Source organism: Streptomyces sp. NPDC048424 (assembly GCF_040651555.1).
In the GTDB taxonomy this organism is placed as follows: Bacteria; Actinomycetota; Actinomycetes; order Streptomycetales; family Streptomycetaceae; genus Streptomyces.
This window is the reverse complement of the sequence record NZ_JBEZKE010000003.1, coordinates 171,299-398,711: the sequence shown is the minus strand read 5'-3', so window position 1 is coordinate 398,711 and position 227,413 is coordinate 171,299. Positions and strand designations below refer to the sequence as shown.

The window sequence follows — 227,413 nt, the reverse complement described above, 5'->3', positions numbered from 1 at the left end:
CCGGATCATCGGTCTACTGGTCCTCGACCTGGGCAACCCGTTCTTCGTCTCCGTGGCGCGCGGGGCCGAACAGGCGGCGCGCGCGGCGGGCCTGGGCGTGATGGTCTGCAACAGCGCTCAGCGGCTGGCCGACGAGGCGGACTATCTCGCCCTCTTCGCGGAGCAGCGGGTGCGCGGGGTCCTGCTGACCCCGGCCGACGCGGAGGGGTCGGGAGCGGCGACGCTCCGTCGCGGCGGCGTGCCCTTCGTGCTGGTGGACCGGCTCGCCCCGGGGCTGGATGCCTGCTCGGTGTCGGTGGACGACGTCGGGGGCGGCGCCCTGGCGGCGGGGCACCTGCTGGCGAGCGGCCACGGGCGGATCGCGTTCGCGGGCGGCCGCCACCGGCTGCAGCAGGTCGCCGACCGTCGCAGCGGCGCGCTGCAGGCGCTGGCCGGCCGCGACGCCGTCCTGCTGGACCTGGAGGTGGACGGGCTGGACGTGGCCGCGGGCCGCGACGCCGGAGCCCGCCTGCTGGGGATGCTGCCGAGACCGACCGCGGTGTTCTGCGCGAACGATCTGCTGGCCCTCGGGATGCTGCAGGCCGCGTTCGCCGCGGGCCTGCGGGTACCCGAGGACCTCGCGATCGTCGGCTACGACGACATCGAGTTCGCCGCGGCGGCCGCGGTGCCGCTGACCTCGGTGCGCCAGCCCGCGGAGGCGATGGGGCGGACGGCGGCCGAGATGCTCGCCGAGGAGACCGGCCCGGGCGGCGCGGCCCACCGGCACCGACAGGTCGTGTTCGAACCGGAGCTGGTGGTACGGCGTTCGACGCTGGTCGTGCCGCTGCCCGGCTGAGCGTGGCGTTGCCGTGCCCGCACGCCTGCCGTCAGTGCGGCTGCGCACGGCAGGGTCTCCCCACCCTCTCGTGGAGGGAGCCGAAGGGATCGGTCCGGGCCATGTGGTGGTGCGGCACACTCACGTGGCGTTGATTGTGATGGCCCGCCACATATGCCGCTGACCTGGGGACTTCTACGTTGTGCGACACCGATCGACACCGATCGTCTCCGCAGACCCCCTGGAAGTGGTGTTCATGGCCTCCCCCGAGACCGCTCCCCCGGCCACCGGATCCATCAAGAGAATCGTCGCCGCCAGTCTCGTCGGGACCACCATCGAGTGGTACGACTTCTTCCTCTACGGCTCGGCCGCCGCGCTGGTGTTCAACACGCTCTTCTTCCCCTCCAGTGACCCGCTGGTGGGAACCCTGCTGGCCTTCCTGACGTACGCGGTCGGCTTCGCGGCCCGGCCGCTGGGCGGTGTCGTCTTCGGCCACTTCGGCGACCGGATCGGCCGCAAGAAGCTGCTGGTGATCAGCCTGCTGATGATGGGCGGGGCGACCTTCGCGATGGGTCTGCTGCCGACCCATGCCTCCATCGGCGTCGGCGCTCCCGTCCTGCTGACCGTGCTGCGGCTGGTCCAGGGCTTCGCCCTGGGCGGCGAATGGGGCGGCGCCGTCCTGCTGGTGTCCGAGCACGGCGGCGACGAGAGCCGCGGCTTCTGGGCCTCCTGGCCGCAGGCCGGCGCTCCCGGCGGCAACCTGCTCGCCACCGGTGTGCTGGCGCTGCTCGCCGCGGTCCAGTCCGACGAGGCCTTCCTCGCCTGGGGCTGGCGCGTCCCGTTCCTGCTCTCCGGTGTCCTGGTCGTCATCGGCCTGTGGATCCGCATCTCGGTCACCGAGTCCCCGGTCTTCCTCGAAGCCCGCGAGAAGGCCGCCGAGCAGGCGGCGGCCGGCGCCAGGGCCGAGGCCCCTGTCGTCGAGGTGTTCCGCAGGAGTTGGCGCGAGGTGCTCACCGCGATGGGCACGCGCTTCGGCGAGAACATCTCGTACTACGTCCTCACGGCGTTCCTGCTGGTCTACGTCACCGTCCACCTCCAGCTCCCGAAGAGCGAGGCCCTCAACGCGGTGCTGATCGGCTCCGCCGTCCACTTCGTCACCATCCCGATGTGGGGCGCGCTCTCGGACCGGCTCGGCCGCCGCCCGGTGACCCTGATCGGCGCGCTCGGCATGGCCGGCTGGGCGTTCGCCTTCTTCGCCCTGCTGGACTCCCGGTCCTTCCCCGCCATCGCCTTCGCGGTCACCGTCGGCCTGCTGTTCCACGGCGCGATGTACGGCCCGCAGGCCGCCTTCATCTCCGAGATGTTCGACACCAGGGTCCGCTACTCCGGCGCCTCGATGGGCTCCCAGCTCGCCTCCATCGTCGGCGGCGCGCTCGCCCCGATCATCGCGGTGGAGCTGCTGAAGGAGTACGGGACCTCCACCCCGGTCTCCCTCTACCTCTGCCTCGCGGCGCTCGTCACCGCCGTGACCGTCTGGGCGGCCAGGGAGACCCGTGGCCGCGACCTGGCCGTGGACGGGAATCCGTCGTCCGCCGCGGAACCGGGCCACAGGCTGCGGGACTCCGAGCCGATCGGCAGCTGATCCCCGTATGCTCCCCGCCGTGACAGCACCAGGCACCCAGCACTCCCACACCGCCGTACGCCGGCTGCTCGACCTGCTGGCCGAGGGCGCGCCGGCCGAGGACTACGCCCGTCCCGCCGCCGAGGCCCGGGATGCCGGTGCCCCGGCGGGCGAGCTGGCCGAGATAGCGGAGGCCACCGGCGTGGCCTTGCGGATCCGGCGGACCCTCGGTCAGCACCGCCGGCGCGAGGCCGAGCTGACGGCGTTGTTCGACACGGCGAGCGACCTGGCCGCGCTGCGCGAACTGGACGCGGTGCTGCGTGCGATCGTCCACCGGGCGAAGCTGCTGCTCGGCACCGACGTCACCTATCTCTCCCTCAATGACGAAGCCGCAGGCGATACGTACATGAGGGTCACGGACGGCTCGGTCGCCGCCGCGTTCCAGCAGGTGAGGCTCGGCATGGGCGAGGGTCTCGGCGGCCTGGTGGCCCAGACCGCCCGTCCGTACGCCACGGGCGACTACCAGGCCGACGCCCGCTTCCACCACACGTCCGCCATCGACGGGGCGGTCGGGCAGGAGGGGCTGCGGGCGATCCTCGGCGTGCCCCTGCGCGTCGGCGCGCGGGTCATCGGCGTGCTGTACGCGGCGGACCGCGCTCCGCGGGAGTTCTCCCCGGAGGAGGTGGCGCTGCTGTCCTCGCTGGCCGACCACGCCGCCATCGCGATCGACGGCGCCCGGCTGCTGGAGGAGACCCGGGCCGCCCTGGCCGATCTGAACTCCGCCTCCGAGACCATCCGGGCCCACAGCGAGGACGTGCGCCGGGCGGAGCGGGCCCACGACCAGCTCACCGACCTCGTCCTGCGCGGTGGCGGAGCCGACGAGGTGGCCGCCGCCATCGCCGCCATCCTGGACGGCGCCCTCGTCATCCACGACTCCCACGGAGCCGAGCTCGCCCGGGCCGGAACCGGGCCCGTGCCCCCACCCGCCCGGGCCGTGGAGGCCTCCCGGGCCAGCGGCCGGGCCGTCCCGCAGGACGGGACCTGGGTGTGCGCGGTACTGGCCGGACCGGAACTGCTCGGCAGCCTCGCCCTGGCCGGGCGCCCCGGCCTGTCGGACACCGACCGGCTGCTGTTCGAGCGCGCGAGCGTCGTCACCGCGCTGCTGTTGTTGCTGCGCCGGTCCGTGGCGGAGACCGAGGACCGGGTGCGCGGAGAGCTCCTCACCGACCTCCTCGCCCTGTCCACGGACCCGAGTGCCCTGGCGGCCAGGGCACGGCGCCTCGGTGTGGACCTGTCCCGGTCGCACTGCGTCTTCGTCATGCACGGCGACGCGGCCTCGCGCCACCGCCTCCTCGCGGCGGCCGCCCGCAGCGGTCCGGCGCGCGGCGCCCTCGCCGGGATCCACCACGACCACGTGGTGCTCGTCGCGCCGGTCGGGGCGCCCGGCCCGACCGCCAAGGCGCTGGCGGCGGAGCTGAGTCAGGCCGTGGGCTCCCCGGTCACCGTCGGCGCCGCGGGCCCGGCCACGGGACCGGCGGGGCTGTCCGCCGCGCACGGTGAGGCGCACCGCTGCCTGTCCGCCCTGCGCGCCCTGGGCCACACCGGGCGGGGCGGGGCCGTGTCGGAGCTCGGTTTCGTCGGCGTACTCCTCGGCGATCAGGCGGATCTGGTCGGGTACGTACGCAACACGCTCGGCCCGCTGCTCGACTACGACGCCCGGCGCGGCACGGACCTGGTCCGCACCCTGGACGCGTACTTCGCGCAGGGCACGAGCCTGACCAGGACGAGGGAGGCGCTGCACGTCCACGTCAACACCGTCGTGCAGCGCCTGGACCGGGTGGGCCGGCTCCTCGGCGAGGACTGGAACTCCCCGGCGCGCACCCTCGAGATACAGCTCGCGCTGCGGTTGCACCGCCTCGCGCACGGGCTCTGAAGAGCCCACGAAGAGGCCACGGGGTGGCTACGCGGTGGCTACGGTGCGGCTTCCGGGCCGGGCCGGGAGTCGATCAGGCGGGCCAGTCCGTCCAGGACGCACTGGAGTCCGAAGGCCCAGATCGTCTCCGGGTGGTATCCGCCGACCTCGCTGCCGACGCGGCCGGCGAGCGGGTAGCGCTCCGGGTCGAGGGCCCGCTCCAGCAGCGGTGCGCTGACGGCCCACCAGTCCTCCTGGCTCTGGCGGCTGTTGTGGGCCGCGTCGTCGGCGGCGGCCAGGGCGTTGGCGTGGACGAAGCCGAGGAGGTGGGTGAGGGCGGCGTCCATCTCGACATCGGTGAGCCCGATGCCCTCGAAGGCCGCGAGCTCGTACTCGTACTTCCCGATCACTCCGGGGCCCAGCGGCGGGCGGGTGACCGCGAGGTCGGCGATCCAGGGGTGGCGGGCGAGCAGGTCCCGGTTGTCGTCGGCGACGCGGGCGACCCGTGACCGCCAGGGCTCGCCCGGGTCCGTCTTCCGCCGGTCCATGTGGTGGTAGGCCTCGTCCAGCATGAGGTCGAGCAGTTCGGCCTTGCCGGGGACGTAGGTGTAGAGGGTCATCGGTGTCACGCCGAGGCGCCGGGCCAGCGCCCTCATGGTCAGCGCGGCCAGCCCCTCCTCGTCGGCGAGGGTGGTCGCGGCGGCGACCACGGCGTCCACGCTGAGGCCCTGCCGCGGGCCGCGGCGCACGGGCTGCGCCGGCCGTCCGGGCTCGCGCCACAACAGTTCCAGCGTGCGGACGGGGTCGCCCGCTCCGCTCCGGTCCTTCGCCATGCCCGGTCCTCCGCACGCTCGCCCGCTGGGCCAATAACTCACTACGCCGTATAGAGTACAGTGTAGAGAGTTAGCTCGTGACGCCGCCACCCGAGGAGTTCCGTGCAGAACGCCGCCGACAGTCACCAGGTCATCCAGGTCCGCGGAGCGCGGGAGAACAACCTGGCGGACATATCCCTCGACATCCCCAAGCGCCGCCTCACCGTCTTCACCGGCGTCTCCGGCTCGGGGAAGTCCTCGCTCGTCTTCGGCACCATCGCCGCCGAGTCACAGCGGATGATCAACGAGACGTACACCGCCTTCGTCCAGTCCTTCATGCCGAGCCTGAGCCGGCCGGACGTGGACGGGCTGCACAACCTGAGCGCCGCCATCGTGGTCGACCAGGAGCGGATGGGCGCGGGCTCGCGCTCCACGGTGGGCACCGCCACCGACGCCTACACCATGCTGCGGATCGTCTTCTCCCGGCTGGGCGCCCCGCACATCGGCACGGCGAGCGCCTTCAGCTTCAACAACCCCGAGGGCATGTGCCCGCGCTGCGAGGGCGTCGGCCAGGTCTCCGACGTGGACGTGGACCAGCTCGTGGACCGCGAACTCTCCCTCAAGGAGGGCGCGATCACCGTCCCGGGCTACGCCGTGGACTCCTGGTACTGGCAGGTGATGGCCAACTCCGGCTTCTACTCCCCCGACACGAGGCTGAAGGACTTCTCCGAGCGCGAGTGGGCCGACTTCCTGCACAAGGAGCCGGTGAAGGTGAAGGTCGGCCCCAACAACTTCACCTACGAGGGCCTGATCACCAAGATCACCCGGACGTACCTGGCCAAGGACCGCGAGTCCATGCAGCCCCACATCCGGGCCTTCGTGGACCGCGCCGTGGTCTTCGCCGACTGCCCGGACTGCGGCGGCAGCCGGCTCTCCGCGGCCGCGCTCTCCTCCCGCGTCGACGGGGTGAACATCGCCGAGTGCGCGGCGATGCAGATCAGCGACCTGGCCGCCTTCGTCGCACGGATCGAGGACCCCTCGGTGGCTCCGCTCCTGGCGGGCCTGCGCGGGCTGCTCGACTCCCTCGTCGAGATCGGCCTCGGCTACCTCAGCCTGGACCGCCCCTCGGGGACCCTCTCCGGCGGCGAGGCCCAGCGGGTCAAGATGGTGCGCCACCTCGGATCCTCGCTCACGGACATCACGTACGTCTTCGACGAGCCGACCACCGGCCTGCACCCGCACGACATCCGGCGCATGAACGACCTGCTGCTGCGGCTGCGCGACAAGGGCAACACCGTGCTGGTCGTCGAGCACAAGCCCGAGGTCGTCGCGATCGCCGACCACATCGTCGACCTGGGACCGGGCGCGGGCACGGCCGGGGGGCAGCTCTGTTACACCGGTGACCTGGCGGGGCTGCGCACCTCCGGCACCCTGACCGGCCGGCACCTCGAACACCGGGCGCGGCTGCGGGAGTCGGTGCGCGTCCCGACCGGGCAGCTCTCCGTCAAGGGCGCCGACCTGCACAACCTGAAGGACGTCAGCGTGGAGGTGCCCCTGGGCGTCCTCACGGTGGTGACCGGTGTCGCGGGCTCGGGGAAGAGCTCGCTGGTCCACGGCTACCTGGCGGGCCGGGACGGGGTGGTGGTCGCCGACCAGTCGGCGATCCGCGGCTCGCGCCGCTCCAACCCGGCGACGTACACCGGGCTGCTCGGCCCGATCCGGACCGCCTTCGCCAAGGCCAACGGGGTCAAGGCGGCGCTGTTCAGCGCCAATTCGGAGGGCGCCTGCCCGCACTGCAACGGGCTCGGGCTGATCTACACCGACCTGGCGATGATGGCGGGCGTGGCCTCGGTGTGCGAGAAGTGCGAGGGCAAGCGGTTCACTCCGGAGGTGCTCACCTACCGGCTGCGCGGCAAGAACATCAGCGAGGTCCTCGACATGCCGGTGACGGAGGCCCACGACTTCTTCACCACCGGCCAGGCCCGCGCCATCCTGGGCCGCCTCGCCGACGTGGGCCTGGGCTACCTGCGGCTCGGCCAGCCGCTCAACACCCTGTCGGGCGGCGAGCGGCAGCGGCTCAAGCTGGCCATCAGCATGGCGGAGAAGGCCTCCACGTACATCCTGGACGAGCCGACGACCGGCCTGCACATGGCCGATGTCGACAAGCTGCTGGCCCTGCTGGACCGGCTCGTCGACGACGGGAACTCGGTGATCGTCATCGAGCACCACCAGGCGGTGATGGCGCACGCCGACTGGCTGATCGACATCGGCCCCGGCGGCGGACACGCGGGCGGTGAGGTCGTCTTCGAGGGCACCCCGGCCCGCCTGGTGGCCGAAGCGGACACCCTGACCGCCCGCCACCTGCGGGAGTACGTCTCCGCCTCCGTCTCCGGCTAGCACCCGACAGCACACGCCGGGAACGCCAGGAACGCCGTACGCGTGATGCGTACGGCGTTCGCGTCTGCGCTAGGGTGGTGGTATGCCAGCCGACGAGAAGCAGCAGAGTTCCGGCGCGTCCGCCGCCTCCCCGGTCCCCTCCGTCTGGACCCGCCCGCGCCGCAAGGAGCAGCAGCCGGCGCTCAGCCGGGACCAGATCGTCGCGGCGGCCGTGCGCATGCTCGACGCCGACGGCATCGAGGCGCTGAGCATGCGCAAGCTGGGCACCGGGATGGGGGCGGCCGCCACCTCCCTCTACCGGCACGTGGCCAACAAGGACGAGCTGATCGAGCTGGTCGTGGACGAGGTCTACGGCGAGCTGGAGGTGCCGGAGATCACCGACCCCGGGGCGTGGCGCGAGGCCCTCGCGCGCAGTGGTCACAGCCTGCGCGACATGGTCCTGCGCCACCCCTGGGTGGCCTCCGTCCTCGGCCAGGTCGGGCTGGCGTACCTCGGCCCGAACCTGATGCGCCTGTCGGAGCGGATGCTGCGGCTGGCGCAGGCGGCCGGTTTCCCGTCCGGCGAGGCGGAGCTCGCGATGAAGGCGGTCATCTCCTACGTCATCGGCGCCACCACGAGCGAGGCCTCCTACCTCTCCCTCCTCGCCCGCAGCGGGAAGAGCGAGGCGCAGTGGCTGGAGTCGCTGCTGCCCGCGGCCCAGGAGGCCCTGGAGGAGCACCCGTTGACGCATGACCACGCCGCGGCGAAGCACGGCATGGACCCGGCGCGGATGCGCGAGGAGAACTTCGACTACGGGCTCCAGCGGGTCCTGGACGGGCTGGAGGTCCGGCTCAGCCGCGGCTGAGACCACCCTCGGGCAGGCGCAGTTCGCGGTTCTCCCCGAGCGGGGCGAAGAACCGTTCCACGTCCGCGCCGGACACCTCCGCGAGGCCGGCCGGCGACCAGCGCGGGCGGCGGTCCTTGTCGACGACCTGGGCCCGGATGCCCTCGACCAGGTCGGGCGAGCGCAGGGCGTGGCAGGACACGCGGAACTCCTGGGCGAGCACCGGCTCCAGGGAGCCGAGGGCCGCGGCCCGGCGCAGCGAGGCGAGGGTGACCTTGAGCGCGGTCGGGGACTTGGCCAGGATCGCCTCGGCGGCCTCCTTGGCGGCGGGCACTCCCTGGGCGAGCAGCCGGTCCACGATCTCCTCGACCGTGTCCGCGGCGTAGCAGTGGTCGATCCACTCCCGGTGGCCGTTGAGCACGCCGCCGGGCGCGGAGGCGACGTACCGCTCCAGCACCTCGTGTACGGAGTCACGCGCGAGGTCCGCGGCCAGCTCCGGCAGGCGGTCGGCCGGTACGAAGTGGTCGGCGAGCCCGCACAGCAGCGCGTCGGCGGCGCCCACGGTTGTGGCGGTGAGCGCGAGGTGGGTGCCGAGCTGACCGGGGGCCAGGGACAGCAGGTGGGTGCCGCCGACGTCGGGGACGAAGCCGATGCCGGTCTCGGGCATGGCGATGCGGGAGCGTTCGGTGACGATGCGGACGGTGCCGTGGGCGGAGATCCCGACGCCGCCGCCCATCACGATGCCGTCCATGAGGGCCACGTACGGCTTGGGGTAGCGGGCGATACGGGCGTTGAGCCGGTACTCGTCGCGCCAGAACTCCGCCGAGGCGCTGCCCCCGGCCTTGGCGTCGTCGTGGATGGCCCGGATGTCCCCGCCCGCGCACAGCCCGCGCTCCCCGGCCCCGCGGATCAGGACCTGGTGGACGGCGGGGTCCGCCGCCCACGCGGCGAGCGCCTCGTCGATCCGCAGCACCATGGGGTGGGTGAGGGAATTGAGGGCCTTGGGGCGGTTGAGGGTGACCACCCCGGTCCGGCCCTCGACGTGGAGCAGGACCGTGCTGTCGGTGCTGTCGGTGCTGCCGGGGTCCCCGGCGGTGTCGTCTTCGCTCTTCACAGCGATCAGTATGTCCGCGACGCAGGGTCGGCGGAATCCTCAAGTCAGGCTCCCGGCGCCCCCGCCCGGAGCCTGCCGCCCCGGAGCCCGTCCGCGTCAGTCGCGGGGGCGGGCCCGGTGGGCCCGCCAGGCGGCCAGGGCCTCGGCGCGGGCTCCGTCGGGGTGCCGGGTGTGCCAGTCGCGCAGGAAACGGTTGAACTCGAACTGGGCTCCCACCTCCTGGGGTTCGGCCGCCTGCGCGCGGGTGGCGTGCCAGTGGGCGACGGCCTCGGCGAGGGTGTGCCCCGCGTGCTGGGCGACGTACTCCCGCATGAAGGCGTCGAAGTGGAAGGCGGGACCGATCTCCCGTACGAAGTACTCCCGCAGCACCTGGCTGCACCGCTGCCCCTGCGGGATCACGGTCGAGCCGTCGACGGGGGCGACGAGCGGGCGTCCGGCGCGGCGGGGTGCGGGGGCCGCCGGGGCGGCGGGCGCGGGCAGACCGTCGAGCGCGGCGGCGAGCCGGGCGGTGACGGCGGCCTTGCCGCCTCCGGCGGACAGGCCCATCCGGCGTGCCAGTGCGCTCAGTTCGGCCAGCGTCCAGTACCAGCGCAGCAGTTCCGCCCCGGTCAGCGCCGGCGTCAGGGCCGGCCGGGATTCCCCCGTATTCGTACTCACGTTCCCATTCTAGGGGGCGAGGGGTGGTCGGTGAGCACGGCGGCGGAACCGTGGAGCCTGCCCACAGACCCCACTTCACGTCCCTTATCTTCGGACATGTCCAGTACGTCAGCTCCCGACGGAGGCCCCATGACCGACGACCCGAACCGCCTCACCCTCGGCGGCGACACGGCCCTGGTCCTCATCGACCTCCAGACGGGCATCCTGGGCATGCCCATCGCCCGGCCCGCCCCCGAGATCCTCGAGAAGGGGATCGCGCTCGCCGAGGCGTTCCGCGCCCACCGGCTGCCCGTGGTCCTCGTCAAGGTGGCCTGGTCCCCCGACGGCGGCGATCTGCCCACCTCCAACGTGGACCGCCCGGGTCCGGCCGCCGCCCCACCCCCGGCGTTCTCCGAGATCCCCGCCGAGCTCGCCGCCCTCGGCGACGCGGTCGTCACCAAACGGCACTGGGGCGCCTTCACCGGTACCGAGCTCGACCTCCAGCTGCGCCGCCGCGGCATCCACCGGATCGTGCTGGCCGGCATCTCCACCAGCGCCGGCGTCGAGTCCACCGCCCGTACGGCCTGGGAGCTCAGCTACGACCTGGTCTTCGCGGAGGACGCCACCGCCGACACCGACCCCGACTCCCACGCCCACACCTTCGGCAAGATCTTCCCGCGCATCGGCAAGGTCAGCAGCACCGACGAGGTCATCGCGGCCCTGCGGTCCCCTTCATAGGGGGGTTCACCCGTAACCGGGAGGACTCCCGTGGGTTAGCAGCGCGGAAGACGAGGGAGTCCGCATGGCACAGCAGCACACGAAGTCCCTGCGGCTGCGCCTCCGGTACCGGTTCGACCATCTGGTGGCAGGGGGCACCGCCGCGCTCATCGGCTGGCTCGCCCTGGCCTGCCTCGCCGTCGTGATCCCGGCGAGCACGGTGCTCGTCTGGGCCGACCGCGGCGCTCCGACGACCCTCTCCGGGCGGCTCACGGCCGTGTGGGTCAGTGTCGGGCAGACCCTCAAGATCGGCGGGGCGGTCGGCTCCCCCGTCTACGTGCTCGCCTCGGTGACGCTCGCCCTGGTCGCCCTGCTGTTCGTGTCGACACTCGTCAGCCTGATCACCACCGGCATCAACGAGCGGATCATGGCGCTGCGCCGCGGGCACTCCACCGTGGTGGAGGCGGGGCACACCGTCGTCCTCGGGTGGTCCGATCAGATCCTTCCGGTGATCGGGGAGCTGGTGGCCGCCAACGCGAACCAGCGCAGGTCGGCCATTGCCGTCCTCGCCCCGATGGACAAGGTGGAGATGGAGGACGAGATCTCCACCTCCGTGGCGAGGACCGGCACGACGAGGATCATCTGCCGCAGCGGCCGCACCACGGATCCCACGGTGCTGGCCCGGGTGAGCCCGCAGACCGCGAAGGCCGTGCTCGTGCTGCCGCCCGCCGGGGAGACGGGCGACGCCCATGTGGTGAAGACCCTGCTCGCCCTCGACGCGGCGGTCCCCGGCCCCGGTGACGCGGTGGTCGTCGCCGCCGTCCGTGACACGCGCAACCACCTCACCGCCCGGCTGGCGGCCGGGCCCGGCGGGCACGTCCTGTGCGTCGACGACATCATCGCGCGGCTCCTCGTACAGACCGCCCGCCAGCCCGGACTCTCCCTCGTCTACCAGGAGTTGCTGGACTTCGCGGGCGACGAGTTCTACACCGCTGCCGCCGAGGGTCTCGCCGGACGCACCTTCGGCGAGGCCCTTCTGGCGTTCACCACGTCCTCGGTGGTCGGCCTGCTGCGCGGAGACGGCACCGGCGTCGTCCTCAACCCGGACCCCGGTACGGCGATCACCGCGGGCGACCGGATCGTCCTCATCTCCGAGGACGACGACACGGCCGTGCCGCAGGACGCGGCCGCCTGGGTCGAGGAGGACGCCATCGTAACGGCCCGCCCGAGGACCCCGCTGCCCGAACGCCTGCTCCTCCTGGGCTGGAACCGCCGCGCCCCGCTCGTCCTGGAACAGCTCGACCAGTTCGTGGGCCCCGGAACCACCCTGGACGTGGTGGCCCTCGGTGGCGAAACGACCCTGCACGCACGCCCCGAGGCCGCCGCGGTGCGCAGCCGCCTCGAAGTGTCCTTCCACAGCGGGGACATCACCGATCCCCAGGTCCTGGCCAAGCTGGACGTGCCGTCGTACGACAGCGTGATCGTCATCGGCGAGCCGGCGGCCGGGACGGAGGCGGCCACCGACACCGACGCCGGGACGGACGACCGCACGCTGGTCACGCTGCTGCACCTGCGCGCGATCGGCGGGGACGCGCAGCGGGAGCTCTCGCTCACCACCGAGATGTCGGACGACGGCAACCGGCTGCTGGCCCCCGCCCGCGAGGGCGCCGACTTCATCGTCAGCGGCCGGCTCATCAGTCTCCTCATGACCCAGATCTCGGAGAACCACCACCTGGCCGACGTGTTCGAGGAGCTCTTCCGGGCGGAGGGGAACGAGCTCTACCTGAAGCCGGTCTGCGACTACGTCCGGACGGGCCGCGAGGTGGCGTTCGCCACCCTCGTCGAGTCGGCGCGCCGCCGCGGCGAATGCGCGGTCGGCTACCGGCTGCGCGCGCGGACCGCCACGGGCCCCGACTTCGGGGTGCGGCTCAATCCCGACAAGCGGGAGCGGGTCCGCTTCGGCGAGCACGACTGGCTGATCGTGCTCGCCGAAAGCTGAGCCGCCGGGCGGGGCGGGGCGGGCCGAGGGGAGTCTCCGTACGGCCGGTCAGGGCGCCGAGTGGACCTCCAGGGCGGTCCGTACCGCGGATTCCAGGGCTCCTTCGATCCACGCCGGCTTGATGGAGGTGTGGCAGCCCGCGAAGTGCAGGTTCCCCTCGGCCTTGCGGACGTGCGGGAAGAGCTCGGTGTGCTGCCCGGGCAGCAGTACGGAGGCCTCGCCGTACGCGTACGGGTCGCGCATCCAGGACTGGGTGCGGCCGACGCCGGTGTAGAACACCTCGATCCGCTGCCCGAAGACCTCCTGGACACCGGCGAGCGCCCGCGGGTAGCGCTCCGCGTCGTCCAGGGAGTCCCACTTGAGGGCGTCGTCCGACCAGCTGTAGGAGGCGAGCACCACGCCGCCCGGGCTGCCCTCGACGGGGTAGGAGGGCTGGAACATGAACCGGTTGGGGTTGTCGGTGGCCGAGCCGCCGCCGATGACGTGGGCCGCCTCGGGCTGGTCGCGGGAGGTGGCGCGGCAGGCGGCGTAGTGGGCGCGCTGGGCTTCGGAGATGTGGCCCTTGGGTACGGAGGGGTGGGCGCCCAGCAGGATCCCGTCCGCCGGGGTCCGCCCGACCTGGTAGTTCCGGTACAGGCCCGGCTTCACGGCCTCCAGTTCGCGCTTCCAGTCGGCCTCGTCGAACTCCCACCAGCGGCGGCTGAACTCCAGCAGCACCTTGGTGGCGGCGTCGTAGTGCAGTTCGGTGATCGCGCGCCGCTTGCCGTAGGAGAGGGCGGGCGCGATCGGGATGTGCCGCAGTCCGGAGAAGGGGACGGTGACGATGGCGGTGTCACCGGTGAAGCTCTCGCGCCGGACGGCGCCGTCGCGGCCCTCCGAGACGGTGTCGATGGTGACCTTGCCCTCCCCGTGCGTGATCCGGGTGGCACGGCGGTCGAGCCGCACGACGTCCTCGACCCGGGCGTAGAGCGCGTCGGCCAAGGTGGCGGTGCCGTCGGGCAGTTCGAAGAAGGCGGTGTCGGGGCTGATCAGCGAGGCCCCGATGAAGCTGTGGATGAAGGCGAGGTGCAGCCGGGAGGTGAGGTTCTCGACGGTGCCGATCAGGTCGATCGTGCGCTCGTCGAGGCCCGCCTCCTCGGTCAGGTAGCGGTACATCGACATGTGGCCGTAGCGCTGGATGACGTGGGCCCAGCCCTCGACGAGCGCCTTGTCCTTCTTGCCCTCGATCTCCTTGCGCACGGGGGCGAAGGCATTGCGCACGATCTGGGCGGCGGGCAGGGACTCGTAGGCCGCGGGGACGCCGAAGGAGCGGTTGAGGGCCTGCGGGCTGCGCGCGTAGTCGGCGCGGCGGACCCGGATGCCGTTGACGAAGATCCACGTACGGTAGGCGGGGCGGCCGGAGCCGTCGACGTCGACCAGGTGGAAACGCCGGCGCTTGAGGCCGAGGCTGTCGATCAGCCCGGTGACCAGCGGGTGGCTGTCGGGGATGCGCATGGCGCCGGCCTCGGCGTACTGCTTGGGGTCGGCGAAGGCGGCGTCGGACTTCTCGTGGCCGCCGGTGCGGAAGGTCTTGATCCGGCCGCCCACCCGATTGCCGTTGGCCTCGATGACGGTGACCTGGTGACCGGCCTCGCGCAGCAGGTGGGCGGCGGTGAGACCGGCCGGCCCGGCGCCCACGATCAGCACCTTCTTGCGGCTGCGGGACCGGGGCAGACCGGTCTTCAGCAGGACGTCCGCGTAATGGGGCACCAGGGGCTGGTCGTCCTCGTCCCGTACGAGGATCGCCCGGGCGATGGTCAGGCAGGTGTCCCAGTCGGGGCGCGCGGAGCCGGAGGGGGCCTGCGGGGTCCCGGCGTTCGCGGCGGCGACCGACAGCGCGCCGGCGCCCGCGACGGCGACGGCTCCCGCGATGACGGTACGGCGGGAGGGGCGCCGGGCGGAGCCGGGCGCGGGCGCCGGCGCGCCGCCGGTCGCCGCCGGGCCGGGCGTGGGGTCGTCCGCGGAGCCGGGCGTGGGGGAAGAGTCCGTGATCATGGGTCAACTCTCGTTGCCCGCCGTCTGCCCGGACGCCGAAAGCGGCCCGGGCGGGAAATGATCACCCGGATGTGCGGGCCGGTCAACCCGGCGCTGACGAACGGGGTTTCGTGCCCGGAAGGGTCGACCTGGGGGCCGGTCAGCGGATCCCGCGCACCCGCTGGCTCGTGAGTTCGTACCGGGCCCCGACGACGGCGAGCTTTCCGGCCGCGACCCTGGCCGCGAGCTCTCGTTCCGCCTCCAGCCGCGACCGCACCCGGCGCACGTTCGCGGTGATCGCCGCGTCGATCCGGGCCGCTCCCCGGAGCGTCCGGTCGATCGCGGGGTGGATCTGGTCGACGAGGTACTGCATGTGGCCCGGGAGCGGCGGTCCCCCCTCGTCGGCCCGCACGGCGGCGGCGACGGCCCCGCACGACTGGTGCCCGAGGACGACGATCAGCGGGATGCCGAGCTCCAGGACCCCGTACGCGATGCTCCCGAGCACCGCCTCGTCCAGGACCTCGCCCGCCGACCGCACGGTCAGCAGATCGCCGAGGCCCTGGTCGAAGACCAGCTCCGGGGGAACGCGGGAATCGACGCAGCCGAGGACGACGGCGAACGGGTGCTGCCCGGCGACCAGGGTCCGACGCACCGTCCGCGTCTGGTCGGGATGGCTCTCGTGGTAGGTGCGCCAGCGCGCGTTCCCCGCCACCAGGGCGCCGAGCGCGGTCTCGGGCGAGGTGGGCCGCGACGCCGCCGCTCCCGCGGCGCGGACGACGTTCGGGGTCAAGCGGGAACCGGACCCCAGCCCGGCGCCCACCGCCACCACACCGGTCAGCACCGCCCGTATCGCCCGGCGCCTGCCCGGGGCCTCGCGCCCTTCGGCGAGCCCTTCGGCGTCCGCGGCCATACCGGTGAACTACCTACCGTCACAGACGCGGCTCGGCACCAGCGTGCCTATCCCTCTTTGACCGGCACGCTGAAGCCTCTGTTGCGAATCAGGACCCGCTCCACCTCGTCGCTGATGCGGAACTTCCCCTTCACCGGCGTGTCGGTGACGACGGCGGCCGCGAGCCCGTCGGGCGCCTTCTCCGTCAGGTTCAGATGGAGTTCGTCGGGGACGGCGACGACGGGTGGAGTCGCGAGTTCCAACTCCAGCTTGAATCCTGCGGTGTTGCACGAGCAGGTGCCTTCCACCGTGACCCAACGTTCGCCGTTGTTCCGATGGGCGGTGGCGGTGAAGTCCTGAGCACCCGCCGTGCAGGCGTAGCTGTTCGCAGAATCAGACATACCGGATCCCATCGTCCGCCGTTCCATGACCGTTCACACGCGGATCCAGTCTCGGTGCGCCCGCACGGTGCCGCAATCGGGGGCCGGGCATTCACCCGTGTGGCTCAGCCGTGCAGATCCGCGCAGGTCAGTGCAGGTCGGACCGTGCGGGTGCGTCGTCGAGGAAGCCGCCCGACTGGTGCTGCCACAGCTTCGCGTAGGCGCCCTCCGAGGCGAGCAGTTCCTGGTGGGTGCCCTGCTCGATGATCCGCCCGCCGTCGAGGACCACGAGCTGGTCCATGCCGGCGACGGTGCTCAGCCGGTGCGCGACCACGAGCGCCGTCCGCCCTTCCATGAGCCGCCACAGCGCTTCCTGCACGAGGATCTCGCTCTCCGAGTCCAGGGCGCTGGTCGCCTCGTCGAGCAGCAGGATCGGCGCGTCGCGCAGGATCGCCCTGGCGAGGGCGACCCGCTGGCGCTGTCCGCCGGACAGCTTGACCCCGCGCTCGCCGACCATGGTGTCGAAACCGTCCACGAGCCCCTCGGCGAACTCCGTGACGTGCGCCGCCTCCGCCGCACGGCGGATCTCGGCCTCGGTGGCCTCCGGCCGGGCGAACGCGATGTTCTCCCGCAGCGTCCGGTGGAACATCGCCGGGTCCTGCGGCACGTACGCGATCATGCTGCGCAGGTCGGCCTGGGACAGCCGGCTGATGTCCTGGCCGCCGATCAGGATCCGGCCGGAGTCGACGTCCGTCATCCGCAGCAGCAGCCGGGTGAGGGTGGTCTTGCCCCCGCCCGACCGGCCGACGAGCCCGATCTTCGACCCGCTGGGCACGGCCAGGTCGAGGCACTCGAAGAGCGGCTTCCCGCCCCCGTGGGCGAAGGTGACCCGCTCGAAGCGGACGTCGGCGGACCCGGCGGCCCGCAGCGGTTCCGGCGACACCGGGTCGAGCACGGTCGGCGGCGTCAGCAGCAGCTCGGTGAACTGCGCGGCCTCCGTCATCGAGCTCTCCAGACGGCGGTAGATCTGGTTGAACTCGAACATGATGCGCGTGGCGCTGGAGTAGTACGCGAAGGCGACCACGACCGCCTCCACCCCGCGGCCGCTGCCGGCGAGCGCGATGGCCAGCAGCAGGCCCAGCGCGTTGGTCAGCACGGACATCGGCGCGACGATGGTGTCGATGCGCAGGTTGCCGTAGTCCCACGAGCGCAGCGTGAGCCGCCGCGACTCGGCGACCCGCGAGCGGTGTTCGGCGGCCTCGCGGTCCTCGGCGGCGAACGCCCGGACCGTGTCGATGTTCATCAGGCTGTCGGCGACGTGGCCCGAGACGCGGGCGATCGCCGCCTCCCGCTGGACGACGAGCGCCTGGCGGCGGCGGATCAGGGGGGCCACGCACAGCGCCGTCAGGACGATCGGCACCAACAGGGCCACCACCAGCAGTGGTTCGTAGTGCCACAGCACCACCGATCCGAAGATCAGCGGTACGAACCTGCCCACGAGCGAGAACGTCAGCGTGTCGACGAACTCCTCGAAGCGGGAGGCGAAGCTCAGCACCCGCTTGGTCAGGGACCCGGCGAAGTTGTCGTGGAAGAACGCGGCGTCCTTGGCGAACAGCTCGTCCATCCCGATCACGTACAGCTGCTCGATGCCGCGGGCGTCGAGACGGTTGAGGCAGTGCAGTCCGAGGCGCCACAGCCCTTCCGCGAGCAGCAGGACGGCGGCGAAGCCGAGGACGTAGGGCAGCATCGGGCCGATGTCGAAACCGGTACCGGCGGCGGTGCCGGTGGCCTTTGCGCCGCCCTCGGCGATGCGTGCGACGAGCTTGGCGACGACCAGCGGCGCGATGTAGTCGATGCCGATGTTGCCCAGCGCCGGGAGCAGCATCGCGGGAACCGTCAGCCATTTGAGGCGGGCCAGCTCCCGTCCGTAATAACGAAGGGCGAGGAGCACCGGGCCCCTGCCCGGCGAACCTTTGCGCGATTCAGGCAATTCCATCCCAACCCTGCTTTGCCGGACCTACAGGACAGGATTGGCAGTCTCCCGCGACGGCACCCGCGCAGTCCAAGCGTTTTTCGCAGAGCCGGGGCCTAACCGGCCCCCAGAACCGCGGGGGTGGGGCCGTCGGGGCGGACGGTGAGGCCGTACACGGCCCGGGCGGGCAGCGAGCGGAAGCGCGGGACGTGCGCGGGCAGCAGCCGCTCCAGGAGGGCGGTCGACTCGCGGAGGGCGAACTGCAGGCCGAGGCAGGCCCGGGGCCCGATGCCGAAGGGGAAGTAGCTCCCGGGGTGGGCGGGGCGCCGGCCGGGGGTGGTGAAGCGCCCCGGATCGAACCGTCCGGGGTCCTCCCACAGTCCGGGGTCCCGGTGCGTGAGGTACGGGCAGACGATGACGTCGGTGCCGGCCTCGATCTCGTACCCGGCGAGGACGTCGTCCCGCTCGGCGCAGCGCGGCAGGATCCACGCGGAGGGGTAGAAGCGCAGCGTTTCGTTGACGAGCGCCTGGACGGCCTGCCGTCGCTCGGGCGACCCTTCGGCGCCCGCGGCGAGGGCCTGCTCGCGCGCCCGCGGGTTCCGGTCCAGCAGGAGGTAGAGCCAGGTCAGGGTGGTGGCGGTGGTCTCGTGACCGGCGACCAGCAGGGTGACCAGCTCGTCGCGGATCAGCCGGTCGGTGTACTCGGGGCGCGTTCCGGCCGCGTCCAGCAGGACGTGCAGCAGGCCCGGGCCGTCGGGTCCGGTCTCGCCGGCGCGGGCGGCGGCGATGACGCGGGCCGCCATGGCGTCGATGCCCGCCAGCTCGGCGGAGACGGCCTGCCGGGCGGCGGCGCCGTCGGAGGGCAGTTGGGGCAGCGCGGCCACCACGGTGGGTACGGCGGCCAGTTCGCGCTCCGTGGCGGGGTCGAGGGGGTGCCCGGTCAGGGAACGCCAGATGGTGTCCAGGGCGAAGCGGCGCATCTCCTCGCCGACGTCGAGGACCTCCCCGCTGCGGGCGTACGCGGCCCAGCGCGCCGCGGTGGTCCGGGCGGCCCCGGCGATCCGCTGCTCGTACCGGCGCATGCCCGGGCCGGTGAACTGCGACTGCAGGAGCTTGCGTTGCCGCTGCCAGGCCTCGCCCGTCGCAGCAAGGACCCCGTCGCCGATCAGCAGCCGGGCGCGGTGCGAGCGCTTCACGTACCGGTCCGGATGGAGCGCGAGCACGTGCTGCGCGGCCTGGGCGCCGGTCACCAGGACGGTCGGGCGGGGCCCGAGCCGGAACGCGGCGACCCCGCCCAGCCGTTGGCGGGTCTGGGCGAAGAGGTCGATCAGCTCGCCCCCGCCGTCCCGCCACTCCCCCACGAGGCCGGGGTCCAGCTCGGGGACCCGGCGGCCGGCGGAGGACGGGCTCGGAAGGGGGCCGGGGCGGGCGTGGGCGGCCACGGGCGTGCTCCTGTTCGGCGGCACCGGGTGCGGTCATCACGCACTGTAGGGGAGCCGCTGCGCCGGGCGACACCCCGCCTCGGGCCGGGGAGCGGACCCCTGCGGGGGCGGGCGCGGGCGAGCGGACCCCTGCGGGGACGGGCGCGGGCGAGCGGGCGTGCACGTCCGGGCGGGGGGCGGGCGGGCGGGCGCGGCCGGGCGGCCGGGCGGGCGGGCGAGTTCTGGCCGAACTCCGCCGGAATCCGACTGCCGTTCGCCTGGCGTATGCGCCGCCGTCACGCCAGGCTCCCCCTCCGGTACCCCGGGCGCGCTCTGCTGAGGGCGCTCAACCACCCTCAACCGCAGAGGTCGTTCCCGCCATGGCAGAACTCAACCGCCGCCGCTTCCTGCAGCTCGCCGGCGGCGCCACCGCTCTGACGATGCTGAACGACAGCATCGCCCGCGCCGCCGCCATCCCCGCACAGGGCACCACCGGCACCATCGCCGACGTCGAGCACATCGTGGTCCTCATGCAGGAGAACCGTTCCTTCGACCACTACTTCGGCGCGCTGCGCGGCGTCCGCGGCTTCGGCGACCCGCGCCCGGTGACCCTGCCCAGCGGCAAGTCCGTCTTCCACCAGTCCGACGGCACGAAGGAGACGCTCCCCTTCCGCCCGCCGTCCGACGACCTCGGCATGGAGTTCCTGCAGGGCCTGAACCACGACTGGGCGGGCGGCCAGAGCGCCTTCAACAAGGGCAAGTACGACAACTGGGTCCCCGCCAAGACGGCCACCACCATGGCCCACCTGACGCGCGAGGACATCCCCTTCCACTACGCCCTGGCGGACGCCTTCACCATCTGCGACGCGTACCACTGCTCGTTCATCGGCTCCACGGACCCCAACCGCTACTACCTCTGGTCGGGCCACACGGGCAACGACGGCAAGGGCGGCGGCCCGGTCCTCAACAACGCCGAGGCGGGCTACGGCTGGACCACCTACCCGGAGCGGCTGGAGACGGCCGGGATCTCCTGGAAGGTCTACCAGGACATCGGTGACGGCCTCGACGCCGCCGGCTCCTGGGGCTGGATCAACGACGCCTACCGCGGCAACTACGGCGACAACTCGCTGCTCTACTTCAACAACTACCGGGGCGCCGAGCCGGGCGACGCGCTGTACGAGAAGGCCCGCACCGGCACGAACGCCAAGGCCGGCGAGGGCTACTTCGACCAGCTGCGCGCCGACGTCGCGGCCGGAACCCTCCCCCAGATCTCCTGGATCGCGGCCCCCGAGGCGTTCAGCGAGCACTCCAACTGGCCCTCCAACTACGGAGCCTGGTACATCTCGCAGGTCCTGGACGCCCTCACCTCCAACCCGGACGTGTGGGCCCGTACCGCGCTGTTCATCACCTACGACGAGAACGACGGCTTCTTCGACCACGTCGTCCCGCCGTACGCCCCCGCCAGTGCCGCCCAGGGCCTGTCGACCGCGCCCACCGCCCTGGACGTCTTCCCCGGCAAGCCCGGCTACGTCGCGGGACCGTACGGCCTGGGCCCGCGCGTGCCGATGCTCGTGGTCTCCCCGTGGAGCACCGGCGGCTACTCCTGCTCCGAGACCTTCGACCACACCTCCGTCATCCGCTTCATGGAGCAGCGGTTCGGGGTGACCGAGCCCAACATCTCGCCCTGGCGCCGCGCCGTCTGCGGTGACCTCACCTCCGCCTTCGACTTCGCCCGCAAGGACACCGGCCCGGCCCCGCTGCCCGACACCGGCCTCTGGTTCCCGCAGGACCGCGAGCGCCACCCCGACTTCCGGGCCACCCCGCCGGCCGTGGGCGTCATGCCGCGCCAGGAGAAGGGCCTGCGTCCCACGCGTGCGCTGAAGTACGCCCCGTACGTGGACGGCGCGGCGCTCGTCGCGGAGGGCAAGTTCCGGCTGACGTTCAGCGGCGGCCCGGACCTGGGCGCGCAGTTCTACGTCACCTCCGGCAACCGCACCGACGCGCCGTGGACGTACACCACCGAGGCCGGCAAGTCGATCGGGGACACCTGGAACACCGCGTACTCGGCCGGGGTCACCGACCTGACGGTGCACGGCCCCAACGGCTTCCTGCGCGCCTTCCGCAACCCCGGCACCACCCCCGGCCCCGAGGTCACCGCCCGCCACAACGCCACCACCGGGAACCTGGACCTCACCGTCACCAACGCCGGGGCGTCGACGGCCACCCTGACGGTCACCAACTCCTACGGCGGCGGGCCGAAGCGCCTGACGGTCGCCAAGGGCGCGACCGTCACGTACAGCGTCTCGCTGAAGAACACGCGGCGCTGGTACGACGTGACGGTCACCGCGTCCGAGGCCCCGGACTTCCTGCGCCGCTTCGCGGGCAAGGTGGAAACGGGCGCGGCCGGCCTGTCGGACCCGGCGACCCTCACGGACCAGTCCTCCTGACCCCACAACAGCACCGACAACACCCTTGCGCCACGCTGTCAGGGGCCGTTTCGGGTTCTCCCGATGCGGTCCCTGAACTGCGCCCTCCAAGAGATGTTGGGCTATGTGAAGACCCGTTGATTCGAGATGTGCAGCGTTTGCGATCACATGGGGGAAGGCGTAGAGAGGAAGTGGTGCAGTTTCGCCCGATCGCTCGTATTGGGGATGATCCCCGTGCCTGACACAGGGTGGGCTCTGCTCGGGGTACTGATTTTCCTCGGCATTCTCGGTGCGGCGGGTGCAATCTTCGCATGGCGGATGGCCGTCAGGGAGCCGGAGCGGGAACCCCGAATCGAAGTGCTGGCCGGCATAGGGGGCGGGCTGATCACCGGTATCGCCGTAGGGGTATCGGCTCTTTTCCTGGAGCAGGCGCTTGGGGAAAGTCAGAAGTATGCGGCGTGGCGCGCGAATGTCGAAATCGCCGCGAGCATCCCGGGGTTCACACCTGGAGATCACGACATCGCGGGAATAAACTTCAGCGCCAAGGAACTGCACAACGCTGACCTCAGGGGAGCGGATCTGCGCAATGCCCAGCTGCGGGATACCGACCTGACCGGGGCCGACCTCACCGGAGCCAAGCTCCAAGGCGCGAATCTGATCGGCGCCAACTTCTATGAAGCAAATTTGACGGGTGCTCACCTCGACGGGGCCGAACTGCAGAGTGCGAACCTCACCCGCGCGGTCATCGACGCTGAAGGAACCACATTCCACGGAGCGACAGTCGACAAGCGTACTTGCTGGCCGGACGGCGTGATGCAGGAGAAGGTCGACTCGGTCATCGTCAGGAACGAGGGGCGCGACACATTCCGCGGCGGGGAGAAGGCGCCTGCTTGCTCTTTGTGGAAGGAAGGGGACCGGACCAGATGAAGGGGGGATTGCCCGTGGAGGAAGAATGAGACTCAAAGACCTGCTGCTCGGCAAGAAGCCTCCGCCACCGAAGGTCCATAGCGCACCGGTGGAGCGGAGCACCTTTGAAACCATCCCGGAGGCTCAACGCAACGTGGGTCGATCACTCAAAGGGCTCATGGGCGTTCTCCGCGGGACAAGCTCGGGGCAGGTCAAGGTGTGCCCCACTTGCAGGCGCTCCATGAATCCCGAAGCAACCCATTGCCCGGTTGGTCACTATGTCGGCTAGCACGTAGGTTGATCCCTCCGCGACGAAAAAACGGACGTGAGCCAGATGAACCTTCCCCGCCTCATGTCTCACCGAGCCCTTTGTTTCGGCCTGACTTCCCTTGCTTCATCTGCGCTGCTGCTGCCCCTCTCCGCCACCCCAAGTCAGGCATGGCCGGACAGTCCGATTGTCGACATCAGCGGCCCTGTCAACTGCCGGCAAGCAGGTCCTGCTTATCACCCGAAGACCGTGACCATGAGCATTTTGGGTGAGACCAAGACATCGACCGTTATCGCAGATCGATACTCCCTCAGGTTCACCAATATCCCAGTACTCGGAGCTTCGGCTTCCACGAAAATTACATGTCACCGAGGCGGAATATTCTCAGACACCGAGGAGGTCACGTCCACACGCCTGATTGAACGTCCCACCGTGGGAACGAGCGTATCTTTGCCACTCATCTTCTGAGCGAGAGCGTCCTGGACGGATATCCCTGATCGCTTCCTCCTTCTCTGATGGTCAGCACGACCGGGCCGCCCGTCGGGTCGGCGTGGGCCGTGCAGGTCGGGGGCAGTCGCAGTGACCGGGACGGGGACACCGGGCCCATGACCCGGCGCCGCCAGAGCAGCCGGCCGTCCTGGGCCACCGTCAGCACCGGGGCGGTCAGCGGCTCCGCGGACCGCAGCAGCAGCAGCGGCCGCGCGGCGGTGGCCGTGACCCGGTTCGGCGTCACCCACAGGAGCGGGGCCCGGACCTCCAGCGGGGGGCCGGGCTCCGGCCAGGGGGCGCCCGCCAGGTGGGCCAGTACCGGGGCCGCCGCGGCGGCGCCCTCCCCGGCGGCGGTGGCCGCGCGCTCGATGCCGTGGAGGGCGTTGCCGACCGCGAAGACGCCGGGGATCGAGGTACGGAACGACGCGTCCACGCCCGGACCCCGGGTGCCGAGGTCCAGGGGGATGCCGCCGCGGCGGGCCAGTTCGTGATCGGGGATCCAGTCGCCGGTGAAGACCACCGTGTCGCAGGCGAGGAGCCCCGACCGGCCGTCCCGGTGACGGACGGCCACCCCGGTCAGCCGGCCGCGGCCGCGCAGTTCGCCCACCGTGGTCGCCGTGAGCAGCGGCACCCCCGGTACGGCGGCGGCGCGCGGGCGCTCCGTGACCATCGCCACCACGTCCGTACCCGCCCGGCGCAGCGTGTCCACCGCGTGCCGGGCCACCGGCTCGGCGCCCACGACCACGGCCCGTCGGCCGACGGGCAGGCCGTACCGGTGGACCGACTGGAACAGCTCGCCGGTGGTGAGCACGCCCTGCGGGCGGGAGCCCGGCACCAGCCGGGCGCTGCGGGGGCGTTCCCGGGCGCCGGTGGCGAGGACGACGGCCCGGGCGGTGATCCGCTCCAGACCCGCCGGGCTGGTGGTCTCCAGGGTCAGGGGGCCGGCCCAGCCGGTGGCGGTGACTCCGGTGCGGACCGCGGCCCCGGCGGCGAGCGCCTCCTGCGCCGACCGCCGTGCGTACGCGGGACCGCGCAGCCAGGGGCGCGGCGGCCGGCCGAAGCCGCCGTGGTGGAGGTGGCGCGGCATTCCGCCCGCCTCCGGCTCGCGTTCCAGGACCTCGACCCGCCCGGCGCCCGCCTCCGACAGTCGGGCGGCCAGGGCCAGTCCGGCGGGGCCCGCGCCGACGACCAGTACGTCGACCAGCACGTCGGCCGTACGGTTCACCGGCGGGCCTCCTCGAACAGCGCGCGGACGGCCGCCCCGCAGTGGAAGCCCTGGCAGCGGCCGCCACGGGCGCGCGTGCGCCGCCGCAGGCCGTCCACCGAACCGGGCGGGACGGTCCCGGCGAGCGCGTCGCGGATCTCCCCGCGGGTCACGCGCTCGCAGTGGCAGACGATCCGGCCGTACTCCGGGTCCGCAGCGATCAGCGCCGCGTCGCGGTAGGGCCGGGGGAACGCCTCGCCGAGGTTCGGCATCCGCACCGGCTCCAACTCCCGTGCGCCGGCCACCGGCAGACCGCCCTCGGCGAGCAGCTCCACCACGTGGGCGGCGATCGCCATCGAGGCGGTCAGCCCGGTGGACCGGATCCCGCCGACGGTCACGTACCGCTGCGCGGGATGCGCCCGGATCGCGTAGTCCTCCTGCCCGGTGGCCGCGCGCAGTCCGGCGTACACGGCGGTGACCTCCTCCTCCAGGAGCGCCGGCAGGATCCGTCGGCCCTTCTCCCGCAGCAGCGCGAGCCCTTCGGCGGTGGACCCGGTGGCGGTCTTGTCGTCGAGGTCCTCGGCGGTCGGCCCGAGCATCACGTTCCCGTACACGGTCGGCGTCACCAGTACTCCCTTGCCGCGCGCGTCCGGCACCGGCAGCAGGATGTGGCGTACGAGGCCGCGGGCGAGTTCGTCGAAGACGATCAGCTGGCCGCGCCGGGGCGTCACGGTGAAGTCGGCGTGCCCGAGGAGCCGGTCGATCTCGTCGGCGTACAGGCCCGCCGCGTTGACGAGGTGCCGGGTGCGCAGCGGGCCCCGGCCGGTGGCCAGTACGTGCGGATCGCCCGGGGCGATCGTCCGTACCGGGCAGTTGAGGTGCAGGTGGACGCCGGCGCGGACGGCCTGCGTGGCGTACGCGAGGGTGGTCGTCCAGGGGCAGATGATCGACTCGTCGGGCACGTGGAGCGCGCCCAGCACGCCGGGCCCGAGCTCCGGCTCGCGGGCCTGCACCTCCCCGGCCGGGAGGATCCGAGCCGCGCGGTAGCCGTTGCGCACGGCCTTCTCGGCGAGCCCCGGCAGGGCGGCGAGCTGCTCCTCGTTCCAGGCGACGAGCAGCGCCCCGAGCGGTTCCACGGGGATGCCGCAGTCGGCGGCGTACGAGGCGAGCAGCCGCTGTCCCTCGCGGACCAGCCGGGACTCCAGGGAGCCGGGCACGGCGTCGAAACCGGTGTGCAGGATGGCGGTGTTGGCCTTGGAGGTGCCGTTGCCGACGTCGTCGCAGGCGTCGATCAGGGCGATCCGCAGGGGGAGCCGGGCCAGTTCGCGGGCGATGGCCGAGCCCACGACGCCGGCGCCGACCACCGTCACGTCGTAGGCATCGTGCTCGTCGTAGGCACCGTGCGCCTCGCAGGCACCGTGCGCGTCGTACGCGTCGCCGCCGGGCAGCGGGCCGCCGGTGGTGACGGTGGCGCCGGGGATGGCGGGGGCGCCCGGGGTACCGGGGCCGCCCGGGGTGACCGTCATGCCGGGCCGTCGAGCAGGGCCGACACCGCCGTCCGGAACCGTGCGCGGCGCTCCGCCGCGTCGGCCGAGCCGGCCCTCGGCTCGTAGACGGCGGACGGCTTCCACTCCGGGACGGCCTCGTGCACGGTGAGCGAGGGGTCGAGCCCGAGCCGGGCGACCGCCCCGACGCCGAGCGCGGTGGCGTCCGGCAGCGCCGACACCTCGACGGGGATCTGCAGCAGATCGGCCTGTGCCTGCATGAGCAGCGCGGAGCGGGTCAGCCCGCCGTCGACGCGCAGGGTGGACAGGGGCGCGCCGAGATCGGCGGCGACCGCGTCCGCGAGCTCCGCCACCTGCGCGGCTATGCCGTCGCACAGCGCGTGCACGAGGTGCCCGGCGGTCGTGTCGAGGCCCAGGCCGGTGACCGAACCGCGCAGGTCGCCGCGCCACCACGGGGCGGCGAGCCCGGCCAGTGCGGGGACGAAGGTGACGCCGCCGGCGTCCGGGGCGCGGCCTCCCACGACGTCGATGTCCGCGGCGCCGGAGATCACCCCGAGGTCGGTGAGCCACCGCACGGCGGAGGCGGCCGTGTACACCTGTCCGTCCAGGCAGTAGCTGGTCTGCCCGCCGAGCCGCCAGGCGACGCAGCCGACCAGCCCGGAGGTACTGCGCCGGGGCAGCGGGCCGGTCTGCGCGAGCAGGAACGCCCCCGTGCCGTAGGTGCACTTGGCGCTGCCGGGCTCGGTCACGCGCTGGGCGAGCAGCGCGGCCTGCTGGTCGACGAGCAGTCCCGTCAGCGGCAGTGGGGGCCCGAACGCGGTGGTGGCGCCGACGTGGGTGTCCGCGTCGACGACTTCCGGCAGCCGCTCGCCGGTGAGGCCGAAAGCGTCGAGTGCGGCCGGCGACCAGTCGACGGTGTCGAGGTCGAGCAGCTGGGTGCGGCCCGCGGTCGCCGCGTCGGTGACGAAGGCGCCGCCGGTGAGCCGGTGCACCAGCCACACGTCGCTGGTGGTGACGACACCCTCCCGGGTCAGGCTGCGGCGTATCCAGGCCATCTTCGGCGCGGCGAAGTAGGGGTCCAGCGGCAGCCCCGTCCGTTCCCACAACGACTCGGCGTGCGGGGCCAGTTCCGTGCACAACTGCTCGGCGCGGCGGTCCTGCCAGACGATCGCGTCGGTCAGCGGCTCACCGCTCGCCGGGTCCCAGGCGAGCACGGTCTCGCCCTGGTTGGCCAGGCCCACCGCCACCACCGGCTCGCCGGCCGCCGCCAGGGCGGCCCGCCCCGCGTCGAGGACCGAGTCCAACAGCTCGCGGGGGTCGACCTCCACGCGGCCGCCCGGCAGGTACCGGGGCCGCACGGGGGCGGAGGCGGAGCCGATGACCCCGCGTACGGGACAGACGACGAGGGCCTTGGTCCCCGACGTGCCCTGGTCCACAGCGAGCACCGGGCCCGTCATCACCACTCCGTCCCTGGTATCGGCATGCGCGTGATCGTCGCTCGGCAGCCTTCACCAGCGGACGTCACCCGTCAAGATCCGTCCGTGCGGGGCGGCGGTCGCCCCCGCAATCGAGCTGACGTGAATTCATATGGCGTACTTGGCTTGATAGTTGCATTTGAAAGGTTCCATGAACCTAGCGCTCACACTCGATCTATAGTGATCGCCGATCACCAGGCGCGAAGGCCATGCGATGCGAGGACCGATGACCACGACCACCGCAAGACGCGCCCGTCACGGCCACCCGTCGACCGGGACGAGGTGATGGCGGGCGGCGACTTCCGGCCCGTCTACCATCCCGCCGGCCACGACAACGAGCTGCGCGTCGCCGTACAGGACCTGCGCACCGGCCGCTGGGTGTCGATGGCCCAGTTACTGGACCGGACGGACGGCTGGGGACTGTGGACCCAGCGCACCCAGGTGCTCGCCGCGGTCGCCGCCGGCTCGGACGTGGTCCAGGCCTGGCGCGCCGAGGAACCGCGCAGCGTCGCCGCGTCCGTCATGCACACCCGTGTCGTCGTGGAACGGGCCGTCCGTGCCCACCGCGCGCGGCACCCGCGCACGCACGAGCTGTGGCGGGAGGCGTGGGAAGCCTGCCGTGACACCGCCGAGGCCAGCCCCGCCGACCCCGTGCCGTGGGTCTGCCTGCTCGCCCTCGCCTCCCTCGACGAACACCGCTCGATGGACGAGCACCGGCTCCGGGCGCCCGCCGTGATGCTTCCGCCCGGCCCCTGGGGCATCCTCGCGCAGGCCGACAAGCGCGATCCGCACAACCGCGAGGCGTACCACCGGATGCTCCAGTTCGTGTGCGCGGGCACCCCCGGACCGCTCACCGAGGCCGCCAACTTCGTCCACTGGGCGGCCGGTTCGGCATCGCCCGGATCCGCCGTCCACCTCCTGCCGCTCTATCTGAGCATCGAGCGCTACCGCCGCGAGCGCGGCCAGGAGCGGGCGCTCGACCTGCACTGGGTCGCCGAGGACTCCGTCCGTGACGCCGGCCACGCCCTGGACACCTGGTTCCGCTACGCCGACCTGCGCCGCGCCTCCCCGCTGGACCTGAACCACCTCGCCCACGCCCTGTGGGGAGCCACCCGGTTCGACGAGGCGGCCCAGGTCTTCGATGTGATCGACCGGTACTGGACCACGCTGCCGTGGGCCTACCGGACCCGCGACCCGGCCGACCAGGAACTGGCCGTGGAGGTCTTCCTGCAGGCCCGTTCCCGCAGCCTCGCCGGCCGGGACTGACCGCCGCTCCCCCGCGGCCCGCTCCCCCGCGGCCGGGCCCCGCCCTCCCGCGGCCCACCGACTCACCGCCCCACCCCCCGCTCCCCGTCCCCGCGCTCCACGACCCCCGGAGGTACCTCCCCATGTCCCGAACCGCGCCGACCGTCCGCCAGGACCGCAAGGCCCCGCCCCGGCAGGACGAGGAGGAACGACTCAGGGAACTCGGCTACCAGCCCGTCCTCGCCCGCCGGATGGGCGGCTTCGGCAACTTCGCGATCAGCTTCTCGGTCATCTCCGTCCTGTCCGGCTGCATGACCCTGTACGGCTTCGGCCTGGGCACCGGCGGTCCGGCCGTGATGATGTGGGGCTGGGTCGGCGTCGGCCTCTTCGTCCTCTGCGTGGGCCTCGCCCTGGCCGAGGTGACCAGCGCCTACCCCACCTCGGGAGCGCTCTACTACATGGCCGACCGGCTCGGCGGCCGCCGCTGGGGCTGGTACACCGGCTGGCTCAACCTGCTCGGCCTGCTCGGCGCCATCGCCGGCATCGACTACGGCGCCGCCCTGTTCACCGGCGCCTTCCTCAACCTCCAGTTCGGCTTCGTGCCCACCGCCGGCTCGACCTTCCTGATCTTCCTGGCCATCCTGCTGCTGCACGCCGTGCTCAACCTCTTCGGCGTCCGCCTCGTCAGCGTGCTCAACTCCGTGAGCGTCTGGTGGCACCTGGCCGGCGTCGCCGTGATCGTCGGCGCCCTGGCCTTCGTACCCGACCAGCACCAGTCGCCCTCGTTCGTCTTCACCGAGTTCGTCAACGACACCGGCTGGGCCAACCCGTTCTACGTGGCGGCCGTCGGCCTGCTGCTCGCCCAGTACACCTTCTCCGGGTACGACGCCTCCGCGCACCTATCGGAGGAGACCTCCAACGCCTCCGTCTCCGCCGCCAAGGGCATCGTCCGCGCCATCTGGGTCTCCTGGATCGCCGGGTTCGCGCTGCTCGCCGGCCTCACCTTCGCCATCCAGGACTACGCGGCCGTCCAGGGCAGCGCCACCGGCGTCCCGCCGGCCCAGATCTTCCTCGACGCACTGGGATCCGGCGGGGCCACCGCCCTGCTCCTCGTCGTCATCGTCGCCCAGCTCTTCTGCGGCAACGCCGAGGTCGCCGCCGCGAGCCGGATGGTCTTCGCCTTCAGCCGCGACAACGCGCTCCCCGGCTCCTCCCTGTGGCGCAGGGTCAGCAGCCGTACGCAGACCCCGGTCCCGGCCGTCTGGCTCTCCGTCGTCGTCGCGGGCGTCCTGGCCCTCCCCTCCCTCTACTCCGCCACCGCGTACGGGGCCGTGACCGCCATCAACGTCATCGGCATCACCCCGGCCTACGCCATTCCGATCTACCTGCGCCTGCGCGCCGGCAACCGCTTCCAGCCCGGCCCGTGGAACCTGGGCCGCTGGAGCAAGCCGATCGGCTGGACCGCCGTCGTCTGGGTGGCCGTCGTCACCGTCCTGTTCTGCCTGCCGCAGAAGTCGCCGGTCACGATCGACTCGATGAACTACGCCGTGATCGCCCTCGCGGTGGTCCTGGTCCTCGCCAGCGCCTGGTGGTACGCCGCCCGCCGCTCGTACGGAACCCCGTCGGCCTACGGCAACGCCCGCGAACAGGCCGAGATCGCCGAGGGCATCGTCTGACCCCTCCCCCGCGCGCACTGCTCCCGGACATGCTCCAGGGGCCGTTTCGGATTCCTCCGAAACGGCCCCTTTTCTGCGACTACGAGACGAACCCCCAAAGCCCCGGCGGGACACCGGAGTTCAGTGGGACGCGCCGGCGTGATGAGATGTCCGCCTGCCGCACGTGACCGGGTGAGGGGAAGCGTCCTCCCGGTCCGTGACACCCCCGGCTCCCGCTCCTTCCGCGCACCGCAGCGCCGCGCACGTCGAGAGGTCTTCACCATGCCCGTGGTCGGTCCCCGTTTCAGCGTCCTGTCCGAGGAGTTCGACGCCGACCCCCACCGCTACTTCGCACACCTGAGGGAGCAGGCTCCGGTCCACTACGAGCCGGCGATCGACAGCTACTTCCTCTCCCGCTACGAGGACGTCAAACGGGTCCTGACCGACCACGAGGCCTTCACCACCGAGACGCTGCAAGCGCGCGCCGAGCCGGTGATGCGCGGGCCGGTCCTCGCCCAGATGACCGGAGCCGAGCACACCGCCAAGCGAAAGATCGTCGTCCGGGGCTTCACCGGCCCGGCCCTGCAGGACCAGATACGCGCCGTCCACGCCAACGCCGCCGAACTCATGGCCCCGTACCTCCCGCTGGGCCGGATGGACCTGGTCAACGACCTCGGAAAACCCCTGGCCGTCCACGTGACGCTCGACGTCCTCGGTCTGGACAGAGCGGACTGGAAGCAGGTGGCCGCCTGGCACAGCGGGGTCGCCGAGTTCATCACCAGCATGACGCTCACCCCCGAGCGCCGCCAGCACTGCATGGACTGCGCGGAGCAGCTGGAGGCCTACCTCGTCCCCGTCATCGAAGGGCGGCGCCGCCATCCCGGCGAGGACCTGATATCGAAGCTGTGCACCGCCGAGTTCGACGGCATCGCCATGAGCAACCGCGACGTCACCGCCCTGATCATCAACGTACTCGCCGCCGCCACCGAACCCGCGGACAAGACGCTCGCCCTGCTCTTCAAGCACCTGGTCGACCACCCCGAGCAGCTGGCGCAGGTCCGCCGGGACCCGTACCTGCTGCCCGCCGCGATCGCCGAGACCCTGCGCTTCACCCCGCCGGTCCAGCTCATTCCCCGCCAGGCGGACGAGGACTCCGTGTTCGCGGGCACGACCGTCCCGGCGGGTGCCACCGTCTTCTGCATGATCGGCGCGGCCAACCGCGACCCCTCCGCCTTCACCGCCCCGGACACCTTCGACATCCACCGGCCGGACCTCGGCACCGCCCGCTCCTTCACGGCGGCCGCCCAACACCTGGCGTTCGGCACCGGACTCCACCAGTGCGTCGGCGCGGCCTTCGCACGCGCCGAGATCGAGACCGTCGCCGCGATGCTCCTGCCCCTGCTCGACGAGGTCCGCTACAGCCCCGGCTTCCACTACCGGGAGACCGGCCTGTACACCCGGGGCCCCGTCTCCCTGTCGCTGGACTTCACTCCCGTCCACGCAGGTGGAACCCGCCGTTACTGAAGTCCGTCTTGCAGGGCGGCCTCCGCCGGGGCCGGCCACGCGCCGTCCACCCCGGTTCCGAGAGCCGGACCTTCCCAACCCCCCACTCCCCAGGCGAGAACGACGATGACATACACCGACATCACCAGAGCCATCAACGACCTGCTGTTCACCCCCGGCCTCGACCTCACCGAAGCCGTGGACCGGCACTTCACCCCCGACTACCGCCAGCGCACCGACGGCGTGTGGAGCGACCGGGCCTCCTTCGTGCAGCACATGACGCGCCTGCGCACCCTGGTGCGCAGCGGACACATAGAGGTCCACGACGAACTTCGCGACGGACCGCGCTACGCCGACCGCCACACCGTCACCATCACCCGGGACAACGGGCACACCTCCAGCACCGAGGTCTACCTCTTCGCCCGGATGGCCCCCGACGGCCGCTTCCAGTGCGTCGAGGAGACCACCCTCCTGGTCACCGGCCACCCCGACGACGAAAACCTCGGCAGCATCAAGTGACCGGAGCAAGGCCCCCGTTGGAATGCCCGACGGAGGAAACCGACCCGAAAGAGAGCGCTCTCTCCGTGCCTTCGGGCAGGGAGGTCCGGTGCTGGAACAAGGAGGATGGAAACCGCCATGGTGTCCGTGGGAGAAAGACTCAGCAGGGCGCGCGTGCGCGCCTTCATCGGCCGGGACGAGGAACTCGGGCGCTTCGGGGAGGCTTTGGCCGGTGATCCGCAGGCGCCGTTCGCGTTCTACGTGTGCGGGCCGGGCGGCATCGGGAAGTCGACGCTGCTGCGGCGCCTGGCGGACCACGCCCGCGCGGCGGGCCGGCTGCTCGTCGAACTCGACGGCAGGTTCGTCAGCCGGGACCCGGCCGACTTCGAGCACGCCGCCGGCCCCTTCCTGGACGTCCCGGGCACGGTCCTGTTCGTGGACTCCTTCGAGCACTGCCAGTGGCTGGAGAGCTGGCTGTGGCACCACTTCCTGCCCCGCGCCGCGGAGGACACCCTGGTGGTCCTGGCCGGGCGGCGCGCTCCGCAGCCGCAGTGGACCGCCGACCCCGCCTGGTCCCGGCTCCTGCACGTGACCGAACTGGAGCCGTTCTCCGCGGAACAGGCCCGCGGCCTGCTGGTCGCGGCGCAGATCCGGCCCGAACTGCGCGACCGGGTGCTGCGCTTCGCCGGGGGCAACCCGTTGGCCCTGTCCCTCGCGGCCGCGGCCGGCTCGGCGGGCTGCGCCCGGGAGGAGATCTGGGCCCCGTCGGCGGACGTCCTGCGCACCCTGCTGGCGGGGCTGATCGGCGAGGTGCCCACGGCCGTCCACCGCCGCGCCCTTGAGGTGGCGGCGCAGGCCCACTCGACGTCCGAGGAACTGCTCGCCGCGGTACTGCCCGGGGAGGACGCCCACGTGCTCTTCTCCTGGCTGAGGGACCTCCCCTTCATGGAGTCCACGCACCGGGGGCTCCACCCGCACGACGCCGCACGCGAGACGCTGGCCGCCGACCTGCGCTGGCGCGCCCCCAACGCGTTCGAGACGATGCGCCAGCGCCTGGCGGACGAGTACCTGCGCATCCTGCGCGAGGCACCCGAGGAGCGGGTGTGGACCGTCACCGACGAGCTCTTCTACCTCTTCCGGGAGGGCGAGACCCTGGCCCGGCTGCGCACCTGGTCCCGCGAGGACGAGGTGCACGACCGTCCGCTGCACCCCGAAGACCTCGACGTCGTCCTGCGGATGGCCGATGAGACCGAGGGGCCCGCTTCCGCGGAACTGGTCCGCTACTGGGCGCAGCGCCAGCCGCAGGCCTTCAGCGTCTACCGTCTCGTGAGCACGGGCCGGGTGGTGGCCTTCACGGCCCGGCTCGCCCTACCGGCGCCGCCCGACCCCCAGGACCTCGCCACCGATCCCGTCGTCGCCGCCGCGTGGCGCCACACCGAGGCCACCGCCCCGGTGAGCCCCGGCGAACACATCGGGATAAGCCGCTTCTCGATCTACCCCGAGCGGTACCAAGTGCCCTCACGCGTCATCGACTTGAGCAGTTCCCGGGCCCAGGCGGAGGCTGCCCGGGCCCGCGGCCGCGCCTTCGGCTTCGCCGTCTTCCGCGACGCCGAGACCTGGGCCGAGCGCGTCAAGGGCACGCTCGCCGACACCGGGGCGCGCCCGCGCGTCGGCGAGTACACGTACGGGCTGTTCGGCGTCGACTGGCGCCGGCTGCCGGTGGAGACGTGGCTGCTGCACTTCATAGCGGCCCCCGACGAACCGGTTCCGGAAGGCCCGTCCGCCGTCTCGCGCACCGCGTTCGACCAGGCCGTGCGCGAGGCCTTGGCGCACTGGCGCGACCCGGGCGCCTTCGCCGCCTGCGCCCTGATGCGTACGCGCCTGGCGGCCGACTTCGCCGATCCCGTCGATCCCGTCGAGGAGGTGCGCACCCTGCTGCGCCAGGCCGTCGACGAACTCGCCCGGGACCCGCGCGGAGTGCGCGCCCGCGATGCCCTGGTGGCGGGGCACTTCTCCGGTGCGCCCACCCAGGAGGCCGCCGCCCGCCGCCTCGGCCTCCCGTACGGCACCTACCGTCGCCACCTGCGCCAGGGCCTGGACCTGCTCTGCGAGGCCCTGTGGCAACGGGAGCTGCACGGCTCGCGGTAGCGACCGCGGCGACGTCCCGCCGGCGGGGCGGAGTGGGGGATCCGGTGGGGCCGGCGGGGCCGACGTACCCGGTGCCCGGCGGACCTGGTGGACAGGCGCGGACAGCAGTGGACAGTGGCCGTCCGCGCCGGACCTGGATAGTGGACACCGGCCGACGCGAGTCTGTGCGCCATGAACGCAGCACGCACACAGACGGACCGGGCCGTACGCCGGGCCCCCCGGCCGGGAGCGGTGCTCGCGGCACTCGCCGCGGCCCAGTTCACCGTCATGCTCGCCACCTCGATCGTCAACGTGGCGCTCCCGCAGATCCGGGCCGGGGCCGGCCTCTCGGACGGCGGGACCACCTGGGTGGTCAACGCCTACGGGCTCGCGTTCGGGGCGCTGCTCCTGGCGGGCGGGCGGCTGGCCGACCTCCTCGGCCGCCGCCGGGTGCTCATCGCCGGGCTCGCCCTGTTCGCGCTGGCCTCGCTGGCGGCGGGACTGGCCGCCTCCTCGGGCGTGCTGATCGTGGCCCGCGCCTTCCAGGGCCTCGGCGCCGCCGCCATCGCCCCGGCCGCGCTCGCCCTGGCGCTGGACGGGTTCCCCTCCGGCCCCGGGCGCGGCAGGGCGCTGGGCGTGTGGGGAGCGGTGTCCGGCGCGGGAGGAGCGGGCGGCGTCCTGCTCGGCGGTGCCCTCACCCAGGCCTGGGGCTGGCCCTGGATCTTCCACTCGGTCGCGCTCGGAGCGGCGCTCGTCCTGGTCGCCGTGGCGGTGCTCGTACCACTGGCGCCCGGACAGATGACCGGACGGACGACCGGGCGGAAGGACGGGCCGAAGGACGGGAGGGCGGCGGGAGGCTTCGACCTGCTGGGCACCGCCACCGTCACCCTCGCCCTGACCTGCCTGGTCTGGGGCCTGACCACCGCTCGCGGCGCCGGCTGGACCGACTCCGGGGTGCTGGGCGCCCTCGGCGCCGCCGCCGCACTGCTCGTGGCCTTCGCCGTGATCGAGCTCCGCCGGCCGAACGCGCTGATTCCGCCGCGGCTGTTCAGCACCGGCCGGGTCGCCGCGGGCAACCTGCTGATGGCCCTGTTGGGGTCCGTATGGATCGCGCTGTTCTTCTTCCTGCCGCTCTACCAGCAACAGGTGCTCGGATCGAGCCCCTTGGCCACGGGAGCGGGACAACTCCCCCTCGCCGCAGCGAACATGCTCGGCTCGGGTCTCGCCCCGCGCATCTCCCGGCGCATCGGCGCCCGCGCCACCGTCACCGCGTCCCTGCTCACCGAGGCCGCCGGACTGCTGTGGCTGTCACGGATCCGCGCCGACGGAAGCTATCTCGTCGACATCCTCGGCCCGAGCATCCTGATCGGCCTGGGTCTGAGCATCGCGCTCGTCCAGCTCACCGCGCTCGCCGTGGACGGCGTCCCGCGGGAGGACGCGGGGCTCGCCGGTGGGCTGGTGAACACCACCCGGCAGGTCGGAGGCGCGATCGGCCTCGCCGCCCTGGCCACCCTGGCCGGCTCGGTCACCGCCCACGCGGCCACCCGTCAGCCCGACTTGGAGTCCCTGACCGCCGGCTACCGGACCGCCTTCGCGGTGTCGGCCGCGGTGTTGGCCGCGACAGCCTTCCTCGCGCTGTTCCTCACCCGCCCGGCCGGCACACGTACCGCAGCCGCCGCGGCCGACCCGGCTTCCGACCCGGCTTCCGACCCGGAGCCGTCGCCGCCCTCCCCCATGCCGCTGAACCGATAGACCACCGGCCCACCGGACCAGCCGTACCCACCCGACCAGCCGTAACCACCGCCCCATCCGACCGACAGGAAGCACACACAGCCATGGTCACCATCGACGAGACCGCTCCCGTCATCGTCCGCCTGTCCACCGTCATCGACGCCCCGCTCACCACGGTGTGGAACCTCCACACCGACGTCGCCGCCTGGCCCACCTGGAACACCGACGTCGAGCAGGCGGAGCTCGACGCCCCGCTCGCCCCCGGCAACTGCTTCACCTGGCGGACGCACGGCCTGGACATCACCTCCACCGTGCGCGAGCTGGTCCCCGGGGAACGGATCGTGTGGGGCGGCCCCGCCGCCGGCATCACCGGCATCCACGTGTGGACCTTCGAGGAGGCCGGCGGTCGAGTCACGGTCCGCACCGAGGAGTCCTGGAGCGGCGCCCCGGTGGACGCCGCGACCGACGAGCTCGGCAAGGCCCTCCACGACTCCCTGGAGAGCTGGCTCTCCCACCTCAAGGCGCGCGCCGAACACGCCGCCTGACCCCGCTCCCGCGGCCCCGCCCGACCCCATCCCACCCCACCCCACCCCACGCATCGAAAGAGGTTCCTGCCATGACCGCCACCCCGAAGCCGCCGTACCTGACCGGCCACTACACCCCCGTCGCCGAGGAGGTCACCGCCACCGCACTCACCGTCGAGGGCTCCCTGCCCCCCGAGCTGACCGGCCGGCTGCTGCGCAACGGTCACAACCCCAAGCCCGGCGTCACCCCCACCCACTGGTTCAAGGGCAGCGGCATGGTCCACGGCATTCGGCTGCGGGACGGCCGCGCCGAGTGGTACCGCAACCGCTGGGTGCAGACCCCCGCCCTCGACGGCGCCCCGTACATGACCGATCGCGGCCCCGACCTGACCGCCAGCGCCGCCGGCACGCACGTCATCGAACACGGAGGGCGCCTCCTGGCGCTGTGCGAGGCGAACCTGCCCTTCGAGCTCACCCGGGACCTCGAGACCGTCGGTGCCTACGACTTCGACGGCAAGCTGACCGGCGCGATGACCGCGCACCCCAAGGAGGACCCGGTGACCGGGGAGCTCCACTTCTTCGGGTCCTCGCCGTTCCCGCCGTTCCTGACCTACTACGTCTCGGACGCCAAGGGCGAGATCTTCCACAGCGCCGAGGTGCCGGGGGCGACCGCCTCCCTCAAGCACGACTTCGCCCTCACCCGCCACCACGTGATCTTCATCGAGGGCAACGTCACCTTCGACCCCACCGAGCACTCCGGCATCCCGTACGGCTGGAACGACCAGCAGCCCGCCCGCATCGGTGTCATGCCGCGCGGAGGCGAAGGCGCCCGGCACGTGCGCTGGTTCTCCATCGAGCCGGGCAACATGCTGCACGTGGCCAACGCCTACGAGGACGGCCAGGGCCGCGTCGTCCTGGAGGGCCCCACCGTGGACCGCGAGGGCTTCCGGCTCTCCTGGAACTGGTGGGTCGGCGCGCCCGGACGCGGCAGTGAGCCCGTTTCCCGCTCCTACACGCGCCGCTGGGTGATCGACCTGGCCGACGGCACCGTCGGCGAGCAGATCATCGACGACCTGCCGGTGGAGTTCCCGACCCTGAACGAGGAGTACCTGGGCGCCGAGAACCGCTACGGGTACGCCATCTCCTTCCCCGACGAGAACGGCTTCGGCGGCTACGGCGTCGTCAAGTACGACCGCACCACCGGAGCCCGCCGCATCCACCGGGTCGGCGACGCCCGCATGCCCGGCGAAGCCGTCTTCGTCCCCGCCGCCCGTGCCACGTGCGAGGACGACGGCTATCTGCTGACGGTCGTCTCCGACCTCAAGCAGGACGCCTCCCAGCTGCTGGTCCTCGACGCCTCCGGCCTGGAACGGATCGCCACCGTCCACCTGCCCCACCGCGTGAGCGCCGGACTCCACGGCTCCTGGATCCCCGACAGCGGCCCGGAAGCCGACGCGAGCTGAGCACGGCCCGGAGCCACGCGATGCGCGTCGGCCTGCCGCCGTTCGCCGGGGACATGACCCGGACGACACCCTTGACCCCGTCCAGGTGCAGGTGTCCGCGCACCTGGGCGGCGCCGTAACTGCACCACCTGGCCCCCACCCAGAACCACCACGGGGCCGTTTCAGGCCTCTCTGAAACGGCCCCTGCTCCGCGCCGCTGTCGGAGGCGTGCGGCAGACTGTCGGTGATCCGTTCAGGGTCCGGGGGGAGGAGTCGACGGGTGAACACCCATGCTCAGTACGGTCAGTTGATCCGCTTCGCCCTGCACTCCCTGGGGGAGGGCAATGCCCACCACGAGTTCGAGCGGCTCTGCCTCGACGTGGCCCGTCGCAGGATCGTGAGCAATCTCGTGCCGGCGACGGGCCCCGTGAGCAGCGGGGGCGATCAGGGGCGGGATGGCGAGAGCTTCTGGACGGACCTCGCCGGGACCCCGTCTCCGTTCTCGGCTTTCGCGCGGCTGGCCTCGGGGGAGACGGTCGTCCTCGCCTGCACGATCCAGAAGGACCGCATCGCCGACAAGATCAGCGGAGACCTCGCGTCGATCTGCGGCCGGGGCAGCCGGGTCGACCGCGTGCTGTACTTCACGGTGGCCCCGGTACCGGTCGGCAAGCGACACGCGCTGCAGCACGAGGCGCGGGAGACCCACCGGGTCAAGCTGGAGGTCTTCGACGCGGTCGCTCTGACACAGTTCCTGACGGATCCCGACCTCTCCTTCCTGGCCGAGCGGTATCTGGATCTCCCGGCGCTGCCCGGCGTGAGTGACGCATCCGTCGGCGATCTGTCGGTGGCGGTGCCCGAAGACTCGGTCGAGCACCGGATCCGCGGGCGGGAGACTCTGCTGGCGACTCTGGAGGAGCAGGTCACCTCCTCCGGCGGCCGGTTGGTCCTGTGCGGGGTGGGAGGCAGCGGCAAGAGCACGGTCGCGCTGGCGCTGGCCCGGCGGGTCGCCGCCCGGCGGAGGGTGTGGTGGGTCGATGCCGCGACGCCGGCCGGCTTCGTGGAGGCACTGCGTGAGGTCGCCGTACAGGCCGGGGTGGAGCGTGCCACGGCGCGTGAGGTGTGGCGCACGCACGAGGCGGCCCGGGACGTGTTGTGGGACGCCCTGAACAGCGAAACCACCGCACCCTGGCTGCTGGTCGTCGACAACGCCGACGACCCGGCGGCGGTGCGGCGCTGGATCCGACAGCCGGCCGCGGGGAACACGGTGGTGGTGACGAGCCGGGACCAGGACTCCGGTTCCTGGGGGAAGGAGGCGACGATGCACCCCGTCGCCCCGATCTCCGAGGCCGAGGGCGGCGAGATGCTCCGGGAACTGGCCCCCGGGGCCGGCTCCGAGGAGGAGGCGGTGAGCCTGGCGCGGCGGCTGGGCGGTCTCCCGCTCGGACTGGTGCTCGTGGGCAAATACCTGGCGATGACCAGCGGCGATGTGATGCTTCCCGAGTCGCGGGCCCCTCGCACGTTCGCGGCGTTCCGAGCGTCACTGGATGCGGCGTTCGCCGAGACGGTCGCAGTGCTTCCACACGATCCGCACGGCCCGCTGAGCCGTACGTGGGAGATGTCACTGGATCTGCTGGAGATGCGGCACCTGGCGGCAGCGCGGCCGTTGTTCCGGCTGATCTCGTTCTTTGGACCCGATCCGCTGCCGGTCAACGTGCTCCGCAGCAGCGCGCTCGCAGCCGCGACCGATTTCCGGGGGCTGTCCCCTTCCGGGCTCGACGCGGCGGTACGCGGGCTGCTCGGGTGCGGGCTGCTCAGTCGTCGGCGCGTCGAGGTAAACGGCTCGACGCTTGAGACCCTGATCGTCCAGCCGCTCGTCCGGGAGATCACCCACACCCAGCCGGACACCGTCGCGGGGGCACCGGTGTACTCGACGCTGGCGGTCGTCCTGCTCTCGGTGGTGGCGAAGGAGATCGACCCGGCGGCCCCGTCCCACTGGCCCCTGTTGCGGCTGCTGCTGCCGCACTGTGTTCACGTCGCGGCACACACGACTCACGCGATCGCGCCGGAGCACGGTATACGGGGCGCTCTCGCGGCGCGGGCCGCGGTGTACGCGCAGCAGTCGGGGCAGTGGTCAGTGGCGGAAGAGCAGTTCACCCATGCCCTGACCGCTTACGCCCGCACGGGTCCCGGAGTCGACGAAGGGTCCGTCCTCGCGACGCGGCACAACTTCGCCATGCTCACGTGCGAGCAAGGCCGTATCGACGAAGCGGAGGGCGAGTTCGCCGACGTCCTGCGCACAGCGACCCGGGTGCTCGGTCCGGATCACGCGACCACGCTGGCCACACGCCACGAACTCGCCCGGATCCGCCTTCACCGTGGAGACGCCGAGGGGGCGTGCACGGAGTTCTCGCGACTCGTTCCGCGGATGACCGCCGCCTTGGGTCCCGAGCATCCGACCACCCTCGCGGCGCGCCACGAACTCGCCCGGGCGCTGCATGACCGGGGATGCCTGTCCGAGGCCCGTGGCGCGTTCGAGCAAGTGCTCCACGACATGGCGACCGCGCTGGACGACACCGCTCCCGCGACGCTCACCGCCCGCCACGAACTGGCGAACCTGCTGCTCGAACTCGGCGAGTTCGAGCAGGCCCTACACGAGTTCGAGGTGACGCTCGACCTGGAGGAACGGACGCTGGGCCGCGACCATCCGAGCACCCTGGTCACCCGGCACAACCTCAGCCGTACGCTGGTGGGTCTCAGCCGGTTCGACGAGGCCGAGGCCGAGCTGCGCGACATCGCCGCGGCGTGGGCCCGTCTCGCCCCCCAGGGGCACGCGCACTTCCACAAGACACTGGGCAGTCTCGCCGGGCTCCTCTCCGCGACGGGAAGGCCCGCCGAGGCCGAGGAACGGTACCGGGCTGCGTCCGGGGCATTGGCGACCATGCTCGGCCCCACCCATCCGGATACGGTCGAGGCCCACCTGGGCCACGCCCGGACCCTTCGGCTGCTCGACCGACACGCCGAGGCCCAGACCGTGCTGGAGTCCGTGTCGGCCACCGTCCTCGCCGCTGACGGCACCGACCGTCCCCGCCTGCTGAAGGTGCGCAGGGGTCTGGCGGACTTGTACTTCGAGCTGGGGCAGGACACAGCCGCGGAGCATCAGCTACGGCTTCTGGCAGCGGCGCAGCGCGACGCCTTGGGCGCCGGTCACCCCGACACCTTGAGAACCCTCAGCCAGGCGGCCGCGGCCGCTCTCCGTCTGGGCCGGGCAGACCTCGCCGCCCGCGAACTGGCCGTCCTGGTCACGCCACTCGCCGCGCACCTGGGCAGCGACGACACGGACACCCTGACCGCGCGGTGCAACCTGGCCTACGCACACCTGCTCCTCGGCGAACCCGCCGCCGCAGCACGTCAGCTGACCGAGGTCATGGCGGTGTACGAGAGCGGCTCTCGCCCCCCGGACGAGCTCCTAGCCGCAGCACAGGAGATGACAGGGGAATGGGGCTGAAACACGCCGGACGCACGAAAGGCCGTCCTCTCGTGATGAGAGAACGGCCTCCGACCTGCGTTTCCGCGTGGTCGGGACGACAGGATTTGAACCTGCGACCCCTTGACCCCCAGTCAAGTGCGCTACCAAGCTGCGCCACGTCCCGATGTGCCTGCGACCTGGGGTTTCCCCTGCTCGGTGGCACATGCAGAACATTACCCCACGCTGAGGGGTGTGCATGCACGGGTAACCCCCGGAGGGGAGGATGGGGAGGTGAACGCACGGGATCGGGACGTTGAAGGGCGGGCGCGCAGTGCGCGGCCCCGGGATGGGCTGGGGCGGCCGTTGCCCTACGGGGAGGCCGGGGTGGAGCGGCAGCCCGAGGGGGTGGTGCGGTCGCCCGGGGAGACCGTGCGGGAGGCGCAGCGGCTGCTGGACGCGGGGATGCCGTTCCACGCGCACGAGGTGTTCGAGGACGCCTGGAAGTCGGGGCCCGAGGGTGATGCCCCGCTCTGGCGGGGGCTGGCGCAGCTGGCGGTGGGGCTGACGCACGCCGCGCGCGGGAACGCCGTCGGCGGGGCGCGGCTGCTGCGGCGCGGCGCCGCCGGGATCGAGGGGCTGGACGCGGGGCCGTACGGGATCGACGTGCCGGGGCTGGTGCGGTGGGCGCGGGAGCTGGCCGCGCGGGTGGCGGGCGGCGGGCCGGCGGTCGATCCCGTACGGGAGGCGCCGCGGCTAGCCGGCGGCGGGCTGGAGTAGGTCCCAGCGGTTGCCGTACAGGTCCTCGAAGACGGCGACGGAGCCGTACGCCTCGTGGCGCGGCTCCTCCAGGAAGCGGACGCCCTCGGCGGTCATCCGGGCGTGGTCGCGCGCGAAGTCGTCGGTGTAGAGGAAGAAGCCGACGCGGCCGCCGGTCTGGTCGCCGACCCGGGAGCGCTGGGCGTCGTCCTTGGCGCGGGCCAGCAGCAGGGCGGTTTCGGTGGCGCGGGGCGGGCGGACCACGACCCAGCGGGAGCCGTCCGGGCGCGCGGTGTCCTCGGCGAGGTCGAAGCCGAGGGCGCGGGTGTAGAAGTCGATGGCCTCGTCGTAGTCGTTGACGACCAGGGCGGTGAGGGCGATGTGGGAGGGCATGACCCTATTGTGCGTCGAGGAGGACGACCTCCAGGGTGCGGGGGCCGTGGACGCCCTCCACCCGGTCCAGTTCGATGTCGCTGGTCGCCGAGGGGCCGGAGATCCAGGTCAGCGGGCGGGTGGGGTCGAGGCGTGCGAGGGCCTGCGGAACGGAGTCGACCAGCTGGTCGGGGACCCGGACCACGCAGACGTGGTGGTCGGGGATCAGGGTGATGCGGCGCCTGCCCTGGTCCGGGCTGCCATCCAGGACGATCGTGCCCGTCTCGGCGACGGCCAGGGCGCAGCCGGTCACCACGCTGTCGACGGCGTCCAGTTCGTACGGGGTGGACCCGGCGCGGTCGTGGACGAGGGCCGCGTCGGCGGCCGCGAGCCAGTGCGCGGGCAGGGCGGGCGGCACGAGGACGGTCCGGGCGCCGCGCGCGGCGAGGAGCCGGGCGAGCAGCGCCGGGAGGCCGGCCCCGTCGGTGCGGTGGACCTTCGCGCGGTACTCGGACAGGTGCGCGGCCAGCAGGTCGGCGCTCTCGGCCGGGGTGCGGTCACCGTGTACGTGGAGGTAGTCGCGCGGGACGTCCCCCACCGGCTCCGCGCCGGAAGGCCGCTCCGGCTCCGGCAGTGCCCGGCGGATGCGGGCCAGGATGCGGTCCTTGCTGGTCACTGCGGGTTCCCCCGTTCTCGGGTCCACCAGTCGCGGAAGGATTCGGCGGGTACGGAGGGCAGCTCGCGGGTGTCGGTCCAGGCCCGCCCCGCTCCCGGGAGCCGGTGCGGCGCCAGCCTGCGGGCGCGGGCCAGCAGCCGCTCTCCCGCCCGCAGCGCACCCGGGTGGTCCAGGAGCAGCCGGGCAGCGCGCATGGCGGCGCGTTCGGCGGTGTGTCCGTGGGCCGGGCGGATCCGTACGCGGACGCCGTCCCGGGTCACGGGGCCGCCCTGGGCGACCCGTTCGCGCAGGTGGACGAGGACCTCGGGAATGTCGATGGCGACAGGGCAGACCTCGTAGCAGGCCCCGCACAGGGTGGAGGCGTAGGGCAGCGAGGCGTCGATCTCGCTTCCGGTGCCGCGGAGTTGGGGGCTGAGGATCGCGCCGATGGGGCCCGGGTAGACGGATCCGTAGGCGTGGCCGCCGGCGCGTTCGTAGACCGGGCAGACGTTGAGGCAGGCGGAGCAGCGGATGCAGCGCAGGGCCTGCCGGCCGGTCTCGTCGGCGAGGGTGTCGGTGCGGCCGTTGTCGAGGAGGACGAGGTGGAAGGCGCTGGGTCCGTCGCCGGCCGCCCCTCTCGAAGGGCCCAGCCCGGTCCACATCGTCGTGTACGGGTTCATCCGCTCGGCCGTCGAGGAGCGCGGCAGTGTCTGGAGGAAGATCTCCAGGTCCCGGAAGGTCGGAATGACCTTCTCGATGCCCACGACCGAGATCAGCGTCTCGGGCAGGGTCAGGCACATCCGGCCGTTGCCCTCGGACTCGAAGACGACCATCGTGCCCGTCTCCGCGACCATGAAGTTGGCGCCGGAGATCGCGACCTTGGCGCGCAGGAACTTCTCGCGCAGGTGCAGGCGCGCCGCCTCGGCGAGTTCCCGCGGGTCGTCGCCGAGCGGTTCGGGCGCCGGGCGGCCCCAGTTGCCCATCTCGGCGCGGAAGATGTCGCGGATCTCGGCCCGGTTGCGGTGGATCGCCGGGACCAGGATGTGGGAGGGGCGGTCGTGGCCGAGCTGCACGATGAGTTCGGCCAGGTCGGTCTCGTACGCGGCGATCCCGGCGGCCTCCAGGGCCTCGTTGAGGCCGATCTCCTGGGTGGCCATCGACTTGACCTTGACGACCTCCCGCTCCCCCGTGGCGCGGACGAGGTCCGTGACGATCCGGTTGGCCTCGTCCGCGTCGGCGGCCCAGTGGACGGTCCCGCCGGCGGCCGTCACCGCCGCCTCCAACTGCAGCAGGTAGTGGTCGAGATGGCGCAGCGTGTGGTCCTTGACGGCCTTGCCCGCGGCGCGCAGCCGGTCCCAGTCGGCCAGTTCGGCGACGGCCCGGGCCCGTTTGTCGCGGATGGTGTGGGTGGCGTGCCGGAGGTTGGCGCGCAGCACCTCGTCCCGTACGGCCTCGCGGGCCGCCGCGGGGAAGGAGGGCATGCCGAGGTGGGTTCCGGTCACGACAGCGGCTCCTCCTCGGTCGCGGCCAGGATCTCCGCGAGGTGCACGGCCCGCAGCGGGGCGTCCGCGCGGCGCAGCAGCCCGTCGAGGTGGGCGAGGCAGGAGTTGTCCGCCCCGCACAGCACCTGGGCGCCGGTGGCCGCCGCGGCCGTGATCTTGTCGGTGCCCATCGCGGTGGACACGTCCGGGTTCTTGACGGCGAAGGTGCCGCCGAATCCGCAGCACTCCTCGGCGCCCGGCAGCTCGATCAGTTCCAGGCCCTTGACGGCGGCCAGCAGCCGGCGCGGCCGGTCTCCGAGGCCAAGACCGCGCAGACCGTGACAAGAGGGGTGATAGGTGACGGTGTGCGGGAAGTACGCGCCCACGTTGGTCACCCCGAGCACGTCGACCAGGAATTCGGTCAGCTCGTACACCCGCGGCGCCAGGGACCGCGCCGCCTCCGCGAGCGCGGTGCCGCGGCCCTCCGCCGCCGCTTTCCGGCCGATGCGCGGGTAGTGCTCGCGGATCATCGCGGCGCAGGAGCCGGAGGGAGTGACCACGTACGGGTAGCCGGCGAAGGCCTCCGCGGTACGCCGGACGAGTGGTTCGCTCTCGTGCCGGTAGCCGGTGTTGTACTGCGGCTGCCCGCAGCAGCTCTGGCCCGCCGGGAAGTCCACGTCCACGCCGAGGCGCTCCAGCAGACGTACGACGGCGATGCCGGTGCGCGGGTACAGCGCGTCGTTGACGCAGGTGACGAACAGGGCGACGCGCATGACGGGCAGAATAGCCGGGTGAAGAAGTTCTCAGTGATCGGCATAGGCGCGGGCGACCCGGACCACCTGACCCTCCAGGCGGTCAGGGCGATCGGCGCGGCGGACGCATTCCTCATCCTGGAGAAGGGCGAGGAGAAGGCGGACCTGACCGGGCTGCGGCGGGCGATGCTCGACGCGCACGCCCGGCCCGGCCACCGGCTGGTGGAGGGCCGCGACCCGGACCGGGACCGGACCCCCGCCGCCTACGCGCCGACGGTGGACGGCTGGCGCAGCGCACGCGCCGAGATCTTCGAGCGGTTCATCGCGGAGGACCTCGCGGACGGTGAGACCGGGGCGTTCCTGGTGTGGGGCGACCCCTCCCTGTACGACTCCACGCTCGCGATCCTCGACGAGGTGCTGGAGCACGGCCGGGTGGCCTTCGAGCACGAGGTCGTGCCGGGCATCAGCAGCATCTCCGCGCTGCTGGCGCGGCACCGGACCAATCTGAACCGGGTGGGCCGCCCGGTCCAGATCACCACCGGGCGCCGGCTCGCCGAGGGCTGGCCGGACGACGTGGACGACGTGGTCGTGATGCTGGACGCGCGGCACGCCTTCACCGCCCACCTGGACCAGGACCTCTACATCTACTGGGGGGCCTACGTGGGCACCCCGGACGAGATCCTGGTCTCGGGGAAGCTCGCGGAGGTCGCCGGGCGGATCGAGGAACTGCGCACCGAGGCCCGCGCCCGCAAGGGCTGGATCATGGACACGTACCTGCTCAGGCGCGGCTGACGGCCCGGCCGAGGTACTCGGGCAGGGCGGCGGCGAGGCGGGCGTACTCCCCGGGCAGGTTGTAGATCTGCCCGCAGACGCGGATGCCGCCGCCGCCCGGCCGGGGCCAGATCAGCACGCGGACGCGCAGCCGCGCCGCGAGCTCCTCGCGCAGGGCGCGGGCTCCGTCCGGGGTCTCGGCGACGCCGGGCGGCAGCAGCAGGGCGCGCATGGCGAGGCCGTCGGTGTGCGGGAGGGGCCTGAGCCCGGGAAGGTCGGCGAGCAGGGCCGCGCCGTGGGCGGCGAGGGCGCTGTTGTGGGCCCGCACCTTGGCCGCGTCGAGGCGTTCGATCAGGTCCAGTCCGTCGGGGGCGGCGAGCCAGCCCGTGTAGTCGGCGGTGGCTCGGTTCTCGACGGAGCGCGGGAAGCCGTGGTGGTCCTCCCAGGACGGTACGAGCGCACGGATGCGGGAGCGGTGCTGCGGGGCGACGGCGAGGATCGCGGTGCCGGAGGGTGCGTAGCCCCATTTGTGGAGGTTGCCGAACCAGAAGTCGGCGCCGCCGGCGAGGGGGTCGGCGAGCATGCCGGGGGCGTGCGCCCCGTCGACGACGGTGGTGACCCCGCGGTCGCGCAGGTCGGCGAGGAGCCGGGGGGAGGCGACGATCCGGGCGGTGGGCGAGCTGACGTGGTCGAGCACGGCCACGCGCGTACGGGGCGTCAGCGCGGCCAGCACGGTCTCGCGTACGGCGTCCTCGTCGGGCAGGTGGGGATCCAGGGCGACGGTGGTGACAGGAGCGCGGCGGGCGGCGGCCGCGACGACGGTGCCGTAGCCGTGGTCGGTCACCAGGATCTCGTCGCCGTCTGCGAGCGGGACGGCGTCGAGGGCGAGGTTGGCGCCTTCGGTGGCATTGGAGACGAAGGCGAGCCCGTCGGGGTCGGCGGCCAGGTGCGCGGCGATCCGGGCGCGGGCCGCGGCGAGGCGGTCCGGGACGGAGAGGAAGAAGGCGTCGGGATCGGCGTGGGCCTCGGCGCGGAGCGCGGCCTGGGTCTCCTGGACGGGGAGGGGGACGGCTCCGAAGGAGCCGTGGTTCAGGTGGGCTACGCGGGGGTCGAGGCGGAAGAGGGCGGGCCCGCCGGGGAACCCTGCGGGGTGCCCTGCGGGCGGCTCGGCGGGGGAATCGGTGTCGGCTGAGCGTGTCGGCTCGGGCATGCGACCTCCGGGGGTGGGGCGCGGGTGTCGCCCGGATCATCTCCCGGCGGCCGCCGAAGCCGGAAGACCGCGGCCGGCCGGCCGCTGCCGCGCACGCGCCCCGGGCTCCGCCCGGTACCTGGGGCTCCGCCCCAGACCCTCCCCCAGACTCCGTCCGGGGGGACCCCCACGCCTCAAACGCCGGCGGGGCTGAATTCGCTACGGCTCGCGGCCGCTCGTTGCCGCGTAGTACTGGAGGTCCTGGACCTCCACCGTGGGGTCCACCCGGTACGGGAGGTCGACCTTCGCCGTGGCCTTGCCGTCGCGGACGGTCTGCGCCGAGCTGGTGCCCGCCTTCAGCGGCAGCAGCCGGGAGTGGATCCCGGCGGGGGCCTCGTGACTGCCCTTCGCGGATCCGACGGTCGTACGGACGACGGCGGGCCCGGAGAGGAAGCTGAGCACCTCCACGGTGTCCCGGGGCGGTGCGCTCCCCTTGCGCAGCGACATCACCAGCGACTGGTCGCCCGTCGGGTCGGCGTTCGCGAACTGGGTGCGCGCGGTGAGGTACAGGGTGTCCCGGACGATCTCCGGCCAGCGGCCCGTCTTGAACCGGGTGAGGTAGTACGAGCTCAGGTCCAGGTAGGCGTAGCCGTTGTGCAGGGAGGGTGCGAACTGGCTGCCCTCGGAGTAGTCGTTCCAGGTGGTGAGCTGCACCCAGTCCGCACCGTCCTCGATGGCGTGCGTCCAGGTGGAGCGGAGGGTCGCGGTGTTGCCGGCCTCGTCGTAGATGCCCTGGTTGGGGCGGGCGTCCTGGACCGACACGGGCTGCATCCAGATCTTGCCCATGTCGTGGGCCCGCTGTACGTCGCGGGTGGAGCTCTCCTGGCCGACGTAGCTGCGGCTGCCCCACTCGGAGAACCCGTGGCTGATCGGGGCGAACTCACCGCTGTGCGCGCCGAAGTCGAGGAAGAGCGGGACGAAGGCGGTACGGATGCCGTGCTCGGACTTGAGGGCGGCGATCACCTCGGTCCACCAGGCCACGCCCTTCGCCTCCGCCTTGAAGGGGGAGACGACGAGCCGGCCGTCGGGGAGCCGGTGCGCGGCGGGGGCGTCGGCGAGCGTGGCGATGGCCTTCGCGAGCTCGCGGGGGTCGTCGGTCTTCAGCGAGGTCATGTCCGGCATCAGCATGATCTTGAATGCCGGGTCCACCGAACGGGCCGCGGCCATCAGCAGGTTGGAGCGGTCCCAGTTCTTGCCGGAGAGGGAGAGCAGGTCCAGGGTGAAGCCGTCGATGCCCGCCGCGCGGGCCGTGCGCACCTCCTGCTGGAGGTTGGCGTACTCCCAGTCGCCGCTCTTGGGCGCCACGGGCAGGGGCCTGTCGCGCAGCAGGCCGCCGTACTTGCCGTGCTTCCCGCTCTCGCCTTCGGGGTCGAGGTAGTTGCGGGTGTAGTAGTCGTTGTCCGCGCTCGCGTTGTCGAGGGAGAGCGGGTACGGGGTGAAGTAGTGGGCGAACACCAGCTTCTTGCCCGCTCCGCCGGAGCGCAGGGCGGCCGGCTGCGGCATGTCGAAGGGCAGGGCGCCGGAGGGGCGTTCGGCTCCGGTGTCGACGGCGCCCTGGGGGTTGCCCTTGGCGGCCGCGCCCTTGGTGGGCGCGGGGGTCCCCGCCGGTGACGGGGTGGCCGGGCCGGTGGCGCCGGCCGTGGCGCCGCCGGCGGGCCCGGTGGCCGGGGGGACGTCGGCGGGCGGGACCGAACCGCCTTGTACGGACGTCCCCGCGAAGGGGTCCCAGGCGATGCCGGTGGCCGCGCAGACGCCGACCAGGAAGAAGGCGGACAGCAGCAGGGCGAGCAGCGGTCTTCGGCCGCGGAAGGCCGGCCGACGGCGGTGCGACACGGGCCGGTGCACGCCGGGAAGGCCGGGCACACCGGCCGTGCCGGACGCGCGGGTCGGGCGCCGCTTCCCGCGACCCCTCCCGTGCCCCGTCCCGTGCTCCGTTCGCCGGTCCGCTGTCATGCTGGCCCCTCCCGCGCATATGCCCCGAGCGGGGGCTGCACAGCAGTAGAGCCCATTACCGGCGTGCGGACAACCGTTCCCAGGTGCCCGGGCCCGGGCACGTACGTCACCCGGACCACCGGAACTACGCCGCCGCGCCGACGCGGCGTGGGCGGCCGGGTCAGTCGGAGCGGGGGGCGGCGATGTCGGCGTTCTCCAGGATCCCGATGGCGTCCGGCACCAGGATCGCCACCGAGTGGTAGGAGCTGACCAGGTAGGACATGACCGACTTCTGGTCGATGCCCATGCAGCGGACGTTGAGGCCCGGTTCGATCTGCTCGGGGATCGCGGCCGGACGCAGGCCGATGACGCCTCCGTTGTCCTCCCCGGTGCGCAGGGCCAGGATCGAGCTGGTGTGGCCGCCGACGACCGGGATCTTGCCGCAGGGCAGCAGCGGGACCCCGCGCCAGGCGGGCACCTGTTTGCCGTGGACCTCCACGGTGTCGAGGGCGAGGCCGCGCTTGTTGCACTCGCGGAGGAAGGCGGCGACGGCCTTGGGGTGCGCGAGGAAGAAGGCGGTCCCCCGGCGCATGCTGAGCAGGTCGTCCATGTCGTCGGGGGTGGGCGGGCCGGACCAGGTGCTGATGCGCTGTCCGTAGTCGGCGTTGTGGAGGAGGCCGAACTGCCGGTTGTTGAGCAGTTCGGACTCCTCGCGTTCGCGCATGGCCTGCACGGTCAGGCGCAGTTGCTGCTCGAACTGGTTCATCGGCTCGTTGTAGAGGTCGGCGACCCGGGTGTGGATCCGCAGCACGGTCTGGGCGAGGCTCAGCTCGTACTCGCGCGGCTGCAGCTCGTAGTCGACGAAGGTGGCGGGCAGCCGGGCCTCGCCCGCGTGGCCGGAGGCGAGCTCGATGTCGGCCTCGCCGCGCCGGTTGACGGGCCGCCTGCCGTTCTCGACGTACTGCTCCAGGTGGGTCCGCAGGCTGTCCGCGCGGCCCAGTACCTCCTGGAAGGCGCTCCACCGCAGCACCATGACGGTGCCCGCGGTGGCGGCCCGGACGGAGTACGCCCAGCGCGGGTCGTCCTGGCCGAGGGCGTCGTCGCCGAGCTGGTCCCCGTCGGCGACCACGCCGAGGAGTTCGCTGCCGCCGTACTTGCCCGACACCCTCTTCTCGACGCGGCCGTGGGCGATGATGAACACCTCGGCGACGGGGGCGCCCGCGTCGACGAGGACGTCTCCGGCGCGCAGGTCGCGTTTGACGAACCGCCGGGCCAGCTCCTCCAGTACGGCCGGGTCGGCGTAGCCCTTGAGGACGGGCAGCTCGGTGAGGGTGGGGGCGAGGATGCGTACGTCGTCCGCGCCGGCCTGGACGAAGGAGATCCGGCCGCGCCCGACGGCGTGGGTCAGCCGGCGGTTGACGCGGTAGGTGCCGGCGGACAGGTCCACCCAGGGCAGCATGCGCAGCAGCCAGCGCGAGCTGATGCCCTGCATCTGGGGGACGGACTTGGTGGTCGTCGCGAGATTGCGGGCCGCGGCGGTGCTCAGGCTCAGCTGCCGTTCGTCTGCGGGGTCCAGGAGTGGCTGCGCCTCTGCGGTCATGCGGGGTTCCTCCCTGCGTCGGTCCACGCGGAGCGTGCTGCACGCTCACCGTGGGGCGCGGGGCGCCGGGCGCGGTAGCGGCCCCGGCCCGGGGGCTGTTGAAAATCCCCCGCGGTTGAAGGCCTGCACGCCTGTGCGAACTCCCGGGCGTGCGTACATCCGTGCAGGCTTTCAACGCCGCCGGATCTTCAACGGGCGCGCGGGCGCCGGACCTACCGGGGCCGGGCGCCGCCCCCGCTCCATGGGTGGGTGTGCCGACCCGCAGGAGGAGCCATGACAGGAGGAGCCATGGACCGCGCCCCCGCTCACGCCCCGGGCCGCCCCGGCGCCGTGCCCACCGATCCGGCGGAGGTCCTGAGCCGGCTGCTCGGCGGCCGGAGCGGGCTCGGGGCCGCTCCCCCGCGCGCCGATCCCGGCCTCGCCGCCGGTACGCGTGCGCGTACGGGGACCCGTACGAAGACTCGTACGGGCGGCACCCGGACCGAGCGGACCCGTACCGAGGGCACCCGGACCGGCTCGGGCATCGTCATCCCCCCGCTGTACTGCCCCGACGCCGTGCGGGACGACCCGGCGCTGGCCGACGCGGTGGACGAGGAACTCGTCCGGTGGGCCGAGGACGTCGGGATCTACGCCGGGCGCCTCGACATGCTGCGCTCGTGCCGGTTCGGCCGGCTGATGATGCTCGCGCACCCGGACTGCGACGACGCCGACCGGCTGCTCGCGGCCGCCCGGTGCGGGCTCTCCGAGTGGGCCGTCGACGACCACTGGGCCGACGACGGGGAGGACGCCGACCCGCGGCTGCTCGGACTGCGCACGGCGCTCGCGCACGCCGTGGTCGACCCGGTGCGGCTGCCGCCGCGCTACGAGCGGCAGTTCGAGGACCAGGTGGCCGCCGAGCCCGTGCTGCGCGCCTTCCGCTCCGCGCTGGACCACCTCGCCGAGTTCGCCTCGCCCACCCAGGTGACCCGGCTGCGCTACCAGTTGGCGGTGATGTTCGTCGGGTACAACCACGAGGCCGAGTGGCGGACCTCCGCCCGCCGGCCGCCGGTCTGGGAGTACCTGCTGCACCGGTACGAGAACGGCTTCTTCCCCTGCATGGTCCTCACCGATCCGGTCGGCGGGTACGAGGTCCCCGCGCACGAGTTCGCGGACCCGCGGGTGCGGCGCACGTACATGTACGCGGGGGTCGCCACCTGCCTGCTCAACGACCTGTACTCGATGGCCCGGGAGGACCCCGGCGACACCAGCCTCCCCCGCCTGATCGCGGCCGAGGAACACTGCTCGCTCCAGGAGGCGGTGAACCGGACGGCCGCGGTCCACGACGAGGTGATGCACGCCGTCGAGGCGGAGTCGGCCGCGCTGGCCGCCCTCGGCTCGCCCGCGCTGGGCCGTTTCCTGGAGGGGATCTGGAACTGGATGGGCGGGGCGAAGGAGTGGCACGCCACGAGCCCCCGCTACCACGGCCCCGCGAGCGGCGGCACGCCGTAGCGGCCGCCCGGCCGCGCGGGTCGCATCACGCGGTCGGGTCACGCGGTCGGCTCACCCTGTCGGGGTCCCGGGTGCGCGGAGGGTCCGGCGGACGGCGTTGCGCAGCCAGTGGTGGGCTCGGTCGGCTGCGTGGCGGGGGTGCCAGGCCATGCCGATGGTCACGGGCGGCAGCGCCAGGGGGATGTCCAGGAGGTGCAGTCCGAGGGCGATGGCGTCGCCGGTGAGGGGTGAGGGGGCGGCTCCGGGGAGTGCGGCGGGTACGAGGCAGACGATGTCGCTGCGCGCCGCGAGGGTCATGGCGGCCAGGTGGCCGGGGAGGACGACGGCGACCCGCCGGTGAAGGTCCTGCTCGGCCAGGGCGGTGTCGAGGGGGCCGGTGAACCGGCCGCGGCGGCTGACCGCGACGTGGTGGGCGGCGGCGAACCGGGCCGGGGTCAGGGGCCCTTCGGTCAGCGGGTGGCCGGGCCGGACGGCCGCCATCATGCGGAGGCTGACCAGTTCCTCGACCCTGGTCTCGGGGTCCACGTGGTCGATGGACCCGACCTCCAGGTCGATCCGGCCGTCGCGCAGGGCCGGGCCGGCCTCCAACTCCTCGGCCCGGAGCCGGAACGAGACCCCCGGCGCCTCCTGCTCGGCCAGCCGCAGCAGCCCGGGGGCCAGTGCCGCGCCGACCAGGTCGGCGGTCTGGAGGGTGAAGGTGCTGCGCAGGGTGGCCGGGTCGACGCCGGTGTCGGGGCTGAGCAGGGCCCCGAGGCGCTGCACCACGGCCGCGGCTTCCTCGCGCAGGGCCTGGGCGCGCGGAGTGGGGACCATGGTCTGCCCGGCCCGGACCAGCAGCGGATCCTGCAGGGTGCGGCGCAGGCGGGCGAGCGTGCGGCTCATCGCGGCGGGCGAGGTGTGCAGGCGGGCGGCGGCCCGGGTGACGCTGTGTTCGGCCAGCAGGGCGTCCAGTGCGAGGGCGAGGTTGGCGTCGAGGACCGGCTCTGGGCTGTTCACCAGCATCATTCCATTTCCGTCAATGATTGCGTGCCGAAGTTCCCATTGTGGCAACACCGTGGCCGTTCGCAGGATGGGGGCGTACCGAACCGGAACGACCTGCGAGGTTTTCATGATCGTCATCACCGCTCCCACCGGGAACATCGGCCGTCCGCTGCTCTCCCGGCTCCTGGAGTCCGCCCCCGCGGCAGGCGAGGAACTGCGCGTGATCGTGCGCGACCCCGCCCGGTTGCCGGACGCGGCGCGCGGACGCGTCGACGTGGTCACCGGCTCGCACGGGGACGCCGAGGTCCTCGACCGGGCCTTCGAGGGTGCGGACGCCGTCTTCTGGCTCGTCCCCCCGGACGCCTCCCTGGCCCCGTACGACGGCTTCAGCGGCTTCACCCGCCCCGCCGTGAAGGCGCTCGCCGCCCACGGCGTCGGCCATGTCGTCGGGGTCTCGGCGCTCGGCCGCGGTACGCCGCTCGCCGACCGCGCCGGCCTGGTGACCGCCTCCCTCGCCATGGACGACCTCATCTCCGGAAGCGGCGTCGCCTACCGGGCCCTGGCCAACGCGTCCTTCTTCGAGAACCTCCTGGAGGAGTCCGGCTCGATCCGCGACGAGGGCGTCTTCACCGACGTCGTCGACGCCGACCGCAAGGCCCCCTTGGTCGCCACCGCCGACATCGCGGCCGTCGCCGCCCGCCTGCTGCTGGACCGCTCGTGGACCGGCGTCGACGACGTCCCGGTCCTCGGGCCGGAGGACCTGTCCCCCAACGACCTGGCCCGCATCATGACCGCGCAGCTCGGCCGCCCGGTCCGCTACGAACGCCGGCCGCTCGACGAGCTGTTCACCACCCTCGTCGGCCACGGCCTCAACGAGGCGTTCGTCCAGGGCATCGTCGACATGAAGCGGGCCAAGGACCAGGGCCTGGACGCGGGCGTCGCCCGCACCCCGGACACCGCCTCCCCCACCGGCTTCGCGCAGTGGTGCGCCCTGACCCTCAAGCCCGCCGTCCTCTCCTGAACCACCTGCCGCTTTGGAGGCACCCTGATGCCCGCTGAAACCACGGAACCGCCGGTCACGGCATTCATGCTCGTCAAGACCACACCCGAATGGCTCGCCCTGACCGTCCAGGAACGTGTGGACGCCTTCACCACCCGGGTCCTGCCCGTGATCGAGGCCAGGACCAGCGGCGTCCGGTCGCGTTTCTACGACACCGAGTTCTACTCCGCGCGCGTCACCGACGTCTGGGTGTGGGAAGCCGAAGACCACCACGCCTACCAGCTCCTCGTCGACGCTCTGCGCGAAACCCCGTTCTGGGACCGCTACTTCGAGGTGGTCGACCTCCTCGTCGGCACCGAGAACGGCTACGCCCGCACCTACGGCCTCCCACCCCTCGCCACCATCACCACACCGTCAGTGGGGGCGCCGCAGACGTCTCCCTGACATCGTGGGCGTCATGGGCGTCATGGGTGAGCTGGTGGAGCGCGTGGACGAGCGGGACCGGACCGTGGGGGTCGTCGACCGGAGTGAGGCCATCCGCAGGAAGTGGCTGCACCGGGTGGCGACCGTCGTGTGCCGCGATGCGGAGGGCCGGATCCTGGTGCACCGGCGGCCGGAGAACGTTTCGCGGTTCCCGGGCCAGTACAACTGGCTGCTCGGCGGCGCGGTGAACGCGGGCGAGACCTACGAGGATGCCGCCGCGCGGGAACTGGCGGAAGAGCTCGGGGTCCGCGCCCCGGTGCGGCTCGCCTGCACGTTCCTCTGCCACGGGGCGATCAGCCCGTATTGGCTCGGGGTGCACGAGGCCGTCATCGAGGAGAGCGTGGCACCGGATCCGTCGGAGATCGCCTGGCACGACTGGCTGCCCGAATCCGCCCTCCGGGAGGTTCTGCAGCAGTGGCCGTTCGTCCCCGACTGCCGGGAAGCCTTCACGAGGTACACCGCCCGGTGACCCGCTCGCTCAGATCTTTCCGCTGACCACCCGGATCCGGTGGCCGAGTTCCCGGGCGAAGGCTGCGGTGAAGCGCGGGTGCAGGGGCGGCCAGTCGTCGAACTGGAAGCCGAGGTGGCCGAAGGCGAAGTAGTCGTCGGTCGAGTGCCAGTCGGCGAGCGGAGCGCGGTGGGTGCAGGCCGGGCAGGCGAGTTCGGCGGCGCCCGTGGTGTACCAGGTGTCGAGGGCCTCGCCGGGCCAGTCGGGGGCGGCGCTCCGGCAGTGGGGGCAGAGCGCGGAAGGAGCATCGCCCTGGCCGGCGTAGAAGACCGTACGGCCCACGACGACGCGCAGCTCGTCGCCGGGCTCCTCCTCCAGCCCCTCGATCCGGGCGCGCCAGTCCCAGTGGACCAGGTCGACGGCCTCCCGCCAGCGTGGACCGGCCAGGTACACCACCTCGCCCCGCCACGGCACCGGGCGGATGAACCCCTCCGCCTCCAGCCACCCCTTGCCGTGCTCGCCGCGGGCGGCCGCCTCCTCCGGCGAGGCGTCCAGGTCCACCACGGTCTGCCGATAGGTCCCCACGGGCCCCTCCCCCTCCCCCTCCCCCTTCACACGGTGCGGTCGGCCCGACCCTACCGATGCGAAGGCGATCCCGGCGGAGCGTGCGGGAGCGTCCTCAGCCGAGTGCGCGGACCCGGGCCAGCAGGGCCCGCGCGGTGCGGTTGCCGCCGACGGTCTGGAGGCGGCCGCGCAGCCGGCCCACGGCGTCGTTCACCCGCGCCGAGTCCAGCTGGGGCACCGCGTCCAGCATCTCGTGCCAGGTGGCGCAGGCCCGTTCCAGATGGCCCTGGTTCAGGTGGAGTTCGGCGAGCCGCGCCAGGGTGATGGCCCGGGCGCGCCGCTCGCCGGGGGGGCGGTGCCGCAGGGAGGTGCCGAGCGCGGCGATCGCACCGCGCGCGTCCCCGAGCGCCGCCAGCGCCTCGGCCTGCTGGTGGGCGAGCGCCGCGTGATGGTAGTCGCCGATGGCGGCCCGCTGCCCGGCCGAGCGCTCCAGCAGCCGTTCCGCCTCGCCCAGCCGGGCCACCGCCGCCCGCCGGTCGCCGCAGCCGGCCTCGGCGACCGCCAACTGCCCGGTGACGAAGGCGGCTTGCAGGGTGGGCAGCCGCCCGGCCTCCCGGGCGGCCGCCTCCGCCAGCTCCCAGGCCTGTTTGCGGTGGCCCAGGTGGTGGGCCTGGACGCTCATGGCCCGCAGGACGGGCGCCCAGCACTGCGGGTCCCCCGCCTCCCGGCCGAGCCGCAGCCCCGCCCGGTAGTATGCCTGGGCCACGCCCTGCTGGTTGCCGTCGAAGCACAGGAAGCCGGCGGTGTACGCGAGCCGGGCGGCGCAGCCCAGCAGCCGGTGCCGTACCGCGGGCGCGGCGTCGGCGCGCAGCCAGGGCGCCACGGTGGTGGCGAGGTAGCGGGTCAGGGCGGGGCGGGCCAGGCCGCTGCCGAACATCATGTCGGCGTTGCGGAAGACCGGCAGCACGGCCTCGGCGGCCTCCACGTGGTGCGGCCCGATCCGCCCGGACGGCCGGGCGGGCGCCCCGGCCGGTTCCGGCGGCGGCCAGCCGGGGGGCCGCCAGGCGGAGGAGTAGACCGGGATCTCGCCCAGCAGGGCCGCCGCCTCGATGCCGGCGCCGCCGGTACCCCGGGCGTCCCCGCAGACCCCGGCGGCCACCGCCGAGAGGTCCGCCGAGAGGTCGGGCGAGGACTCGGGCGAGAAGTCCGGCTCGAGGGCGTCCGCCCCGTGCGGGCCGGGCCCGGTGCGCTCGCGCGTCCGGGCGGCGCCGGCCGGCCGCGCGAGTCCGGTGTCGGCCGGGCTGACGCGCCGTCCGGTGCGCCGGCTGAGCGCCTCGGCGGCCAGGGCGACGACGTGCGCCGGAGGCCGGGTGCCGGCCAGCCAGTGGGAGATGGAGGTGCGGTCGTAACGCAGGGTGAGGCCGGCCTCGGCGGCGACGCCGTTGACGGCGCGTGCGAAGTCCTGCCCGCTCCAGCGCGCGTCGGTGAGGAGGGTGCGGAGTCGTCCGTTGGGTTCACGCTTGGCCATCAGAACCGCCCAGCTCGTACACGTGTCCATCCATTCAACGCGGTCGGACATTCAACACGGCGGGGCCGGGACGGATGTACCGGGTGAGGCCGTCCTGCCCCTAACTAGACGTGTACGCCGGGTGGCACACGGTCACACCGCGTGGCCCTGGCGTACGGGAGCACAGCAGATCGCACGGAGCGGGACCGCCCCTTCCGGTCACTCCCGTACACCACCCCCCGCTCGGCCCCGCAGGGAGCACGGACCGGCAGCACACCCCACCGTCGCGCACGGCACCCGCGCCACTCCCAGGAAGACCGACCGAGAGGAAGGCCCGCCATGTCCGTCGACCCCAGCACCGAAGCGAGCGCCGAGCACCTGGCCGCCGCCGCACGGCAGAGCCTGAGCACCGAGGCCGCCCGGAATCTGGCCACCACGACCAAGTCCGCGCCGCAGATGCAGGGGATCAGCTCGCGCTGGCTGCTGAGGATCCTGCCGTGGGTGCAGACCGGCGGCGGCACGTACCGGGTCAACCGCACCGTGAGCTACACGCTCGGCGACGGGCGCATCACCTTCGTGAAGACCGGGACCGAACTCCGCGTCATCCCGCCGATGCTGCGCGAGCTCGGCATGCTCCGGAGCTTCCCCGACGACCAGGTGGTCAAGGCCATCGCCGACCGGTTCGTGAAGGAGGAGTTCCGCAAGGGTGACGTCATCGTCCGGCGCGGCGAGCCCGTCGACAAGATCTTCCTCATCGCCCACGGGCGGATCGAACGGCTCGGCACCGGTGCCTACGGGGACGAGGCGAGCCTGGACGTGCTGAGCGACGGCGACCACTTCGGCCACCACCCGCTGCCCGACGCCCGCTGGGAGTTCACCGCCCGGGCGCAGACGGACGTGGTGACGATGACCTTCAACCGGGGCGACTGGGACGCGGCGCTGAACAGTTCCGCCGCGCTGCGCCGGCACGCCGAGGCCTACCTGGAGGCCGAGCGCGTCGGCCGCCGGGGCAGCGACGCCGTGGACCTGTCCGCCGGTCACACGGGCGAGGTGATGCTGCCCGGTACGTACGTGGACTACGACCTGGACCCGCGCGAGTACGAGCTGAGCGTCGCACAGACCGTACTGCGGGTGCACTCCAGGGTCGCCGACCTCTACAACAAGCCGATGAACCAGTCGGAGCAGCAACTCCGGCTCACCGTCGAGGCATTGAGGGAGCGTCAGGAGAGCGAGCTGATCAACAACGCGGAGTTCGGGCTGCTGCACAACGCCGACTACGAGCAGCGCGTCTACGCCCGTACCGGTCCGCCCACCCCCGACGACATGGACGAGCTCCTCAGCCGGCGCCGCGGGTCGCAGTACTTCCTCGCCCACCCGCGCACGATCGCCGCGTTCGGCCGCGAGTGCAGCCGGCGCGGTCTGTACCCGGACAGCGTGGACTTCCAGGGCCACCGGGTCCCGTCCTGGCGGGGGGTGCCGCTGCTGCCCTGCAACAAGATCCCGGTGACGCCGGAGCGGACCAGCTCGATCCTCGTCCTGCGCACCGGAGAGGACAACGAGGGCGTCATCGGGCTGCACCCGGTGGCGCTGCCCGACGAGTACCAGCCGGGCCTGTCGGTGCGGTTCATGAACATCAACGAGCAGGCGATCATCTCCTACCTGGTCACCGCCTACTACTCCGCGGCGATCCTGGTGCCCGACGCCGTCGGGGTGCTGGAGAACGTGGAGATCTCCCGCTTCGACGACTGAGGGGGCCCCGTCATGACCGCTCGACAGGAGAGCGACCCGCAGGAGAGCGTTTCGGGGCAGCCCTTCGAGCTGCCCGAGTTCTACCTCCCGCACCCCGCCCGCCTCAACCCGCATCTGGAGGAGGCCCGGACGCACACCCGCGCGTGGGCCGCGGAGCGGGGGATGCTGGAAGGCTCGGGCGTGTGGGGCCCGGCCGATCTCGAGGCGCACGACTACGCGCTGCTGTGCGCCTACACCCACCCCGAGTGCGACGGCCCGATGCTCTCGCTCGTCACCGACTGGTACGTGTGGGTGTTCTTCTTCGACGACTGGTTCCTGGAGCGGTTCAAGCGCACCGGTGACCGGGCGGCCGGGCGGGCCGCCCTGGAGCGGCTCACGCCGTTCATGCCCGCCGATCCGCGCGCCGCGATGCCCGAGCCCGCCAATCCGGTCGAGGCGGGCCTCGCCGACCTGTGGCGGCGTACGGTACCGGGCCACTCGGCCGACTGGATCGCGCGCTTCACCCTCAGCACCCGAGATCTGCTCGACGAGTCGCTCTGGGAGCTCGACAACATCAACATCGGCAGGGTGTCGAACCCGGTGGAGTACGTGGAACAGCGCCGCAAGGTGGGCGGCGCGCCCTGGTCGGCGGGGATCGTCGAGCACGCGGTGGGCGTGGAGGTGCCCGCGTCCGTCTCCGGTGAGCGGGCGCTGCGCGTACTGCGCGACTGCTTCGCCGACTCGGTCCACTTCCGCAACGACCTGTTCTCGTACGAGCGGGAGATCGGCAAGGAGGGGGAGCTGAGCAACGGGGTGCTGGTCCTGGAGCGGTTCTTCGGCTGCACCACCCAGGAGGCCGCCGACCAGCTGAACAACATGATCACCTCACGGCTCCAGCAGTTCGAGAGCACCTTCTTCACCGAACTGCCCGTGCTCTTCGCCGAGAAGGGCCTCGGCCCGGACGGGATCCTCGCGGTCCTCACCTACGCGCGCGGGCTCCAGGACTGGCAGTCCGGCGGCCACGAGTGGCACATGCGCTCCAGCCGGTACACGAAGGGCCGGCCGGACCGCACGGAGGCGGGGCTGCCGGGGTGGCTGCCCGGCCCCTCCGGGCTGGGCACCACCGGCGCCAACGTCAAGGCGCTGCTGGGCCTGACCGGCGGCGCGCGGCGGGTGCGCAGGCACTCCAACGTCCCGCATCCGGTGGGGCCTTCGGTGATCCCGGAGTTCTACCTGCCGTACCGGAACGTGCTCAACCCGCACCTGGCGGGCGCCCGGGAGCGGCTCATCGAGTGGAACCGGGCGATGGGCATCCTGGACGAGGGCATCTGGTGGGAGGAGAAGGCGCGCGGGTACGACTTCGCGCTGTGCTCGGCGGGCATCGACCCGACGTGCTCGGCGCAGGCGCTGGACATCAGCGCGGGCTGGCTGAGCTGGGGCACGTACGCCGACGACAGCTATCCGCTGGTCTTCGGCACCACCCGGTCCCCGGCCGCCGCCAGGGCGCAGACGCAGCGGCTGCGCGCCTGCATGCCGCTCGACGTGTCGGCGCCGCCGGCCCCGGTCAACGCGATGGAGCGGGGGCTGGCCGACCTGTGGCGGCGCACGGCGGGGCCGATGGGACCGCGCGGCCGGGAGATGTTCCGGTCGGCCATGGACCAGGTGCTGGACAGCTGGCTGTGGGAGCTGGACAACCAGGCGGCCAACCGCGTCCCGGACCCGGTGGACTACCTGGAGATGCGCCGGGTGACCTTCGGGTCGCCGATGACGATCTCGCTCGCGCGGATGGCGCACATGGACGTGGTTCCGGAGGAGGTCTACGGGAGTTCGGCCCTGCAGTCCCTGCAGGCGGCGGCCTTCGACTACTCGGCCGTCATGAACGACGTGTACTCGTACCAGAAGGAGGCGGAGTACGAGGGCGAGCTGCACAACCTGCTGATCGTCGTGGAGAACTTCTTCGACTGCGACTACCCGACGGCGTTGCGGGTCGTGAACGACCTGATGACCGCACGGATGAAGCAGTTCGAGCACGTGGTGGCCAATGAACTGCCCGTCATGTACGCGGACCACGGTCTGGACGCGGCGGCCCGCGCGGCCCTCGACCGCCACGTGGACGAGCTGAAGCAGTGGATCGCGGGGATCGCCGTCTGGCACGCGCGGACGCGGCGCTACCGGGAGGAGGACCTGAAGCGCCACCACGCGCACCGTCCGGCCGTGGCGGCGGGCGCCGTGACGCCCAATCCGCCGGGCCGGGGCAGGCTGCTGCCACCGGCTCCGCACCGCCCCACGTGGGCCTGACCTGCGGGGCTGAAGACCCCCTCGCCGGAATGCGACATTCCCCTGGTCTTACGGCGCAAGTGGCGCATAATCGTCGTCACGCGGCCGGACGAACCCTCTTGCCGCACTTGGTCACGCATGCAATGGGGGGCATCGTGCCGATGAGGGAATCCCGGTCGATCGGAACGCTTCCGGCGACCTCCGCCGAGATGTCCCGCCTGCTCACCGCCGTCCGGCGGGGGCGGGTGCTCACCGTGGCGGGAGGCCTGCGCGAGCCGCGGAGCCTGCTGGTGCGGGAGATCGCGCGACGCCTCGCGTCCAACTTCTACGACGGGGTGGCCGTCGTCGCCATGGACCCGCTCCACGGCGGCTACGGCCTGCGCGAGCTGACGGCGGAGCTGACGGCCGGGCCGAGGGCCGAGCCGGGCTGCTTACCCGGCGTGCCCGCCCTGCCCCGCGGAACGGCGAACGCCGCCTCGTGGCTGGCCGAGCGGGACATGCTGCTCGTCCTGGACGGCGCGGAACAGCTCGGCCCGGACGCCCTGGCCTGGCTGCGGAACCTGCTGTCCGTCGCCCCCGGCCTGCGGATCCTGGCCGCCGGCCGGTCTCCGCTGGCGTTCGACCAGGAACGGATCCACCACCTCTGACCCGTACGGATCCGGGATACGGGTCTGGTATACGGGTCCGCCCCGGCCGGGCGCGATGCCGGCCGGGGCGGAACACGTACGACTGCCTGGGGCAGGGGTCAGCCCAGGGTCGCGATCGCCTGGTTGAAGGTCGCCGACGGGCGCATGATCGCCGCGGCCTTCGTGGCGTCGGGCTGGTAGTAGCCGCCGATGTCGGCCGGGGAGCCCTGCACCGCGATCAGCTCGCCGACGATCTTCTCCTCGGACTCGGCCAGCGACTTGGCCAGCGGGTCGAAGGCCGCCGCCAGCTTCGGGTCGTCGGTCTGGCGCGACAGCTCCTGCGCCCAGTACAGGGCGAGGTAGAAGTGGCTGCCGCGGTTGTCGATGCCGCCCAGCTTGCGGCTCGGCGACTTGTCCTCGTTGAGGAAGGAGCCGGTCGCGCGGTCCAGCGTGTCGGCCAGCACCTGGGCGCGGGCGTTGCCGGTGGTGGTGGCGAGGTGCTCGAAGGAGACGGCCAGCGCGAGGAACTCACCGAGGGAGTCCCAGCGCAGGTAGTTCTCCTTGACCAGCTGCTGGACGTGCTTCGGGGCGGAGCCGCCGGCGCCCGTCTCGAAGAGGCCGCCGCCGTTCATCAGCGGGACGACCGACAGCATCTTGGCGCTGGTGCCCAGCTCCAGGATCGGGAACAGGTCGGTCAGGTAGTCGCGCAGCACGTTGCCGGTCACCGAGATGGTGTCCTCGCCGCGGCGGATGCGCTCCAGGGAGTACGCGGTCGCCTTGACCGGGGAGAGGATCTCGATGGTCAGACCCTCGGTGTCGTGCTGGGCGAGGTACGTCTTGACCTTGGCGATCAGCTGCGCGTCGTGCGCGCGGTCCTCGTCCAGCCAGAACACGGCGGGGACGCCGGTGGCGCGGGCGCGGGTGACGGCGAGCTTGACCCAGTCCTGGATCGGCAGGTCCTTGGTCTGGCAGGCGCGGAAGATGTCGCCGGCGGCGACCTCCTGCTCCAGGACCGTGTTGCCCGCGGCGTCGACGACGCGGACGGTGCCCGCGGCGGCGATCTCGAAGGTCTTGTCGTGGCTGCCGTACTCCTCGGCCTTTTGGGCCATGAGGCCGACGTTCGGCACCGAGCCCATCGTGGACGGGTCGAAGGCGCCGTGGGCGCGGCAGTCGTCGACGACGACCTGGTAGACGCCGGCGTAGCTGCTGTCCGGGAGGACGGCGAGGGTGTCGGCCTCGGCGCCGTCCGGGCCCCACATGTGGCCGGAGGTGCGGATCATGGCCGGCATGGAGGCGTCGACGATGACGTCGGACGGCACGTGCAGGTTGGTGATGCCCTTGTCGGAGTCGACCATCGCCAGGGCCGGGCCCTCGGCGATCTCGGCGTCGACGGACGCCTTGATCGCGTCGCCGTCGGGCAGCGCGCCCAGGCCGTTCAGGATGGCGCCCAGGCCGTCGTTGGGCGACAGGCCCGCGGCGGCGAGGGTCTCGCCGTAGCGGGCGAAGGTCTTCGGGAGGAAGGCGCGGACCACGTGGCCGAAGATGATCGGGTCGGAGACCTTCATCATCGTGGCCTTGAGGTGCACGGAGAACAGCACGCCCTCGGCCTTGGCACGCTCGATCTGGTCGTTCAGGAAGGTGCGCAGGGCGTCGACGTGCAGGACGGACGCGTCCACGACCTCACCGGCGAGTACCGGTACGGAGTCGCGCAGCACGGTGGTGGCGCCGTCGGCGGCGACGTGCTCGATGCGGAGCGTGCCGGCCTCGGCGATCACGGCGGACTTCTCGGTGGAGCGGAAGTCGTTCGCGCCCATGGTGGCGACGTTCGTCTTCGACTCGGGGGTCCAGGCGCCCATGCGGTGCGGGTGGGCCTTGGCGTAGTTCTTCACCGAGGCGGGGGCGCGGCGGTCGGAGTTGCCCTCGCGCAGGACCGGGTTGACGGCGCTGCCCTTGACCTTGTCGTAGCGGGCGCGGGTCTCGCGCTCCTCGTCGGTCTTCGGGTCGTCCGGGTAGTCCGGGAGGGCGTAGCCCTGGCCCTGGAGCTCGGCGATCGCGGCCTTGAGCTGCGGGATCGACGCCGAGATGTTGGGCAGCTTGATGATGTTGGCCTCGGGGGTCTTCGCCAGCTCACCGAGCTCGTGGAGGGCGTCGGCGATCCGCTGGCTCTCCTCCAGGTGCTCGGGGAAGCTGGCGATGATCCGACCGGCCAGGGAGATGTCACGGGTCTCGACATTCACACCGGCCGTCGACGCGTACGCCTGGATCACAGGCAGGAAGGAATACGTCGCGAGGGCCGGGGCCTCGTCAGTGTGCGTGTAGATGATGGTCGAGTCAGTCACCGGATGCTCCGCTCCACAGTCTGCGTCTCTCGTCTGCAACATTGCTCGACATCAAGATATCTCGTGATCGGGCCGGTCTGGACAGCCCCCTGCCGCCAGTCCGGGAGACGCGTGTCACGCCCCGGCCCCCCGGAACGGCGAAAGCGCCGCTCCGGCTGTTCCCAGCCGGGGCGGCGCTCAGGCGTGAAGGCCTACGGGCCAGGTCAGGCCGCGAGGACCTTCGGGTTCGGGCCGTACTTGTTCGGCTGCGCGTTGCCCTCGAGGGCCCAGAAGACGATCAGGGCGATCCAGCCGAGGAACGGGATGAGGTAGAGCAGCAGCCACCAGGCGGACTTGTCCGTGTCGTGCAGACGACGGACGGCGAGACCGAGGGTCGGCAGCAGGACCGCCAGGCTGTACAGGCCGGAGAGGATGCTGTTGGCACCGATGACGGTGTCGATGATCCCGATGACGATCGAGACGGCCAGGTTGCACAGGAAGAACATCCAGAATTCCTGGCGACGGGCGCGGCCCGAGAAGACGACGTACTTCTTCAGGACGTCTACGTAGTAGTTCATGGGTCCCCCCAGAGGACGGTTGGTCGGCCCGTCCTGCTGGAGCAAGCCGGGGCAGAACTTATGCCCCCCTTACCTCCCGGTCAAGCCAGTTGACGCGAAGCCAAATCGGCTGGACCGGACGATTTCCGGCACTGATGGTGCGACTGCGGAGCACTGGAGTGACCTCATGTGCAAGTAAGTCCGAAAAGTCCCCGCCGCGCGCCTACTTGACACCCCGGCAGCCACTTCGATCGTTAGCCACATCGTTACCGCACCGCGACACCGCGGCCCGGGTCGCCGGGAGGAGCGTCCGGGCCCGGGCCGCGGCGGGCGTCAGCCGATGTGGAAGGAGTCCCCGTAGACCTTCCAGTCGAGCGGGGTGTTGAGGTTCAGGTTGCCCTTCTTGAGGAAGACCCGCTGGGCGGTGTCGACCCGACTGGTGTCGCTGTGCGCCTCCTCCTGCTTCATGGCCCAGACCCGGGCGTCGAGGAAGGCGTTGAGGTACGCGGTCTCGTTGCCGCCCTGGGACGGGGGCTTGGCCTTGGACAGGGCGCGCTTGCGGATGTTGCGGAAGCTGGTGGAGTCGGTGCCGTCACCGTGCATGACGATGGCGTCGTAGTACATGAACTGGCCGAGCACGCCGATCCCGTCGGACTTGCCCTGCTGCACGGACGGGTTGAAGTAGACCCGGTCACGCTCGTGGTCCTGGGCCTTCTTGAACTCGGCGTCCTGGGCCGCCTTCGCCCAGTCCTTGGTGAAGTTGGGGTCGAGCCCGGCGTGCGAGTCGGAGCCGTCGACCCTGCGCAGGGCGGGAAGGTACTTGGCCAGGACGTTGCCCGGCTTGACCTGCGTGTAGTACTCGACGAGGTCGAGCATGTCGCCGGTACCGGAACAGAAGCCGATGATGCCGGCCGTGTAGCCGCGGCCGTCGTCTATGTCCTCGATGTACTTGTACTGCGCCTTCCAGTCCAGCGAGGAGTTCTCCGCGCTGGAGACGATCTTCATGGCGATCTCCTTCTTCGCCGGATCGTCGAGTCCTGCGGCCGCTGCCGCCGCGGTCTGCGCCGTGGGGGCGGGGGCCGCGGTGGTCACGGTGGCGTGGGCCGTGACGGGGACGGCGAGCAGCGCGCCGCCGAGCAGTGCGCCGATCGCGAGCATCTTGCGGTGGGGGGTGAACACAAGGCCTCCGTGGGGTAGTTGAGGCGTCCCGACTTCGTTAGGAAACTTTACTACCAGAGCTGACGACAGCTCAAGACCCGTGCGCCACAGGGCGATCGCCCCGCCGCGTCAGCCCCGGCGCGCGAGACGGGTCGTCAATTGCGCCTTGGCGTCCGGCCATTCGGGGCGCGTGATGCCGTAGACCGCGCTGTCGCGGATCCACCCGTCGCGCATCACCGTGTGGTGGCGCAGGACTCCTTCGAGCGTCGCGCCGAGCCCGGATATCGCCGCCCGCGACCTGCTGTTGCGCACGTCGGTGAGGAACTCGACGCGGTTCATGCCCATCGCCTCGAAGGCGTGCGTGAGCATGAGCAGCTTGGCCTCGGTGTTCGCGCCCGTCCCCTGCCAGGACCCGCCGAGGAAGGTGAAGCCGATCTCCAGCCGCCGGTGTGCCGTGTTGATGGCCATGAGCCGGGTCGAGCCGGCGATCCGGCCCGTCGCGAGGTCCACCGTCGCGTACTCGATCTGCGTGCCCCGCGCCCGCTCCGCCAGGGCCTCGTCGATGAACCCGCGCACCTCGTCCGGGTGCGGGACCGTCGTCACCGGAAGCTCCCACAGCCTCCCGTCCCGGACCGCCTCGCACAGTCCGTCGTGGTGCCGGTGCGCGAGCGGCTCCAGCCGGACCCGCTCGCCGACGAGCCCGTCGGCCGCACCGCCCGCTGTCGCGCCGCCCGCTGGTGCCCCGCCCGCCGATGCCCCGCCGTCCCGCTCCGCCGCCGCCCGTTCCATGTGTGACCCGCCCGTCCCCTGTTGGTGATCAGTGACAGGCGGACCCTACTCGGCGCCCAGTCCCGCCCCCGCAGGGTTTTCCCGGGTCAGAGCCAGCCGTTGCGCCGGAAGCCGCGGTGGATGACGAAGCAGGCCACGGCCATGACGCCGAGGACGAGCGGATAGCCGTAGGTCCAGTGCAGTTCGGGCATGTGGTCGAAGTTCATGCCGTAGACCCCGCAGACCATGGTCGGGACGGCGACGATGGCCGCCCAGGCCGTGATCTTGCGCATGTCCTCGTTCTGGCCGACGGTCACCTGCGCGAGGTGCGCCTGGAGGATGGAGTCGAGCAGGTTGTCGTAGGCGCTGATCTGCTCGGTGGCCCGGGTCAGGTGGTCGGCCACGTCCCGGAAGTACGCCCGGATCTCCGGCGGGATGACCGGTATCGGCTGCGTGGCCAGCTGCTCCAGGGGGCGGCTCAGCGGTGCCACCGCCCGCCGCAACTCCAGGAGTTCGCGCTTGAGCTGGTAGATCCGGCCGGCGTCGCCGCGGCCGCCGCTCTCGCTGAACACCGCCGTCTCGACGGCGTCTATGTCGTTCTGCACGGCGTCCGTCACGGCCACGTAGTCGTCGACCACGTGGTCGGCCATGGCGTGCAACACCGCCGCGGGCCCCTTGGCCAGCTGCTCCGGGGAGGCTTCCAGCTCCTCGCGGACCGGGCCGAGGGTGCCGCGGCCGCCGTGCCGGATGGTGATGACGAAGTCCTCGCCGGTGAAGGCCATCAGCTCGCCGGTGTCCACCACCTCGCTGGTCGCGGTCAGCTCCTCGTGCTCCACGTACCGCACGGTCTTGAAGACGGAGAACAGCGTGTCGTCGTACCGCTCCACCTTCGGGCGCTGGTGCGCGTTCACGGCGTCCTCGACCGCCAGGGGGTGCAGGCCGAAGAGCTCGGCGAGCCCGGCGAGCTCGGCCTGCGAGGGCTCGTGCAGGCCGATCCAGACGAAGCCGTCGCCCGCCTTGCGGACCCGGCGCAGCGCCTCCTCGACCTCGGCGCAGTCCTCCTGGCGCACGCCGTCGCGGTAGAAGAGGCAGTTGACCACCGCGCTGCCGAGCGGGGAGCGGGCCGGGTGGCTGAGGTCGACGGCCCGCCGGTAACTGCGGCGCACGGCCCGGCGCAGGTTGCTGAACATGGACAAGGACGTACTCCCCTTCGGCGGATCAGCGGACAGTCTGCCATCGCCGCCGGTGCGTCCCCACCAGGGCTCAGGCCCGGTCGATGAACACGCTCGTCGACTTCACCCGTGCCGTGGCCCGCGCGCCCACCTCCAGCCCGAGCTCCTCCACCGCCTCGCGCGTCAGCAGCGAGACGATGCGGTGCGGCCCCGCCTGGATCTCCACCTGTGCGTCGACCGTGCCCAGCTTCACCCCGGTCACGATCCCCGGGAAGGCGTTGCGCGCCGAGGTGTACGGGGCGTCCTCGCCCTCGCCGGCCTCCTGCGCGACCTCGACGCAGAAGGCGGCCAGGTCCGGGCCGTCCACCATCCGCCGCGTGCCCTCCCGGCGGGTGGGGAACCGGTCGGCGTCCGCCCAGCGACGGGCCGTGTCGACGCTGACACCGAGCAGCCGGGCCGCCTGTCCGATCGTGTAGGACTCCATGGTCCGCAGCTTAGAGCCCTCGGTGCGAGGGGCTGCGCAGTGCCTCCCGGGCCGCCGCCGCGATCACCTCGGCCACCGTGGACAGGGCCGGCGAGTCGAGCTTCCACTGCTGCCAGTACAGGGGTACGTCCATCGGCCGCAGGGGCTCCAGCAGCACCAGCTCCCCCGTCCGCACCAGCGGGCCCGCCTGCTGCTCCGGCACCAGCCCCCACCCCAGTCCGGCGACCACCGCGTCCCGGAACCCCTCTGAGGTCGGGATGTAGTGCCGTACCGTGCCCGCCCCGGCCGCCGCGTCCCCCGTCAGCGAGCGGACGAAGGCGTCCTGGAGGTCGTCCTTGCGGTCGAACACGATGGTCGGCGCCTCCCGCAGGTCCCGCTCCGGCGCCCCCGTCAGGTACCGGGCCGCGAACCGGGGGCTCGCCGTCGGCAGGTACCGCGCCAGGCCCAGCAGCCGTACGCTGCACCCCGCCACCGGGTCCGGCGAGGAGGTCACCGCCGCCATCACCTGCCCCTCCCGCAGCAGCGCCGTCGTGTGCGACTCGTCCTCGCGGTGCAGCTCGATGCAGACGGGCGGGTCCTGCGGCACCCGGGTCAGCGCCGGCAGGAACCAGGTGGCGAGGGAGTCCGCGTTCACCGCGATCGGCAGCCGCACCGGGCCCGTCCCGTCGGCCATGCCCAGCTCGGAGCGCGCGTCCCGCTCCAGCCGGGCCAGCTGCCGGGCGAAGCGGACCACCACCTCCCCCGATTCCGTCGCCCGCACCGGTTTGGTCCGCATCAGCAGGACCCGCCCGGTCCGCTGCTCCAGCGCCTTGACCCGCTGGCTGACCGCGGAGGGGGTCACGTGCAGGGCGGCGGCCGCCGCGTCGAAGGTGCCCTCGTCCACCACCGCGAGCAGCGTGCGGACCTGGTCCAGGGGAAGCTCAGCCATCACGAGCGTTAATGGTACGTAAAAATCATTAGCTGTACTGAATGGTCTGCGCTGCCTACGGTCGACGCATGACACACGGCACCCTGACCGCGGCCCTGGCCGGCTTCGGCACCGGCTTCTCCCTCATCGTCGCCATCGGCGCGCAGAACGCCTTCGTCCTGCGCCAGGGCGCGCGCCGCCACGCGGTCCTCGCGGTGGTCGCCATCTGCGCCCTCTCCGACGCGGCCCTCATCGCCCTCGGCGTCGCCGGCGTCGGTGCCTTCGTCACCGCCTGGCCGGCCGCCCTGACCGCGGTCGGCCTGGCCGGGGGCGCCTTCCTGGTCTGCTACGGAGTCCTGGCCGCCCGCCGGGTACTGCGCCCCGCCCCGGGCGCCGCCCTCACCGCGGAGGGGGCCGCCGCCGGCTCCGCGCGCGGGGCCGTGCTGACCTGTCTGGCCATGACCTGGCTCAACCCGCACGTGTACCTCGACACCGTGCTGCTCGTCGGCTCGCTCGCCGCCGACCGCGGAGACCTGCGCTGGGCCTTCGGCATCGGGGCCGTCCTCGCCAGCCTGACCTGGTTCACCAGCCTGGGGTACGGGGCCCGGCTGCTGAGCGGCCTGCTCGCCCGGCCCTCGGCCTGGCGGATCATGGACGGGCTCGTCGCGGCGACCATGGTCACCATGGGCGGCCTGCTGCTGGCCCGCGCGTGAGCCGCATGTCGGCGCCGGGTCGTCGGCAGGAGCCCGGCATAGTGCTGCCGACGCCCCGTCGCCGACGGGCAGACGACCCGACGAACCGACAACCCGACGAACCGACGCCCAGGAGCCCTCCGTGCCCGACCGCCCCACCCCCGACGCCGTGCGCGCGTACCACGCCGCCCGGCCGGCCCCGCTCGTGGCCGCCACCGGGATCGTGCTCGACACCCGCGGGCGGGTCCTCGTACTGACCACCTCGGACACGGCGGATCCGGAACTTCCGGGCGGCACGGCCGCGGCCGCCGAGACCCCGGAGGCGGGGCTGGCCCGCGAGCTGCGGGAGGACCTCGACCTCCATGTGCCCGTCGGCCGGCTGTTGGCGGTGGACTCCCGGCCGCCCGGAGCCCTCGGCCGCGCCTTGGTCGTCCACGTCCACCTCGTCGGGCCGCTGACCCCGGAGGAGGCCGCGGCGCTCTCCTTCCGGGACGGCGGGGTCACCGGGGCGCGCTGGCTCCGGCCGGACGAGGCCTGCGAGGTCCTGCCGGCCCGCGTCGCGCCCCGGCTGCGCGCCGGCCTGGCCGCCCTGCACACCGGCTCCTTCGCCCACCTCGTCGACGGCGTGCCGCAGCCGGGCTCCCCGGCCGGCCTGGACCCGGCCCGGCGCCTCGCCCTGGAACACTCCGGCACCCTCGACGCGGCCAGCCACCGGGCCAGCCGGCCCAAGGCCGTGACCGCCGCGAGCGTCCTGTTCACCGCCGCCGACGGCCGGGTCCTGCTGGTCCAGCCCGCGTACGGCCGCAGCGACCGCTGGAACCTGCCCGGCGGCGGCATCGACAGCGACCTCGGCGAGACCCCGCGCGCCGCCGCCCGGCGGGAGGTCCACGAGGAACTGGGCCTCGACCTCGCCCCGGGGCGGCTCCTCGCCGTGAACTGGTCGCACAAGCCCGGTCGTCCGGCGCGCATCCGCTTCCTCTACGACGGCGGCGTCCTCGACGCCGCCGTCCTCGCCCGGATCCGCCTCGACCACACCGAACTCCTCCAGTGGCGCACCGTCGCGCCCGCGGAGCTGTCGGGCCTGGTCAAACCGGCCCTGAGGCGCCAGATCACCGCCTGCCTGACCGCCCGCGCCACGGGCGCCGGGCCGCTGGAGCTCCACGCCGGCCGGCCCTGACGGGCGGCCCTGACGGGCGGCCCTGACGGGCGGCCCTGACGGGCGGCCCTGACGGGCGGCCCTGACGGGCGGCCCCGGCCCGGCGCGCCGGGCCGGGGCCGCCGGGTTACCGTCGGCGGCATGGACGGTGATCGCCGAACGTGGCGCCAGTGCTTGCTCGGCGGGGCGGTCTTCGCCGTGTGCATGGCCGGCACCACGCTGCCGACCCCCCTCTACGGGCTCTACCAGGAGAAGTTCGGGTTCTCCGAGCTGATGGTGACCGTGGTGTACGCCGTGTACGCCTTCGGGGTGATCGGCGTACTGCTGCTGGCGGGCAACGCCTCGGACGCCGTGGGCCGCCGGCCGGTGCTGCTGACCGGCCTGGGCTTCGCGGCGGCCAGCGCCGTCTGCTTCCTGTGCGCCACCGGCATGGGCTGGCTGTACGCGGGGCGGCTGCTGTCGGGGCTGTCCGCCGGGCTGTTCACCGGCGCGGCGACGGCGTACGTGATGGAGCTGGCACCCCGCGGCGGCGCCTCGCGGGCCACGCTCGTGGCGACGGCCGCCAACATGGGCGGGCTGGGCTGCGGCCCGCTGCTCGCCGGGGTGCTCTCGCAGTACGCCCCCTGGCCCCTCTACCTGACCTTCGCCGTGCACCTCGTCCTGGTGGCGGCCTCGGCCGGTGTCCTGCTGGGGCTTCCGGAGACCGTGACGGATCGGCGGCCGCTGAGCACCGTACGCCCGCAGCGGCCGGGCCTGCCCGCGCAGGTGCGGGCGGTGTTCGCGCCCGCGGCGATCGCCGCGTTCGTGGGCTTCGCGCTGTTCGGGGTGTTCACCTCGGTCAGCCCGGCCTTCCTCGCCCAGTCCCTCGACGTGCACAACCGCGCCGTGAGCGGGGCGGTCGTCGCGCTGGCCTTCTTCGCCTCGACCGCCGGCCAGCTGGCGGTCGGCTGGGTCGGGGTGGGGCGCTCGCTCCCGCTGGGCTGCGCCGGGCTCCTCGGCGGGCTGGCCCTGCTCGCGGGCGCGCTGGTCTGGGACCAGCTGGCGCTGGTGGTGGCGAGCGCGCTCGTCGGCGGCGTCGGGCAGGGCCTGGCCTTCCGCGGGGCGCTGTCCGCGGTGGCCGCGGCCTCGCCGCCGGACCGGCGCGCGGCGGTGATCTCGACGCTGTTCGTGGTGGCGTACGCGGGCATCTCGGTGCCGGTGATCGGCGTGGGGCTGCTGGCCGACCCGCTCGGCCTGGAGGGCGCCGGACTGGTCTTCATCGCCTGCATGGCCGTGCTCGTCTCGGGCGCGGCCGCCTACCTGCTGCGCCGGCCCGTACGGGTGGGGAGCACGTCAGGCCCGGCCTGACGGCCGGGCCTGACGGGAACTGCGGGTGGAACGGTGGGCCGGGATCAGACCGCCGGGACCGGGTAGGTCGGGTACTCCACGCCGGACACGTGCTGGACCACGCGGATGACCTGGCAGGAGTAGCCGAACTCGTTGTCGTACCAGAGGTAGAGGATGGCGTTGTCGCCGTCGACCTTGGTGGCACCGGCGTCCACGATCGACGCGTGGCGCGAGCCGACGAAGTCCATGGAGACCGCGTCGGGGGCCGTGGTGAAGTCGATCTGGCGCTTGAGCGGCGAGTGCAGGGAGACGTCGCGGAGGTAGTCGAGGACTTCCTCGCGGGTGGTCTCGCGGCCCAGGCGCAGGCTGAGGATGGCGATCGAGACGTCCGGGACGGGGACGCGGATCGAGCTGCCGGTGATCGGCGCCTTGAGGTGCGGCAGCGCCTTGGCGACGGCGGAGGCGGCACCGGTCTCGGTGATCACCATGTTCAGCGGCGCCGAACGGCCGCGGCGGTCGGCCTTGTGGTAGTTGTCCAGCAGGTTCTGGTCGTTCGTGAACGAGTGGACGGTCTCCACGTGACCGCGCAGGACACCGTACTCGTCGTCCATGGCCTTCAGCGGCGGGACGATCGCGTTGGTGGTGCAGGAGGCGCAGGACAGGATCTGCTCGTCCGGCTTGATGGTGTCGTGGTTGACGCCGTGGACGATGTTCGGGACGTCGCCCTTGCCCGGGGCGGTCAGGACGACCTTGTCGATGCCGGGGCGCAGGTGGTTCGACAGGCCCTCGCGGTCCCGCCACTTGCCCGTGTTGTCGATGAGGATGGCGTCCTTGATGCCGTACGCCGTGTAGTCGACCTCGGAGGGGTCGTTGGCGTAGATCACCTTGATGCTGTTGCCGTTGGCGATGATCGTGCTCGTCGCCTCGTCCACGGTGATGGTGCCCTGGAACTGGCCGTGGATGGAGTCGCGGCGCAGCAGGGAGGCGCGCTTGACCAGGTCCTGCTCGCCGCCGCCGCGGACGACGATGGCACGCAGGCGCAGACCGTTGCCGGAGCCGGCCTTCTCGATGAGCAGGCGGGCGACGAGGCGGCCGATGCGGCCGAAGCCGTAGAGGACGACGTCGCGGCCGTCGCCGCGCTCGATCTTGTTCTCACCGGTGGCACCGACGACGGCCGAGGCGGTGAACTCCTCCACCGACAGGCCGCGGTCGTCGCTCTTGTACGCCTCGGCGAGCAGGGCGATGTCGATCTGCGACGGGCCGAGGTCGAGGGTGGTGAGCGCCTGCAGGAACGGCAGCGTCTCGGTGACCGAGAGCTCCTCACCGGCGATCTGGCGGGCGAACCGGTGGGTCTTGAGAATGCTGACGACCGACTTGTTCACCAGGGAGCGGCTGTGGACCAGGACCGTGACGTCCCGCTCCCGGTGCAGCTTCCCGATGATCGGGATCATCGACTCCGCGATCTCCTCGCGGTTCTTCCAGCTGGTGAACGAGTCCTCATTGACAGTCACAGGATTATCTTTCGAGCTAGGCGGTGCTCATATGCTAACCCGACGCCGCTCCGGCCCCTCCGGCGGTACCCGCCGGGGCCGGAAACGTGCGCTTGCGCACCATTTACTCCCGTTTCACCCCCAGAGGCGCCAGTTCACTCCGCTTCGCGCTTGTCGAAGGTCAAGCACCGGCGACGCGCTCGCGCCGTTGCAGGATCCGCCGGTGCACGGGCGGGGCCGACTGATTCAGCCATCCCGCAGTGTCCTACTCGGCCAACCTGTCGAGGCGGTCGAGGAGGGTGGGGTCCAGGTCGAGATGCGCCGCGGCGAGGTTCTCCTCCAGGTGGTCGATCCGAGAGGTGCCCGGAATCGGGAGAATGACCGGACAGTGGTGAAGGAGCCATGCGAGCGAGACCTGTGCCGGGGTGGCGTTGAGTTCGGCGGCCACGGCGGCGATCTCGGCCGACGCGTCCGACGCCGCCGAGGCCCGATGCGCCCCACCTTGCCCTCGGTCTGGAGTTCCCGCAGGGCACCGAGCTGATCCGCCAAGGGCACGTCCGGATCGATGCGGTGCAACTGGAGCAGCTCGATCCGCTCGACGCGCAGTCGGCGGAGGGCGTGTTCGACCTGACCGCGCAGGACGTCCGGCCGGGCGTCGAGTCGCCACCCGGCCGCGGAGTCCGAGCGCGCGACACCGACCTTGGTGGTGACGAGCAGCCCGTCCCCGTACGGGTACAGGGCCTCGGCGAGCAGTTCCTCGTTGGCTCCCCAGCCGTACAGGCGGGCGGTATCGATCAGCGTGACGCCCAGCTCGACGGCCCGCCGGGCGACCGCGAGAGAGGCCTCGCGGGCGGGACCCGGCTCGCTCGACAGCCGCATGGCTCCGAACCCGAGCCGCCGTACGCGCAGATCCCCACCGATGCGAAACAGTGCCGACGCCGCCCCACTCGTCCATCGCTCTCGCGGTCTCAGAAGGTGTTGCGGCGCCGCATGCCCATCGGGCGGCCGTCCGGGTCGACCAGGAGGCGGTTCAGCGGAGCCGCGAGCAGCCGCTGTGCGGCGCCGAGGTCCGGCGGGACGTAGCGGCGCAGCCGGCCGGGCGGCCGGGGACCGCGGCGGCCGCCCGCGTGCCAGGCGTCCAGCGCGGCGGCCGCCGTCGCGAAGGCCTCGAACGCGGCGACGGGATCGCACAGCGCGTCCGCCGCGTCCCGGCCCGCCGCGTCCGGGGTGCCCGGGGCGTCCAGGTGCTCGCGCATGACCTCCAGGCGCAGTTCGCGGGCGAAGGCGCGCGCGCCGTCGCCGAGGCCGGCCGGGTCGCGCGGCGGCCGCGGGTCCGCGCTCTCGTCGTACACGGCGCAGCTCAGCTCGGAGTCGTGGGTCCACGAGCGGAGGTTGACGTTGTCGGAGCCGACGGAGGCCCACACGTCGTCGATCACGCACACCTTGGCGTGCACGTAGACCGGGGTCCCGGCGTGGTTCTCCAGGCCGTACAGCGCGACGCGCCCGCCGCCGGCGCGGCGCAGTTCCGCCAGGGCGTCGATCCGCCCGATCAGGTTCATCGGCCCGGTGAGGCGGCCGTCCTGCTCCGGGACCGTGGGGATGACGCCGATCAGCCGCAGCCCCGGATGCCGGCGCAGCGCCCGGGCGAAGAAGGCCGCCACGCGCGGGGACCACAGGTACTGGTCCTCCAGGTAGATCAGCGCCCGGGCCCGCCGCAGCGCCTTGTCGTAGGCGCGGGCGATGCTGCGCTCGCCGTCGGGGGCGAAGGGGTAGCCGCTCAGCAGCCGGTTCGGATAGGTCCGCAGCACCTGGACGGTGTGCGTGCCGCAGGGCGCCGGGTCGGCGGTCTGCGGGGGCAGCCGGTCCGCGCTCGTGTCCTCGCGGTGCGCCAGCGACCGCAGGCGGGTGAGCGGGCTGCGGCTGAGCGGTGCCGGGTCCTCCCAGCGCTCGCGGAAGACGGCCTCGACGTCGCCGACGGCCGGTCCGCGCAGGGCGAGCTGGACGTCGTGCCACGGCGGGTGTGGCCCGTACGCGGAGGCCAGCGGCGCGGACTGGCGGTCGCCGCGGTGCGCGGCGTCGTCGTTGCGGTTGTGGCAGAGGTCGATGCCGCCGACGTAGGCGACGTCCAGGGCGGGGCGGCCGGGGTGGCGCAGCACCACCATCTTCTGGTGGTGGGAGCCGCCGGGCCGCACCCGCATGTCGAGCAGGCACTCGCCGCCGGCTTCCTCGATCTCCTCGCCGAGGTGGCGGTTCTCCGCCTCGCTGAACTGCAGGCTGTCCAGGTGGGAGCGCCAGAGCAGCCCCTTGACGACGACCCCGCGCTCGGCCGCCCGGCACAGGACCGTGCCGACCTCCGTGCCGGGCCCGTCGAGGCGCTCGTCGGGATCGCCGCGCCAGTCGGTGAACAGCAGCAGGTCGCCCGCGCGCAGCGCGCGGATCTCCGCCAGCAGCTCGGCGAAGTACGTGGCCCCGTGGACCAGGGGCCGTACGTGGTTGCCCCGCGACCAGGCCGCCCCGTCCGGGCGGCGCCGGTCCAGGCGCGTCGCCGGGTTGCCCCGTTCGCCGGAGGCCAGCAGCCAGTCGGCGCCACCGGATCCGACGGCGTCCGCCGGCTTCACGGCCGGCCTTTCCCAGGATCCACCGCACCGCTCCGATCGTGCGTGCTTCCGTACCGCAATCCCAGGCTAGCGGCCGCCGGGGCGGGCGGCCGTCCGGTGGTTGCCCGGGCCCCCGCGCGAGGCCGTGCTCCCGCGGGGGCCCGGGCGGTCGTGGGCCCGGGCGGTCGTGGGCCGGACAGGGCCTAGCCGACGGGGTGGGCTTCGGCGGTGCGCACCGGGGCCTGCCGCACGGCAACCCGGCGGTTCCCGCGGAACGGGACGTCGACCATGCGCCGCTCGGGGCCGCGCCGGCGCAGGAACAGGTAGCCGACGAAGGCGGCCGGGCCGAAGAACACCTGGGCGGGGATGAGGCCGGGGGCGTCGCCGGTGGCGGCGGCGATCAGGTGCAGGGCGGCGACGGGGGCCACGGCCCCGAAGAGCACCACCAGGGCGATGCCGGTGCGCAGGCCCGGCTTCGCGTACGCCTTGTAGGCGGTGGTGGTGAAGAGGGCGTAGGCCAGCAGGTCACCCATGCCGACGACGGCGCCGAGGTCCTCGCCGAGGCGCAGGCCCGCGGCCGGGGCGTACGGATACCCCTGGACGGCTGCGGCGAGCTCCTGGGTCAGCGGTACGACCCAGGCGAAGAAGGCGTCGTAGACGGCGAGGGCGAGCAGGAACCACGCGACGTTCTTCAGCCGCATGCCGCCCTGGACGTTGAGGTTGGTGGCGGACACCACGACCAGTCCGACGACGCAGCTGTTCGCCACCCAGTAGGGCGGCGCGGTCTCGCCGAAGGCCAGGTGGGTGACGAGCACGCTCGCGATCAGTACGGCGATCAGCGCCCAGCGCAGCCGGCCGTTGCCGATGAGGGGCTGGTAGCCGACGGACAGTCCGCCCGCGAAGACCAGGGCGAGCACGGCCGGGAGGACGGCGCCGGGGAGGGCGAGGTAGACGTACGGCAGCGCCAGGACGAAGCCCATCATCATGAAGATGTCCCGGCCGTTGAAGACGCCGACGGGCGGCGTCGCGGCGCGTACGGCGCGGAAGTAGGCGATCGTGCCGACTACGACCGCGAGTGCCAGGGCGGCGGTGGCCGCGATCTGGAAGAAGACCGTCATGCGTGGCTCCGGGTGAAGGTGTGCTCCAACAGGTCACAGCGGAGGGGGAAGCGGCGGGCGGCCTCCTCGTCGTCCAGCGGCAGGACCGTGACGCGCGCGTCGATGCCCCGGGCCAGCAGCCGCTCGGTCACCTCGGCCGCGCCGGCGCTGCGGGAGGCGACCTCCACGTGGAGCCGGCCGTCGGCGACCTCGGCCCGGTAGCGCAGGGGCCAGGGCATTCCGGGGGTGCCGTCCAGGGCTTCCACGATCTCGCGCGGCGTCACGACGGCATCGGCGGTGCGCAGCAGCGTGCCCGCCTTGCCGAGGATCTGGGAGACGGCGGGCACGGCCGCGAGTTCGCAGTCCGGTTCGCCGACGAGGGTGCGGACCACGTCGCCGGTGTTGTACCGCAGGACCGGCATGCACTCCCGGTAGGGGTAGTACGGGGTCACGGTCAGCTCCCCGAGCTGTCCGGGCCCTGCGGGCTCGCCCGTCTCCGGGTCGAGCACCTCGGTGTACCCCATGTTGGGGTCGATGTGGAGGTGGCGCCGGCTGCAGGTGCGACCGCCGACGGGCAGCAGTTCGGTCATGCCGAAGTTGTCGCCGATGGTCTCGGCCCCGAAGGTCTCGCGCAGGGCCTCGGCGAAGGCCGGGGACACGATCTCCCCGCCGGCGTAGATCGCCCGCAGGCCGAAGTCGTCCGGTCCGTAACCGCGTTGGCGTGCGGCGGTGAGCATCCGGGCCAGGTAGCTGGGGTTGCCGGTGAGCAGGGTGGGCCGGGTGCCGTGGCGGCCGAGCAGGTGCTCGACGGACTCCTCCGGCGGGACCTGGCCCACCACGTGGCACGAGGCGTTGACCATCCGGCACACCTCGACGTCCTCCTGGACGGCGGCCGTTGCCCGGGAGCTGAGGTTGATCTGCATGCGGTCGCCGGGGCGGATGTCGCCGCGCAGCACCACGGACAGGGCGATGAGGGCGGGCCAGAGCTCCATCTCGTAGCGGGAGAGCCACATCTGCACGGGGCGGCCGGTGGTGCCGGTCGTCTGGGTCGCCAGGTAGGGGGTGCTGCACAGGAAGTCGGCGGGGCGCTCGATCAGGTCGGCCTTGCGGGTCACCGGGATCCGGGTGAGCGTCTCGGTGGTCAGCCCGGCGAGGTCGATGCCGGCGAGCCGTTCCCGGTAGAAGGGGGAGCGCTTGGCGAGTCTGTCGACGGTCCGCTGGAGTGCGCGGTTCTGCAGGTCGCGGCGTTCGTCCGGGTCGGCGAACGGTCCGTCGGCGAGTTCGTCGACGTCGTCGCCGAGCGAGCCGAACTCCTCCAGCGTGGCGAGGGCGTCGGCGACCAGCCGCTCGACGGCCCGGACGTTCAGCCGCCGGCCGAACACCATGGCCATCGCCACCCGGACCTGCCGGACACCGGTTTCCAGCACTCGTGCCTCCCTAAGGCTTAAAGAAAAAGGGGTGGGGGCGACATGCCGCCCCCACCCCCCGAAACAGCGTCAGCTGGCAGAGCAGTTGCCGAAGAAGACGGCGGTCATGGCACCCATGACGTACTTGAACTGCTTGGCGCTGGTCTTGATCGCGCTCATCGGGATCCTCCTTGTTTCGTTGCTGTGGGACGAACGCCCCGTGACCTGTGGGGCACCGAAACGTTTCGTCCCCGGGCGAGAACACACTGGCGCGTTCGCAACACACGGGCAATGATCGGGTCCGTTCAACGGACCGGCGGAAGTGGAGGGCGGTAACTCCGTTCTTGCTGATGAGCCGGGACGAAACGGGGAGTTACGGGCCCATCCGACCGATGGGTTCCGTGCGAAAGGGGGAACCTCTCATGGCCAGATCCGGCACAGAGGGGCGAGGTGTACTGGAGGGTGCGTTCGCCCTCATGGAGGTGCTCGCACACGGCGAGGAGGTCGGCCTGACCCGCCTGGCCACCGACGCCGAACTGCCGAAAGCCACCGCTCACCGGCTACTGGGGCAGCTGGTCGCACTCGGCGCGGTGCAGAGCCGCGCGGGCCGCTACCGCCTCGGGCCGCGGACGTTCCGGCTGGGGCAGGCCTGGCACCCCGCGCGCCTGCTGCGCGCGGCCTCGGCCCGGCCGCTGCGCGAGCTCGCGGCCGTGAGCGGCGGGCTGAGCCTCAGCCTGTCGGTGCCCGAGGCGGGGCACACGATCATCGTCGGGGGCATGCGCGGCGAGGTGGACGAGGTCTTCCCGCTGCGCTCCGGCATCGTCCTGCCGCCCGGGAGCGCGGCGGAGCTGATCCTCGCGGCGTCCAGCCCGGCGGCGGAGCTGCCCAAGGGCTGGACGAAGCCGACGTGGACCCGCGAGGTCAGACGGGCCCAGGAGCGGGGCCTCGCCTTCGAGTACGGACAGTGCGTGAGCACGCTGTCGTGCGTGGCGGCGCCGGTGTTCTCCACGTCGGGCCAGGTGGTGGCGGCCGTGGCGGCGACCGCCCTGGACGGCAAGCAGATAGCCCCGCTCGGCGAGGCCGTGAGCCGCGCGGCAGCGATGATCAGCGCCAACCTGACCAAACTGCCCGCCCCCACTCCCACCCCCGCCCCGGGAACCCAGCCCCGGCACCCGGTGCTGGTGCGTCCGCACTAGGCGGGCACGAGGACACCCTGCCCGCCCCCTCCCGGGGTGGGCACGGTGTACCGGACGCCGGAGCCGGGTCCCCACCGGTTCCGTGCACAAGGCCGGCGGACATGCGAAAGGCCGCCCTCTCATGGATGAGAGAACGGCCTCCGACCTGCGTTTCCGCACAGTCGGGACGACAGGATTTGAACCTGCGACCCCTTGACCCCCAGTCAAGTGCGCTACCAAGCTGCGCCACGTCCCGATACCCGCTGACCTGGGGTTTCCCCTGGCCGAACGCGCATGAGAACGATACCGCATTTCAGCGGGTGGTCGCGCGCACCTTTTCCGCTACCGGTTCCCCGGGTACCGCGTCGGCCGCGCCGGCCGGTCCCGCGCCGGGCGGCGGGCCGCTCTCAGCCCGCCGTGCCGGTGAGCTCCGGATGGGCCGCGATCAGCCGTTTCGGGGCCGCCTGGAGCCAGGAGTCGGTCAGGATGGCGCGCAGCTCGGCCCCGTCCCGCAGGGCCTCCAGGCGGACCCGGATCCAGGCGTAGTTGTCGTCGTGGCCCGGCCGCACGAAGAACTTCTCCGGCTCCGCCGCGATCAGCTCGGCCCGGTCCTCCTTGGGGCACTTCACCCCGATCGAGGTGTCGTCGTCGCCCAGCGCGACGAAGATCTTCCCGCCCACCCGGAAGGTCGGCATGCCCCAGGCGAGCTTCTCGCTGCTGTCCGGGAGCGACAGCGCGATCAGGCGGACGTCCTGCGCGGTCGTGGCCATCCCCGAGACTCCTCTCCAGCCACCGGTGAACCCTCGTCCGACGACCGTAGCCCCCGCCACCGACAATCGCGCTCACCCCGGCCGGTCCGCCGTGCGGGCCTGCGCCCGGTCCTCCCGCGCGTGCACCAGCGCCACCAGCTCCGCGGCCAGCGCCTTGACGGTGGCGAGCCCTGCCGTCCCCCACCGCCTCGGCACCACGTCCGCCGCGCACACCGTGCCCAGGACGATCCCGCGCCGGTCCGTGAGGGGCGCGCCCACGTACGAGCGGACCCCGTTCTCGTCCACGACCGCGTTGCCCGCGAAGCGCGCGAAGTCCCGTACGTCCTCCAGCACCAGCGCCCGCCGCCGGACCACCACGTACGGGCAGTAGCCGTGGTCGCGGGCCAGGACCCGCGCCGGGTACCCGCCGCCCGGGGACTCGGCCGCGTGGTGCAGCCCGGCGAAGAACTGCCGTTCCTCGCCGATGAAGTTCACCCCGGAGTGCGGGGCTTCGAGCACGTCGGCGACCCGCCGGGCGAAGGCGTCCAGTTCGGCGTCCGTCCGCTCCCCCAGACCCAGCTCGCGCAGCCGGACGACGCGCGCGGGTGCCTCCCGGTCCACCGGCGTGAGCAGCAGGTGTCCGGTCGATTCGTAGTACGTCATGGCGGTTCCCCCGACTCCGAAGACGAAGAGCTGACTGTGGCCGTGGCTGTTGGTGTGGCCGTGGCCGTGGACATGCAGAGGAGGTGGCGGACCAGGGCGGCCAGTGCGCCCGTCCCCGAGCTGGTCAGGCGCGCGTCGCACCGTACGACGGGCACCTCGGGCCCGAGCCCCACCGCTTCGCGGACCTCCTCGGGCGCGTAGCGGTGGCCGTCGTCGAACTCGTTGACGGCCACGATGAAGCCGATCCCGCGCCGCTCGAAGAAGTCCACGGCGGGGAAGCAGTCCGCGAGGCGGCGCGTGTCGGCGAGCACCACCGCCCCGAGCGCGCCCGCGCACAGCTCCTCCCACAGGAACCAGAAGCGGTGCTGGCCCGGCGTGCCGAAGAGGTAGAGCACGTGGCGCTCGTCGAGGGTGATCCGGCCGAAGTCGAGGGCGACGGTCGTGGTGGTCTTCGCCTCGACGCCGTGCGTCGGGTCGGCGGCCGAGCTGAGGTCGCTGAGCAGCTCCTCGGTGCTCAGCGGCTCGATCTCGCTGACCGCGCCCACGAAGGTGGTCTTGCCCGCGCCGAAACCCCCCGCGACCAGGATCTTCAGGGTCGCGGGGGCGGCAGCGGGGGCTTCACAGGCGTTTTCGCAGGCCATCGAGCACCGCCCTCAGGAGTGACTGGTCGGTGGCGGCGAACCCGTCGCCGCCGATTCCGGGGAACCGGGGCGCCTGCGCCATGACGGCCCCGTGTTCCATCAGGTCGGACAGCAGCACCTTCACCACCGCGGCCGGCAGCCGCAGCTGCCCGGCCACCTCGGCGACGGTGACCGCGGCCGCGCCGGCGCAGAGCCGGAGCACGAGGGTGTGCTCGGCCCCGAGCGGGATGCGCGGGCGCACGCCGGTCGCGGTCACCAGCGAGAGCAGGTCGAGCGCGACGCCGGGCCGGGTCCGCCCGCCGCTGGCGGTGTACGGGCGCATCACACGGCCCGCCGAGTCGTCGAGCCACGGTGTGTCCCGCCCCTTCGCGTACGCCCCCGTCGCGCGGGCCCTCATCGCCCCGGGTCGGCGGTGGGCCGCCGCGGCGGCGCCGCCAGGTACGGACGGACGCTCTTGACCAGCATCGCCATCTCGTAGCCGAGCACCCCGGCATCGGCCTCGCGGTCGGCGAGGACGGCCAGACAGGTCCCGGATCCGGCGGCGGAGACGAAGACGAGCGCGGTGTCGAGCTCGACGACGACCTGCCGTACCTCCGAGCCGTCGCCGAACCGGGAGCCGGCGCTGCGGCCCAGCGAGTACAGCCCGGAGGCGAGGGCCGCCAGGTGGTCGGCGCTGTCGGCGTCCAGGCCGTGCACGCAGGTGACGAGGCCGTCTGCGGTGAGGAGTACGGCGCTGCGCGTGTACGGCACGCGCTGCACCAGGCCGCTGAGCAGCCAGTCGAGGTCCGAGAGCCGGGTGCCGGTCTTCGTCGCCAGTTCGCCGCCCATGGGGGTGTGCTCCTTGCTGAGGTGACTTGTCGGGGTCATAGCTGGTTCTCCGACTGGGCGAGGCCGAAGCCCCGTTGGAAGGCGGCCATCAGGCCCGGATCGTGCAGCGGCGGCTCGGCGGCCGCGGGGGGCCGTGGTACGGGTGCCTCGCGCAGTTGCGGCGCCAGGTGCTGTTGCGCCCGCCGCCGGGGCAGTGCGGGCCGCTCCTCCTCGCCGTCGGGCTCGCCGCCCCGCTGGAGGGGCAGCAACCCGGCCGCCTCTCCGCCGCGCGGCCCACCCCTCGCCCGCGCAGCACCCCCGGGCCCCGCCTCGGCCCCGGACCCGGACGCGTCCAGGGCCCGAGGCTCGGCCGAAGCCGCATCTCCGGGAGTGGCTCCGCCCCAGGGCTCAGGCCCGGGCCGGAGCCCTGCCGGGGTCCCGGTCCACGGCTCGACCCCCGGGCCGGTCTCTCCGGCACCGGGAGCGGGGAGCGGCGCAGGCATCGCCGTCGCCGCGGCCCCGGCCCACGCCGATGGCCCGTCCCCGGGCACGGTCCGGGGCCACGAACCGACCTCCGGACCGGTCACGGCCCCGGCCGAGGCCTGATCCTCCGCGCCCGGCGCGGGCTCGGCAGGAGCCGTGTCGCCGGCTCGGCGAAGCGACGCCGGCGCAGACGCGAAGGGAGGCACGGCGCCTGTCGCGGGTTCGGCAGAAGCCGGAGACCCTGCTCGCGCAGCGTCCGCCGGCCACGCCGAGGCGGACCCGGACCACGGCTCGGCGTCCGCCCCCGGCAGGGTGGGGGCCGGGTGCCCGGCCCACGGCTCGGCCGGAGCCGATTCCGCAGCGCCCGGAGTGGCTCCGTCGCCGGACACGGGCGCGGCCGGGGTCCCGGTCCAGGGCTCGACCCCCAGACCGGTCACGGCCCCTGTCGAACCCGGTTCCCCCGCTCGCGGAGCGGGGAGCCGAGCAGGTCCGGCGGTAGCCGAGGCCCCAACCCCGTCACCGCCCGACCCCGCAACAGCCCCAGACCATCCCGCGGGCTCATCCCTGGGCACAGGCCAGTGACGGTCCTCCGAACCGGTCACGGCCGAGGCCGAAGCCTGGTCCCCCGCTGCCGAAGCGGGAAGCCGAGCAGGCCCAGCGGTATGCGAGACCGCCCCGTCACCGGCCGAGCCCAAAGCAGCCACAGGCCAGTCACCAGCCTCCGGCGCCGGCACGGCCCCCGGCCAAGGCTCGGCCCCCGAGCCGGTCACGGCCGTGACCGAAGCCGGGTCCCCCGCTCGCGGAGCGGGAAGCCGAGCAGGTCCGGCGGTAGCCGAGGCCCCGTCGCCGGCCGAGCCCGGAGCGGCCTCAGGCCAGGCCATGGGCTCGTCCCTGGCTACGGGCCAGTGGCCGGCCTCCGGCCGGGGCTCGGCTCCCGGGCCGGTCTCGGCCTGATCGTCCGCTGCCGGAGCGGGGAGCGCCGTCGCCGCGGCCTCGGACCACGATGGGTGCCCGTTTTCGCGCACAGGCCGCGGCCAGGATCCGGCCTCCGGCGCGGGCACGGACGCCGCCTCCGGGCCGATCGCGGCCGCGGCCGAAGCCTGGTCACCCGCGCCCGGCGTCGGCCCGGCCCAGGGCTCCGTCGAGGCCACCGCCGCGCCCGGCTCGGGGTCGCGGGGCGTCGGGACGGCCGGGGTGGTGGGAGCCGGCGGGCCCGATCGCGGTGCGGGAACGCGTTGCGGGGGCGGGGGCCAGGACAGGGGTGCCGGGACCGGTTCCAGGTGGGGGGCCGACGGGGGCTCGCCCGGGACCCACGAGGTGGGCCGGGAGCCACCCGCCGCGTCGGCGGCGCTCGGCGCCTCCGCGCCCAGCAGCTCCTGCGGCAGCACCAGCACGGCGAGCACGCCACCGTAGATGTTCGACTTGAGCTCCACGGCGATCCCGTGCCGCCGGGCCAGCGCCGAGACGACGAACAGCCCGATCCGCCCGTCCGCGAGCAGGTGCCGGACGCTGATCTGGTCGGGGTCGCCGAGCAGGGCGTTCATCCGGTGCTGTTCCTCCACCGGCATGCCCAGCCCCCGGTCCTCCACCTCGACCGCGATCCCCGCGGTGACCCGCTCGGCGCGCAGCACGACATCGGTGTCGGGGGCGGAGAACACCGTGGCGTTCTCGACCAGTTCGGCCAGCAGGTGCACCACGTCCGCGACGGCGTGCCCGCGGACGCTGCCGCCGGCCGGGGGCACGACCTTGACCCGCGTGTACTGCTCGACCTCCGCGACCGAGGAGCGGAGCACCTCGCTCAGGTCGATCGGCCGGGTCCACTGGCGGCGGGAGGCGGCCCCGCCCAGCACGGCGAGGTTCTCGGCGTGCCGGCGGATCCGGGTGGCGAGGTGGTCGACGTGGAAGAGCTCCTTGAGCAGGTCCGGGTCCTCGACCGTGTCCTCCAGGTCGTCGAGGAGCGCGATCTCCCGGTGCACGAGGGATTGCAGGCGACGCGCGAGGTTGACGAAGACCTCGACCTTGCGCTCGCTGTCGGACGGGACGGCCGGGCCGGCCAGCCGTACGAGGGTCGCGTGCGCCTGTTCCCGGGCGCCGCGCAGCTCCTGGGAGAGCAGCCAGAACTCGTCCACGCCGGCCGGGTCGCCCCCGACGAGCGGGCCGGTCGGCCCGCCCCGCATCGGGCGGGGCGGGGTCTCGCCCCGTTCCAGCAGGTCGGCGGCGGTACGCAGCTCCTGGCGGCCGCGCACGCTGGAGCGGCGCAGCGCCTCGCACCGGTCCCGTACGGCCTTGGCCCCGCGCTGGGCCCCGAGCAGGGCCGCCGCGAGGGCCCCGACCACGAGCAGGGCGCAGCCCGTGAGCACCGGCCAGAGCCGGGCGTCGCGGTCGCCCGCGCCCCCGCCGAGCTGGAGGCTGAAGATCACCGCGGCGGCGCCGCTGAGCCCGGCGGCGAGCGTGGGCAGGACGGCGGCGCGCACCAGCTGGGGACGTATCTGCCGGGCGGGACCGGTGACGGCGTGTCTCGACGGGGCGTGGCGGGCGGCGCGGAGTCCGGACATCGGCGTCCTCGGTACGTTCGGTACGTGGGGCCCGGCCCCCAGCGTTCCGGGGCCCGGTGTTGATCACCGGATACCCACGCTAGACCCCGCCGTCCCGCCCCGGAACGCCAGTTGGGGAACTTCGAGGGGGTGCTTCCCGCTCCCGGTGGAGCGCTCGTACAACCGCCCGAATGCGCCGCCCGGCCGCCTGCGCCGAGGGCGGGGCGAGCACGGGCGGCGGTGCGTCAGGACCCGACGGCCTCGGATTCCTCGCGGGTCACGGCCTGCGGCCGCTCCTGCGCGGTGACCGGGCCCGGGGCCGCGGCCGGGGCGCCGGCAGCGCCGCCCGCGACGAACGGCCGCCACCAGGGCTGCGCCGGAGCCCCCTCGGTGCCCGGCTCGAACGGCTGGCCCGGGATCGGCAGCGCGATGGCCGCTCCGGCTCCCTCGGCCGCGGCCAGGGTGCCCTCGCCCGGCTCGTCCCACGGGTGCAGGGCCAGGTTGAAGGTGCCCCAGTGGATCGGCAGCATCGTGCCGTGCGGGGCGCCGCCCTGGAGGTCGAGGTGGGCGCGCATGCCCTCCTCGGGGGTCATGTGGATGTCGGGCCAGTACTCCGAATACGCCCCGATCTGGATCATCGTGGCGTCGAAGGGCCCGTGCGCGGCGCCGATCTCCTTGAAGCCGGGGAAGTAGCCGGTGTCCCCGCTGTGGTAGATCCGGTGCTCGTCGCCCGCGACGACCCAGGAGGCCCACAGGGTGTGCTGCTGGTTGCGCAGGCCGCGGCCGCAGAAGTGCCGGGCGGGGGTGGCCGTCAGGGAGAGCCCGGCGATCTTGGTGGTCTCGTTCCAGTCCAGCTCGCGCAGCCGGTCGGCCGGTACGCCCCAGCGCTCCAGGTGCGCGCCGACACCGAGCGGGACGGCGAAGACCGTGTCCGTACCGGCCAGGGCCTTGATGGTGGGCAGGTCGAGGTGGTCGTAGTGGTCGTGCGAGATGACCACGACGTCCACGTCGCCGAGCGAGGCCAGCGGGACCGGCACGGGGTGCAGCCGCTTGGGGCCGGCGAAGGGGAAGGGGGAACAGCGCTCGCCCCACACCGGGTCGAACAGCACCCGGCGGCCGTCGATCTCCGCGAGCACGCTGGAGTGGCCCATCCAGGTCAGCCGCAGACCGCTCGCCGGCGGCTTGGCCAGCTCCGCGAGGGTCGTCGGGTACACGGGAATGGGCGCGGCGGGACTGCGCCGCACCCGCTGCTCCCGGTGGAAGTAGATCTTGGCGAACTCCGCCATCGAGCCCGAGGGTCTGTTCCGGGCCCCGACCGGGTTCTGGAAGACGCCGTCGGCGAAGTTCGGCGAGCGGCGGATGCGCTCCAGCCGGGCACCGGACGGGTCCGCGCCGAAGGCTTCGGGCCGCAGGGCACGCAGCCGGGGACGCAGGGGACGGGAGCCGGTCAAAGCGCCTCCAGGGAGGATGGAGTAAGGGGTGGTCGTCTCTCTACGACCATCCCAACGCACACCGGCCCCGAAGGATTCCGCTTACCGCCCCCGTCCCCGTCGGGTCCGCGCCCCCACCGTCCCCGCCCCCGTCCCTGCCGCATCCCCGCCCCCGTCCGGGTGCGTACGGCTACAGCGGCAGCAGGTCGGGCCGCTTCGCCTCCACGTGGTCCCCCGAGGACTCCCCGCGCAGCCGCCGGCCGATCCACGGCACGAGGTGGTCGCGCGCCCACTGGATGTTGTCGCGGGTCACGTCCACCGAGCCGCGCGGCTGCTGCGGAGGCCATGGCTGGTCGGGGTCGGTCGGCACGTCCAGGCCGAGCACCTGCGCCGCGCGCAGCGCGACCCGCGTGTGCCCCTCGGGCGAGAGGTGCAGCCGGTCCGTGTCCCACGCCCGCCGGTCCTGTACGGACTTCAGCGACCAGAGGTCGAGCACCGGGCAGTCGTAGCGGTCGGCAATGGCGCGCACGTGCGCGCTGTACGTCGCCACCTTGCCCCGGAGGTGCTTGAGGACCGGCACGCCCCGGGTGTCGAAGCCTGTCGTGATCATGACCTGGCCGACCGCGCCGGCGAGGTCGGCCACGGCCGCCTCGAACCGCTCCGCCACGTCGTCCGGGTCGCTGCCGGGCCGGATGATGTCGTTGCCGCCCGCGCAGAAGCTGACCAGGTCGGGCGCGAGGGCCTTGGCTCTGGGAAGCTGGTCGGCCACGATCTGGTCGAGGAGCTTTCCGCGCACCGCCAGATTCGCATAACGGAAGTCGTGCTCGTCGCGCTGATCGGCCAGGAGTACGGCGAGCCGGTCCGCCCAGCCGAGATGCGAATCCCCGGGTCCCGGGTCCCCCACGCCTTCGGTGAAGCTGTCCCCGATCGCCGCGTACGAGCCGATGGTCTTGAGTTTCGTCGTCGTCGCTGCCACGGGACACCATCCTTCACTCCCGTAACCAACCTACGCCAACGTAATGAGGGGTTGACGGACCGTGATCTGTACCACGTGGGGGATAAGGAATAAGTACACGTGAGGCCGGGACCCCCCTCGGGTCCCGGCCTCACACGCGTTCCCGCGCCGACGGCGGCTGCCGTCAGATGCTCACGCCCTTCGAGCGGAGGTAGGCCAGCGGGTCGATGTCGGAGCCGTACGAGGGGCCCGTGCGGATCTCGAAGTGGAGGTGCGGGCCGGTGGAGTTGCCCGTGGAGCCGGAGAGGCCGAGGGTCTGCCCGGCGGTGACGCTCTGGCCGGAGGAGACGGACAGCTGGGACAGGTGGGCGTACTGGGAGTACTTGCCGTCCGCGTGCCGGATGACGACCTCGTTGCCGTACGAGCCGCCCCAGCCGGCGGAGACCACGGTGCCCGCGCCGACGGCCTTGACGGTGGTGCCGGAGCTCGCGATGAAGTCCACGCCGGTGTGGTAGCCGGAGGACCACATGCTGCCCGCGACCTTGTACTGGGTGGAGACGCCGGTGCTGCCGAGCGGGGAGACGAAGCCGGAGGCCGACTTCTGCGCGGCGGGCGCCCCGGCCTCGGAGTCCTGCTGCTCGGGGGCGGCCTTCTCGGCCGGCTTCGGCGCCGGCTTCGGCGCCGCCTCGGGGGCGGCCTCCGGAGCGGCCTCGGCCTCCGCCTCGGGGGCGGCCTCGGGGGCGGGGGCGGCGTCCACCGGAGCCGCCTCGCCCGGACCGCCGAGGTGCAGCTTCAGGCCGGGGTGGATCAGCGACGGGTTGCTGCCGACCGCCTCGCGGTTGTCGGCGTACAGCTGCTCCCAGCCGCCGGAGAGGTGGCGCTCGGCGGCGATCTTGGAGAGGTAGTCGCCCGGCACGACCGTGTAGACGCTCGGGGCGCCCTGCACGGCGGCGACGGGCGCGGCCTGCAGCGCGGCGGGGACCTGCGGGGCCACGGCGGGGGCCACCGCGGTCGCCGCGGCCGGGGCGCCGGCCGCGTGGGCGCCCGCGGCGCCCATCAGCGGCAGCGCGAGGGCCGCGCCACCGGTGCCTGCGACGGCGAAACCGCGCGATATCGAAAGGGACTTGGGACGGCGGTGCTTACCCTTTGCAGGCATGGCGAATTTCCTCTCCGGCGCCTGCGAGGTGAGCTGTCGGGTTCGGACTGGAGATGTCCGGCCGTACATGTACGGGTCATGTACGTCTTCACCCCGAGCCGTCCCGGCGAAAAGATCTCCGAAAAGATCTCCGGGACAGCGGCTTACCTGGTTCCCCCGCTCCTGCCGCGCGAATAGTCGGGTGCGGTTTCCGGGCGGCGGCAGGATTCGGCGATCCACCCGGATCGATCGCGAAGGTAAACCCTTGCGACGGCGGGGAACAAGCCATGAATTTCCTGACGGAATCACAGGAATGAGGAATCGTCGGAATCCTGGTCACCCTGCGTCCATTACCCGCCGTCAACAACCGCTCCGACGGGGCCATTCGGCATTCGCGATCAGGCACTCACGGTCACCGTATGATCTGGCTCACGGGGACGTGCCCGATCTCGCCTCCGGATATGGCAAGTTGGCGCCAAACAGCTCAATTCGGACAGAAGTCTCACCACGAAGCGGAGGAGTCCCCGTGACCCAGCAGATACAGGAGCCGGAGCTGACCGGAGTGCGCAATTTCCGTGATGTGGGCGGATTGCCGACTTCTGATGGTCGAAGGGTCAAGGCGGGACGACTGTTCCGAAGCGGACATCTCGCACATGCCACCGAAACCGATGCAGAGTTCCTCGCCTCGCTCGGCCTCCACACCATCTTCGACTTCCGCAACGGCGCCGACCACGCGCTGGAGGGGCCGGACGTGGAACTGCCCGGGGTACGGAACGTGAACATTCCGCTCTCGGATCCGGCCGACGGCCGGGAGTTCTGGCGGCTGGTGCGCGAGGGCGACCTCGACCAGCTGCGCACGATCCTGGGCGACGGCAAGGCCGCGGCCCGGATGACGAACTCGTACCGCAGGATCATCGAGCAGCGCACCGCCGAGCACGGACGGGTCGTGCACGCGCTCGCCGAGGACAGCGTCCCCGCCCTCATGCACTGCGCCGCCGGCAAGGACCGGGCCGGCCTGTCGATCGCCGTCACCCTGCTCGCGCTGGGCGTCGAGCGCGAGGCGATCGTGGCGGACTACCTGGAGTCGAACGCCCCGCACCGCCGCTACCGGGTGCGCCGCAGCAGCGCGTCCGACGAGGCCCGCTCCCCCGAGGTGATGGAGCTGCTGGCGCCGCTCTTCGATGCCCGCGCCGAGTACCTGGTCGCCGCCTTCGAGACGATCGACGAGACCTGGGGCGGGGTGGACCCCTACCTGGCGGAGGGCCTCGGGCTGAAGCCCGAGACCCTCGACCGGCTGCGTGACCGGCTGCTCGAATAGCACGCCCGGAGCGGGCCGTCAGCGCTGGGCGACGGCCTGCTTCACCAGCGTCCTGCCGAAGTCCCACATCAGCCCGGACCCGCCGTGCGCCTCGTCCATGACCGCGCGGAAGGCGCCGACGAACCGGTCGACGTCCCGCTCGTCCACGACCAGCGGCGGAATGAGCTTGATGACTTCCAGGTGGTCCCCGGAGACCTGGGTGAGGATCCGGTGCTTCTGCAGCAGCGGCACCACGACCATCTGGGCGAAGAGCCCCTTGCGGGCCGCCTGCAGCATCGTCCACCGGCTGCGCAGCCCCAACGAGGACGGCCGGCCGAACTCGATGCCGATCATCAGCCCGCGCCCGCGCACCTCGTGCAGCAGCTCGTACTCGTCCACCATGGCCGCGAGCCGCCCGCGCAGCAGGTCCCCCGTCGCCCGGGCGTGCGCGACGAGCTCCTCGTCCTCCATGACCGACAGCACCGCCAGCCCGGCCGCCATCGCCTGCGCGTTGGACCCGAAGCTCGCGGAGTGCACGAGCACCCGGTCCATGGACGAGTAGACCTTCTTGAAGATCCAGTCCTTGCCCAGGGTGGCGCCGACCGGCACGTAGCCGCCCGACAGCGCCTTGGCCACGCACACCAGGTCCGGTTCCACGCCCGGCTCGTGCTGGTACGCGTAGAAGTCACCGGTCCGTCCGAGGCCGGTCTGCACCTCGTCCGCGATCAGCAGCGCCTTGTGCCGGTGCAGCAGTTCCTGCGCGGCGAGCAGGAACCCCGGCGGGGCCTCGAGGACCCCCTTGCCCTGGATCGGCTCGACGACGAAGGCCGCGACGTCGCCCTTGCGCAGCTCCCGCTCCAGGGCGCCCAGGTCCCCCAGGGCGATCTTCGTATCGGGGAGGAGCGGGGCGAAGCCGTCACGGAACCCGCCCTCCCCGTTCACCGACAGGGAGCCGGTGGTCAGCCCGTGGAAGGCGTGGTCGCAGTAGAGGATCCTGGGCCGCCCGGTGGCGAACCGGGCGAACTTCAGGGCCGTCTCCACCGCCTCCGTGCCGCTGTTGCCGAAGAAGACCCGGTCGAGGTGCGGGCTGTACGAGAGCAGCTTCTCGGCCAGCAGCCCGGGCAGCGGCTGGCAGTCGAAGCGGGTGAGGTCGGCGAGCTGCGCGTCCAGTACGTCGTGCAGGGCCCGGCGGACCACCGGGTGGTGGCGGCCCAGGCCCATGACCCCGAAGCCGGCCAGCATGTCGAGGTAGTCGTTGCCCTCGGCATCCCAGAAATGGGCGCCCTCGGCCCGCTCGTAGACCTTGTCGAAGCCGATGGTGTGGAGCATCCGGGGCAGTTGGTGGTTGAGGTGGCGGGCGTGCAGCTCGTACCGCTCCCCTCCGCGCGCGGCCAGCAGGGCGCCGAGGTCGAAGCCCTTGCCCCGGGTGCCCGCTCCCTCCTCCGCCGGGTTCATGCCGACGCGCCCCGGTTTCCGCCGATCGTCTCCCGGGCCGCCCGCAGGGATTCCTTGAGGGAACCCATCGTGGCGAGGACGGCGGTGGGCTCGTAGCCGCAGTGCGCCATGCAGTTCGCGCAGCGCGGGTCCTTTCCGCGGCCGTACTTGCTCCAGTCGGTGTCGTTGATCAGCTCCCGGTACGTCGGCACGTAGCCGTCGCTCATCAGATAGCAGGGGCGCTGCCAGCCGAAGAGGGAGTAATTGGGAATCGCCCAGGCCGTGCAGGGGAAATCGGCTTTCCCTTCCAGGAAGTCCAGGAAGAGCGGCGAGTGATTGAGCCGCCAGCGCCGCCGGTTGCCGCCCGCGAACGCCTTCCTGAAGAGTTCCCTCGTCTGTTCGACGCCGAGGAAGTGTTCCTGGTCAGGGGCCTTTTCGTAGGCGTAGGCGGGGGAGATCATCATCTCGTCGACCTGGAGGTCGTCATTGAGGTAGTTGAGGACCTCGATGATCGTCTGCGGGGTGTCCGTGTTGAAGAAGGTGGAGTTGGTGGTCACCCGGAACCCGCGCTTCTTCGCCTCCTTGATGGCCGCGACCGCCTCGTCGAAGACGCCTTCCTTGGCCACGGACTCGTCGTGGCGCTCGCGCAGGCCGTCGATGTGCACGGCGAAGGCGAAATAGGGGGAAGGGGTGAACTTCTCGATCTTCTTGCGCAGGAGCATCGCGTTGGTGCAGAGGAAGACGTACTTCCGCCTCGCCACCAACTGCCGGACGATCTCGTGGATCTGCGGGTGCATCAAGGGCTCGCCACCCGCGATGGACACCATCGGGGCGCCGGACTCCAGCACGGCGCCGACCGCCTGGGCGACCGGCATGCGCTGCTTGAGCACCCCGGCCGGATGCTGGATCTTCCCGCACCCCTCACAGGCCAGGTTGCAGGCGTAGAGCGGTTCCAGCTCGACGATCAGCGGGAACTTCTCACGCTTGCGGAGCTTCTGTTCGAGAAGATAGGTCCCGACCCTGATGGACTGGCGCAGCGGCATGGCCATCTGGCTCACCTCCTGGGGAGCAGCAAAGAACGGTGCCATTCGTAAAACGCGGGCAGTACGGCACGCAGAACGCGGAAGGCCGATATTCCCCCGCGAACCGTGCCGATACGGACGAGCTCATGCTCCGGAGCGTCCACGATCACCCGGACGGCCGCAACCGGGCGGCCGCCTTCCGGGGAAAGCCCGCCACGGGTGGCGGTCCACAGGGTGGCCGCGGACTCCATGTCGACCGCGATGGCGCCGGTGGCGCGCAGCTGCGCGCGCTCCTGGCCGCGGACGACGTGGTCGGATCCGGTCAGTGCGCCGGTGTGCACGGTCCGGCCCGGTGCGGCCCGGGCCAGTGCCTCGGCGAGCAGGGCGGTGCCGGTGCAGGTGACGGCCCCCTGCCGGCCCCGGGTCTCCTCGGCGACCACCAGGTCGCCGGGGTGCATGCCGGGGACCAGCCCGGCGCAGAACCCGGTGGCGAGGACGGCGGCCCGTTCCATCGCGGGCCGGTCCAGTGCCCGGGCGACGGCCCGCTCGGCCGCGCGCGGGCCCATCCCGGTGCGCAGCAGCGAGTAGCTCCCGGCCGGGCCGCGGGCCGCCCCCGGCCCGGCGCTGCGCAGCGCCGCCTGCTCGATGCGCAGCGCGCAGGCGACCAGCAGGGGGTCGGGGTTCCCGGCCCGGTCCCCGCCGCTCCGCCGTGGCGCGGCGGACATCAGACGGCTCCGCCGGGGGCGAACGGTTCCCCGTACAGGTAACGGCCGAGCGCGGTGAGCGGGAACACCTGCCGGTACAGGTGGTAGTTGATGGAGAAGTCCCAGGGGAAGCCGGTTCCGGTGAAGTGCGGCTCGTCCCAGGAGCCGTCCTCCCGCTGCGTCCCCACCAGGTAGCCGATGCCCCGTTCGACGGCCTTGCCGTCCCGCTCGCCGGCCGACAGCAGGGCCATCAGCGCCCACGCGGTCTGCGAGGGGGTGGAGGCACCCTTCCCGGCCCAGGACAGGTCCTTGTAGGAGCGCTGGTCCTCGCCCCACCCGCCGTCCTCGTTCTGTACGGTCTCCAGCCAGCGCACGGCCCTGCGGACGGCGGGATGTCCCGGGGAGATGCCGGCCGCGGTGAGCGCCGGGACCACCGAACCGGTGCCGTAGACGTAGTTGGTGCCCCAGCGGCCGAACCAGGCGCCGTTCGCCTCCTGTTCGGCGAGCAGCCAGGCGATGCCGCGCCGGGTCCGGGCGTCGCCGGACCGGCCCTCGAAGGCGAGCATCTCCACGACGTGGGCGGTGACGTCGGCCGAGGGCGGGTCGATGACCTCGCCGAAGTCGCAGAAGGGCAGCCGGTTCGGGAAGGGGCTGGTGTTGTCGGCGTCGAAGGCGCCCCAGCCGCCGTCCTTCGACTGCATGCCGAGGTTCCAGGACACCCCGCGGGCGATGGCCGCCTCGACGCGGGCCGGGTCCGGGTGCTGGATGCGGCGCAGCGCGAGGACGACCTCGGCGGTGTCGTCGATGTCGGGGTAGGTGTCGTTGTGGAACTCGAAGGCCCAGCCGCCGGGGGCCAGCCCCGGCCGCCGCACGGCCCAGTCCCCGGTGCGGGTGATCTCCTCGCCGAGCATCCAGTCGGCGGCCTTGACCAGCGCCGGGTGACCGGGGTGCAGGCCCGCGTCGGCGAGGGCGATCGCGGCCAGGCAGGTGTCCCACACGGGGGACTGACAGGCCTCGATCATCCGGGCGCCGTCCTCGCGCCACACCGCGAAGCGGTCCAGGGACTCCAGCCCGGCGCGCATCACCGGGTGCCGGAGGTCGTAGCCGAGCAGGTGCAGGGCGATGACGGAGTACACGGCGGGCGGCTGGATCCCGCCCCAGCAGCCGTCGTTCTCCTGGCGCTCGACGATCCAGCGGCCGGCGGTGGCCATCGCGGCCTTGCGCAGCCGGCGGGGGGCGAACCGCCGGTAGACGTGCAGGGCCTTGTCCATCCGCTGGAAGGCCCCCTCCCAACTGGTCAGCGGGGCGGGGCGCTTGACGGGGTTCGGGACCCGGGCGTCGGCGTGGAGCTCGTCGAGGGTGAACGGGGCCGGGCGGACGGGGCGCAGCGCGGAGACCACGGTGAGCGGGACGATGGTCTGGCGGGCCCAGCAGCCGAAGTCGTAGATGTTCAGGGGCACCCAGGACGGCAGGAACACCAGCTCGGGCGGGAGTTCGGGCAGGTGGTCCCAGTTCCACCAGCCGAAGAGGGCCAGCCAGATCCGGGTGAAGACGCGGGCGGCGGCGATCCCGCCGTGGGCGCGGATCCAGGCCGAGGCGCGGGTCATGTGCGGGGCGTCCGGCGCGTCCCCGGCGAGGCGCAGCGCGACGTAGGCCTCGATGGTGGCGGACAGTTCGGGCGGGCCGTCGTGGAAGGTGGCCCAGGTGCCGTCCTGCCGTTGCTCGCCGCGGATGAAGAGGGCGGCGGCCCGGGTGACGGCCTCGTCCCGGATGCCGAGGAACTGCCGCAGCAGCAGGTCCTCGGCGTCCATGGTGACGTTGGTCTCCAGGTCGCCCTTCCACCAGCCCTCGGGGTCCTGGCGGTCCAGCAGGTGCCGGGTCGCCCGCGCGGCGGCCTCGTACACCCCGGGCGGGGCGCCGTCCGGCGGTTCGGGCAGGTCCGCGGCCGTCCTGGGCGGGCCCGGCCGGTCCGCCTCCGGTTCCGCGGGCGGGTCCGCGGTGAGGGTACGGCCGCCGCTGCGGCCGGTGTCCGGCGCGGCGGCCGGGCCGGCGGGCTTCGCCGCGGGCGGCACCGTGGCCGCCCCCTGCCGGCCGGCGGAGGTCGTCGTTCCGGCGCGCTCCGCGGTGCCGGCGCTCGTGCCCGTCGCCGCGAACCCGGCGGCGGGCGGCCCCTGTTCGCCGGGCGGGCGGGCGGAGCGGGCGCCGTCGGCTCCGGGCGTGCCCGGTGGGCGGTACTCGGCCCGCGGGGCGGTCCGGGCCGCGGGCGGCGGGGCCGGCGGCCCCTGCTCCGCGGCCGGGCCGCGGGCGTGCCCCACCGCGGAGCCGGCCGGGAGGCCCTGGGCGCCCGGTGTGGATTCGCTGCCAGCGCCAGCGCCCTCGGCGCTGCCGTCGGTCGTCGCTGTCATGGCTTCCCCTTAGAACAGTGTCCTCTGCTGTGCTGGGGTCTGCCGTCGGCCGGTGCACGCCACGCTCAGGTGGCGGCGCCGGCCGGCGACTCGCGATTCATATCCGCTGTCGGGTGGCGATCACCTCTTGCGCACGACGACGAAGTCGGCGAGGTCCACGAGCTGCTCGCGCACGCGCTGCGGCATGTCGACGTCGTCGAGGGCCCGGATCGCGATGGCGTGCTGGCGGCGTGCCTCGTCGGCGGTCCACTGGCGGCCGCCGGCCTCCTCGATGAGTGCCGCGCGGGCGGCGAACTCCTCCTCCGAGAAGTTCTCGAAGTCGCTGGCCTTGGCGTCCGCGGCGAGCAGCTCGGCGAGCTGCTCGGAGGCCGGGCCGCCGGCCGCGAGGGCGGCGACCACCGGCAGGGACTTCTTGCGCTGGCGCAGGTCGCTCCAGGTCTGCTTGCCGGTGGCCTCCGGGTCGCCCCAGATGCCGAGCAGGTCGTCGACGGCCTGGAAGGCGAGGCCGAGGTGGTAGCCGTACTCCTCCAGCTTGTCGGCTGTACGGTCGTCCGCGCCGCCGAGCACCGCGCCGATGGAGACGGCGCAGGCGAGCAGCGCGCCGGTCTTGTTGCCCTCCATCTCCAGGCATTCCTCGACGCTGACGCGCTCGCGGTGCTCGTAGGAGATGTCCTGCGCCTGGCCGTCGATGAGCTTGCGGCTGGCGGTGGTCAGGCGGCGGGTCGCCCGGCCGGCCTCGACGGTGCCGAGCTCCAGCAGCACCTCGTTGGCGAGGGCGAAGAGGGCGTCGCCGACGAGGATCGCGAGGGCCGGTCCGTGCACCTTCCACACCGTGTCGCGGTGGCGGCGCTGCTCGTCGCCGTCCATCAGGTCGTCGTGCAGCAGCGAGAAGTTGTGCACGAGCTCGACGGCGACGGCACCCGGGATGCCGACTTCGGCCGCGGCGCCCGCGGCCTCGGCGGAGAGCAGCGCGAGGGCGGGGCGCACGGCCTTGCCGCCGTCGCCGTCCGCCGCGTTGCCCTGGGCGTCGATCCAGCCGAAGTGGTAGGCGGCGACGGTGTCCATGGGCGCGGCGAGCCGGTCCACGGCGGCGCGGAGCACGGGGGTCGACAGTGTGCGGCCGCGCTCCAGGAGGGCGATCGTGTCCGCCTTCTCCACGCCCCTTCCGGCCGTGCCCACACTGGCATCCGTGTTCTCGACGGCCGGATTCCCCGGGTTCACTGGCTCTCCTCTTGTTCCTGTACCTGCTGTGCCGGTGTTGCTGGTGGTGCTCGTCGTGCTCGTGGTGATCGTCATGCCGCCTCCTGCAGAGGGTGGTCGCGGTGGCGGCCGAGCGCGGCGAGTGCGGCGTGCGCCGCGCTCATTCCGCTCCGGACGGCGCCCTCCATGGTCGCGGGCCAACCGGTGGCAGTCCACGCACCGGCCAGGTAGAGCCCCGGCGTGTCGGTGCGCGTCCCGGGGCGCAGCCGGCCGACCCCGGGGGTGGGGGCGAAGGTGGCGGTCCGCTCCCGGGTGACGAAGAAGTCCCGTACTTTGGCGCCCCGCGCGGCGGGGAGCAGTCGCTCCAGCTCGGGCAGGTACTTGGCGCGCAGGACCGAGACGGGCTCGTCGATGTCGTCCTGGGCCGCGGACTGGGAGAGCGCCAGGTACTGGCCGCCGTCGGGGAGTCCGGAGGAGTCGGTGCGGTCGAAGACCCACTGCACCGGGGAGCCGAGAGCGGCGAAGAAGGGCTGCTTGAGCACTTTGCGCTCGTAGACGACGTGGACGTTGAGGATGGGCGCGGTGCCGATGTCGAGCAGCTTGTCGGGGTCGGCGAGGGCGCCGGCCGGCAGCAGTCCGTGCGCCTCGCGCTGCGGGACGGCGAGGACGACGACGGCGGCGTCGAGGGATTCGTCCTCGGTGTCGATCCGCCAGTTCCCGTCGTCGGTACGGGAGATGCCGGTGACCCGGGTGCGCAGTTCGGTGCGGACGCCGGCCGCGTCGAGGGCCTTGCGGGCGAGCCCGTCGTGCAGGTCGCCGAGGGGTACGTGGGCCCAGCCGATGTCGGCGGCGCCGTTCTCGGAGAGCAGGCCGGTCTTGAAGACCATGGCGGCCAGGCCCAGCGAGGACTGTGCGGCGGTGGCGTTGAGGGTGGCGATGCCGACGAGGTCCCACAGGGCCTCGATGGCGCGCGGGCTCTGGCCGTAGCGGCCGAGCCAGGTCGCGAAGTCCAGGCCGTCCAGGGCCGGGTCGGCGGGGTCGAGGCGGCGCAGCGCGAGGGCGGCGCGGCCGACGCTCGCCCGCTCGGCGAGGGACAGGTGCGGGTAGCGGGCCAGCGATCCGGCCAGGTGCAGGGGCACGGGCAGGGCGCTGCGGCGCAGCCGTCCCAGGCGCGGGCCACCGGGGTGGGCCACGTCGAGGACGGGTACGTCGAGCCGGTCCTGCAGGGGGGCGAGGGCGGCGCCTTCGATGCGGTCGAGGAACCACCGGTAGGCGGTGCAGCAGCGCAGGTAGACGTGCTGGCCGTTGTCGACGGTGAGGTCGCCGCGCTTGAAGGAGAAGGCGAGCCCGCCGAGCCGGGGGCGGCCTTCGAGGAGGGTGACGCGGAGCCCGGCGTCGGCGAGTTCGAGGGCGGTGGTGACCCCGGCGAGGCCGCCGCCGACGACGACGGCGTGGTGGTCGGTGCCGGTCATGCGCCCTCCCCCGTGGTGCGGCCGCCTTCCGGGCCGGCCGGTCGGTCCTGCGCGGACGGGGCCGCGGTCCGCGCGGCGGCCCGTCCGGCACCGCCGGAGCCCGCGGGAAGAGACGCGCCCGCGGTCGCGGTGGTTGCCCGGGCGCCGTCGCGGCCGGGACGGCCCGCCGGGTGCCCGCTCAGGAGCGTCGCCGGGGCGCCGGAGGTGCCGGCGGTCGCGCCCGCGCGGTGCGCGGTGACGGACGCCCCCGTGCGGTCGGTCCGTGCGGCCCGGTGCGGCGCGGGCGCGCAGGCCGGGAGTGCGCCCGGCGTCGTCGCCGGGGTCCGGGTGGTCGCAGCCATCAGGGCCGCCTCCGCGTGCTCTGGCGGGAGATGGTCCGCGCGTCGAGGCCGGACAGGCCGCGCACGGCGACGTACGCCTTCTCGTGCGGCGGCAGCGAGACGCGGCCCCGCAGCACCGCCTCCGGCTCCCGCTCGATGCGGTCGAGGAGGCGGCGGTAGATGCCGGCCATGGCGGCGACGCAGGCGCCGCTGCGCCGGTCGAGCATCGGCAGCAGCCGGTAGCCCTCGACGAACAGGGCGCGGGCGCGCCGGACTTCGTGGTGGACCAGCCCGGCGAAGTCGGCGCCGGCGGGTGCCCGGTCGCTGTGGAAGCCTTCCGAGCAGCCGAACTTGGCGAGGTCCTCGGCGGGCAGGTAGGTGCGTCCGTTGCCGGCGTCCTCACGAACGTCGCGGAGGATGTTGGTGAGTTGCAGGGCGAGGCCGAGCGTGTCGGCGTACTCGGCGGCGCGCCCGGAGTCGGCCGCGCCCGCCGTGGTGCCGAAGACGCCGAGCGAGAGCCGGCCGATGGCTCCGGCCACGCAGCGGCAGTAGACCTTGAGGTCGTCCCAGGTCTCGTAGGTCTCGCCGCGGACGTCCATCAGGACGCCGTCGATGAGTTCGTCGAGGCCGCCGAGCGGGATCGGGAAGCGGCGGGCGGCGTGCGCGAGGGCGACGGCGACCGGGTCGGTGTCGTCCTCGTCGACCTCCTCGGCCAGGATCCGCCCGAGCAGGGCGCGGGTCTCCTCCAGCCGGGCCAGCTTGGCCTCGGGCGCCAGCGTGCCGTCGCCGATGTCGTCGACGCGCCGCGAGAAGGCGTACAGCGCCGACATCGCCTGCCGCTTGTCGGTGGGCAGCAGCCGGATGCCGTACGCGAAATTGCGCGCCTGTGAACCGGTGACGGCCTCGCAGTAGCTGTAGGCCGCCGAAATCGGTGCGGACATCGCAGCCGGTGCGGACGCGTGTGTGGGGCCCTCCACGGTCGGGCTCACCCCTTTCTCGGCGCTGTGCGCAGGACGGCGGCAACCTCGCGGAGCAGGCCGCTCTTGGTGGGCTTGGGCGGGCCGGGGAGTACGTCGAAGCCGGCGGCCGTGACGGCCCGCAGGGCTGCGCGCCCTCCTCCCACGAAACCCGCGAGCAGCAGCCGGAGTCTGCCGTGCACGCTACCCACGAGCGGGGTGCCTTCATTCAGCAACTCGCGTGCGCGCTCAGTTTCGAATGCGACCAGGGAGCGTACGGACGCGCCGGCGGACGGGGCCGCGAGCTCGGCCTCGCTCACGTGGAAGCGCCGCATGTCCTCGGCCGGCAGGTAGATCCGGTCGTTGCCGAGGTCCTCGGCGACGTCCTGGATGTGCTCGACGATCTGCAGGGCGGTGCAGACGGCGTCGGAGCGGCGGATGCGTTCGGGGGTGCTGGTGCCGGTGAGGGAGAGCACGAGGCGCCCCACCGGGTTCGCGGAGAGCTCGCAGTAGCCGACCAGGTCCCCGTAGGTCTCGTAGCGCGTGACCCGCTGGTCCTGGCGGTTGGCCTCGATGAGCCCGAGGAAGGGCTCGGGGGTGAGGCCGTGGGCGCGGACCACGGGCTGGAGGGCGAGCAGCAGCGGGTGCCGCGGGGGGCCGTCCGTGCCGCCGAACACGCGGCGCAGGTCGGCCTCGAAGGCGTCGAGCATGGCGAGCCGGTCGTCGGCCGCGGCCGGGTCGAGGCCGAGGAGTACGGCGTCGCGTCCGCCGGGTGCGAGGTCGCCGTCGCCGATGTCGTCGACGAGGCGGGCGTACCCGTAGACGGCCGTCAGCCCGTCGCGCCAGGCGCGCGGGAGGAAGGCGGGGGCGACGGGGAAGTTCTCAGCCGAAGCCTTGTCGAGGGTGGCGCTCACGTGGACCGTGTCGGACAGGGGCCGGATGCCGTGCGCCGCGGTCACCGCCCGCCGCCCGGGGCGGGGACGGCCGTCGTGCCTGGGGGCCGGAGAATTCCCGTAGCCATTGCCGTCACATCTCCCGTTCTACACTGCCGACCCAATACATCCTATTTCGGACACGCCGCCGGGGGTTTGCCCGGGGCTGCCCCAGGGCCGTTCACCTGCGGGGAATCGTCCCCTCTTGCCGCGATTCAGGACCGCTTCAGCTTACGCTGTAGAACGCCGCGGAGGCCTCTCGGGTATTCGCTCCCGCGTCGAATGTCGCGGCGAAATGCGAAAGCACGCCGAAGGCCCCCGCCACGCACGGCAGCGGGGGCCTTCGGAAGGAACGGACCAGCGCCGCGCGGGGCGCCCTGCGACCCGGAGGTCAGCCGTTGGAGGCCTTCTCGTAGGCCGAGACGACTTCCTCGGTGGGCCCGTCCATCAGGAGCTCGCCCTTTTCCAGCCACAGCACCCGGTCACAGGTGTCGCGGATGGACTTGTTGTTGTGGCTCACGAGGAAGACCGTGCCGGCCTTCTCCCGCAGTTCGCGGATGCGGTTCTCCGAACGCACCTGGAAGCTGCGGTCACCGGTGGCCAGGGCCTCGTCGATCATCAGGACGTCGTGGTCCTTGGCCGCCGCGATGGAGAAGCGCAGTCGCGCCGCCATGCCGGAGGAGTAGGTGCGCATCGGCAGGGAGATGAAGTCGCCCTTCTCGTTGATGCCCGAGAAGTCGACGATGCCCTGGTAACGCTCCTTGATCTGCTCGCGGCTCATGCCCATCGCGAGACCGCCGAGGACGATGTTGCGCTCACCGGTGAGGTCGTTCATCAGCGCCGCGTTGACACCCAGCAGCGAGGGCTGGCCGTCGGTGTAGACCTTGCCGGCCTCGCAGGGCAGCAGGCCCGCGATGGCGCGCAGCAGGGTGGACTTGCCGGAACCGTTGGAACCGATCAGGCCGATCGCCTCGCCGCGGTACGCCGTGAAGGAGACCCCGCGCACGGCGTGGACCCGGCGGACGCCCGGGGCGTCGCCCTTGCCCCGGCGGATTATCTTGCTCAGCGCCGCGGTGGCGCTGCCCTTGCCGGAGCTGCCGGTGTTGACCCGGTAGACGATGTGGACGTCGTCGGCGATGACGGTGGGGACGCGCCCCTTGAAGTTCTCAGCCACGGCCGTAACGCTCCTCAGCCTTCCAGAAGTACACGAAACCCCCGAGGCCGATCACGACGGCCCAGCCGACCGCGAACGCCCAGACGTGCGGCGGCAGGTTCTCCGCGCCGTAGCCGTCGATCAGCGCGAACCGGATCAGGTCCATGTAGATGGCCGCCGGGTTCCACTGGAGCACGTCCGCGATCCACGCGGGCTTGTCCTTGAGCATCTCGCTGATCGAGAACATGACGCCGGAGGCGTACATCCACGTGCGCGTGACGAACGGCATCAGCTGCGCGAGGTCGGGGGTCTTGGAGCCCGCCCGCGCGAAGACCATGGCGAGGCCGGTGTTGAAGACGAACTGCAGCACGAGCACCGGGATGACCAGCAGCCAGGACGGCTGCGGGAAGTTCCCGAAGGCCATGACGATCACGAACACGACGATCATCGAGTACAGCAGCTGCTGGAGCTGCTGCATCGAGAAGGAGATCGGCAGGGAGGCCCGCGGGAAGTGCAGCGCGCGGACCAGGCCGAGGTTCCCGGGGATCGCCCGGACACCCGCCATCAGGGAGCTCTGCGTGAAGGTGAAGACGAAGATCCCGATCACCAGGAAGGGGATGTAGACGCCCTTCGGCATGCCCCGGTCCGCGTTCAGGATCAGCGCGAAGATCAGCCAGTAGACCAGCGCGTTCAGCAGCGGGGTCGCCACCTGCCAGACCTGGCCGAGCTTCGCCTGGCTGTACTGCGCGACCAGCTTGGCCCGGGAGAAGGCCATGATGAAGTGGCGCCGCCCCCAGAGCTGGCGCACGTACTCGCCCAGACCGGGCCGGGCGCCGCTGACGGAGAGGCCGTACTTCCTGGCGAGCTCCGCGGCGCTGAGCCCCGCGTCGTCGGACGGCGGCCTGCTCGTGGCGAGGGCGCCGTCGTGGGTTGTGTCACTCACAAGTTGAAACTTTCGTCTTCAAGATGCGGCCAGGTGGGCATCAGGCTGGTGGCGCGAGGCCCGTGATCGCGCCATGTTCCCAGACGCGGGCTGGTCAGATGACAGGTGGTCGGCCCAGGCGGGTCAACCGCCAGACCGTACGCCATCTCATGGGGCGGCGGGGTCCGCAGGGAGTGGTCCATCCCTCACGGAATCCGCCGAACCAGGCCTTGAGCGCCGGCGCCGAGGGCCTGCGTACGAGCGTCAGCAGGAGCCAGACGCCCAGGTAGACCGGGACCAGCGGAGCGGGCAGGTTGCGGCGGGCGAGCCACACCCGGTTACGAGCCACCATACGGTGGTAGACCGCGTGCCGGGAGGGGGCAGTGGTCGGATGCAGCAGGACCATGTCCGCCCGGTAGTCGATCAGCCACCCGGCGTCGAGCGCCCGCCAGGCGAGATCGGTCTCCTCGTGCGCGTAGAAGAACTCTCCCGGCAACGCTCCGACCTGCTCGAACACCTTCGTGCGGACGGCGTTGGCGCCGCCCAGGAAGGTGGTCACGCGGGAGGAGCGCATCGGGTCCGAGGCGCGCAGCCGCGGTACGTGCCGGCGCTGGGTCTCGCCGGTGTCCGGATCGGCGATCCGGAAGCTGACGATCCCGAGTCCGGGGTCCTCGGCGAAGGCCTGGCGGCACAGCTCGGCGGTGTCGGTGCGCTCCAGCAGCCCGTCGTCGTCGAGGAAGAGCAGTGCGTCCATCTCGCCGCCACCGGGGCCGAAGGCCTCGATGCCGACGTTGCGGCCGCCGGGGATGCCCAGGTTCTCGGGCAGCGTGATGCTGCGCACACCCTCGGGCAGGCCGGTGACCTCGACGCCCTGGCCCACGACGACCACCTCGACGGGGTCGCCTTCCTGGCGGGCCACCGAGTCGAGGAGCGCCTTGAGCTCGTCGGGCCGGTTGCCCATGGTGATGATCACGGCGCCCAGCCGCATCGGGGCACTCACTTGAGCCTGCTGGAGGCCAGGATCGACACCAGGTGCAGCACGGTCTGCAGCACCGCGATGCCGGCCAGGACGGCCACGCCGACGCGGGACCAGAACAGGTCGCCGCGCATCTGGTCCAGGACGGCCAGCACCAGGATGAGCAGCGAGGCCTCGATGCCGAGGACCAGGCGGTGGAACTTGAGCGCGGCGGCGGCCCGGCGGGCGAGCGCCATGCCGGACGAGCGCGGCTCGGCCGCGGCGTCCTTGACCACCGGCTTGCCGGCCTGGTGGCGGGCGACGCCGACCAGGTCGGTCTCGGCCTTGATCAGGATCGCGCCGAGCGCCGCGAGGGTGCCCAGGAAGGCCCAGAGCCAGTCGATCCGCCCGGTTCCCCACAGGTCCGCCGCGCGCAGGCCGAAGCCCACGAGGACGGCCGCGTCGCACAGGTAGGCGCCGACCCGGTCCAGGTACACCCCGGAGAGCGAGAACTGCTTCTTCCAGCGCGCGACCTCTCCGTCGACGCAGTCGAGCAGCAGGTAGAGCTGGACCGCGACCACGCCGAGGACGGCGCCCAGGACGCCCGGCACCAGCAGGGCCGGAAGGGCGAGGACGCCGGCGAGGGTCATCACGTAGGTCAGCTGGTTCGGCGTGACCTTGGTGGTGACCAGGAGGCGGGTGATGCGCAGGGAGATCTCGCGCATGTAGAGGCGCCCGCCCCAGTGCTCGCCGCTGACCCGGTCCTTGACGCCCGCCGGGTGCACGACGGGCCGGAGTTCAGCTACGGATGGTCTTGGCATAGTCGGCGTAAGCGTCCCTGATCTCGGCGGCGGACAGGTTGAGGTGCTCCAGGATCGTGAAACGTCCCGGGCGGGTCTGGGGGGCGTACTCGACGGCCGTGACGAACTCGTCGACGCTGAAACCGATCTCCTCGGGCGCCACCGGCAGACCGTGCCGGCGCAGCACCTCGGTGAAGAGGCCGGACTGCTCGGCGGCCCCGCGCAGGTGCATCGCGAAGGCGGCGCCGATGCCGACCTGCTCGCCGTGGAGCGCGGAGCGCCCCGGGTAGAGCAGGTCGAAGGCGTGGCTGATCTCGTGGCAGGCGCCGGACGACGGGCGGGAGTCCCCGCTGATCGACATGGCGATGCCGGAGAGGACCAGGGCCTCGGAGAGCACGGTGAGGAACTCGTCGTCGCCGCAGCCACCGGGGTGGCGCAGCACGGACTCGCCGGCGGTACGGGCCATGGCGGCGGCCAGGCCGTCGACGGGCTCGCCGTTGATCCGGTGCGAGAGCTCCCAGTCGGCGATCGCCGAGATGTTGGAGATGGCGTCGCCGATGCCGGCGCGGATGAACCGCACCGGGGCTTCCTTGATCACATCGAGGTCGATGACCATGGCGATGGGGGTGGGGACGCCGTAGGAACCGCGGCCGTTGTCGTTGTCCAGGATGGACACCGGCGAGCAGATGCCGTCGTGCGAGAGGTTGGTGGCGACGGCCACCATGGGCAGGCCGACCCGCGCCGCGGCGTACTTCGCCACGTCGATGATCTTGCCGCCGCCCAGGCCCACGACGGCGTCGTAGCGGCGGCCCTTTATGTCGTCGGCCAGCTTGACGGCGGAGTCGATGGTGCCGTCGACGACCGCGTACCAGTCGGCGTGCGGCAGGACGGGCTCCAGCTTGGCGCGCAGCGCCACGCCGGAGCCTCCGCTGATCGCGATGGCCAGCTTGCCGGAGGCGGAGATCCGCTGGTCGGCCAGGAGGCCGGCCAGGTCGTCCATCGCCCCGCGACTGATGTCGACGACGACGGGCGAGGGGATGAGCCTCGTCAGTACTGGCATGCGATCGTCCGGCCCTTGGCGAGGTCGTCGTGGTTGTCGATCTCGACCCACTTGACGTCGCCGATGGGGGCCACGTCGATGGTGAAACCGTCGTTGACGAGCTGCTGGTAGCCGTCCTCGTAGTAGAGGTCGGGGTCGCGCTCGAAGGTGGTCTTCAGGGCCTCGGCGAGCTGCTCGGCGGCCTCGGGCTCGATGAGGGTGACACCGATGTACTCGCCGGTGGCGTCGGCGGGGTCCATCAGCTTGGTGATCTTCTGGACGCCCTTGCCTTCGGCGGTGACGACCTTCATCTCCTCGTCGGCCAGGTTCTTGACCGTGTCGAGGGCGAGGATGATCTTCTGGCCGTTGCCGCGGGCGGCGAGCAGGGTCTTCTCGACGGAGACGGGGTGGACGGTGTCGCCGTTGGCGAGGATCACGCCCTGCTTGAGGACGTCACGCGCGCACCACAGGGAGTAGGCGTTGTTCCACTCCTCGGCCTTGTCGTTGTCGATCAGCGTGATCTTGACGCCGTACTTGGCCTCCAGGGCCTCCCGGCGCGCGTACACGGCTTCCTTGCGGTAGCCGACGACGATCGCGACCTCGGTGAGACCGACCTCGGCGAAGTTGCCGAGCGTCAGGTCGAGCACCGTGATGCTCTCCTCGTCACCCTCGGGGCCGACCGGCACGAGCGCCTTGGGCAGGGTGTCGGTGTAGGGACGCAGACGGCGTCCGGCACCGGCAGCGAGTACAAGGCCGATCATGCTGGTTCTCCTTCGTCATGTACGGCGGGTGCTCCGGAGGAGACCCAGAATCGGATGCTCTCGACGAGCACCACGAGTGCCACGAACACGGCCGCGGCCGTGAGCGCGACGGGGAAGTCCGCTTCGCGCGAGGCGAGGACGGCCGCCAGGACCGTGAGCAGCAGGACCCGGCCTTCGTGGCCGCCGATCGTCCGCACCAGCCAGTGCGGGGGCGCGCCGGTGCCGCCGCGGATGCGGTACACCGTGTCGTAGTGATGGTAGGCGACCGCCGCGATCAGGCCGAATGCCGCCGGAAGGGCTCCGGGGACGTCCGCCTTGGCGGCGAGCACGAGGACCGTGACGTACTCGGCGGCCCGGAACAGCGGCGGGATCAGCCAGTCCAGGGCGCCCTTGAGCGGCGCGGCGACGGCCAGCCCGGACGCCATGACGTAGATCACGGCGACGGCGATCAGCTTCGGGTCGCCGAACGGCAGCCAGAGGGCCGCCCCGATCATCAGCACCGCGCCCAGGGCCGCCACGTACACGGACCCGAAGGAACCGGCGCGGCCGCGCAGCAGCCGGGCCTGGAGCTCGGCGAGCGGGCCGGAGTCGGCGAGGTCGGCGAGGGCCTGGGCTGCGCGGTCGGTGCGGGTGGCCTTGCGGGTCAGGGAGCGCAGGACCCGGCCGGCGGTGGTGTAGAGCGCGCCGAAGGCGCAGCCGACGAGGAGGGCGTAGAAGACGATCCGCGGGGTGGTGAGGGCGGTCAGCACCGCGATCATCGCCCAGCGCTCACCGATCGGGAGGATGATCATCCGACGGACCCACACGGTCCAGCCGACGCTGTCGAGCTTGTCGGAGAGCGCCGCCGTGGGACTCGTGTTGGCCGTCGCGTCGTGGTTGGCCTCGTTGAAGGAGAAGTCCACGACGTGCCGGCAGGTCATGAGGATCATGGAGCCGACGGCCAGGGCCCAGACGTCGTCGCCGTTCCGGGCCGCGCCGAGGGCGAGGCCCGCGTAGAAGGAGTACTCCTTCGCGCGGTCGAAGGTGGCGTCGAGCCAGGCGCCCATCGTCGAGTACTGGAGCGAGTAGCGGGCGAGCTGCCCGTCGGTGCAGTCCAGTACGAAGGAGACGAGGAGCAGCACACCGGCCGCCACGTAGCCCCAGCGCTCGCCGGTGGCCGCGCAGCCGGCCGCGATCAGCGCGGTGATCAGCGAGGCGGTGGTGACCTGGTTCGGGGTGAGGCCGCGGCGCGCGCACCAGCGGGCGATGTAGCGCGAGTACGGGCTGATGAAGAAGGTGGTGAAGAAGCCGTCGCGGGACTTCACGGCGGTCCGCAGGCGGACGGCCTCGTCGTCGACGGCTGCGACGGCGGCGGTCGCCGCGTCCCGGTCCGCAGGACCTGCGGGGACCGTGGCGACGAGGGTGCCCAGCTCGGGGCGCTGTACGGCGGTCCCGGCGGCCTCGACCGAGGCGGCGAGCCGGTCCGCGTAGGGGCCGGTGCCGTCGGCTCCGGCGCCGGTCGCGAGAGCGGCGGCCTTGTCGAGGGCGTCACGGGCGCCGGGCAGGACGGCGAGGGCGCCGGTGACGGCGCAGGCGTCGAAGCGCGGATCGGTCAGCGCGAGGCGCAGGGCGTGCACGTGCCCGACGAAGGCGCTGTCCACGACGGCCACCCGCTGGTCGGCGGGTACGGCGGCCAGTGCGGCGGCGGCGTCCTCGGGACCGGTGGCGGGGCGGACCTCGAAGCCGAGGGAGCGCAGCTCGTCCGTGAGCGGTGATCCGGGGACCGGCAGGCCGGTGAGGATGACGGTCGGCAGACGAACTCACTCCTTGTAACGGATTCCGGACGGTCGCCTGAAGGGGCGGCGGCACGTCGGCAGAGGCTATCGGATGAATGGAAGCAGGGGTTCATCACCCGTTTACGCCCCGATAAGCCGAATATCGGGGCCCCGGACCGGGGCGCGATCATCATCGGTGATCACGGCGCGGTACCACAAACGGCCCGGATGTTACGGTGGACACGCCCCTGAACGAGTCGAGTGGGAAGAGGTGGGTTGATGACCGTCGTAGTGGTCGCGGCCATGCGCAGCGAACTCCGGTGCATCCCCCTTTCCCGTTTCCTCCGGGCATCCGGTCGGGCCTGATCACACAGCTGGGCCTCGTCGGCCGGAGCCCCCGTTCCAAGGGTTCACGTTGACCGACAACAACACCTCCACCGGCAGCGACGTTTTCACCGACAGCGACACCTTTACCGGCGACGCCTCCACCGAGGCCTTCTTCGCCGTGCACCGCGGCCTGCCCCGGCAGGCTCCGGGCTCCGACGCGAGCACCCGCCGGCTGCTGTCCCTGTGCGGACCGCTGCCCGAGCGGCCGCGCGTCCTCGACCTGGGCTGCGGTCCGGGCCGCAGCGCCCTGCTGCTCGCCGCCGAGGCGGGCGGTGCCCGCGGCGCCGAGGTGACCGCCGTAGACCTGTACGCCCCCTTCCTCGAAGAGCTCCGCACGGCCGCCGCGGCCCGCGGGCTCACCGGCCGCGTCCGCACCGTCGAGGCGGACATGGGCGCTCTCACGGGCGAGGACTTCGCGGACGGTTCCTTCGACCTCGTCTGGGCGGAGGGCTCCGCCTACCTCCTCGGCTTCGACGCCGCGCTCGCGCGGTGGAAGCGGCTGCTCGCCCCGGGCGCCACCCTCGTCCTGACCGAGTGCGAGTGGACGGTGCCCGAGCCGTCCGCGGGCGCCCGCGCCTTCTGGGACCCGCACTGCGCGCTGCGCACCACCGCCCGCAACCTCGCGGCCGCCCAGGCCGCCGGGTACCAGGTGCTCGGCGTGCACCACCTGCCCGACGCGGACTGGGCCGAGTACTACGGTCCGCTCGCCGAGCGGGTCCGTACCCTCTCCGGGGCCGGCGCCGCCGCTCCCGCGATGGCCGCGGCCCTGGCCGCGACCCGCGAGGAGCTCGACGTACGGGCCCGGCACGGACACGAGTACGGGTACACCGGCTACGTCCTGCGCCCGGTGACCGCCGGGGGCGGCGACGCCTGGCCCACCCGCCCGGAGACCGCGGGCGACGTGGCCGCCGTGCGGGAGGTCAACCTGGCGGCCTTCGGGACTCCGCTGGAGGCGGACCTCGTGGACGCGCTGCGCGCGGACGGCGCCTGGCTGCCCGGGCTGTCGTACGTGGCCGAGGCCCCGGACGGGTCGGTGGCGGCGCACGCCCTGCTCACCGCGTGCGAGGTCGACGGGGTACGGGCGCTCGCGCTCGCCCCTGTGGCCGTCGCTCCCGCGTTCCAGCGCTCGGGCGCGGGCAGCGCGGTCGTACGGGCCCTGCTCGCCGCGGCCCGGGAACGCGGGGAGTCGCTGGTCCTCGTGCTCGGGCACCCGGAGTACTACCCGCGCTTCGGTTTCACACCGGCGTCGCGCTTCGGGATCCGGGCGCCCTTCGAGGTCCCGGACGAGGCGATGATGGCGCTGGTGCTGGACGATTCCGTTCCGGTGCCGGCGGGAACGATCGGGTACCCGGCCCCCTTCGGGGTCTGACGCCTGCGCGACGTCAGGTGAAGTCGTACGTGAGGTGATCCGCCCCTCGTCGCCTAGCACGCGACGGGGGGCGGACATGCGCGGATGTCCGAAGTGGGGACAAGCCTCTTTTGTACGGCAGACTGAAGGCCGAAGTCCGAAGCGAAGGATGGGTATGCCGACCACACCAGCCACCGCCGCGAACAGCGCGTCCAACGGCACCGGTACTCAAGAACCGATCATGCTCGAACTGGTCGACGAGTCCGGCAACACCATCGGCACGGCGGAGAAGCTCTCCGCCCACCAGGCGCCCGGGCAGTTGCACCGGGCGTTCTCGGTGTTCCTCTTCGACGAGCAGGGCCGCCTGCTGCTCCAGCAGCGGGCCCTCGGGAAGTACCACTCCCCCGGCGTCTGGTCGAACACCTGTTGCGGTCACCCCTATCCCGGGGAGTCGCCGTTCGCGGCCGCGGCCCGGCGGACCCACGAGGAGCTGGGGCTGTCGCCCTCGCTGCTCGCGCAGGCGGGGACGGTGCGCTACAACCACCCGGACCCCGCTTCGGGTCTGGTGGAGCAGGAGTTCAATCACCTGTTCGTGGGACTCGCGCAGACCGCCGTGCGGCCGGATCCGGAGGAGGTCGAGGCCACTGCCTTCGTCACCGCCGAGGAGCTGGCCAAGCGGCACGCCGAAGTGCCGTTCTCGGCCTGGTTCATGACCGTGCTGGACGCGGCGCGGCCCGCGATCCGCGAGCTGACCGGCGACGCGGCCGGCTGGTAGTCCGGACGCCGTCCCGCTGTCGGCGGTCCTGCCGTACGCCGTTCCGCTGTGCGTCGTACGCCGTCCCGCTCGCCCGCCGCTCAGCCGGCGGTGGGCGGGGTGGCGAGCGGCAGGGCCGCCCAGATGACCTTGCCGCCGGTCGAGGTGTGCTCGACGTCGCAGACCCCGCCGGCCTCCAGCGTCACCTCCCGTACGAGGAGCAGGCCCCGGCCGCCGGTCTGGCCGAAGTCGGCCTCCAGGGCCTTGGGCCGGTACGGGTGGTTGTCCTCGACCGCCACCCGTACCCACTCGCGGCCGATCGCGACTTCGACCGCGACCTCCGGAGAGAGCAGGGCGGCGTGCCGGACCGAGTTCGTCACCAGTTCGGAGACGATCAGGAGCAGGGAGTACACGAGGTCCTGATGGGCCGGCACCCCTTGGCGCCCGAGCAGGTCCCGGACCGCCCGGCGGGCCTGCGGAACGGATTCTTCTACCGCGGGCGCCGTGAACCTCCACACGCCCTCGTACGCGAGGGGGTCGGCCGGAGCCTCCGGCTCCCCCTCCTTGGCTGGCGGGACACTCCCGCTGACATCCATCTTCCGTCCCCCGTCTTCACGCTCGATCGTCTCCACGCGTCAAGAGTGGGGAACGGGCTGGTCCGGACCGGACTGCTGACCAGAAGTCAGCGTCAATCGGACACATTCTGACCACTGGCGTATGACAGAGTCAGTTGTTCGACTGTTCCTGATCTTCTGCCGGACGCTTCGCGGCCGCCTCGCGGGTCCCGTCCGCCGCGGCCGCCTCCCGCGGCTCCTCGTCTTCCCTGACCAAGCCCAGGATGCGGCGGGCTCCCATGCCCAGGGCGATCAGGCTCAGGCCGTCGAACAGGAGGGCGAGGGAGAAGAAGGTTCCGATCACGTACAGACTGTTGCCGGGCCAGTTGGAGAGGATCAGGACCCCCAGCAGGACCCCGAAGGCCCCCTGGACGAGCGCGAGCCCGAAGTTCGAACCGCGCACCACCAGCGCTCCGACCAGCCGGAACAGGCCGCCCGTCAGGAAGAGCAGCGCGGCGAACATGGTCAGCGCCTCGGCGCTCGCCTCGGGACGGCGCAGGATCACGAAGCCGGCCGCGAGGTTGATCGCGGCGACGACGACGGCGAGCCAGAAGTAGTTGCTCCTGCGCGACTGCACGGCCTGCAGCAGGCCCACCACGCCGCCGATCAGGAGCAGCCAGCCGAAGAGGAACATCGAGGTGAGCGTGGCGAGGCCGGTGTAGACGAGGCCGACCAGACCGGCCAGCACGAGGATCACCCCCAGCAGCGCCAGCAGCCCGTAACTGCGGTGGAGCTTCTTCTTCTCCCGCTGCGGTTCCCGGCCCGTGGCCGCGGCCCCGGCCCCGGTGCGGTCTGCACGGTCTGTGCCCATGGACGCGCCACCTCCTCGCACCCCCGGACGGACTCCCTTGATCATAGGTACGACCGCCCGGGATAGCATCCGGCGCATGGACGCAGACCTCGACGCCACCCTCCTGCACACGGTCGCCGACGGGGTCGCCACCGTCGTCATCTCGCATCCCGCCAAGCGCAACGCCATGACCGCTTCCATGTGGCGGGCGCTCCCGGAGCTGCTGACGGGCCTCGCGGGCGACCCCGCGGTGCGGGCGCTCGTGCTGACCGGTGCCGGACCGACCTTCTGCGCGGGCGCCGACATCTCCTCACTGACCGGGGACGAGGACCCGCGGGCCCTCGCCGTCACGGCGGAGGAGGCCCTGGCCGCCTTCCCGAAGCCGACGCTGGCGGCGATCCGCGGGTTCTGCGTGGGCGGCGGGAGCCAGCTGGCGGCGGCCTGCGATCTGCGCTTCGCGCAGGAGGGGGCGTCGTTCGGGGTGACCCCGGCGAAGCTGGGCATCGTCTACCCGGCCTCCTCCACCCGCAGGCTCGCCTCCCTGGTCGGCCCGGCCTGGGCCAAGTACCTCCTCTTCTCGGCGGAGTTGATCGGCGCGGACCAGGCACTGCGCGCCGGGTTCCTGAACGAGCTGCTGCCGGCCGGGCAGCTGGACAAGCGGGTCGCCGAGTTCACCCGGGTCCTGGCCTCGCGCTCGCAGCTGACGCAGGCGGCGGCCAAGGAGTTCGCGGACGGCCGGACGGACCGGGACGGGCACTGGGACGCCGAGGCGGCGGCGAGCGGCGACGCCGCGGAGGGCGTCGCCGCGTTCCTGGAGCGCCGGGCGCCCCGCTTCACCTGGACCCCGTGAGGCGCTGACGCCCCGGGCTACGCCAGGGGGCTGTGCGCCCGCAGCCGGGCGACGAGCTCGGCGGGCGCCTTGTCCGGCGAACCGGCGTCGTAGGGCGGCTGCGGGTCGTACTCGGTCATCAGCTGGACGGTCTGGGCGACCTCGTCCCCCGCGATCCTGCCGAGCAGGGTGAGGCCCATGTCGATCCCGGAGGACACCCCGGCCGCGGTGACGTACTTCCCGTCGAACACCACGCGCTCACCGGTGGGCTCTGCCCCGAACTGCGGCAGCTGGTCGAGGTACAGCCAGTGGCCGGCGGCCCGCCGCCCGTCGAGCAGGCCGGCCGCGGCGAGCAGCAGCGAGCCCGTGCAGACGGACGTGGTCCACGTGCTGGTGGTGTCGACGGCCCGCAGCCACTCCAGTACGGCGGGGTTCTCCATCTCCACCTCGGGGTGCGGCCCGCCGGGCACGATCACGATGTCGGGCCGGGTGACCTCGTCGAGCCCCTTGTCGGCGACGAGCGCGAGCGAGCCGTTGTCCGTGCGCACGGGTCCGGGGCGCTCGGAGACGAACACGACCTCGGCGCCCGGCAGCCGCCCGAGCGTGTCGAAGGGCCCGATGGCGTCGAGGGCGGTGAAACGGTCGTAGAGCAGTACGGCGATCTGCATGGCTCCTCCGGAGCGGTCGATGTGTAGTGCGTTGTCCGGCTGTCGAATCGGGGCTAGTGGGCCCGGGCCGCGCCGAAGCGGCGGCGGTACTCCGTCGGGGGCTGGCCGAGCGTCTTCACGAAGGCGCGGCGCAGTGCCTCCGGCGTGCCGTACCCGCAGGCGCGGGCGACCTGGGCGATGCCGGCGGAGCCCTCCTCCAGGAGGCGCCGGGCGTGTTCCACCCGCACCCGCTCCACGTACCGCCCCGGGGTCACCCCCGTCTCCGTCTGGAAGGCCCGCGCGAAGTGGCGCGGGGAGAGGCGGGCCCGCGCGGCCAGCGCCTCGACGCTGAGGTCACCGTCGGGGTGCTCGGTGATCCACTGCTGCACGTCCCGCAGCGGCTCCCGCCGGGCGGTCTGGGCCGCCAGCTGCGCGCTGAACTGTGCCTGGTTGCCCGGCCTGTGCAGGAACACCACCAGGTGCCGGGCGATCGTCAGAGCGACGTCCTTCCCGTGGTCCTCCTCCACCAGCGCGAGCGCGAGGTCGATCCCGGCCGTGACCCCGGCCGAGGTGGCCACCGGTCCGTCCCGTACGTAGATGGGGTCGGGCTCCACTTCCACGGCCGGGTAGTCGCGCGCCATCTGTTCGCACACGTACCAGTGCGTCGTGGCCCGCCGCCCGTCCAGCAGCCCCGCCTCGGCCAGCAGCAGCCCGCCCGTGCACACGGACACCAACCGCTCCGCCCCACCCCCGTGGGCGCGCAGCCAGTCGGTGAGCCGCGGCTCGAAGTCGCCCGTGTACCGGCCCCCCGGCACCAGCAGCGTGGTCCCCGCCCCCGGGCGGGCGCTCTCCATGTCCCCGTCCGGCACCAGCGTCAGCCCGCTGCTGGTGCGGACCGGCGCTCCTCCCGGGGACACCGTTCCGATCGTGTAGGGAGGCAGCCCCGGGAACCGGGCCACGGCGGCGAACACCTCCACCGGCCCGGTCACGTCCAGGCTCTGCACCCCGTCGTAGAGGACGACGAGTACGTTTCGCGACGACATGACCCCATGGTGTGACGCGGGCCCCGGTGGCGGCAATGACGTGCTTCCCACCTATTCGGCCATCCGGGGGACGGCCGTCCGCCCGGATAGGATCGGCACATCATGACTGCAACCCTCGTCGCCAAGAAGCTCACCGCCGCGCACGGTGAGCGCACGCTCTTCGCCGATCTCGACCTCGTCGTCGCGCCCGGCGACGTCATCGGCCTCGTCGGCGTGAACGGCGCCGGGAAGTCCACCCTGCTGCGCCTGCTCGCCGGGCTGGACACCCCCGAGACCGGGGAGCTGCGGCTCTCCCCGCCGACCGCCGCCGTCGGCCACCTCCCGCAGGAGCCGGAGCGCCGGCCCGCCGAGTCGGTCCGGGACTTCCTGGCCCGCCGTACGGGTGTGGCCGCCGCGCAGGCGGAGCTGGACGCGGCGACGCAGGGGCTGGTGGACGGGACGCCGGGCGCGGACGACGCGTACGCGACCGCGCTGGACCGGTGGCTGGACCTCGGCGGCGCCGATCTCGAGGAGCGGGCCGAGGAGGTGGCCGCCGAGCTCGGCCTCATGGTCGGCCTGGACCTGCCCATGACGGCGCTCTCGGGCGGCCAGGCGGCCCGCGCGGGTCTCGCCTCGCTGCTGCTCTCCCGCTACGACGTCTTCCTCCTCGACGAGCCCACCAACGACCTGGACCTGGACGGTCTGGAGCGGCTGGAGCGGTTCGTGAAGGGGCTGCGCGCGGGCACGGTCGTCATCAGCCACGACCGCGAGTTCCTGACCCGGACCGTCACCAAGGTCCTCGAACTCGACCTGGCCCAGCAGCAGATCAACCTCTACGGCGGCGGCTACGACGCGTACCTGGAGGAGCGCGAGCGCTCGCGCGACCACGCCCGCGAGGAGTTCGAGGAGTACGCGGACAAGAAGGCCGCCCTGGAGGGCCGGGCCCAGATGCAGCGCAACTGGATGGACAAGGGCGTCCGCAACGCCCGCCGCAAGGCGACCGACAACAACAAGCTCGGCAAGAACCTGCGCGCCGAGTCCAGCGAGAAGCAGGCCGCCAAGGCCCGCCAGACGCAGCGCGCCATCGAGCGGCTGGACGTCGTCGACGAGCCCCGCAAGGAGTGGGAGCTGCGCATGGAGATCGCGGCGGCCCCGCGCTCCGGGTCCGTGGTGGCCACCCTGCGCGAAGCGGCCGTCAAGCGGGGCGACTTCGCCTTCGGCCCGGCCAGCCTGCAGATCGACTGGGCGGACCGGGTGGCGATCACCGGGGCCAACGGCGCCGGCAAGTCCACCCTCCTCGCCGTCCTGCTGGGCCGGCTGGCCCCGGACTCGGGCTCCGCGACCCTCGGCTCCGGCGTCCTCGTCGGCGAGGTGGACCAGGCCCGCGGCCTGTTCCTCGGCGACGAACCGCTGCTGGAGGCCTTCTGCGCGGCGGTCCCGGAGACCGAGCCGGCCGAAGTGCGCACCCTGCTGGCCAAGTTCGGTCTCAAGGCGGCCCACGTGCTGCGCCCGGCGGCCACCCTCTCCCCCGGCGAGCGCACCCGTGCCGCGCTGGCGCTGCTCCAGGGCCGCGGGGTGAACCTGCTGGTCCTGGACGAGCCCACCAACCACCTCGACCTCCCGGCGATCGAGCAGCTGGAGGCCGCCCTGGACGCCTACGAGGGCACCCTCCTGCTGGTCACCCACGACCGCCGCATGCTCGACGCGGTGTCGGTGACCCGCCGCCTCCGGGTGGAGGACGGCAAGGTCACCGAGCTGTAGCCACGGGCCCGCGGGCCCGTTCCACCGGCGGGGTCACGCCTCCGCGTCGGCCGGGGGGCGGCGCCTGCGGCCCATCTTGCGGGCCACGAAGTCGCGCGGGAGGTGCCGGACCGCCAGGGCGTACGCCCGGTAGCGGCGGCCGGTGATGCTGACCGGGCGGCGCAGGGACAGGTCCTTCAGGGCCTGGGCGACCACGGCCTCCGGCTCCAGCCAGACCGCTTCGCGCAGCGCGCTGACGTCCATGCCGGCGCGCTCCTGGAACTCGGTGCGGGTGAAGCCGGGGACCACGGCCAGCACCCGGACCCCGTACGGCGCCATGTCCACCCGGAGCGACTCGCTGAACGCGGTGATCCAGGCCTTGGCGGCCCCGTACGTGCCGGTCGGCAGGAGCCCCGCCACCGAGGAGACGTTGAGGACCGCGCCCCGGCGGCGTTCGCGCAGGCCCGGCAGGACGGCGTGGGTGAGCCGGAGCGGGACCTTCACGAGCAGGTCGAGCATCCGCTCCTCGTCCTCGACCGGGCTGTACGGGAAGGGCGCGGGCAGTCCGAAGCCCGCGTTGTTGACCAGCATGTCCACGGGCCGGGACCGGTCGGCGAGCCGCTCGGCGACCGCCGCGCAGTCCCCCGCGTCCAGCAGGTCGGCGGGCAGCACCTCGCACACGGTGCCGTACTCGCGGCCCAGTTGTGCGGCGACGGCTTCGAGCCGGTCCTTGTCGCGGGCGACGAGGACCAGGTCGCAGCCCTTGGCCGCGAAGCCGCGGGCGAAGGCCGCGCCCAGTCCGGCGCTGGCCCCGGTGATCAGTACGGTGGTTCCTGCGGTGGTCAAGACGGGTTCACTTCCTTGTGCTGACGGACGTGGTGCCGGCGGGAGAGACGTAGGCCTGGGCCACGTCGACGAGGAACCGGGCCTCGTCCGCCAGGTCCCCGCCCTCCTGCGAGGTGTGGATCGAGGCGGGCAGCTCCAGCGCGGCGGCCTCGCCCGGCTGCCCGGGCAGTCCGTCGAGCTTCGCCTGCCGCGCCTCCTTCAGTACGCGGGCCAGCGCGGCCGCGGTGGCCCGCTGCTCGGGGACCCCCTGTCCGGCGGCCTGGCCGCGGGCCCGCTCCAGCGCGCCAGCGGGCGCGTACTCCCCCAGGATCAGGATCGCGTCGCGCGTCTCGATGACCTTGCGGTACACCAGCAGGTTGCGCGGGACCGGCGGCCACAGCAGCTCCACCACCCGGCCGGCGCGCGGCTTGTTGAGGGCCACGTGCGGGACGGCTTCGACCAGGTCGCGCCAGAGCGGCCACAGCCGCCAGGCGGTGGCGGTGTCGGCGGCGGTCCGGCGGAGGGTGAACAGGGTGGGCACGAGGATCGCGGCGGCGCGCAGCAGGCCGTGCAGGTTCATCAGCAGCGGCAGGGCGGGCATCGCCCAGGTGCTGCCGAACAGGGCCTTGAGCAGGTACGCCAGCCAGAACAGGCCGGCGAGCGCGGTGCCGAGGCCGAACAGGCGCAGTCCGGCGGCCAGTCCCCGGCTCTCGGTGCGCCGGCTGTAGCGCCAGCACAGGGCCACGCAGACGGTGTTGGCGATGACGTGCGCGGAGATCAGCACCAGCCAGTACGCGAGGGAGGGCACCGGGTCGCCGACCGGCGGCATGGTGTGCGTGCCGTGGCCGGGGGCGGCCGCGTCCAGGGCGAGGAGTGTGCCCAGCCAGGCCAGCGTGGCGATCCAGGAGGCGAGTTGGAGCCTGCGGCCGCGGGTGGCGGCGGCGACGAAGTAGAGCACGGCGCCCGCCGACAGTACGCCGATGAGGTTGCGGACGAGGCCGATGGTGTGGGCGTAGCCGGCGCCGCGGTTCATCGCGTAGCCGACCACGTCCGGGAGGTTCAGCGTCATCGCGGCGGCGGCGGTGGCGACGGCCAGCCACAGGCCGCGCTGCTGGGGGGAGCGCAGGGCGCCGGGAGCGCGGAGCAGGACGGCGGCCCACAGGCACACCACGCTGGGGACGGCGAGCCAGTCGCCGAAGGCGGTGAGGTCAGCTGCCATCGTTGCCCCGCTCGTAGCCCATGGCCGACTCCAGCCGGGCCAGGGTGCCGCGGTCGCGGTCGGCCGGGCGCGGGCCGGCGTTCGCCGTGCGGATGCGGATCATGCTGGCGAGCATCTCCGCCTCCTGCTCCTGGCGGGTGGTGTAGTTGGTGCGCCCGAGCACGGTGGGAGCCTCGCCGTCGGTCTCCTCGCCCTCCAGCGAGTTGTGCCCGAAGAGGATGTGGCCGAGTTCGTGGAGGACGATGTGCTCCCGGTGCAGCGGGGTGGTCTGCGCCTCGTAGAAGACGTAGTCGACGCTGGCCGTGCCCACCCACAGTCCGCAGACCCCGGACTCCGCCGCCTCCTTCGGGAGCGGGTGCAGCCGGATGGGGCGGCCCCGCTGCTCGGCTATCCGGTTGCACAGCCCGTCGAGGGAGAAGGGGTGGGTCAGATCCAGATGGCCGAGAATGTTCTCGCACCGTTTACGAAGGCTGAGTTGCCGGTGGGGCATGTGATCCCTCTTCGGACCCTTTCCGGGGCAGCGTCGGTAGGCGTGTGTGGGCATGGGCATGACGTCCTGTGCCTTCAAGGCGGCCTCGGGGAATGCGGTCCTGAGGGGGAAACACGGAAGCCCGTCCGCCGGATGACGAACGGGCGTTCCACCATGCCTACAGATCTTGTACGCGAGTTGGCAAGACAAGTCCCCAGGTGGGGACCCTATTCGGCCATCGCGCGCGAGACCCTGACGCGCCGGGTGGCTGCAAGCCGCCCTTGACGATGCCTACCGCTTGCGGCGCTCCTCGGGGGCCGTGAGGCCCGCGCGGCGCAGCGCGTCCGCCATCGCGCTGTTCGCGGGGGCGGGGGCACCGCCACCGCCCTGGCGCTGGCCCTGGCCGCCCTGGCCGCGCTCGCCCTGGTTCCGGCCGCCCTCGCGGGTGCCACCGCCCCCACCCCGCTGCTGCGGGGGACGGCCGTCGCCGGAGCCGCCGCCCCGCCGGTCCTCGCGCTGCCTGGGGGCGCCCGCGCCGCGCTCGGCCCCGGCCTCGTCCTCCAGCCGCAGGGTGAGCGAGATCCGCTTGCGCGGGATGTCCACGTCCATGACCTTCACGCGGACGATGTCGCCCGGCTTGACCACGTCCCGCGGGTCCTTGACGAAGTTCCTCGACAGCGCCGAGACGTGTGCCAGGCCGTCCTGGTGGACGCCGATGTCGATGAAGGCGCCGAAGGCGGCCACGTTGGTGACCACTCCCTCCAGGATCATCCCGGGGGCAAGGTCGCCGATCTTCTCCACGCCCTCCTTGAAGGTGGCCGTCTTGAAGGCGGGACGCGGGTCGCGGCCCGGCTTCTCCAGCTCGCGCAGGATGTCGGTGACCGTGGGCAGGCCGAAGGCCTCGGTGACGAACTGCTCGGGGCGCAGGGAGCGCAGCACGGAGGTGTTGCCGATCAGGGCCGCCACCTCGCCGCCCGCCGTCTTGCCCATGGCCCGCACGACCGGGTAGGCCTCGGGGTGCACGGCCGAGCCGTCCAGCGGGTCGTCCCCGCCGCGGATCCGCAGGAAGCCCGCGCACTGCTCGTACGCCTTCGGGCCGAGGCGGGCCACGTCCTTGAGCCCCTTGCGGCTGCGGAAGGGGCCGTTGGCGTCGCGGTGGGCCACGATGTTCTCGGCGAGGCCGCCGCTGATGCCCGACACGCGCGAGAGCAGGGGCGCGGAGGCGGTGTTGACGTCGACGCCGACGCCGTTCACGCAGTCCTCGACGACCGCGTCGAGCGAGCGCGAGAGCTTCATCTCGGAGAGGTCGTGCTGGTACTGGCCGACGCCGATCGACTTCGGGTCGATCTTGACCAGCTCGGCGAGCGGGTCCTGGAGGCGGCGGGCGATGGAGACGGCGCCGCGCAGCGACACGTCCATGCCGGGCAGTTCCTGCGAGGCGAAGGCCGAGGCCGAGTACACGGAGGCGCCCGCCTCCGAGACCATCACCTTGGTGAGTCCCAGTTCGGGGTGGCGGGTGATGAGGTCGCCGGCGAGCTTGTCGGTCTCGCGGGAGGCGGTGCCGTTGCCGATGGCGACCAGCTCGACCGCGTGCTCCTTCGCGAGGCGGGCAAGCTTGGCGAGGGACTCGTCCCACTTGTTGGCGGGCACGTGCGGGTAGATCACGTCCGTGGCCACGACCTTGCCGGTGGCGTCCACGACGGCGACCTTCACGCCGGTACGGAAGCCCGGGTCCAGGCCGAGCGTGGCCCGTGTGCCGGCGGGCGCCGCGAGCAGCAGGTCGCGCAGGTTGGACGCGAAGACCCGTACGGCCTCGTCCTCGGCGGCCTGGCGCAGCCGCATCCGCAGGTCGATGCCGAGGTGCACCTGGATCTTCGTGCGCCAGGCCCAGCGGACCGTGTCGCCCAGCCACTTGTCGCCGGGACGGCCTCGGTCGCCCACGCCGAAGCGGCGGGCGATCATGCCCTCGTACGTGGACGGGCCGGGGGTCGCCGTGTCTTCGGGGGCCTCGGGCTCCAGGTTGAGGTCGAGGACGTCCTCCTTCTCGCCGCGCAGCATGGCGAGGACGCGGTGCGAGGGCAGCGCGGTGAACGGCTCGGCGAAGTCGAAGTAGTCGGCGAACTTGGCGCCCGCCTCCTCCTTGCCCTCGCGGACCTTCGCGGCGAGCCGGCCGCGGCCCCACATGCGCTCGCGCAGTTCGCCGATCAGGTCGGCGTCCTCGCCGAACCGCTCGGTGAGGATGGCGCGGGCGCCTTCGAGGGCGGCTGCCGGGTCGGCGACGCCCTTGTCGGCGTCGACGAACGCGGCGGCCGCGGCGGCCGGTTCCACGGACGGGTCGGCCAGCAGGCCGTCCGCGAGCGGCTCCAGCCCGGCCTCGCGGGCGATCTGCGCCTTGGTGCGCCGCTTGGGCTTGAAGGGGAGGTAGATGTCCTCCAGCCGGGCTTTGGTGTCGGCCGCGTTGATCCGGGCCTCCAGCTCGGCGTCGAGCTTGCCCTGTTCCCGTACGGAGTCGAGGATCGCCGCGCGCCGGTCCTCCAGCTCGCGCAGATACCGCAGCCGCTCCTCGAGGGTGCGCAGCTGGGCGTCGTCGAGCATCTCCGTCGCTTCCTTGCGGTAGCGCGCGATGAACGGCACGGTGGAGCCGCCGTCGAGCAGCTCGACGGCGGCCTTGACCTGCCGCTCCCGTACGCCGAGCTCCTCGGCGATCCTGCCTTCGATGGACATCGTCACGATCGGGTCCCGCCTGCCTTCGTTTGCACTGGAAGGCTGCCAATTGTGGCAGGTGGCGGTGACGGACGGCGGGAGCCCTGTCCGTCAGCCCTTCCCCATGAGGTCGGCGGGGAAGGCCCCGGCGGTCACGGCCTTGACCACGAGGGCGCCGCCGAGCTCCGTGAGGCGGGCCAGGCCGGCCTCGCCGAGGTGCTCGTAGGGGGCGGCGTCCAGGCGGTCGGTGTCGTGCTCCAGCTGCTCGCGCAGGGCGACGCCCTGCTCGGTCAGCTCGCCGGCGGCGTCGAGCACGCCGCGCTCGCGCAGCCGGGCGGCCGCGGCGTCCAGGTCGGCCTGCTCCCAGCCGCGCATGCCCTTGAGCCACTTCGGGGTCATGCCCTTGCCGGTGGCGGTGTGGCTGACCAGTGCCTCGACCGGGTCCAGGCCCGCCAGGAGCAGGGCGGCGAGGTGGCCGTCGCCGCGGTGTTCGCGCAGCAGGGTGGTGGCGTGCCACAGGCGCAGGTGCGGCTCCTGCGGTACGGGGAGGTCGGCGTGGGCGGCGTAGAGGGTGCGGGCGTGCCGGGTGCAGGCCTCGGTGGCGCGCATCGCCAGGTCGGCGGCCTCGGCGAGTTCGGGCGAGGCTATGGCCTCGGCGCCGAGGAGCCGGCGCAGGCAGCCGTCGGCGGCCCGCAGCCGGGCGGCGAGGGCCTCCTCGGGGGTGGTGGTGTCCCAGACGGCGGGCAGGTGCCGGGCGACGAGGTCGTGGCGGTAGTTGTAGAAGGTGGCGGTGACCGCGCCCGCCCCGACGGCGCCCATCGCGGCCGACCGGTGGGCCAGGTTGACGGCCACCGGGTCGGTGACGCCGAGGGCGGCGAATTCCTTGGCGATCTCCGGCGAGAAGTAGACGGTGGCGTGCAGCGGGTTGATCGCGGCGTGCCAGCAACGACGGGCGGCGAGCAAGGGAAAGGTCATGCGCCGCACGCTACCGACTGTTCGGTACGCCGGGTAGGGCGCCGGCCGGTGGTGCGCGTCTCACCCCGTGGACACCTTCCCCGCGCCCTCGGCCGGCCCGGCTCCGGCGTCCTCGTCACCGCACATCGCCTGCCCGTACGGGGCTTTCAGCCTCAGGGGGTGAAACCCGTTTGGTTTCCGTGGGTGGGGGTCGCGACGATGGACGGCCGCCGTGCCGGTCCGGGACGGCGGCCGTCCGTGCGTGCCGTTCCCCCGGAGGTTTTTCCGTATGACTGCTGTGCCGACCGTCCGGCGTGTGTTCGGCGACGGGCCGTTCGCCGAGATCGGCCGGCCGAGGGCGGCCGTCGCCGATGCCCCTTCGGGACTGGTCGCCGTGGGCGGTGACGTGGGCCGGCTGGAGTGGAACGGTCACGGCAGCGGCGACCGGCGGTGGATCGAGCACCGGATCGGCGTGTACGAGCGGGACGGCCTGCGGTGCCGGCACCTGGTGCCGTCCCGCGAGGAGGTGAACTGCCTGGCCTTCCACCCCGTGCTGCCCCTGCTGGCCGTCGGCACCGGTGGGTACGACGGCGGCTACGACTTCACGGGCGAACTGCTGCTGGTCCGCCTGGACACCGGTGAGGCCGTGTCCGTACTCCCGTACCCGCGCGAGGTCGTTCGCGTGGCATGGCAGAGCCCGACCGCACTGCGCCTCACCCTGGCGCCGCCGGACGACTGGCAGGACCCGGGCGCGCACGGGCAGGCGCACACGGCCGTGATCGAGCGCCCCGACTGGACCCGGGTCGGGCACCAGGGCGTCGCCCTGGCGGAACTGAGCGTCCCTGCGGCGGAGTTCGACCGCGCGGACCCCGGTCCGGACGCCCGCCGGCTCCTGCGCGGCCTCGCGGCCCGGGCCGGCCGGGAGTGGATTCCGCGGACCCGGGTGCGCTCGGTCGAGGCCCTGCCCGACGGACGGGTCCTGGCGGCCCTGGACGGTGTCCTCGCCGAGGCGTGGCTCCCCTCGGGGGAACGGCAGTGGGCGGTCCCGGATGCGGAAGGCGGCCGCCGGCTGCTCCTCGCCCCCGGAGCCCCGGACGCGGCCCCGGGCCGGGCCTCGGTCTGGGCCGACGCGGAACGGCTGCGCCCGCCCCACCGCAAGGAGCACCCCGCGCCACGGGTCGTCCGGCTCTCGGCCGACGACGGCAGCGTCCTGGAGACCGTGCCGGTGGAACACCCCGTGACCTTCGTGGCCGGCGGTGACCGTACGTTCCTGCGGCCGGTGGAGCAGTACCGGGACGTCCCGTGGACCCTGCTCGCCCCGGGCCCGGACGGCCCGGTGGACGGTCCGTCGGGTACGGGCTTCCTCCACGACTTTCCGGTCCGCCACGCCACCCGGCCGTACCTGCTGGTGGGCTTCGACCCCCGCAGGCCGTACCGGGACAAGTGGATCACGACCGTCGGCCCGGACGGCACGCTCCGCCGGCTCTTCCCGCACGCGCCGGAGCCCGGGAGGCAGCACGCGAGCGGTCCGGCGGCCGAGATCGGGCGCTCCCTCGTGTACGCGGGCACGGACCACCGGAGGGGCGAGTCGTACGTCGTGCGGCGCTCCCTGACCGACGGGAGCGTGCTGTGGCGGTACCGGGCGGACGCCCCCGCCACCGCCCTGGACACCGACGGGGAGCTGGTGCACGTCGCCCGGAGCGACGGCACCCTGGTGGCACTGGACGCCGCCGAGGGCTCGGTGCGCCGTCGTACGGAGCTGAGGGTCCACGGTCTCCCGACCGTCGCGCTGTCGCTGGTGGTGGCACCCGTACCCGGGGGCGGGCTGTACGCCGGGACCGCCGACGGACGGATCCTGCACCTCGTCCACACCCCGGCCGCATCCCGCCCCTGAAGGCGGACGCCTTCCCCCGATGCGTCAGGGCCCGTTCGTCAGGCCCGATTCGGCCGATCCGGCGCGCCCGGGAGCGCTCCCGGGCGAGGTGCTCCCCGCCCTCGGCGCGCGCCGCGGCCTCGGCCGCCCGGACCCCGGCGGGGCCGTGGCCCGGCGGCTGCGCCGCAGGCCACGGGCCCCGGACGGGCCGCGCCGGGTCGTCGGCGGGGTGCGCCCGGTGCGCGGCACCCCCGGCGTACGTCCCGCTCCGTCCGCCATACCGTGACGGCCGAATGGCGATCGTGTGACAGCAGGGGCCATGGACATGACGTGAGTGATCACGGGTGAATACGGTCGAGACACAAGACCTGGAACCGACCTGCCTCCCCTACCACTTGGAGTCATTCGTGCACCGCAAAGTCATCGCCCCGAGCGTGCTCGCCGCTTCCCTGCTGCTGGTGATCCCGGCGTCGGCGGCGAGTGCCGGTCCGGGTGCCCCGGGTATCGGCGACCCCTACTACCCGGCCAGCGGCAACGGCGGATACGACGTGTCCCACTACGACCTCCGTCTGCAGTACCAGCCCAAGACGGACCTGCTGGAAGGCACCGCCACCCTCCTCGCCACCACCAAGCAGGACCTGTCCCGCTTCAACCTCGACTTCGGCCTCAAGGTCAGCGAGATCCGCGTCAACGGGGCCAAGGCGAAGTTCGCCACGTCCGGCGACCACGAGCTGGAGGTCACCCCGGCGAAGCCGCTGGCGCGCAACACCCCGATCAGCGTCGTCGTCAAGTACGCCGGGAAGCCCTCCGAGTTCAAGGTGGACGGCTGGTCGGCGTGGCAGCGCACGCCGGACGGCGGTGTGGCCGCGCAGGAGCCGGACTCGGCGGCCTGGTGGTTCCCGAGCAACGACCACCCCACGGACAAGGCCACCTTCGACGTCTCCGTCAACGTCCCCGACGGCACCCAGGCCATCAGCAACGGCGTGCTCCAGTCGCAGACCTCGCGGCTCGGCTGGACCCGGTACAACTGGCGCTCCAACAAGCCGCAGGCCACCTACCTCGCCACCCTCGCCGTCGGCAAGTTCGACATCACCACCGACACGACGGCGAGCGGGCTGCCGATCGTGAACGCCTACAGCAAGGACCTCGGCGACAACGCGGGCGCGGCGCGCGCGAGCGTGGAGCGCACCGGCGAGGTCACCGAGTGGCTGGAGGGGGTCTTCGGCCCGTACCCCTTCAACGCGCTGGGCGGTTACGTGCCGAACGTGAACGCCGGCTACGCGCTGGAGACGCAGACGAGGCCGTTCTACGGTCCGGGCCAGTTCCGCAACGGCGCCAACGTCTCGGTGGTCGTCCACGAGCTGGCCCACCAGTGGTACGGCGACAGCGTGTCCGTCGAGGGCTGGAAGGACATCTGGATCAACGAGGGCTTCGCCCGCTACAGCCAGTGGCTGTGGTCGGAGAAGGAGGGCGAGGGCACCGCGCAGGAGCTCGCCGACTGGGCCTACGCCCTGCGCCCGGCCGAGGACGCGTTCTGGCAGGTCAAGCCGGGTGACCCCGGTCCGGAGAACCAGTTCCACGGCGCCGTCTACGACCGTGGCGCCATCGCCCTGCAGGCGCTGCGCAACGAGATCGGCGACGAGAAGTTCTTCCAGATCCTCAAGGGCTGGCCGACCGAGCGGGCCTACGGCAACGCCAAGGTCGGGGACTTCGTGCGCTACGCGGAGAAGGTCTCGGCCAAGCCGCTGGCCCAGCTGTTCGAGACCTGGCTCTACACCCCGGGCAAGCCGGAGGCCTCGGCCCTGAACCCGGCGGCCGGCAAGCCCGCGGCCCGCTCACAGCAGGCCGCTCCCGCCAAGCCGGCGAAGCCCGCCGCGGAGCCGAGGTCCTGGAAGAAGATCGCGGAGACGAACACGATCCACACGCACGACGAGCACTGAGTCCCGTCAGCGGGCGGCGGCGCGCCATCGGGCGCGCGCCGCCCGCGCGATGGGCAGGTAGCGCAGCCGCTCCGGCAGCAGGGGTACGAGGAGCCGCAGGGCCGTGCTGAACCTGCGGAGCCTGCGCTCCTGGGCCGGGCTCCATTCCAGTCCGAGGGCGGCCCGCGCCTCGGGCGGCATGTACCCGACGGTGACGAAGGCCCGCAGGTGCAGGAAGGCCGCCCGCAGGGCGGGCCAGGTGAGCCGCAGCAACAGGCGTACGGCGAAGGATCCGGACTCGGGCCGCGGCAGCGGCACATCGGTGGCGATCAGCTCGCGGGCGACCTTGGTGGGCTCTATCTCCTCGGCCAGCATCCGGCCCCAGTACGTCCAGTACTCCTCGATGCTCTGCGGCATGTCCCGGTCGTGGATGCCGAGGATCCGGCCCACCTGCAGCCATTCCCGGTAGAGCTGCCGCTCCTGGGCGGGGGTGAAGCGGCGCAGCAGGTAGCGCCCGGCGTACAGGTAGACGGGGAAGCCGGTGGCGTGCACCCAGGAGTAGCAGGCGGGGTCGAGGGAGTGGTAGCGCCGGCCGCGGGTGTCGGTGCCCTGGATCTCCTTGTGCAGGCGGCGGACCCGGCGGCCCTCCTCGGCGGCTTCCTCCCCGCCGTACACCCACAGCTGGACCGAGCGCAGCGAGCGCTCGCCGCGGCCCCAGGGGTCGGTGCGGAAGACGGAGTACTGGTCGACGCCGGCCCCGATCGCGGGGTGGGCGACCTGCAGGGTGAAGGCGGCGGGCAGCATCAGCAGGGCCCGGACGTCGCCGGCGATGGTCCACAGCACCCCGCCCGGGGGCGGCGGCTCGGGGTCGGTGCGGGGGCGCGCGGGGCGGCTTTCGGATGCGTGGGCTGCCGTTCTTTCCATGTCACCAGTATGCGAGAGCCAGATGGCCCCGCGCCGGACAGAAAGTCGCTGCACGGGTGTTACCCAGAGGTAACCGTGGCTGCTTGGATGACGGAGCCGATCTTCCCGCAGGAATGATGGAGTCCCCTATGCCGCAGAACTCCCCCCGTCGCCACCGTGCCGCCGCGGCGGCCGTAGCGGCGGTCGCCGCCGGCGCCCTGGCCGCCACCTCCGCGCCCGCCGCCACGGCCGCGGAGGGCGCCGCCGCCCCGCGGCTCAGCGTCCTGTCGTACAACGTGTTCCTGATGAGCAAGAACCTGTATCCGAACTGGGGCCAGGACCACCGGGCCGCGGAGATCCCCAAGGCCTCCTTCTACCAGGGCCACGACGTGGTGGTGCTCCAGGAGGCCTTCGACAACGGCGCGTCGGACGCGCTGAAGGCCAACTCGGCGGCGCAGTACCCGTACCAGACCCCGGTCGTCGGCCGCAGCAAGAGCGGCTGGGACGCCACGGGCGGCGCCTACTCCTCCACCACCCCGGAGGACGGCGGCGTCACGGTCCTGAGCAAGTGGCCGATCGTCCGCAAGGAGCAGGTGGTCTACAAGGACGCCTGCGGCGCCGACTGGTGGTCCAACAAGGGCTTCGCCTACGTGGTGCTGAACGTGAACGGCGCGAAGGTGCACGTGGTCGGCACGCACGCCCAGTCCACCGACCCGGGCTGCGGCGCGGGCGAGGCGGCGGACATGCGCGCCCGCCAGTTCCGCGCGATCGACGCCTTCCTCGACGGGAAGAACATCCCGGCGAACGAGCAGGTCATCGTGGCGGGCGACCTGAACGTCGACTCGCGCACGCCCGAGTACGCCGCCCTGCTCGCCAACACCGACCTGGCGGGCTCCGACACGCGCACGGGCCACCCGTACTCCTTCGACACCGCCCAGAACTCGATAGCGAACTACCGCTACCCGACCGACCCGCGCGAGGACCTGGACTACGTCCTCTACCGCAAGGGCAATGCCCGTCCCGCGGGCTGGGAGAACAACGTGGTCAAGGAGCAGTCGGCGCCCTGGACGGTCTCCAGCTGGGGCACCTCCTACACCTACACCAACCTCTCCGACCACTACCCGCTGATCGGCCGCTAGCGGCCGCGCACCGCACCCGGTCCGTCCCCCCGGGTGCGGTGCGCCGGCTCAGCCCGTCACGGAGCCTCGTACGGCTCCTCGTACAGTCCGTCGATCAGTGCCCCGTACTTGTCGCGGATCACCCGGCGGCGGAGCTTGAGCGAGGGCGTGAGCTCGCCGCTGTCGGGACCCCACTCCCCGGTCAGCAGCCGGTACCGCTTGATCTGCTCGGTCCGGTTGAGCCGGGCGTTGGCCGCCTCGACCGCGCGGGCGATCTCCTCCCGGACGGCCGGGTGCGCGGCGAGCTCGGCCGGGGAGGCGGCCTCGATGCCCCGGGCGGCGGCCCAGACCGGGGCCAGTTCGGGGTCCAGGACCAGCAGGGCGACGAGGTAGGACCGGCCGTCGCCGTGGACCAGGGCCTGGCCGATCAGCGGGTGCTCCTTGACCGTGTTCTCCACCAGCGCCGGCGAGACGTTCTTGCCGTTCGAGGTGATGATCAGTTCCTTCTTGCGGTCGGTCAGCCAGAGGAACCCGTCCTCGTCGAGCCGGCCCACGTCCCCGGTGGGGAACCAGCCCTCGGCGTCGGACGCGCTCTCCACCGTGCCGTCCGGCCGCAGATAGCCGCCGAAGACGGTCGCGCCGCGGGTGAGGATCTCCCCGTCCTCGGCGAGCCTCAGCTCCAGCCCCTCGATCGGGCGGCCCACCGAGCCGAGCCGGAAGCGGTCCGGGCTGTTGACCGTGCACACGCCCGCAGTCTCGGTGAGCCCCCAGGCGTCCATGATCGTGATGCCCCAGCCGGCCCAGAAGCGGACCACGTCGATCGGCATCGGCGCGGTGGCACTGGCCGTCCACATCAGGCGGTCCAGGCCCGCCATCCGCAGCAGCGGGTCCAGCACCTGCTCCTTCGCCCCGGCGTACGAGGCTTCGAGCGCGGCCGGCACCTCCTCGCCCCGCTCCTGGTGGCCGGCCCGGGCGCGGGCCAGGTCGTTCGCGGCCTCGATGGCCGTGCGCTGGGCCTCGGGCAGCTGCGCGAGGACCGCGCGGACCGAGGCGGCGAGCTTCTCCCACACGCGCGGCACGCCGAAGAACTGGACCGGGTGCAGTTCGCGGACCGCCCCCGCCACGGCGGTGGGGTCGGCGCACAGCCGTACGTGCGCGGCCCGCAGCAGGGGCAGGTAGATGCCGAGGACCCGCTCGGCGATGTGCGCGAAGGGCAGGTAGCAGAGGTGCTCGGCGTGCTCGGGCAGCTCGACGTGCCGGTCGAGGCGGATCGCCTGGAGCATGAGGTTGCGGTGGGTGAGCCGCACGCCCTTGGGGTCGCCGGTGGTCCCGGAGGTGTAGACGACGGTCAGCGGGTCCTCGGGGCGCGTCTCCTGCCAGGCCTTCTCGAAGGCGTCGGCGCGGTGCAGCCGGGCCCCGCCCGCGTGCAGGGAGCCGTACGTGGAGTGCCCGCCCGCGTCGGCCGCCTCGGCCACGACGAGGCGCTCCAGCGGAACGGTCGCGTCGGCCAGCAGCGGCTCCCACCGCCGCAGTTCGCGGGCGCCCTCGACGACGGCGACCCTGGCCCGGCTGTGGCGGGCGATGTGGGCGATCTGCTCGGGCGCGGAGGTCCCGTACACGGTGACGGGCACGGCGCCGAGGTGGACGAGGGCGAGGTCGCTGAGCCAGTGCTCGGGACGGTTGCCCATCATCATCAGGACGTGCTCGCCGCGCTCGACCCCGAGGGCGGCGTAGCCGGAGGCGAGGACGGCCACCTTGCGGCGGACCTCGCTCCAGGTGAGGGTCGTCCACTCGGCGGAGCCGGGGCCCGCGCGCCACGAGAGGGCGGGGAGGTCCCCGTGCTCGGCGGCGTTGCGGGCCAGCAGGGCGGGGAAGGTGATCTCTTCGGGTCGTCCGGGCAGTCGCAGATTCGTGGTCATGGGCAGCTCCTGGCCGTTTCACATCGTTGGTGCGACAGCAATACTGTTGAACCCAAGCTGTGGAGCAGAGAGCGAGGCGCAGACGATGGCCGACCAGGCAACCGAGCCGATGCTCACCGTCGACGAGCTGGCGGCCAGGGCGGGTGTCACCGTGCGCACCGTACGGTTCTACAGCACCCGCGGGCTTTTGCCCCCTCCCGTGATCGGCCCTCGTCGGGTCGGCCACTACGGGCCGGAGCACCTGTCCCGGCTGGCCCTGATCGAGGAGCTGCAGCACCAGGGCATGACCCTGTCCGCCATCGAGCGCTATCTGGACGCGCTGCCCGACGACCTGAGCGCCCACGACCTGGCGATCCACCGGGCGATGGTGGCCAGTTGGGCTCCGGACGCGGCCCAGGAGGTCTCGCGCGAGGAGCTGGAGAAGCGGGCCGGGCGGGGCCTGTCGGACACCGACGTGCGGCGGCTGACGGCGATGAACGTGCTCGCCGCCTCGGGCGACGGGTTCCGGGTGGACGTGGGGCTGCTGCGGCTGGGGGTCGCGCTGCTCGACGTACCGATCGCGCACGAGACGATCCTGGCGGCGCGCAGGGTGCTGATGGAGCACACCAGGTCGGCCGCGCACGAGCTGACGGCCCTGTTCCGGGACGAGGTGTGGGGACCGTTCACGCGCGACGAGAGCGATCCGGAGCGGGTGGAGTCGATGAAGGCGCTGTCGGCGCACATGCAGCCGATGGTGGTCCAGGCCCTGGTGACGGCCTTCCAGCGGTCGCTGAAGGAGGAGCTGAAGGCGGCGTTCGCCCCGGAGGCGTGACGCCCCGCAGCCCCAGCGGTTCGCCCAACAGGGCTCCCCACCAGGTAGGTTCGCCGTCATGGCGATCATCCACAAGACCACGATGAGCCCCGGCAAGCTGGAGCTGCTTGCCGCGTGGCTGCCGGCCCAGCCCTGGTACCTGCCCACCGGACGGCCGCCGGTCCTGGCCCGCGCGGGCGGTTTCCGGCTCGACGACCCCGAGGGCGAGGTGGGCATCGAGTTCATGGTGGTCACCGACACCTCCGGCGGGGAGCCGACGGCGTACCACGTGCCGCTCACCTACCGCGGCGCGCCGCTGGCGGGCGCCGAGGCGGCCCTGGTCGGCACCACCGAGCACGGCGTCCTGGGACGCCGCTGGGTGTACGACGGGCCGCACGACCCGGTGCTGACGGCGCAGCTGCTCGCGCTGTTCCAGGGCAGCGCCCAGCCGCAGGCGCAGAGCCTGAGCGACACCCCGGACCCCACCGTCACCGCGCGGTACGACGGACCGGAGCCGACGGGCGCCGACGCGCTCACCGTGACGCGCGTGCTCGGGGAGGCGGCACCGGCGGCCGAGCCCCTCGGCGAGGTCACCGCGGGCTGGACCGGCCCGGACGGGACCGCGCACCGGGGCGTGTTCGCGTCCCTCGCCGTGCGCTGACCCCGCCGTGCCCGCGGTCCCGGGGCGGCAACCGCCCCGGGACCGCGGTACGCCGCCGTGCGCTCAGTCGCTGTACGTCTCGCCGCGCTCGGCCTTCTCCACGAGGGAGGCGGGCGGGGTGAAGCGCTCGCCGTACTGGGCGGCCAGCTCACGGGAGCGGGCGACGAAGCCCGGCAGACCGCCCTCGTAGCCGTTGATGTACTGGATCACGCCGCCGGTCCAGGCCGGGAAGCCGATGCCCATGATGGAGCCGATGTTGGCGTCGGCGATCGAGGTGAGGACGCCCTCGTCGAGGCAGCGGACGGTGTCCAGGGCCTCGGAGAAGAGCATCCGCTCCTTCATGTCGGTGAACGGGATGTCGGCATCCGGCTTGGCGAAGTGCTCGCGCAGGCCCGGCCAGATGCCGGCGCGCTTGCCCGCCTCGTCGTACGCGTAGAAGCCGGCCCCGCCGCTGCGGCCCGGGCGGCCGAACTCGTCGACCATCCGGTCGATGACGGTGTCGGCGGGGTGCTCGGTCCAGGTCCGGCCCTCGGCCTCGACGGCCTTGCGGGTCTCGTTGCGGATCTTGCGCGGCAGGGTGAGGGTGAGCTCGTCCATCAGCGAGAGCACCTTGGCCGGGTAGCCGGCCTGGGCGGCGGCCTGCTCGATCGAGGCGGGCTCGATGCCCTCGCCGACCATGGCCACGCCCTCGTTGATGAACTGGCCGATGACGCGCGAGGTGAAGAAGCCGCGCGAGTCGTTGACCACGATCGGGGTCTTGTTGATCTGGCGGACCAGGTCGAAGGCCCGGGCGATGGCCTCGTCGCCGGTCTGCTCCCCCTTGATGATCTCGACGAGCGGCATCTTGTCGACGGGCGAGAAGAAGTGCAGCCCGATGAAGTCGACGGGCCGCTTCACGCCCTGCGCGAGGCCGGAGATCGGCAGGGTGGAGGTGTTGGAGCACAGCAGCGCGTCGGGCGCGATGACGTCCTGGATCTCCTGGAACACCTTGTGCTTGAGGGCGGTGTCCTCGAAGACGGCCTCGATGACGGCGTCGCAGCCCGCCAGGTCGGCGGCGTCCGCGGTCGGGGTGATGCGGGCGAGCAGCTCGGTGCGCTGGGCCTCGGTGCTCCGGCCGCGGGAGACGGCCTTGTCGAGGAGCTTCTCGGAGTACGCCTTGCCCTTGGCGGCGGCCTCGGCGCTGACGTCCTTCAGCACCACCTCGATGCCCGCGCGGGCGCAGGTGTACGCGATGCCCGCGCCCATCATCCCGGCGCCGAGGACGGCGACCTTGGTGACCTTGCGGGGCGCGACGCCCTGCGGGCGGCTGCGGCCGGCGTTGACGGCCTGCAGGTCGAAGAAGAACGCCTGGATCATGTTCTTCGCGGTCTGCCCGGTGACCAGCTCGGTGAAGTAGCGGGCCTCGATGGTCAGCGCGGTCTCGAAGTCCACCTGGGCGCCCTCGACGGCGCAGGCCAGGATGTTGCGCGGGGCCGGGTACGGGGCACCGTTCAGCTGCTTCTTCAGGTTGGCCGGGAAGGCCGGGAGGTTCGCGGCGAACCGCGGGTTGGACGGCGTACCGCCCGGGATCTTGTAGCCGGGTACGTCCCAGGGCTGCTTCGACTCGGGGTTCGCGTCGATGAAGGCGCGGGCCTTGGCGAGCATGTCCTCGGGGCTCTCGGCCAGTTCGTGGACCAGGCCGTTCTCCAGGGCGCGCTTCGGGTTGTACTGGGTGCCCTGGAGCAGCACCTTGAGCAGCGCGTCGGCGATGCCCATCAGGCGGACGGTTCGGGTGACGCCGCCGCCGGCCGGGAGGAGGCCGAGGGTGACTTCGGGCAGGCCGATCTTGGAGCCGGGGGCGTCGAGGGCCACGCGGTGGTGGGAGGCGAGGCAGATCTCGTAACCGCCGCCCAGGGCCGCGCCGTTGATCGCGGCGACCACGGGCTTGCCGAGGGTCTCGATGCGGCGCAGCGAGCGCTTGATGGCGGTGCCGGTGTCGAAGGCGAGCTGCGCGTGCTCGGGGCGCAGCCGGATCATGTCCTTGAGGTCGCCGCCCGCGAAGAAGGTCTTCTTGGCGGAGGTGTAGATGATGCCGCGGATGGAGTCCTTCTCGGCCTCGGCGCGGTCGGCGATCGCCGCGATGGAGTCCTTGAAGGCCTGGTTCATCGTGTTCGCGGACTGGTCGGGGTCGTCGAGGACGAGGGTGACGACGCCGGTCTCGTCCTGTTCCCAGCGGATCGTGGTGGACTCGCTCATGGTCACTGCTTTCGTGTCGGTCCGTGCGGAGGAGGGTCTGGGGACAGGACGGTTCAGAGGCGTTCGACGATGGTGGCGACGCCCATGCCGCCGCCGACGCAGAGGGTGACGAGGCCGTAGCGCTTGTCCTGGCGCTCCAGCTCGTCGACGATCGTGCCGAGGATCATCGCGCCGGTGGCGCCGAGCGGGTGGCCGAGCGCGATGGCGCCGCCGTTGACGTTGACCTTGTCGAGGGACAGGCCCATGTCCTTGACGAAGCGCAGCACGACGCCGGCGAACGCCTCGTTGATCTCGACCAGGTCGATGTCGTCGATGGTCAGTCCGGCCTTGGCTAGGGCCTTGCGGGTGGCGGGGGCGGGGCCGGTGAGCATGATGGTGGGCTCGGAGCCGGACACGGCGGCGGAGACGATCCGGGCGCGCGGGGTCAGCCCGTTGCGCTCGCCCGCCTCGCGGGAGCCGATCGCGACGAGCGAGGCGCCGTCGACGATGCCGGAGGAGTTGCCCGCGTGGTGGACGTGGTCGATCTTCTCGACCCAGTGGTACTTCTGCAGCGCGACGGCGTCGAAGCCGCCGAGCTCGCCGATGTCCGCGAAGGAGGGCTTCAGCTTGGCGAGGGTGTCGGCGGTGGTGCCGGGGCGGACGAACTCGTCGTGGTCCAGGACGACCAGGCCGTTGCGGTCGGTGACCGGGACGACCGACTTCGCGAAGCGGCCGTCCTTGATGGCGGCGGCGGCGCGCTCCTGCGAGAGGGCGGCGTACTCGTCCACGTCGCGCCGGGAGAATCCCTCGATGGTGGCGATCAGGTCGGCGCCGATGCCCTGCGGGACGAAGTTGACGTCCCAGTTCGTCATCGGGTCGTTGAACCAGGCGCCGCCGTCCGAGGCCATCGGGACGCGGGACATGGACTCCACGCCGCCCGCGAGGACCAGGTCCTCCCAGCCGGAACGGACCTTGGCGGCGGCCAGGTTGACGGCCTCCAGGCCGGAGGCACAGAAGCGGTTCTCCTGTACGCCGGCCACCGTGTCCGGGAGGCCCGCGGCGATGGCCGCGATCCGGGCGATGTCGGAGCCCTGGTCGCCGACCGGGCCGACGACGCCGAGCACGATGTCGTCGATGGTGGCGGGGTCCAGGCCGGGGTTGCGCTCGCGCAGGGCGTCGATGAGACCGACGACCAGATCGATCGGCTTGGTGCCGTGCAGGGAGCCATTGGCCTTGCCGCGGCCGCGCGGGGTGCGGATCGCGTCGTATACGTAAGCTTCGGTGCTCACTGGTCAAGCCTTTCGGAGTGTTCTGGGCGGAAGGGTTCCGGGGAGGTTCAGCCGAGGAGGGAGCGGCCGATGATCTCTTTCATGATCTCGGTCGTGCCGCCGTAGATGGTCTGGATGCGGCCGTCGGTGAAGGCCCGCGCGACCCGGTATTCGGTCATGTATCCGTAGCCGCCGTGGAGTTGCAGACAGCGGTCGGCGACGCGCTTCTGCAGCTCGGTGGCCCACCACTTGGCCATCGAGGCGTGCACGTGGTCCAGTTCGCCGTTCGAGTGGTCGGTGATGCACCGGTCGAGGAAGGTCCGGGTGACCGCGACCTCGGTGGCCATCTCCGCGATCTCGAAGCGGATGTGCTGGAGCTTGGAGAGCGGACGTCCGAAGGCCTCCCGCTCCTTCACGTACCGCGTGGTGATCTCCAGCAGGTGCTCGGCGGCGGCGATGCCGGCCATCGCGATGCCCATCCGCTCCTGCGCGAGATTGGTCATCAGGTGGACGAAGGCCCCGTTCAGCTCGCCGAGCAGGTTCTGCTTCGGGACGCGGACGTCGGTGAAGAACAGCTCGGCGGTGTCCTGGGACTTCTGGCCGATCTTGTCGAGGTTGCGGCCGCGCTCGAAACCCTCCGCGCCGCGCTCGACGACCAGCAGCGACAGTCCGTGCGCCCCGCCCTCGGGGGTGGTCTTGGCGACCACGATCACCAGGTCGGCGAGGATGCCGTTGGAGATGAAGGTCTTGGAGCCGTTCAGCACCCAGTGGTCACCGCGGTCCTCGGCGGTGGTCCGGATCCCCTGGAGGTCGGAGCCCGCCCCCGGCTCGGTCATCGCGATGGCGGTGATGGTCTCCCCGGAGCAGAATCCGGGCAGCCAGCGGCGCTTCTGCTCCTCGGTGGCGAGCGAGGTCAGGTACGGGCCGATGATGTCGTTGTGCAGGCCGATGGCCAGCCCCGGGGCGCCCGCGCGGGTGAACTCCTCCGCGATCACGGCGGCGTAGCGGAAGTCGGTGTTCCCGCCGCCGCCGTACTCCTCGGGGACGGCGAGGCCCAGCAGCCCCTGGCGGCCCGCGGCCCGCCAGGCCTCGCGGCTGACGATGCCGTCCTTCTCCCACTGCTCGTAGTGCGGCAGCACCTCCTTGGTGAGGAAGGTGCGCACGGTCTCGCGGAACGCCTCGTGGTCGGCGTCGAAGATCTGGCGTTTCATCGGTCGGCTCCCTAAAGCCAGTTCTTGACGGTTTCGATCAGCCGGGCCGGCTCGGGCCCGACGGGAGTGACGTTGAGCATGGTGACGCCCGCCTCCCGGAAGGCCTCGACGCGCTCGCGCACGTAGCCCTCGGGCCCGCACAGGGTCATCAGCTCGCAGAACTCGTCCGGGACGGCCGCGGCCGCGTCGCGCTTGCGGCCGGAGAGGTAGAGCTCCTGGATCTCGCGGGCCTCCTCCTCGTAGCCGTAGGCCACGGCGAGGTCGTTGTAGAAGTTCTTGCCGACCGCTCCCATGCCGCCGACGTACAGGGCGATCTGCGGGCGCGCGAGGTCCCGTACGGCGGCCGCGTCCTCGCCGATGGCGAGCAGGCCCCCGGCGACGGTCTGGAGCGGGCCGAGCTCCGGCGCCCGCTTGGCCGCGCCCTCGGCGAGGGGCCCGCCCCACACCGCGCCGGCCTTCTCCGGGATGAACAGGGTCGGCAGCCAGCCGTCGGCGATCTCGGCGGTCATCCGCACGTTGGCCGGGCCGAGCGAGGCGATGTAGACGGGGACCGCGTCGCGCACCGGCCGGGTGAGGATCTTCAGGGGCTTGCCGAGCCCGCTGCCCCGCTCCGGGGGCAGCGGCATGTCGGTGATGCCGTGGTGGTCGATCGTCTCGCGGCGCCAGATGCGGCGGCACAGCTCGACGGTCTCGCGGGTCCGGCCGAGCGGCTTGTCGTACGGCTTCCCGTGCCAGCCCTCGACGACCTGCGGGCCGGAGGCGCCGAGGCCGAGCAGGGCCCGGCCGCCGGAGAGCGCGTCCAGGCCGGCGGCGGTCTGGGCGATGAGGCCGGGGGTGCGCGAGTAGACGTTGAGGATGGCCGAGCCGATCTTCATGCGCTCGGTGCGGGCGGCCAGGTAGCCCATGATCGTCGGGGAGTCGAAACCCCAGGCCTCGGCCACCCACACGGCGTCGAGCCCGGCCGTCTCCAGCTCGGCCGCCCGGTCCGCCGCCTGCCGCGGGTCACCGGCGTAGTCGAGCATCATCGACAGTTCCATCAGACGTCCTTCGGGAGCAGGGCCGGTACGTCCCAGTCGGCGGCCACGGATTCGGTGTGCGCCCCCGGCTGGGCCGGGCCGCCGGTGACGGCGGCGGGGGTCGCGGAGAAGCGGGGCGCCGGCGCGGGCTGGGTGATCCCGCCGAACTCGGTGAAGGTGGCGCGGGCGGCCAGGTGCGGGTGGTGCGGGGCCTCGCGCAGCGAGAGCACGGGCGCCACGCAGGCGTCGGTGCCGTCGAAGACCGCCGTCCACTCCTCGCGCGTACGGGTCCTGAAGCGTGCGGCGACCACCTCGCGCAGCTCGCCCCAGCGGGCGAGGTCCTTGCGGGCCGGGGCCCGGTCCGCGATGCCGAGGAGCTCCACGAAGGTGTCGTAGAACTGCTGCTCCAGCGCGCCGACCGCCATGTACCCGCCGTCGGAGGTCTCGTAGGTGCCGTAGAAGGGGCAGCCGCCGTCGAGCAGGTTGGCCCCGCGGCGGTCCTGCCAGCCGCCGGCCGCCATCATCCCGTGGATCATGGCGGTGAGGTGGGCGGTGCCGTCGACGATGGCCGCGTCGACGACCTGGCCGGTGCCGGTGGTCCGGGCGTGCTGGAGGGCGGCGAGGAGCCCGATCACCAGGTAGAGCGAGCCGCCCGCGTAGTCCCCGACCAGGTTGGCGGGGACGGCCGGCGGCTCCCCCGGGTTGCCGATCATGCCGAGGGCGCCGGTGACGGCGATGTACGCGATGTCGTGCCCGGCGCTCTGCGCGAGCGGGCCCTCCTGGCCCCAGCCGGTCATCCGCCCGTAGACGAGCTTCGGGTTGCGGGCGTGGCAGTCGGCCGGGCCGACGCCGAGCCGTTCGGCGACCCCGGGGCGGAACCCCTCGACGAGGACGTCGGCCCGCTCGACCAGGTCCAGGACGAGGGCGGGCCCGTCGGCGGACTTCAGGTCGACCAGGACGGAGCGCTTGCCGCGGTTGGTGAGGTCGTAGGCCGGGTCGACCGCGAGCCCGCCGCCGCCGGGCCGGTCCACCCGTACGACGTCCGCGCCCAGGTCGGCGAGGAGCATGGCGGCGAACGGTCCGGGGCCGATGCCCGCCAGCTCGACGACGCGCAGTCCGGCGAGCGGGCCCCGCCCGCGCGCGTCCCCGCCGCCGTTGCCTGTCACTGCCATCGAGCCCCCAGCGTCTGTTGTCCGTGGATGGTGTCCGTGGTGTGCGGCTGTGTGACACAACTGATGTAACACCGGTGATGCTAGGAACGTGTTCCACCGAGCACAAGCCCCCGGACGGCGCTCGGCCGGTATCGGTCGGCCCCTGATGTTTGGATCGGCGAAAGCGAGGCCAAGATGTAGGGCCACCCCCCTGATCAATCGCCGTGCGGCTGTGTACTCTGAACACGCTTTCGAACTTGTTCAAGCGTTCAACCAGAAATATGGGGGGCCGGTGCGCAGTCGCCGACTTGTAATTTCCGCTGCCGCAATCGCAGCAGGCGTGGGTCTCATCCCGGGCGTGGCGCAGGCCGACCCGGCCCAGCCCGACGCTCACGGTGCGACCGTTCCCGACCTGGACCTGGGCAAGGCCAAGGGTTCCAAGTCGAAGGGTCACACCTTCACCAGCCCCGCCGAGCGCTCGGTCCGCAAGGCCCTGCCCGCCGGGAAGGCCGGGGCGGCCGCCGCTCCGCAGGCGCAGTCCGTCGCCGCCAACCCCGACCTCGCGGTCGGTGTGTACGCCTACGGCACCACGGCGCACGGGGTCGAGCTGGACACCGTCATCACGAGCGCCCCCAGCGCCCTCGAGGTCACCATCGCCTGGGGCGACGGCAAGACGGACGTGCTGAGCGCGTCCGGCGACACCACGCTGACCACGCCGCACACCTACGCCGAGGTCGGCTCCTACACGGTCAAGGTCACCGTCAAGGACACCGCCAACGCCGTGTCGGCCGTGAACGAGGTCGTGTTCGTCACCCAGGGCTCGGACTTCACCCCGTACGCGCCCACCCGCCTCCTCGACACCCGCGACGGGACCGGCGCCGCCAAGGGCAAGGTCGCCCCGTACGGCTCCACCCGCGTGAAGGTCGGCGGCAACGGCACGATCCCCGCCGGGGTCACCGCCGTGGTCCTCAACATCACGGTCACCAACACCACGACCGCCGGACACATCACGGCGTTCCCCGAGGGCACCGACCGTCCGACCACGTCGAACGTCAACTTCAAGGCCGGCCAGACCGTCCCGAACCTGGTCATCGTGCCCGTCGGCAAGAACGGCTACGTCGAGCTGGCCAACCGCGGCGGCCAGTCGGTCGACCTGATCGCGGACGTCACGGGCTACTTCAGCTCCACCGCGTCCAGCGGCTACACCCCGATCACCCCGTCCCGCTTCGTCGACACCCGCGAGGGCCTCGGCACGGTCAAGGGCCAGCTCGGCGGGCGCAAGACCTTCTCCACCCAGATCGGCGGCCTGCGCGGCGTGCCCCAGGGCATCACCGCCGTGGCCCTCAACGTGACCGTCACCAACCCGAAGGAGGCCGGCCACCTGTCGGTCTTCCCGGGCGGCGGCGCCACCCCCACCGCGTCCAACCTGAACTTCACCCCCGGCCAGACGATCGCCAACTCGGTCATCGTGCCCGTCGGCGCGGACGGCAAGATCAGCGTCTTCAACGGCGCCTGGGCGGGCACCGACGTCGTCGTCGACGTCGTCGGCTACTACAGCAAGGACAGCACGAGCGCCTTCATACCGCTCGAGCCGGAGCGCCTGCTCGACACCCGCGACGCGGCGACCTGGGCCTGGGGCCCGCTGGGCGCCCGTAGCTACGTCTACATGCCGCTCTCGTACAACGCGCCGAGCATCACGGGCTTCGTGATGAACTCCACGGTCACGAACACGAACGGCGACGGGTTCCTCACGGTCACCCCGGACCCGAACTCGATGGACGACTACGACAACGGCACCGAGACCTGGCCGACGCCGCCCAACTCCTCGAACCTGAACTGGACGAAGGGCGACACCGTCCCGAACCTGGTCCAGGCGAGCACCGGAAGCAACGGCATCGTCGACTTCTGGAACCAGGGCTGGGAGGACATCGACCTCGTCGTCGACCTCTTCGGCCTGTACCAGCAGGGCTGATCCACCGACAGGTGGCACTCGCAGCGCCCCGGGCGCGGCCGCAAGGCCGTTCCCGGGGCGCTGTTCTCGTCAGGGGCGGTTCCCGTCGCACCTGCCCGCACGGGCGGCCGGGCGTCACGCTAGCCTCGGCCACCGGAACGACCAACGCCACCGACACCGACACACCGGCACCCACCCGGGAGGAGCGCTCATGAACGCACGGGTCCCGCAGGACCGGCCGGAACGGGCCTACGACGTCGTGCTCTTCGGCGCCACCGGGTTCGTGGGGGCGCTCACCGCCGAGTACCTGGCCGCCCACGCGCCCGCGGGCTGCCGGTGGGCGCTCGCCGGCCGGGACCTCGCGAAGCTGGAGCGGCTGCGCGAGCGGCTGGCCGCGATCGATCCGGCGTGCGCGCAGCTGCCGCTGCTGCGGGCGGACGCCGCCGACGCCGGGGCCCTGCGCGAGCTGGCCGCGTCCACCCGGGTGCTGGCCACGACCGTGGGGCCGTACGTCTGGTACGGGGCCGAGCTCGTGGCCGCCTGCGCCCGCGCGGGCACGGACTACGTGGACCTCACCGGCGAGCCGGAGTTCGTGGACCGGATGTACGTGGAGCACGACGCGCGGGCCCGGGAGACCGGTGCGCGCCTCGTCCACGCCTGCGGCTTCGACTCGATCCCGGCCGATCTGGGGGCGTACTTCACGGTCCGTCAGCTGCCGGAGGGCGTGCCGCTGACGGTCGACGGGTTCGTGCGGTCCAACGCCCTCTTCTCCGGCGGGACCCTGGCCTCCGCGCTGACCGCGCTGTCCCGCGGCCCCCAGACCCTGGCCGCCGCCCGGGAGCGCCGGCTGCACGAGCCCCGGCTGCTCGGGCGGCGGGCCCGCGGGCCGGCGGGCGCGCCGCGGTTCAGCCGGGAGACCGGCACCTGGGCGATGCCCCTGCCCACCCTGGACCCGCGGATCGTGGCCCGGTCGGCGGCCGCCCTGGAGCGGTACGGCCCGGACTTCCGCTACCGGCACTACGCCTCCGTCAAGCACCTCCCGGTCGCGGTCGGCGGTACGGCGGCGCTGGGCGCGACGGTGGCCCTGGCCCAGGTGCCGCAGGCCCGGCGGTGGCTGATGAGCCGCTGGGAGCCGGGCCTGGGGCCGGACGCGGAACGCCGCGCGCGCAGCTGGTTCAGCCTGCGGTTCGTGGGCGAGGGCGGCGGCCGACGGGTGCTCACCGAGGTGTCGGGCGGCGACCCGGGCTACGGGGAGACGGCGAAGATGCTGGCGGAGTCGGCGCTGTGCCTCGCCCACGACGCCCTGCCGGAGGCCGCCGGCCAGCTGACGACGGCCGTGGCGATGGGCGACGCCCTCCTCGACCGCCTGCAGAAGGCGGGGATCACCTTCCGGGTGGCCGACGCCCGCTGACGCCGCCGGGGCCGGGCCGGGCTTCGGGGGTGCCGGTTGTGCCGGGGGCGGGCGTGCGCCGGGGCGTCTCCTCGGGCACCGAACGTGACGAGGGGTCGGAGAGCTCGGCAGAAGTGCGTTCGACGCCCTGCGGGGATTGCGGGGATCACCCCGACGCACACCCGCCCCCGGCCCAACCCGCAGGGCGATCCGAGAGAAGCGGCCTAGGCGGTGGCCCCGCGCAGGGCGCGGCGGCACAGGGAGTCGGCGTGCCGGGTGGTCTCGGGGATCCGGAAGCGGGGGCTCAGGGCCAGGGCGTGCGCGCAGGCGTTGTCCAGCGAGACCCGGTGCCCGACGGAGACGTAGACCGGCTTGATCCCGTCCTGCGTCCGCAGCGCCCGCCCGACCTCGGCCCCGTCGGCCGCGAGCAGCGCGGCGGCGTCGCCCCGCCGGGCGCCCGGTTCCTCGTGGGTGAAGGTGAACGGGTTCTTCGCGACGCCGATCGTCGGGAGCCCGGTGACCACGCCGAGGTGGCAGGCGAGGCCGAAGCCGCGCGGGTGGGCGAGGCCGTAGCCGTCGCAGACGACGAGCCCGGGGCCGGTGGTCAGGGCGTCGAGGGCGGCCAGTACGGTCGGCAGCTCGCGGAAGGCGAGCAGCCCGGGCACGTACGGGAAGCTGACGTGCCCGACGGCGGTGGCCTCCTCGACGACCTCCAGGGTGGCGGCGTCGAGCACCACGGCCGCGGCGGCGACCAGGTCGCGCTCGTCGTCGTAGGCCACGTCCACTCCCGTGACCAACCCGTGGCCGGGTGGCGGGCCGGGCTCGGTGAGCACGACCCGATGGCGCAGTTCGTCCTGTATCGCCCGGGCTTCGGCCTCGTCGGCGGGGGTGTTCACACTCGTCATGATGGAGCGAGAGTAGCCTGACGATCATGTTCGTCATGGAGCTCACCTACACCGCACCCGTCGAGGCCGTCGAGGAGGAGATGGACGCCCACATCGCCTGGCTGGACGTCCACTACGCCGCGGGCGTCTTCCTCGCGTCGGGCCGCAAGGTGCCGCGCGACGGGGGCGTGATCCTGGCCGGCGGGGTGTCCCGGGCCGAGATCGAGAGGATCGCGTCCGAGGACCCCTTCGCGGTGGCCGGCGTCTGCGCCTACCGCATCACCGAGTTCCTCGCCACGAAGACCTCGGCGGACCTGGCCACGGTGCGGGAGAACCCGGTGGCCTAGGCCCCGTCAGGGCGGACAGGACCTAGGCCGTCTCCCGGATGTGGTCGGCGCGGGACGCGCGGCCGGTCAGTGCCGCTCCAGCCGCGCCACCCGGCCCTTCTCCCCCGCCGCCCAGCATCCGGTGTCCGCCGCGCAGTCGACCGTGTCGAAGGAGCCCGGCTCCAGCGGCCGCCAGCTGCGGCCGCCGTCCGTGGTCACGTCCGTGCCCGTCGGCCCCACCGCGAGGGCCGTCCCCCGGCTGTACGGGAACCAGGCCGCGCCCGAGCGGTACGCCGGCGGCGGGGCCGCCGCCTGCCGCCAGCTGCGTCCCCCGTCGGAGGAGACGGCCGCGGCCTGCGGGGAGGCCTGTCCGGTGCGGTAGTCGCCGCCGACCGCGAGTCCCCTCGTACGGTCGCGGAAGGCGAGGGCGAAGACCCCGCGCGCCGGGTCGCCCGCCGGGACGGTGGATTCGGCGACCCGCCAGGTCAGACCGCGGTCCGCGGAATGGAGGACCCGCGCGCTCGCCCCGCCGCCCGTGGCCAGCCAGACGTCGCGCGGGCCCGCGCTGACCAGGCACTGGCCGCCGGCGGCGAAGCCCGCCTCGCCGGGCAGCGCCTCGGGCATGCCCGAGGCGGGCAGGACCTGCCAGTTCCGCCCGCCGTCGTCCGTGGACAGGATCCGGAACCTGCCGTCCACCGGATCGCTCATCGCCAGTCCGTGCCGGGCGTCGAAGAAGGTCAGGCAGTCGTAGAAGGCGCGCGGGTCGGGGTTGCGGAAGGTCTCGGTCCAGGTCGCGCCGCCGTCCTCGGTGCGCAGCACCCTGGAGGCCTCGCCCTCCCCGATGGACAGAGCCACCGCGCGCCGCGCGTCGAAGGCCTCGATGTCGCGCAGCTCCAGCCCCTGCGCGACCGCGCCGGGCGGCGAGACGTCCTGCCAGCTGCGGCCGCCGTCGACCGTGCGCAGTACGGTCCCCTGGGAACCGGCCACCCAGGCCGTGCTGCGGCTGACCGCGGCGAGCCCCCGGAAGCGTGCGGTCTTCCCGGTGTCCTTCAGCCCCCAGCCCGCGCTCCGTAAGTCCTGCGCCACCAGGGCCTCGGCGGACGGTTCGGACGCTCCGGACGGTTGCCCGGCCGGGTTCCCCGTGGCCGTCCCGGCCTGGGCGGGGGCGGCGAGCGCCCCCACCACCAGGGCCGCCGCGCACAGGCCCGCTCCCACTTCCAGAAGTCTCATGGCGCCGGAAGCTAACGCACCCCGGTTTCGCCGTCCAGAGCGCCTCCCCGGATGCGTTGGGCCTGTGGAGTGAGCGGTAACCAGCCCTTCTGTGGCCCCTTGGGGTCCTTCGGGAACCGCCGGCCCTCCTTCGGGCGGCTCCCCTCTCGCGGTCACTCTGTGCGATCACACAGATCGGTTCCGGCCAATCGGTGACACAGCTCACGCAACTGCCCATGCACGGATTTGCCGATTCCGGCGTCTATCGGGTTGCCGGGCTCCACCCCAAAGCCCGGCAGCAGATCCGCCGCAAGGGAGTGAGCCTTGATCACTGTCATCGAGCAGGCCGCACAGGCCCGTCTGGTCGCCACCGCGCCGAAGGTCGAGACCGTTCCCGTCACCCTCTGCTACGACCGTGCGGATCCGTTCGCCGTGCGGATGGCCTTCCCCGCCCCGGCGACGCTGGAGGGGATCGAGGTGTCGTGGACCTTCTCGCGCGAGCTGCTGGAGTCCGGGCTGGACCGCCCGTCGGGCCGTGGCGACGTACGGGTGCGCCCGTACGACGCCGACCGGACGACGATCGAGTTCCACGCGGCGGAGGGCGTCGCGATCGTGCTGATGCTGACGGCCGAGCTGCACCGCTTCCTGGAGCGGGCGGCGACCGTGGTGCCGCCGGGCCTGGAGCACCTGTACCTCGACATGGACCACAGCCTGGCCGAGCTGATGCGCGACACCTGCTGAACCCGGCCCGCCGGTTATTCGATTGCGGGCGGCTCCGGCCGCCCGTAGCGTCGTTGACGGCCCATTGCCGTCGAAACGGAGCAGGACGTTGCTCTTCTGAGGTTCGAGACACCGACCACCCACCACCGTGACCCCCGCCGTCACCGGCTGAGCGTCGGCTGTCTCCCCGCGTTGCACGCACCACTCACGCAACCTGGAGGCCTCCATGAGCCACGCCCCTGCATTCATCACCTGCTCCGCCCTGTCCTTCGACTGGCCCGACGGCACTCCCGTCTTCGACGGGTTCCAGCTCGCCGTCGGCCCCGGCCGCACCGGTCTGATCGGCCTGAACGGCTGCGGGAAGTCCACCCTGCTGAAGCTGATCGCCGGTGAACTGACCCCGTCCGGTGGGCAGTCGTCCGTCTCCGGCTCCGTCGGCCACCTCCCCCAAACGGTCACGCTCGACACCGCGCTGCGCGTGGACGAGGCGCTCGGCATCCGCACCGTCCGCGCCGCCCTCCACGCCATCGAGGCGGGCGAGGCCACCGAGGCGAACTTCACCGCCGTCGGCGACGACTGGGACGTGGAGGAGCGGGCCCTGGCCGCGCTCGACCAGCTCGGTCTCGCCGGGATCGGCCTGGACCGCACCGTCGGCGAGCTCTCGGGCGGCGAGTCCGTACTGCTGCGGCTGGCGGCCCTGCTGCTCGCGCGTCCCGACGTCCTACTGCTGGACGAGCCCACCAACAACCTGGACCTGCGCGCCCGGAGCCGGCTGTACGCGGCGGTCGAGTCCTGGCCCGGGGTGATGCTCGTGGTCAGTCACGACCGGGAACTGCTGGAGCGGGTCGACCAGATCGCCGATCTGCGCGACGGCGAAGTCCGCTGGTACGGAGGGAACTTCACGGACTACGAGGAGATGCTCGCCGCCGAACAGGACGCGGCCGAGCGGATGGTCCGCGTCGCGGAGGGCGACGTACAGCGGCAGAAGCGCGAACTGGCCGACGCGCAGGTCAAATTGGCGCGCCGCAGGCGGTACGGCCAGAAGATGTTCGAGAGCAAGCGTGAGCCGAAGATCGTGATGGGTGCGCGCAAGCGGGCCGCGCAGGAGTCGGCCGGCAAGCACCGGATCATGCACACCGAGAAGCTGGCGCAGGCGAAGGAGCGGCTGGACCAGGCGGTGGAGGCGGTGCGCGACGACGACGAGATCCGCATCGAGCTGCCCGCCACGCAGGTCCCGCCGGGGCGCCGCGTGCTGACCCTGAGCGATCTGCGCCTGCCGCACGGGGCATGCGTACCGGGCGAGTGGGAGCTTCGGGGGCCGGAGCGGATCGCCCTGGTCGGCCGCAACGGCTCGGGGAAGACCACGCTGCTGCGCACGGTCGCGGGGCAGCTCGCACCGGAGTCCGGGGCGGCGCAGACGCACGTGACCACGCGGTTCCTGCCACAGCGGCTGGACGTGCTCGACGAGAGCCGGACGGTCGTGGAGAACGTGGCCCGCTTCGCCCCGCAGGCCACGAACAACCTGGTCCGGGCTCGGCTCGCGCACTTCCTCTTCCGGGGCGCCCGGGCGGACCGGCCGGCCGGCACCCTGTCGGGCGGCGAGCGGTTCCGGGCGGCGCTGGCGGCACTGCTGCTGGCGGAGCCCGCCCCGCAGCTGCTCATGCTCGACGAGCCGACGAACAATCTCGACCTGGCGAGCGTGCGGCAGCTGACCAGGGCGCTGGAGTCCTACGAGGGCGCCCTTGTGGTGGCGAGCCACGACGTGCCGTTCCTGGAGTCGATCGGCATCACGCGGTGGCTGCTGCTGGACGGGGAGCTGCGGCCGACCACGGCCGAGGAGGTCCGGGAGACCCTCTGGCACGAGTGAGCGGGCCCGCTGCGCCGCCGCCCGTCGCCGCCCGCGGACGCCCGACGCGGCGGGCGGCGGCGAAGCGGAACCCGTTCCGGCCGTCAAGGGTAAAAGTTTCGATCCACCTGACGGCGTGATTTCGCGCCCTCAGGGGCCTCTCACACCCCCCGTAAACTGCATAGATAACCGGATGTAACCGGACATACACCTGCTCGGGGGTTGGCTGGCCTTGATGTCGCGCTTAACCTACGACTCCGTAGGCTACGGAACCGTAGGTAATTCGCTTTGCACCCAGGAGTACCCGTGACGATCACCTCTCCCCACCTCGGCAGCTCGGAGGCGTGGACCGACGCCAAGCTGCTGTTCGCGCTGGAAGAGGTGGTCGAAAAGGAGCTCAACCGCCATCTGAAGGTCACCAAGGACTGGATGCCCCACGAGTACGTCCCGTGGAGCGACGGCCGGAACTTCCCGGGCTTCTTCGAGGACGGCGAGGCCTGGGACCCGCAGCAGTCCAAGGTCACCGACATCGGCAAGATCGCGCTGGTCGTGAACCTGCTGACCGAGGACAACCTCCCCAGCTACCACCACGAGATCGCCTCGCTCTTCGGGCGCAACGGCGCCTGGGGCACCTGGGTGCACCGCTGGACGGCCGAGGAGGGCCGCCACGGCATCGTGATGCGCGACTACCTGCTGGCCTCGCGCGCCGTGGACCCGGACAAGCTGGAAGCGTTCCGCATGCAGCACATGTCGGAGGGGTTCGAGTCCGACAACCGCCACTCCATGCTGCACTCGGTGGCGTACGTGGCCTTCCAGGAGCTCGCCACCCGCATCTCGCACCGCAACACCGGCCACCAGTCCGGTGACCCGGTCTGCGACCGGATGCTGGCGCGCATCGCGCAGGACGAGAACCTGCACATGATCTTCTACCGCAACCTGCTGGGCTCGGCCTTCGAGCTCGCCCCGGACCTGACGATGCAGGCCGTACGGGACGTCGTGGTCAACTTCCGGATGCCCGGACACGGCATGCCCGGCTTCGAGCGGATGGCCGCGCAGATGGCGATCGGCGGGGTCTACAACCTGCGGATCCACCACGACGACGTGCTGAGCCCCGTGATCCGCTTCCTGAAGATCATGGACATCGACGGCCTCGGCCCCGAGGGCCAGAAGGCCCAGGAGGAACTCGGCCTGTTCATGAACGGCCTGGACAGCGAGGCCCGCAAGTTCGACGAGCGCCTGGCCGCCCGCGCGGCGCGCATCGCGGCCCGCCAGGGCTGACCTGTTTCCGCTCGCTCGGGCGAGTGACGCCGATTGCCCTGGCAGAGCCGTGCTCTGCCAGGGTTTCGCGTCATGACCTCGCTCCAGGTGGACATCGACCAGCTGACCCGTCTGACGCGCGCCCTGGACTCCTCGCTGGTCTCCCTGCGGGAGGCACGGCGCGCGCTGGACCACGTACGGGCCGACCAGCTGGGCACGGCCGACCTCGACGCGGCGTGCGACGGCTTCCAGGAACGCTGGGCCCACGGCACGCGCGAGCTGACCAAACGCGTCAAGACCGTACGGGAGGGCGTGGACCGCAGCGCCGCGGAGTACGCGGAGCTGGAGGAGGCCGTCCGCGCGGCCTTCCGCCGGGTGGCGGCCGCGCATGGCTGACCACGCGGCGCTGGGCTTCGACCCGGCGCCCGGAGATCCGGCCGCGGTCCTGGCCCTGACGAAGAAGCTCGGAGCGTCGGCGCAGTCCCTCGGGGAGGCCTCGCGCGTCGTGAAGGACCTCGTCTCCCACAGCTCGCAGTGGCAGGGCGAGGCCGCGACCGCCTTCCGCGCCTCCCTCTCGCAGGAGCTCCCCCGCTACCTGGGCGCGGCCCACACCTCCCTCGCGGAGGCGGCCCGCCGGCTCGCCGGCTGGCACGACACCCTGGTCGCGCACCGCGCGCTGGCCGCCCGGTACGAGGCCGAGGCGGCCGCGGCCAAGACGGAGCAGGCCCTCTCCGACACCCGCCGCCTGGCCCGCGAACTCGCCACCGAACACGCGGCGGCGGCGAGCCGCGTGGCCCGCACCCTGAACGCGGCGACGGACCGCCTGGCCCCGAAGGAACCGGGCCTGCTGTCCTCGATCTGGTCCAAGATCGTGGAAGACCCGGGCGACGCGCTGTCGAACGCATCGGCGATCCTGGGCGCGATCGGTGCGGGCGTGGCGCTGTTCTGCCCGCCCGCGGGCCTGGCGGTGATGCTGGTCGCGGGCGGCCTGTCCCTGGCGGCCCTGGCCACGCACCTGGCGGATCCGAAGTTCCGCAAACCGCTGCTGGACGGCGCCACGAAGGGCGAGTTCGACGCGGACTTCTGGAAGAGCGGCGTGACCCTCCTCGGCGACGCCGCCGGCACGGTCCCGGGCGTGGCCGCGGTCGCCTCGGGCGCCAAGGCCGGCACCCTGGCCGCCCGCGCCGCCCTCACCGCCGCCCCCGAAGCCAGCGCCCTGACAGGCCTAAGCGCCGGCACGGCCTCCTTCCGCAGCACAACCTGGTCCACCGCCGATGAGCTGCGGCAAGTGGAGAGCCCCCTCGCCGGATGGGCAATGCGGTCAGCAAGTCAGGACGCCAGGGACCGGGTGGGTGTAGCTGTGGCCAGTACAGCTGCGGTCACCGCCGTACTCGACTACGCGCCGGACAACGAAACGCTCGAACACGCCACGACAGGGGTGGACGGTGCCCGGGGCGCACTGGACGACGCCCCTTCGGCCATCAGGAAAACGGGGCACGCGTGGTCGGCGCTGAGGCCATGACTCATCAGCACAGCAACGCGCCGGTATGGTTCCGCCTGCCTCCGGGCTTCCACGACATCGGCCCCAGTGACAGAGCCACATTGAACGCCGTCGCCCATGCACTGAACAGCCCCGATGCCCAACACGACCTCTCCCTGCTCATGGACGGCCTTGAGAAATTGGCAGGGCACGACGTCGTGCACACTGCTGTCGGCCTTCATCCTGAGGAGCCCAACGGCGTTAACACGTCGCTGTTCTCTCTGACCGTCCGGCGTGCCGATCAGCCCAACCCTCGGCTCACCGTGGCGCGTACGGCCCTGGCCATCGCCGGTTCCCCCCTGTGGACCAGCTCCGTCCGCAGGTTCATCGATTTGCCATCAGCCCTCCCGTGCTGCCTGGTCGCCGGGATCGTTTCCGTGCCCGATGTGGAGCAGGGTCTGTTTCAGGCCAGGGTCGCGACCATGCATCCGGATGGACTCCATCTGCTCTTGCTCGATCTGACCAGCGCTTCCATCCAGCACGCCGACGCGTACACGGACATTCTCGAAGCCGTGGCGCACACCCTCCTCTTCACCGACCCCGAACCGAGCATTCCACCAGCAACCGGGACCTCTCGCATCCTGGAGGTGCTCCTGTGATCGCACTCGCCAAGGCGGCATGGGACCACCCTCCGACGGTGGTCGGCTACAAACGGCTGGTCATCCGCCGCCTCGGATGGGTGCTCAGCCTCGGTGGTCCTCCGCTGATCGCCCTGGCCTCCATCGGCTTGGTCCCTCACGCGGGCATGGGATTTGCCCTCATCATCATCGTCGTGTCGCCCTTCCTCCCCTGGGTGGTCATCGCCTACTTCAGGCGGTGGCGCGTGGCAGCCGTCCTGCGGGCCTACCCCTGGCAAGAGTGGCCGTGCCAGCACCCGACCCGTCCACCCGGGAGCCCTGGGACCATCGTCATCCCGTTCCGGGAGGACTTCACGGCCACGTTCCGATTCATCCCGTTCCCCGTCGCGCTCGCAGCGCTGGAGGGCGATCAGCCGGACCGGATCTGGTTCGCGGGGGATCCTCGCTTCGGTGGGGTGGTTTCGCCCGTCGGGGGGCACTACCCCGTGCGGGTCGTGCCGCACACGCCGCGCCGCGAGGAGTGTGGGGGCGAGGGGTTCGACCTCGCCCGGCGGGTGGGGCTGGTCCGTGCGAGCGGCAAGGGAACGCGGACCTGATCAGTGGCGGGGGCGGAGGGCGAGGCGTTCGGCTTCGGAGAGGCCGCCCCAGACGCCGAAGCGCTCGTCATGGGCCAGGGCGTACTCCAGGCACGCCGCCCGCCCCTCGCACGCCCCGCACAGCCGCTTCGCGTCGCGCAGCGACGAGCCCGGCTCCGGGAAGAAGAAGCCCGGGCCCGTCTGGGCGCACAGGGCGAGTTCGTACCAGGCGGTGTCCGTGGCTGCGGCAGTGGTGTTCATCGACATGCCGCAGATACTGGTGGCCGCCGATGGACGTCCGATCAACGCCTGATCAACACCCCGTCATGTCACCGCTTCTCCGTCCTCTTCGAGCATCGCACCCTCCACTGACAACGGCCCCGGCTCATCCCTCGGGCAGGACGAAGGCCTGCTTGGACGCGCAGGTCCAGATCACCGGCTGGACCCGGCCCTCGGCGTCGAGCGCGGCCCCGCCGACGCGGTCGTCGTCGGTGACGGCGAACGCGGCGGTGAAGCGGGACGGGGCGAGCCCGGGAAGGACCCGCATCGGGCCGCTGCCGGTCCAGTACTGGGCCCGCGCGTCCGGGCTGTCCGCCGGCTGCGGGGAGTCGTAGCGGAATTCGGCCAGGCCGACCGAGACGTTGGTGTTCGGGCTGACGGCCTCGAAGGTGCCGCCCATGCCGCCGGGCGCCCAGGGCGCGTACACGGGCGGGCCGTCGGGGCGGTTCCACATCACGGCGATCTCGCTCCCGTCCGCCGCTGCCTGCCTCTGGTAGCCGACGATCCGGCCGGATTCGTCGATGCCACGGGTGACGTAGCGGTCCCCGGTGCGGTCGGCGGGCCGGAGCACCCTGGGGGCGGTGCGCGGGTCGGCGGACCAGTGCAGCCCCGGGGTGATCCAGATCTGTGTGCCGGGGAGGGGCTCCTGCGTCTCGCCGTTGCCGACGGCCTGGCCGGCGTTGTTGATCCCGGACATGAAGTGGATCCGGTATCCGGCGGGCGCAGGCAGTTCGCGGCGGATCCTCGTGCCGGACCATTCCATGGCGATGGTCCGGTTCCGGGCCGCGTCCCAGACATCGCCGACGATGACCCCGTGGTCGTTGACGCCGTAGGCCGCGCCCCCGCCGGGCAGTACGGTGATGGCCCGGTCACCGTGCCGGTAGCTGAACGCCTTGCTGCCTTCGGACGTGGTCACCTTGCCGACCATGAGGCCGGACCGGTTGACGTCCGTGAGCGTGCCCGGGCCGGAGCCGGCGGGCAGCGGCACGGCGAACACCCGCGTCCCGATCCAGTAGACGGGCTGCATCCCGGACATGCCGACGGCCAGCCGCGACGGCCCCGGCGCGATGGCGCTGACCTGGGTGCGGCGCACCCACGGGCTCGGATGCGGGTCCTCCGCAGGCGACAGTCTCTCCAGGACCTGGACGGACGGCTTGCAGGCCCTGCCGGCTGCCCCCGGAGCCGCCTGCGCGGGAGCGGTCACCGCGAGCGCGGCGAGGAGGCTCCCCACCACGGCGAGCCCGATGCGCGCATTCCTCGTTCCCATGAACATCCCCCCGGATCGATTCACGTGACGGCCGGCCGGCCGCGCCACATCCTTGCCGTGCCGCACCGGGATGAACAGACACGATCCGGACGACCGGGCCCCGCACGGGCTGAACGGACGTCAGTCCTCGTGCTTGGCGCGGCTGGGCTGGACGCGCTTGGGTTCGCCCGGCATCTTCGGGTAGTCCGGGGGGTAGGGCATGTCGCCCAGGCCGTGCTCGTGTTCGTCGCGGGCCGCGAGTTCCAGTACGGGGTCCAGGGCGAAGGCGTGTTCGTCCATGTCCGCGTGCAGGTCGCCCAGTTCGGCGAAGCGGGCCGGCATCGTCACGATGTCGAAGTCGCGGGGCTCCGCGTCGTCCACCTCTTCCCAGCGCAGCGGAGCCGAGACCGGAGCGTGCGGGCGGGGGCGGATGGAGTAGGCGGAGGCGATGGTGCGGTCGCGGGCCGTCTGGTTGTAGTCGACGAAGATCCGCTCGCCGCGTTCCTCCTTCCACCAGGCCGTGGTGACCTTGCCCGGCATCCGGCGTTCCAGTTCCCGGCCGAGAGCGATGGCGCACCGGCGGACCTCGGTGAAGGTCCAGCGCGGGGCGATCGGCACGAAGACGTGCAGCCCGCGCCCGCCCGAGGTCTTGGGCCAGCCGCGCAGACCCAGTTCCTCCAGCAGGGCGCGCAGCTCGTGGGCGGCCGCCACCGCGTGGTGGTAGTCGGTGCCCGGCTGCGGGTCCAGGTCGATGCGCAGTTCGTCGGGGCGGTCGGTGTCCTCGCGGCGCACCGGCCAGGGGTGGAAGGTGAGGCAGCCCAGGTTGGCGGCCCACAGGACGGCGGCCGGCTCGGTCGGGCAGATCTCATCGGCCGAGCGGCCGCTCGGGAAGGAGATGTGGGCGGTCGGGATCCAGTCGGGAAGGTTCTTCGGCGCCCTCTTCTGGAAGAAGGACTCGCCCTCCACCCCGTCCGGGAAGCGTTCCAGGGTCGTCGGCCGGTTGCGCAGGGCGCGCGTGATGCCGTCCGCGACCGCCAGGTAGTACTCGGCCACGTGCCGCTTGGTGAGGCCGCGCTCCGGGAAGTACACCTTGTCCGGGCTGGACAGCCGTACCGTCCGCCCGCCCGCGTCCAGCTCGATCGCATTACCGGCAGCACCCATGTGCGCCACGGTAGGCGGGCCCGCTCGTGCGCGCATACCGGGCGCGGCCGGACGTACCACCGCAGAATCGAAGGCATGGATCTGCCAGTGATGCCGCCCGTGAAACCGATGCTCGCCAAGTCCGTGGCGAAGATCCCGCCCGGCATGCAGTACGAGGCCAAGTGGGACGGCTTCCGGGCCATCGTCCATCGCGACGGCGATGAGATCGAGCTCGGCAGCCGCACGGGCAAGACCCTGACCAGGTACTTTCCCGAGCTGGCGGAGGCGCTGAAGGGCAATCTGCCCGACCGCTGCGTCGTGGACGGCGAGATCGTGATCGTTCACGGCGGGCGGCTCGACTTCGACCGGCTGACCGAGCGGATCCATCCCGCGCAGTCCCGCGTCGCCCTGCTGGCCGAGACCACCCCCGCCAGCTTCGTCGCCTTCGACCTGCTCGCGCTCGGCGACGAGTCGCTCCTCGACACGCCGCTCACCGACCGCCGTGCCGCCCTGGTCCGGTCACTCTCCACTGCTCGGCCCCCCGTCCATCTCGCGCCCGCCACCACCGATCCCGCGCTCGCGCAGGAGTGGTTCGAGCGGTTCGAGGGCGCCGGGCTCGACGGAGTGATCGCCAAACCGCTCGATCTCCTCTACCGGCCCGATGCCCGCCTCATGTACAAGATCAAGCACGAACGTACCGCCGACGTCGTCGTCGCGGGTTTCCGTTTCCACAAGAGCGGTCCGATTGTCGGATCGCTGCTCCTCGGCCTGTACGACGGCCACGGCACCCTCCAGCACGTGGGCGTCTGCGCCGCCTTCCCCATGAAGCGCCGCGCCGAGCTGGTGGAGGAGCTCGAACCCCTGCGGATGTCCGACCCGGCCGGACACCCGTGGGCCGCCTGGGCGGAGGAGTCGGCCCACGAGAGCGCCCGGCTGCCGGGCGCGCAGAGCCGCTGGACCGGCAAGAAGGACCTGTCCTGGGTGCCGCTGCGCCCCGAGCGGGTCGTCGAGGTGAAGTACGACCACATGGAGGGCGACCGCTTCCGGCACACCGCACAGTTCCACCGCTGGCGGGCGGACCGGACCCCCGAGAGCTGCACCTACGCCCAGCTGGAGGAGGTCGTCGGCTACGACCTCGCCGAAGTGCTCGGCCCGGCCGCCGGAACCGCCGGCACCGCCGGAACCGCTGGAACCGCCGGCACCGCCGGAACCGCTGGAACCGCCGGTATCTGAGGTGCGGCAGGTACCGGTGGTACAGCGGGTTCCGGCGGCTGAGCGGCCCACCCCGCCCCCGCCGTCAGCTTCTCCCACTCCGCCCGGTCCGGCCCCGCGTCCTGCGGGGTGTAGTCCGGCCGCGCCGCCAGCCAGCGCGCCACCCGGGCCTTGATCTCCGGATCCGCGTACGCCCGCTCCGGCGGCTCGGCCAGGTGCCGCACCCTCGCCCGTGCCCGCATCACCTCGGGGTCCTCCAGCGCGCAGTCGAACAGCGCGGCCACCTCGCGCGCCGTCCCCGTCCGCCCGGCCCGCGTCGCGAAGCGCTCCCCGATGGCCGCGTCGGCGACCACCTGGAAGTCGAACCACGGCTTCAGCGTCCGCACCGCCCAGTCGTGGTGGTCGACGGCGAACCGGGCCGATCCCGGGTCCCGGTGCGCCGTACGGGCCACCCGGCGCGCGGCCCACAGCGCGAGCGAGGTGCCCTGCCCCAGCGTCGGATTGGTGTGGGTGATCGAGTCGCCGACCGGCACCAGCCCGGTCACCACCGGGCCCCGCTCGTCGACCAGGGCGCTCCACCGGTTGTCCAGGCTCGCCGTGGCCCGTACGTCCGACAGCGGCTCGGCCCCCAGGGCCAGCCAGGCCGCTCCGGGCGGGAAGGCACGGGCCGCACGCTCGAAGACGGCGGGGTCGCGCAGCGCCGAGCGGGTGGTGTCCGAGGTGTGCACGAACAGCGTCACCGCGAACACCCGGTTGTCGGCCGGGAACACCGCGCACCCGGCGAAGGCCCCGCCGGTCACCGCCCAGGGCCGGCGCGGCCCCTCGTCCATGCCCTCGGGCAGCCGGTACCAGCGGCAGAAGTACGCGAGCCCCGTGCGGTGCCGTTCCACGACGGGCGGCCGGCAGCCCGCCTCGGCCAGCCGGCGCTCGACTCCCCCGCGCCGCCCGCCCGCGTCCACCACGAGGTCCCCCTCGTAGCCGCCTGCCTCGGTGGTCACTCCCGTCACCTGGATCCCCGCGTTCCCGGCCGGCTCCGACACGGTGGTCAGGCCGGTGACCGGCTCCCCGTACCGGACGACGACGCCCGCCTCCGCGCGCAGGGCCGTCGTCAGGGCGCTCTCCAGCACGATGCGCCGCGCCTGGAGCATGACGAGGTCCTCGTCGCCGGGGCGTGCGGGGGGCCGCACCTCGAACCAGTCCAGCTCGTGCCGCTCCCGCGCTCCGAGTCCGAGCATCTCCGCGTAGACGTCGGGCAGTTCGTCGCGCAGGACCGTGCGGGCGGCCCCGAGCAGCGCGTGCGGCTGGGCGGCCTGCGGTACGGTCGGCCGGCGCCAGCCGAAGAAGTCACGGTCGAGGGCGGTGCCCGGAGCGCGCGCATCGCGCTCGAAGAGCTCCGCCGTGTGTCCGTGCCGCGCCGCGAGCAGGGCCGTGGCCAGGCCTGCGACCCCTCCGCCGATGACCAGTACATGTGCCATGGAGCGTCCCCCCGAACCCTTGGAACCGTTGGACCGTACGACGATCACACCGCCCAGAGCCTGCGCGGACGGACGGCGGCCGAAACCCGCACAGTTGTCCGATACGAGCCGTACGCGACGAACCGGCCGCCCGGCCCGCCACCCGCCGGACCGCCCCCCGCCGGTGCCTCCGCGCGGCCCGCTCAGCCGCGATCCTGCTCAGCCGCCGACCGGTCCGGCGCCGGCCCCGCTACGCGCCCCCGGGCCCGCGCGATGGGCCGCCAGGGCCCGACGGCCCTCCGCCTCGATCAGGTCGGCGTTCACGGCGACGGCCGCACGCACCCCTTGCGCGGCCGCGCCCACGACCTGCTCCGTCAGGGCGGTCACGTTGCCCGCCGCCCAGACCCCGCGCAGCGCGGTGGCGCCGGTCGCCGGGTCGGAGGCGACGCAGGTGCCGATGACGTGCCCGTCCCGCTCCACGGCGACGGCCGGCAGGCCCAGGCTGGTCAGAACGCCCGAGCGCGCGGTGAACCGCGGGGCCACCACCAAGGCCGCGCACTCCACGCCGGAGCCGTCGGCCAGGGTCACCCCGGTCAGGCGGTCCTCCTCGACCGCGAGCCCGGTCACCTCTCCCTCGACGACCCGGACACCGAGGGCCGCCAGCAGCTCCCGGTCCGCGTCGGTGAGCCGCCAGGTGTGCGCCAGCAGGGTGATCCGCTCGCTCCACTGCCGCCAGAGCTGCGCCTGGTGCACGGCGAGGGGTCCGTCGGCGAGCACCGCGAGCGGCAGGTCCCGGACCTCCCAGCCGTGGCAGTACGGGCAGTGCAGCACGTCCCGGCCCCAGCGCGCCCCGATCCCCGGCACCGCGGGCAGCTCGTCGACCAGGCCGGTGGCGACCAGCAGCCGCCGCGCCCGGACGGTCGAGCCGTCCCCGCAGCGGACGAGGAAGCCCCCGTCGGGCAGCCGGTCCGCGGCGATGGCCGTGCCCGGCCTGATCTCGCCGCCGTAGCCGGCCACCTCGGCGCGCCCCCCGGCCAACAGCGCGGCCGGGCTCTCCCCGTCCTTGCCGAGGTATCCGTGCATGTGTGCGGCCGGGGCGTTGCGCGGGCTGCCTGAGTCGATCACCAGCACCGAACGGCGGGCCCGGACCAGGGTCAGGGCCCCGGCGAGCCCGGCGGCCCCACCGCCCACGACCACCACGTCGAACACGTCGTCCCCCGCGTCGCCCGAATTCCTTGAGTCCCGTGCGTTGTCCATGCCTCCGAGGGTCCGCTCGCAGGCGCCCGCTTGACAAATGTTCTTGCCGAAGTGGCAAATGGAGCCATGGCCACCGAGGAGCAGGACGAGGAACTCGCCGGCGTGCTCACTGCCGTCGGCCCGCGACTGCGCGCCCTGCGCCGGCAGCGCGGCACCACGCTGGCCCAGCTCAGCGAGACGACCGGAATCTCGCTCTCCACCCTCTCCCGGCTGGAGTCCGGCCAACGCAGGCCGACCCTGGAGCTGCTGCTTCCGCTGGCCAGGGCGCACCGGGTGGCGCTCGACGAGCTGGTCGGCGCCCCGGAGACCGGGGATCCCCGGGTCCGCCCGCGCCCCTTCGTCCGGCACGGCAGCACCTACGTGCCGCTGACCCGCAAATTCAGCGGGGTGCACGCCTTCAAGCAGATCCTCCCGCCCCGCGAAGGCCCGCCGCCCGAGCCCGAACTCCAGGTCCACGAGGGTTACGAGTGGCTGTACGTGCTGTCCGGGCGCATCCGGCTGCTGCTCGGCGAGCACGACCTCGTCCTCGGCCCCGGCGAGGCCGCCGAGTTCGACACGCGCACCCCGCACGCCTTCTTCAACGCGGGGCCGCAGGCAGCGGAGTTCCTCAGCCTCTTCGGCCCCCAGGGCGAACGGATCCACGTCCGCGCCCGGCCCACCACTTCACCGGAAGGACGTCCATGACCACCACCGGAGAGCGCCCCGAGCGGGCCGTACCGCAGCCCAACGCCGTCGTCGGGGTGGGGCTGGTCGTCATCGGCCCGGACGGCCGGGTTCTGCTCGGCCAGGCACACGACGGCCGCTGGGAGCTGCCGGGCGGCAAGGTCGATCCCGGGGAGGGCTTCGAACAGGCCGCGGCCCGGGAGCTCGCCGAGGAGACGGCTCTGCGCGCGGCCCCCGAGGGGATCCGCGTCCTCTCCGTCCAGATCGACGCGAAGTCCGGCCTGACCCGGCTGACGGCGGCCGCCGTCACCACCTCGGCGGAGGGGGTCCCCGCCGTCACCGAGCCGCACAAGATCGCCCGCTGGCAGTGGTTCGCCCCGGCCGAGATCCCCGCCGCCCTGTACGCGCCGTCGGCGGCCGTGCTGCGCAGCTGGCGCCCGGACCTCGCGAGCCTGCCGCACGTCCCCTCGTACGACTACCCCACCGCGGACCCGAGCCCGAACCCGGGCGCGGACCCCGGCACGGACGCGGCCGCGAGCGCCTGAAGCCGCTCGAAGAGCGGACTCGAAGGGCGGAAGGGACGGCCCGGCCTCACGTGGTGAAGGCCGTCGCCACCGTCACGGCCGTCACGGCCACCATCGCGGCCTGCACGTCGCGGACGGCCGCCCGGACGCTGTCGGACGCCCACTGACCGGCGGCTATCTCCGCCGTCCTCGGGGCCACCTCCTTGCGGCGCCGGTCCGGGAAGGCCAGCCGGTGCAGACCCGTCGAGTGGATCAGCGCGATGAGGCCGGCCGTCCGCTCGTCCGGCTCGACGCCCTCGATGACGACGGCGCGCAGCCGTTCCCGCAGGGCGCGCTCGGCGGCGCCGTCGGTCCCGGGGTAGCGCTTCTGCGGGAACACCCCAAGCACCTTGTGCACCTCCGCCGCCACCAGGCCGCGCTCGACCAGCCGCTCCACCGCGGCGCCGACCGCCTTGGTCTGGTCCCTGGTCAGCCAGTCCGTCACCCGGCGCTTGGCCCGGCCGCGCAGCCACGCCTCCATCGACAGGATCCGGCCGTCGAGCAGTTCTTCCCCGGTGGGCGTGGTGTCGCGCAGCTCCAGGTACTTGCCGGCCACCGACACCCGCTCGGCCATGACCAGTTCCAGCAGGATCGCGCCCGCGGCGGCCCAGCCCGCCGACTGGCGCCGGCGCGTCTCCCCGGACTCGTCGTCCAGGGACAGCAGCACGATCTCCTCGGCCAGTGTGATCCCCATGTCCGCTCCCCCGTCCGCCGTGCGCCACACGCTTCGACGAGGAGGACGTCCGACAGCCGACGGAAGTTCCTATTCCGCTAAGTCCGCACCACCACCTTCGGCGCGAAGTTCCCCTCGCCCAGGTCCTCCGCCAGCAGCCGCTTCGCGATCGCGTCCGCCGCCACCCGCAGTTCGGCGCTCCGCGGCCGCCCCTTGTCCTTCTCCAGCTGGTCGCCGAGCCACTCGGCCCACGCGGCCGAGATGATCGCGGCCTCCCGCTCCCCGGCCGGGGTGAGGGAGAAGAAGCTGCCCGCGCGGCTGAGGTAGCCCTCCTCCGTCATCCGGTCGAAGACCGGGAGCAGCACCTCCGGCGGCACCGACCGGCGCGCCGCGATCAGCCCGATGCTGGCGGTGCCGACCGTCCGGTTCATCAGCTCCACCTGCATCACCGTCCACGCGCCCGCGATGTCCAGCCGGGTGTCGGAGCCCCCGACGATCGCGCGCGCCGTCGCGGGCCCCATGTTCCGTACGAGTTTGCCGACCGCCAGCTCCAGCAGCTTGGCCGAATTCCCGCTGGCCGTGGCCGGGGAGGCGAATCCGTCGCCCATGTCCGTGGAGCCGGCCCGGGCGCTGTCGCGCAGCCTGACCTGTTTGAGGAAGAGCCCGGCGATGAACCCGAAGACCGCCACCGGCACGGTCCAGAGGAACACCGTGTGCAGGGCCTGCGCGTACGCGTCGATGATCGGAGCCGCGGCCTCCGGGCTGAGCCGGTGCACCCCTTCCGGGGTCGACGCGGCCTCGGCCAGCCGCGCCGGGTCCTGGCCGGTGATCCGCGCCGCCTCCGCGATCCCCGCCTTCAGCCCGGGCCCCAGGTGGTTCGCGTAGATCGTCCCGAAGACGGCCGTGCCGAAGGCGCTGCCGAGCGTACGGAAGAAGGTGACCCCGGAGGTGGCGGTGCCCAGGTCGGCGTAGTCGACGGTGTTCTGCACGGCGATCGTCAGGACCTGCATGGACAGGCCGATGCCGGTGCCGAGCACGAACATGTACAGCGATTCGAGCAGGGTGCTGGTCCCCGGTTGCATGCGCGACAGCAGGTACAGGCCGATGCCCGTGACCGCGTTGCCGACGATCGGGAAGATCCGGTACTGGCCGGTCTTGCTCACGACGTTGCCGCTGAAGACGGAGGCGATCAGCAGTCCGAAGACCATGGGCAGGGTCCGGACGCCCGAGACGGTGGCCGAGTCCCCGTCGACGTACTGGAGGTAGGTGGGCAGGAAGGTCATCGCGCCGAGCATCGCGAACCCGACGACGAAGCTCAGTACGGAGCACACGGCGAAGACCGGATTGTGGAAGAGCCGCATCGGCAGCATCGGTTCCGCGGCCCGTGTCTCGACGAAGCAGAACAGGGCCAGCGCGACCGCGCCGAGCACGAACAGGCCGATGATCGTCGGCGAGGTCCAGGCGTACTGGTTCCCGCCCCAGCTGGTGCCCAGGATCAGCGCGCTCGCGCCGACCGCGACCAGGGCGATGCCCAGGTAGTCGATGACCGCCTTGCCCGAGGCCTTGACCACCGGGATCGTCTTGGCGGCCGCGATGACCACGAGGATGGCGATCGGGACGTTGACGTAGAAGCACCACCGCCAGCTGAGCTGGTCGGTGAAGAACCCGCCGAGCAGCGGTCCGATCACGGTGGCGACGCCGAACACGGCGCCGATCAGGCCCTGGTACTTGCCGCGTTCGCGCAGCGGCACCACGTCGGCGATCAGCGCCATGGCGGTGACCATCAGGCCGCCGGCTCCGACGCCCTGGACGCCGCGCCACACGATCAGCAACGTCATGTTGCTCGACAGGCCGCACAGGAACGAGCCGCTGATGAAGACGATCGCGGAGATCTGGAAGATCAGCTTTCGGCCGTACAGGTCGCCGAACTTGCCCACCAGCACGGTCGACACGGTCTCCGCGAGCAGGTAGGAGGTCACCACCCACGACATGTGGTCCCCGCCGCCGAGGTCCCCCACGATCGTGGGCAGGGCGGTGCCGACGATCGTCTGGTCGAGCGCCGCGAGCAGCACTCCCAGCATGATCGTGCCGAAGATGATGTTGCGCTGCCGCCGGTCGAGCACGGTTGGCGCGGTGTCTACGGCGGGAGCAGTGGTCACCTTCGCACTCTCACAGCGCACCCGTCCCACCGCATGCGGCACTGCGCCGTACGGGGGACCGCCCGCCTCCGCCGCCGGCGCACCGGCGCGGCCACGTCAGCGCGGGTGCATCAGCCCGGGTCCACCAGTACGGGTGCGTCAGCGGCACAGGTACGTCAGCGCAGGTACGCCAGTCCCGGGTGCTCCGCCGCGTACCCCTCCAGCAGCCGCCGCGCCACGGCCACGGAGTCCACCAGCGGGTGCAGCGCGAAGGCCTTGACCGCGGTGGCCCGGGACCCGCTCGCCGCGGCCGCCAGGACCTCCCGTTCGACCGCCTTGACGGCCGTCACGAGCCCGACCGCGTGCAGCGGCAGCTGCGCCACGCCGACCGGGTGGGCGCCGTTCGCGTCGACCAGGCAGGGCACCTCGATGACCGCTCCGGCGTCCAGGACCGACAGCGTCGAGCCGTTGCGAACGTTCAGGATCAGCGTGGCCCGCTCGTCCCGGGCGATGGCCCGCATCAGCGCGAGCGCGACCTTCTCGTACCCGCCGGACTCCAGGTCGCTCTCGTCGCGCTCGCCGACGCCGGCCGCCTCGCGGTTCTCGGCCATGTACGTGGCCTCGCGCTCGGCCCGCGTCCGGTCCCAGGCGGCCAGCGCCGCCCCGGCCGGCTGCCCGGCGCGGCCGGCCTCGGCGTAGAAGCCGCGCTGCTGGTCGCGCAGGAAGGCCCCGCGGGTCTGCTCGGCCTCCTGGTAGGCCCGTACGGTGTCACGGTTGAAGTAGTAGTAGTGCAGGTACTCATTGGGGATCGCGCCGAGCGAGCGCAGCCACTCGGCCCCGAAGAGACGGCCCTCCTCGAAGGACTCCAGGGCCTTGGTGTCGGCCAGCAGCCGGGGCAGTTCGTCGCGGCCGCCGATGCGCAGCCCGCGCACCCAGCCCAGGTGGTTGAGGCCGACGTAGTCGATCCAGGCCTCTTGCGGCCGGGCCCCGAGCAGCCGGGCGATGCGCCGGCCGAGTCCCACGGGGGAATCGCAGATGCCGATCACCCGCTCGCCGAGCTCCTCGGCCATGGCCTCGGTGACCAGTCCCGCCGGGTTGGTGAAGTTGATGACCCACGCCTCGGGGGCGCTGCGGGCGATCCTGCGCGCGATCGCGCGGGCCACGGGCACGGTCCGCAGTCCGTACGCGATCCCGCCCGCACCCACCGTCTCCTGGCCCAGCACCCCCTCGGCCAGGGCGATCCGCTCGTCCGCGGCGCGCCCGTCCAAACCGCCGACGCGGATGGCCGAAAAAATGAAATCCGCCCCGCGCAGGGCCTCGTCGAGGTCCCCGGTGGCCGTGACGGCCGGGGCATCGGGTACCCCGGCGGCCTGGGCCTGGTCGTGGAGGACGCGGGCCATGGCGGTGAGCCGCGCCGGGTCCTCGTCGTACAGCGTCACATGGGACACCCGGCCCTCGGCGTGGTCGCCGAGCAGTGCTCCGTAGACGAGCGGCACGCGGAAGCCGCCCCCGCCGAGGATCGTCAGCCGCACGTCCCTACCGCCCTTCGCCCGTGCCGGTGCAGAGGCCACCGCAGGTGCCGGTGACCGTGGCAGTTCCCGTGGCCGTCGCCCGCACCACGATCGTGCCCGCGGCGGCTCCGGCGCCTCCCGTGCCACGATCGGTGACACGACGGGTGACGCGATCGGTGGCACGGAACCCGCCGTGCGCGCCCGCCGGCACCAGTCTGCCCCGGCCGCTCACTCCTCCAGCGACGGCACGGCGCGCAGCCTGGCACCCTGCTGGTGCGTGACCCCGCCGCCGCCCCGTACGGGACCCACCGGGGCGCCCTGCGGCGCCGACAGGATCAGGGTGATCCGCGTCAGCCCCATCTCGTCCAGCATCCGACTGGTCTCGGCCACCATCCGGCAGCGCACCAGCCCCCACCGCGGGTCGGGGTGGCGCACGGTCCGCACCGCCCCGTCCATCTCGGCGGCCTCGGCTCCGCGCATGCTCAGCCAGTGCGGCACCCCGTACCGGTAGGCGGCCTCCATGAACGGGTCACGGGCCACCTCCTGGCGGATGCTGCGCAGCCCCTCGTCCTCCGGAGCCGCGGCGAGCGCGGCCGCGAACTGGGCCAGCAGCGGTACGCACCAGGCCGGTTCGTGGTCCTCCAGCACGCCCGCCGCGTCCGGGTGGAACAGCACGAAGCGCAGGAAGTTGTCGTCCGGCAGGGCCGTCGGGTGCGGCCGTACGGACTGGAAGAGCTGGTCGAAGGCAGAGTTGGTGAGCGCGACGTCCCACCGGTGGTCCACCAGGAAGCTCGGGTAGGGCACCGACTCCATGAGGGCCGCGTAGTCGCACAGGTAGTCGCGCTGCGCGGGGTCCTCGGGCAGCCGGTTCTCCTCGGCCGCCCGCCACGTGGGCGGAGGGTCGCGGTCGACCATGACGCGGAACAGCCAGAAGCACTGCCGCTCGCTCATCTCCAAGGCCTCGGCCAGGGCGAGCAGTTTGCGGTCCGTCCACTCCTTGACGAGGCCGCGTTCCCAGTTTCCGTACGCGCGCACGCTGATGCGCAGCCGGGCGGCGAGGTCCTCCTGGCTCAGCCCCAGCTCCTCGCGGCGCTGGCGCAAAATCTCCTTGCGTCGCTCCGACCGTACGACGCCTCGTGCGGACTCCTCGCCCGCCAGGCGCTCCTCACCGGCTCGGGCGAGGCCATCGGACGGGCCCACCGCTGCGAGATGTGGCACCGAGAGCTCCCCCTCCTCCGGTCTGGATCTTCATTTCCGTGTGGCGATCCTGCTACCGACTTCATTCGAGTGTCAACTATTGTGGCAATTCCAGCCTCTTGACAGCTCATTCCCGCCACAGCTGTGGCACGTTCTAGCCCTTACGGGCGGGAGCGGCTAGATTCCAGAAGCCGACCATGTGCCGTACCGACTTCGCGCGATCTAGGAGAACCACTGGTGACAGACGGCTTCCCGGCTCCCGTCGCGGTGGCCAACGCACCCCTGGCAGCCACCATCACGCGCGTCGCCGAACTCGCGGGCAAGATGGGCCGCGACCTGAACCATGTCTTCGACCTGCGGCGGCTCTCGGAGGCCTCCGGCGTCCCCACGGACGTGGTCAGGACCCTCCTCGACGGCAGGCCGGCCGGCGAACCCGATCTGCAGACCCGGTTCCTCCAGCGGCTCGACCTGCTGCGGCGCACCCGCGTCAAACCGAACGGCCGCCGGTACACCCAGCAGGAGATCGCGGACGGCGCCGGCATGTCGCGGCAGCAGGCCGGGGCCCTGATCAACGGCGACCGGCGCCCCACCATGGAGCACTGCGACGCGATCCAGCGCTTCTTCGGGGTGCACGCCGGGTTCCTCACGGCACACGACTCCGACGCCCTCACCGACGCGCTCCAGCGGACCGAACAACAGCTGCTCCAGGACTTCGCGGGGCGCGCGCGGGAAACCGTACCGGCCGCGGCCGCATCGGCGGGCGATCCGCTGGCAAGACTCCTCCAGAACCACGGCGTGCGGGGCATCGCCTGGCGCGCCGCCCAACTGCCCAGCGACAAGCACCGGGACAAGGTGACCGAATGGCTGGACATGCTCCTCGAAAGCGTCAAACCGAATGAATCCTGACCCAGTCGAAAGTCTGGGTCTGATCCTTGAGTCCTGATCCGGATCCGCGCCGACGGGGAGAACGGTGAGCATAGGCAGAGAGCAGCGGCGGTTGTGCGGGGAGCTGGTGGCCGGCATCCGGCTGACCGCCCCCGCGGAACCCGTGGAACTCTACGCTGCCCTCTGCGAGGGCATGAGCAGACACCGCGGCCGACGGGTGGACTTCCGGATGGCCTCGTTCCCCCCGCGGACGGCCAGCGGCCTGTGGCTCGACATGGCGGACCGCGACCTCGTGGTCATCGAGGAACGCACCGCGCCCGACCACCAGCTGGTCATCCTGGGCCACGAGCTGTGGCACATGAAGGCCGGCCACTGCAGCCACCACGTCGACGGCGCCGCCGTCGCCGCGCGACTGCTGTCCGACGAGGCCGACATCGGCGAGACCGTCCGCCGCGTCGCGGCGCGCACGCGCGCCGACGTGCAGGAGGAGACCGAGGCCGAGACGTTCGGCTTACTGCTGGGCAGCCGGTGCCGGAACTGGCTGGCCGGATCGGCCGGCCACCGGGCTCCGGTCCAGCGCGACCAACTGGCGGGCCGCATCGAGGCATCGCTGGGCTACCGGGGGCACAGGAACGACCGTTGAACGGCGAGGACTACTACATACCCGCGGCCGCGATGGCGATCTCACTCGCCTTCAAGCTGCCGGCCCTGCGGCACAACTGGCGTGACCCCCTGCTGCGCTCGGTCGTCGCCCTGCTGACCCTGGCGGGAGCGGTGTTCTTCTTCGCCGCCCCGCCCACCATCGCGGCGGTCAACCGCTGGACCGGGATCGTCAACGTCTCGGCCCCGCTGGTGTACTGCCTGATCACCGCGTTCAGCGCCTCCTGCCTGGTGCTGATGGTCAACTGGCGGGGCGGAGAGCCCGAACAGACCCGACGCGTCTCGCGCCGCTGGATCAAGGGCTACAGCCTCGTCGTCGCCGCCCTGATCGTGCTGTTCGCCCTCGGCGACACCCCGGTGGAGCGGCTGCGCGACTTCGACACCTTCTACGCCAACACCCCGTACATCGGGATGATGATCGCCCTCTACCTGCTGGCGCACCACGTGGCCGCGGTGGTGATGGTGGTCCTGTGCTGGCGCTGGTCGCTGCAGGTGCGCGGCTGGCTGCGGGTGGGCCTGATGATCATCGTCTCCGGCTACATCTTCAACCTCACCTACGACGCCACCAAGATCTCCGCGGTGGTCGCCCGCTGGCTGGGCCACAACCTCGACGACCTGAGCACCTACGTCGCCCCGCCGCTCGCCGCCCTGGGCGCGCTGATCAGCGCGATGGGCTTCGTGGTCCCGCTCGTCTGCCAGCGGCTGTCGGACCACTGGCAGACCTGGGCGACGTACCGCCGGCTCGGCGCGCTGTGGCAGGAGGTGCAGATCTCGGCGCCCAGCGGCACGCCCTCCGTGCAGATGGCCTGGTGGTCGGCGGCCGAGCTGCGGGTGATCCAGCGGGAGTCGGACATCCACGACGGCTTCCTGCACCTGGGCCCGTACTTCGACAAGGGCCTGCGCGACGACGCCTACGAGAGCGCCGTCGCCACCGGGGCCGACGAGGAGACCGCCCGCGCGGTCGCCGACGCCGCCATGGTCGCGGCCGCCGTACGGGCCCGCTCCGCGGACCCCGAGGGCAAGATCATCGGCGAGGACGAGGAGACCCTGCTCGACACCCCCGACGTACCCCGCGACCTGCTGCGGATCTCCCACGCCCTGCGGCATTCACCGGTGGTGCAGGCGGTCCGTCAACAGGTGGCGGTGTAACGACGCCCCTCTGCGGGCTCAGCGGGCCGCGGTCACCGCCGTCTTCGGGAACAGGTCCTGGAACGGACCCGCCGAGTCGATCCCGTCCCGCCCGTAGGGCGCGTCGAAGCTCCACACCATGAACAGCAGGAACACGATCAGCGCGCTGAACAGTCCGGCGAGCAGCAACTCCCGCCCGGAGCGGCGGATCTGCAGGGTGAAGATCAGCCCGACCGTGACCACCCCGCCGACCAGCAGCCCGAACCACACCACGCTCGGCAGCGTGGACTCGGAGCTCTGGGTCCGCGAGTGGCGGGCGTCGTCGGCGGCCGCGATGTGGTCCAGCAGCGGCTGGTAGGCCTGCGCCTGGAGCTCGGTGGCCGGGCTCTGGTGGGTGACGTCGCTGCGCAGCTTGCCCAGCAGCTGGGCGCCCTCGGCCGACGCGCCCTCCCCGGAGGTCAGCAGCGGCCAGTCCACGGCGACGGTGTGGGTGACGTACGCGTCCACCTCGCCGCGGATCCGGTCGCGGACCGCGGTCGGGTAGACGTCGGCGCGCTGGGTGACCTCGTACAGCGCCTGGGCCTCGCGGCGCACGCTGTCCTCCGCGGCGCCGCGCGCCTCCCAGACGCCCGCGATGGCCAGGCCCAGCACGATCGCGTAGACCACGCCCACCATCATCGTCATGTACTCGATGACGTCGGGGGTTTCGCTGGTGTCCTCGTCGTCCGCGGCCCGGCGGTGCCGGATCGTGGTGATGGCGAGGACGACGGCGCAGACGAGCGCCATGGCAATGGCCAGGACCAGCCATTCGGACACGTGGATTCTCCCGGTGTGGGTGGGGTGGGTGGGGTGGGGTGGGCTGAGTCGGGTGGGTCGGGTCGACGGGGCGCGGCGGGGTCAGCCGCGGCTCTTGGAACGCGGACGCAGGGCGGCGGCGGCGAGCACGGCCGGGGTGGTGACGACGACCATGAGCATCACGGTGGACATCCCGTTCGGGCCGCGCCGCTCCAGGGCCACCGCGCGGTACGGACGCACGTGGAAGGCGCTCACACGCGCGGCGGCGGCCCTGGGCAGGGCCGGGGCGGGTGCGTCCGCGGGCGCCGTCGCCCTCTCCTCGGCGGGATCCGGCGCGGGCCCCGGCGGCTCCGCGTCCCCGGCCACGGCCTCCGCGGAAGGCACGGCCGGACCCGGCTCGCCGGGCGGGACCACCGGCTCCGGCAGTGCGGGCCGCTCGGGTCGTCCGGGCCGCTCGGGGGCGGCGGCCGGCACGGGCGTCCGCCCCGGGTGGTGCACGGTCGGCCGGTCGGCGCCGGGCACGGCCGCCCGTACGGACGGTCGTCCGGAAGGCTGCGCGACGGGCCCCCTCGGCTGCGGCCCCTTCATCGGCACGCACAGGTCGACGCGGGCGCCGCGGCCGTGGCCGTCACCCGCGACCGCCACGTGGCCGTGCAGCGGGCAGAGCGCCGCCACCAGCCCCGCCCCGGCGAAGTACTGCCAAGCGGTCACGCGCGTCCTCCCGAATTCCGCGGCCGATGCATGGTCACGGCTGAAGAAACGATCAAGGCCCCGCTTCGACACGCCGCGGACGGAACGGGAACCCGGACGCGGCGATCACGTCACCCGGTCGTGCGTGCGTCGTGTTGTCCGTCGTGCGTGCGTCGTACGTCCGCCGTGCGTCCGCCGTGCGTCCGTCGCACGTCCGTCGTGCGGCCGCGCGTGCGTGCGCCCGGCCCCGCCCCGCACCGGCGATGCGGCATGATGGCGCCATGGGGACCCAGGGGGAGAACGCCCGACTCATCGCCGGGCGTTACCGGCTGGACGCCAAGCTCGGCCGCGGTGGCATGGGCGTCGTGTGGCGCGCCACCGACCAGCTGCTCGGCCGGAGCGTCGCCGTCAAGGAGGTCGCACTCGATCCCGCGCTGTCCGAGGACGAGGCCCTGCTCCAGCGCGAGCGCACGCTCCGCGAGGCGCGCGCGGCCGCGCAGCTCAAGCACCCGCACATCATCGTGGTGCACGACATCGTCGAGGACGGCGAACGCCCGTACATCGTCATGGAGCTGGTCGAGGGCGGCTCCCTCGCCGACCGGCTCTCCCGTACCGGCCCGGTGGACCCCGCTGAAGGCGCCCGGATCGGGATCGCCCTGCTCGGCGCCCTGCGCGCGGCGCACGCCGCGGGAGTGCTGCACCGGGACATCAAGCCGGCGAACGTCCTGCTGGAGGCGCCGGGCGGCCGGCCCGTCCTCACGGACTTCGGGATCGCGCAGGTGGCGGGCGCGACGACGCTGACCTCGACCGGGGCCTTCGTCGGTTCCCCGGAGTACACCGCGCCCGAGCGGATGTCCGCGCAGACGCCGGTGGGGCCCGAGTCCGACCTGTGGTCGCTGGGGGCCCTGCTGTGCGCCGCGGTGAGCGGCGCCTCCCCGTTCCGGCGGGACTCGCTCGGCGGGGTGCTGCACGCGGTGGTCTACGACGAGATCCGGCCGCCCGCCGCGTGCGGGCCGCTGCTGCCGGTGGTGCGGGGGCTGCTGGAGCGCGATCCCGCCGAGCGGCTCGGCGCGGAGCAGGCGGAGCGACTGCTGCGGGCGTACGCGGCGGCGCCGGAGTACACGCCGACGCAGGACGTGGCCGGACCCGCCCTGGCCGTACCCGTGCCCGTACCGGCGCCCCTGCCCACACCACCGCCCGTGCCGGCGACGGCGCCCGTCACCGCCCCCGCGGCCGCGGCCCCGGCCGTCCCCTCCGCCCCGAAGCGCCGGCCGGCGGCGGCGCTGATCGCCGGCCTGCTGGTGGCCGCGATCGCCGGGGCGGGCGTCTCCGCGGCCGCGCTGCTCATGAACGACGACGAACACCCGCAGCAGGCGTCCACGAGCGGGGTCGCGGGCGGCCGCAGCGCGGCCACGGACGTGGTCGCCTCCGCACCCCCCGCACCGACCACCCCCTCCGCGACCACCCCCTCCGCGAGCGGCCCCGGCGAGCGGACCCCGACGGTGAGTCCGGCGGCGCCGCGGCCGCTTCCCCCCGCGTCCGACGACAAGGCCGCCCCCGCCGGCTACCACGTGGTCGTGGACCCGGAGGGCTTCTCGCTCGCCGTCCCCCTCGGCTTCACGCGCAAGGTCGAAGGCCCGCGGATCTTCTACATGTCCCCCGGCGAGACCTTCCGCATCGGCATCAAGGTGGCCGATCCGGAGTCGGGCGGACCACTCGCCGTACACCAACGGGCCCACGCCAAGGGGCCGTCGAGCAACCCCGGCTACCGGGACGCCGAGGTCGTGGCCAGCACGCACGATGGCCACGAGGCCGCCCTCTGGCTGTTCACCTGGAACGGCTTCTCGGCGGCCGAAGGCCCCCGGCACACCCGCGACCTGTGCTGGGAGGAGGGCGGCCGGCTGTACGACGTGTGGGTCTCCTCGCCGGTCGGGCGTTCCGGTGAGGCCCGCGGCTACTTCGACACGGCGGTACGGACCTTCGTACGGACCGGCTGAACGGCGGGGCCCGGGAGGGCTTCCCGGCCTTGGGCGCCGTGATGTGACGGGGTGACGGTTCCGGGCCGGCGTCCGGGCGGCCTCGGTCCTGCGCCCTCTAAACTGGGGACACATGTCTGACTCCCTCCCCCTCGGCGAACCCGCCGCCGGACCGGCCGCCGCACCTGCCGCCGCACCTGCCGGCGAGCCCGCGGTCGCCGTCCGGGCGGCGATGCGAAGGCCGCTGCGGTTCCTGGGCTCGTGGTGGCCCTGGCGGTGCTGGGCGTACGTGGGCAGCGGGTTCCTCATCGGCTATCCGGTGCTGGTCGTCCTGGGACTGCTCGTCGGGCTCGGCGTGGTGCTCGCGGTGGCCGGGATCGGGCTGCTGCTCCTGCTCTGCGCGGTCGTCGCCGGGGTGCCGCTGGGGGCGCTGGAGCGGTGGCGGCTGCGGTGCGTGGAGCCCGTGCCCGTGGCGGATCCGCACGCCTCGCTCGCCGGGGCCGGGCCGGCGGCCTGGCTGCGGACGAGGCTGCGCGAGCGGGCCACCTGGCGGGAGTTCGGGTACGCCGCGCTGCTCGGGCCGGTCTTCGGGGCGGCCGGGTTCCTCGTGATCACACTGGTGGCGTTCTCCCTGATCCTCGTCGCGACCCCGGTCACCGTCTGGGCCATCGCCCCCGACCACGTGATGCTGATCCCCGGCCGGGCCGTCTCCGGGCCGCTGGAGGCCCTCGGCGGCACGGCGGTCGGGCTGATCGGACTGATGGCGGCGGCGTACGCGGCAGCCCTGCTCGCGGGGGCCCAGGTCACGACCGTGCGCCGGCTGCTCGGGCCGCGCGAGGAGGCCGACCGGGTCCTGGAGCTCACCCGCTCCCGGGTCCGGCTCGTCGAGGCCTTCGAAGCCGAACGGCGCCGCATCGAGCGAGACCTGCACGACGGCGCCCAGCAGCAGCTGGTCGCGCTCAGCATGACCCTGGGCCTCGCCGAACTGGAGCTGCGGGGGCTGCCGGAGGCCGCCGGAGCCGCCGCGCTGGTGGCCCGGGGCCGCGGCGAGGCGAAGGTGGCCCTGGAGCAACTGCGCGACCTCGTACGGGGCATCCACCCGCAGGTGCTCACCGACCACGGGCTCGCGGCGGCCGTGGCCGAGGTGGCCCTGCGCCATCCCGTACCGGTCACGGTGGACCTGGACCTGCCCCGGCTGCCCGAACCGGTGGAGATCACGGCGTACTTCACGGTCACGGAGGCCCTGGCGAACGCCGCCAAGCACAGCGGTGCCTCACGGATCGCGGTCGCGGGTAGGGTCGAGGGCGACCGGCTCACCCTCTCCGTCACCGACGACGGCCGCGGCGGCGCCGATCCCGGCGCGGGAGCGGGACTGGCGGGACTCGCGGACAGGGTGGCGATGTTGAAGGGCAGGCTGGTGGTGTCCAGTCCGGTGGGCGGGCCGACGGAACTGCGCGTGGAGGTCCCGTGCTCAGGCTGATCCTCGCCGAGGACTCCGTACTGCTGCGCGCCGGGCTGACGGAGCTCCTCACCCGCGGCGGCCACCGGGTCCTCGCCGCCGTCGGCAGCGCCGAGGAGCTCGTACGGGCGGTGGCGGCGGAGCGGCCGGACGCCGTCGTCACCGATGTGCGGATGCCGCCCGGCTTCCGCGACGAGGGGCTGCGGGCCGCGCTCGAACTCCGTTCCCGCGACGCGTCGTTGCCCGTGCTCGTGCTCTCCCAGTACGTGGCCACGGCCTACGCCGCCCAGCTGTTCACCGGGGCCTCCGCGGCCGGGCTGGGCTATCTCCTCAAGGACCGCGTCGGCGAGGTTTCGGAGTTCCTCGACGCCCTCCAGCGGGTCGCCGACGGCCAGACCGTCATCGATCCGGAGGTGGTACGGGTCCTGCTCGGCCGGCAGTCCGAGGACCGGCCGCTGGCCCGGCTGACCCCGCGCGAGCGCGAGGTGCTGACCCTGATGGCCTCGGGCCTCAACAACCAGGCCCTGGCCGCACGGCTGTTCATCACCGAGGCCGCCGTGGTCAAGCACGCGTCCAGCATCTTCACGAAGCTCGACCTGGACTCCACCGAGGGCAACCGCCGCGTCCTCGCGGTCCTGGCCCACCTGGCGGGCCAGGAGGCCTAGGCCTAGGCAGTGTCCCGCCGCGGGGCCCCGGTCCTGATCAGCAGGGCGGCGGGCAGGGCCGCGAGCAGGAGGCCGCCGACCGCGCACCACAGGGTGGTGGTGTAGGAGTCCAGCATCCGGGCGAACAGGTCGGTGTCGTCCGAGACCCGGTCCAGGTGGCTCACCAGGACCGTGCCGAGCACGGCTCCGCCGATCGACTGCCCCAGGTGGTGGGCCGCGCCGAGGGCCGCCGAGGCCCCGCCTGCGTGCTGCGGGGACACCCCGCCCGTCGCGATGGCGTAGAGCGGGACGAGGGTCAGGCCCAGGCCGACGCCGGTGAGCAGCATGCCGGGCAGCATCCCCGTCGCATAGGTGGTCGCACCCCCCACACCGGCCAGCAGGGCCAGCCCGAGGGCCGTGGCCACCAGGCCCGGCAGGATCAGGGAGCGCGGTGCGACGCGGGGCAGCAGGCGGGCGGAGACCTGGGTGGCGGTCACGAGGGCGGCGGCGACCAGGGGCAGGTGGGCCGTTCCGGACGCGGCCGGTCCCTCGCCGCGGATCTGCTGGGCGAAGAAGCCCAGGGCCGGGAGGAGGGCGACCGTGGCGGCGCCGGCGAAGAGGAGGACCAGGAGGGAGGCGAGGCGGCTCCGGTCGGCGAGGACGTACGCCGGGAGCAGCGGGCCGGACGTCCTGGTCTGCCACCGCAGGAAGGCGGCGAGCAGCGCGATGCCGCCCACGAACAGCAACAGGCTCAGGGGGGAGGCCCAGCCGGCCGTCTCGACCTCGGCGAGGCCGTAGGTCAGGGCGGCGAGTCCCGCCGATCCGAGGAGCACGCCGAGTCCGTCGAACCGGGCGCCGGTACGGCCCGGACGGTCGGGCAGCAGGGTGAGCGCGCCGATCAGGGCGAGCACGGCGAGCGGAACGACCGACCACAGGGCCCAGCGCCACGCCAGGGTCTCGGCGAGCCACCCGCCCGTGAACACGCCGAGCGCGCTTCCGCCGGCGGCGACCGCCGCGTAGATCCCGAAGGCCCGGGCGCGTTCCCGGGGTGCGGTGAAACCGGTGGCCACCAGGGACAGCGCCGCCGGGACGAGCAGGGCGGCGAAGGCGCCCTGCAGGGCGCGGGCGGTGATCAGCAGCCCGGAGCTGCCGGCCGCGCCGCTGAGCGCGGCGGCCACCGCGAACCCGAGCAGGCCGGCCACCAGCATGCGCCGGGCCCCGAGCAGGTCGGCGAGGTGCCCGCCGAGCAGCAGCAGTCCGCCGAGGGCGACCAGATAGACGCTGAAGACCGTGCCCAGGCCGTCGACGCCGAGGTCGGCATGGATCTGCGGACCCAGCAGGTTGAACTGCGCCGCTTCGACCAGCACCAGCAGCTGCGTCAGGGCGAGGACGGCGAGGCCCCACCACCGCTTGGGGTGCGGGGGCGCGGGGGCGGACGGGTCGCCGGGGGCGGGGCCCGGGGGCGGGCCGAAGCCGTCCGCGGGGCCGAAGTGGCCGGGTGCCGTGGGGGCGTACGCGGGCGGCGTCCCGTACGGGGAGGCGTCCCGGCGGGACTGCTCCGGCACGAGGCGGGGGTCCGGCGCCCCGGCGGGCGCGCCCCCGCTCGAACCCTCGCTGCCGGCTACGGCTCCGGCTCCGGCGGGAGACGCCGGGGCGTAGTCCAGCAGCTGTGCGGCATGTCGCCCCAAGTGGGCCAGGACCGTGCCCGGGAGCCATTCCCCGGGTGCGTCCGCCGCCGTACGCGCCGCCACCTCCTCGGGGGTGGGCCGTCGGGCCGGGTCCTTGTGCAGGCATGCGCCGACGAGGTCGACCAGCGACTCCGGTACGCCGGACAGGTCCGCCTCCTCCTCGGCGATCCGGAAGAGGTGGGCGTTCAGACCGGTGTCGGTGGCGCCGAAGAGCATGCGTCCGGTGGCCGCGTACACGAGGACCGCGCCGAGGCAGAAGACGTCGCTGGCGGGGGTCAGTTCGAGTCCGCGCACCTGTTCCGGGGACATGAACCCCGGTGAGCCGATCAGCATGCCGGTGCGGGTGTGCAGGCTGTCGCCGGTCAGGCTGTCCATCGCCCGTGCGATGCCGAAGTCGATGACGCGGGGCCCGTCGACGGTGACGAGCACGTTGGACGGCTTCAGGTCGCGGTGGATCAGGCCCGCGTCGTGCACGGCCCGCAGCGCGAGGGCGAGCCGGTTGGCGAGGGTCCGCACCGAGTCCTCGGGCAGCGGCCCGAACTGCCGGGCGACCACGGTCTGCAGGTCGGGTCCCGGGATGTACTGGGTCGCCACCCAGGGCACGGCGGCTTCGGTGTCGGCGTCGAGCACCGCCGCCGTCCAGCTGCCGCCCACCCGGCGCGCGGCGGCCACCTCGCGGGCGAACCTCCTGCGGAATTCGGGGTTCCCGGCGAACTCCGCCTGGACCACCTTCACGGCAACGGTACGGCCGCCCTCGGAGCGGCCCAGGTAGACCAGGCCCATGCCGCCCGCGCCCAGCCGGGCGATCAGGCGGTACGGTCCTATACGGGTCGGGTCTTCGGCGATCAGCTGATCCACGGACGGAAGGATAGTGGAACTATCCAATGCGCGGGGGCCATCAGGCGAAATGCCCTCCCGACCGCTCGTTCCGTGCTTCCGGACGCCCGTCCGGCGACCGGAGCCGCGCCGAGCCCGTCACGACGCGGGAGACGCCCGGGACCGTCACCGTGCGGGACCAGAGGGCCAGCAGCACCGGGAGCGCCAGGTAGCCGAAGCGGCCGGCGGGGGCCAGCAGGAAGGCCGCGGTGAGGCCGATCGCGAGGCGGTCGGCCGCCGCGACCAGGGTGCGCGGAGGCCGGACCAGCAGCGAGAGGGCCACCGCCAGGCCGCCCATGGCCAGCAGAGTCACCGTCAGATACCACCCCCAGGAGCCGAGTTCGGCGATGAGGTGTCCGGGGAGCGGGCTGCCGGCCGGGGTCGGGACCTCCGCGCGTCCGGTGGGGAAGGCGAACACCTGCCGCCACATCTCGCCCGGCTGGAGCAGCGCACCGGGCAGCACCAGCAGGGCCGTGCCGCCGGCCGCCGCCAGCGCGCAGCGCACCGCCGGCCGCCCGCCCCGGCAGACCGCCAGCAGGGCCACCACCACCGCCACCGCGGGCAGCGCCGTCCACTTCAGCGCGCACGCCCCGGCGAGGGCCGCGCCCGCCACGACGGGACGGCCCGCCGCGGCGGCGGCGAGCGCCAGGCAGCACAGCCCGGCCAGCGGCAGGTCCACCCCGCTGACGGCCAGGGGCAGCGCCACCACGGGCGAGGCCACGAGCGCGGGAAGCAGCGGGGACCGGGCCGCGCCGAGCAGTCGCCGCCCGGCCCACAGGCTGCCGAACAGGGCCGCCGCGCACCAGATCCGGGCATCGCCCAGCAGCCGGACGACCCAGCCGTCCCCGCCGCCGAGCAGCGCCCGCGGGAGGCCGAGCAGGGCCATGCCGGGCAGGTACGGCGTGTACTCCTCCACCGCCGCGGGCCCTTCCACGTAGAGCCGGCCGGACTCCAGCAGGAGCCGCCCGGACCGTTCGATGACCCTCACTTCCGACTGTCCCTGGCCGGTCAGGACCAGCCACAGCAGGGGCACGGCGACGGCGCCGAGCAGTGCGGCCCCGAGCGCGGCGCGGCGGCGGCCCAGGGCGGTGGCCGCGGCGGCGGCGAGGTAGCCGCACGCCGCGCACCAGCCCCACAGCCGGTGGGGTTCCAGCGGGGACAGCAGCGGAAAGGACAGCGCCCAGGCGGCCGCGAGCAGCCAGCCCGCGGTCCAACGGGCGGTACGGGAAAGGGTCATGGCCCCATTCCAGCCGCGCGGCCCCCACCGGGTCTGCACGCCCAGGTGGACACTTCACGGTGGGGTTTTCCCTACCGTCTTCGCCCGGCGGGCACGGATGAGGGGCGCGACCCGGAAGGTCGCGCCCCTCATGCGGCGGTCAGGCGAAGGCTCAGGCCTCCGGGGAACCGCCGAAACGCTCGCGGTAGGACTCCAGGTCCTCCTCGGTGACCCGCGCGAAGAGCACCGGCGGCACGGTGAACGGCGTACCGGCCGGGACCGCGTCCAGCGCCTTGGCCTGCTCCGGGGTGATCCACGTGGCCGTGTCGTCGGCGAGCGCGAAGGAGGAGCGCATGGCGCGCGCCGAGGCCGGGATGAACGGCTCGGAGACCACCGAGTAGAGGTGGATGAGGTTCATGGCGGTGCGCAGGGTGAGCGCCGCACCGTCGAGGTCGGTCTTGACCTCCAGCCAGGGGGCCTTCTCGTCCAGGTAGGAGTTGCCGGCCGACCACAGGGCGCGCAGCGCGGCCGCCGCCTTGCGGTACTGGAGGGACTCCATGTGGCCCTCGTACTCGGCCAGCAGCTCGGCGATCTGCTCGCCCAGCTTGGCCTCGACCTCGCCGGCGGGGCTGCCGGCGGGGACCTCGTCGCCGAACTTCTTGCGGGAGAAGGTCAGTACGCGGTTGACGAAGTTGCCCAGGGTGCCGCCGAGGTCCTTGTTGACCGTGGCGGCGAAGTGCTCCCAGGTGAAGGAGGAGTCGTCGGACTCGGGCGCGTTGGCGATGAGGAAGTAGCGCCAGAAGTCGGCCGGGAGGATCTCCAGCGCCTGGTCGGTGAAGACGCCGCGCTTCTGCGAGGTGGAGAACTTGCCGCCGTAGTACGTCAGCCAGTTGAAGGCCTTGACGTAGTCGACCTTCTTCCACGGCTCGCGGGTGGCCAGTTCGGTGGCGGGGAACATCACCGTGTGGAACGGGACGTTGTCCTTGGCCATGAACTGCGTGTAGCGGACGTCCTCGGCCTCGTACCACCACGACTTGTAGTCGCGGTTCGCCGGGTCCAGGTCCGACCACTCCTTGGTGGAGCCGATGTACTCGATCGGGGCGTCGAACCAGACGTAGAAGACCTTGCCCTCGGCGGCCAGCTCCGGCCAGGTGTCGGCCGGGACGGGGACGCCCCAGTCGAGGTCACGGGTGATGGCGCGGTCGTGCAGGCCCTCGGTCAGCCACTTGCGGGCGATGGAGGAGGCGAGCTGCGGCCACTCCTCCTCGTGCTCGGAGACCCAGGCCTCGACCTCGTGCTGGAGCTTGGACTGCAGGAGGAAGAGGTGCTTGGTCTCGCGGACCTCCAGCTCGGTGGAGCCGGAGATGGCCGAGCGGGGCTCGATCAGGTCCGTGGGGTCCAGGACGCGGGTGCAGTTCTCGCACTGGTCGCCGCGGGCCTTGTCGTAGCCGCAGTGCGGGCAGGTGCCCTCGACGTAGCGGTCCGGCAGGAAGCGGCCGTCGACCGGCGAGTAGACCTGCCGGATCGCGCGCTCCTCGATGAAGCCGTTCTCCTGGAGCCTGCGCGCGAAGTGCTGGGTGATCTCGCGGTTCTGCGCGGAGGAGCTGCGGCCGAAGTAGTCGAAGGACAGCTGGAAGCCGTCGTAGACCGCCTTCTGGGCGTCGTGGGCCTGCGCGCAGAATTCGGCGACCGAGATGCCGGCCTCCTTGGCGGCGAGTTCGGCGGGGGTGCCGTGCTCGTCGGTGGCGCAGATGTAGAGGACGTCGTGGCCGCGCTGGCGGAGGTACCGGGAGTACACATCCGCCGGAAGCATCGACCCGACCATGTTGCCCAGGTGCTTGATCCCGTTGATGTACGGAAGCGCGCTGGTGATCAGGTGTCGAGCCATCCTCGGATGCTCCATTTCCTCTGTGCGGTACCACGTGACGTGACGGAATGTGAGTGCGGTTCATCGTATCGAACCGCCGAAAGGCCACGCGCCGCATTTGTTCATGGGGGACATAACGCAAAAGCGAGGGCAGTGACCTCTCCGTCACGGCCCTCGCGATCGGGCCCATGGTACAGGCGGACCGCAGGGCGCCGGACCGCAGGCCACCGGACCGGTGACCGGCGGCACCGGCAGCAGGCATATGCATACGTGCTGGCTGAAGCCTCGCGCGATCGACATCGATCACAAGTCGATCATCGCCGACGCAATGCTTCCAGGTTTCTTCTCTGCGCCCTCCGAGTGCGCCCGCGCTGCTTTCCTGTTCTGCGCACAGGGGATGAGGTGGAGCGGTGAACGATGGCGGACCGGAGGAGTCCGGTGGGGCCGTGGGACTACCGAGCCGGCGTCGGCGGCCGACTCCCATGAGCCAGTGGCACCCGACGGCGCGCCTGTCGTACTGGGCCTTCCACGCCAACCGGCGGCCCGCGTACATGCGCTTCGCGTATCTGCAGCTGGGTTCCGACGCGGCGGCGGAGGAGGCGGTGGACGCCACCTTCGACTCGATCATGGGCGAATGGCTCCGGATGCTCCACATGGACCGTCTCGACGCCTACGCGTGGACCGTGCTCAAGCACTGCCTGGTCGACCGGCAGCGCCGGCGCCACCCCTGGCAGCAGCAGCCCGAACCGATGGACATCAGCGCCTTCGAGGCCGCCCTCAAGGAGGCCCACGCCGACCAGTACGAGGTACTGACCGACACCATCCGCTTCTACTCCGCCGTCTCCCGGCTCGCCGAGCGGCAGCGCGACGCCGTACTCCTGCGGTACGGGCTCCAGTGCACCCCCGGCGAGGCCGCCGCCGTGATGGGCGTCGACGAGGCCACGGTCCGCTCCTACCTCGGCCAGGCCCACCGGCGGCTCGCACGCCTCCTCGACACGTCCGCCGAATCAGCCGAATCAGCCGGCTCATGAAGCGGTACGAACCCCAGGAGCGCCAGGGCGGCGACGGAACCCCCCGCTCCCTCGCCGAGTTCCTCGCCCGGGCGGGCGTCCGCGACCGCTACCGGTACTACGACCTCGGCGCGGCCGAGGCCCGGCTGCTGCGGCCGACACCGCACGGGCCGGTCCCCGCCCACCGGGCCCGGCGCCGGTCCGCCTACGGCTGGAGCGATCCGGCCCGGGACTGCCCGCTCGACGCCGAACGGGCCCGGCGCGACCTCAAGGCCGTCTGCCTGGCCTCCGTGTGCGCGCCGAAGGCCGGGGCGCACCTCGACTCCTTCCGCACCGGCGGCCACACCGACCTGGCCGGCGCGGTGGTCTTCGGCTGCCTGCTGCACCTCGCCGGGCTGCGCGAAGGCTCGCGCTTCTGGTGGCAGTTCGCGGCCGGTTCCGGGAGCCCGCCGACCGCGGCCGCCGCGTACTGCCTCTTCCTCGACCACTCCCGGCGCGGTGAGCACCACGACGCCCGGCACTGGGCGCGCGAGTTGGGCCGCCGCGGCTTCCGGCCGGGCGGCCGGCGGGACCTGCGGGAGGTCCGGCTGTGCGCGCAGGCGGCCGTGCTGCGCCACGTCGACCAGTTCGAGGACCCGGACCTGGGCCCGGTGCCGCTGCCGCGGCCCGGGCTGTCCGGGGTGCTGGCCGCGTTCCTGGCGCCGCCCGTCTCCGTGGCGGCGACGGCGACGGCGACCGTCCCGGCGCCGGGGGCAGCGGTGCGGCCGGCCGCCGGACCGCTGCGCCACCCGGCACTGACGGCGGCGGCCCGCGGGACCGTCGTCCAGGGCGGGACGAGCGAGGCCCTGGCGGAGGCCCGCCGCGCGCTGACCGTCGTACGCGTGCTGGAACAGCACCCGTTCGGGGTGCACGCCGCCCAGCTCGCACGCGAGTCGGGCCTCTCCGAGGGGGAACTGCGCCCGCTCCTGTCGATGCTGTGCGAGGAGGAGTACGCGTACCGCCCGGGCGCGGGGGTGTACGGGCGCGGGCCCGCCCTGGACCGGCTCGCCGCCCCCGGCGGCCACGGCCTGGCCGGCCAGCTCCAGCGCACCCTGGCCCTGGCCCGGGACAGCGCGGGCGCCGCGGTGTACCTCAGCCGGTACGCCGAGGGCGAGGTCCGGATCACGCAGATGGCGGACGGGCCCGCGACCCCGCCGGTGCGGGAGTGGGTCGACTTCCGGGCGGCCGCGCACGCCAGCGCGGTCGGCAAGTGCCTGCTGACCCAGCTCGACCACGACCGCCGCGCGGACCACGTGGCCCGCCACCGGACCGCCCGGCTCACTCCGCGGACGATCACCGACAGCAGGGCGCTGTTCAGCGCCCTGGACGCGGTCGCCCCCGGCGCGCCCGTCTTCGACCTGCTCGAATACTCCCCCGGGGTCGTCTGCTCGGCGGTCCCGATCGCCACCGGCGACGCGGCCGGGAGCCTCGCGCTCTCGCTGCCCGCGACCCATGCCCACCGGCTGCCCGAGGCCACCGCGGCCCTGCGCCGCAAGGCCGTCCCGGTCCTCCTGGCCCTGCTCCTGACCGGCGCGATCCCCCCGGACGCCACGGCCGCCGCCCCGGCCCCCGCGGACGCCCCCGCCGCGGATCCTCCGGCCCGGCCCCTGCCGATGAGGGCTCCGGTCACCCCGGAGACCCTCCGCCACCTGCGCCGCCTCTTCCGCACGCCGCTCACCGGGGCCACGGTCACCCCGGCCGGCCCCCACCTGGTCAGCGACACCACGGCCGCGGCGGCCTACCTCTTCGACGCCGCCCCGGCAGGCGACCAGCCCCGCCTGTCCCTTCCCCACACCTTCACGTCGGTCACCCCGGGCAGCCTGACCACCCCGACGGGCCTGGTGGTGCTGGGCACGTGAACGGCAAAAAAGAAGAACCCCACACGATGTGTGGGGTTCTTTCTTGTGTCCGAGGGGGGACTTGAACCCCCACGCCCGATAAAGGGCACTAGCACCTCAAGCTAGCGCGTCTGCCATTCCGCCACCCGGACCAGGTGGTCGGCCCCGGTTTCCCGCGGCGACATGGACAACAATAGCAAAGGATCGGCGGGGTTCCGACCACTTATCCGAGCGGTGGGCGTCCGCCACGCCGGGCTGACCTGCACGCATGCACTGACGGCCGTAGCGAGACGGGATGTCTCGCCGCTGTCGGGCGGGGTGGGGCGGCGGCGCCGCGGGACTTCCGGATGCCGATACCTCTGGACACGGGGGGAGGCCGGGCGGTCGGATGGCTGCGCACACGTCCGGGGGGAGCCGCGCATGGAAACCGAGCACCGCGTCAGCACGCTGGAGCTGTTCTTCGACCTCGTCTTCGTCTTCACCATCACGCAGTTGACGGTGCTGCTGGCGGACGACCTGACCCTGCGGGGCGCGGGACAGGTGGTGCTGATCTTCACCGTGCTGTTCTGGATGTACGGGGGCTACGCGCACCTGACGAACCAGGTGCCGCCGGACCGGACCGTCCGGCGGGTCCTGCTCATGCTGGCCATGGGGGCGTTCCTGGTGTGCGCGCTGGCCGTGCCCACCGCGTTCGGGGCGGGCGGCGTGGCCTTCGGCCTCGGGTACGTGTTCGTCGTCCTCGTGCACAGCGCCCTCTACACGCAGGCGCACGGGTTCGGAGTGCTCTGGTTCGCGCTGCCCAACATGCTGTGCGCGCTGTCGGTGCTGGCCGCCGGGTTCTTCGACGGGCCGCCCGCCTGGGGGCTGTGGATGCTCGCCCTGCTGATCCAGTTCGCCGTGCCGCAGCTGGTGCAGCGGGTGGCGGCGAGCGGGGCGGAGGCCGCCGAGACCGTGACCGCGGTGACGACCGTCAGCGATCAGCTCGGCGGCATGAGCTCCGGGCACCTCGTGGAGCGGCACGGGCTGCTGCTGATCATCGTCTTCGGCGAGTCCGTCATCGCGATCGGCATCGGAACGGGCTCGCTGCCGCTGTCCGTGGGGATCGCCGGGGGCGCCTTCCTCGCGCTCGCCGTCGCGTCGGCGCTGTGGTGGATGTACTTCGTGCGCGACGAGGGCCGGGCCGAGGAGGTCTTCGCCGAGACGCCGCCGGAGAACCGTTTCAAGCTGGCGATGCTCGCCTACTACTACGCCTTCCTGCCCATGCTGCTCGGGATCGCCGCCTTCGCGGCCGGCGTCAAGAAGACCATCGGGCACCTGGGCGAGCACCTGCACACCGGCCCGGCGCTCGCCCTTGCGGGCGGGGTCGCCGTCTACCTCGCCGGGGACCTGGCCTTCCGGGCGGTGCTCGGGATCGGCCCGGCCCGCTTCCGGGCCGCGGCGCTGGTGCTCGTCCTGGCGACGGTCCCGGTCGGGACGGGCGCCACCGGGCTCTGGCAGCTGGTGGCGCTCGTCGTCGTGCTCCTGGGGACGCTGGGCGCCGAGGTGCGCTGGGCGCCGGGCCGCACCGCGGCGGTTACGGGCAGCTGATGACCTGGCCGGCGTAGGAGAGGTTGCCGCCGAAGCCGAACAGGAGGACCGGGGCGCCGGTGGGGATCTCGCCGCGCTGGACCAGCTTGGACAGGGCCATCGGGATGCTGGCGGCCGAGGTGTTGCCGGAGTCGACGACATCGCGGGCGACGACGGCGTTGACGGCGCCGATCTTGGCGGCGAGCGGCTCGATGATCCGCAGGTTCGCCTGGTGCAGGACGACCGCGGCCAGGTCCTCCGGGGTGATTCCGGCCTTCTCGCACACCTTGCGGGCGAGCGGCGGGAGCTGGCTGGTGGTCCAGCGGTAGACGGACTGGCCCTCCTGGGCGAAGACCGGCGGCGAGCCCTCGATCCGGACCGCGTTGCCCATCTCCGGGACCGAACCCCACAGCACCGGGCCGATGCCCGGCTCCTCGCAGGCCTCGACGACGGCCGCGCCGGCGCCGTCGCCGGTGAGCACGCAGGTGGTGCGGTCGTTCCAGTCGGTGATCTCGGTCATCTTGTCGGCGCCGATGACCAGGGCGCGGGTGGCGGAGCCGGCGCGGATGGCGTGGTCGGCGGTGGCCAGGGCGTGGGTGAAGCCCGAGCAGACGACGTTGATGTCCATCACGGCGGGGCCGCCGCCCATGCCCAGCTTGGCGGCGACGCGCGCGGCCATGTTGGGCGAACGGTCGATCGCAGTGGAGGTGGCGACCAGGACGAGGTCGATGTCGTCCGGGGTCAGGCCGGCGCCGGCCAGCGCCTTGCCCGCCGCCTGGTAGGCCAGCTCGTCCACCGGCTCGTCCGGGCCCGCCATGTGGCGGGTGCGGATGCCGACGCGGGACCGGATCCACTCGTCGGTGGTGTCGACCATGGCCGCGAGGTCCTCGTTGGTGAGCACTTTCGCGGGCTGGTAGTGCCCTAGCGCCACCACGCGTGAACCGGTCATGGGCGGGGTCCCCCCTTGTACGGAAGTCAGGATCACCCAGCTTCGCCTGCTACTGGTGGGTACGGGTGCGCGTGACCCGACAGGATTCCGGCCCCGGATTTTGGAGCTTCCCGAGGATCCACCTGCCGGGGGCGTCGCGGGAAGCGGAACCGGGAGAATGAGCTCGTCGGATACCGGCGAGAAACAGAAGGGGAGGGCTGATCACCATGGGACGGGTCACCGAACGCCGTCGCGTCGTCCGGATCCGGAACGGCGGGGCTGGCGTCCGCCCGGACACGCTGGTGGCCGAGGAGCCGCTGGAGATACGTCTGAACGGCAAGCCGCTGGCCATCACGATGCGTACGCCGGGCGACGATTTCGCGCTGGCGGTGGGCTTCCTGGTCAGCGAGGGAGTACTCGCGGCGGCATCGGACGTGCAGGCCGTCACGTACTGCGAGGGGGCGACCGAGGACGGTTCGAACACCTACAACGTGGTCAACGTGCAGCTGGCCGCCGGGGTCCGCGTGCCGGACATCACGCTGGAGCGGAACGTCTACACCACCTCCTCCTGCGGCCTGTGCGGCAAGGCCAGTCTGGACGCGGTCCGTACGGCGACCCGGTTCCCGGGGATCGCCGCCGATCCGGCACGGGTCCCCGCGGAGGTCCTCTGCGCGATGCCGGACCGGCTGCGCGAGGCGCAGAAGGTCTTCGACCGTACGGGCGGGCTGCACGCGGCCGGGCTGTTCACGGCGCAGGGCGAGCTGCTGGACCTGCGGGAGGACGTGGGCCGGCACAACGCGGTGGACAAGATCGTCGGCCGCGCGTTCCAGGCCGGCCGGCTCCCGCTGGCGGGCGCGGTCCTGCTGGTGTCGGGCCGGGCCTCCTTCGAGCTCGTGCAGAAGGCCGTGATGGCGGGCATCCCGGTGCTGGCGGCCGTCTCGGCGCCGTCCTCGCTGGCGGTGGACCTGGCGCTGGAGTCGGGCATGACCCTGGTCGGCTTCCTGCGGGGACCGGACATGAACATCTACGCGGGCGAGGAGCGGATCACCCTGTAGCGGTCCTGCGGTAGGTCTCGCGGTCTCCGCCGTGGTAGCCGAGGAAGGCGGCCTGCGCATCCGACCTGATCGCGAACCAGTCGGCACAGCGCTCGCCGTCGGTGCCGGCGGCGCCGTCGACGGCGAACCGGATTCTGACGCCCGGGTCTTCGTCGGAGTGGGTGGCGAGCACCCAGGCGCCTTCCGCGGAGAACCCGTCGGCGGGCGATGCCGAGGCGGGGCTCGCACAGTTCCAACCGGAGGCATGGGTGAGCCGGGCCCGGCCGTCGGCCATCACCTCGAGCCGGGCTCCGCGGTCGCCCTCCCACGTGCCGGTGACGTCCTCCTCCGTCAGCGGCGGAGAGGACGTGCCGCCCACGAGACCGAAGGCCAGGGCCAGCAGGAACAGCAGCCCGAAGAGCACGCCGAACAGCACGAGCACCGCGCGGGCGAGGTTCTGCACGTCAACGCCCCCGGCGGGCGCGGCGGGAGGCGACGGACGGCGAAGGCTCCTTGGGGGCCGGGGGGTCGATGCGGTGGAGGTCCAGGGTGGCCGGGAGCGGGGTGGTGCCCGGGCCGCCGGATTCGGCCCAGGCGATGATCTCGTCGGTCGCGGTGTCGTCCAGGGCCCAGCCGAACCAGGTCGCGCGGGCGCCGCGGCGGCGGGCCTCGGTGGTGGGCTGCACCACGATCACGTTGGCCTGGGCGCAGGGGCCGAGGCACTCGCTCGTACGGACGGCCAGGCGGCCCCCGGAGGCGGCCGCGGCCTCGCGCAGCCGGGCGAGTTGGCCGGCGTGGTCGGAGCCGGGGTTCTTGCGGGGGTCGCCGCAGCAGCAGCCGCGGCAGACCACCAGGGTGCAGGGTCGTTCGGCGTGGGCGGCGAGCGGGCGTATCCAGGTCACCACCGCACGTTATCGGGCCTGACCGGTGGGCTGTTGGGCCGCGGGCGAGACCTCCGCCACACGGTCGGCGGCGGGCTCCTGTTCCGGGTCCCGGGCGCGGCGGCGGGCGATGACCGCGCAGACCATCAGCTGCATCTGGTGGAAGAGCATCAGCGGGAGCACGGCGAGGCCGGCCTGGGCTCCGAACAGCAGGCTGGCCATGGGGAGTCCGGCGGCCAGGCTCTTCTTCGACCCGGCGAACTGGATGGCGATGCGGTCGGCGCGGCCGAAGCCGAGGCGCGCCGAGCCGTACCAGGTGACGAGCAGCATGACGGCGAGGAGCACCGCCTCGACCAGCAGCAGGGCGCCGAGCCGCGGGAAGCTGACCTGGTGCCAGATGCCCGCGGTCACGCCCGCGCTGAAGGCGGCGTAGACGACGAGCAGGATCGAGCCGCGGTCGACGTAGCCGAGGACCTGCTTGTGGCGGACGAGGAAGCCGCCGACCCAGCGGCGCAGGGCCTGCCCGAGGAGGAAGGGCAGCAGCAGCTGGAGGGTGATCTTGAGGAGCGAGTCGAGGGAGAAGCCGCCCGCGTGGCCGCCGAGCAGGCCCGCGGCGAGGAGGGGCGTGAGGACGATGCCGGCCAGGCTGGAGAAGGAGCCGGCGCAGATCGCGGCGGGCACGTTGCCGCGGGCGATCGAGGTGAAGGCGATGGAGGACTGGACGGTCGAGGGGACCAGGCAGAGGAAGAGCAGGCCGCTGTAGAGCGGCTGCGTCAGGACGCCGGGTACGAGGCCGCGGGCGGCCAGACCGAGGAGCGGGAAGAGCAGGAAGGTGCAGGCGAGCACGGTGAGGTGCAGCCGCCAGTGGCGCAGTCCTTCGAGGGCCTCGCGGGTGGAGAGCCGGGCTCCGTAGAGGAAGAAGAGCAGGCCCACGGCCGCGGTGGAGGCGCCGTCGGCGATCGGGGCGGCCGCACCGCGGGCGGGCAGCAGGGCGGCGAGGCCGACGGTGCCGAGCAGGGCCAGGACGTACGGGTCCAGGGGCAGCCGGGCGGGGAGGTGCGGGCGGCGCATGGGCGGGGTGCTCACTTGCTGTCGGGGGGAGTGGCGCCCGGGCGGACGAACCCGGGCGCGGTGCTCCCTCCATGGTCGACGGTGGGCGGTGATCGGGAAACCCGTACACCGCTCTCACTGTCATCACGACCTGCGATGGCGGGCGGGTGTCACGTCCCGTCGGTCGCGGGGGCGGACGCCGGGGCCGGTGCGGGTGCGTCGGTGACGGTGGCGCTGGCGGCCGCGGTGGCGATCAGGGCTTCCGCGAGGTTCTCCTTGCGCATCCGCAGGTCGACGTAGAGCAGGGCGTTCACCAGCGAGGGGAAGCCGTACTGGAAGAGCGAGCTGAGTACGCCGCCGACCAGGATGGCGATCGCGTACACGATGAGCCCGACGATGATCTGTTCCGGATCCGCGTTGCCCTCGCTCCCCGCCGTCAGGGCGGGGAAGAGCGAGACCATGCCGACGAAGCCGAACGGCATCTGGATGGCGTAGCCCACGGCGCCGGCCACCATGGACCCGACCAGCGAGATGCCGAAGACGCGCCACCAGCCGCCGCTGACCAGCTGGGAGGAGCGCCGCAGGGACGCGACCGGGCCGAGGCCCTCGCACACGGCGACGGCGGGCGCGAGGCTGAACCGTGTCATGAGCCAGACCGCGAGGGGCATGTAGAGGAGGACGCCGGGGATCAGCAGGGCGAGGGTGGCCGGCGGACCGGAGGAGTCATCGGCGGACATGACGATCAGCGGGATGCAGACCGCGTAGAGGACGAGGATCGGCCCGCCCACGATCAGCCCGGTCAGCAGCAGGGTTCCGAGCACCGACGGCATCCGGGACCAGGCGCGGCTCCACATCGCGAGGAAGGTCGTGGGCCGGCCGACCACGGCTTCCTGCACCACCGCGGGGCACAGGGCGGCGATCATGGCCGCGCCCAGCGCCGCCACGACGAGCAGGAGCACGCCGGCGGGTACGAAGGACAGGAGCAGGGACGCCACGTCGGCGCCGTCGGGGTCCTCGCCCGGCGGGAGGTCGAAGAGGGCGGCGAACCGGTCCTGCGTGACGGCGACGGTGACGCCGATCGCGGCGACCACGATCATGATTCCGATGGCCTGTACCGCGAGCATGACGCCGATCAGGGGCTTCGCGTACCGGCGGAAGGAGGTGAAGGCACCGTTGAGTATCTCGCCCACGGCGAGCGGGTGCAGGGGTATGACGCCGGGCTTGGGCGGCGGTGGGAACGGCGGCGGCCAGCTCCCTCCCCACTGTGGATTCGGCTGTCCCGGGTAAGGTCCCGGCCCCGTGGTGTACGACATCAGTTGTCCCCCTCGAAATGAAGGGACACGTTAACCCGCGACGATGCCGTGCCGAGCATCCGGCCCCTGCCCCGTGGACCGCTCGTGTGCAGGTCAACGGCCACGACGTTGACCGTCGTCCGTGGGAAGGGCCCGGACAGGACCTAGCATCTTCGGTGTGTACGACCCCGTCCAGTTGCGCACGTTCCTCACGGTGGCCCAGACGCTCAGCTTCACGCAGGCCGCGGGGCGGCTCGGCGTGCGGCAGTCCACGGTCAGCCAGCACGTGCGGCGGCTGGAGGAGGCGACGGGACGGCCGCTGTTCGTCCGGGACACGCACAGCGTGGAGCTGACGGAGGACGGGGAGGCGCTGCTCGGCTTCGCGCGGACGATCCTGGAGGCGCACGAGCGGGCGGCGGCCTTCTTCGCGGGGACGCGGCTGCGGGGGCGGCTGCGGTTCGGGGCCTCGGAGGACTTCGTGCTGACGCGGCTTCCGGAGATCCTGGAGGGCTTCCGGCACGAGCACCCCGAGGTGGATCTGGAGCTGTCGGTGGAGCTCTCGGGGACGCTGCACGAGCGGCTGGACGCGGGGCGGCTGGACCTGGTGCTGGCGAAGCGGCGCGGGCCGGGCGACGAGCGGGGCCGCCTGGTGTGGCGGGACCGGATGGTGTGGATCGGCGCGGAGGGGCTGCGGGTTGACCCGGATCGTCCCGTTCCGCTGATCGTCTTCCCGCCGCCGGGCATCACCCGGGCCCGCGCGCTGGAGGTGCTGGAACGCGAGGGCCGGTCCTGGCGGATCGCGTGCACGAGCGGCAGCCTGAGCGGTCTGATCGCGGCGGCCCGGGCCGGACTGGGCGTGATGGCGCACACCCGCGGGCTGATTCCGCCGGGCCTGGTGCGGGTCGGCGGGCTGCCCGAGCTGGGGCCGGTGGAGTTCGCGCTGCTCCGCGGGCCGCGCGCCTCCGCCGCGGCCGAGGCGCTGGCGGCGGCCGTGCTCTGCGGCGCGGACCGGCTCAGCCGCGCCGGCTGACCCGCGCACGGGCCGCCGGGAGCCCCGACGCCGCACGTCAGAGGCATGGGACGGCCGGTCACTGGGGAGGTCTTGTGGAGGAATCCGATTGCTGATCAACGCCCCTTGACCGTGAGGTACGTTCACCGCGGCGCGCGGAGAGGAGCGGGGCCTTGCGCGAGATCACCGTCCCACCGGTCGTCACGGGCGCGCCCGTCGGCGGACTGGCCGACGTCGTCTTCCGGCACGCCCACGAGGAGCCGGACCGGGTGGTGCTCGGCCGCAAGACCGACGGTGTCTGGCGGGACGTCACCTCCGGGGAGCTGGCCGCCGAGGTGCTGGCGCTCGCCAAGGGGCTGCTGGCCCAGGGCGTGCGCTTCGGGGACCGGGTCGCCGTCATGTCCCGTACCCGGTACGAGTGGACCCTCTTCGACTTCGCCCTGTGGGCGATCGGCGCCCAGCCCGTCCCCGTGTATCCGACGTCCTCCGCCGATCAGGTGCACTGGATCCTGTACGACACCGACTGCACGGCCTGTGTGGTCGAGGACGAGGACCAGGCCATGACGGTGGGTTCGGTCATCGACCGGCTCCCCCACCTGCAACGGCTGTGGCAGCTCGACGCCGGGGCCGTGGCGGATCTCGTCGCGGACGGCCGCGGGGTCGCCGAGGACGTCGTGCACCGCCATCGGCGGGCCGTGACGCCGGACGCGACGGCCACCGTCATCTACACCTCCGGCACCACCGGCCGCCCCAAGGGGTGCGTGCTGACGCACGCCAACTTCATGTACGAGGCGGACACCCTGGTGGCCCGCTGGGAGTCCGTGTTCCAGGGCAGGCAGGGCGAGCAGCCGTCCACCCTGCTCTTCCTGCCGCTGGCCCACGTCTTCGGACGGATGGTGGAGGTGGCCGCCGTCCGGGCGCGGGTCAAGCTCGGGCACCAGCCGGTGCTGGCGGCGGCCGAGCTGCTGCCCGACCTGGCCGCCTTCCGGCCGACCTTCGTGCTCGGGGTCCCGTACGTCTTCGAGAAGGTCTTCGCGGCCGCCCGCCGCAAGGCGGAGGCGGAGGGGCGTTCGGGACCCTTCGACCGGGCGGTGGAGACGGCCGTGCGGTACGCGGAGGCACGCGAGCGGAAGGCGTTCGGCATCGGGCCGGGGCCCTCGGCCGGGCTGCGGATGGAGCACCAGCTCTTCGAGAAGCTCGTCTACGGCAAGGTCCGCGAGGCGATGGGCGGCCGGGTGCGGCACGCCATGTCGGGCGGGTCGGCGATGTCGCGCCGCCTCGGGCTGTTCTTCGACGGCGCCGGGATCACGGTGTTCGAGGGGTACGGCCTGACCGAGTCGTGCGCGGCGGCCACCGCGAACCCTCCGGAGGCGACGAAGTACGGCACGGTGGGCCGGCCGATCCCGGGCAGCACGGTGCACATCGCGGACGACGGGGAGGTGTGGCTGCACGGTGACCACATATTCGCCGGGTACCTCAACGACCCGCGCGCCACGGAGGCGGTGCTGCGGGGCGGCTGGCTGGCGACCGGGGACCTGGGGCGGCTGGACGAGAGCGGCTACCTCACGATCACCGGCCGCAAGAAGGACATCCTCGTGACCTCCAACGGCAAGAGCGTCGCGCCGGCCGCGCTGGAGGAGCGGGTCCGTTCGCATCCGCTGGTGTCGCAGTGCGTGCTGGTGGGCAACGACCGGCCGTACATCGCGGCCCTGCTCACGCTGGACATGGACGGGATCGCGCACTGGCTGTCGATGCGCGGCCGGCCGCAGCTGCCGGCCCCGGACCTGGTGAACGACCCCGAGCTGACGGCTGAGGTCCGCCGGGCGGTGGTGGCCGCGAACACCCTGGTGTCGCAGGCGGAGGCGATCCGCACCTTCCGGGTGCTGGGCGAGCAGTTCACGGAGGAGCGGGGGCTGCTGACGCCTTCGCTGAAGCTGAAGCGCCGGGCGATCGAGAAGGCGTACGCCAAGGAGGTCGCGGCGCTCTACGCGCCGTGAGTCCGGCGCCCGGCGTTCATCCCGGACGGGGCGCGGGTTTGGGCGTGCTCCGGCGGGTGGCGGAGCGCAGCGCGAAGGCCATCACCACTTCGAACACGCCGAGCAGGACGAGCCACAGGCCGAGCAGCCGCGTCAGGGCGACGGCGGAGTCCACCGGGAAGCAGAGCACGACGATTCCGGCGACGACTCCGAGGGCGCCGAGGCCGAAGGTCAGGCCCCGGTGCACGAGCGCGCGGTCGGCGATGGCGACGTATGCCGTGAGCACTCCGGTCATCAGCCAGAACACCCCGACGATCAGGGACAGCGCACCGATGGTCTGCATCGGATGCCGCAGCACCAGGACGCCGGCCAGGAACGCCAGCAGGGCGATCAGGACGCCGGCCAGTCTGCTGCTGCCCCCGTCACTGCTGTGGGAGAAGGCCGATACGAAGCGGAAGCCGCCCGCCACCAGCAGCTGCAGACCGATGATCACGGCCAGGATGTGCAGCGTCTCGTCGGGCCAGACGAGCACCAGGATGCCCGGGATCAGGGTCGCGAGGGCGAAGCCGAGTGCCCAGTGCCACGAGTTTCCGAGCTGGCCGAGGACGTCCTCGGGGTCGCTCTGCGCGTGCCGGGGCGCCGCGTCGGAGGGTACGGTCATCACGCCTCCAGGGACAGTCGGACGGCACGCGGGAGTCCCGCGAGCCGCCGGACATGCTTTTTACCTTTCCGATCCACTTTAGTCGGATATGACAGGTTTTGCCGTGCCGAAGAAGGGTCCACACGCCGAGGCCGGGGGCGGAGCGCCTCGCCGGCACCCCTTGACCGTGATCACCCCTTCGTCACGGTCACCGCAGGTCTGGACGCCTCCCCGGCCGCCCCTCCCCCGGAACTGACGGTCCGTCATTTCTCTTTGCCGTAAATATTGACGGTGCGTCAGCTCACGCACAGAATGCGGGGATTCCGACCGGAGGGGATCCCCCGACATGTTGCGACCGATCCGCACCCTGGCCGCCGCGGCGGCGGCCCTCGCGCTCGTCTCCGCCTGCAACTCCGCCTCCACGAACGGCACCAGCCCGGGCAAGCCCGGCGACGGCCCCGGGAACTCCCGCGGGGTCACCGCCGACTCGATCAAGGTCGGCGGCATCGTGTCGATGACCAGCGCCAGCGGCTACAGCAAGAAGGACACCGACCTCGGCGCCAAGGCCCGCTACATGAGGGCCAACGCCGAGGGAGGCGTCAACGGCCGCAAGATCGACTACCTGGGCGCGGAGGACGACGGCCAGGACCCGGCGAAGAACCTGGCGGCCGCCCGCAAACTCGTCCAGCAGGACAAGGTCTTCGCCGTCTCCCCCATGAGCTCGGTGACCTTCTCCGGAGCCGACTTCCTGGAGCAGGAGAAGGTCCCCACCTTCGGCTGGGGCACCCTGCCCTCCTTCTGCGGGCCCAAGTACATCTACGGGTTCAACGGCTGCCTGGTCCCCACCCCCGGCGGCACCCTGAACCAGACCTGGCCCGAGGGCATCGCCCGGATCCTCGGCGGGGCGCAGGGCAAGTCGGTCGCGGTCATCGCCAACGACAGCGACGCCGGGAAGTTCGGCATCCGGACCTTCCAGCAGGGCTTCACCAGCGCCGGGTTCACGGTCTCCTACGCCAAGGCCTCCGTGCCCGCCACCGCCGTCCCCAGCGACTGGTCCGCGTACGTGAAGGAGATCCTGGAGAGCAACGGCGGCAAGGCCCCGGACGCCGTGGTCTCCGTGATGCAGACCCCCAACAACATCGGGCTGTTCACCGCGCTCAAGCGCAGCGGCTACAAGGGGCTGCTCTCCGACCCGACCGACTACGACCCGGGCCTGCTCGCCAAGGACGCCACGAAGCAGGCGCTCGACGGGGTGCACGTCCTGCTGCAGTTCCAGCCCTTCGAGTCGGCGGATCCGAAGATGGCGCAGTTCAAGGCCGACATCAAGGCGGCCGCGGGCGGACAGGAAGTCCCGCTGAACATGCACATGTTGACCGGGTACATGTCGGCCGACCTGTTCGTGTCCATCGCGCAGAAGGCGGGCAAGGACCTGACCGTCGAGTCCTTCCAGAACGCCGCGCAGGGCTTCTCCGACACCGGCACGCTGGTCGGCGACCGGGCGGAGCCCAAGGGGCAGAAGGACAGCTTCGGCTGCGGAGCGCTCGTACAGCTGAAGAACGGCGCGTACGAGGTCTCCGTCCCGTTCAAGTGCTACGAGCCCATCCCCTTCAAGTAGGGCTGCGGCATGGGAGATCTGCTCGTCTTCGTACTGAGCGGTCTGGTCTCCGGCGCCCTGTACGCACTGCTCGCCACCGGGCTGGTGCTGTCGTACTCGGCGTCCGGGCTGTTCAACTTCGCGCACGGGGCCACCGCCTACCTGTGCGCGCTCACCTTCTACGAGCTGCACTCGGGCCTGGGCTGGCCGGCGGTGCCGGCGGCGCTGCTGGTGGTGTTCGTCCTGGCCCCCGGTCTCGGCTGGGGGCTGGACCGGCTGATGTTCCGGCGGCTCGCGCGGGTCGGTGAGACGGCCCAGATCGTGGCGACCATCGGCCTGCTGGTGGCGCTGCCGGCCGCCGGACTGTGGGCGGTGGACCTGCTGGCGGACGCGGGCGCGCCGGTGAAGCCGGCGGAGAACCAGTTCGGGCTGCCCGGTGTGGGGCCGAGCCCCGCGCGGTCCTGGCGGCTCGCGGAGGGCGTCGGCATCGACTCCGACCAGCTGATCACCTGGGTGGCGACGGCGCTGGTCGCGGTGGCCCTGTGGGTGCTGATGCGGCACACCCGCCTCGGGCTACAGCTGCGGGCCGCCGTCGACAACCGCTCGCTGACCGAGCTGCGCGGGATCAGCGCCGACCGGCTGTCGTCGGTGGCGTGGATGATCGCCTCGGGGCTGGCCGGGCTGGCGGGGGTCCTGGCGACGCCGCTGCTGGGGCTGTCGGCGCACGACTTCACGCTGTTCCTGTTCGTGTCGGCGACCGCGGCGGTCATCGGGCGGTTCGCGTCCGTGCCGCTCGCCTTCGCGGGCGGACTGGGGCTGGGGGTCCTGCAGAACCTGGTGGCCGGGTACGCGTCCTTCGCCGAGGGCATCACGGGCTTCCGTACGGCGGTGCCCTTCCTCATCCTGTTCGGCGGGCTGCTGGTGCTGACCCGCAGGGCCCGCACGGCCGGGGTCGCGGCCGTGGACGCGCCGCCCGTCGACCATCTGGCGGGAGCCTCCTGGGGGCGGCGGTGGGGGGTGTGGGCGGCGGGCGCCGGGCTGTTGTGCGTGGCGTTCTACACCGTGACCACGCCCTTCTGGAGCGGGCTGCTCGCGCAGGGGCTGGCCATCGCGCTGGTGTTCATGTCCTTCACGGTGGTGACCGGGCTCGGGGCGATGGTGTCCCTGGCGCAGGGCACCTTCGTGACCGGGGCCGCGCTGGTCGCCGGGCTGCTCATGAGCCGGGGCTGGCCGTTCGTGGCCGCGCTGGCGGTGGGCACGTGCGTGGCGGCCCTGCTGGGGGCGCTGGTCGCGCTGCCGGCGCTGCGGCTCGGGGGCAGGTCGCTGGCCCTGGCCACGCTGGCGCTGGCGTTCCTCGCCGACCAGGTCCTCTTCCAGCTGAGGTGGCTGCGCAACGGCGACTCCGGATGGTCGGTCCCGCGGCCGGTGTTCGGGCCGGTGGACCTGTCCGACGACCGGGCGCTGGGCGTGGCCCTGGTGGTGCTGGTCGCGGTGGTCGCCGCCGGGCTGAGCGCGCTGCGGAACTCCCCGTCGGGGCGGGCGATGCTGGCGGTACGGTCGGCCCCGGCGGCCGCGGTCGCCTCGGGGGTCTCCGTCCTGCGGACGAAGCTGCTGCTGTTCACCCTGTCGGCGGGCCTGGCCGGGTTCGGGGGCGTGATGTACGCCTCGTACAACACCCGCATCACGGCGACGGACTTCACGGCGCTGACGGGGCTGGTGTGGCTGGCGGTGGTGGTGGCGGCGGGTGTGCGGAGGCCGCAGTACGCGGTGGTGGCGGGGCTGGTGTTCGCGGTTGCGCCGCGGGTGCTGGCGGATTACGTGACCGGGTCCGCGCACCTGCCGGTGATCCTGTTCGGCTTGGCGGGATTGGCCCTGGCCAATGACCCGGACGGGTACTGCGCGGCCGTGCCGGTGCGGCTGGCGAAGCGGCGGGCCGCCGCTTCCCGGGGCTCCGCCCCGGACCCCTCGGGGGCTCCGCCCCCGGCTACCGCTGGGGGTGCCCCCAGTGCCTCAAACGCCGGCGGGGCTGGTTCTTCGGCCGCCCTGGAGCTGCGCGGGATCAGTGCCGGGTACGACGGGGGGCTCGTGTTGCACGGGGTCGATCTCACCGTGCGCAAGGGGGAGATCCTCGCCGTGCTCGGGCCCAACGGGGCCGGGAAGAGCACCGCGTGCCGGGTGGCCGCCGGGCTGCTGCCGGTCACGGGCGGCGCGGTGTTCGTGCGCGGGCGGGACGCCACCCGCGACGGCGCGGTGCGGCGGTCGCGGGCCGGGGTGCTGCTCGCCCCCGAGGGCCGGGGGATCTTCCCCGCGCTCACCATCGAGGAGAACCTGGCCCTGTACCTCCCGGAGGCAGCCGCCCGGGCCGCCGTGTACGCGCGCTTCCCCCGGCTCGCGGAGCGCCGCGCCGTGCCCGCCGGGGCGCTGTCCGGCGGGGAGCAGCAGTTGCTGGCCCTGGCGCCCCTGCTCCAGCGGCCGCCCGAGGTGCTGATCGCCGACGAGCCCTCGCTCGGGCTCGCCCCGCGCGTGGTGGAGGAGGTGTACGCCCTGCTCACCGAGCTGCGCGACGCCGGGACCGCACTGCTCCTGGTGGAGGAGAAGGCCGCCGGGATCCTCGGGATCGCCGACACCGTGGCCTACCTCTCCCAGGGCCGGGTGTCCTGGTGCGGCCCCCGGGCCGAGGTGGAGGCGGACCGGCTCACCGAGGCCTACCTGGGGATGGGGACGAGCGGGATCGGGACGAGCGGGATCGGGACGAGCGGGATCGGGACGAGCGGGATCGGGACGAGCGGGATCGGGACGAGCGGGGTGGGGACATGAGCGGGGTGGGGACATGAGCGGCTACGTGCTGGAGGCCAGTGGTGTGAGCGTCCGCTTCGGCGGGGTCAAGGCGCTGACCGGGGTGGACCTCGGGATCCGGGCGGGCGAGGTGTGCGGGCTGATCGGGCCGAACGGGGCCGGGAAGACCACGCTCTTCGACGTCCTGTCCGGGATCCGGCGGCCCGACCAGGGGCGGATGCTGCTGGACGGGGCGGACATCACCCGGCGCTCCCCCGTCTGGCGGGCGCGGCACGGGATGCGCCGGACCTTCCAGCGCCAGCAGTTGTTCGGGCAGCTCAGCGTGGCCGACAACGTGCTGGTGGCGCAGGAGTGGCGGGGCGGCGGGGGCGGGCTCGCCGCCGATCTCCTCGCCCTCCCGGCCCGGCGGGCCCGGGAGCTGGCCCGCCGGGTCCGCGGCGAGCGGGTGCTGGCCGACTGCGGGATCGGCCCGCTCGGGGCCTCGTACGCCGGCGGGCTGCCCGTCGGGCAGGCCCGGATGGTCGAACTGGCCCGTGCGGTGGCCGATCCGCCGCGGGTGCTGCTGCTGGACGAGCCCGCCTCCGGGATGTCGGCGCCCGAGCGCGAGCAGCTGGCCGGGGTCGTCCGGCGGCTGGCGGCCGAGGAGGGCTGTGCGGTGCTGCTGGTCGAGCACAACGTGGCCTTCGTGATGGACCTCTGCACGCGGGTGGTCGTACTGGACCTCGGGGCGGTGCTGGCCGAGGGGACGGCGGCCGAGGTGCGGGCGGACCCGCTGGTGCGGGAGGCCTATCTGGGCGCTGCGTGAGGGCCGTCCGCGGGGTCTCGTGAGCGCTCCGCGGATGGCGGGAATAGGTCGTACGAGGGGCCGGTTATCGCCCCTCGTACGACGCCGTACCGCCGCCGACGCCAGGAGCGACCAGACGTGAACCCGCAGGTCCCCACCATCCAGCTCAACAACGGCTCCCTCATGCCCCAGCTCGGCTTCGGCGTCTGGCAGGTGCCCGACGCGGACGCGGAGCACGCCGTCGGGACCGCGCTGGAGGCCGGTTACCGCAGCATCGACACGGCCGCCGTCTACGGCAACGAGAAGGGCACCGGCAAGGCCGTCGCCGCCTCCGGGCTGCCGCGCGGGGAGCTGTTCGTCACCACCAAGCTGTGGAACGGCCCGAAGCAGCGGTGGGGCCGGGACGAGGTGCTGCGCGCCTTCGACGACTCCCTCGGCAAGCTGGGCCTGGACCACATCGACCTGTACCTGATCCACTGGCCGCGCCCGATGCGCGACGACTTCGTCTCCATCTGGAAGACCTTCGAGGAGATCGCGGCGAGCGGCCGCGCCAAGGCGGTCGGCGTGTCGAACTTCCGCGCCGAGGACCTGGAGCGGCTCGCCGCCGAGAGCGAGCTGGTGCCGGCCGTGAACCAGGTCGAGCTGCACCCGCTGTTCCCGCAGGCCGAACTGCGCGCCGTGCACGCCGCGCGCGGGATCGCCACCGAGGCCTGGTCCCCGCTCGGCCAGGGCAAGGAGCTGCTCACCCTCCCGGCGGTCGCCGCGCTCGCCGACAAGTACGGCCGCAGCGCCGCCCAGGTGGTGCTGCGCTGGCACCTCCAGCACGGGAACATCGTGATCCCGAAGTCGGTGACCCCGGCGCGCATCCGGGAGAACCTGGACGTCTTCGGCTTCGAGCTGGAGGCCGCCGACGTGGCCGCGCTGGACGCCCTGGGCGCGGGCGCGGCGGGCCGCCGGATCGGGCCGGACCCGGCCGAGTTCGACGCCTGAGGGCGACGGCCGGGTGAACCTTCCCGAAGGGCTCTACCGGATCCGCAACGTGGACAGCGGGCTGGTGCTCCAGCTGGAGGGCGCCTCCCGGGTGCGGGTCGGCCCGGACGGGCCGCCCGCGCCGGAGGCCGCCCGCCGGTGGCGGATCGCTCCGGTGCACGACGGCGGCGGGATCTTCCACGTGGTGAGCGCGGACAACGAGCGGCGCCTCGACGTCGCGAACGCGTCGACGGACAGCGGCGCCCGGGTGCAGGTGTGGCGGGCCAACGCGTTCGGCGCGCAGGAGTGGATCGTCGAGGAGCACCTCGACGATCCCGGGGTGGTGTCCCTGATCGCCTGCATCAGCGGCCTGCCGCTGGAGACGGACGGGGCGGGCCGGGTCCGGCAGGGCGAGGACACCGACTCCCCGGCCCAGTGGTGGCGCCTGGAGCCGGTGTAGACCCGCGGCGCGCAGCCGCGTGTGCGCCCGCCCGACGCGTACGCGGCTGCGCGCCGCCCGTCAGACGCGTACGAAGCCGCGTACGCGGTACGTCGGCTCCGCGCGCGGCACGTCCTGGTCGGGCAGCAGCTCCAGCCGGGCCGCCAGCTCCTGCGGGGTGATGCCGCGCGGGGCGATGCGGGAGGCGTACCGGCCCGCGAGCAGGGCTTCGGCGGAGGCGCGCGGGCTGCGGCCCTGCCCGTGGCCGGTGAAGAGGGCCTCGCCGGACGGGAGCAGGCCCGCCCGCGCCGCGTAGGCCTCGACGTCCCCGGAGGCGTCCGCGGGGGTCGGCGCCAGGTGCGCGGCGAACACGGCGTCGATGTCGCTGCCCACGTCGTGCGCGGAGTCCTTGTCCACGGTGGTGAGGAAGACCCCGCCGGGCCGCAGGACCCGGGCGGCCTCGGCGATCACCGCGGGCACGCGTCCCGGCTGCCGCAGCAGGTGCAGCAGCCACACCGCGCTCACCGCGTCCAGCGAGCCCGACCGCACCGGCAGCCGGGCCGCGTCCGCGAGGGTCACGGGGACACCCCGCCGCAGGGCCATGGCAGCCATGCCGTGGGAGGCGTCCGCGCCCAGGACGCGCAGTCCGGGGCGGGTCAGCCGGCGGGTGACGATGCCGGTGCCGCAGCCGAGGTCGAGGAGGGTGTCCACGTCGGCCGGGAGCAGCTGCAGGACCGCGGCGGCCGCGGCCTCGGCCCGGGGGGCGCCGCCGCGGCTCGTGTCGTAGGCCGCGGCCTCGGCGTCGTAGTCCAGCAGGGGTCTGACGGTCTGTATGTGCGTGGTCATCAGCTCGCGCCGTGGGCGGGGGCGAGGGCCTCGACGCGTTCGGCGAGCGCGAAGTCGGTCTCGGTGACGGCCCCGCCCGCGTCGTGGCTGTTCACGGAGAGCCGGACGGTGTTGTAGCCGAGCGTCAGGTCCGAGTGGTGGTTCAACTCCTCCTGGACCGAGGCGATGTGGGCGACGAGGGCGCTCGCGGCGAAATGCGTGCCCAGCCGGTAGGTGCGGATGATCCTGTCGTCCTCGAAGGCCCAGCCGGGGAGTTCCCGCAACCGGTCCTCGATCTCCTTCTGTGACAGCGGCTCACTCGGCATGCACCGGCTCCTTTTCCCCGTGACGTGTAGTCAAGGTTCCCACAGTGCACGCCTGAGCAACCCTTTCGCGCCATAGTGCGCTCGGGTACTTCTGCACCTTCCGCGCCCCTCGCGCCCCCCATAGGCTCCTGCGCCGGACAGGACTGTTACCAGCGGTAACTAGGGGGCATTCGCCATGACCAGCACAGGGAGTTCCAGGCGTACGTTCATCGCGGGCGCGGGTGCGGGCGCCGTGGCCGGCGCCGGTGCGCTGTCGGCCGGGATCGCGGCCGCCCCGGCCGCGGCGGCCGCGCCTTCGGGGGCCCCGGCGGCGCCGGACGGCCGCCGCGTCGCCGTCCTGGGCGGCGGGGTGGCCGGCCTGACGGCGGCGCACGAGCTCGCCGAGCGCGGCTACGCCGTCACGGTGTACGAGCGCCGGGCGCTCGGCGGCAAGGCGCGCAGCATGGACGTACCGGGCAGCGCCCGCGGCGGCCGCCGGCCGCTGCCCGCCGAGCACGGCTTCCGCTTCATCCCGGGCATCTACCACAACCTGCCCGACACCATGCGGCGCATCCCCTTCCCCGGGAACGCGAACGGCGTGTGGGACAACCTCGTCGCCCCGCGCGAGATGATGTTCGCCCGGGCGGCCGGCCGCGAGGACCTGCGCGGGCCGATCCCCTGGCCGGACCACTCCCCCGCCGAGCTGACGCCCGACGAGGTCCGCAGGGCCCTCACCGGCATCCTGCAGACGCTGGTGCGGCTCCCGCTCCACGAGACGGCGTACTTCGTCAACCGCGTGCTCGTCTTCCTCACCAGCTGCGACGAGCGGCGGAGCGAGGTCTGGGAGCGGACCCCGTGGTGGGACTTCGTGCGGGCGGAGCAGATGTCGTCCGAGTACCAGCGCATCCTCGCCGTCGGCATCACCCGCAACATCGTCGCGACCAAGGCCGAGGAGGCCTCCACCCGTACGGTCGGCACCCTCGGCGAGGCCTTCGTCTTCAACGTGCTGGGGCGCGGGGCGGACGGGCCGCCGGACCGGATCCTCAACCTGCCGACCAACGAAGCCTGGATCGACCCGTGGGAGGCCCATCTGCGCTCGCTCGGCGTGGAGTTCAGGATCGGGTGGACCGTGCGGGAGGTGCAGTACGGGAACGGCCGGGTCAGCGGGGTCGGCGTCGAGGGCCCGGACGGCGCCCGGCAGACGGTCACGGCCGACCACTACGTGAGCGCGCTGCCCGTCGAGCACGCCCGCCGCACCTGGAGCTCCGGGCTGCGGGCGGCCGATCCGATGCTGGGGCGCTGCGACAAGCTGGAGACCGACTGGATGACCGGCATCCAGTTCTATCTGACCGAGCGGGCGCCGCTGGTGCACGGGCACCTCAACTGCATCGACTCGCCCTGGTCGTTGACGGCGATCCAGCAGGCCGAACACTGGCCCGCACGGAACTTCCCGGCCGACTACGGGGACGGCACGGCGGTCGACTGCCTGTCGGTGGACATCTCCGAGTGGGACAAGCCGGGGATCCTGTACGGGAAGACGGCCAAGCAGTGCACCCGCGAGGAGGTGGCACGCGAGGTGTGGGCGCAGCTGAAGGCCTCCCTCAACGACAGCGGGAAGACGCTGCTGAGCGACTCGAGACTGCACTCGTGGTTCCTGGACCCGGGGGTGGACGGGCTCGGCACCCCGCACCCCACCAACCAGGACGAGCTGCTGATCCACCCGGTGGGCACCTTCCACAACCGGCCGAGCGCGGGGACCCGCATCCCGAACTTCTTCCTCAGCGGGGACTACGTGGCGGTGGACATCGACCTCGCGACGATGGAGGGCGCGAACGCCTCGGCCCGTGCGGCCGTCAACTGCCTCCTGGACCGCGACGGTTCGAAGGCCGGACGCTGCACGGTCCAGCCGCTTTACCGGGCGCCGGAGATGGAGTCCGCCAGGCGCCACGACCTGTGGCGCCACCGCCTCGGCCTGCGCAACGTCTTCGACCTGGGGTGACGCGAACCTCTCCCGGGGCTCGGCTACCGTCGTCGGCATGACCACCACGACGCCCGCTGCCGCTCCGACGGTCGGCGCCCTGCTCCGCGCGTGGCGGGAGCGGCGCGGTATCAGCCAGCTGGAACTGGCGGGCCGCGCCGACTCCTCGTCCCGGCACATCAGCTTCATCGAGACCGGCCGGTCCCGGCCGAGCGAGGAGATGGTGCTGAGGCTCGCCGACCGCCTCGACGTGCCGGTCCGGGAACGCAACGCCCTGCTGCTGGCGGCGGGTTACGCCCCGCGCTACGCGCAGACCGCGCTGGACGACCCGTCGATGGAGACGCTGCGCGAGGGCATCCAGCAGCTGCTGACCGGGTACGAGCCCTACCCGGCGCTGGTCGTCGACGCCACGTACCACGTCGTCGCCGCCAACCGGGGCGTCCTGATGCTGCTGGACGGGCTGCCGGAGCACCTGCTGACCCCGCCGCTCAACGCCATGCGGATCACCCTGCACCCCGAGGGCCTGGCCCCGAGGATCCACAACCTCAGGGAGTGGCGCGGGCACCTGCTGGCCCAGATGGAGCGTCAGATCGCGCTGGCCCGCTCCGAGCCGCTGCGCGCGCTGTACGAGGAGGTGTCCGCGTACCCGGTGGCCCCGGCCGCGCAGCGCCCGGGCGACGGGGAACCGGCCGAGCCCCGTCCCGTACATCGCGCTGCCGCTGGTCATCGAGCACGCCGGCCACCTGCTGTCCTTCGTGTCGTCGATCGCGACCTTCAACACGCCGATGGACGTGACCGTCGCCGAGCTGGCCATCGAGACCATGCTCCCGGCCGACCCGGCGACGGCGAAGTACCTGCGCTCACTCGTCGACTGAGCGCACGGCGAGCTGCTGGAGCAGGGCGAAGCCGGCGACGGTGAGGCCCTGTGCCGGAATCCACACGGTCCCGGCGACGGTGGGCGTGAACCACACCGCCAGGGAGACCAGACTCAGGGCCGCCCAGGCGTAGTTGGTCTCGATGACGGCCTTCACGGCGAGCGCCGGGGGCCGGCCGCGCGAGGCGAGCAGCCCGACGGCGGCCCCGTACGCGACGAGCAGCACCCCGAGCCCGAGCAACAGCCCCTGCCCGACCCCGAGCAGCCGCCCGAGCGGGGCGGAGAAGGCGACGTACGCGAGCCCGTTGCCGGTGGTGACGACGGAGTCGAGGGCGAGGAAGCGGCGCAGCATGACCTGCGGGACGCCGGTACGGGCGATGCTGCCGAGCAGGGTCGCGGACATGGGGAATCACTCTCCATCGAGGTGGAACGGGCCAGTGGGGACACGGTTTCCGGGGCCGAGTGCGCGGCCCCGGAACCCGATGTCCCCACTGTGCCCGGGGGCCCGGAGGGGGGTCGATTACCTCGGAGGTCATGCCAACCCTTTTTGAGCCGTACGGCAGGAAACGTTGGGGTTCCCCTGGTTCGGGCCGGGGTGGGGGGCTAGGCTTCACGGAGCCCGATCCACTCGAACGCCTTGTCGACATATGGAGAATCCGCCGGTGCGAGCCGCCGTCCGACCCGATCTCGCCGCGATCCGGCGGCGTGTCGAGGCACTGACGGAGCGGCGCGGGCAGGATCCGGCCGATGTGGTGGGCGTGGAGCGGCTGAGCCACCTGTCCGGGGTCGAACCCGGGCGCATACCGCAGGTGGTGGAGGGCACGGCCGTCGAGGAGCCGCTGGAGCAGCGCGTGCACCAGCGGTTCCTGCGGCTGCGGGCCACCCGGCGGGACAAGCACGGCCGGGAGTGGCCGCTCGCCGCCATCGCCGACGACTTCGACGCGCCCGGGGCCTCCCTCGGGCCGCTCAACGCGGGCACCGGGCTGCCGCGGATGGGCCACGCGGCGGGCGTGCAGCGGTTCTTCGGGGTCTACGCCGGCTTCCTCCTGGCCGACAGCAAGAGCGCGGTGGAGCGGGCCCTCGCCCTCTCGGTCACCGGCACCGCCCCGGACGGCCGGGACGACCTCGCGCACCTGTCGTACCTGACCGGCATGACCCCGCAGGACATCCGGCTCACCCTCGACGGCGAGCCGCCCCGGCTCCCCCTCAAGGAGCAGGTGCACCAGCGGTTCGAGCACTTGCGCCGCACCCGCGTACGGGAGGACGGCCAGGCCCATTCACTGGCGGCCATCGCGAGGTCCTTCGACGCGTCGGGCCAGTCGCTGACCCGTGTCGCGCAGGGCGAGGGCCTGCCCAACCTGGCCGCGGCCGCCGGGATCCAGCGGTTCTACGGGGTCGAGGGCGGTTTCCTGCTGGCCGACGACACCGAGGCGCTCGCCACCGCACTCGCGCTGATCGAGGCCGAACTGGAGTGCGCGGAGCGGGAGCGGGAGAACCCGATGCTGGCCGTGATGCGGGCGCACGACGTACGGAGCATCGTCACGCGGGCCGGCCGGCTCTCCCCCCGGGGCTGGAAGTCGCTCGCCGACCACCTGGACGACCTGCTCGCGCGGGAGGGCCGGCTCGGCCGTCCGGCGGAGCCCGACGAGGGGGGAGCGCCATGAGGACCACACGGGCGATGCGCAGGCTGGGCGGCGATCTGCTCGCCGGCGCGCGGCTGTCGCCGCCGGCCTGCGCCGCCGAGATCATCGGCGCGCTGTGCGCCGCGTACGGCCGGCGGCGCGGCGGCCGGAAGGTCGACTTCCGCTTCGCCTCCTTCCCGCCCGACACGGCCAGCGGGCTGTGGCTGGAGATGGACGCGCGCGATCTCCTCGTCATCGAGGAGCACACCCGCCCCGAGCACCAGCTCGTCATCGCCTGCCACGAGTTGTGGCACGTCGACGAGGGCACCTGCGACAGCCACGGCCCGGGCATGGCGGTGGCCGCCCGGCTGACGGGCGACGCGGGCCACGCGGACGGCAGCCCCGGCGGCCTCGCGGAGCTGCTCCGGTCGGACACCGGTCTGAGCACGGTGGTCCGGCAGGCCGCCGCCCGCGCCGACCGGGAGGATCCCGCCGAGATCAGGGCCGAGATCTTCGGCCTGTACCTCGGCAAACTCCTCAAGCCCTATCTGCCGCCTCCCCGGGAGGAACAGGTCCCCGAGGCGATCGAGCGCATCAAGACCTCGCTCGGCTGGGGGCGTTGAGCGTCACGCCGGTGACCCGCAACCCGCCCCCGCCGCACCCCTTGCGCCGATGCCCTCAGCACGGCCCCGACAGAGAGCACGACACGATGACCCAGTCTTCCCCGCCCCGCCACGCCGTCGTCATCGGCGGCAGCATGGCCGGCCTGCTCGCGGCCGCAGTCCTGGCCGAGCACGCCACGGTCACGATCATCGACGCGGACACGCTCCCGGACAGCCCGGCGCCGCGCCGCGGACTGCCGCAGGCCCGGCACGTCCACGTCATGTGGTCCGGCGGGGCGCGTGCGATCGAGGACATCCTGCCCGGCATCACCGAGGACTGGACGGCGGCGGGCGCGATCCGCCGCAGCCTGCCCACCGACCTGGTCACCAAGACCGCCGAGGGCTGGATCCCGCGCTACGCGGAGATGCAGTTCAACATCTCCTGCAGCCGCGACCTCCTCGACTCGGTCGTCCGGGCCCGGGTGACGGCCCTGGACGGGGTCTCCACCCTCCAGCAGAGCCGCGTCCGCGCCCTGGAAGGCACCGCGGCCCGCGTCACCGGCGTCCGCGTCGACACCCCGGAGGAGGAGGACAGACTCGTGCCCGCCGACCTCGTGGTCGACGCGAGCGGGCGCGGCTCCCGCGCCCGCATCTGGCTGCAGGAGCTCGGCGTGAGCGGTATCCGGCAGGCCGAGGTCGACTCCGGCCTGGTCTACGCGACCCGCATCTTCGAGGCGCCCGCCGGAGCCCACGAGTCGGGCTTCCCCATAGTCAACGTCCAGTCCGACCCCCGCGTGCCCGTACCGGGCCAGACGGCCACCATCGTGCCCATCGAGAACGGCCAGTGGCAGGCCACCCTCTCCGGCACCCGCGGCGGTCAGCCCACCGGCGATCCCGACGCGTTCATCCCGTTCGCCAAGGGCATCCGGGACCCGATCGTCGGCGAGCTCCTGGAGGGCCGCAAGCCCCTCACGGACGTGGCCGTCACCAAGGGCACCGCCAACCGCCGGATCTTCTTCGAGAAGGTCGAGCTGCCCGACGGCTTCTTCGCCGTCGGCGACTCGGTCGCCACCTTCAACCCGCTCTACGGGCAGGGCATGACCGTCGCGGCCCAGGGGATGCTGGCCGTACGGTCCCTGCTGCGGGCCAAGGGGCTCGCCCACCCCGCCTTCGGGCGCGAGGCGCAGCGCGCGATCGCCCCGCAGGTGGCCACCGCCTGGGACCTCGCCACCTCGCAGGACATCCTCTACCCCGGCGCCACCGGCATGAAGCCGCGGACCGGGGCCGGGCTGCTCAACGGGTACGTCAGCCGGCTGATGACGGGGGCCACCACCCGGGAGGCGCTCACCGCCGCCTTCCTCCAGGTCATCACCATGAGCACCGCGCCCACCCACTGGCTCCGGCCGTCGGTGGTCTGGAACGTCCTGCGCGCCTCCGACCGCGGCGCGCTGAAGGCGCCGCCGCTCACCGCCGGCGAACGGACGGTCGCCGGGCTCGACCAGCGGGCCGATCCGGTCGACCCCGTCGGCCGGGCCCGGTGAAGAGCGGCCTGATCCTCTACGTGCCGGGGGCGCTCCTGATCCTGATCCTGCTGGTCAAGGCGCCCACCCTGCAAAGGAGGTGGGACCAGCCCCCGATGCGGGCCGTCTGCGCGCTGCTGGTCATGGGCTGCCTCGTGCTGTTCCTGGCGGCGCCGCCGACGATCGCGGCGGTCAACCGCTTCACCGGGGTCGCCAACTTCTCGGCACCACTGGTGTTCGGCCTGATCACCGCGTTCTCCGGGTCGTGCGTGGTGCTGGTCCTGCAGTGGGGCGGCGGCCCGCCGGCCGTGGTGCGCCGGGCCACCCGGCTGACGGTGGCCGTGTACGGCGGGGTCGCGGTGGCGATCATCGTCCTCTTCGTGATCGGCGAGGCCCCGGTGGAACGCCTGCGGGACCTGGACACGTACTACGCCGACACCCCGTGGATCCGGGAGATGATCGTCTGCTACCTGCTGGCGCACACGGTCGGCAGCTCGGCACTGACCGTGCTGACCGGGCGGTGGCTGCGCCGCACCCACCCCTCCCTGCGGCCGCTGCGCACCGGGCTGGCCCTGATCATGACCGGCGGGCTGCTGGACCTCGGCTACCTCGTGGCCAAGTGGACCGCGCTGGGTGCCCGCTGGAGCGGCCGCGACTGGGACGGCCTGTCCACGAACGCGGCGCCGCCGCTGGCCGCGGGGGCGGCCCTGATGGTGGCGACCGGCTTCATCGTGCCGCTGGTCGGCGGGTCGGCGGCCTGGCGGGACTTCAGCGAGTACCGGGGCCTGCACCCGCTGTGGAAGGCCCTGCGGGGCTTCGCCGCGTCCAGCGTGCGGACGGTTCCGCTCACCTGGTGGTCACCGGTCGGGATCCGGCTGATCCACCGCGAGTCCGTCATCGACGACGGGATCCTGGCCCTCGCCCGCTGGTTCGACCCGTGCGTGCGCCGGGCGGCGTACGAGGCCGCGCGCGAGCAGGGCATGAGCGAGGCCCGGGCCGAGGCGGTCGCCGACGCCGCCATGCTCGCCGCCGCGTGCGGTCGCAGGACCGCCGCCACCACCGCCGCCGAGGCCGCCACCGGCACGGACACGGACCCCTGCGCCTGCTGCGTACCTCCGGGGGACTGCGAGCCGCCGCGGCTGTCCGGCCGGCCGCTGACCGCCCTGGCCCGCGAGTTCCGCGCCTCCCCCATCGTCGCCGCCGCCCGGGCCGCCGCCGTACGGGCCTAGGGGGGTCCCTCGGAAACGGAAAGCCCCGGGCCCGAGGGCCCGGGGCGTCCGGCGTACGCGCGGCGGGGTCAGAGCTCCGCGAGGTCCAGCCCGGCCTGCGCGGCGGCCGCCTGGACGGTCTGCTCCAGCAGGACGGCGATGGTCATCGGGCCGACACCGCCGGGCACCGGGGTGATCAGCGAGGCACGCGCGGCGGCGGACTCGAAGTGGACGTCGCCGACGTTGCCCTCGTTGTACCCGGCGTCCAGGACCACCGCGCCCGGCTTGATGTCCTCGCCCCGGATGAACTCGGCCTTGCCGACGGCGGCGACCAGGACGTCCGCCTGGCGCACGATCGAGGGCAGGTCCACGGTACGGGAGTGGCAGTAGGTGACGGTGGCGTTCTGCTCCAGCAGCAGCAACCCGGCCGGCTTGCCCAGGATGGCGCTGCGGCCGACGACGACGGCGTGCTTGCCGGTCAGGTCCACGTCGTAGGCGGCGAGCAGGCGCATGATGCCGCCGGGGGTGCAGGAGACGAAGCCCGGCAGTCCGAAGCCCATGGCGGCGAAGGAGTGCATGGTGACCCCGTCGACGTCCTTGCCCGGGGCGATGGCCTCGAAGGCCGCGCGCTCGTCGATGTGGTGCGGGACGGGGTGCTGGAGCAGGATGCCGCTGATCTCCGGGTCCTCGGAGAGCGCGGTGAGGGTGGCCACCAGCTCCTCGGTGGTGGTCTCGGCCGGCAGCTCGACGTGGCGGGAGGTGATCCCGGCCTTGGCGCAGCGGTTCTGCTTCATGCGCACGTAGGTGACGGACGCGGGGTCCTCGCCGACCAGCACGGTCGCGAGGCAGGGCGCGGCGCCGGTGCGCTCGGTGATCTTCGCCGCGTACGCGGCGGTCTGCTCCGAGATGCGGCGGGCGAGGGCGGTGCCGTCCATCAGCCGAGCGCTGTCGGTGGCGGCCTGGGCGGGCTGGGCAGTCTGGGCAGTCGTCACGGGGTCTCCTGAACGTCGCTGCGGATCGCGGTTCGCCCAGGCGCGCGGCAGTCGACGTACCGGAGGTCCCGGGGAGGTCCCCTGGACCGGATGTCCGGAGGTCCGAAGATCCGCAGGTACGCCGGGCCGCTCCCCGGTGGTGATCCACCCGAACGCCAGTCACGGCCCGCCGCCCACTGTAGTCGACATATCCGGTGGATGACCGGCGCCCGACCTGGGACGATCGATACATGACGCGCACTTTCGACCATCTTGTCGCCGAGGCCGAGTCCGTCTCCGTGGACGGCTGGGACTTCTCGTGGCTCGACGGCCGGGCGACCGAGCAGCGCCCCTCCTGGGGCTACCAGCGGCTGCTGGCCGAGCGCCTGTCCCGGGTCCGCTCGGCGCTGGACGTCCAGACCGGCGGCGGCGAGGTCCTCGCCGGGTCCGGGCCCCTGCCCCCGCTGATGGCCGCCACCGAGTCCTGGCCGCCCAACATCGAGAAGGCGACCCGGCTGCTGCACCCGCTGGGCGCGGTGGTGATCGCCGACTCCGACGAGCCCCCGCTGCCCTTCGGCGACGAGGCCTTCGAGCTGGTGACCAGCCGGCACCCGGTGACCATCTGGTGGGAGGAGATCGCTCGGGTGCTGACGCCGGGCGGCACCTACCTCTCCCAGCAGGTCGGCCCGGCGAGCGTCTTCGAGCTCGTCGAGTACTTCCTCGGCGCGCAGCCGGAGGAGGTCCGGCGCGGCCGGCACCCCGACGACGCGGTCGCCGAGGCCACGAAGGCCGGCCTCGAAGTCGTCGATCTGCGCTCCGAACGTCTGCGCACGGAGTTCCACGACATCGGAGCCGTGATCTACTTTCTGAGGAAGGTGATCTGGATGGTGCCCGGCTTCACGGTCGGGCAGTACCGGGACCGGTTGCGCGAGCTGCACGAACAGATCGAACGCGATGGTCCGTTCGTCGCGCACACCGCCCGCTTCCTCATCGAGGCCCGCAAAAAGGGCTGAAGGGAGGGTGGACGGATCCGCGCCGAATTGGTTGCGCGGCCACAGCGTGGCGCAGGTCACTCAATTCAGCGCGTAACGAATCGACTCGGGCATGCGATGAACCGACAGGTGTCCTCGCGCGGCCCGGAATACAGACCCCCCTCGGGTCTGTTTCCCGAGTTCGCGCGATGATGTCCCGCTTACCCCTTATCTGTTCGCAACGAGAGGCTCCTTGTGTCGCTCAGCCCGTCCCGTACGTTCCCTCCGGAGATCGCCGAATCCGAGGCCCTGGTCGCGCTCGTCGAGCGCGGCCGCGAGCAGGGTCACATCAACGGTGACGACGTGCGCCAGGCCTTCGAGGCCGGCCGCATCCCGGTGGACCAGTGGAAGCGGGTCCTGCGCAGCCTGAACCAGGTCCTGGACGAGGAGGGTGTCGCCCTCCACGTCAGCGCGGCGCCCGCCACCAAGGCTGCCGCGAAGAAGCCCCGCAAGGCTGCCGCCGCCCCGGCCCGCACCGTGGCCAAGAAGGCCGCCGCCGCGCCGCGCCCCATCGGCGCGCGCAAGACCTCGGCCGCCAGCACCGCCACGGCCACGGCCTCGGCGATATCCGCATCGCCGGCCGCCGCCGCCCCGGACGAGGCGTCGGCCGAGGCCGCCGCCGAGCCGAAGAAGCGCACGGTCAAGAAGACCGCCGTCAAGAAGACCGCCGTGAAGAAGACCACCGCGGCGAAGAAGACCAGCGCCAAGGACGCCGACGAGGGCGAGACCCCCGTCGTGGAGGGCGAGGACTGGGCCGCCGAGGACCTGGCCGACGAGGCCGAGGAAGAGGCCCCCAAGGCCGGCGGCACCCAGGGCTTCGTCCTGTCCGACGACGACGAGGACGACGCCCCGGCGCAGACGGTCATGGTGGCCGGCGCCACCGCCGACCCCGTCAAGGACTACCTCAAGCTGATCGGCAAGGTGCCGCTCCTCAACGCCGAGCAGGAGGTGGAGCTCGCCAAGCGCATCGAGGCGGGTCTCTTCTCCGAGTACAAGCTCGAAGAGGAGGAGGACCACAAGCCCGCGTTCAAGCGCGAGCTGGAGATCCTCGTCGAGGACGGCCGCCGGGCGAAGAACCACCTGCTGGAGGCCAACCTCCGCCTCGTGGTCTCCCTCGCCAAGCGCTACACCGGCCGCGGCATGCTCTTCCTGGACCTGATCCAGGAGGGCAACGTCGGTCTGATCCGCGCCGTGGAGAAGTTCGACTACACCAAGGGCTTCAAGTTCTCCACGTATGCGACCTGGTGGATCCGGCAGGCGATCACGCGTGCCATGGCCGACCAGTCGCGCACCATCCGCATCCCCGTGCACATGGTCGAGATCATCAACAAGCTCGCCCGCGTGCAGCGCCAGATGCTCCAGGACCTGGGCCGCGAGCCCACTCCGGAGGAGCTGGGCAAGGAACTCGACATGACCCCCGAGAAGGTCATCGAGGTCCAGAAGTACGGCCGCGAGCCGATCTCCCTGCACACCCCCCTGGGTGAGGAGGGCGACAGCGAGTTCGGTGACCTCATCGAGGACTCCGAGGCGGTCGTGCCCGCGGACGCGGTGTCCTTCACCTTCCTCCAGGAGCAGCTCCAGTCGATCCTGGGCACGCTCTCGGAGCGCGAGGCGGGCGTGGTCTCCATGCGGTACGGCCTCAACGACGGCCAGCCGAAGACCCTGGACGAGATCGGCCGCGTGTACGGGGTCACCCGTGAGCGCATCCGCCAGATCGAGTCCAAGACCATGTCGAAGCTGCGCCACCCGTCGCGTTCGCAGGTGCTGCGCGACTACCTCGACTAAACGGCAGGGTGGTGCTGCCCCCGGCGATGCCGGGGGCAGCACCGTCTGTCCGGTCAGCTCGCGGAGTGCTCCAGCAGGTGTTTCAGCTTCTCCTCGCCGCGGGGCATCTCCTTGCGGACCACGGGCTTGACCACGAGGGGGACGAGGGCCCGGCCCATGCCGCGGCCCTCGAAGTCGACGGAGAGGGTGACGCGCGAGCGGGTCCCGCCGTCGAGGGGTTCGATCCTGCCCCGTACGTCCGGCCGGACCGGCCCGTTGACGCCGTGGAGGTGCCAGCTCCGCGGCGGGTCCATGGCCGTGTACTCCATGGTCGTGGGGATCCTCCGCCTGCCGATCCGCCGGGTCACGAGGATCCGGGAACCGACGTGGACGGGGAGGTCCCCCAGGGGAACGGCGGACAGGGCGTTGTCCTGCCACTCCGGCAGGTGCGTGGGGTCCGTCACGTATGCGTAGACGTCCTCGGGCCTGCGGTCGATGTCGATGCTCTTGCTGATCGCGGACATGGCGACCCCCTGGAGCCCCCCTGGGCGGCTTCTCCCTCCAAATTACCCCGCGGGCGAAACGGCGGCGCGCTGCTTGCGGGCGGCCATCACGGCGTACACGAGGACGCCCGCGAAGAGGAACAGCACGCCCTGGTAGACGGCCGCGTAGCCGGAACCGGCGACCAGCCACATCGAGAAGGCGAAGGCCAGGCAGGCGAGGACGCTGTCGCGGACCAGGCGGCCGGGCCGGACCCGCTCCGCGCGGCCCGAGGCCAGGAAGTAGATCTGCGCGGCGGTGGAGAGCAGGTACGGGACCGTCGCGGTGAAGGTCGTGACGAGGACCAGGACCTCGAAGACGCGCTGGGAGCCGGCCGTGTAGTTGTAGACGGTCAGCGCCGAGGCGAGGGCGACCGTGACGAGGACGCCGGCCACGGGGACGCCGCGCTTCTTCGTCTCGAAGACCTTCGGGAACAGCCCGTCCTTCGCGGCGGCGTACGGGGTCTGCGCACTGAGCAGGGTCCAGCCGTTGAGCGCGCCCGCCATAGAGATCACGGCGGCGCAGGCGACGAGCGTGCCGCCCCAGGTCCCGCCGAACATGGCGTTGACGGCGTCACTGAAGGGGGCCTCGGAGGAGATCAGCTTCTCGTGGGCGACCAGGCCGAAGACGGCGAGGGTGCCGAGCAGGTAGACGGTGGCGGCGCCCACGGTGCCGAGGATCGTGGCCCGGCCGACGTTGCGCTCCGGGTCGCGGACCTCGCCCGCGCTGACGGCGGCGGACTCGACGCCCAGGTAGCTGAAGAGCAGGATCGCGGCGGAGGCGGAGACCGCGCCGACCGCGCTCTGGTCGGTGGCCCGGAAGGGGCCGAGGTTGGCGGGGTCGAAGAAGAACAGCCCGCCCACGGCCACGAGCAGCAGCGGGGCGAACTTCAGCACGGTGGAGACCAGTTGGACGGCGCCGACGTACCGGGTGCCGGCCAGGTTGGCGAGCGCCGGGAGCCACTGCACGCAGAGGGCGGCCAGGCACATGGACCACTTGTGCGCGCCGACGGCGGGGAAGAGCACGCCGAGGTAGCCGACGGCCGCCACCGCGAGCGCCGCGTTGGAGACCCAGGTGGTGATCCAGTAGCTCCAGGCGGCGAGGAAGCCGGCGAAGTCGCCGAAGGCGGCGCGGGCGTAGACGTACGGGCCGCCGGTCTGGGGGTGCCGGTTCGCGAGGCGGCCGAAGACGAGGGCGAGGGCGATCGCGCCGAGGGTGAGCACGGCGAAGGCGACGAGGCTGATGGTGCCGAAGGGGGCCACCGAGGCGGGGAGGAGGAAGATCCCGCCGCCGATGATGTTGCCCATGACCAGGCAGGTGGCGATGGGGAGGCCGAAGCGGCGCTCGCCCTGCGGGCGGGGCTCGGTGGTCCCGGGAGCGGAATCCGGGGCCGGGGCCTTGGCCGCGGTGGTTATGGTGCTGGTCATCGGTGGTGCGCCTCTGGGTGTCTCACATACTGGGCAGGTCGACACATGCTCGGCCACCGCACGGGCCGTACCAAATCAGCGCGTTTCGTCCCGTGCGGGCACCCCGGCAGAAGGAAGGATTCCGCCGCCGACCCCCTCCGGCCGGGGATCTTGCACCGCCTCCCGCCGCAGGCCGAGCGGGACCTGCGGGCCGTCCGCCTCCCGCAGCCAGCGGCGCAGTACGCGGTGCACCGCCTCCGCGCCCACCGGTTCGGCTTCCTGCTCCGCCTCCGGCTCCGCTTCCGGGTCCGCACGCGGGTCCGCTCCCGGGTCCGACAGCACCGTGGGCCACATCAGGAACGGGTGCCCCTGCTCCCCGCCCAGACCGCCGTGCGAGCCGATCTGCTCCTCGAAGGCGTGCACGGCGCCCGTGTCCGGGTCGTACGCCGAGTTCACCATGATGTCGGCCACGTGCGGGAAGGCGTCGGTCCGGCGGACGGCCTCCGCCGCCCCGGGACCGAAAGGGGACAGCAGCTCCTCCGCCTCGCCCGGCACGTCGAGCCGGGCCACCGCCCCGCCCGGGCCCAGCACCACCCCGTCCACCAGCAGGAAGCCCACGCCCGGATGGTTCGCCAGGGTCGCCAGCAGGGCGGGGTGCGCGCGCTCGACGCGCTCGCGCGAGGCCCGGCCGGGGACGTCCGGGAAGGAGATCAGGGCGAGGTTGCCCGAGGCGAGCACCACCGGGTCGGATCCCGGCCCCGGACGGGCCTCCTCCCCCTCCTCCACCGGCCGGTGCAGGGCCGCGAGGACCGCCGCCCGGGCCTCGGCACCGCTGCGGGTGCGGCCGGCCCGGCGGGAGACCGGCAGCCCGCAGCCCGCCCGGACGAGGTCCTTCAGGGTCAGCCCGTACCGGCTCAGGAAGGTCTCGCCCGGGCTCTGGCCGTGGTCCGAGAGCAGCACGATCCGGTACTCCCGCGGGGCGTGCTCGGCGACCCGGGCGATCAGCGCGAGGCTCCGGTCCAGGCGCGCCAGCACCCGGCCGGTGTCCCGGCCGCGCGGGCCGGAGTGGTGCGCGACCTCGTCGTAGGCGACCAGGTCGGCGTAGACCGCGGCGCGGCCGGCGAGCACGTCGCCGATCACGGCCGCGACCACCACGTCCCGTTCGACCACGGTCGCGAAGGCCCGGATCAGCGGGTACAGCCCGCCGCGCGAGACCCGGGGCCGGTCGCCGCGGATCCGCGCCCGCAGTGACTGGCCGATCTCCCGGACCACCTCGGCGACGAAGGACACGGCCGTGCGGACGGCGTTGGCCGGATCGGAGAAGTACGCGAAGTAGCCCGCGCGGGACCGGTTCGCCCGGCCCCGCCGGGCCGAGACGGAGAGCACGAGCGCCAGTTGGTCGGCGCCCCCGCTGAACAGGTTGCCGCGGCTGGCCCCGTCGAGCGTGAGCAGCCCGCCGTCCCCGGTGCGCGCGACGGCCCGCCGCTGCAGCTCGGCGGCGCTGGTGGGCCGGTTGCAGACCATCACCTCGCCGGTGTCCTTCTCGTACCAGCGGAAGGCGGGCACGTCGAAGTTGGAGCCGTGCAGGATGCCGAGCTGGCTGGCGCCGGTCTGGCTCGACCAGTCCGTACGCCAGCGCGTGATCCGGTGGCTGCCGTCCAGCCAGTCGGCGACGGTGGGCATCAGCCCGGCGGCGCACGCGTCGCGCAGCACCTCGTACCCCACCCCGTCGAGCTGGAGGAAGACCAGGCCGGGCGGGGGCGAGCCGGGCCCGGGCGAGCCCGCCCCGCTCCCCCGGCTACCGCTGGGAGGTACCCCCAGCCTGCGGCGGCGCCGGTCGGCGAGCCGGTAGAGGCGTCGCCGGTACGCCTCGTCGTCGCGCACCGCGAGTGCGGTGGAGGTCGCGGACGCCACCGCGGACATCACGGCGGCCACCACCACCGCGGTCTCGGGGGCCGCCTCGCCCCGCCAGGCGGGGATCAGGCTGAGCGCTATGAGCAGGAGCGATCCGTTCAGGAAGAAGACGAGCAGCCCGAGGACGAGGGCGGGCACCAGGAGCAGGGCCCGTACGAGCACGGGCCAGACCACCGCGCTCAGCAGACCGAAGGCTCCCGCGCCCCAGGCGGCGGTCAGCGCGATCTGCGTGATGCTGTCACCGTCGTCGGACTGGAGCCGGAAGTCCGGCAGGATCCCGGCCAGGACGAGCATGGTGAGGGTGGACACCGCCCAGACGATGATCACCCGCAACAGGGCGCTGCCCGTGGTCCGCCACCGTCCCCGCCACACGCCGCCACCTCCCGCGAGCCCCGTCCCGCCTTCCAGGCTCGCACAGCCGGGCCCGGCCGGCCGGGCGGAACGCGGGGCGCACCGGAGTGCGGAGGGGGCCGGTCAGCGGAGGGGACGGCGTGCGGGGCCGCGTGCGACGGGAGGGGACGGCGTGCGGAGGGGTGTCAGGTGCCGTCGTAGCCGGCGGTCGGCATGGAGAGCCTGCGGTGCACCTCGGCCTTCATCGCGGAGGTGTACTGCGGTTCGGCGCCCCCGGCGGTCTCCAGCCGTACGCCGCGCCGCTCGCACTCGGCGGTGAACTCCTCGACCGAGCGCAGCGCGCGGGCCAGCACCCGGTGGTTGGCGGCGACGAAGAGGTCGACCTGTCCGGCGTCGACGTCGGACCAGAGCCCGCAGTGGTCGGCGCGCAGCCCGTAGACGAGCAGCTGCTTCGTGACGACGTAGCCCCGGTCGGCGGCCCAGCGCGCGCACATGGCGTGCTGGCCGCGGGTGTCCACGGCGAAGGGGTCGGCGTCCAGGTCTTCGAGCGGGGCCAGGCTGGCGATCGCGGCCACGCGCAACTCTTCCATGCCGCCGGACCCTACTCCGATCCGCCGCCGGAGAGGAGGGGCCCGGCACTTCCGGTTCCGGGCGGATCCTCGGGGCAGCATCTAGGCTCGTGGACGAGGGCGAGGGCGCGGCCGAGAGCGGGGCCGAGGGAGGGAGGGCCGGGTGCCGGTGGAGATCACCTGGTGGGGTCATGCCACGTGCACCGTCGAGGACTCCGGGGTCCGGCTGCTGACGGACCCGCTGTTCGCGCGGCGGCTCGCGCACCTGCGGCGGCGGCGCGGGGCGGTGCCCCCGCCCGCGGCCGCGGTGGCGGACGTGGTGCTGGTGTCGCACCTGCACGCCGATCATCTGCACCTGCCGTCGCTGGCGCGGCTCGCGCCCGGCACCCGGCTGCTGGTGCCGCGCGGGGCGCGCCGGGCGGTGCCGGGGCTGGCGCGTGCCGCGGGGCTGCGCGGGCTGCCGGTGACCGAGGTGGTGCCGGGCGAGGAGGTCGCCGTACGGGAGGGCGTACGGGTCCGGGCGGTCAGCGCGCGGCACGACGGGCGGCGGCTGCCGTTCGGGCCGCACCTGGCGCCGGCGCTCGGGTACGTGGTCCAGGGCTCGGCGCGGACCTACTTCGCCGGGGACACCGGGCTGTTCGACACGATGGCCTCGGAGGTCGGACCGGTGGACGTGGCCCTGCTGCCGGTGGGCGGCTGGGGCCCCTACCTGGGCCCGGGGCACCTCGACGCGGGGCGGGCGGCGCAGGCACTGGCCCGGCTCGCGCCCGCGGCGGCGGTGCCCGTGCACTACGGGACGTACTGGCCCGTCGGGATGGACGCGGTGCGGCCGCACGAATTCCATGCTCCGGGCGCGGAGTTCGAGCGTCGTGCCCGGCAACTGGCACCGAAGGTGACCGTACGGGTACCCGGGCACGGTGAGCGGGTGCGGCTGCCGTGACCTGGCGCGAGCTCACGGCGGCGGCCGGCCAGGTGCCGCCGGAGACCACCCAACAGGCCGTGGGGTACCCGGCGTTGTTCGTGCTGGTGGCTCTGGGCGCGCTGGTGCCGGTGATCCCGACGGGTGCGCTGGTGAGTTCGGCGGCGGTGGTGGCGTTCCATCACCAGTCGCTGCCGTTCGGGGTGTTGCTGGTGGTCGGGGTGTCGGCACTGGCCGCGTTCACCGGGGACCTGGCGCTGTACTGGCTCGGGCGGCGCGGGGTCGCCTCGCGGAACGGCTCGCGGTGGCTGGCGGCGCTGCGCGGCCGGGCCACGCCCGAGCGGCTGGAGCAGGCGCAGACCAAGCTGGACGAGCACGGGGTCATGGTGCTGGTGGTCTCCCGGCTGGTCCCGGCGGGCCGGATCCCGGTGATGCTGGCCTGTCTGCTGGCGCAGATGCCGCTGCGCCGCTTCGCCCGCGGCGACGCCCCCGCGTGCCTGGCCTGGGCGGCGACGTACGGCCTGATCGGCATCCTGGGCGGCTCGCTGTTCTCGGAACCGTGGAAGGGCGTGGCCCTGGCGGTGGGCCTGACCCTGTTGATCAGCACGGCCCCGGCCCTCTGGCGGCGGCTGCGGGTCCGGCGGGCAAGGGACTAGACCTCAAGTGCCCTTCGGGTCCTAGGGTCTTGTTCGTCGGGGCAATGAACAGCAGCGAACGGAGCGGATCCACCATGGAGTACTCGCACAGCGACGCGGAACTGGTCCGGCAGCCCATCGGGTACTGGAGCTGGGCCGCCTACGACGCGGTCGTCACCCGCACCCGGGGCGCGCTCGCCGGGATCGGCACCACCCAGCCCCAGTGGTGGGTCCTGGCCCAGGTGGCCCTGGCCGAGGAGGTGAAGACCCGCGCGGAGGTGACCGAGGTCCTGCGGGGCTACCTCGCCGTGGGCGGGCAGGCCCTGGGCGAGGAGATCGACACGACCATCGCCCGCGGCTGGATCACCCAGGACGCCGGGGAGCGCCTCGAGATCACTCCCGAGGGCCGGAAGTTCTACGACGAGGTGGCCGCCCTCCAGCGGCAGTTGTGGGACGAGCGGCACGCGGGCATCTCGGACGAGGAGTACCTGACCACCCTCAAGGTGCTGCAGCGCTTCATCCACAACACGGGCGGACGGGCCTGGCACCACTAACCCCCCGCCGGGCAGTGATCGGCCGGCGGGGGCTTTCCGTGTTCCCTAGTGGACCTGGATGCCCGCGCCGTACGGCTTGCCGCCGCTGTGGCAGATCGCCGTGCTCGTGGTGCCCACGCGCCGCCACGTCGGGTCGTACACCGTGTAGTCCCGTGCGAGCGGCCGGTCGCACCGGGTGTAGACGCGGAACTCCCCGGTTCCGTTGGTGCACGTCCCCGCGGCGGTCGTGGCGGACTTGTACCAGGTGCTGCAGTCGTACGGGTCGGCGGCGGCCGGCGTGGCCCCCGCGACCGCGAGGCCGATGCCCAGAGCCGTGGAACTGATCAGTGACACAACGCGTTTCATCGCGGTTCGTCCCCTCCCGATGGCCGGTGGCTTCGGGATCCGTATCCCCCCTCCACGGCCGGGCATGCGCGGTCTGCCCCTCGACCTCCCGCGGCCTCCGGGTCGGGCAGCGTGCGGGAGGCGCCGATCGGGAGGTCCCAGAGGCGCTCGCGGGGCAGCCCGGCACGGGACCAGGCGGCCCGGGTGCGGTGCAGGGGTTCCATGACCGGTTCGGCGGAGAGCACGAAGGTGGCCCAGTGCATGGGGGCCATCCGGAGCGCCCCGAGGTCGAGGCAGGCCCTGACCGCCTCCTCCGGGTCGGTGTGGACGTCGCCGAGCCACCAGCGCGGGGCGTAGGCGCCGACCGGCAGGAGGGCGAGGTCGATGCCGGGGTGGCGGCGGCCGATCTCGCCGAACCAGTGGCCGTAGCCGGTGTCCCCCGCGAAGTAGACCTTCCGCGGCGTCGGGCTCCGCGTGTCGGTGAGGATCCAGCCGCCCCACAGCGACCGGCAGGTGTCGATCAGGGACCGCTTCGACCAGTGGTGGGCGGGGACGAACTCGAAACGTACGCCGTCCAGTTCGGCCGCCTCCCACCAGTCGAGATCGGTGACCCGGGTGAAGCCCCGGCGGCGGAACCAGCCCGCGAGGCCGGCCGGGACGAACAGCGCCGTGTGCCGGGGCAGCCGCTTGAGGGTGGGGGCGTCGAGGTGGTCGTAGTGGTTGTGGCTGATGACCACCGCGTCCACCGGCGGCAGGTCCTCCCAGCGCACACCGACGGGAGTCACCCGGGCCGGGGTGCCGAGGATCCTCCGGGACCACACGGGGTCGGTCAGCACGGTCAGCCCGCCGGTCCGCACCACCCAGCTGGCGTGCCCGGCCCAGGTGACGGAGACCGCGCCGGGGGCGGCGGCGGGCAGCGGGGCGGGCTCGAAGGGCAGGTCGGGGATGCCGCGCAGCCCTTCGGGACCGGGCCGGAAGGCGCCTTCGCGGGCCAGCCGGGCGAAGGCCCGGACGCCGGGGAGCGGGGTGGTCAGCCGGTCCGCGAAGGAGCGGGGCCAGCGCCGGTGTTCGCCGAGCGGGCGCGCATGCGGGTGGGGGTGCGGGTGCGGACGGCGCTCTGGCTCCGGCTGGTCCGGTGCCGGGGGCTGCGTCGGTGCCGGTGCCGGGGGCTGCGTCGGTGCCGGTGCCGGGGTCTGCGCCGGCCCCTGTGCGGGCCGCCGGGCCGGCGCCGTGGACGCGGGGGCGGGGGCGGGGGCGGCGTCCGTCCGGTCCCTCATCGAGCTGTCTCCGTTCACCGGGTCGGGGCAGGCGGGTCGGGTCATCGGCGTGTGTCGGGAGGTCAGGTCAGGTCAGGTCAGGTCAGGTCAGGTCAGGTCAGGTCAGGTCCAGGTTCACGTCAGGCGAGCCCGGCCAGGACCGACCCGAGCAGGTCGAGGGAGCTCCGTACGTGCGGGAGTGCGAGCGGATCGCGGGCCGTGAGCGCGGCCAGCCGCTCCTCCGGGGTGGCGCCCAGCAGCGGCCCGGTGGACAACCTGACCCGCAGCGCGCCCAGTTCGTCCGCGAAGCGCTGCCCGCCGGGCGTCGGCGCGCCGAGCCGGGCGCCGAGCCAGTCCTCCAGTTCCATGGCGTCGCCGACCCCGTGCCGGGCGAGTCCGGCGCGCAGCGGGGTGAGGTCGGCGTAGAGGTGCCGGCCGGCCTGCGGGGGCCGGGCCAGCGCCCCGGCCGCGAGGAGCTCGCGGTGCGCGGCGGCGGCCACCACGCCGTGCAGGGCGGCGGCCGCGTAGGCGCGCCCGGCGACCGCGTCGGGTTCGTCGAGGGCGTGCGCGGCGGCGCCGGCCACGGGTCCGGCGACCATCGCTCCGGTGGCGGTGAGGACGTCGAGGGTGCGGGCGCGCAGCCAGGTCCCGCGGGCGGTGCCGGGGAAGCGGACCACGGCGGCGGGCCAGCCGGCGGGCAGCAGCGCCCCGGACAGGTCGACGAGGACGGCCGCCTGTTCGGGGAGCATCTCGGCGGGGCTCAGGACCAGGGTGTCGTGGGGCCGGTGGACGGTGTCGCGCCAGCTCTCGTCGCTGACGACGAACAGCCCGGCGGACTCGGCTGCCTCGCAGGCCTCGCGCAGCATCTCGGGCGGCGGGACGGTCGCGGTGGGGTCGTCGGCGACCGACAGCAGCAGCACCCGCGGGTCGCCGCCCTCGGCGCGCACCCGCCGTACGGTCTCCAGCAGCGCGTAGGGGTCCGGTACGCCGCCGCACTCGGCCGGGGTCGGCACGTGGTAGGCCCGCCGTCCCAGCAGCCGGACCTGCGGGGTCCACCAAGCGGGACAGGGCCGGGGCAGCATCACATCGCCCCCGTACGCCCCGAGCAGGGCGAGGAGCAGAGCGGGGGCGCCGGGGCCGGCGGCGACGTTCTCCGGGGAGGTGGCGAGCCCGCGGCGCCCCCAGTGCCGGCAGGCGGCCTCGCGTACGGGTTCCCCGCCGCCCGGGGGCTCGGGTGCGGCGCGTCCGGCGGCCGCGGCGAGGACGGAGAGCAGTTCGGGGAGCACGGGCAGGCCCGGCTGGGGGGCCGGCGGGCCGTACCGGACCGGGCCGCGGCCCTCCGTCGCCGTGCGCTGCGTCCCCGCCACCGTGTGCCGCCTTCCGCCCTGGTCCTGCCACGCGCCGGTGGCCGGCCCCGATCCTGACCCCTGACCCTGACCTTTATACGATTATTTGGTGCCCTATGCCCGTTACCTGGACGTAGGGAGGCGGCTGCGGGCGCCGCGCCTCAGCCCTTGCGCCCCACCAACCCGAGCAGCCTGGTCTGCGCGTTCGCACCCGCCGGCACCTCCAGCGGCGCCGCGAACATCCCGCTCGCCGCGAGCCCGTCGGCGTACGGCATGACCTCCTTGATGGCGAACTCGACGAGGCCGTCCGGCAGCCGGTCGTCGGCGCCGATGCCCCGCGAGAGGTCCCAGGTGTGCACGACGCAGTCGGTGGTCAGCTCCGAGCAGTACGCCGACCCGAGCGCGGGCCCGTACGAGAGCCGCACGGTCCGGTCCAGCGCGCCGGACGCGGCGAAGGCGGCGTGCGCGGCGGCCGAGGCCTCGTCCCAGGCGGCCACCGGGTCCTCGCCCAGCACGTCGCCGGAGAACGCGTCGCCGATCTCCTCGACGGTTCGGCCCTCGGCGACCAGCGGCGGGATCCAGAGCTGCTCGCCGGTGACGTGGTTGACCAGCTCCCGCACGTTCCATTCCGTGCACGGGGTCGGCGCGTCCCACTGGTCGTCCCTGACGGCGCGCACCCGTTCACCGAAGAGCCGCAGCGCCGCGGCGTGCTGTTCGAGCACCGTCTCCGGCATGGCTCTCACCGTCCTCTGCCAAGGGAACGTCCCCCTGGGGCCACTCTCCTCGCACCCGCATCGCCCTGCCACCGACCGGCCACCCGCTTGCCCGACCCCCTTGGCACACAAGGCTGGTGTCCACATGTCAAAACGCCCGTCTCAGATGACGAACTGATCGTCTACGGTGGTCGCAACGCTTTCGACGAGGAGGGCCGGTCATGAACGCCGCCAAGGAAACCGCCGTCTACACGCACGGCCACCACGAGTCGGTCCTGCGCTCGCACCGCTGGCGCACCGCCGAGAACTCCGCCGCGTACCTGATCGGCGAGCTGCGCCCGGGGATGTCCGTACTGGACGTCGGCTGCGGCCCGGGCACGATCACCGCGGACCTGGCGGAGCTGGTCGCGCCGGGCGGCCGGGTCACCGCGGTCGACGCGGCGCGGGAGGTGGTCGAGCAGGCCCGGGCGCACGCGGCGGAGCGCGGGGTGGGCGGCATCGAGTTCGACACGGCGGACGTACACGCGCTGGACTTCCCGGACGACTCCTTCGACGTGGTCCACGCCCACCAGGTGCTCCAGCACGTGGGCGACCCGGTACAGGCGCTGCGCGAGATGCGGCGGGTGTGCCGGCCGGGCGGGATCGTGGCCGCGCGCGACGCCGACTACGCGGCGATGACCTGGTACCCGGCGACGCCGGGCCTGGACGACTGGCTGGACCTGTACCGGCGCGTCGCCCGCGCCAACGGGGGCGAGCCGGACGCGGGGCGCCGGCTGCGGGCCTGGGCCCGAGAGGCCGGCTTCACGGACGTGACCTCGTCGGCGACGGCCTGGTGCTTCGCCACCCCGGAGGAGGCCGCGTGGTGGTCGTCGCTGTGGGCGGACCGTACGACGACCTCCGCGTACGCGGCCAGGGCCACCGGCGGAGGCCATGCGTCGGCCGCCGACCTGGCCGCTGCCGCGGAGGCCTGGCGCACGTGGGGTGCGGAGCCCGACGCCTGGTTCTCGGTCCTGAACGGCGAGATCCTCTGCCGCGCCTGACCTGCGGTCCGGCTCCCCGGGTCTGCGCGCCTCAAACGCCGGCGGGGCGGAAAGACCGGGGCTCCGCCCCGCACCCCGCTCCTCAATCGCCGGAGGGGCTCGGATCGGGCCGGACCGTCAGCTCGGGGGCCGCATGCGGAAGTCGTACCGCGGCGGGAGCGGGCGGTCGGTGAGGGCGGACCAGGCCTCGGACAAGGTCTCCTCGCCCTCGCGGAGGTCCGGGATCTCGAAGCCGTCCTCGAAGACCCGGCGCGCCGCGGCGACATGGCCCTCCGCCACCAGCAGCCGCGCGGCGAGCAGCCGGAAGCGGCCCTGTTCCCGCAGGGCCGGCCGCAGCCGGTCCCAGACGCGGCGGGCCTCCGCCAGGCGGCCGGCGGCCAGCAGGGCCGCCATCGCCTCGCGGCCCAGCGCGGCCTCCGCCGGGGCCCACGGCTCGCCGCCGCGGCTCTCCCCCGCCAGGTCCTCGAAGGCGGCCGCGTACCCGTCGGCGGCCCGCGCCGGGTCCCCGGCCAGCGCGTCCGCCACCGCCAGGCACCTCAGCAGCGGCCAGCGCGACGGCGCCAGCGCCAGCCCGCGCTCCCAGCTCCGTACGGCCTGCGCCACGTCCCCGGCGTGCCACTGGGCCACGCCGAGGTGGTACTCGGTCAGCGGATCCGCCGGGGCCGTCTCCAGCATGTCCCGCCAGTGCGCGGCGACCAGGCTCGGGCCCGGCGGAACCACCCGCCGCGGGGTGGGCAGGACGCCCGTGCGCCACAGCTCCAGCCAGGGGGCCTGCTCCTCGCCGAGGGTGGACTCCCCGAAGGGGGTGCCCGGGAGTGTGAAGCCCCCGCACATCACCTCCAGCGCGCCCCAGCCGGAGCCCTCCGCGAGCCGCTCCCCCGGTTCGGTGTCGGCGCACTCGCGCCACGCCTTGTACGCCGTCTCCACCCGCTCCGCCGGCAGCGCCCGCGCCAGCGCGTGCTCGGCCGCGCCGCGCGCCGCCGCCCAGTCGGCCCCGTGCACCGCGGCGGGTTCCGCGGCCAGCGGCCCGTACGCCTCCAGCCAGCTGAACTCCCCGCCGCCCTCCAGCCGTACGTGCTCCAGCTGGGTGCGGGCCAGCCCCGCCTGGATCTCCGCGTAGCCGCCCGTGCCCGGCTCGGTGAGCCACTCCTGCCAGCGCCGGCCACCGCCGCCCGCGCCCCACACGAACAGCTTGCGCCCGCGCAGCCGCCCGGTGGAGGTCTGCACGAGCCCCTGCCCGGCCGCGTCCAGCGAGGCGATCCAGGGTCTGGCCCCGGCCTCGACCTCGTAGAAGAAGTCGGCCGGATACTCGCTGCTCAGCGGGTACGTGCGGTCCGCGCCCTCCCACTGCGGCACGGGGATGCGGCGCAGCGCGCGCTCGTACCCGAAGTGCCAGGCCTCGTCGGCGGGGGCGAGCACGCGGGTGCCCGCGTCCTCGGGGACGGCGATGTTGGACCACCAGTACACGGGCGCCGGCCGTTCGTGCGGGTTGCGCACGCGGACGCCGACGTAGAGGAACTCCGACTCCGCGGGCAGCCACAGGTCCACCTGGAAGGGCAGGTCCCGCAGTCGCTCCCACTCCCACAGCCGGACCATCACACCACCGTCCGGGGCGGGCACGAGCGCGGCGTGCAGCGGGGCGCAGGAAAGGGCGGTGTGGCCGGTCGCGCCGATGTTCCACTCGATGCCGCCGGAGAACCAGGCCCCGTTCAGCGCGAAGTTCGCGGGCTGGAACACCGGGTTGCGGTAGAGCAGTTCGCGGCCCGTCGGCAGGTGCAGGAGCGAGTGGACGCGCCCGCCCAGCTCGGGGAGCACGGTGACCCGCAGGTGGTCGTTCTCGATGACGATCGTCTCGAACTCCCGCTCCGGCCGCTCCCGTCGGTACCCGTCCCGGATCCGGACGGGCAGCAGGGAGCGCAGTGGCTCGTACCCGATCTGCCGTGCCATCTCGCGCGGCAGCCCGTCGCGCGAGCGGTCGTCCAGCGCGTGCACGCCGTCGGGCGCGCGCAGGGCGGGCAGGGGGTTCTCGGGGCCCAGCGGGGCTGCGGGAAGGGTCAGTACGGCGCGGCGGACGGTGGTGGCCATGGGGAAATGGAACACGCCGCGGCCGCCGGTGCACAGGGGTTCCGCGGATCACCACCGGTCAGGATTACGCAAAGGCCCTCGTGTGGTCCTACCGGAAGGCTCCCGCGACCAGATCGGCCAGCAGCGCGCCCGCACGCCCGTCCGGGTCCAGATCCGGGTCGTAGATGGTGACGTTGATCCCGACGCAGCGCGGTGAACGCGCCAGCACGCCGAGCAGCTCGGCGAGTTCGTCGGGGATCAGCCCGCCCGGGTCGGGGCTGTCCACGGCCGGCATGACGGCCGGGTCCAGCACGTCGGCGTCCAGGTGCACCCAGAATCCGGCGGTCTCCGGCGGGTGCAGCCCCTCCAGTGCCGCCCGCGCCACCGGTCCGGCCCCGCGCTCGCGGATCTCCCCCACGGTGGCCACGGAGATCCCGGCCGCGTGCAGTTCCGCGAGGTCCGGGTCCCCGTCCCGCAGGCCGAAGAGCCGTACGTCCTCGTCCCGCAGGTAGGGGGCCCGCCCTTCGAGGTCGGCGAGATCGGCCTGGCCGCGGCCGGTGGAGAGGGCGAGCTCCTCGCCGCCGGCCGCGCCGACGGGCCCGTTCACGGCCTCGTTGCCGGGGTGGCGGAAGTCCGCGGAGCCGTCGATCGCGGCCAGTCCGTACCGTCCGATCCGGCGCATGGCGAGGGCGGCGCCCAGCTGGATCGAGCAGTCGCCGCCGAGGACGACGGGGAACTCCCCGGCGCGCAGGTGGCGTTCGATCCGGTCGGCGAGCGTGACGGTGTAGGCGGCGAGGGCCTCGGCGTGGAACACGCCGTCACCCTCCTGCCAGTCGCCGCGGTCGTAGCGCGGCGGGACGACCACCCCGCCCTCGCGCGCGCCGAGCCGGGCGAGGAGGCCCTGTTCGCGCAGGGCCCCGGCGAGCTTGTAGACGCCGGGGACGGCGCCGGGCGCGGGCGGGCGCAGGCCGAGGTTGGACGGGGCGTCGAGGAGCACCAGGGTTCGCATGCCCTCATCCTGTGCGATGAGCCCCCTCGGGGGCCTGCATTTCGGCGGTGATCGCCCAGCGCTCGTGGTCGCGCCAGGCGCCGTCGACGTACAGGAAGTCGGGGGAGAGTCCTTCGAGGCGGAAGCCCGCTCCCCGCACGAGGGCGAGGGAGGCGGTGTTGCCGGGCTGGACGTTGGCCTCCAGGCGGTGCAGTCCGAGGCCGTTGCCGGCTTCGGGGGCGAAGGCGTGGGCGAGGACCAGCCCGAGGCCCTCGCGCAGGAGGCCCCGCCCAGCGGCGTGCGCGAAGGCCCCGTAGCCGAGGGCCCCGCACTGGAAGGCCCCGCGCACGATGTTGTTGACGTTGACGAAGCCGGCGATGGCTCCGGTCTCCCGCTCGCAGACGAGGAAGCCGGCGCGGCCCTCGCCTTCGGTCAGCCGGGCCGCGTACGGCTCGTACTCCTCGATGGTGGCGGGCGGCGCCAGCCACGGGCGGTGGAGCTCGCGGCTCTCGTGCACGCGTGCGGTGAACTCGGGCCCGTCGGCGAGCCGGAAGGGGCGCAGGCCCACGCGCTCGCCCTCCCGGAGGTAGGTCGAAAAGGTCATCGCCCCAGGCTAGGGGTGTGACACCATCACCGGCGTGATCAAGGACGAGACGGGCACGAAGACGGGCACGAAGACGGGCACGGGCACGGAGACGGGCACGGACACGGACACGGACACGGTGCTGCGGCGGGCCGCGCTGAACAACGCCATGTGGTGCGACGCGGTGTGCACGGCGCACGGCCTGGCGCCGCAGTTCGACGACGCGTACGTGTGGCTCAGCACGCGCCGGACCCCGCCGCTGTATCCCGATGCGGTGACCCTGGACCCGGAGACCTCGGCGCCGTCCGTCCTCCAGTGGATCGACACGGACTCCCCCGGCTGCTCGGTG

194 protein-coding genes, 3 tRNA genes, 3 pseudogenes and 1 riboswitch (2 of these 201 cut by a window edge) are annotated in these 227,413 nt (G+C 73.0%); of the genes and pseudogenes, 86 read left to right on the top strand and 114 right to left on the bottom strand.

Annotation, left to right across the window (positions count from 1 at the left end; genetic code table 11):
* The 3 genes from AB0D29_RS06590 to AB0D29_RS06580 all read left to right on the top strand — a co-directional run.
* Positions 1–835, top strand: the 3' portion of a protein-coding gene (locus tag AB0D29_RS06590) for a LacI family DNA-binding transcriptional regulator (RefSeq protein WP_362852461.1). It extends 185 nt beyond the left edge of the window; the window shows 835 of its 1,020 coding nt (coding positions 186–1,020); its start codon lies off the left edge, out of view; its stop codon occupies positions 833–835.
* A gap of 235 nt (positions 836–1,070) precedes the next feature.
* Positions 1,071–2,456 carry an MFS transporter gene (locus AB0D29_RS06585; RefSeq protein ID WP_362852460.1) on the top strand — a complete coding sequence of 462 codons (1,386 nt, stop codon included), beginning with the start codon at positions 1,071–1,073 and terminating at the stop codon, positions 2,454–2,456.
* A 7-nt stretch (positions 2,457–2,463) separates the two neighbouring features.
* The gene (locus AB0D29_RS06580) at positions 2,464–4,368 is read left to right on the top strand and encodes a GAF domain-containing protein (RefSeq protein WP_362852459.1); all 1,905 of its coding nucleotides are present in this window, start codon (positions 2,464–2,466) and stop codon (positions 4,366–4,368) included.
* A 38-nt stretch (positions 4,369–4,406) separates the two neighbouring features.
* Here the strand turns inward: AB0D29_RS06580 and AB0D29_RS06575 are convergent, their stop codons facing one another.
* Positions 4,407–5,180 carry a TetR/AcrR family transcriptional regulator gene (locus tag AB0D29_RS06575; RefSeq protein WP_362852458.1) on the bottom strand — a complete coding sequence of 258 codons (774 nt, stop codon included), beginning with the start codon at positions 5,178–5,180 and terminating at the stop codon, positions 4,407–4,409.
* A 102-nt stretch (positions 5,181–5,282) separates the two neighbouring features.
* Here AB0D29_RS06575 and AB0D29_RS06570 point away from each other — a divergent pair, with 102 nt between their 5' ends.
* Together AB0D29_RS06570 and AB0D29_RS06565 are read left to right on the top strand one after the other, a co-directional pair.
* A complete protein-coding gene (locus tag AB0D29_RS06570; protein WP_362852457.1) occupies positions 5,283–7,556 on the top strand; it encodes an excinuclease ABC subunit UvrA in 2,274 nt (757 codons plus the stop codon).
* Between the two features lie 82 nt (positions 7,557–7,638).
* A complete protein-coding gene (locus AB0D29_RS06565; protein WP_362852456.1) occupies positions 7,639–8,400 on the top strand; it encodes a TetR/AcrR family transcriptional regulator in 762 nt (253 codons plus the stop codon).
* Here AB0D29_RS06565 and AB0D29_RS06560 read toward each other — a convergent pair.
* Both AB0D29_RS06560 and AB0D29_RS06555 read right to left on the bottom strand, forming a co-directional pair.
* Entirely contained in the window at positions 8,387–9,493 is a 1,107-nt protein-coding gene (locus tag AB0D29_RS06560; protein ID WP_362852455.1) for an enoyl-CoA hydratase/isomerase family protein, read from the bottom strand. The genes AB0D29_RS06565 and AB0D29_RS06560 overlap by 14 nt on opposite strands.
* A 96-nt stretch (positions 9,494–9,589) precedes the next feature.
* Complete coding sequence (locus tag AB0D29_RS06555) at positions 9,590–10,150, bottom strand: DUF6434 domain-containing protein (RefSeq protein ID WP_362852454.1); 561 nt, start codon at positions 10,148–10,150, stop codon at positions 9,590–9,592.
* 129 nt (positions 10,151–10,279) lie between these two features.
* Here AB0D29_RS06555 and AB0D29_RS06550 point away from each other — a divergent pair, with 129 nt between their 5' ends.
* On the top strand, positions 10,280–10,867 hold the full coding sequence (locus AB0D29_RS06550) for an isochorismatase family protein (protein WP_362852453.1): 588 nt from the start codon (positions 10,280–10,282) through the stop codon (positions 10,865–10,867).
* Between the two features lie 64 nt (positions 10,868–10,931).
* A complete protein-coding gene (locus tag AB0D29_RS06545) occupies positions 10,932–12,845 on the top strand; it encodes an NAD-binding lipoprotein (RefSeq protein ID WP_362852452.1) in 1,914 nt (637 codons plus the stop codon).
* Between the two features lie 48 nt (positions 12,846–12,893).
* Here AB0D29_RS06545 and AB0D29_RS06540 read toward each other — a convergent pair whose 3' ends face one another.
* From AB0D29_RS06540 to AB0D29_RS06520, 5 genes are all read right to left on the bottom strand, one after another.
* Positions 12,894–14,879: an FAD-dependent oxidoreductase gene (locus tag AB0D29_RS06540; RefSeq protein ID WP_362852451.1), complete on the bottom strand. Its 1,986-nt coding sequence runs from the start codon at positions 14,877–14,879 to the stop codon at positions 12,894–12,896.
* Positions 14,880–15,018: 139 nt separating this feature from the next.
* A complete protein-coding gene (locus AB0D29_RS06535) occupies positions 15,019–15,768 on the bottom strand; it encodes a carbonic anhydrase (RefSeq protein WP_362852450.1) in 750 nt (249 codons plus the stop codon).
* A 47-nt stretch (positions 15,769–15,815) separates the two neighbouring features.
* Positions 15,816–16,148 (bottom strand): hypothetical protein, encoded by a 333-nt coding sequence (locus tag AB0D29_RS06530; RefSeq protein ID WP_362852449.1) that lies wholly within the window; start codon positions 16,146–16,148, stop codon positions 15,816–15,818.
* 127 nt (positions 16,149–16,275) lie between these two features.
* A complete protein-coding gene (locus AB0D29_RS06525; RefSeq protein WP_362852448.1) occupies positions 16,276–18,123 on the bottom strand; it encodes an ABC transporter ATP-binding protein in 1,848 nt (615 codons plus the stop codon).
* Between the two features lie 92 nt (positions 18,124–18,215).
* Positions 18,216–19,541, bottom strand: coding sequence for a cytochrome P450 (locus AB0D29_RS06520; protein WP_362852447.1), 1,326 nt, complete (start codon positions 19,539–19,541; stop codon positions 18,216–18,218).
* A gap of 359 nt (positions 19,542–19,900) precedes the next feature.
* On the opposite strand from AB0D29_RS06520, the gene AB0D29_RS06515 reads away from it, so the two are divergent.
* Positions 19,901–21,967 carry a phosphocholine-specific phospholipase C gene (locus tag AB0D29_RS06515; protein WP_362852446.1) on the top strand — a complete coding sequence of 689 codons (2,067 nt, stop codon included), beginning with the start codon at positions 19,901–19,903 and terminating at the stop codon, positions 21,965–21,967.
* A 213-nt stretch (positions 21,968–22,180) separates the two neighbouring features.
* Entirely contained in the window at positions 22,181–22,873 is a 693-nt protein-coding gene (locus AB0D29_RS06510; RefSeq protein WP_362852445.1) for a pentapeptide repeat-containing protein, read from the top strand.
* 704 nt (positions 22,874–23,577) lie between these two features.
* On the opposite strand, the gene AB0D29_RS06505 is transcribed toward AB0D29_RS06510, so the two are convergent.
* From AB0D29_RS06505 to AB0D29_RS06495, 3 genes are read right to left on the bottom strand one after another with little or no spacing between them, the layout of a single operon-like run.
* Positions 23,578–24,834, bottom strand: a complete 1,257-nt coding sequence (locus AB0D29_RS06505; protein ID WP_362852444.1) for an FAD-dependent oxidoreductase — start codon at positions 24,832–24,834, stop codon at positions 23,578–23,580.
* Positions 24,831–26,339, bottom strand: coding sequence for an FAD-dependent oxidoreductase (locus tag AB0D29_RS06500; protein ID WP_362852443.1), 1,509 nt, complete (start codon positions 26,337–26,339; stop codon positions 24,831–24,833). Before AB0D29_RS06500 ends, AB0D29_RS06505 begins: the two co-directional genes overlap by 4 nt.
* Positions 26,336–27,775, bottom strand: coding sequence for an FGGY family carbohydrate kinase (locus tag AB0D29_RS06495; protein WP_362852442.1), 1,440 nt, complete (start codon positions 27,773–27,775; stop codon positions 26,336–26,338). The genes AB0D29_RS06500 and AB0D29_RS06495 overlap by 4 nt, the downstream gene beginning before the upstream one ends.
* Positions 27,776–28,078: 303 nt before the next feature.
* On the opposite strand from AB0D29_RS06495, the gene AB0D29_RS06490 reads away from it, so the two are divergent.
* The 9 genes from AB0D29_RS06490 to AB0D29_RS06450 all read left to right on the top strand — a co-directional run bounded on the left by AB0D29_RS06490 (position 28,079) and on the right by AB0D29_RS06450 (position 42,023).
* Positions 28,079–29,059 carry a hypothetical protein gene (locus AB0D29_RS06490; RefSeq protein WP_362852441.1) on the top strand — a complete coding sequence of 327 codons (981 nt, stop codon included), beginning with the start codon at positions 28,079–28,081 and terminating at the stop codon, positions 29,057–29,059.
* Between the two features lie 122 nt (positions 29,060–29,181).
* A complete protein-coding gene (locus AB0D29_RS06485; protein WP_362852440.1) occupies positions 29,182–30,714 on the top strand; it encodes an amino acid permease in 1,533 nt (510 codons plus the stop codon).
* A gap of 261 nt (positions 30,715–30,975) precedes the next feature.
* A complete protein-coding gene (locus tag AB0D29_RS06480) occupies positions 30,976–32,217 on the top strand; it encodes a cytochrome P450, cyclodipeptide synthase-associated (protein ID WP_362852439.1) in 1,242 nt (413 codons plus the stop codon).
* 105 nt (positions 32,218–32,322) lie between these two features.
* Positions 32,323–32,715: a nuclear transport factor 2 family protein gene (locus tag AB0D29_RS06475; protein ID WP_362852438.1), complete on the top strand. Its 393-nt coding sequence runs from the start codon at positions 32,323–32,325 to the stop codon at positions 32,713–32,715.
* Positions 32,716–32,841: 126 nt separating this feature from the next.
* Complete coding sequence (locus tag AB0D29_RS06470) at positions 32,842–34,842, top strand: ATP-binding protein (protein WP_362852437.1); 2,001 nt, start codon at positions 32,842–32,844, stop codon at positions 34,840–34,842.
* A 171-nt stretch (positions 34,843–35,013) separates the two neighbouring features.
* Positions 35,014–36,573, top strand: coding sequence for an MFS transporter (locus AB0D29_RS06465; RefSeq protein WP_362852436.1), 1,560 nt, complete (start codon positions 35,014–35,016; stop codon positions 36,571–36,573).
* A gap of 83 nt (positions 36,574–36,656) precedes the next feature.
* Entirely contained in the window at positions 36,657–37,097 is a 441-nt protein-coding gene (locus tag AB0D29_RS06460; protein WP_362852435.1) for an SRPBCC family protein, read from the top strand.
* Positions 37,098–37,168: 71 nt separating this feature from the next.
* Positions 37,169–38,539 carry a carotenoid oxygenase family protein gene (locus AB0D29_RS06455; RefSeq protein WP_362852434.1) on the top strand — a complete coding sequence of 457 codons (1,371 nt, stop codon included), beginning with the start codon at positions 37,169–37,171 and terminating at the stop codon, positions 38,537–38,539.
* Positions 38,540–38,798: 259 nt separating this feature from the next.
* On the top strand, positions 38,799–42,023 hold the full coding sequence (locus AB0D29_RS06450; RefSeq protein WP_362852433.1) for a tetratricopeptide repeat protein: 3,225 nt from the start codon (positions 38,799–38,801) through the stop codon (positions 42,021–42,023).
* A gap of 68 nt (positions 42,024–42,091) precedes the next feature.
* On the opposite strand, the gene AB0D29_RS06445 is transcribed toward AB0D29_RS06450, so the two are convergent.
* Positions 42,092–42,168, bottom strand: a tRNA-Pro gene (locus tag AB0D29_RS06445).
* 107 nt (positions 42,169–42,275) lie between these two features.
* On the opposite strand from AB0D29_RS06445, the gene AB0D29_RS06440 reads away from it, so the two are divergent.
* Entirely contained in the window at positions 42,276–42,761 is a 486-nt protein-coding gene (locus tag AB0D29_RS06440) for a DUF309 domain-containing protein (RefSeq protein ID WP_362852432.1), read from the top strand.
* On the opposite strand, the gene AB0D29_RS06435 is transcribed toward AB0D29_RS06440, so the two are convergent.
* Genes AB0D29_RS06435 through AB0D29_RS06420 form a run of 4 tightly spaced genes read right to left on the bottom strand, consistent with a single transcriptional unit; the run spans position 42,738 to position 46,021 of the window.
* Entirely contained in the window at positions 42,738–43,133 is a 396-nt protein-coding gene (locus AB0D29_RS06435) for a VOC family protein (protein ID WP_362852431.1), read from the bottom strand. The two genes, AB0D29_RS06440 and AB0D29_RS06435, sit on opposite strands and share 24 nt — an antisense overlap.
* A gap of 4 nt (positions 43,134–43,137) precedes the next feature.
* Positions 43,138–43,788, bottom strand: coding sequence for an LUD domain-containing protein (locus tag AB0D29_RS06430; RefSeq protein ID WP_362852430.1), 651 nt, complete (start codon positions 43,786–43,788; stop codon positions 43,138–43,140).
* A complete protein-coding gene (locus AB0D29_RS06425; protein ID WP_362852429.1) occupies positions 43,785–45,269 on the bottom strand; it encodes a lactate utilization protein B in 1,485 nt (494 codons plus the stop codon). The genes AB0D29_RS06430 and AB0D29_RS06425 overlap by 4 nt, the downstream gene beginning before the upstream one ends.
* Positions 45,266–46,021 carry a (Fe-S)-binding protein gene (locus AB0D29_RS06420; RefSeq protein WP_362852428.1) on the bottom strand — a complete coding sequence of 252 codons (756 nt, stop codon included), beginning with the start codon at positions 46,019–46,021 and terminating at the stop codon, positions 45,266–45,268. Before AB0D29_RS06420 ends, AB0D29_RS06425 begins: the two co-directional genes overlap by 4 nt.
* An 18-nt stretch (positions 46,022–46,039) precedes the next feature.
* Here AB0D29_RS06420 and cobF point away from each other — a divergent pair, with 18 nt between their 5' ends.
* Positions 46,040–46,792: a precorrin-6A synthase (deacetylating) gene (gene cobF / locus AB0D29_RS06415; RefSeq protein ID WP_362852427.1), complete on the top strand. Its 753-nt coding sequence runs from the start codon at positions 46,040–46,042 to the stop codon at positions 46,790–46,792.
* On the opposite strand, the gene AB0D29_RS06410 is transcribed toward cobF, so the two are convergent.
* From AB0D29_RS06410 to AB0D29_RS06400, 3 genes are all read right to left on the bottom strand, one after another.
* Positions 46,779–47,981 (bottom strand): aminotransferase class V-fold PLP-dependent enzyme, encoded by a 1,203-nt coding sequence (locus AB0D29_RS06410; RefSeq protein ID WP_362852426.1) that lies wholly within the window; start codon positions 47,979–47,981, stop codon positions 46,779–46,781. The genes cobF and AB0D29_RS06410 overlap by 14 nt on opposite strands.
* A gap of 198 nt (positions 47,982–48,179) precedes the next feature.
* Entirely contained in the window at positions 48,180–49,853 is a 1,674-nt protein-coding gene (locus tag AB0D29_RS06405) for a glycoside hydrolase family 71 protein (protein ID WP_362852425.1), read from the bottom strand.
* 280 nt (positions 49,854–50,133) lie between these two features.
* Positions 50,134–51,552, bottom strand: a complete 1,419-nt coding sequence (locus AB0D29_RS06400; protein WP_362852424.1) for a family 2B encapsulin nanocompartment shell protein — start codon at positions 51,550–51,552, stop codon at positions 50,134–50,136.
* A 273-nt stretch (positions 51,553–51,825) separates the two neighbouring features.
* Here AB0D29_RS06400 and AB0D29_RS06395 point away from each other — a divergent pair, with 273 nt between their 5' ends.
* Positions 51,826–53,040: a family 2 encapsulin nanocompartment cargo protein terpene cyclase gene (locus AB0D29_RS06395; protein WP_362852423.1), complete on the top strand. Its 1,215-nt coding sequence runs from the start codon at positions 51,826–51,828 to the stop codon at positions 53,038–53,040.
* 51 nt (positions 53,041–53,091) lie between these two features.
* Here AB0D29_RS06395 and AB0D29_RS06390 read toward each other — a convergent pair whose 3' ends face one another.
* Positions 53,092–54,045 carry a LysR family transcriptional regulator gene (locus AB0D29_RS06390; protein ID WP_362852422.1) on the bottom strand — a complete coding sequence of 318 codons (954 nt, stop codon included), beginning with the start codon at positions 54,043–54,045 and terminating at the stop codon, positions 53,092–53,094.
* A 103-nt stretch (positions 54,046–54,148) separates the two neighbouring features.
* Here AB0D29_RS06390 and AB0D29_RS06385 point away from each other — a divergent pair, with 103 nt between their 5' ends.
* Genes AB0D29_RS06385 through AB0D29_RS06375 form a run of 3 tightly spaced genes read left to right on the top strand, consistent with a single transcriptional unit; the run spans position 54,149 to position 55,973 of the window.
* Positions 54,149–55,042 carry an NAD(P)H-binding protein gene (locus AB0D29_RS06385; RefSeq protein ID WP_362852421.1) on the top strand — a complete coding sequence of 298 codons (894 nt, stop codon included), beginning with the start codon at positions 54,149–54,151 and terminating at the stop codon, positions 55,040–55,042.
* Positions 55,043–55,069: 27 nt separating this feature from the next.
* Positions 55,070–55,465 carry a darcynin family protein gene (locus AB0D29_RS06380; protein WP_362852420.1) on the top strand — a complete coding sequence of 132 codons (396 nt, stop codon included), beginning with the start codon at positions 55,070–55,072 and terminating at the stop codon, positions 55,463–55,465.
* Positions 55,466–55,487: 22 nt separating this feature from the next.
* The gene (locus tag AB0D29_RS06375; protein WP_362852519.1) at positions 55,488–55,973 is read left to right on the top strand and encodes an NUDIX domain-containing protein; all 486 of its coding nucleotides are present in this window, start codon (positions 55,488–55,490) and stop codon (positions 55,971–55,973) included.
* Between the two features lie 9 nt (positions 55,974–55,982).
* Here AB0D29_RS06375 and AB0D29_RS06370 read toward each other — a convergent pair whose 3' ends face one another.
* A complete protein-coding gene (locus AB0D29_RS06370; RefSeq protein ID WP_362852419.1) occupies positions 55,983–56,537 on the bottom strand; it encodes a hypothetical protein in 555 nt (184 codons plus the stop codon).
* Positions 56,538–56,631: 94 nt separating this feature from the next.
* Complete coding sequence (locus AB0D29_RS06365) at positions 56,632–58,044, bottom strand: tetratricopeptide repeat protein (protein WP_362852418.1); 1,413 nt, start codon at positions 58,042–58,044, stop codon at positions 56,632–56,634.
* 318 nt (positions 58,045–58,362) lie between these two features.
* Between AB0D29_RS06365 and AB0D29_RS06360 the strand changes: the two genes are divergently transcribed.
* The 3 genes from AB0D29_RS06360 to AB0D29_RS06350 all read left to right on the top strand — a co-directional run bounded on the left by AB0D29_RS06360 (position 58,363) and on the right by AB0D29_RS06350 (position 62,675).
* A complete protein-coding gene (locus AB0D29_RS06360) occupies positions 58,363–59,772 on the top strand; it encodes a family 2B encapsulin nanocompartment shell protein (protein ID WP_362852417.1) in 1,410 nt (469 codons plus the stop codon).
* 12 nt (positions 59,773–59,784) lie between these two features.
* Entirely contained in the window at positions 59,785–62,049 is a 2,265-nt protein-coding gene (locus tag AB0D29_RS06355; protein WP_362852416.1) for a germacradienol/geosmin synthase, read from the top strand.
* A 140-nt stretch (positions 62,050–62,189) separates the two neighbouring features.
* Positions 62,190–62,675, top strand: a complete 486-nt coding sequence (locus AB0D29_RS06350; protein ID WP_362852415.1) for a hypothetical protein — start codon at positions 62,190–62,192, stop codon at positions 62,673–62,675.
* A gap of 98 nt (positions 62,676–62,773) precedes the next feature.
* Here AB0D29_RS06350 and AB0D29_RS06345 read toward each other — a convergent pair whose 3' ends face one another.
* The 7 genes from AB0D29_RS06345 to AB0D29_RS06315 form a co-directional block, all read right to left on the bottom strand.
* Positions 62,774–64,993, bottom strand: coding sequence for an NADP-dependent isocitrate dehydrogenase (locus AB0D29_RS06345; protein WP_362852414.1), 2,220 nt, complete (start codon positions 64,991–64,993; stop codon positions 62,774–62,776).
* A gap of 203 nt (positions 64,994–65,196) precedes the next feature.
* Positions 65,197–65,550 (bottom strand): DUF805 domain-containing protein, encoded by a 354-nt coding sequence (locus AB0D29_RS06340; RefSeq protein ID WP_362852413.1) that lies wholly within the window; start codon positions 65,548–65,550, stop codon positions 65,197–65,199.
* Positions 65,551–65,862: 312 nt separating this feature from the next.
* Positions 65,863–66,687: a chitosanase gene (locus tag AB0D29_RS06335; RefSeq protein WP_362852518.1), complete on the bottom strand. Its 825-nt coding sequence runs from the start codon at positions 66,685–66,687 to the stop codon at positions 65,863–65,865.
* A 129-nt stretch (positions 66,688–66,816) separates the two neighbouring features.
* Positions 66,817–67,476, bottom strand: a complete 660-nt coding sequence (locus tag AB0D29_RS06330) for a GNAT family protein (protein WP_362852412.1) — start codon at positions 67,474–67,476, stop codon at positions 66,817–66,819.
* Positions 67,477–67,562: 86 nt separating this feature from the next.
* Positions 67,563–68,645: a magnesium/cobalt transporter CorA gene (gene corA, locus AB0D29_RS06325; RefSeq protein ID WP_362852411.1), complete on the bottom strand. Its 1,083-nt coding sequence runs from the start codon at positions 68,643–68,645 to the stop codon at positions 67,563–67,565.
* Positions 68,646–68,718: 73 nt separating this feature from the next.
* Entirely contained in the window at positions 68,719–69,111 is a 393-nt protein-coding gene (locus AB0D29_RS06320; protein WP_362852410.1) for a TOBE domain-containing protein, read from the bottom strand.
* 10 nt (positions 69,112–69,121) lie between these two features.
* Positions 69,122–70,039, bottom strand: a complete 918-nt coding sequence (locus tag AB0D29_RS06315; RefSeq protein WP_362852409.1) for a LysR family transcriptional regulator ArgP — start codon at positions 70,037–70,039, stop codon at positions 69,122–69,124.
* 68 nt (positions 70,040–70,107) lie between these two features.
* Between AB0D29_RS06315 and AB0D29_RS06310 the strand changes: the two genes are divergently transcribed.
* The 3 genes from AB0D29_RS06310 (at position 70,108) to AB0D29_RS06300 (ending at position 73,213) form a co-directional block, all read left to right on the top strand.
* Positions 70,108–70,731: a LysE/ArgO family amino acid transporter gene (locus AB0D29_RS06310; protein ID WP_351589407.1), complete on the top strand. Its 624-nt coding sequence runs from the start codon at positions 70,108–70,110 to the stop codon at positions 70,729–70,731.
* A gap of 121 nt (positions 70,732–70,852) precedes the next feature.
* Positions 70,853–71,887 (top strand): NUDIX hydrolase, encoded by a 1,035-nt coding sequence (locus tag AB0D29_RS06305; RefSeq protein ID WP_362852408.1) that lies wholly within the window; start codon positions 70,853–70,855, stop codon positions 71,885–71,887.
* Between the two features lie 120 nt (positions 71,888–72,007).
* On the top strand, positions 72,008–73,213 hold the full coding sequence (locus AB0D29_RS06300; RefSeq protein WP_362852407.1) for an MFS transporter: 1,206 nt from the start codon (positions 72,008–72,010) through the stop codon (positions 73,211–73,213).
* A 44-nt stretch (positions 73,214–73,257) separates the two neighbouring features.
* Here the strand turns inward: AB0D29_RS06300 and AB0D29_RS06295 are convergent, their stop codons facing one another.
* The 5 genes and pseudogenes from AB0D29_RS06295 to AB0D29_RS06275 form a co-directional block, all read right to left on the bottom strand.
* Entirely contained in the window at positions 73,258–74,703 is a 1,446-nt protein-coding gene (locus tag AB0D29_RS06295) for a glyceraldehyde-3-phosphate dehydrogenase (RefSeq protein ID WP_362852406.1), read from the bottom strand.
* A 244-nt stretch (positions 74,704–74,947) separates the two neighbouring features.
* Positions 74,948–75,612 (bottom strand): annotated as a pseudogene (locus AB0D29_RS06290) (aldo/keto reductase).
* 38 nt (positions 75,613–75,650) lie between these two features.
* Complete coding sequence (locus AB0D29_RS06285) at positions 75,651–77,300, bottom strand: phospholipase D family protein (protein WP_362852405.1); 1,650 nt, start codon at positions 77,298–77,300, stop codon at positions 75,651–75,653.
* Between the two features lie 182 nt (positions 77,301–77,482).
* On the bottom strand, positions 77,483–78,397 hold the full coding sequence (locus AB0D29_RS06280) for a hypothetical protein (RefSeq protein WP_362852404.1): 915 nt from the start codon (positions 78,395–78,397) through the stop codon (positions 77,483–77,485).
* Positions 78,394–79,803, bottom strand: a complete 1,410-nt coding sequence (locus AB0D29_RS06275; protein ID WP_362852403.1) for an AMP-binding protein — start codon at positions 79,801–79,803, stop codon at positions 78,394–78,396. Before AB0D29_RS06275 ends, AB0D29_RS06280 begins: the two co-directional genes overlap by 4 nt.
* A gap of 455 nt (positions 79,804–80,258) precedes the next feature.
* Here AB0D29_RS06275 and AB0D29_RS06270 point away from each other — a divergent pair, with 455 nt between their 5' ends.
* Entirely contained in the window at positions 80,259–80,978 is a 720-nt protein-coding gene (locus tag AB0D29_RS06270; RefSeq protein ID WP_362852402.1) for a helix-turn-helix domain-containing protein, read from the top strand.
* Positions 80,979–81,139: 161 nt separating this feature from the next.
* Here the strand turns inward: AB0D29_RS06270 and AB0D29_RS06265 are convergent.
* From AB0D29_RS06265 to AB0D29_RS06220, 10 genes are all read right to left on the bottom strand, one after another.
* Positions 81,140–81,213: transfer RNA gene (locus tag AB0D29_RS06265), tRNA-Pro, on the bottom strand.
* Positions 81,214–81,364: 151 nt separating this feature from the next.
* Positions 81,365–81,727 (bottom strand): MmcQ/YjbR family DNA-binding protein, encoded by a 363-nt coding sequence (locus AB0D29_RS06260; protein ID WP_362852401.1) that lies wholly within the window; start codon positions 81,725–81,727, stop codon positions 81,365–81,367.
* A 72-nt stretch (positions 81,728–81,799) separates the two neighbouring features.
* A complete protein-coding gene (locus tag AB0D29_RS06255) occupies positions 81,800–82,369 on the bottom strand; it encodes a GAF domain-containing protein (RefSeq protein ID WP_362852400.1) in 570 nt (189 codons plus the stop codon).
* A complete protein-coding gene (locus AB0D29_RS06250) occupies positions 82,366–83,010 on the bottom strand; it encodes an ATP/GTP-binding protein (protein ID WP_362852399.1) in 645 nt (214 codons plus the stop codon). Before AB0D29_RS06250 ends, AB0D29_RS06255 begins: the two co-directional genes overlap by 4 nt.
* The gene (locus AB0D29_RS06245) at positions 82,988–83,407 is read right to left on the bottom strand and encodes a DUF742 domain-containing protein (RefSeq protein WP_362852398.1); all 420 of its coding nucleotides are present in this window, start codon (positions 83,405–83,407) and stop codon (positions 82,988–82,990) included. Before AB0D29_RS06245 ends, AB0D29_RS06250 begins: the two co-directional genes overlap by 23 nt.
* Complete coding sequence (locus AB0D29_RS06240) at positions 83,404–83,838, bottom strand: roadblock/LC7 domain-containing protein (RefSeq protein WP_362798128.1); 435 nt, start codon at positions 83,836–83,838, stop codon at positions 83,404–83,406. The genes AB0D29_RS06245 and AB0D29_RS06240 overlap by 4 nt, the downstream gene beginning before the upstream one ends.
* A 35-nt stretch (positions 83,839–83,873) precedes the next feature.
* Positions 83,874–86,855 (bottom strand): ATP-binding protein, encoded by a 2,982-nt coding sequence (locus AB0D29_RS06235; RefSeq protein ID WP_362852397.1) that lies wholly within the window; start codon positions 86,853–86,855, stop codon positions 83,874–83,876.
* A gap of 224 nt (positions 86,856–87,079) precedes the next feature.
* Positions 87,080–88,285, bottom strand: a complete 1,206-nt coding sequence (locus tag AB0D29_RS06230) for an MBL fold metallo-hydrolase (protein ID WP_362852396.1) — start codon at positions 88,283–88,285, stop codon at positions 87,080–87,082.
* A 169-nt stretch (positions 88,286–88,454) separates the two neighbouring features.
* Positions 88,455–89,240 carry an SGNH/GDSL hydrolase family protein gene (locus tag AB0D29_RS06225; RefSeq protein WP_362852395.1) on the bottom strand — a complete coding sequence of 262 codons (786 nt, stop codon included), beginning with the start codon at positions 89,238–89,240 and terminating at the stop codon, positions 88,455–88,457.
* 163 nt (positions 89,241–89,403) lie between these two features.
* Positions 89,404–90,375, bottom strand: coding sequence for a LysM peptidoglycan-binding domain-containing M23 family metallopeptidase (locus AB0D29_RS06220; protein WP_362852394.1), 972 nt, complete (start codon positions 90,373–90,375; stop codon positions 89,404–89,406).
* Positions 90,376–90,378: 3 nt separating this feature from the next.
* A riboswitch (cyclic di-AMP (ydaO/yuaA leader) is annotated at positions 90,379–90,598 on the bottom strand.
* Positions 90,599–90,880: 282 nt separating this feature from the next.
* Between AB0D29_RS06220 and AB0D29_RS06215 the strand changes: the two genes are divergently transcribed.
* Complete coding sequence (locus AB0D29_RS06215; RefSeq protein ID WP_362852393.1) at positions 90,881–91,672, top strand: tyrosine-protein phosphatase; 792 nt, start codon at positions 90,881–90,883, stop codon at positions 91,670–91,672.
* 18 nt (positions 91,673–91,690) lie between these two features.
* Here the strand turns inward: AB0D29_RS06215 and AB0D29_RS06210 are convergent, their stop codons facing one another.
* From AB0D29_RS06210 to AB0D29_RS06135, 16 genes are all read right to left on the bottom strand, one after another.
* Positions 91,691–93,106, bottom strand: coding sequence for an aspartate aminotransferase family protein (locus AB0D29_RS06210; RefSeq protein WP_362852392.1), 1,416 nt, complete (start codon positions 93,104–93,106; stop codon positions 91,691–91,693).
* Complete coding sequence (hpnH, locus tag AB0D29_RS06205; RefSeq protein WP_361751932.1) at positions 93,103–94,134, bottom strand: adenosyl-hopene transferase HpnH; 1,032 nt, start codon at positions 94,132–94,134, stop codon at positions 93,103–93,105. Before hpnH ends, AB0D29_RS06210 begins: the two co-directional genes overlap by 4 nt.
* Before the next feature lie 5 nt (positions 94,135–94,139).
* Positions 94,140–94,832 carry a 1-hydroxy-2-methyl-2-butenyl 4-diphosphate reductase gene (locus AB0D29_RS06200; protein WP_362852391.1) on the bottom strand — a complete coding sequence of 231 codons (693 nt, stop codon included), beginning with the start codon at positions 94,830–94,832 and terminating at the stop codon, positions 94,140–94,142.
* Positions 94,832–97,216 (bottom strand): squalene--hopene cyclase, encoded by a 2,385-nt coding sequence (gene shc, locus AB0D29_RS06195; RefSeq protein WP_362852390.1) that lies wholly within the window; start codon positions 97,214–97,216, stop codon positions 94,832–94,834. The genes AB0D29_RS06200 and shc overlap by 1 nt, the downstream gene beginning before the upstream one ends.
* A gap of 120 nt (positions 97,217–97,336) precedes the next feature.
* Positions 97,337–98,512, bottom strand: a complete 1,176-nt coding sequence (locus AB0D29_RS06190) for a polyprenyl synthetase family protein (protein ID WP_362852389.1) — start codon at positions 98,510–98,512, stop codon at positions 97,337–97,339.
* The gene (gene hpnE / locus AB0D29_RS06185; protein ID WP_362852388.1) at positions 98,509–99,888 is read right to left on the bottom strand and encodes a hydroxysqualene dehydroxylase HpnE; all 1,380 of its coding nucleotides are present in this window, start codon (positions 99,886–99,888) and stop codon (positions 98,509–98,511) included. Before hpnE ends, AB0D29_RS06190 begins: the two co-directional genes overlap by 4 nt.
* Positions 99,885–100,229 (bottom strand): hypothetical protein, encoded by a 345-nt coding sequence (locus AB0D29_RS06180; RefSeq protein WP_362852387.1) that lies wholly within the window; start codon positions 100,227–100,229, stop codon positions 99,885–99,887. The genes hpnE and AB0D29_RS06180 overlap by 4 nt, the downstream gene beginning before the upstream one ends.
* A complete protein-coding gene (gene hpnD, locus AB0D29_RS06175; RefSeq protein ID WP_351287218.1) occupies positions 100,229–101,149 on the bottom strand; it encodes a presqualene diphosphate synthase HpnD in 921 nt (306 codons plus the stop codon). The genes AB0D29_RS06180 and hpnD overlap by 1 nt, the downstream gene beginning before the upstream one ends.
* A gap of 44 nt (positions 101,150–101,193) precedes the next feature.
* Positions 101,194–102,123 (bottom strand): squalene synthase HpnC, encoded by a 930-nt coding sequence (gene hpnC / locus AB0D29_RS06170; protein WP_362852386.1) that lies wholly within the window; start codon positions 102,121–102,123, stop codon positions 101,194–101,196.
* Between the two features lie 364 nt (positions 102,124–102,487).
* On the bottom strand, positions 102,488–103,270 hold the full coding sequence (locus AB0D29_RS06165; RefSeq protein WP_362852385.1) for an ABC transporter ATP-binding protein: 783 nt from the start codon (positions 103,268–103,270) through the stop codon (positions 102,488–102,490).
* Positions 103,263–104,192 (bottom strand): ABC transporter permease, encoded by a 930-nt coding sequence (locus AB0D29_RS06160; RefSeq protein ID WP_362852384.1) that lies wholly within the window; start codon positions 104,190–104,192, stop codon positions 103,263–103,265. Before AB0D29_RS06160 ends, AB0D29_RS06165 begins: the two co-directional genes overlap by 8 nt.
* Before the next feature lie 94 nt (positions 104,193–104,286).
* Positions 104,287–105,171: a glycosyltransferase gene (locus tag AB0D29_RS06155; protein WP_362852383.1), complete on the bottom strand. Its 885-nt coding sequence runs from the start codon at positions 105,169–105,171 to the stop codon at positions 104,287–104,289.
* The gene (locus tag AB0D29_RS06150) at positions 105,168–105,947 is read right to left on the bottom strand and encodes a CDP-alcohol phosphatidyltransferase family protein (protein WP_362852382.1); all 780 of its coding nucleotides are present in this window, start codon (positions 105,945–105,947) and stop codon (positions 105,168–105,170) included. Before AB0D29_RS06150 ends, AB0D29_RS06155 begins: the two co-directional genes overlap by 4 nt.
* Complete coding sequence (locus AB0D29_RS06145) at positions 105,925–106,986, bottom strand: iron-containing alcohol dehydrogenase family protein (RefSeq protein ID WP_362852381.1); 1,062 nt, start codon at positions 106,984–106,986, stop codon at positions 105,925–105,927. Before AB0D29_RS06145 ends, AB0D29_RS06150 begins: the two co-directional genes overlap by 23 nt.
* Complete coding sequence (locus tag AB0D29_RS06140) at positions 106,974–107,726, bottom strand: phosphocholine cytidylyltransferase family protein (protein ID WP_362852380.1); 753 nt, start codon at positions 107,724–107,726, stop codon at positions 106,974–106,976. Before AB0D29_RS06140 ends, AB0D29_RS06145 begins: the two co-directional genes overlap by 13 nt.
* The gene (locus AB0D29_RS06135) at positions 107,723–109,366 is read right to left on the bottom strand and encodes a DUF5941 domain-containing protein (protein WP_362852379.1); all 1,644 of its coding nucleotides are present in this window, start codon (positions 109,364–109,366) and stop codon (positions 107,723–107,725) included. The genes AB0D29_RS06140 and AB0D29_RS06135 overlap by 4 nt, the downstream gene beginning before the upstream one ends.
* Here AB0D29_RS06135 and AB0D29_RS06130 point away from each other — a divergent pair.
* From AB0D29_RS06130 to idi, 3 genes are all read left to right on the top strand, one after another.
* Positions 109,343–109,480, top strand: a complete 138-nt coding sequence (locus tag AB0D29_RS06130) for a hypothetical protein (protein WP_362852378.1) — start codon at positions 109,343–109,345, stop codon at positions 109,478–109,480. The genes AB0D29_RS06135 and AB0D29_RS06130 overlap by 24 nt on opposite strands.
* A 505-nt stretch (positions 109,481–109,985) precedes the next feature.
* On the top strand, positions 109,986–111,236 hold the full coding sequence (locus AB0D29_RS06125; RefSeq protein ID WP_362852517.1) for a bifunctional class I SAM-dependent methyltransferase/N-acetyltransferase: 1,251 nt from the start codon (positions 109,986–109,988) through the stop codon (positions 111,234–111,236).
* A 154-nt stretch (positions 111,237–111,390) separates the two neighbouring features.
* Positions 111,391–111,990 (top strand): isopentenyl-diphosphate Delta-isomerase, encoded by a 600-nt coding sequence (idi, locus tag AB0D29_RS06120; protein ID WP_030712872.1) that lies wholly within the window; start codon positions 111,391–111,393, stop codon positions 111,988–111,990.
* 80 nt (positions 111,991–112,070) lie between these two features.
* Here idi and AB0D29_RS06115 read toward each other — a convergent pair whose 3' ends face one another.
* A complete protein-coding gene (locus AB0D29_RS06115; RefSeq protein WP_351287339.1) occupies positions 112,071–112,565 on the bottom strand; it encodes an ATP-binding protein in 495 nt (164 codons plus the stop codon).
* A gap of 130 nt (positions 112,566–112,695) precedes the next feature.
* Positions 112,696–113,394 (bottom strand): HdeD family acid-resistance protein, encoded by a 699-nt coding sequence (locus AB0D29_RS06110; RefSeq protein WP_362852377.1) that lies wholly within the window; start codon positions 113,392–113,394, stop codon positions 112,696–112,698.
* 76 nt (positions 113,395–113,470) lie between these two features.
* Here AB0D29_RS06110 and AB0D29_RS06105 point away from each other — a divergent pair, with 76 nt between their 5' ends.
* Positions 113,471–114,223 (top strand): enoyl-CoA hydratase/isomerase family protein, encoded by a 753-nt coding sequence (locus AB0D29_RS06105; protein ID WP_362852376.1) that lies wholly within the window; start codon positions 113,471–113,473, stop codon positions 114,221–114,223.
* 17 nt (positions 114,224–114,240) lie between these two features.
* Here the strand turns inward: AB0D29_RS06105 and AB0D29_RS06100 are convergent, their stop codons facing one another.
* Both AB0D29_RS06100 and AB0D29_RS06095 read right to left on the bottom strand, forming a co-directional pair.
* The gene (locus tag AB0D29_RS06100) at positions 114,241–114,870 is read right to left on the bottom strand and encodes a DJ-1/PfpI family protein (RefSeq protein WP_362852375.1); all 630 of its coding nucleotides are present in this window, start codon (positions 114,868–114,870) and stop codon (positions 114,241–114,243) included.
* 53 nt (positions 114,871–114,923) lie between these two features.
* Positions 114,924–115,892, bottom strand: coding sequence for a GlxA family transcriptional regulator (locus AB0D29_RS06095; protein WP_362852374.1), 969 nt, complete (start codon positions 115,890–115,892; stop codon positions 114,924–114,926).
* Between the two features lie 102 nt (positions 115,893–115,994).
* On the opposite strand from AB0D29_RS06095, the gene AB0D29_RS06090 reads away from it, so the two are divergent.
* The gene (locus tag AB0D29_RS06090) at positions 115,995–117,632 is read left to right on the top strand and encodes an ABC-F family ATP-binding cassette domain-containing protein (protein ID WP_362852373.1); all 1,638 of its coding nucleotides are present in this window, start codon (positions 115,995–115,997) and stop codon (positions 117,630–117,632) included.
* Between the two features lie 33 nt (positions 117,633–117,665).
* On the opposite strand, the gene AB0D29_RS06085 is transcribed toward AB0D29_RS06090, so the two are convergent.
* The 5 genes from AB0D29_RS06085 to AB0D29_RS06065 form a co-directional block, all read right to left on the bottom strand.
* Complete coding sequence (locus AB0D29_RS06085) at positions 117,666–118,457, bottom strand: SDR family oxidoreductase (RefSeq protein ID WP_362852372.1); 792 nt, start codon at positions 118,455–118,457, stop codon at positions 117,666–117,668.
* Positions 118,458–118,464: 7 nt separating this feature from the next.
* Positions 118,465–119,655: an MAB_1171c family putative transporter gene (locus AB0D29_RS06080; RefSeq protein WP_362852371.1), complete on the bottom strand. Its 1,191-nt coding sequence runs from the start codon at positions 119,653–119,655 to the stop codon at positions 118,465–118,467.
* Entirely contained in the window at positions 119,645–120,145 is a 501-nt protein-coding gene (locus AB0D29_RS06075) for a hypothetical protein (protein WP_362852370.1), read from the bottom strand. The genes AB0D29_RS06080 and AB0D29_RS06075 overlap by 11 nt, the downstream gene beginning before the upstream one ends.
* Before the next feature lie 270 nt (positions 120,146–120,415).
* Complete coding sequence (locus tag AB0D29_RS06070) at positions 120,416–122,854, bottom strand: Tex family protein (RefSeq protein ID WP_362852369.1); 2,439 nt, start codon at positions 122,852–122,854, stop codon at positions 120,416–120,418.
* A gap of 84 nt (positions 122,855–122,938) precedes the next feature.
* Positions 122,939–123,802, bottom strand: coding sequence for a hypothetical protein (locus AB0D29_RS06065; RefSeq protein ID WP_362852368.1), 864 nt, complete (start codon positions 123,800–123,802; stop codon positions 122,939–122,941).
* A gap of 268 nt (positions 123,803–124,070) precedes the next feature.
* Between AB0D29_RS06065 and AB0D29_RS06060 the strand changes: the two genes are divergently transcribed.
* The 3 genes from AB0D29_RS06060 to AB0D29_RS06050 all read left to right on the top strand — a co-directional run bounded on the left by AB0D29_RS06060 (position 124,071) and on the right by AB0D29_RS06050 (position 127,594).
* Positions 124,071–125,675 (top strand): PQQ-binding-like beta-propeller repeat protein, encoded by a 1,605-nt coding sequence (locus AB0D29_RS06060; RefSeq protein ID WP_362852367.1) that lies wholly within the window; start codon positions 124,071–124,073, stop codon positions 125,673–125,675.
* Positions 125,676–125,694: 19 nt separating this feature from the next.
* Positions 125,695–125,940, top strand: coding sequence for a hypothetical protein (locus AB0D29_RS06055; RefSeq protein ID WP_362852366.1), 246 nt, complete (start codon positions 125,695–125,697; stop codon positions 125,938–125,940).
* Between the two features lie 121 nt (positions 125,941–126,061).
* Positions 126,062–127,594 carry a M1 family metallopeptidase gene (locus AB0D29_RS06050; protein WP_362852365.1) on the top strand — a complete coding sequence of 511 codons (1,533 nt, stop codon included), beginning with the start codon at positions 126,062–126,064 and terminating at the stop codon, positions 127,592–127,594.
* 6 nt (positions 127,595–127,600) lie between these two features.
* On the opposite strand, the gene AB0D29_RS06045 is transcribed toward AB0D29_RS06050, so the two are convergent.
* Positions 127,601–128,497, bottom strand: coding sequence for an oxygenase MpaB family protein (locus AB0D29_RS06045; protein WP_362852364.1), 897 nt, complete (start codon positions 128,495–128,497; stop codon positions 127,601–127,603).
* Between the two features lie 128 nt (positions 128,498–128,625).
* Here AB0D29_RS06045 and sph point away from each other — a divergent pair, with 128 nt between their 5' ends.
* Entirely contained in the window at positions 128,626–129,615 is a 990-nt protein-coding gene (gene sph / locus AB0D29_RS06040) for a sphingomyelin phosphodiesterase (RefSeq protein WP_362852363.1), read from the top strand.
* A 56-nt stretch (positions 129,616–129,671) separates the two neighbouring features.
* Here sph and AB0D29_RS06035 read toward each other — a convergent pair whose 3' ends face one another.
* Positions 129,672–131,513 (bottom strand): AMP-dependent synthetase/ligase, encoded by a 1,842-nt coding sequence (locus AB0D29_RS06035; RefSeq protein WP_362852362.1) that lies wholly within the window; start codon positions 131,511–131,513, stop codon positions 129,672–129,674.
* 85 nt (positions 131,514–131,598) lie between these two features.
* Here AB0D29_RS06035 and AB0D29_RS06030 point away from each other — a divergent pair, with 85 nt between their 5' ends.
* Positions 131,599–132,324: a MerR family transcriptional regulator gene (locus AB0D29_RS06030; RefSeq protein WP_362852361.1), complete on the top strand. Its 726-nt coding sequence runs from the start codon at positions 131,599–131,601 to the stop codon at positions 132,322–132,324.
* A 58-nt stretch (positions 132,325–132,382) separates the two neighbouring features.
* Positions 132,383–132,964, top strand: a complete 582-nt coding sequence (locus AB0D29_RS06025; RefSeq protein WP_362852360.1) for a 1,4-alpha-glucan branching protein — start codon at positions 132,383–132,385, stop codon at positions 132,962–132,964.
* 63 nt (positions 132,965–133,027) lie between these two features.
* Here AB0D29_RS06025 and AB0D29_RS06020 read toward each other — a convergent pair whose 3' ends face one another.
* Genes AB0D29_RS06020 through AB0D29_RS06000 form a run of 5 tightly spaced genes read right to left on the bottom strand, consistent with a single transcriptional unit; the run spans position 133,028 to position 139,845 of the window.
* Entirely contained in the window at positions 133,028–135,199 is a 2,172-nt protein-coding gene (locus AB0D29_RS06020; RefSeq protein WP_362852359.1) for a 3-hydroxyacyl-CoA dehydrogenase NAD-binding domain-containing protein, read from the bottom strand.
* 53 nt (positions 135,200–135,252) lie between these two features.
* Positions 135,253–136,467, bottom strand: a complete 1,215-nt coding sequence (locus AB0D29_RS06015) for an acetyl-CoA C-acetyltransferase (protein ID WP_362852358.1) — start codon at positions 136,465–136,467, stop codon at positions 135,253–135,255.
* A 47-nt stretch (positions 136,468–136,514) separates the two neighbouring features.
* A complete protein-coding gene (locus tag AB0D29_RS06010; RefSeq protein ID WP_362852357.1) occupies positions 136,515–137,657 on the bottom strand; it encodes an acyl-CoA dehydrogenase family protein in 1,143 nt (380 codons plus the stop codon).
* A gap of 11 nt (positions 137,658–137,668) precedes the next feature.
* On the bottom strand, positions 137,669–138,694 hold the full coding sequence (locus AB0D29_RS06005; RefSeq protein WP_362852356.1) for an LLM class F420-dependent oxidoreductase: 1,026 nt from the start codon (positions 138,692–138,694) through the stop codon (positions 137,669–137,671).
* Positions 138,694–139,845: a CaiB/BaiF CoA-transferase family protein gene (locus AB0D29_RS06000; protein ID WP_362852355.1), complete on the bottom strand. Its 1,152-nt coding sequence runs from the start codon at positions 139,843–139,845 to the stop codon at positions 138,694–138,696. The genes AB0D29_RS06005 and AB0D29_RS06000 overlap by 1 nt, the downstream gene beginning before the upstream one ends.
* Before the next feature lie 319 nt (positions 139,846–140,164).
* Here AB0D29_RS06000 and AB0D29_RS05995 point away from each other — a divergent pair, with 319 nt between their 5' ends.
* Together AB0D29_RS05995 and AB0D29_RS05990 are read left to right on the top strand one after the other, a co-directional pair.
* Positions 140,165–141,796: a hypothetical protein gene (locus tag AB0D29_RS05995; RefSeq protein ID WP_362852354.1), complete on the top strand. Its 1,632-nt coding sequence runs from the start codon at positions 140,165–140,167 to the stop codon at positions 141,794–141,796.
* 190 nt (positions 141,797–141,986) lie between these two features.
* Positions 141,987–143,186 (top strand): saccharopine dehydrogenase NADP-binding domain-containing protein, encoded by a 1,200-nt coding sequence (locus tag AB0D29_RS05990; protein ID WP_362852353.1) that lies wholly within the window; start codon positions 141,987–141,989, stop codon positions 143,184–143,186.
* 203 nt (positions 143,187–143,389) lie between these two features.
* Here the strand turns inward: AB0D29_RS05990 and AB0D29_RS05985 are convergent, their stop codons facing one another.
* Positions 143,390–144,070 carry an endonuclease V gene (locus AB0D29_RS05985; RefSeq protein WP_362852352.1) on the bottom strand — a complete coding sequence of 227 codons (681 nt, stop codon included), beginning with the start codon at positions 144,068–144,070 and terminating at the stop codon, positions 143,390–143,392.
* A 26-nt stretch (positions 144,071–144,096) separates the two neighbouring features.
* On the opposite strand from AB0D29_RS05985, the gene AB0D29_RS05980 reads away from it, so the two are divergent.
* Positions 144,097–144,396, top strand: coding sequence for a YciI family protein (locus AB0D29_RS05980; protein WP_362852351.1), 300 nt, complete (start codon positions 144,097–144,099; stop codon positions 144,394–144,396).
* Between the two features lie 66 nt (positions 144,397–144,462).
* Here the strand turns inward: AB0D29_RS05980 and AB0D29_RS05975 are convergent, their stop codons facing one another.
* Positions 144,463–145,605 carry an oxidoreductase gene (locus tag AB0D29_RS05975; RefSeq protein WP_362852350.1) on the bottom strand — a complete coding sequence of 381 codons (1,143 nt, stop codon included), beginning with the start codon at positions 145,603–145,605 and terminating at the stop codon, positions 144,463–144,465.
* Positions 145,606–145,908: 303 nt separating this feature from the next.
* Here AB0D29_RS05975 and AB0D29_RS05970 point away from each other — a divergent pair, with 303 nt between their 5' ends.
* The 7 genes from AB0D29_RS05970 (at position 145,909) to AB0D29_RS05940 (ending at position 152,121) form a co-directional block, all read left to right on the top strand.
* A complete protein-coding gene (locus AB0D29_RS05970; RefSeq protein ID WP_362852349.1) occupies positions 145,909–146,325 on the top strand; it encodes an SsgA family sporulation/cell division regulator in 417 nt (138 codons plus the stop codon).
* A gap of 205 nt (positions 146,326–146,530) precedes the next feature.
* Positions 146,531–148,171: an ATP-binding cassette domain-containing protein gene (locus AB0D29_RS05965; RefSeq protein WP_362852348.1), complete on the top strand. Its 1,641-nt coding sequence runs from the start codon at positions 146,531–146,533 to the stop codon at positions 148,169–148,171.
* A gap of 285 nt (positions 148,172–148,456) precedes the next feature.
* Positions 148,457–149,428 (top strand): acyl-ACP desaturase, encoded by a 972-nt coding sequence (locus tag AB0D29_RS05960; protein WP_362852347.1) that lies wholly within the window; start codon positions 148,457–148,459, stop codon positions 149,426–149,428.
* 72 nt (positions 149,429–149,500) lie between these two features.
* Positions 149,501–149,803, top strand: coding sequence for a hypothetical protein (locus AB0D29_RS05955; RefSeq protein WP_362852346.1), 303 nt, complete (start codon positions 149,501–149,503; stop codon positions 149,801–149,803).
* Positions 149,796–150,929 carry a hypothetical protein gene (locus tag AB0D29_RS05950; protein ID WP_362852345.1) on the top strand — a complete coding sequence of 378 codons (1,134 nt, stop codon included), beginning with the start codon at positions 149,796–149,798 and terminating at the stop codon, positions 150,927–150,929. The genes AB0D29_RS05955 and AB0D29_RS05950 overlap by 8 nt, the downstream gene beginning before the upstream one ends.
* Positions 150,926–151,546, top strand: a complete 621-nt coding sequence (locus AB0D29_RS05945) for a hypothetical protein (protein WP_362852344.1) — start codon at positions 150,926–150,928, stop codon at positions 151,544–151,546. Before AB0D29_RS05950 ends, AB0D29_RS05945 begins: the two co-directional genes overlap by 4 nt.
* On the top strand, positions 151,543–152,121 hold the full coding sequence (locus AB0D29_RS05940) for a hypothetical protein (protein WP_362852343.1): 579 nt from the start codon (positions 151,543–151,545) through the stop codon (positions 152,119–152,121). The genes AB0D29_RS05945 and AB0D29_RS05940 overlap by 4 nt, the downstream gene beginning before the upstream one ends.
* Here the strand turns inward: AB0D29_RS05940 and AB0D29_RS05935 are convergent, their stop codons facing one another.
* From AB0D29_RS05935 to ligD, 3 genes are all read right to left on the bottom strand, one after another.
* A complete protein-coding gene (locus AB0D29_RS05935; protein ID WP_362852342.1) occupies positions 152,122–152,367 on the bottom strand; it encodes a WhiB family transcriptional regulator in 246 nt (81 codons plus the stop codon).
* Between the two features lie 118 nt (positions 152,368–152,485).
* Complete coding sequence (locus AB0D29_RS05930; protein WP_362852341.1) at positions 152,486–153,646, bottom strand: hypothetical protein; 1,161 nt, start codon at positions 153,644–153,646, stop codon at positions 152,486–152,488.
* Between the two features lie 120 nt (positions 153,647–153,766).
* A complete protein-coding gene (gene ligD, locus AB0D29_RS05925; RefSeq protein ID WP_362852340.1) occupies positions 153,767–154,786 on the bottom strand; it encodes a non-homologous end-joining DNA ligase in 1,020 nt (339 codons plus the stop codon).
* Between the two features lie 75 nt (positions 154,787–154,861).
* On the opposite strand from ligD, the gene AB0D29_RS05920 reads away from it, so the two are divergent.
* On the top strand, positions 154,862–155,998 hold the full coding sequence (locus AB0D29_RS05920) for an ATP-dependent DNA ligase (RefSeq protein ID WP_362852339.1): 1,137 nt from the start codon (positions 154,862–154,864) through the stop codon (positions 155,996–155,998).
* On the opposite strand, the gene AB0D29_RS05915 is transcribed toward AB0D29_RS05920, so the two are convergent.
* Complete coding sequence (locus AB0D29_RS05915; RefSeq protein WP_362852338.1) at positions 155,893–157,452, bottom strand: NAD(P)-binding protein; 1,560 nt, start codon at positions 157,450–157,452, stop codon at positions 155,893–155,895. The genes AB0D29_RS05920 and AB0D29_RS05915 overlap by 106 nt on opposite strands.
* Positions 157,453–157,650: 198 nt before the next feature.
* Positions 157,651–158,688, bottom strand: a complete 1,038-nt coding sequence (locus AB0D29_RS05910; protein WP_362852337.1) for an NAD(P)/FAD-dependent oxidoreductase — start codon at positions 158,686–158,688, stop codon at positions 157,651–157,653.
* Between the two features lie 66 nt (positions 158,689–158,754).
* On the opposite strand from AB0D29_RS05910, the gene AB0D29_RS05905 reads away from it, so the two are divergent.
* Complete coding sequence (locus tag AB0D29_RS05905; RefSeq protein ID WP_362852336.1) at positions 158,755–159,372, top strand: XRE family transcriptional regulator; 618 nt, start codon at positions 158,755–158,757, stop codon at positions 159,370–159,372.
* A complete protein-coding gene (locus tag AB0D29_RS05900) occupies positions 159,369–159,896 on the top strand; it encodes an NUDIX domain-containing protein (protein WP_362852335.1) in 528 nt (175 codons plus the stop codon). The genes AB0D29_RS05905 and AB0D29_RS05900 overlap by 4 nt, the downstream gene beginning before the upstream one ends.
* 46 nt (positions 159,897–159,942) lie before the next feature.
* Here the strand turns inward: AB0D29_RS05900 and AB0D29_RS05895 are convergent, their stop codons facing one another.
* From AB0D29_RS05895 to AB0D29_RS05880, 4 genes are all read right to left on the bottom strand, one after another.
* Positions 159,943–160,608, bottom strand: coding sequence for a GPP34 family phosphoprotein (locus tag AB0D29_RS05895; protein ID WP_362852334.1), 666 nt, complete (start codon positions 160,606–160,608; stop codon positions 159,943–159,945).
* 77 nt (positions 160,609–160,685) lie between these two features.
* Entirely contained in the window at positions 160,686–162,668 is a 1,983-nt protein-coding gene (locus AB0D29_RS05890; protein ID WP_362852516.1) for an MDR family MFS transporter, read from the bottom strand.
* 233 nt (positions 162,669–162,901) lie between these two features.
* A complete protein-coding gene (locus AB0D29_RS05885) occupies positions 162,902–164,257 on the bottom strand; it encodes a 6-phospho-beta-glucosidase (protein ID WP_362852333.1) in 1,356 nt (451 codons plus the stop codon).
* A gap of 207 nt (positions 164,258–164,464) precedes the next feature.
* The gene (locus AB0D29_RS05880) at positions 164,465–165,454 is read right to left on the bottom strand and encodes a helix-turn-helix domain-containing protein (protein ID WP_362852332.1); all 990 of its coding nucleotides are present in this window, start codon (positions 165,452–165,454) and stop codon (positions 164,465–164,467) included.
* Between the two features lie 216 nt (positions 165,455–165,670).
* Between AB0D29_RS05880 and AB0D29_RS05875 the strand changes: the two genes are divergently transcribed.
* The 3 genes from AB0D29_RS05875 (at position 165,671) to AB0D29_RS05865 (ending at position 168,127) form a co-directional block, all read left to right on the top strand.
* The gene (locus tag AB0D29_RS05875; RefSeq protein ID WP_351585486.1) at positions 165,671–166,339 is read left to right on the top strand and encodes a helix-turn-helix transcriptional regulator; all 669 of its coding nucleotides are present in this window, start codon (positions 165,671–165,673) and stop codon (positions 166,337–166,339) included.
* A gap of 64 nt (positions 166,340–166,403) precedes the next feature.
* Positions 166,404–166,961 carry a toxin-antitoxin system, toxin component gene (locus AB0D29_RS05870; RefSeq protein WP_351291935.1) on the top strand — a complete coding sequence of 186 codons (558 nt, stop codon included), beginning with the start codon at positions 166,404–166,406 and terminating at the stop codon, positions 166,959–166,961.
* The gene (locus AB0D29_RS05865; RefSeq protein WP_362852331.1) at positions 166,958–168,127 is read left to right on the top strand and encodes an MAB_1171c family putative transporter; all 1,170 of its coding nucleotides are present in this window, start codon (positions 166,958–166,960) and stop codon (positions 168,125–168,127) included. Before AB0D29_RS05870 ends, AB0D29_RS05865 begins: the two co-directional genes overlap by 4 nt.
* 18 nt (positions 168,128–168,145) lie before the next feature.
* Here the strand turns inward: AB0D29_RS05865 and AB0D29_RS05860 are convergent, their stop codons facing one another.
* Both AB0D29_RS05860 and AB0D29_RS05855 read right to left on the bottom strand, forming a co-directional pair.
* Positions 168,146–168,922 carry a hypothetical protein gene (locus tag AB0D29_RS05860; protein WP_362852330.1) on the bottom strand — a complete coding sequence of 259 codons (777 nt, stop codon included), beginning with the start codon at positions 168,920–168,922 and terminating at the stop codon, positions 168,146–168,148.
* 81 nt (positions 168,923–169,003) lie between these two features.
* Complete coding sequence (locus AB0D29_RS05855) at positions 169,004–169,612, bottom strand: hypothetical protein (protein ID WP_362852329.1); 609 nt, start codon at positions 169,610–169,612, stop codon at positions 169,004–169,006.
* A 260-nt stretch (positions 169,613–169,872) separates the two neighbouring features.
* On the opposite strand from AB0D29_RS05855, the gene AB0D29_RS05850 reads away from it, so the two are divergent.
* The 3 genes from AB0D29_RS05850 to AB0D29_RS05840 all read left to right on the top strand — a co-directional run bounded on the left by AB0D29_RS05850 (position 169,873) and on the right by AB0D29_RS05840 (position 173,691).
* Positions 169,873–171,588 (top strand): serine/threonine-protein kinase, encoded by a 1,716-nt coding sequence (locus AB0D29_RS05850; RefSeq protein WP_362852328.1) that lies wholly within the window; start codon positions 169,873–169,875, stop codon positions 171,586–171,588.
* Between the two features lie 211 nt (positions 171,589–171,799).
* Positions 171,800–173,047, top strand: a complete 1,248-nt coding sequence (locus tag AB0D29_RS05845; protein WP_362852515.1) for a sensor domain-containing protein — start codon at positions 171,800–171,802, stop codon at positions 173,045–173,047.
* On the top strand, positions 173,035–173,691 hold the full coding sequence (locus AB0D29_RS05840; protein WP_362852327.1) for a response regulator transcription factor: 657 nt from the start codon (positions 173,035–173,037) through the stop codon (positions 173,689–173,691). The genes AB0D29_RS05845 and AB0D29_RS05840 overlap by 13 nt, the downstream gene beginning before the upstream one ends.
* 2 nt (positions 173,692–173,693) lie before the next feature.
* Here AB0D29_RS05840 and AB0D29_RS05835 read toward each other — a convergent pair whose 3' ends face one another.
* The 3 genes from AB0D29_RS05835 to metG all read right to left on the bottom strand — a co-directional run bounded on the left by AB0D29_RS05835 (position 173,694) and on the right by metG (position 179,338).
* Positions 173,694–176,216, bottom strand: coding sequence for a bifunctional serine/threonine protein kinase/MFS transporter (locus AB0D29_RS05835; RefSeq protein WP_362852326.1), 2,523 nt, complete (start codon positions 176,214–176,216; stop codon positions 173,694–173,696).
* Between the two features lie 40 nt (positions 176,217–176,256).
* Positions 176,257–177,471, bottom strand: a complete 1,215-nt coding sequence (locus AB0D29_RS05830) for a glycosyltransferase 87 family protein (protein WP_362852325.1) — start codon at positions 177,469–177,471, stop codon at positions 176,257–176,259.
* Positions 177,472–177,622: 151 nt separating this feature from the next.
* Complete coding sequence (gene metG / locus AB0D29_RS05825; RefSeq protein WP_362852324.1) at positions 177,623–179,338, bottom strand: methionine--tRNA ligase; 1,716 nt, start codon at positions 179,336–179,338, stop codon at positions 177,623–177,625.
* Positions 179,339–179,799: 461 nt separating this feature from the next.
* Between metG and AB0D29_RS05820 the strand changes: the two genes are divergently transcribed.
* Together AB0D29_RS05820 and AB0D29_RS05815 are read left to right on the top strand one after the other, a co-directional pair.
* On the top strand, positions 179,800–180,348 hold the full coding sequence (locus tag AB0D29_RS05820; protein WP_362852323.1) for a sigma-70 family RNA polymerase sigma factor: 549 nt from the start codon (positions 179,800–179,802) through the stop codon (positions 180,346–180,348).
* Between the two features lie 824 nt (positions 180,349–181,172).
* A pseudogene (locus AB0D29_RS05815) lies at positions 181,173–181,892 on the top strand (IclR family transcriptional regulator C-terminal domain-containing protein); the annotation flags it as partial.
* A 379-nt stretch (positions 181,893–182,271) separates the two neighbouring features.
* Here AB0D29_RS05815 and AB0D29_RS05810 read toward each other — a convergent pair.
* Positions 182,272–182,356 (bottom strand) — tRNA-Leu (locus AB0D29_RS05810).
* Positions 182,357–182,624: 268 nt separating this feature from the next.
* Here AB0D29_RS05810 and AB0D29_RS05805 point away from each other — a divergent pair.
* Positions 182,625–183,791, top strand: a complete 1,167-nt coding sequence (locus AB0D29_RS05805) for a low temperature requirement protein A (protein ID WP_362852322.1) — start codon at positions 182,625–182,627, stop codon at positions 183,789–183,791.
* On the opposite strand, the gene AB0D29_RS05800 is transcribed toward AB0D29_RS05805, so the two are convergent.
* Entirely contained in the window at positions 183,778–184,719 is a 942-nt protein-coding gene (locus AB0D29_RS05800; RefSeq protein ID WP_351585472.1) for a beta-ketoacyl-ACP synthase III, read from the bottom strand. The genes AB0D29_RS05805 and AB0D29_RS05800 overlap by 14 nt on opposite strands.
* A 206-nt stretch (positions 184,720–184,925) precedes the next feature.
* Here AB0D29_RS05800 and fdhD point away from each other — a divergent pair, with 206 nt between their 5' ends.
* Entirely contained in the window at positions 184,926–185,753 is an 828-nt protein-coding gene (fdhD, locus tag AB0D29_RS05795) for a formate dehydrogenase accessory sulfurtransferase FdhD (protein WP_362852321.1), read from the top strand.
* Here the strand turns inward: fdhD and AB0D29_RS05790 are convergent.
* From AB0D29_RS05790 to AB0D29_RS05775, 4 genes are all read right to left on the bottom strand, one after another.
* Positions 185,743–186,195: a hypothetical protein gene (locus AB0D29_RS05790; protein WP_362852320.1), complete on the bottom strand. Its 453-nt coding sequence runs from the start codon at positions 186,193–186,195 to the stop codon at positions 185,743–185,745. The two genes, fdhD and AB0D29_RS05790, sit on opposite strands and share 11 nt — an antisense overlap.
* A 1-nt stretch (position 186,196) precedes the next feature.
* Complete coding sequence (locus AB0D29_RS05785) at positions 186,197–186,634, bottom strand: (2Fe-2S) ferredoxin domain-containing protein (protein ID WP_362852319.1); 438 nt, start codon at positions 186,632–186,634, stop codon at positions 186,197–186,199.
* A gap of 9 nt (positions 186,635–186,643) precedes the next feature.
* Entirely contained in the window at positions 186,644–187,684 is a 1,041-nt protein-coding gene (locus AB0D29_RS05780) for a bile acid:sodium symporter family protein (RefSeq protein ID WP_362852318.1), read from the bottom strand.
* A 149-nt stretch (positions 187,685–187,833) separates the two neighbouring features.
* The gene (locus AB0D29_RS05775) at positions 187,834–188,853 is read right to left on the bottom strand and encodes a hypothetical protein (protein ID WP_362852317.1); all 1,020 of its coding nucleotides are present in this window, start codon (positions 188,851–188,853) and stop codon (positions 187,834–187,836) included.
* Positions 188,854–189,133: 280 nt separating this feature from the next.
* Between AB0D29_RS05775 and AB0D29_RS05770 the strand changes: the two genes are divergently transcribed.
* Positions 189,134–189,985 (top strand): LysR substrate-binding domain-containing protein, encoded by an 852-nt coding sequence (locus AB0D29_RS05770; RefSeq protein ID WP_362852316.1) that lies wholly within the window; start codon positions 189,134–189,136, stop codon positions 189,983–189,985.
* Between the two features lie 152 nt (positions 189,986–190,137).
* Complete coding sequence (locus AB0D29_RS05765) at positions 190,138–191,961, top strand: AMP-binding protein (protein ID WP_362852315.1); 1,824 nt, start codon at positions 190,138–190,140, stop codon at positions 191,959–191,961.
* Positions 191,962–191,977: 16 nt separating this feature from the next.
* On the opposite strand, the gene AB0D29_RS05760 is transcribed toward AB0D29_RS05765, so the two are convergent.
* Positions 191,978–192,601: a DUF308 domain-containing protein gene (locus AB0D29_RS05760; protein ID WP_362852314.1), complete on the bottom strand. Its 624-nt coding sequence runs from the start codon at positions 192,599–192,601 to the stop codon at positions 191,978–191,980.
* A gap of 325 nt (positions 192,602–192,926) precedes the next feature.
* On the opposite strand from AB0D29_RS05760, the gene AB0D29_RS05755 reads away from it, so the two are divergent.
* From AB0D29_RS05755 to AB0D29_RS05735, 5 genes are all read left to right on the top strand, one after another.
* A complete protein-coding gene (locus tag AB0D29_RS05755) occupies positions 192,927–194,195 on the top strand; it encodes an ABC transporter substrate-binding protein (RefSeq protein ID WP_362852313.1) in 1,269 nt (422 codons plus the stop codon).
* A gap of 9 nt (positions 194,196–194,204) precedes the next feature.
* Positions 194,205–196,991, top strand: a complete 2,787-nt coding sequence (locus tag AB0D29_RS05750; RefSeq protein WP_362852312.1) for an ATP-binding cassette domain-containing protein — start codon at positions 194,205–194,207, stop codon at positions 196,989–196,991.
* A 13-nt stretch (positions 196,992–197,004) separates the two neighbouring features.
* A complete protein-coding gene (locus AB0D29_RS05745; protein ID WP_362852311.1) occupies positions 197,005–197,775 on the top strand; it encodes an ABC transporter ATP-binding protein in 771 nt (256 codons plus the stop codon).
* A 162-nt stretch (positions 197,776–197,937) separates the two neighbouring features.
* Positions 197,938–198,744: an aldo/keto reductase gene (locus AB0D29_RS05740; protein WP_362852514.1), complete on the top strand. Its 807-nt coding sequence runs from the start codon at positions 197,938–197,940 to the stop codon at positions 198,742–198,744.
* 13 nt (positions 198,745–198,757) lie between these two features.
* Entirely contained in the window at positions 198,758–199,183 is a 426-nt protein-coding gene (locus AB0D29_RS05735; protein WP_362852310.1) for an RICIN domain-containing protein, read from the top strand.
* A 60-nt stretch (positions 199,184–199,243) separates the two neighbouring features.
* On the opposite strand, the gene AB0D29_RS05730 is transcribed toward AB0D29_RS05735, so the two are convergent.
* The gene (locus AB0D29_RS05730) at positions 199,244–200,008 is read right to left on the bottom strand and encodes a class I SAM-dependent methyltransferase (RefSeq protein ID WP_362852309.1); all 765 of its coding nucleotides are present in this window, start codon (positions 200,006–200,008) and stop codon (positions 199,244–199,246) included.
* Positions 200,008–200,313, bottom strand: a complete 306-nt coding sequence (locus AB0D29_RS05725; protein ID WP_327412559.1) for a 4a-hydroxytetrahydrobiopterin dehydratase — start codon at positions 200,311–200,313, stop codon at positions 200,008–200,010. Before AB0D29_RS05725 ends, AB0D29_RS05730 begins: the two co-directional genes overlap by 1 nt.
* Positions 200,314–200,488: 175 nt before the next feature.
* Here AB0D29_RS05725 and AB0D29_RS05720 point away from each other — a divergent pair, with 175 nt between their 5' ends.
* Both AB0D29_RS05720 and AB0D29_RS05715 read left to right on the top strand, forming a co-directional pair.
* The gene (locus AB0D29_RS05720; protein ID WP_362852308.1) at positions 200,489–202,291 is read left to right on the top strand and encodes an FAD-dependent oxidoreductase; all 1,803 of its coding nucleotides are present in this window, start codon (positions 200,489–200,491) and stop codon (positions 202,289–202,291) included.
* Between the two features lie 37 nt (positions 202,292–202,328).
* A pseudogene (locus AB0D29_RS05715) lies at positions 202,329–203,145 on the top strand (helix-turn-helix transcriptional regulator).
* Here the strand turns inward: AB0D29_RS05715 and AB0D29_RS05710 are convergent.
* Positions 203,131–203,547 (bottom strand): hypothetical protein, encoded by a 417-nt coding sequence (locus AB0D29_RS05710; protein WP_362852307.1) that lies wholly within the window; start codon positions 203,545–203,547, stop codon positions 203,131–203,133. The pseudogene AB0D29_RS05715 and the gene AB0D29_RS05710 sit on opposite strands and share 15 nt — an antisense overlap.
* Before the next feature lie 259 nt (positions 203,548–203,806).
* Here AB0D29_RS05710 and AB0D29_RS05705 point away from each other — a divergent pair, with 259 nt between their 5' ends.
* From AB0D29_RS05705 to AB0D29_RS05690, 4 genes are all read left to right on the top strand, one after another.
* On the top strand, positions 203,807–204,808 hold the full coding sequence (locus AB0D29_RS05705; protein ID WP_362852306.1) for a hypothetical protein: 1,002 nt from the start codon (positions 203,807–203,809) through the stop codon (positions 204,806–204,808).
* Complete coding sequence (locus AB0D29_RS05700) at positions 204,805–205,389, top strand: toxin-antitoxin system, toxin component (protein WP_362852305.1); 585 nt, start codon at positions 204,805–204,807, stop codon at positions 205,387–205,389. The genes AB0D29_RS05705 and AB0D29_RS05700 overlap by 4 nt, the downstream gene beginning before the upstream one ends.
* 86 nt (positions 205,390–205,475) lie before the next feature.
* Positions 205,476–206,909 carry an FAD-dependent monooxygenase gene (locus tag AB0D29_RS05695; protein WP_362852304.1) on the top strand — a complete coding sequence of 478 codons (1,434 nt, stop codon included), beginning with the start codon at positions 205,476–205,478 and terminating at the stop codon, positions 206,907–206,909.
* Positions 206,906–208,117 (top strand): MAB_1171c family putative transporter, encoded by a 1,212-nt coding sequence (locus AB0D29_RS05690; RefSeq protein ID WP_362852303.1) that lies wholly within the window; start codon positions 206,906–206,908, stop codon positions 208,115–208,117. The genes AB0D29_RS05695 and AB0D29_RS05690 overlap by 4 nt, the downstream gene beginning before the upstream one ends.
* Before the next feature lie 68 nt (positions 208,118–208,185).
* Here the strand turns inward: AB0D29_RS05690 and AB0D29_RS05685 are convergent, their stop codons facing one another.
* Positions 208,186–209,031: a bifunctional 5,10-methylenetetrahydrofolate dehydrogenase/5,10-methenyltetrahydrofolate cyclohydrolase gene (locus tag AB0D29_RS05685; RefSeq protein ID WP_362852513.1), complete on the bottom strand. Its 846-nt coding sequence runs from the start codon at positions 209,029–209,031 to the stop codon at positions 208,186–208,188.
* A gap of 287 nt (positions 209,032–209,318) precedes the next feature.
* Between AB0D29_RS05685 and AB0D29_RS05680 the strand changes: the two genes are divergently transcribed.
* The gene (locus AB0D29_RS05680) at positions 209,319–210,080 is read left to right on the top strand and encodes a methyltransferase domain-containing protein (RefSeq protein WP_362852302.1); all 762 of its coding nucleotides are present in this window, start codon (positions 209,319–209,321) and stop codon (positions 210,078–210,080) included.
* Positions 210,081–210,293: 213 nt separating this feature from the next.
* Positions 210,294–211,883, top strand: coding sequence for an RNA polymerase sigma factor (locus tag AB0D29_RS05675; protein WP_362852301.1), 1,590 nt, complete (start codon positions 210,294–210,296; stop codon positions 211,881–211,883).
* Between the two features lie 53 nt (positions 211,884–211,936).
* Here AB0D29_RS05675 and AB0D29_RS05670 read toward each other — a convergent pair whose 3' ends face one another.
* The 4 genes from AB0D29_RS05670 to AB0D29_RS05655 form a co-directional block, all read right to left on the bottom strand.
* Positions 211,937–212,386 carry an SRPBCC family protein gene (locus AB0D29_RS05670; protein ID WP_362852300.1) on the bottom strand — a complete coding sequence of 150 codons (450 nt, stop codon included), beginning with the start codon at positions 212,384–212,386 and terminating at the stop codon, positions 211,937–211,939.
* Positions 212,387–212,428: 42 nt separating this feature from the next.
* Positions 212,429–213,829, bottom strand: a complete 1,401-nt coding sequence (locus AB0D29_RS05665; RefSeq protein WP_362852299.1) for an amino acid permease — start codon at positions 213,827–213,829, stop codon at positions 212,429–212,431.
* Positions 213,830–213,904: 75 nt separating this feature from the next.
* On the bottom strand, positions 213,905–216,094 hold the full coding sequence (locus AB0D29_RS05660; protein WP_362852298.1) for a phage holin family protein: 2,190 nt from the start codon (positions 216,092–216,094) through the stop codon (positions 213,905–213,907).
* A gap of 164 nt (positions 216,095–216,258) precedes the next feature.
* Positions 216,259–216,663 carry a hypothetical protein gene (locus AB0D29_RS05655; protein WP_362852297.1) on the bottom strand — a complete coding sequence of 135 codons (405 nt, stop codon included), beginning with the start codon at positions 216,661–216,663 and terminating at the stop codon, positions 216,259–216,261.
* Between the two features lie 142 nt (positions 216,664–216,805).
* On the opposite strand from AB0D29_RS05655, the gene AB0D29_RS05650 reads away from it, so the two are divergent.
* From AB0D29_RS05650 to AB0D29_RS05640, 3 genes are all read left to right on the top strand, one after another.
* Positions 216,806–217,582, top strand: a complete 777-nt coding sequence (locus tag AB0D29_RS05650; protein WP_362852296.1) for an MBL fold metallo-hydrolase — start codon at positions 216,806–216,808, stop codon at positions 217,580–217,582.
* Complete coding sequence (locus AB0D29_RS05645; RefSeq protein ID WP_362852295.1) at positions 217,579–218,217, top strand: VTT domain-containing protein; 639 nt, start codon at positions 217,579–217,581, stop codon at positions 218,215–218,217. Before AB0D29_RS05650 ends, AB0D29_RS05645 begins: the two co-directional genes overlap by 4 nt.
* Before the next feature lie 74 nt (positions 218,218–218,291).
* Positions 218,292–218,750, top strand: coding sequence for a MarR family winged helix-turn-helix transcriptional regulator (locus AB0D29_RS05640; RefSeq protein WP_362852512.1), 459 nt, complete (start codon positions 218,292–218,294; stop codon positions 218,748–218,750).
* A 45-nt stretch (positions 218,751–218,795) separates the two neighbouring features.
* Here the strand turns inward: AB0D29_RS05640 and AB0D29_RS05635 are convergent, their stop codons facing one another.
* From AB0D29_RS05635 to AB0D29_RS05620, 4 genes are all read right to left on the bottom strand, one after another.
* Positions 218,796–219,095, bottom strand: coding sequence for a hypothetical protein (locus AB0D29_RS05635; RefSeq protein ID WP_362852294.1), 300 nt, complete (start codon positions 219,093–219,095; stop codon positions 218,796–218,798).
* Complete coding sequence (locus AB0D29_RS05630) at positions 219,092–220,351, bottom strand: MBL fold metallo-hydrolase (protein ID WP_362852293.1); 1,260 nt, start codon at positions 220,349–220,351, stop codon at positions 219,092–219,094. Before AB0D29_RS05630 ends, AB0D29_RS05635 begins: the two co-directional genes overlap by 4 nt.
* Before the next feature lie 119 nt (positions 220,352–220,470).
* Positions 220,471–221,697 carry an aminotransferase class I/II-fold pyridoxal phosphate-dependent enzyme gene (locus AB0D29_RS05625; protein ID WP_362852292.1) on the bottom strand — a complete coding sequence of 409 codons (1,227 nt, stop codon included), beginning with the start codon at positions 221,695–221,697 and terminating at the stop codon, positions 220,471–220,473.
* A 140-nt stretch (positions 221,698–221,837) separates the two neighbouring features.
* Positions 221,838–222,410: a TIGR03086 family metal-binding protein gene (locus tag AB0D29_RS05620; RefSeq protein WP_362852291.1), complete on the bottom strand. Its 573-nt coding sequence runs from the start codon at positions 222,408–222,410 to the stop codon at positions 221,838–221,840.
* A 200-nt stretch (positions 222,411–222,610) separates the two neighbouring features.
* Between AB0D29_RS05620 and AB0D29_RS05615 the strand changes: the two genes are divergently transcribed.
* The gene (locus AB0D29_RS05615; RefSeq protein WP_362852290.1) at positions 222,611–223,429 is read left to right on the top strand and encodes a methyltransferase domain-containing protein; all 819 of its coding nucleotides are present in this window, start codon (positions 222,611–222,613) and stop codon (positions 223,427–223,429) included.
* Positions 223,430–223,546: 117 nt separating this feature from the next.
* Here AB0D29_RS05615 and AB0D29_RS05610 read toward each other — a convergent pair whose 3' ends face one another.
* The 3 genes from AB0D29_RS05610 to AB0D29_RS05600 form a co-directional block, all read right to left on the bottom strand.
* A complete protein-coding gene (locus AB0D29_RS05610; RefSeq protein ID WP_362852289.1) occupies positions 223,547–225,514 on the bottom strand; it encodes a DUF5107 domain-containing protein in 1,968 nt (655 codons plus the stop codon).
* A gap of 88 nt (positions 225,515–225,602) precedes the next feature.
* Positions 225,603–226,502: an arginase family protein gene (locus AB0D29_RS05605; protein WP_030720733.1), complete on the bottom strand. Its 900-nt coding sequence runs from the start codon at positions 226,500–226,502 to the stop codon at positions 225,603–225,605.
* Positions 226,503–226,506: 4 nt separating this feature from the next.
* A complete protein-coding gene (locus AB0D29_RS05600; protein ID WP_362852288.1) occupies positions 226,507–227,085 on the bottom strand; it encodes a GNAT family protein in 579 nt (192 codons plus the stop codon).
* A 34-nt stretch (positions 227,086–227,119) separates the two neighbouring features.
* Here AB0D29_RS05600 and AB0D29_RS05595 point away from each other — a divergent pair, with 34 nt between their 5' ends.
* On the top strand, positions 227,120–227,413 hold the start of the coding sequence (locus AB0D29_RS05595) for a hypothetical protein (RefSeq protein ID WP_362852287.1). It continues 534 nt past the right edge of the window; the window shows 294 of its 828 coding nt (coding positions 1–294); it begins with the start codon at positions 227,120–227,122; its stop codon lies off the right edge, out of view.

Excerpts from the sequence above, each read along its gene's own strand:
- AB0D29_RS05630 (WP_362852293.1), bottom strand. The coding sequence starts at position 220,351 with ATGAGGGACCGGACGGACGCCGCCCCCGCCCCCGCCCCCGCGTCCACG.
- AB0D29_RS06530 (WP_362852449.1), bottom strand. The coding sequence starts at position 16,148 with ATGTCTGATTCTGCGAACAGCTACGCCTGCACGGCGGGTGCTCAGGAC.
- AB0D29_RS06385 (WP_362852421.1), top strand. The coding sequence starts at position 54,149 with ATGATCGTCATCACCGCTCCCACCGGGAACATCGGCCGTCCGCTGCTC.
- AB0D29_RS06315 (WP_362852409.1), bottom strand. The coding sequence starts at position 70,039 with ATGGCTGAGCTTCCCCTGGACCAGGTCCGCACGCTGCTCGCGGTGGTG.
- AB0D29_RS06540 (WP_362852451.1), bottom strand. The coding sequence starts at position 14,879 with ATGATCACGGACTCTTCCCCCACGCCCGGCTCCGCGGACGACCCCACG.
- AB0D29_RS06080 (WP_362852371.1), bottom strand. The coding sequence starts at position 119,655 with ATGGCAGCTGACCTCACCGCCTTCGGCGACTGGCTCGCCGTCCCCAGC.
- AB0D29_RS06395 (WP_362852423.1), top strand. The coding sequence starts at position 51,826 with ATGACAGGAGGAGCCATGGACCGCGCCCCCGCTCACGCCCCGGGCCGC.
- AB0D29_RS06235 (WP_362852397.1), bottom strand. The coding sequence starts at position 86,855 with ATGTCCGGACTCCGCGCCGCCCGCCACGCCCCGTCGAGACACGCCGTC.
- AB0D29_RS06355 (WP_362852416.1), top strand. The coding sequence starts at position 59,785 with ATGACCGCTCGACAGGAGAGCGACCCGCAGGAGAGCGTTTCGGGGCAG.
- AB0D29_RS05805 (WP_362852322.1), top strand. The coding sequence starts at position 182,625 with ATGGAAACCGAGCACCGCGTCAGCACGCTGGAGCTGTTCTTCGACCTC.
- AB0D29_RS05965 (WP_362852348.1), top strand. The coding sequence starts at position 146,531 with ATGAGCCACGCCCCTGCATTCATCACCTGCTCCGCCCTGTCCTTCGAC.
- AB0D29_RS06245 (WP_362852398.1), bottom strand. The coding sequence starts at position 83,407 with ATGAGGGCCCGCGCGACGGGGGCGTACGCGAAGGGGCGGGACACACCG.
- AB0D29_RS05700 (WP_362852305.1), top strand. The coding sequence starts at position 204,805 with ATGAGGACCACACGGGCGATGCGCAGGCTGGGCGGCGATCTGCTCGCC.
- AB0D29_RS05620 (WP_362852291.1), bottom strand. The coding sequence starts at position 222,410 with ATGCCGGAGACGGTGCTCGAACAGCACGCCGCGGCGCTGCGGCTCTTC.
- AB0D29_RS06055 (WP_362852366.1), top strand. The coding sequence starts at position 125,695 with ATGCGTCAGGGCCCGTTCGTCAGGCCCGATTCGGCCGATCCGGCGCGC.
- AB0D29_RS06375 (WP_362852519.1), top strand. The coding sequence starts at position 55,488 with ATGGGTGAGCTGGTGGAGCGCGTGGACGAGCGGGACCGGACCGTGGGG.
- AB0D29_RS06110 (WP_362852377.1), bottom strand. The coding sequence starts at position 113,394 with ATGGGCACAGACCGTGCAGACCGCACCGGGGCCGGGGCCGCGGCCACG.
- AB0D29_RS06300 (WP_362852407.1), top strand. The coding sequence starts at position 72,008 with ATGGACGGTGATCGCCGAACGTGGCGCCAGTGCTTGCTCGGCGGGGCG.
- AB0D29_RS05695 (WP_362852304.1), top strand. The coding sequence starts at position 205,476 with ATGACCCAGTCTTCCCCGCCCCGCCACGCCGTCGTCATCGGCGGCAGC.
- hpnH (WP_361751932.1), bottom strand. The coding sequence starts at position 94,134 with ATGGCCATGCCGCTGCGCCAGTCCATCAGGGTCGGGACCTATCTTCTC.
- AB0D29_RS06150 (WP_362852382.1), bottom strand. The coding sequence starts at position 105,947 with ATGCCAAGACCATCCGTAGCTGAACTCCGGCCCGTCGTGCACCCGGCG.
- AB0D29_RS06340 (WP_362852413.1), bottom strand. The coding sequence starts at position 65,550 with ATGAACTACTACGTAGACGTCCTGAAGAAGTACGTCGTCTTCTCGGGC.
- AB0D29_RS05655 (WP_362852297.1), bottom strand. The coding sequence starts at position 216,663 with ATGGAAGAGTTGCGCGTGGCCGCGATCGCCAGCCTGGCCCCGCTCGAA.
- AB0D29_RS05615 (WP_362852290.1), top strand. The coding sequence starts at position 222,611 with ATGAACGCCGCCAAGGAAACCGCCGTCTACACGCACGGCCACCACGAG.
- AB0D29_RS06045 (WP_362852364.1), bottom strand. The coding sequence starts at position 128,497 with ATGGAAAGAACGGCAGCCCACGCATCCGAAAGCCGCCCCGCGCGCCCC.
- AB0D29_RS06190 (WP_362852389.1), bottom strand. The coding sequence starts at position 98,512 with ATGACGATCACCACGAGCACGACGAGCACCACCAGCAACACCGGCACA.
- AB0D29_RS05985 (WP_362852352.1), bottom strand. The coding sequence starts at position 144,070 with ATGACGAGTGTGAACACCCCCGCCGACGAGGCCGAAGCCCGGGCGATA.
- AB0D29_RS05850 (WP_362852328.1), top strand. The coding sequence starts at position 169,873 with ATGGGGACCCAGGGGGAGAACGCCCGACTCATCGCCGGGCGTTACCGG.
- AB0D29_RS06310 (WP_351589407.1), top strand. The coding sequence starts at position 70,108 with ATGACACACGGCACCCTGACCGCGGCCCTGGCCGGCTTCGGCACCGGC.
- AB0D29_RS05910 (WP_362852337.1), bottom strand. The coding sequence starts at position 158,688 with ATGGACAACGCACGGGACTCAAGGAATTCGGGCGACGCGGGGGACGAC.
- AB0D29_RS06335 (WP_362852518.1), bottom strand. The coding sequence starts at position 66,687 with ATGCTCGCGATCGGCGCACTGCTCGGCGGCGCGCTGCTCGCCGTCCCC.
- AB0D29_RS05680 (WP_362852302.1), top strand. The coding sequence starts at position 209,319 with ATGACGCGCACTTTCGACCATCTTGTCGCCGAGGCCGAGTCCGTCTCC.
- shc (WP_362852390.1), bottom strand. The coding sequence starts at position 97,216 with ATGACAGCGACGACCGACGGCAGCGCCGAGGGCGCTGGCGCTGGCAGC.
- AB0D29_RS06065 (WP_362852368.1), bottom strand. The coding sequence starts at position 123,802 with ATGACCTTTCCCTTGCTCGCCGCCCGTCGTTGCTGGCACGCCGCGATC.
- idi (WP_030712872.1), top strand. The coding sequence starts at position 111,391 with ATGCCGACCACACCAGCCACCGCCGCGAACAGCGCGTCCAACGGCACC.
- AB0D29_RS06020 (WP_362852359.1), bottom strand. The coding sequence starts at position 135,199 with ATGAGCGAGTCCACCACGATCCGCTGGGAACAGGACGAGACCGGCGTC.
- AB0D29_RS06240 (WP_362798128.1), bottom strand. The coding sequence starts at position 83,838 with ATGGGCGGCGAACTGGCGACGAAGACCGGCACCCGGCTCTCGGACCTC.
- AB0D29_RS06545 (WP_362852452.1), top strand. The coding sequence starts at position 10,932 with ATGGCACAGCAGCACACGAAGTCCCTGCGGCTGCGCCTCCGGTACCGG.
- AB0D29_RS05780 (WP_362852318.1), bottom strand. The coding sequence starts at position 187,684 with ATGCGCCGCCCGCACCTCCCCGCCCGGCTGCCCCTGGACCCGTACGTC.
- AB0D29_RS05605 (WP_030720733.1), bottom strand. The coding sequence starts at position 226,502 with ATGCGAACCCTGGTGCTCCTCGACGCCCCGTCCAACCTCGGCCTGCGC.
- AB0D29_RS06005 (WP_362852356.1), bottom strand. The coding sequence starts at position 138,694 with ATGGAACTGTCGATGATGCTCGACTACGCCGGTGACCCGCGGCAGGCG.
- AB0D29_RS05950 (WP_362852345.1), top strand. The coding sequence starts at position 149,796 with ATGGCTGACCACGCGGCGCTGGGCTTCGACCCGGCGCCCGGAGATCCG.
- AB0D29_RS05670 (WP_362852300.1), bottom strand. The coding sequence starts at position 212,386 with ATGTCCGCGATCAGCAAGAGCATCGACATCGACCGCAGGCCCGAGGAC.
- corA (WP_362852411.1), bottom strand. The coding sequence starts at position 68,645 with ATGTTCAGCAACCTGCGCCGGGCCGTGCGCCGCAGTTACCGGCGGGCC.
- AB0D29_RS06220 (WP_362852394.1), bottom strand. The coding sequence starts at position 90,375 with ATGCCTGCAAAGGGTAAGCACCGCCGTCCCAAGTCCCTTTCGATATCG.
- AB0D29_RS06495 (WP_362852442.1), bottom strand. The coding sequence starts at position 27,775 with ATGACGGGCCCGGTGCTCGCTGTGGACCAGGGCACGTCGGGGACCAAG.
- AB0D29_RS05750 (WP_362852312.1), top strand. The coding sequence starts at position 194,205 with ATGGGAGATCTGCTCGTCTTCGTACTGAGCGGTCTGGTCTCCGGCGCC.
- AB0D29_RS05845 (WP_362852515.1), top strand. The coding sequence starts at position 171,800 with ATGCGAAGGCCGCTGCGGTTCCTGGGCTCGTGGTGGCCCTGGCGGTGC.
- AB0D29_RS06365 (WP_362852418.1), bottom strand. The coding sequence starts at position 58,044 with ATGGCCAAGCGTGAACCCAACGGACGACTCCGCACCCTCCTCACCGAC.
- AB0D29_RS05640 (WP_362852512.1), top strand. The coding sequence starts at position 218,292 with ATGGAGTACTCGCACAGCGACGCGGAACTGGTCCGGCAGCCCATCGGG.
- AB0D29_RS06100 (WP_362852375.1), bottom strand. The coding sequence starts at position 114,870 with ATGCAGATCGCCGTACTGCTCTACGACCGTTTCACCGCCCTCGACGCC.
- AB0D29_RS06480 (WP_362852439.1), top strand. The coding sequence starts at position 30,976 with ATGCCCGTGGTCGGTCCCCGTTTCAGCGTCCTGTCCGAGGAGTTCGAC.
- AB0D29_RS05945 (WP_362852344.1), top strand. The coding sequence starts at position 150,926 with ATGACTCATCAGCACAGCAACGCGCCGGTATGGTTCCGCCTGCCTCCG.
- AB0D29_RS06250 (WP_362852399.1), bottom strand. The coding sequence starts at position 83,010 with ATGGCCTGCGAAAACGCCTGTGAAGCCCCCGCTGCCGCCCCCGCGACC.
- hpnE (WP_362852388.1), bottom strand. The coding sequence starts at position 99,888 with ATGACCGGCACCGACCACCACGCCGTCGTCGTCGGCGGCGGCCTCGCC.
- AB0D29_RS05990 (WP_362852353.1), top strand. The coding sequence starts at position 141,987 with ATGAACGCACGGGTCCCGCAGGACCGGCCGGAACGGGCCTACGACGTC.
- AB0D29_RS06485 (WP_362852440.1), top strand. The coding sequence starts at position 29,182 with ATGTCCCGAACCGCGCCGACCGTCCGCCAGGACCGCAAGGCCCCGCCC.
- AB0D29_RS06200 (WP_362852391.1), bottom strand. The coding sequence starts at position 94,832 with ATGTCCGCCGCGCCACGGCGGAGCGGCGGGGACCGGGCCGGGAACCCC.
- AB0D29_RS06580 (WP_362852459.1), top strand. The coding sequence starts at position 2,464 with ATGCTCCCCGCCGTGACAGCACCAGGCACCCAGCACTCCCACACCGCC.
- AB0D29_RS05755 (WP_362852313.1), top strand. The coding sequence starts at position 192,927 with ATGTTGCGACCGATCCGCACCCTGGCCGCCGCGGCGGCGGCCCTCGCG.
- AB0D29_RS06115 (WP_351287339.1), bottom strand. The coding sequence starts at position 112,565 with ATGGATGTCAGCGGGAGTGTCCCGCCAGCCAAGGAGGGGGAGCCGGAG.
- AB0D29_RS06330 (WP_362852412.1), bottom strand. The coding sequence starts at position 67,476 with ATGGAACGGGCGGCGGCGGAGCGGGACGGCGGGGCATCGGCGGGCGGG.
- fdhD (WP_362852321.1), top strand. The coding sequence starts at position 184,926 with ATGGGACGGGTCACCGAACGCCGTCGCGTCGTCCGGATCCGGAACGGC.
- AB0D29_RS05710 (WP_362852307.1), bottom strand. The coding sequence starts at position 203,547 with ATGTCCGCGACCCTGCTCGGCAGCATCGCCCGTACCGGCGTCCCGCAG.
- AB0D29_RS05905 (WP_362852336.1), top strand. The coding sequence starts at position 158,755 with ATGGCCACCGAGGAGCAGGACGAGGAACTCGCCGGCGTGCTCACTGCC.
- AB0D29_RS05635 (WP_362852294.1), bottom strand. The coding sequence starts at position 219,095 with ATGAAACGCGTTGTGTCACTGATCAGTTCCACGGCTCTGGGCATCGGC.
- AB0D29_RS05610 (WP_362852289.1), bottom strand. The coding sequence starts at position 225,514 with ATGGCCACCACCGTCCGCCGCGCCGTACTGACCCTTCCCGCAGCCCCG.
- AB0D29_RS06410 (WP_362852426.1), bottom strand. The coding sequence starts at position 47,981 with ATGCCCGAGCCGACACGCTCAGCCGACACCGATTCCCCCGCCGAGCCG.
- AB0D29_RS06270 (WP_362852402.1), top strand. The coding sequence starts at position 80,259 with ATGGAGGTGCTCGCACACGGCGAGGAGGTCGGCCTGACCCGCCTGGCC.
- AB0D29_RS06535 (WP_362852450.1), bottom strand. The coding sequence starts at position 15,768 with ATGGCCGCGGACGCCGAAGGGCTCGCCGAAGGGCGCGAGGCCCCGGGC.
- AB0D29_RS05725 (WP_327412559.1), bottom strand. The coding sequence starts at position 200,313 with ATGCCGAGTGAGCCGCTGTCACAGAAGGAGATCGAGGACCGGTTGCGG.
- AB0D29_RS06525 (WP_362852448.1), bottom strand. The coding sequence starts at position 18,123 with ATGGAATTGCCTGAATCGCGCAAAGGTTCGCCGGGCAGGGGCCCGGTG.
- AB0D29_RS06455 (WP_362852434.1), top strand. The coding sequence starts at position 37,169 with ATGACCGCCACCCCGAAGCCGCCGTACCTGACCGGCCACTACACCCCC.
- AB0D29_RS06280 (WP_362852404.1), bottom strand. The coding sequence starts at position 78,397 with ATGACGGTCTTCTTCCAGATCGCGGCCACCGCCGCCCTGGCACTCGCG.
- AB0D29_RS06025 (WP_362852360.1), top strand. The coding sequence starts at position 132,383 with ATGGCGATCATCCACAAGACCACGATGAGCCCCGGCAAGCTGGAGCTG.
- metG (WP_362852324.1), bottom strand. The coding sequence starts at position 179,338 with ATGGCTCGACACCTGATCACCAGCGCGCTTCCGTACATCAACGGGATC.
- AB0D29_RS05800 (WP_351585472.1), bottom strand. The coding sequence starts at position 184,719 with ATGACCGGTTCACGCGTGGTGGCGCTAGGGCACTACCAGCCCGCGAAA.
- AB0D29_RS06075 (WP_362852370.1), bottom strand. The coding sequence starts at position 120,145 with ATGCCCCACCGGCAACTCAGCCTTCGTAAACGGTGCGAGAACATTCTC.
- AB0D29_RS05685 (WP_362852513.1), bottom strand. The coding sequence starts at position 209,031 with ATGGACGGCACCGCCCTCGCCCGCCGCATCTCGGAGCAGACCGCCGCG.
- AB0D29_RS05920 (WP_362852339.1), top strand. The coding sequence starts at position 154,862 with ATGGATCTGCCAGTGATGCCGCCCGTGAAACCGATGCTCGCCAAGTCC.
- AB0D29_RS06380 (WP_362852420.1), top strand. The coding sequence starts at position 55,070 with ATGCCCGCTGAAACCACGGAACCGCCGGTCACGGCATTCATGCTCGTC.
- AB0D29_RS06140 (WP_362852380.1), bottom strand. The coding sequence starts at position 107,726 with ATGATCGGCCTTGTACTCGCTGCCGGTGCCGGACGCCGTCTGCGTCCC.
- AB0D29_RS06465 (WP_362852436.1), top strand. The coding sequence starts at position 35,014 with ATGAACGCAGCACGCACACAGACGGACCGGGCCGTACGCCGGGCCCCC.
- AB0D29_RS06350 (WP_362852415.1), top strand. The coding sequence starts at position 62,190 with ATGAGGGAATCCCGGTCGATCGGAACGCTTCCGGCGACCTCCGCCGAG.
- AB0D29_RS06515 (WP_362852446.1), top strand. The coding sequence starts at position 19,901 with ATGGCAGAACTCAACCGCCGCCGCTTCCTGCAGCTCGCCGGCGGCGCC.
- AB0D29_RS05900 (WP_362852335.1), top strand. The coding sequence starts at position 159,369 with ATGACCACCACCGGAGAGCGCCCCGAGCGGGCCGTACCGCAGCCCAAC.
- hpnD (WP_351287218.1), bottom strand. The coding sequence starts at position 101,149 with ATGTCCGCACCGATTTCGGCGGCCTACAGCTACTGCGAGGCCGTCACC.
- AB0D29_RS05730 (WP_362852309.1), bottom strand. The coding sequence starts at position 200,008 with ATGACCACGCACATACAGACCGTCAGACCCCTGCTGGACTACGACGCC.
- AB0D29_RS05745 (WP_362852311.1), top strand. The coding sequence starts at position 197,005 with ATGAGCGGCTACGTGCTGGAGGCCAGTGGTGTGAGCGTCCGCTTCGGC.
- AB0D29_RS05930 (WP_362852341.1), bottom strand. The coding sequence starts at position 153,646 with ATGGGAACGAGGAATGCGCGCATCGGGCTCGCCGTGGTGGGGAGCCTC.
- AB0D29_RS06010 (WP_362852357.1), bottom strand. The coding sequence starts at position 137,657 with ATGAAACGCCAGATCTTCGACGCCGACCACGAGGCGTTCCGCGAGACC.
- AB0D29_RS06460 (WP_362852435.1), top strand. The coding sequence starts at position 36,657 with ATGGTCACCATCGACGAGACCGCTCCCGTCATCGTCCGCCTGTCCACC.
- AB0D29_RS05720 (WP_362852308.1), top strand. The coding sequence starts at position 200,489 with ATGACCAGCACAGGGAGTTCCAGGCGTACGTTCATCGCGGGCGCGGGT.
- AB0D29_RS06435 (WP_362852431.1), bottom strand. The coding sequence starts at position 43,133 with ATGCCCTCCCACATCGCCCTCACCGCCCTGGTCGTCAACGACTACGAC.
- AB0D29_RS06030 (WP_362852361.1), top strand. The coding sequence starts at position 131,599 with ATGGCCGACCAGGCAACCGAGCCGATGCTCACCGTCGACGAGCTGGCG.
- AB0D29_RS05600 (WP_362852288.1), bottom strand. The coding sequence starts at position 227,085 with ATGACCTTTTCGACCTACCTCCGGGAGGGCGAGCGCGTGGGCCTGCGC.
- AB0D29_RS06565 (WP_362852456.1), top strand. The coding sequence starts at position 7,639 with ATGCCAGCCGACGAGAAGCAGCAGAGTTCCGGCGCGTCCGCCGCCTCC.
- AB0D29_RS06475 (WP_362852438.1), top strand. The coding sequence starts at position 32,323 with ATGACATACACCGACATCACCAGAGCCATCAACGACCTGCTGTTCACC.
- AB0D29_RS06400 (WP_362852424.1), bottom strand. The coding sequence starts at position 51,552 with ATGACCGCAGAGGCGCAGCCACTCCTGGACCCCGCAGACGAACGGCAG.
- AB0D29_RS06095 (WP_362852374.1), bottom strand. The coding sequence starts at position 115,892 with ATGTCGTCGCGAAACGTACTCGTCGTCCTCTACGACGGGGTGCAGAGC.
- AB0D29_RS05935 (WP_362852342.1), bottom strand. The coding sequence starts at position 152,367 with ATGTCGATGAACACCACTGCCGCAGCCACGGACACCGCCTGGTACGAA.
- AB0D29_RS06585 (WP_362852460.1), top strand. The coding sequence starts at position 1,071 with ATGGCCTCCCCCGAGACCGCTCCCCCGGCCACCGGATCCATCAAGAGA.
- AB0D29_RS06420 (WP_362852428.1), bottom strand. The coding sequence starts at position 46,021 with ATGCGCGTCGCCCTGTTCGTCACCTGCGTCAACGACGCGCTGTACCCG.
- AB0D29_RS05980 (WP_362852351.1), top strand. The coding sequence starts at position 144,097 with ATGTTCGTCATGGAGCTCACCTACACCGCACCCGTCGAGGCCGTCGAG.
- AB0D29_RS05915 (WP_362852338.1), bottom strand. The coding sequence starts at position 157,452 with ATGGCACATGTACTGGTCATCGGCGGAGGGGTCGCAGGCCTGGCCACG.
- AB0D29_RS06500 (WP_362852443.1), bottom strand. The coding sequence starts at position 26,339 with ATGACGGTCACCCCGGGCGGCCCCGGTACCCCGGGCGCCCCCGCCATC.
- AB0D29_RS06090 (WP_362852373.1), top strand. The coding sequence starts at position 115,995 with ATGACTGCAACCCTCGTCGCCAAGAAGCTCACCGCCGCGCACGGTGAG.
- AB0D29_RS05820 (WP_362852323.1), top strand. The coding sequence starts at position 179,800 with ATGAGCCAGTGGCACCCGACGGCGCGCCTGTCGTACTGGGCCTTCCAC.
- sph (WP_362852363.1), top strand. The coding sequence starts at position 128,626 with ATGCCGCAGAACTCCCCCCGTCGCCACCGTGCCGCCGCGGCGGCCGTA.
- AB0D29_RS05665 (WP_362852299.1), bottom strand. The coding sequence starts at position 213,829 with ATGACCAGCACCATAACCACCGCGGCCAAGGCCCCGGCCCCGGATTCC.
- AB0D29_RS05895 (WP_362852334.1), bottom strand. The coding sequence starts at position 160,608 with ATGGGGATCACACTGGCCGAGGAGATCGTGCTGCTGTCCCTGGACGAC.
- AB0D29_RS05955 (WP_362852346.1), top strand. The coding sequence starts at position 149,501 with ATGACCTCGCTCCAGGTGGACATCGACCAGCTGACCCGTCTGACGCGC.
- AB0D29_RS06060 (WP_362852367.1), top strand. The coding sequence starts at position 124,071 with ATGACTGCTGTGCCGACCGTCCGGCGTGTGTTCGGCGACGGGCCGTTC.
- AB0D29_RS06000 (WP_362852355.1), bottom strand. The coding sequence starts at position 139,845 with ATGGCAGTGACAGGCAACGGCGGCGGGGACGCGCGCGGGCGGGGCCCG.
- AB0D29_RS05890 (WP_362852516.1), bottom strand. The coding sequence starts at position 162,668 with ATGCTGGGAGTGCTGCTCGCGGCGCTCGACCAGACGATCGTCGGCACC.
- AB0D29_RS06210 (WP_362852392.1), bottom strand. The coding sequence starts at position 93,106 with ATGAACCCGGCGGAGGAGGGAGCGGGCACCCGGGGCAAGGGCTTCGAC.
- ligD (WP_362852340.1), bottom strand. The coding sequence starts at position 154,786 with ATGGGTGCTGCCGGTAATGCGATCGAGCTGGACGCGGGCGGGCGGACG.
- AB0D29_RS05975 (WP_362852350.1), bottom strand. The coding sequence starts at position 145,605 with ATGAGACTTCTGGAAGTGGGAGCGGGCCTGTGCGCGGCGGCCCTGGTG.
- AB0D29_RS06035 (WP_362852362.1), bottom strand. The coding sequence starts at position 131,513 with ATGACCACGAATCTGCGACTGCCCGGACGACCCGAAGAGATCACCTTC.
- AB0D29_RS06490 (WP_362852441.1), top strand. The coding sequence starts at position 28,079 with ATGGCGGGCGGCGACTTCCGGCCCGTCTACCATCCCGCCGGCCACGAC.
- AB0D29_RS06145 (WP_362852381.1), bottom strand. The coding sequence starts at position 106,986 with ATGCCAGTACTGACGAGGCTCATCCCCTCGCCCGTCGTCGTCGACATC.
- AB0D29_RS05760 (WP_362852314.1), bottom strand. The coding sequence starts at position 192,601 with ATGACCGTACCCTCCGACGCGGCGCCCCGGCACGCGCAGAGCGACCCC.
- AB0D29_RS06575 (WP_362852458.1), bottom strand. The coding sequence starts at position 5,180 with ATGGCGAAGGACCGGAGCGGAGCGGGCGACCCCGTCCGCACGCTGGAA.
- AB0D29_RS06105 (WP_362852376.1), top strand. The coding sequence starts at position 113,471 with ATGGACGCAGACCTCGACGCCACCCTCCTGCACACGGTCGCCGACGGG.
- AB0D29_RS06260 (WP_362852401.1), bottom strand. The coding sequence starts at position 81,727 with ATGGCCACGACCGCGCAGGACGTCCGCCTGATCGCGCTGTCGCTCCCG.
- AB0D29_RS06180 (WP_362852387.1), bottom strand. The coding sequence starts at position 100,229 with ATGGCTGCGACCACCCGGACCCCGGCGACGACGCCGGGCGCACTCCCG.
- AB0D29_RS06550 (WP_362852453.1), top strand. The coding sequence starts at position 10,280 with ATGACCGACGACCCGAACCGCCTCACCCTCGGCGGCGACACGGCCCTG.
- AB0D29_RS05830 (WP_362852325.1), bottom strand. The coding sequence starts at position 177,471 with ATGACCCTTTCCCGTACCGCCCGTTGGACCGCGGGCTGGCTGCTCGCG.
- AB0D29_RS06390 (WP_362852422.1), bottom strand. The coding sequence starts at position 54,045 with ATGATGCTGGTGAACAGCCCAGAGCCGGTCCTCGACGCCAACCTCGCC.
- AB0D29_RS06255 (WP_362852400.1), bottom strand. The coding sequence starts at position 82,369 with ATGACGTACTACGAATCGACCGGACACCTGCTGCTCACGCCGGTGGAC.
- AB0D29_RS05740 (WP_362852514.1), top strand. The coding sequence starts at position 197,938 with ATGCCCCAGCTCGGCTTCGGCGTCTGGCAGGTGCCCGACGCGGACGCG.
- AB0D29_RS06360 (WP_362852417.1), top strand. The coding sequence starts at position 58,363 with ATGTCCGTCGACCCCAGCACCGAAGCGAGCGCCGAGCACCTGGCCGCC.
- AB0D29_RS06320 (WP_362852410.1), bottom strand. The coding sequence starts at position 69,111 with ATGGAGTCCTACACGATCGGACAGGCGGCCCGGCTGCTCGGTGTCAGC.